This window comes from Gordonia sp. YC-XJ4 (assembly GCF_059511865.1).
Map to the genome: position 1 here is coordinate 4,310,809 of NZ_CM183447.1, position 230,686 is coordinate 4,541,494.

163 protein-coding genes, 1 pseudogene and 1 other annotated feature (2 of these 165 running past the window's edge) are annotated in these 230,686 nt (G+C 67.7%); of the genes and pseudogenes, 58 read left to right on the top strand and 106 right to left on the bottom strand.

All coding sequences use genetic code 11. From position 1 onward, the window contains the following. The 6 genes from AC5ZH6_RS19325 to AC5ZH6_RS19350 form a co-directional block, all read right to left on the bottom strand. Positions 1-13,195 carry the 5' portion of a non-ribosomal peptide synthetase gene (locus tag AC5ZH6_RS19325; protein WP_496167686.1) on the bottom strand. 569 nt of this gene lie to the left of the window's left edge, so only the first 13,195 of its 13,764 coding nucleotides appear in the window; its start codon is at positions 13,193-13,195; its stop codon lies off the left edge, out of view. Beyond that, complete coding sequence (locus AC5ZH6_RS19330; protein WP_496167688.1) at positions 13,192-53,442, bottom strand: non-ribosomal peptide synthase/polyketide synthase; 40,251 nt, start codon at positions 53,440-53,442, stop codon at positions 13,192-13,194. The genes AC5ZH6_RS19325 and AC5ZH6_RS19330 overlap by 4 nt, the downstream gene beginning before the upstream one ends. After that, on the bottom strand, positions 53,439-61,709 hold the full coding sequence (locus AC5ZH6_RS19335) for a non-ribosomal peptide synthetase (protein ID WP_094600882.1): 8,271 nt from the start codon (positions 61,707-61,709) through the stop codon (positions 53,439-53,441). Before AC5ZH6_RS19335 ends, AC5ZH6_RS19330 begins: the two co-directional genes overlap by 4 nt. Before the next feature lie 332 nt (positions 61,710-62,041). Continuing rightward, complete coding sequence (locus AC5ZH6_RS19340; protein ID WP_020170449.1) at positions 62,042-62,890, bottom strand: ABC transporter permease; 849 nt, start codon at positions 62,888-62,890, stop codon at positions 62,042-62,044. Beyond that, a complete protein-coding gene (locus AC5ZH6_RS19345) occupies positions 62,887-63,708 on the bottom strand; it encodes an ABC transporter permease (RefSeq protein WP_020170448.1) in 822 nt (273 codons plus the stop codon). The genes AC5ZH6_RS19340 and AC5ZH6_RS19345 overlap by 4 nt, the downstream gene beginning before the upstream one ends. Before the next feature lies 1 nt (position 63,709). Further along, a complete protein-coding gene (locus AC5ZH6_RS19350; protein ID WP_240523975.1) occupies positions 63,710-65,314 on the bottom strand; it encodes an ATP-binding cassette domain-containing protein in 1,605 nt (534 codons plus the stop codon). Between the two features lie 526 nt (positions 65,315-65,840). Here AC5ZH6_RS19350 and AC5ZH6_RS19355 point away from each other — a divergent pair. From AC5ZH6_RS19355 to AC5ZH6_RS19370, 4 genes are all read left to right on the top strand, one after another. Next, on the top strand, positions 65,841-66,668 hold the full coding sequence (locus tag AC5ZH6_RS19355) for a glycosyltransferase family 2 protein (protein WP_231386616.1): 828 nt from the start codon (positions 65,841-65,843) through the stop codon (positions 66,666-66,668). 53 nt (positions 66,669-66,721) lie between these two features. Continuing rightward, complete coding sequence (locus AC5ZH6_RS19360) at positions 66,722-67,081, top strand: GNAT family N-acetyltransferase (RefSeq protein ID WP_020170444.1); 360 nt, start codon at positions 66,722-66,724, stop codon at positions 67,079-67,081. Positions 67,082-67,263: 182 nt separating this feature from the next. After that, on the top strand, positions 67,264-68,115 hold the full coding sequence (locus AC5ZH6_RS19365) for a glycosyltransferase family 2 protein (protein ID WP_020170443.1): 852 nt from the start codon (positions 67,264-67,266) through the stop codon (positions 68,113-68,115). 320 nt (positions 68,116-68,435) lie between these two features. Further along, a complete protein-coding gene (locus tag AC5ZH6_RS19370; protein WP_035734744.1) occupies positions 68,436-69,806 on the top strand; it encodes a protein kinase domain-containing protein in 1,371 nt (456 codons plus the stop codon). Between the two features lie 85 nt (positions 69,807-69,891). Here the strand turns inward: AC5ZH6_RS19370 and rpsQ are convergent, their stop codons facing one another. From rpsQ to rpsJ, 11 genes are read right to left on the bottom strand one after another with little or no spacing between them, the layout of a single operon-like run. Continuing rightward, on the bottom strand, positions 69,892-70,194 hold the full coding sequence (rpsQ, locus tag AC5ZH6_RS19375) for a 30S ribosomal protein S17 (protein ID WP_006367920.1): 303 nt from the start codon (positions 70,192-70,194) through the stop codon (positions 69,892-69,894). Then, positions 70,191-70,424: a 50S ribosomal protein L29 gene (gene rpmC / locus AC5ZH6_RS19380; RefSeq protein ID WP_006367919.1), complete on the bottom strand. Its 234-nt coding sequence runs from the start codon at positions 70,422-70,424 to the stop codon at positions 70,191-70,193. Before rpmC ends, rpsQ begins: the two co-directional genes overlap by 4 nt. Further along, on the bottom strand, positions 70,424-70,840 hold the full coding sequence (gene rplP / locus AC5ZH6_RS19385; protein WP_006367918.1) for a 50S ribosomal protein L16: 417 nt from the start codon (positions 70,838-70,840) through the stop codon (positions 70,424-70,426). The genes rpmC and rplP overlap by 1 nt, the downstream gene beginning before the upstream one ends. Positions 70,841-70,843: 3 nt before the next feature. Continuing rightward, complete coding sequence (rpsC, locus tag AC5ZH6_RS19390) at positions 70,844-71,650, bottom strand: 30S ribosomal protein S3 (protein ID WP_006367917.1); 807 nt, start codon at positions 71,648-71,650, stop codon at positions 70,844-70,846. Between the two features lie 2 nt (positions 71,651-71,652). Continuing rightward, entirely contained in the window at positions 71,653-72,066 is a 414-nt protein-coding gene (rplV, locus tag AC5ZH6_RS19395) for a 50S ribosomal protein L22 (protein WP_006367916.1), read from the bottom strand. Then, positions 72,066-72,347 (bottom strand): 30S ribosomal protein S19, encoded by a 282-nt coding sequence (rpsS, locus tag AC5ZH6_RS19400; protein ID WP_006367915.1) that lies wholly within the window; start codon positions 72,345-72,347, stop codon positions 72,066-72,068. The genes rplV and rpsS overlap by 1 nt, the downstream gene beginning before the upstream one ends. 20 nt (positions 72,348-72,367) lie before the next feature. After that, positions 72,368-73,204 carry a 50S ribosomal protein L2 gene (rplB, locus tag AC5ZH6_RS19405; protein WP_006367914.1) on the bottom strand — a complete coding sequence of 279 codons (837 nt, stop codon included), beginning with the start codon at positions 73,202-73,204 and terminating at the stop codon, positions 72,368-72,370. Positions 73,205-73,234: 30 nt separating this feature from the next. Next, the gene (gene rplW, locus AC5ZH6_RS19410; protein ID WP_006367913.1) at positions 73,235-73,540 is read right to left on the bottom strand and encodes a 50S ribosomal protein L23; all 306 of its coding nucleotides are present in this window, start codon (positions 73,538-73,540) and stop codon (positions 73,235-73,237) included. Between the two features lie 2 nt (positions 73,541-73,542). Then, positions 73,543-74,214, bottom strand: coding sequence for a 50S ribosomal protein L4 (rplD, locus tag AC5ZH6_RS19415; protein WP_006367912.1), 672 nt, complete (start codon positions 74,212-74,214; stop codon positions 73,543-73,545). Beyond that, the gene (rplC, locus tag AC5ZH6_RS19420; RefSeq protein WP_006367911.1) at positions 74,211-74,870 is read right to left on the bottom strand and encodes a 50S ribosomal protein L3; all 660 of its coding nucleotides are present in this window, start codon (positions 74,868-74,870) and stop codon (positions 74,211-74,213) included. Before rplC ends, rplD begins: the two co-directional genes overlap by 4 nt. 17 nt (positions 74,871-74,887) lie before the next feature. Further along, positions 74,888-75,193, bottom strand: a complete 306-nt coding sequence (gene rpsJ / locus AC5ZH6_RS19425; RefSeq protein WP_003938093.1) for a 30S ribosomal protein S10 — start codon at positions 75,191-75,193, stop codon at positions 74,888-74,890. Between the two features lie 435 nt (positions 75,194-75,628). Between rpsJ and AC5ZH6_RS19430 the strand changes: the two genes are divergently transcribed. Next, positions 75,629-76,048 (top strand): hypothetical protein, encoded by a 420-nt coding sequence (locus tag AC5ZH6_RS19430; protein WP_020170441.1) that lies wholly within the window; start codon positions 75,629-75,631, stop codon positions 76,046-76,048. 147 nt (positions 76,049-76,195) lie between these two features. Here the strand turns inward: AC5ZH6_RS19430 and AC5ZH6_RS19435 are convergent, their stop codons facing one another. The 4 genes from AC5ZH6_RS19435 to AC5ZH6_RS19450 form a co-directional block, all read right to left on the bottom strand. Further along, positions 76,196-77,494, bottom strand: a complete 1,299-nt coding sequence (locus AC5ZH6_RS19435; RefSeq protein ID WP_288338201.1) for a GDSL-type esterase/lipase family protein — start codon at positions 77,492-77,494, stop codon at positions 76,196-76,198. 40 nt (positions 77,495-77,534) lie between these two features. Further along, a complete protein-coding gene (locus AC5ZH6_RS19440; RefSeq protein ID WP_288338202.1) occupies positions 77,535-77,672 on the bottom strand; it encodes a hypothetical protein in 138 nt (45 codons plus the stop codon). Then, a complete protein-coding gene (locus AC5ZH6_RS19445; RefSeq protein ID WP_288338203.1) occupies positions 77,672-78,004 on the bottom strand; it encodes a hypothetical protein in 333 nt (110 codons plus the stop codon). Before AC5ZH6_RS19445 ends, AC5ZH6_RS19440 begins: the two co-directional genes overlap by 1 nt. 288 nt (positions 78,005-78,292) lie before the next feature. After that, positions 78,293-78,595 carry a hypothetical protein gene (locus AC5ZH6_RS19450; protein ID WP_094600889.1) on the bottom strand — a complete coding sequence of 101 codons (303 nt, stop codon included), beginning with the start codon at positions 78,593-78,595 and terminating at the stop codon, positions 78,293-78,295. Positions 78,596-78,944: 349 nt separating this feature from the next. On the opposite strand from AC5ZH6_RS19450, the gene AC5ZH6_RS19455 reads away from it, so the two are divergent. The 4 genes from AC5ZH6_RS19455 (at position 78,945) to AC5ZH6_RS19470 (ending at position 84,236) form a co-directional block, all read left to right on the top strand. Next, positions 78,945-79,475 carry a hotdog fold domain-containing protein gene (locus AC5ZH6_RS19455; RefSeq protein ID WP_006367906.1) on the top strand — a complete coding sequence of 177 codons (531 nt, stop codon included), beginning with the start codon at positions 78,945-78,947 and terminating at the stop codon, positions 79,473-79,475. A gap of 77 nt (positions 79,476-79,552) precedes the next feature. Next, entirely contained in the window at positions 79,553-81,355 is a 1,803-nt protein-coding gene (locus tag AC5ZH6_RS19460) for an N-acetylglutaminylglutamine amidotransferase (RefSeq protein ID WP_026919937.1), read from the top strand. Further along, a complete protein-coding gene (locus AC5ZH6_RS19465) occupies positions 81,352-83,535 on the top strand; it encodes a S9 family peptidase (protein WP_288438023.1) in 2,184 nt (727 codons plus the stop codon). Before AC5ZH6_RS19460 ends, AC5ZH6_RS19465 begins: the two co-directional genes overlap by 4 nt. Beyond that, positions 83,532-84,236: a GntR family transcriptional regulator gene (locus AC5ZH6_RS19470; protein ID WP_265076826.1), complete on the top strand. Its 705-nt coding sequence runs from the start codon at positions 83,532-83,534 to the stop codon at positions 84,234-84,236. Before AC5ZH6_RS19465 ends, AC5ZH6_RS19470 begins: the two co-directional genes overlap by 4 nt. 79 nt (positions 84,237-84,315) lie before the next feature. Here AC5ZH6_RS19470 and AC5ZH6_RS19475 read toward each other — a convergent pair. The 4 genes and pseudogenes from AC5ZH6_RS19475 to AC5ZH6_RS19490 form a co-directional block, all read right to left on the bottom strand. After that, positions 84,316-84,498: pseudogene (locus AC5ZH6_RS19475) on the bottom strand (hypothetical protein); the annotation flags it as partial. A gap of 31 nt (positions 84,499-84,529) precedes the next feature. Next, positions 84,530-85,219, bottom strand: a complete 690-nt coding sequence (locus AC5ZH6_RS19480) for an IS3 family transposase (RefSeq protein WP_496167698.1) — start codon at positions 85,217-85,219, stop codon at positions 84,530-84,532. Positions 85,220-85,270: 51 nt separating this feature from the next. Then, the gene (locus AC5ZH6_RS19485) at positions 85,271-86,530 is read right to left on the bottom strand and encodes an IS256 family transposase (RefSeq protein ID WP_336874021.1); all 1,260 of its coding nucleotides are present in this window, start codon (positions 86,528-86,530) and stop codon (positions 85,271-85,273) included. A 107-nt stretch (positions 86,531-86,637) separates the two neighbouring features. Next, positions 86,638-86,943 (bottom strand): IS3 family transposase, encoded by a 306-nt coding sequence (locus AC5ZH6_RS19490; RefSeq protein WP_496167700.1) that lies wholly within the window; start codon positions 86,941-86,943, stop codon positions 86,638-86,640. Then, positions 86,857-86,985: a sequence feature (AL1L pseudoknot), on the bottom strand. Its footprint overlaps the gene before it by 87 nt. A 119-nt stretch (positions 86,986-87,104) precedes the next feature. Here AC5ZH6_RS19490 and AC5ZH6_RS19495 point away from each other — a divergent pair. Genes AC5ZH6_RS19495 through AC5ZH6_RS19505 form a run of 3 tightly spaced genes read left to right on the top strand, consistent with a single transcriptional unit; the run spans position 87,105 to position 90,926 of the window. Continuing rightward, positions 87,105-88,226 (top strand): tyrosine-type recombinase/integrase, encoded by a 1,122-nt coding sequence (locus AC5ZH6_RS19495; RefSeq protein ID WP_496167486.1) that lies wholly within the window; start codon positions 87,105-87,107, stop codon positions 88,224-88,226. Next, the gene (locus AC5ZH6_RS19500; RefSeq protein WP_496167484.1) at positions 88,223-90,481 is read left to right on the top strand and encodes a tyrosine-type recombinase/integrase; all 2,259 of its coding nucleotides are present in this window, start codon (positions 88,223-88,225) and stop codon (positions 90,479-90,481) included. Before AC5ZH6_RS19495 ends, AC5ZH6_RS19500 begins: the two co-directional genes overlap by 4 nt. A 40-nt stretch (positions 90,482-90,521) precedes the next feature. Beyond that, complete coding sequence (locus AC5ZH6_RS19505) at positions 90,522-90,926, top strand: DUF6262 family protein (RefSeq protein ID WP_496169215.1); 405 nt, start codon at positions 90,522-90,524, stop codon at positions 90,924-90,926. On the opposite strand, the gene AC5ZH6_RS19510 is transcribed toward AC5ZH6_RS19505, so the two are convergent. The 4 genes from AC5ZH6_RS19510 to AC5ZH6_RS19525 all read right to left on the bottom strand — a co-directional run bounded on the left by AC5ZH6_RS19510 (position 90,892) and on the right by AC5ZH6_RS19525 (position 95,696). Then, complete coding sequence (locus AC5ZH6_RS19510) at positions 90,892-91,185, bottom strand: transposase (protein WP_496167701.1); 294 nt, start codon at positions 91,183-91,185, stop codon at positions 90,892-90,894. The two genes, AC5ZH6_RS19505 and AC5ZH6_RS19510, sit on opposite strands and share 35 nt — an antisense overlap. Positions 91,186-91,398: 213 nt before the next feature. After that, positions 91,399-92,112, bottom strand: coding sequence for a hypothetical protein (locus AC5ZH6_RS19515; RefSeq protein WP_265076828.1), 714 nt, complete (start codon positions 92,110-92,112; stop codon positions 91,399-91,401). After that, on the bottom strand, positions 92,109-95,393 hold the full coding sequence (locus AC5ZH6_RS19520) for a WXG100-like domain-containing protein (RefSeq protein WP_265076829.1): 3,285 nt from the start codon (positions 95,391-95,393) through the stop codon (positions 92,109-92,111). The genes AC5ZH6_RS19515 and AC5ZH6_RS19520 overlap by 4 nt, the downstream gene beginning before the upstream one ends. A 24-nt stretch (positions 95,394-95,417) precedes the next feature. Further along, entirely contained in the window at positions 95,418-95,696 is a 279-nt protein-coding gene (locus tag AC5ZH6_RS19525; protein WP_006367892.1) for a hypothetical protein, read from the bottom strand. Between the two features lie 108 nt (positions 95,697-95,804). On the opposite strand from AC5ZH6_RS19525, the gene AC5ZH6_RS19530 reads away from it, so the two are divergent. The 5 genes from AC5ZH6_RS19530 (at position 95,805) to AC5ZH6_RS19550 (ending at position 101,872) form a co-directional block, all read left to right on the top strand. Next, on the top strand, positions 95,805-96,224 hold the full coding sequence (locus AC5ZH6_RS19530; RefSeq protein WP_006367891.1) for a YbaB/EbfC family nucleoid-associated protein: 420 nt from the start codon (positions 95,805-95,807) through the stop codon (positions 96,222-96,224). 90 nt (positions 96,225-96,314) lie between these two features. Next, positions 96,315-97,973: an NCS1 family nucleobase:cation symporter-1 gene (locus AC5ZH6_RS19535; RefSeq protein ID WP_006367890.1), complete on the top strand. Its 1,659-nt coding sequence runs from the start codon at positions 96,315-96,317 to the stop codon at positions 97,971-97,973. A 46-nt stretch (positions 97,974-98,019) separates the two neighbouring features. Continuing rightward, positions 98,020-98,751, top strand: coding sequence for an aspartate/glutamate racemase family protein (locus AC5ZH6_RS19540; protein ID WP_020170428.1), 732 nt, complete (start codon positions 98,020-98,022; stop codon positions 98,749-98,751). A gap of 97 nt (positions 98,752-98,848) precedes the next feature. Continuing rightward, on the top strand, positions 98,849-99,400 hold the full coding sequence (locus AC5ZH6_RS19545) for a sigma-70 family RNA polymerase sigma factor (protein WP_020170427.1): 552 nt from the start codon (positions 98,849-98,851) through the stop codon (positions 99,398-99,400). 168 nt (positions 99,401-99,568) lie between these two features. Beyond that, positions 99,569-101,872: a heavy metal translocating P-type ATPase gene (locus tag AC5ZH6_RS19550; RefSeq protein WP_265076830.1), complete on the top strand. Its 2,304-nt coding sequence runs from the start codon at positions 99,569-99,571 to the stop codon at positions 101,870-101,872. A gap of 140 nt (positions 101,873-102,012) precedes the next feature. Here AC5ZH6_RS19550 and AC5ZH6_RS19555 read toward each other — a convergent pair whose 3' ends face one another. Then, entirely contained in the window at positions 102,013-102,432 is a 420-nt protein-coding gene (locus AC5ZH6_RS19555; protein ID WP_006367886.1) for a zf-HC2 domain-containing protein, read from the bottom strand. An 84-nt stretch (positions 102,433-102,516) separates the two neighbouring features. Next, complete coding sequence (locus AC5ZH6_RS19560) at positions 102,517-104,634, bottom strand: cytochrome c oxidase assembly protein (RefSeq protein ID WP_265076831.1); 2,118 nt, start codon at positions 104,632-104,634, stop codon at positions 102,517-102,519. 269 nt (positions 104,635-104,903) lie between these two features. Between AC5ZH6_RS19560 and AC5ZH6_RS19565 the strand changes: the two genes are divergently transcribed. Together AC5ZH6_RS19565 and AC5ZH6_RS19570 are read left to right on the top strand one after the other, a co-directional pair. Further along, positions 104,904-105,638, top strand: a complete 735-nt coding sequence (locus AC5ZH6_RS19565; protein WP_006367884.1) for a DsbA family protein — start codon at positions 104,904-104,906, stop codon at positions 105,636-105,638. 27 nt (positions 105,639-105,665) lie between these two features. Beyond that, the gene (locus AC5ZH6_RS19570; RefSeq protein WP_006367883.1) at positions 105,666-106,367 is read left to right on the top strand and encodes a vitamin K epoxide reductase family protein; all 702 of its coding nucleotides are present in this window, start codon (positions 105,666-105,668) and stop codon (positions 106,365-106,367) included. 113 nt (positions 106,368-106,480) lie between these two features. On the opposite strand, the gene AC5ZH6_RS19575 is transcribed toward AC5ZH6_RS19570, so the two are convergent. The 7 genes from AC5ZH6_RS19575 to mftE form a co-directional block, all read right to left on the bottom strand. After that, positions 106,481-107,287 (bottom strand): CopD family protein, encoded by an 807-nt coding sequence (locus AC5ZH6_RS19575; protein WP_496169251.1) that lies wholly within the window; start codon positions 107,285-107,287, stop codon positions 106,481-106,483. Next, on the bottom strand, positions 107,284-108,180 hold the full coding sequence (locus AC5ZH6_RS19580) for a copper resistance CopC family protein (protein WP_496167703.1): 897 nt from the start codon (positions 108,178-108,180) through the stop codon (positions 107,284-107,286). Before AC5ZH6_RS19580 ends, AC5ZH6_RS19575 begins: the two co-directional genes overlap by 4 nt. After that, positions 108,177-108,875 (bottom strand): YcnI family copper-binding membrane protein, encoded by a 699-nt coding sequence (locus tag AC5ZH6_RS19585; RefSeq protein ID WP_035726910.1) that lies wholly within the window; start codon positions 108,873-108,875, stop codon positions 108,177-108,179. Before AC5ZH6_RS19585 ends, AC5ZH6_RS19580 begins: the two co-directional genes overlap by 4 nt. 55 nt (positions 108,876-108,930) lie before the next feature. Then, entirely contained in the window at positions 108,931-109,509 is a 579-nt protein-coding gene (locus tag AC5ZH6_RS19590; protein ID WP_006367880.1) for a DUF5134 domain-containing protein, read from the bottom strand. 164 nt (positions 109,510-109,673) lie between these two features. Further along, entirely contained in the window at positions 109,674-111,086 is a 1,413-nt protein-coding gene (gene mftG / locus AC5ZH6_RS19595) for a mycofactocin system GMC family oxidoreductase MftG (RefSeq protein ID WP_006367879.1), read from the bottom strand. A gap of 16 nt (positions 111,087-111,102) precedes the next feature. Beyond that, a complete protein-coding gene (gene mftF / locus AC5ZH6_RS19600; RefSeq protein ID WP_035726925.1) occupies positions 111,103-112,515 on the bottom strand; it encodes a mycofactocin biosynthesis glycosyltransferase MftF in 1,413 nt (470 codons plus the stop codon). A 26-nt stretch (positions 112,516-112,541) separates the two neighbouring features. Then, a complete protein-coding gene (gene mftE, locus AC5ZH6_RS19605; RefSeq protein ID WP_035726909.1) occupies positions 112,542-113,255 on the bottom strand; it encodes a mycofactocin biosynthesis peptidyl-dipeptidase MftE in 714 nt (237 codons plus the stop codon). 192 nt (positions 113,256-113,447) lie between these two features. Here mftE and AC5ZH6_RS19610 point away from each other — a divergent pair, with 192 nt between their 5' ends. Together AC5ZH6_RS19610 and AC5ZH6_RS19615 are read left to right on the top strand one after the other, a co-directional pair. Beyond that, on the top strand, positions 113,448-114,560 hold the full coding sequence (locus AC5ZH6_RS19610) for a CaiB/BaiF CoA transferase family protein (protein WP_006367876.1): 1,113 nt from the start codon (positions 113,448-113,450) through the stop codon (positions 114,558-114,560). A gap of 232 nt (positions 114,561-114,792) precedes the next feature. Continuing rightward, complete coding sequence (locus tag AC5ZH6_RS19615) at positions 114,793-115,608, top strand: mycofactocin-coupled SDR family oxidoreductase (RefSeq protein ID WP_020170415.1); 816 nt, start codon at positions 114,793-114,795, stop codon at positions 115,606-115,608. Between the two features lie 118 nt (positions 115,609-115,726). On the opposite strand, the gene mftD is transcribed toward AC5ZH6_RS19615, so the two are convergent. From mftD to mftA, 4 genes are all read right to left on the bottom strand, one after another. Next, the gene (gene mftD, locus AC5ZH6_RS19620) at positions 115,727-116,929 is read right to left on the bottom strand and encodes a pre-mycofactocin synthase MftD (protein WP_006367874.1); all 1,203 of its coding nucleotides are present in this window, start codon (positions 116,927-116,929) and stop codon (positions 115,727-115,729) included. Between the two features lie 95 nt (positions 116,930-117,024). Beyond that, complete coding sequence (gene mftC, locus AC5ZH6_RS19625; protein ID WP_006367873.1) at positions 117,025-118,302, bottom strand: mycofactocin radical SAM maturase; 1,278 nt, start codon at positions 118,300-118,302, stop codon at positions 117,025-117,027. Positions 118,303-118,357: 55 nt separating this feature from the next. Then, positions 118,358-118,708, bottom strand: coding sequence for a mycofactocin biosynthesis chaperone MftB (gene mftB, locus AC5ZH6_RS19630; protein ID WP_006367872.1), 351 nt, complete (start codon positions 118,706-118,708; stop codon positions 118,358-118,360). Continuing rightward, on the bottom strand, positions 118,708-118,830 hold the full coding sequence (gene mftA / locus AC5ZH6_RS19635) for a mycofactocin precursor MftA (RefSeq protein ID WP_006367871.1): 123 nt from the start codon (positions 118,828-118,830) through the stop codon (positions 118,708-118,710). The genes mftB and mftA overlap by 1 nt, the downstream gene beginning before the upstream one ends. A 130-nt stretch (positions 118,831-118,960) precedes the next feature. Between mftA and mftR the strand changes: the two genes are divergently transcribed. The 4 genes from mftR (at position 118,961) to AC5ZH6_RS19655 (ending at position 122,788) form a co-directional block, all read left to right on the top strand. Beyond that, positions 118,961-119,557, top strand: coding sequence for a mycofactocin system transcriptional regulator MftR (gene mftR, locus AC5ZH6_RS19640; RefSeq protein ID WP_006367870.1), 597 nt, complete (start codon positions 118,961-118,963; stop codon positions 119,555-119,557). Between the two features lie 302 nt (positions 119,558-119,859). Further along, the gene (locus AC5ZH6_RS19645) at positions 119,860-120,930 is read left to right on the top strand and encodes a ferredoxin--NADP reductase (RefSeq protein ID WP_006367869.1); all 1,071 of its coding nucleotides are present in this window, start codon (positions 119,860-119,862) and stop codon (positions 120,928-120,930) included. Position 120,931: 1 nt separating this feature from the next. Continuing rightward, a complete protein-coding gene (locus AC5ZH6_RS19650; RefSeq protein ID WP_006367868.1) occupies positions 120,932-121,309 on the top strand; it encodes a DoxX family protein in 378 nt (125 codons plus the stop codon). A 123-nt stretch (positions 121,310-121,432) separates the two neighbouring features. Further along, positions 121,433-122,788 carry a ClC family H(+)/Cl(-) exchange transporter gene (locus tag AC5ZH6_RS19655; RefSeq protein WP_006367867.1) on the top strand — a complete coding sequence of 452 codons (1,356 nt, stop codon included), beginning with the start codon at positions 121,433-121,435 and terminating at the stop codon, positions 122,786-122,788. Positions 122,789-122,816: 28 nt separating this feature from the next. On the opposite strand, the gene AC5ZH6_RS19660 is transcribed toward AC5ZH6_RS19655, so the two are convergent. The 10 genes from AC5ZH6_RS19660 to AC5ZH6_RS19705 form a co-directional block, all read right to left on the bottom strand. Beyond that, positions 122,817-123,536: a DNA alkylation repair protein gene (locus tag AC5ZH6_RS19660; protein WP_006367866.1), complete on the bottom strand. Its 720-nt coding sequence runs from the start codon at positions 123,534-123,536 to the stop codon at positions 122,817-122,819. 13 nt (positions 123,537-123,549) lie between these two features. After that, a complete protein-coding gene (locus tag AC5ZH6_RS19665; RefSeq protein ID WP_006367865.1) occupies positions 123,550-124,758 on the bottom strand; it encodes an NAD(P)/FAD-dependent oxidoreductase in 1,209 nt (402 codons plus the stop codon). Positions 124,759-124,823: 65 nt separating this feature from the next. Then, entirely contained in the window at positions 124,824-125,435 is a 612-nt protein-coding gene (locus AC5ZH6_RS19670; protein ID WP_496167708.1) for a hypothetical protein, read from the bottom strand. Next, positions 125,432-126,055, bottom strand: a complete 624-nt coding sequence (locus tag AC5ZH6_RS19675) for an Rv1363c family protein (RefSeq protein ID WP_006367862.1) — start codon at positions 126,053-126,055, stop codon at positions 125,432-125,434. The genes AC5ZH6_RS19670 and AC5ZH6_RS19675 overlap by 4 nt, the downstream gene beginning before the upstream one ends. Further along, entirely contained in the window at positions 126,052-126,570 is a 519-nt protein-coding gene (locus AC5ZH6_RS19680) for a hypothetical protein (protein ID WP_006367861.1), read from the bottom strand. The genes AC5ZH6_RS19675 and AC5ZH6_RS19680 overlap by 4 nt, the downstream gene beginning before the upstream one ends. Further along, entirely contained in the window at positions 126,567-127,163 is a 597-nt protein-coding gene (locus AC5ZH6_RS19685) for an Rv1363c family protein (protein WP_006367860.1), read from the bottom strand. The genes AC5ZH6_RS19680 and AC5ZH6_RS19685 overlap by 4 nt, the downstream gene beginning before the upstream one ends. Positions 127,164-127,215: 52 nt before the next feature. Further along, complete coding sequence (locus AC5ZH6_RS19690) at positions 127,216-128,088, bottom strand: SDR family oxidoreductase (RefSeq protein ID WP_496167709.1); 873 nt, start codon at positions 128,086-128,088, stop codon at positions 127,216-127,218. Between the two features lie 57 nt (positions 128,089-128,145). Then, on the bottom strand, positions 128,146-128,769 hold the full coding sequence (locus AC5ZH6_RS19695) for a TetR/AcrR family transcriptional regulator (RefSeq protein WP_006367858.1): 624 nt from the start codon (positions 128,767-128,769) through the stop codon (positions 128,146-128,148). Next, positions 128,766-130,148 carry a cytochrome P450 gene (locus tag AC5ZH6_RS19700; RefSeq protein ID WP_170320163.1) on the bottom strand — a complete coding sequence of 461 codons (1,383 nt, stop codon included), beginning with the start codon at positions 130,146-130,148 and terminating at the stop codon, positions 128,766-128,768. Before AC5ZH6_RS19700 ends, AC5ZH6_RS19695 begins: the two co-directional genes overlap by 4 nt. Before the next feature lie 114 nt (positions 130,149-130,262). Beyond that, entirely contained in the window at positions 130,263-131,249 is a 987-nt protein-coding gene (locus tag AC5ZH6_RS19705; protein WP_006367856.1) for an o-succinylbenzoate synthase, read from the bottom strand. Positions 131,250-131,319: 70 nt separating this feature from the next. Between AC5ZH6_RS19705 and AC5ZH6_RS19710 the strand changes: the two genes are divergently transcribed. After that, on the top strand, positions 131,320-132,270 hold the full coding sequence (locus tag AC5ZH6_RS19710) for an oxygenase MpaB family protein (RefSeq protein WP_006367855.1): 951 nt from the start codon (positions 131,320-131,322) through the stop codon (positions 132,268-132,270). Positions 132,271-132,283: 13 nt separating this feature from the next. On the opposite strand, the gene AC5ZH6_RS19715 is transcribed toward AC5ZH6_RS19710, so the two are convergent. Next, positions 132,284-133,042, bottom strand: coding sequence for an alpha/beta fold hydrolase (locus AC5ZH6_RS19715; RefSeq protein ID WP_006367854.1), 759 nt, complete (start codon positions 133,040-133,042; stop codon positions 132,284-132,286). A gap of 55 nt (positions 133,043-133,097) precedes the next feature. Continuing rightward, positions 133,098-136,922, bottom strand: a complete 3,825-nt coding sequence (locus AC5ZH6_RS19720; RefSeq protein WP_006367853.1) for an nSTAND1 domain-containing NTPase — start codon at positions 136,920-136,922, stop codon at positions 133,098-133,100. A gap of 115 nt (positions 136,923-137,037) precedes the next feature. Here AC5ZH6_RS19720 and AC5ZH6_RS19725 point away from each other — a divergent pair, with 115 nt between their 5' ends. Then, entirely contained in the window at positions 137,038-137,460 is a 423-nt protein-coding gene (locus tag AC5ZH6_RS19725; protein WP_496167712.1) for a helix-turn-helix transcriptional regulator, read from the top strand. Positions 137,461-137,603: 143 nt separating this feature from the next. On the opposite strand, the gene AC5ZH6_RS19730 is transcribed toward AC5ZH6_RS19725, so the two are convergent. After that, positions 137,604-138,575: an alpha/beta hydrolase gene (locus AC5ZH6_RS19730; protein WP_094600910.1), complete on the bottom strand. Its 972-nt coding sequence runs from the start codon at positions 138,573-138,575 to the stop codon at positions 137,604-137,606. A gap of 277 nt (positions 138,576-138,852) precedes the next feature. Between AC5ZH6_RS19730 and AC5ZH6_RS19735 the strand changes: the two genes are divergently transcribed. The 4 genes from AC5ZH6_RS19735 to AC5ZH6_RS19750 all read left to right on the top strand — a co-directional run bounded on the left by AC5ZH6_RS19735 (position 138,853) and on the right by AC5ZH6_RS19750 (position 142,224). Then, positions 138,853-139,734, top strand: coding sequence for a CDP-diacylglycerol diphosphatase (locus AC5ZH6_RS19735; RefSeq protein WP_035726907.1), 882 nt, complete (start codon positions 138,853-138,855; stop codon positions 139,732-139,734). A 301-nt stretch (positions 139,735-140,035) separates the two neighbouring features. Continuing rightward, positions 140,036-141,016 carry a TIGR04222 domain-containing membrane protein gene (locus tag AC5ZH6_RS19740; RefSeq protein ID WP_006367849.1) on the top strand — a complete coding sequence of 327 codons (981 nt, stop codon included), beginning with the start codon at positions 140,036-140,038 and terminating at the stop codon, positions 141,014-141,016. A gap of 69 nt (positions 141,017-141,085) precedes the next feature. Then, positions 141,086-141,934, top strand: coding sequence for an MbnB/TglH/ChrH family RiPP precursor modification enzyme (locus tag AC5ZH6_RS19745; protein ID WP_006367848.1), 849 nt, complete (start codon positions 141,086-141,088; stop codon positions 141,932-141,934). Further along, on the top strand, positions 141,931-142,224 hold the full coding sequence (locus tag AC5ZH6_RS19750) for an SCO6045 C-terminal-like domain-containing protein (RefSeq protein WP_081482470.1): 294 nt from the start codon (positions 141,931-141,933) through the stop codon (positions 142,222-142,224). The genes AC5ZH6_RS19745 and AC5ZH6_RS19750 overlap by 4 nt, the downstream gene beginning before the upstream one ends. 260 nt (positions 142,225-142,484) lie before the next feature. Here the strand turns inward: AC5ZH6_RS19750 and tuf are convergent, their stop codons facing one another. From tuf to AC5ZH6_RS19780, 6 genes are all read right to left on the bottom strand, one after another. Further along, positions 142,485-143,675, bottom strand: a complete 1,191-nt coding sequence (gene tuf / locus AC5ZH6_RS19755) for an elongation factor Tu (RefSeq protein ID WP_006367846.1) — start codon at positions 143,673-143,675, stop codon at positions 142,485-142,487. Between the two features lie 131 nt (positions 143,676-143,806). Next, complete coding sequence (gene fusA / locus AC5ZH6_RS19760; RefSeq protein ID WP_006367845.1) at positions 143,807-145,912, bottom strand: elongation factor G; 2,106 nt, start codon at positions 145,910-145,912, stop codon at positions 143,807-143,809. Positions 145,913-146,059: 147 nt separating this feature from the next. Then, on the bottom strand, positions 146,060-146,530 hold the full coding sequence (rpsG, locus tag AC5ZH6_RS19765) for a 30S ribosomal protein S7 (RefSeq protein WP_005199940.1): 471 nt from the start codon (positions 146,528-146,530) through the stop codon (positions 146,060-146,062). A gap of 6 nt (positions 146,531-146,536) precedes the next feature. Continuing rightward, positions 146,537-146,908 carry a 30S ribosomal protein S12 gene (gene rpsL / locus AC5ZH6_RS19770; RefSeq protein ID WP_006367844.1) on the bottom strand — a complete coding sequence of 124 codons (372 nt, stop codon included), beginning with the start codon at positions 146,906-146,908 and terminating at the stop codon, positions 146,537-146,539. 583 nt (positions 146,909-147,491) lie between these two features. After that, on the bottom strand, positions 147,492-148,145 hold the full coding sequence (locus AC5ZH6_RS19775) for a hypothetical protein (RefSeq protein WP_006367843.1): 654 nt from the start codon (positions 148,143-148,145) through the stop codon (positions 147,492-147,494). Beyond that, complete coding sequence (locus AC5ZH6_RS19780; RefSeq protein WP_006367842.1) at positions 148,142-149,047, bottom strand: exodeoxyribonuclease III; 906 nt, start codon at positions 149,045-149,047, stop codon at positions 148,142-148,144. Before AC5ZH6_RS19780 ends, AC5ZH6_RS19775 begins: the two co-directional genes overlap by 4 nt. 166 nt (positions 149,048-149,213) lie before the next feature. Here AC5ZH6_RS19780 and AC5ZH6_RS19785 point away from each other — a divergent pair, with 166 nt between their 5' ends. The 3 genes from AC5ZH6_RS19785 (at position 149,214) to AC5ZH6_RS19795 (ending at position 153,351) form a co-directional block, all read left to right on the top strand. Further along, positions 149,214-150,935, top strand: coding sequence for a serine/threonine-protein kinase (locus AC5ZH6_RS19785; protein ID WP_006367841.1), 1,722 nt, complete (start codon positions 149,214-149,216; stop codon positions 150,933-150,935). Between the two features lie 30 nt (positions 150,936-150,965). Then, positions 150,966-151,613 (top strand): Pr6Pr family membrane protein, encoded by a 648-nt coding sequence (locus AC5ZH6_RS19790; protein WP_006367840.1) that lies wholly within the window; start codon positions 150,966-150,968, stop codon positions 151,611-151,613. Between the two features lie 76 nt (positions 151,614-151,689). Continuing rightward, complete coding sequence (locus AC5ZH6_RS19795; RefSeq protein WP_014361048.1) at positions 151,690-153,351, top strand: sigma-54-dependent Fis family transcriptional regulator; 1,662 nt, start codon at positions 151,690-151,692, stop codon at positions 153,349-153,351. 32 nt (positions 153,352-153,383) lie between these two features. On the opposite strand, the gene AC5ZH6_RS19800 is transcribed toward AC5ZH6_RS19795, so the two are convergent. After that, positions 153,384-154,532, bottom strand: coding sequence for an HPP family protein (locus tag AC5ZH6_RS19800; protein WP_496167717.1), 1,149 nt, complete (start codon positions 154,530-154,532; stop codon positions 153,384-153,386). 282 nt (positions 154,533-154,814) lie between these two features. Between AC5ZH6_RS19800 and AC5ZH6_RS19805 the strand changes: the two genes are divergently transcribed. The 3 genes from AC5ZH6_RS19805 (at position 154,815) to AC5ZH6_RS19815 (ending at position 158,406) form a co-directional block, all read left to right on the top strand. Then, complete coding sequence (locus tag AC5ZH6_RS19805; RefSeq protein ID WP_006367837.1) at positions 154,815-156,311, top strand: aldehyde dehydrogenase family protein; 1,497 nt, start codon at positions 154,815-154,817, stop codon at positions 156,309-156,311. Positions 156,312-156,392: 81 nt separating this feature from the next. Then, on the top strand, positions 156,393-157,511 hold the full coding sequence (locus AC5ZH6_RS19810; RefSeq protein ID WP_006367836.1) for an NDMA-dependent alcohol dehydrogenase: 1,119 nt from the start codon (positions 156,393-156,395) through the stop codon (positions 157,509-157,511). Between the two features lie 103 nt (positions 157,512-157,614). Next, entirely contained in the window at positions 157,615-158,406 is a 792-nt protein-coding gene (locus AC5ZH6_RS19815; protein WP_006367835.1) for a hypothetical protein, read from the top strand. 96 nt (positions 158,407-158,502) lie between these two features. Here the strand turns inward: AC5ZH6_RS19815 and AC5ZH6_RS19820 are convergent, their stop codons facing one another. From AC5ZH6_RS19820 to AC5ZH6_RS19855, 8 genes are read right to left on the bottom strand one after another with little or no spacing between them, the layout of a single operon-like run. Beyond that, positions 158,503-159,126: a TetR/AcrR family transcriptional regulator gene (locus AC5ZH6_RS19820; protein WP_006367834.1), complete on the bottom strand. Its 624-nt coding sequence runs from the start codon at positions 159,124-159,126 to the stop codon at positions 158,503-158,505. After that, positions 159,123-159,935 carry an enoyl-CoA hydratase family protein gene (locus tag AC5ZH6_RS19825; RefSeq protein WP_006367833.1) on the bottom strand — a complete coding sequence of 271 codons (813 nt, stop codon included), beginning with the start codon at positions 159,933-159,935 and terminating at the stop codon, positions 159,123-159,125. Before AC5ZH6_RS19825 ends, AC5ZH6_RS19820 begins: the two co-directional genes overlap by 4 nt. A gap of 50 nt (positions 159,936-159,985) precedes the next feature. Then, a complete protein-coding gene (locus AC5ZH6_RS19830) occupies positions 159,986-161,143 on the bottom strand; it encodes an acyl-CoA dehydrogenase family protein (RefSeq protein WP_006367832.1) in 1,158 nt (385 codons plus the stop codon). After that, positions 161,140-163,248 carry an acetyl/propionyl/methylcrotonyl-CoA carboxylase subunit alpha gene (locus tag AC5ZH6_RS19835; RefSeq protein ID WP_006367831.1) on the bottom strand — a complete coding sequence of 703 codons (2,109 nt, stop codon included), beginning with the start codon at positions 163,246-163,248 and terminating at the stop codon, positions 161,140-161,142. The genes AC5ZH6_RS19830 and AC5ZH6_RS19835 overlap by 4 nt, the downstream gene beginning before the upstream one ends. An 8-nt stretch (positions 163,249-163,256) precedes the next feature. Beyond that, a complete protein-coding gene (locus AC5ZH6_RS19840) occupies positions 163,257-164,855 on the bottom strand; it encodes an acyl-CoA carboxylase subunit beta (protein WP_006367830.1) in 1,599 nt (532 codons plus the stop codon). Between the two features lie 13 nt (positions 164,856-164,868). Continuing rightward, entirely contained in the window at positions 164,869-166,029 is a 1,161-nt protein-coding gene (locus tag AC5ZH6_RS19845; protein WP_006367829.1) for an acyl-CoA dehydrogenase family protein, read from the bottom strand. A gap of 4 nt (positions 166,030-166,033) precedes the next feature. After that, a complete protein-coding gene (locus tag AC5ZH6_RS19850) occupies positions 166,034-167,791 on the bottom strand; it encodes an acyclic terpene utilization AtuA family protein (protein WP_006367828.1) in 1,758 nt (585 codons plus the stop codon). Next, positions 167,792-168,604 carry a TIGR03084 family metal-binding protein gene (locus AC5ZH6_RS19855; RefSeq protein WP_006367827.1) on the bottom strand — a complete coding sequence of 271 codons (813 nt, stop codon included), beginning with the start codon at positions 168,602-168,604 and terminating at the stop codon, positions 167,792-167,794. Positions 168,605-168,804: 200 nt separating this feature from the next. Between AC5ZH6_RS19855 and AC5ZH6_RS19860 the strand changes: the two genes are divergently transcribed. The 6 genes from AC5ZH6_RS19860 to AC5ZH6_RS19885 all read left to right on the top strand — a co-directional run bounded on the left by AC5ZH6_RS19860 (position 168,805) and on the right by AC5ZH6_RS19885 (position 175,272). Then, complete coding sequence (locus tag AC5ZH6_RS19860) at positions 168,805-169,722, top strand: PaaI family thioesterase (RefSeq protein WP_006367825.1); 918 nt, start codon at positions 168,805-168,807, stop codon at positions 169,720-169,722. Between the two features lie 95 nt (positions 169,723-169,817). Then, positions 169,818-170,309 carry a hypothetical protein gene (locus tag AC5ZH6_RS19865; RefSeq protein ID WP_231386612.1) on the top strand — a complete coding sequence of 164 codons (492 nt, stop codon included), beginning with the start codon at positions 169,818-169,820 and terminating at the stop codon, positions 170,307-170,309. A 133-nt stretch (positions 170,310-170,442) separates the two neighbouring features. Beyond that, positions 170,443-172,038 (top strand): fatty-acid--CoA ligase FadD1, encoded by a 1,596-nt coding sequence (gene fadD1 / locus AC5ZH6_RS19870; RefSeq protein ID WP_006367822.1) that lies wholly within the window; start codon positions 170,443-170,445, stop codon positions 172,036-172,038. Beyond that, on the top strand, positions 172,035-173,192 hold the full coding sequence (locus AC5ZH6_RS19875) for a TIGR03857 family LLM class F420-dependent oxidoreductase (protein ID WP_006367820.1): 1,158 nt from the start codon (positions 172,035-172,037) through the stop codon (positions 173,190-173,192). Before fadD1 ends, AC5ZH6_RS19875 begins: the two co-directional genes overlap by 4 nt. Further along, a complete protein-coding gene (locus AC5ZH6_RS19880; protein ID WP_006367818.1) occupies positions 173,189-174,235 on the top strand; it encodes a phosphotransferase in 1,047 nt (348 codons plus the stop codon). The genes AC5ZH6_RS19875 and AC5ZH6_RS19880 overlap by 4 nt, the downstream gene beginning before the upstream one ends. Beyond that, positions 174,232-175,272 (top strand): NAD-dependent epimerase/dehydratase family protein, encoded by a 1,041-nt coding sequence (locus tag AC5ZH6_RS19885; protein ID WP_006367817.1) that lies wholly within the window; start codon positions 174,232-174,234, stop codon positions 175,270-175,272. The genes AC5ZH6_RS19880 and AC5ZH6_RS19885 overlap by 4 nt, the downstream gene beginning before the upstream one ends. 15 nt (positions 175,273-175,287) lie before the next feature. Here AC5ZH6_RS19885 and AC5ZH6_RS19890 read toward each other — a convergent pair whose 3' ends face one another. The 9 genes from AC5ZH6_RS19890 to AC5ZH6_RS19930 are packed head-to-tail and all read right to left on the bottom strand — an operon-like array spanning position 175,288 to position 183,504. After that, positions 175,288-176,511, bottom strand: a complete 1,224-nt coding sequence (locus AC5ZH6_RS19890; protein WP_006367815.1) for an oxygenase MpaB family protein — start codon at positions 176,509-176,511, stop codon at positions 175,288-175,290. A 45-nt stretch (positions 176,512-176,556) separates the two neighbouring features. After that, positions 176,557-177,426, bottom strand: coding sequence for an SDR family NAD(P)-dependent oxidoreductase (locus tag AC5ZH6_RS19895; protein WP_006367814.1), 870 nt, complete (start codon positions 177,424-177,426; stop codon positions 176,557-176,559). Beyond that, the gene (locus tag AC5ZH6_RS19900; RefSeq protein WP_006367811.1) at positions 177,426-178,739 is read right to left on the bottom strand and encodes a hypothetical protein; all 1,314 of its coding nucleotides are present in this window, start codon (positions 178,737-178,739) and stop codon (positions 177,426-177,428) included. Before AC5ZH6_RS19900 ends, AC5ZH6_RS19895 begins: the two co-directional genes overlap by 1 nt. Before the next feature lie 9 nt (positions 178,740-178,748). Further along, positions 178,749-179,291 (bottom strand): nuclear transport factor 2 family protein, encoded by a 543-nt coding sequence (locus AC5ZH6_RS19905; RefSeq protein WP_006367808.1) that lies wholly within the window; start codon positions 179,289-179,291, stop codon positions 178,749-178,751. Between the two features lie 12 nt (positions 179,292-179,303). Continuing rightward, positions 179,304-179,504: a ferredoxin gene (locus AC5ZH6_RS19910; RefSeq protein ID WP_006367806.1), complete on the bottom strand. Its 201-nt coding sequence runs from the start codon at positions 179,502-179,504 to the stop codon at positions 179,304-179,306. Then, positions 179,504-180,865 (bottom strand): cytochrome P450, encoded by a 1,362-nt coding sequence (locus tag AC5ZH6_RS19915; protein WP_006367805.1) that lies wholly within the window; start codon positions 180,863-180,865, stop codon positions 179,504-179,506. The genes AC5ZH6_RS19910 and AC5ZH6_RS19915 overlap by 1 nt, the downstream gene beginning before the upstream one ends. Beyond that, the gene (locus tag AC5ZH6_RS19920; protein WP_006367804.1) at positions 180,862-181,665 is read right to left on the bottom strand and encodes an SDR family oxidoreductase; all 804 of its coding nucleotides are present in this window, start codon (positions 181,663-181,665) and stop codon (positions 180,862-180,864) included. Before AC5ZH6_RS19920 ends, AC5ZH6_RS19915 begins: the two co-directional genes overlap by 4 nt. Continuing rightward, positions 181,665-182,900, bottom strand: a complete 1,236-nt coding sequence (locus tag AC5ZH6_RS19925) for a cytochrome P450 (protein ID WP_006367803.1) — start codon at positions 182,898-182,900, stop codon at positions 181,665-181,667. Before AC5ZH6_RS19925 ends, AC5ZH6_RS19920 begins: the two co-directional genes overlap by 1 nt. A gap of 16 nt (positions 182,901-182,916) precedes the next feature. Continuing rightward, positions 182,917-183,504 carry a TetR/AcrR family transcriptional regulator gene (locus tag AC5ZH6_RS19930; RefSeq protein ID WP_006367802.1) on the bottom strand — a complete coding sequence of 196 codons (588 nt, stop codon included), beginning with the start codon at positions 183,502-183,504 and terminating at the stop codon, positions 182,917-182,919. A 64-nt stretch (positions 183,505-183,568) separates the two neighbouring features. Between AC5ZH6_RS19930 and AC5ZH6_RS19935 the strand changes: the two genes are divergently transcribed. The 4 genes from AC5ZH6_RS19935 to AC5ZH6_RS19950 are packed head-to-tail and all read left to right on the top strand — an operon-like array spanning position 183,569 to position 187,059. Next, positions 183,569-185,035 (top strand): aldehyde dehydrogenase, encoded by a 1,467-nt coding sequence (locus AC5ZH6_RS19935; protein ID WP_006367801.1) that lies wholly within the window; start codon positions 183,569-183,571, stop codon positions 185,033-185,035. A gap of 31 nt (positions 185,036-185,066) precedes the next feature. After that, positions 185,067-185,804, top strand: a complete 738-nt coding sequence (locus AC5ZH6_RS19940) for an SDR family oxidoreductase (RefSeq protein ID WP_006367800.1) — start codon at positions 185,067-185,069, stop codon at positions 185,802-185,804. After that, the gene (locus AC5ZH6_RS19945; protein ID WP_006367799.1) at positions 185,801-186,694 is read left to right on the top strand and encodes an NAD(P)-dependent oxidoreductase; all 894 of its coding nucleotides are present in this window, start codon (positions 185,801-185,803) and stop codon (positions 186,692-186,694) included. The genes AC5ZH6_RS19940 and AC5ZH6_RS19945 overlap by 4 nt, the downstream gene beginning before the upstream one ends. Next, positions 186,691-187,059: a carboxymuconolactone decarboxylase family protein gene (locus AC5ZH6_RS19950; protein ID WP_006367798.1), complete on the top strand. Its 369-nt coding sequence runs from the start codon at positions 186,691-186,693 to the stop codon at positions 187,057-187,059. The genes AC5ZH6_RS19945 and AC5ZH6_RS19950 overlap by 4 nt, the downstream gene beginning before the upstream one ends. 428 nt (positions 187,060-187,487) lie before the next feature. On the opposite strand, the gene AC5ZH6_RS19955 is transcribed toward AC5ZH6_RS19950, so the two are convergent. Beyond that, positions 187,488-188,762 carry an HNH endonuclease gene (locus AC5ZH6_RS19955; protein WP_496167721.1) on the bottom strand — a complete coding sequence of 425 codons (1,275 nt, stop codon included), beginning with the start codon at positions 188,760-188,762 and terminating at the stop codon, positions 187,488-187,490. 536 nt (positions 188,763-189,298) lie between these two features. Between AC5ZH6_RS19955 and AC5ZH6_RS19960 the strand changes: the two genes are divergently transcribed. The 3 genes from AC5ZH6_RS19960 (at position 189,299) to AC5ZH6_RS19970 (ending at position 192,417) form a co-directional block, all read left to right on the top strand. Continuing rightward, positions 189,299-190,669 (top strand): alpha/beta hydrolase domain-containing protein, encoded by a 1,371-nt coding sequence (locus AC5ZH6_RS19960; RefSeq protein WP_006367796.1) that lies wholly within the window; start codon positions 189,299-189,301, stop codon positions 190,667-190,669. A 69-nt stretch (positions 190,670-190,738) separates the two neighbouring features. Further along, a complete protein-coding gene (locus AC5ZH6_RS19965; RefSeq protein WP_006367795.1) occupies positions 190,739-191,404 on the top strand; it encodes a PaaI family thioesterase in 666 nt (221 codons plus the stop codon). Positions 191,405-191,490: 86 nt separating this feature from the next. Next, positions 191,491-192,417 (top strand): amidohydrolase family protein, encoded by a 927-nt coding sequence (locus AC5ZH6_RS19970; RefSeq protein WP_006367794.1) that lies wholly within the window; start codon positions 191,491-191,493, stop codon positions 192,415-192,417. A 68-nt stretch (positions 192,418-192,485) separates the two neighbouring features. Here the strand turns inward: AC5ZH6_RS19970 and AC5ZH6_RS19975 are convergent, their stop codons facing one another. Continuing rightward, the gene (locus tag AC5ZH6_RS19975) at positions 192,486-192,755 is read right to left on the bottom strand and encodes a DUF2277 family protein (RefSeq protein ID WP_006367793.1); all 270 of its coding nucleotides are present in this window, start codon (positions 192,753-192,755) and stop codon (positions 192,486-192,488) included. 11 nt (positions 192,756-192,766) lie between these two features. Further along, positions 192,767-193,735 (bottom strand): NADPH:quinone oxidoreductase family protein, encoded by a 969-nt coding sequence (locus AC5ZH6_RS19980; RefSeq protein ID WP_006367792.1) that lies wholly within the window; start codon positions 193,733-193,735, stop codon positions 192,767-192,769. Positions 193,736-193,807: 72 nt separating this feature from the next. Here AC5ZH6_RS19980 and AC5ZH6_RS19985 point away from each other — a divergent pair, with 72 nt between their 5' ends. Further along, positions 193,808-194,506 carry a class I SAM-dependent methyltransferase gene (locus AC5ZH6_RS19985; protein ID WP_006367791.1) on the top strand — a complete coding sequence of 233 codons (699 nt, stop codon included), beginning with the start codon at positions 193,808-193,810 and terminating at the stop codon, positions 194,504-194,506. Positions 194,507-194,525: 19 nt separating this feature from the next. On the opposite strand, the gene AC5ZH6_RS19990 is transcribed toward AC5ZH6_RS19985, so the two are convergent. From AC5ZH6_RS19990 to AC5ZH6_RS20000, 3 genes are read right to left on the bottom strand one after another with little or no spacing between them, the layout of a single operon-like run. Next, positions 194,526-195,269 carry an SDR family NAD(P)-dependent oxidoreductase gene (locus AC5ZH6_RS19990; RefSeq protein ID WP_006367790.1) on the bottom strand — a complete coding sequence of 248 codons (744 nt, stop codon included), beginning with the start codon at positions 195,267-195,269 and terminating at the stop codon, positions 194,526-194,528. An 8-nt stretch (positions 195,270-195,277) separates the two neighbouring features. After that, positions 195,278-196,249 (bottom strand): alpha/beta hydrolase, encoded by a 972-nt coding sequence (locus AC5ZH6_RS19995; protein ID WP_006367789.1) that lies wholly within the window; start codon positions 196,247-196,249, stop codon positions 195,278-195,280. Then, positions 196,246-197,619 (bottom strand): flavin-containing monooxygenase, encoded by a 1,374-nt coding sequence (locus AC5ZH6_RS20000; RefSeq protein WP_006367788.1) that lies wholly within the window; start codon positions 197,617-197,619, stop codon positions 196,246-196,248. Before AC5ZH6_RS20000 ends, AC5ZH6_RS19995 begins: the two co-directional genes overlap by 4 nt. A 110-nt stretch (positions 197,620-197,729) precedes the next feature. On the opposite strand from AC5ZH6_RS20000, the gene AC5ZH6_RS20005 reads away from it, so the two are divergent. Then, positions 197,730-198,326 carry a TetR/AcrR family transcriptional regulator gene (locus AC5ZH6_RS20005; RefSeq protein WP_006367787.1) on the top strand — a complete coding sequence of 199 codons (597 nt, stop codon included), beginning with the start codon at positions 197,730-197,732 and terminating at the stop codon, positions 198,324-198,326. Positions 198,327-198,362: 36 nt separating this feature from the next. On the opposite strand, the gene AC5ZH6_RS20010 is transcribed toward AC5ZH6_RS20005, so the two are convergent. The 6 genes from AC5ZH6_RS20010 to AC5ZH6_RS20035 form a co-directional block, all read right to left on the bottom strand. Beyond that, positions 198,363-199,217, bottom strand: a complete 855-nt coding sequence (locus AC5ZH6_RS20010) for an LLM class F420-dependent oxidoreductase (RefSeq protein ID WP_006367786.1) — start codon at positions 199,215-199,217, stop codon at positions 198,363-198,365. Positions 199,218-199,290: 73 nt separating this feature from the next. Further along, positions 199,291-203,340 (bottom strand): NACHT and WD repeat domain-containing protein, encoded by a 4,050-nt coding sequence (locus AC5ZH6_RS20015; RefSeq protein WP_006367785.1) that lies wholly within the window; start codon positions 203,338-203,340, stop codon positions 199,291-199,293. A 371-nt stretch (positions 203,341-203,711) separates the two neighbouring features. Beyond that, positions 203,712-204,752 carry a hypothetical protein gene (locus AC5ZH6_RS20020; protein WP_006367784.1) on the bottom strand — a complete coding sequence of 347 codons (1,041 nt, stop codon included), beginning with the start codon at positions 204,750-204,752 and terminating at the stop codon, positions 203,712-203,714. Continuing rightward, complete coding sequence (locus AC5ZH6_RS20025; protein ID WP_006367783.1) at positions 204,749-205,462, bottom strand: class I SAM-dependent methyltransferase; 714 nt, start codon at positions 205,460-205,462, stop codon at positions 204,749-204,751. Before AC5ZH6_RS20025 ends, AC5ZH6_RS20020 begins: the two co-directional genes overlap by 4 nt. Continuing rightward, entirely contained in the window at positions 205,456-206,763 is a 1,308-nt protein-coding gene (locus tag AC5ZH6_RS20030) for a glycosyltransferase family 4 protein (protein WP_006367782.1), read from the bottom strand. Before AC5ZH6_RS20030 ends, AC5ZH6_RS20025 begins: the two co-directional genes overlap by 7 nt. A gap of 72 nt (positions 206,764-206,835) precedes the next feature. After that, a complete protein-coding gene (locus AC5ZH6_RS20035) occupies positions 206,836-208,530 on the bottom strand; it encodes an FAD-dependent oxidoreductase (RefSeq protein ID WP_020170369.1) in 1,695 nt (564 codons plus the stop codon). Between the two features lie 98 nt (positions 208,531-208,628). On the opposite strand from AC5ZH6_RS20035, the gene AC5ZH6_RS20040 reads away from it, so the two are divergent. Continuing rightward, a complete protein-coding gene (locus AC5ZH6_RS20040; RefSeq protein ID WP_006367780.1) occupies positions 208,629-209,507 on the top strand; it encodes an acyl-[acyl-carrier-protein] thioesterase in 879 nt (292 codons plus the stop codon). Here the strand turns inward: AC5ZH6_RS20040 and AC5ZH6_RS20045 are convergent. The 5 genes from AC5ZH6_RS20045 to AC5ZH6_RS20065 all read right to left on the bottom strand — a co-directional run bounded on the left by AC5ZH6_RS20045 (position 209,491) and on the right by AC5ZH6_RS20065 (position 213,513). After that, positions 209,491-210,063 (bottom strand): DUF3558 domain-containing protein, encoded by a 573-nt coding sequence (locus AC5ZH6_RS20045; protein WP_020170368.1) that lies wholly within the window; start codon positions 210,061-210,063, stop codon positions 209,491-209,493. The genes AC5ZH6_RS20040 and AC5ZH6_RS20045 overlap by 17 nt on opposite strands. Further along, positions 210,060-210,965 (bottom strand): DUF3558 family protein, encoded by a 906-nt coding sequence (locus AC5ZH6_RS20050; RefSeq protein ID WP_006367778.1) that lies wholly within the window; start codon positions 210,963-210,965, stop codon positions 210,060-210,062. The genes AC5ZH6_RS20045 and AC5ZH6_RS20050 overlap by 4 nt, the downstream gene beginning before the upstream one ends. 56 nt (positions 210,966-211,021) lie before the next feature. Next, positions 211,022-211,216: a hypothetical protein gene (locus AC5ZH6_RS20055; RefSeq protein ID WP_006367777.1), complete on the bottom strand. Its 195-nt coding sequence runs from the start codon at positions 211,214-211,216 to the stop codon at positions 211,022-211,024. Positions 211,217-211,321: 105 nt separating this feature from the next. Beyond that, the gene (locus AC5ZH6_RS20060; RefSeq protein WP_006367776.1) at positions 211,322-212,890 is read right to left on the bottom strand and encodes a hypothetical protein; all 1,569 of its coding nucleotides are present in this window, start codon (positions 212,888-212,890) and stop codon (positions 211,322-211,324) included. A gap of 128 nt (positions 212,891-213,018) precedes the next feature. Next, positions 213,019-213,513 (bottom strand): DUF4188 domain-containing protein, encoded by a 495-nt coding sequence (locus AC5ZH6_RS20065; RefSeq protein ID WP_006368424.1) that lies wholly within the window; start codon positions 213,511-213,513, stop codon positions 213,019-213,021. Positions 213,514-213,561: 48 nt separating this feature from the next. Here AC5ZH6_RS20065 and AC5ZH6_RS20070 point away from each other — a divergent pair, with 48 nt between their 5' ends. After that, positions 213,562-214,158, top strand: coding sequence for a TetR/AcrR family transcriptional regulator (locus AC5ZH6_RS20070; RefSeq protein ID WP_006368423.1), 597 nt, complete (start codon positions 213,562-213,564; stop codon positions 214,156-214,158). A gap of 207 nt (positions 214,159-214,365) precedes the next feature. Here AC5ZH6_RS20070 and atzF read toward each other — a convergent pair whose 3' ends face one another. Genes atzF through AC5ZH6_RS20095 form a run of 5 tightly spaced genes read right to left on the bottom strand, consistent with a single transcriptional unit; the run spans position 214,366 to position 221,226 of the window. Beyond that, positions 214,366-216,027 carry an allophanate hydrolase gene (gene atzF / locus AC5ZH6_RS20075; protein ID WP_006368422.1) on the bottom strand — a complete coding sequence of 554 codons (1,662 nt, stop codon included), beginning with the start codon at positions 216,025-216,027 and terminating at the stop codon, positions 214,366-214,368. Beyond that, on the bottom strand, positions 216,024-218,009 hold the full coding sequence (locus AC5ZH6_RS20080) for a 5-oxoprolinase/urea amidolyase family protein (RefSeq protein WP_006368421.1): 1,986 nt from the start codon (positions 218,007-218,009) through the stop codon (positions 216,024-216,026). The genes atzF and AC5ZH6_RS20080 overlap by 4 nt, the downstream gene beginning before the upstream one ends. Beyond that, on the bottom strand, positions 218,006-218,677 hold the full coding sequence (locus AC5ZH6_RS20085; protein ID WP_006368420.1) for an urea amidolyase associated protein UAAP2: 672 nt from the start codon (positions 218,675-218,677) through the stop codon (positions 218,006-218,008). The genes AC5ZH6_RS20080 and AC5ZH6_RS20085 overlap by 4 nt, the downstream gene beginning before the upstream one ends. Positions 218,678-218,731: 54 nt before the next feature. Continuing rightward, positions 218,732-219,568 (bottom strand): urea amidolyase associated protein UAAP1, encoded by an 837-nt coding sequence (locus tag AC5ZH6_RS20090; protein WP_006368419.1) that lies wholly within the window; start codon positions 219,566-219,568, stop codon positions 218,732-218,734. 56 nt (positions 219,569-219,624) lie between these two features. Continuing rightward, positions 219,625-221,226 (bottom strand): amino acid permease, encoded by a 1,602-nt coding sequence (locus AC5ZH6_RS20095; RefSeq protein WP_006368418.1) that lies wholly within the window; start codon positions 221,224-221,226, stop codon positions 219,625-219,627. 211 nt (positions 221,227-221,437) lie between these two features. On the opposite strand from AC5ZH6_RS20095, the gene AC5ZH6_RS20100 reads away from it, so the two are divergent. After that, positions 221,438-222,070 carry a TetR/AcrR family transcriptional regulator gene (locus tag AC5ZH6_RS20100; protein WP_006368417.1) on the top strand — a complete coding sequence of 211 codons (633 nt, stop codon included), beginning with the start codon at positions 221,438-221,440 and terminating at the stop codon, positions 222,068-222,070. 30 nt (positions 222,071-222,100) lie between these two features. Here the strand turns inward: AC5ZH6_RS20100 and AC5ZH6_RS20105 are convergent, their stop codons facing one another. After that, positions 222,101-223,756, bottom strand: a complete 1,656-nt coding sequence (locus tag AC5ZH6_RS20105) for a GGDEF domain-containing protein (protein ID WP_006368416.1) — start codon at positions 223,754-223,756, stop codon at positions 222,101-222,103. A gap of 235 nt (positions 223,757-223,991) precedes the next feature. Here AC5ZH6_RS20105 and AC5ZH6_RS20110 point away from each other — a divergent pair, with 235 nt between their 5' ends. After that, positions 223,992-224,495 carry a MarR family transcriptional regulator gene (locus AC5ZH6_RS20110; RefSeq protein WP_006368415.1) on the top strand — a complete coding sequence of 168 codons (504 nt, stop codon included), beginning with the start codon at positions 223,992-223,994 and terminating at the stop codon, positions 224,493-224,495. A gap of 113 nt (positions 224,496-224,608) precedes the next feature. Continuing rightward, positions 224,609-225,478, top strand: coding sequence for a type IV toxin-antitoxin system AbiEi family antitoxin domain-containing protein (locus tag AC5ZH6_RS20115; RefSeq protein ID WP_043457255.1), 870 nt, complete (start codon positions 224,609-224,611; stop codon positions 225,476-225,478). A 56-nt stretch (positions 225,479-225,534) separates the two neighbouring features. Here AC5ZH6_RS20115 and mmsB read toward each other — a convergent pair whose 3' ends face one another. From mmsB to AC5ZH6_RS20130, 3 genes are read right to left on the bottom strand one after another with little or no spacing between them, the layout of a single operon-like run. After that, entirely contained in the window at positions 225,535-226,404 is an 870-nt protein-coding gene (mmsB, locus tag AC5ZH6_RS20120; protein ID WP_006368413.1) for a 3-hydroxyisobutyrate dehydrogenase, read from the bottom strand. A gap of 33 nt (positions 226,405-226,437) precedes the next feature. After that, complete coding sequence (locus AC5ZH6_RS20125; RefSeq protein WP_006368412.1) at positions 226,438-227,601, bottom strand: acyl-CoA dehydrogenase family protein; 1,164 nt, start codon at positions 227,599-227,601, stop codon at positions 226,438-226,440. A gap of 6 nt (positions 227,602-227,607) precedes the next feature. Continuing rightward, entirely contained in the window at positions 227,608-229,137 is a 1,530-nt protein-coding gene (locus AC5ZH6_RS20130; RefSeq protein WP_006368411.1) for a CoA-acylating methylmalonate-semialdehyde dehydrogenase, read from the bottom strand. A gap of 183 nt (positions 229,138-229,320) precedes the next feature. Here AC5ZH6_RS20130 and AC5ZH6_RS20135 point away from each other — a divergent pair, with 183 nt between their 5' ends. Then, a complete protein-coding gene (locus tag AC5ZH6_RS20135; protein WP_006368410.1) occupies positions 229,321-229,779 on the top strand; it encodes a flavodoxin domain-containing protein in 459 nt (152 codons plus the stop codon). On the opposite strand, the gene AC5ZH6_RS20140 is transcribed toward AC5ZH6_RS20135, so the two are convergent. Continuing rightward, a protein-coding gene (locus AC5ZH6_RS20140; RefSeq protein WP_014361096.1) for a DMT family transporter crosses the window boundary here: on the bottom strand, positions 229,709-230,686 show its 3' portion. The gene runs 45 nt beyond the window's last position; 978 of the gene's 1,023 nt are visible here — the last part of the coding sequence; the start codon falls outside the window, past its right edge; the stop codon is at positions 229,709-229,711. The genes AC5ZH6_RS20135 and AC5ZH6_RS20140 overlap by 71 nt on opposite strands.

The window sequence follows — 230,686 nt, forward strand, 5'->3', positions numbered from 1 at the left end:
GACGCGTGGCCATCGCATGCGCGATCACACCACCGACCGACCAGCCCAGGATCCGATACGGGCCATGCGGTGCGACCTCGCGGATCTTCGCGACATAACGCTGCGCGAGCGCGTGGGCATCGGTGATCGACGGTTCGCCGCCGACCACATGCGGGTCCTGCAGGCCGTAGATCGGCCGATCGGCCAGATACGGCACCAGCCCTCCGTAGAACCAGGCCAGCCCACCGGCGGGGTGAACGCAGAACAGCGGCGGCTGCGAACCCTCGGCGCGCAGGGTGATCAGCACGTCGGCAGTCGTGGCGTCGGCCCCGGTGATGCGTTGCGCCAGCCCGCGCACCGTCGCGTCCGAGAACAGCCAGGCCAGTTCGATCTCGAGCTGATGCTCGCCGCGCAGATACGCCGCGACCCGCGCCGCAGACAGCGAATTGCCACCCAGATCGAAGAAGCCGTCGCCGGCGCCGACCTCGTCGACGTCGAGCACCTCGACGTACGCGGCGGCGACGGCACGCTCGACGTCGTTGCGCAGCGGCTCGATCTCACGCTCGACGATCTGCGGCGCGGGCAACGCCCGTTTGTCGAGCTTGCCGACCGGGGTGAGCGGCAGGTGCGCGAGCACCGTGATCGACGCGGGCACCATGTGCGCCGGGAGCCGCCGGGTGAGGTGCGCGCGAAGATCCGCGATCAGAGTCGTCTGATCGGCGTCGAGATCGGTCGGCACCACGTAGGCGGCGAGTGCCGAGGCGACCGATCCCCCAACTCCGTCAGCACCGACCCCGTCAGCACCGACCCCGATGACGACGGCAGCGTCGACGAGGCTGTGCCGGCCGAGCTCTGCCTCGATCTCACCGAGTTCGATCCGCAGTCCGCGCAACTTGACCTGATCGTCACTGCGGCCGGCATATTCGATCACCTGACGTCCGTCGGGGCCGCGCCGCCAGCGTGCGAGATCGCCGGTGCGATACATCCGTGTACCGGACGCACCGAACGTCGCGGCGACGAAGCGTTCGGCGGTCAGGCCCGGGCGGTCGAGATAGCCGCGCGACAGCGCGCACCCGGCGATGTAGAAGTCGCCGACGACACCCTCGGGCACGGGATGCAGCCGGGCATCGAGGACGACCTGCTGCAGTCCGTGCAGCGGCGCACCGATCCGCACCGGCGTCCCCGGAGTGGCGATCTCGCCGATGTTGGTGAGGATCGTCGTCTCGGTGGGGCCGTAGGCATTCTGTATCCGGACGTGCGCCGACCAGTGGTCCTGCAGCGCCTGCGGTACGGCCTCACCACCGACGGCGATGCACTCCACCGCGGGCAACCGGGCCGGGTCGAGGGTCGACAGGGTCGTCGGGGTGAGGAACGTGTGTGTCACCTCACGGTCGATCATGAACTCCTGCAACGCCTCCCCGCCGACGGCGTCGGCCGGTCGATAGACCAGGGTGCCGTTGTTGGCCACGGCGAGAAGATATTCGAGGACCGAGGCGTCGAAACTCGGTGACGCATAACCCATCACGATCGGCCCGTCACCGACGCCGAGCCGCGCCGACTCGGCGCGTGCGAAGTTCCACAATCCGGTGTGCGAGACCGCGACACCCTTGGGCCTGCCGGTCGAGCCGGAGGTGTAGATGACGTAGGCCACGTTGTCCGGACGCACCACCCGCAACCGGTCCTCGGCACCGATCGGTGCCTCGTCCATCGCCGCGATCTCGGCTGCGGTCGACTCGCGATCGGTTGCCACCCACTCGAAGTCATCACCCGGCAGGTCACCGACGGACGCGATCGACAAGCCGAGGACGGCCCCGGAATCCTCGATCATGGCCGAAACGCGCTCGGCCGGATAGCCGGGGTCGATCGGTACGTAGCCGCCACCGGTCTTGGCGACCGCCCAGATCGCCACGAACAGATCGGCCGACCGCGGGATCGCCAGCGCCACCAGTGATTCGGCGCCGATTCCGCGGCCGATGAGCCATCGTGCCAGCCGGTTCGAGCGGGCATCGACGTCGCGGTAGGACAATGCTGCACCGGAGGGGTCGACGACCGCGGTACGTCTGCGCTGGCCGGCGACCGCCGCAGCGAAGATGTCGGCGAGCACCATGGGCGCCACCTCGGGTCCCCCGGACACCGGGACCAGCTCATCTAGCTGTTCGGCCCGCAGCAACGGTGCGTCACCGACCGCGGTGCCCGGCTCGGCGGTTAGCCGATCCAACAGACCGACCAGGCTCGCGGCCATCGACTCGACGCGGTGTGCATCGAACAGATCGGTGGCGTACTGCACGGCGCCGGACCAGGAGTGGCCCGCCGCTGCCGGGGTCACCGAGAACAGCAGGTCGACCTTGGCCGGGATCTCCCCGATCGACAGCGGCCGAACCTGCAGACCGGCCATCTCACCGCCGGCGACCGACTCCCCGGCGAGTTCGGCGATCACCGACTGTTCGAGGGTGAGCAGGACCTGGGTCAGAGGCGCAAACGCTTCCGAGCGCACCGGATTGAGGTGATCCACCAACGTCTCGAACGGGATGTCGGCGTGCGCGTACGCGTCGAGATCGATGCCCCGGATGCGTTCGAGCAGGCCGTGGAAGGACTCCTGTGCCCGGTAGTCGGACCGCAGGACCAGAGTGTTGACGAACATGCCGATCAGCGGGTCGAGTTCGGGTCGGCCACGGCCGGCGACAGGTGTGCCGACCGCGATGTCGTCGCTCGCCGAGAGCCGGGCGAGCAGTACCGACAGCCCGGCGTGGATCACCATGAACGGAGTGACCCGATACTCCTGGGCGAGTGCGGTGATCCGCTCGGCGATCGGGGCGTCGATCTCGAAATGTGTTGTCGCCCCGCGGGTGGACGCGACCGCCGGACGCGGACGATCCGTCGGCAGGTCGAGCACACTGGGCAACCCCGCGAGCTGATGTGACCAGTAGCCCCACTGCGCGTGCAGGACCGAGCCCGGCTCGTCGACCGAACCGAGGTACCGGTGCTGCCACACCGCGACGTCGGCGAATTGCAGTGCGAGCGGCTCGAACTGCGGTGGCGTGCCGGCCACCCGTGCGTGGTACGCGGTCACCAGATCGGCGACGAGCGGCGCCAGCGACTCGCCGTCGGCGGCGATGTGGTGCAGCACCAGTACGAAGACGTGCTCCTCGGGGCTCGCCGACCACAACCGGGCGCGCAGCGGGAAGTCGACGGTGACGTCGAACCCGGTCGTCGCCGCCACCTCGAGGTCGTCGCGGCTCCCGGCGATCTGCCAGTCGACCGGCGCGGATACCGGGTGGACGAGTTGCTCGGGCACACCGGCGTTCTCGGGGAAGGTGGTGCGCAGGATCTCGTGTCGGGCGACGACGTCGAGGACCGCGTCACGCAACGCCTCGACGTCCAACGCACCGTGCAGGGCCAATGCCGCGGGCACGTTGTAGGCCGGTGAGGTGGGGTCGAACCGGTTGATGAACCACATGCGTTGCTGTGCCAAGGACAGCGGCACGTGGTCGGGTCGTGGCGCAGGTGGCACCATCGCCGGGCCTGCTGCGCCCCGACCGCCGGCGAGGGCGGCGAGTTCCCGGATGCTCGGTGCCTCGAAGACGTCACGGACCGAGATCTCGCGTCCCAGCGCCTCACCCGCGCGCGCCGCCACCCGCATCGCCGACAGCGAGTTGCCGCCGGCATCGAAGAACGACTCTGTCACACTGACCTGCTCGACGCCGAGCACGCCGGCGAAGACCTCGGCAAGCACCTGTTCGGCCGGGGTGGACGGTGCCACGATCTCCCCCGACACCTGCTGCGGCGCAGGTAGTTCTCGGCGTGAGATCTTGCCGGCTGTATTGAGCGGCATCTGCTCGAGTAGCACCCAGATGGTCGGCCGCATGAACTCGGGCAGCGCCCGGGTCACGGTGGCCTTGACGGCATCGAGGTCGACGGTGTCGGGCGCGAGATAACCCACCAGCGATTCGCCGGCAGGTGTGGTGGCCACCGTCGCGGCGGCATGGACGACCCCCGGGGCGGAGGTGAGCACGGCCTCGATCTCTCCGAGTTCGATGCGCTGGCCGCGCAGCTTGGTCTGGAAATCGGTGCGGCCCAGGTACTCCAACTCGCCCTCGGCGTTCCAGCGCACCAGGTCGCCGGTGCGGTAGAGCCGAGCGCCGGCAGGCCCGTAGGGGTCGGCGACGAACCGTTCGGCAGTCAGGGTGGGTTGGCCGGCGTACCCGCGAGCCAGGAGATCCCCGCCGAAGTACAACTCGCCGGGCAGTCCCGGCGGTACCGGACGCAGACGCTCGTCGAGGACGAGCGCGACGGTGTTCCACAGTGGCCGGCCGATCGGCACGGTGTGGCCGTCGCGCCGGATGTGCTGCACCGCGGCGTAGATCGTCGTCTCGGTGGGACCGTACTGGTTGTACAGTTCCGTGGCGGACAGCAGTCGCCCGATCGCGTCGGCCACCGGGCGGGTGAGCGCCTCACCACCGGTGTGCAGCAACCGCAACGCCGTGAGTTCGGCCAGGTCGGATTCGTCGACGATCTCGGCCATCGCGCCGAGTACCGAGGGCACCAGCGTCGCCGAGGTGACGCCGTGATCGATCATGCGGCGCGTCACCAGAACCGGGTCGCGGTGCTCTCCGGGGTGGAGCAGAACGAGCCGTCCGCCGCACACCACGGGGCGGACGATCTCGATGATCGCGGGGTCGAAGGTGTACTCGAGTTGTTGCAGCACAACGTCGTCCGGGCCGAATCCGTAGTAGTCGCGGTCGAAGGCCAGATGCGTGCTCAACGCCCGACGCGAGACGGTGACACCTTTGGGTCGTCCGGTGGACCCGGAGGTGAAGATGGTGTAGGCCGCGTGCTCGGGAAGGACTGTCGCCCGGCGATCGTCGACCGTGACCGGTGCGACGGCGGCGGAGTCGACCACAGAGAGATCCACTGCAGTGGCGGCGTCGACCGTCAGGGTCCGCGTATCGGGGAGTGCGGCGATCCCGTCGGGGATCGGGCCGGGTCCGACGAGGACGAGTGACACGTCGGCCACCTCGGTCATGTAGCGCACCCGATCCTCCGGTGCGCCGGTGTCGATCGGCACGAACTGTGCGCCCGCAGCCCACACGGCGTGGATCGCCACGATCATCTCCACGGAACGCGGAATGCACACGGCCACAGCCGTGTCCGGTCCCACTCCGGACGCGATCAGCTCACGGGCGAGCGTGCTCGCGCGGGTGAGCAATTCGGCATAGGTGACCTCTCGCTCGTCGGCGATCACCGCGATCGTGTCGGGCGTGTCGGCGGCGCGGCGGGCCAACAGGTCGGTGACCGCATCGCCCTCGAGCGGTACCACCGCGCCGTGCGACCAGTCGTCGAGGAGTGCTGCGGTGGCCGAATCCACCAGCGGCACTTCGCCGATCGGAGTGCCCGGTGCGTCGACGAAGGTCTGCAGGATTCGGGTGAGCGCGGTGGCGAAGACCATGATCTGCGCCTCGTCGAAGGCCGTGGGCAGATACGCGAATCGCAGGTGGAGCCGATCCCCGCGCACCGATGTCGCGAGGTTCAGCGGGTAGTGGGTGGAGTCGCTGACGTCCACGCCGCGCACCTGTAGTCCGCCGACTGCCGTCGGCGACGCCGAGGACAGGGAGGCGGTGTCCACCGGGTACGACTCGTGCACCGTGAGGGTGTCGAAGGCGATGGGAACGCCGCTGTGCGCGATGATCTCGGACAGACCGAGATGCTGGTGGTCGAGGACCGCGGTCTTGTCGTCCTGCAGGGCGCTTGCCACGGCCGCCAGGGTGGCGTCGGGGTCGACGTCGACGACCACCGGCAGCGTGTTGATGAACAACCCGACCATGTTCTCCACGCCGGGAAGGTCGGCGGGACGGCCTGACACGGTCTCCCCGAACGTGACCACACGCGAGTCCGAGAGCCGCGAGACCAGCAGCGCCCAGGCGACCTGCAGCACGGTGGCCAGGGTGGTGCCGTGTCTGCGGACCGAATCCTCCAGTGCGGCGGTGAGTTCGGCCGACACGGCAACGATGTGTTCGGCGGGTCGGTGTTCGGCGGTGGCCTCGGCACCCGGCGCGACGAGGGTCGGCCCCTGCGCACGAGCGAGTCGTCGCGCCCACGCCTGCAGCCCCGCGCGATCGTCGATGCGGCCGATGTGGTGCAGGAAGTCCCGGAAGTCTCCCCCGGATCCGTCGCCGGTGTAGGCCGATCCGGTGGCATACAGCGCCATCAGGTCGGCCAGGACCAGTGGGCCCGACCAGCCGTCGAACAGGATGTGGTGGTTGGTGATCACCACATCGGTCTGATCGCCGTGACCGATCACCACCACCCGGAGCAGCGGCGGCGACGCGAGGTCGAACGGCTCGTTGCGTTCCTGCCGCGCGATCTCGGCCACCCGGTCCGGTGCCGCGGCGTCGTCGGCGAGGTCGACGACCCGCCACCCGGCCCGTGCGTCGGGCGGGATCACCGCGAGGACCGCACCACTGCGGGCACGCACGAACCCGGAGGCGAGCACCCGGTGCCGGAGCAGCAACTCGTCGGCGGCCGCACGCAGCCGGTCGAGGTCGACGTCCCCACCGAGCCGGAGCACCGCCTGGGTGACGTACGCATCGACGACGTCGTCTGCGGTGTCCGCAGTGCCACCCGAGGTGGCCGTGGCCGGGCCGTTACCGGCGAGCACCGACTGGAAGTAGAGGCCGCGTTGCAAGGGCGACAGCGGCCAGATCGTCGCTCCGGGATAACGCGCCGCCACCTCGTCGAGGTCGTCTTGGGTGGCGTGACTGCCGGGCACGTCGGACGGTGAAAGACCCACCGGCTCTCCGGCGTCGGCGATCTCGGTGAGTTCGGCCAGTTCTCGCCGCCACCGCTCGGCGATGTCGGTGGCGTCGGCCTCGGAGAGTACGCCCTGGGCGAATCGCAGATCGGCCGCCAGTACCGGCCCATTCGCTCCGGTGGTGACGGCGGCGTTGATGGTCAGCGGCGCCATCACCGGCATCGCCCCCGACACCGAGGACGGCAGGAACGGCGCGTCGGGTGCGGGCAGGAAGTGGGCCGTCGCGCCTCCGCCTACGTCTCCCCCGTCACCGACGTCTCCCCCGCCGTCGGTGGCAGCCCGGTTGCCGAGGTAGTTCAGGGCGATCGTCGGCAAGGGGCGTTGCGCGAGAGGCGAGTTCGCCACCGCACGCAGGTCGGCGAATCCGATGCCGTGATCGGGGATCGTCAGTCGTTGTTCCTTGGCCGATTTGACCGCGTGCACGGCGTCGGCACCGGGGTCGACGAGCATCGGGATCAGGGTGGTGAACCATCCGACGGTGCGCGAGAGGTCGGCGCGACGCGGGTCCGGGCCGGACTCGAGGATGTCCTCGTGGCGGCCGTGGCCCTCGACGAGGATCGCCACCGCCCGATCGTCGGCGATACCACGCTGCTGCTGCCAGGACCGGATCGCGCGCGACAGGGTGCCGGCGAGAACGTCGTTGACGCTGCCGCCGAATGCTTCGGGCACGGCGGTGAGCAGTGGCTCGGTGATCGGCGCGTCGATCCGCGCGATCACCGAGCCGACCGTGCGTAGGCGGTCCCGCTGCGGATCGGGGTCGACGCCCAGCCGGGTGGGCGTCTCCGGCGAGCGCGAGAGCCACAGCGGCAGTTCGGATTCCCGCGACTCGCGCCGGTCGGCCAGCGCCTGTTGCCAGGCGCGCATCGACGTCGGCTCGGAGCGTACGACCGGCGGCGTGCCGGCCGACACCGCCGCCGCCGCGGTGAGCAGGTCCTCGATGAGGATCGGCCACGACACGGCGTCGACGGCCAGATGGTGGATCACCAGGACCAACCGGGCGGCGTCGACGCCGACCACCAGCGCGGCACGCATCACGTGCCCGGCGGCCGGATCCAGTAGCGCTGCCGCCCGCACATGAGCGGCGCGCACCGCCTCGTCGAAATCTTCTGTGCCGGAGGCACTGTCGGTGATCACCCGCTCGATGGCGGCATGTGCGTCGAACGGCTCGCCGGTCGTCAACGCCCATCCGACCGCGCCTCGGGTCAGTCGCGCCGTGAGCATCGGGTGCGCCGCGCAGACCGCCGCCAGCATGATCGCGAGATCGTCGACCGACAGTTCCCTCGGTGCCGCCAGCACCATCGACTGGTTGAAGTCGGCGAAGTCCTCGGGTGCGGGCGAGGTGTCGACCATCCACGAGATGATCGCGCCGAGTTCGGTCGGCCCGGTGGGTCCGCCGGGCGGGTCGGCCAGTACCGGCAGCGCTGTGGCACCGTCGGTGGCTGCACGGGCCATCGCCCGAACGGTCTTGTGTTCGAAGATGTCTCGTGGGGTCAGCGTCAGTCCGGCGGCCTTGGCCGCCGAGGCGAGCTGGATGGACATGATGGAGTCGCCGCCGAGGGCGAAGAACGATTCGGTCACGCCGACCTCGTCACGACCGAGGAGGCCGGCGACGATCGCGGCGAGAGCGGTCTCGGCGGCGGTGGCCGGCGATACGCGATCGGCGGCCTCGAATACCGGCTCCGGCGCGGGCAGCGCGGCCCGGTCGAGTTTGCCTCCCGGGGTGAGCGGCAACTCCGCGAGGACGACCACCTGGTGCGGGATCATGTGCCCGGCCAGCCGTGCACCGGCGGCGGTGACGATACGCGCCGGGTCGATGGTGGCGCCGTCGTCGGGAACCAGGTAGGCCACCAGCCGCGATCGCCCGGAGTCGTCGGCGACTCCGAGGACCACCGCCGAGGCCACCTCGGGTAGATCGGTGAGCACGGACTCGATCTCGCCGAGTTCGATGCGTTGCCCGTTGATCTTGACCTGATGGTCGGCGCGCCCGGCGAATTCGATCTGCCCGTCGCGGCGCACGCGCACCAGGTCGCCGGTGGCGTACATCCGCTGCCCTGGGATACCGGTGAACGGGTCGGCGACGAAGGACGTTGCCGTCAGGCCCGGCCGTCCCAGGTAGCCGCGGGCCAATGAATCGCTGGTCCCCAGATACAGCTCGCCCACCACCCCGCGCGGCACGGGGTGCAGTCGCGCATCGAGGACGTAGGCGGTGAATCCGCGGACAGGATGGCCGATCGTCACCGGTCGGCCCACCTCGGAGCGGCCGGTGCTCGACCAGACCGTCGCCTCCGACGGGCCGTAGAAGTTGTACATGCGGCGTCGATCGGCCCCGCGTCCGTCGGCACCGCGCCCATTCGCCCAGCGCACCACCAGTTCCGGCGGGCAGGCCTCACCGCCGGTGACCAGATTGCGGATCGTGCGACCGCGTTCGACCGGGACGGTCGCGAGCACCGTCGGGGTGATCAGGGTGTCGGTCACCCGATCGCGGCTCAGGACGGCGCCGAGGGCCTCCCCAGCGTAGGCGGTCGGGGGCGCCACCACCAGGGTGTGTCCGAGTGCGACGGACCACATCATCTCCAGCACGGAGGCGTCGAAACTCGGTGAGGCGACGTGCAGGACGCGGGTGTCGGGCGCCTGTTCGGGGGTTCCGGTGATCTCCCGGAGGGCGTCGACGAGAGTCGCGATGCCACGGTTGCCGACGCCGACGGCCTTGGGTCGGCCGGTGGAGCCGGAGGTGTAGACGAGGTAGGCCAGGGTGTCCGGGCCGATCTCGCCGGCACGGTCGGCTGCGGTCACCGGCGCTGCCGGGCGGGCCGGATCCGTGGCGATCGCGACATCGATCCAGTCGCAGCCACCGGTACCCAGGCGGTGTCGGGTCGCCGCGTTGGTGACGCCCAGGCGCACACCGGAATCGGCGATCATGTAGTCGATGCGGTCCTGGGGGTAGGCCGGATCGATGGGGACGTAGGCGGCTCCGGAACGGATCACGCCGAATACCGCCACGACGGAATCGACGGCGCGCTCGAGACCGACGGCGACCACGTCGTCGGGGCGCACACCGCGGGCGATGAGCTCGCGCGCCAACCGGTGGGTGCGCTCGTCGAACTCGCTGTGCGAGAGCACCTCATCGTCGCAGATCACCGCATCACCAGCGGGGTCGAGCACCCGCGCGTCGAGGATCTCAACGAGCGGTCGGGGTGTGCTGATCCCGCCGTCGGCGGCCGGCTCGAGGACGCCGGTGGAATTACGACTGGGGCGCATCGCCGAGAGCGCGGCATCGTCGACGACGTCGATGTCGCCGACCGCGCGCCGGGGGTCGGCGACCATGGTGGTGACGACCTGGAGCCAGGTCTGCGCGAACCGGACGACGGTGTCCTCGTCGAACAGCGATGTGGCGTAGAGGAAGTCGGAACGCATCGGACGATCGGCGGACCGGTCGGCGACGCCGACCGTCAGATCGAACTTGGCCACCGCGTTCAGCGGTCCGAGCGGGCGTGCGGCCAGCCCCGCCACCTGAACCTCGGCCTCGGCGTCTGCGGGGGCGCCGGCCGATTCGTGGGTGAACGCGATCTGCACCAGCGGTGGGTAGGCGGTCGAGCGCTCGGGGGCGAGTTCGTCGATGAGATCGTCGAATTGCACGTCGGCGTGGGCGAAGGCATCGACGTCGGTCGAGCGCACCGCCGCCACGAAGTCGCCGATCGGCACTGCCGGATCGACGTCGGTGCGCAGCACGAGGGTGTTGACGAACATCCCCACCAGATCGGCGAGCGCGGCGTCGGTGCGCCCGGCGATCGGCGCCCCGATCACCACGTCGGAGGTGGCGGCCAGGCGCGCCACGGTGATGGCCAGCGCGGCGTGAGAGAGCATGAACGCCGTCACATCATGTTCGCGGGCAAAGGCTTCGAACTTCGCCGCCACCGCGTCGTCGACCTCGACGGAGACGACGCCCGCCGTCGTGTCGAGCACCGCGGGGCGCGGGCGGTCCATCGGCAGGTCGGTGACCGCGGGCAGTCCCGCGAGGTGGGCACGCCAGTAGGCCATCGCCGCGGCGGCCGGCGATCCGGGATCGGCGACGTCCCCGACGACCTCGCGCTGCCACAGCGCGAAGTCGGCGTACTGCACCGGCAGTGGCAGCGGTGCGTCGATCCCCGCGCCGGTGCGTCGTAGGTAGGCATTGAGCAGATCCCCGACGAACACCGGCGAGGACTCACCGTCAAAAGCGATGTGATGCACCGTGATCACCACATCGGAATGTGCGGCACGATCCTCCGCGGCGCGGCCCCCACCGCGATCGGTTCGCACCCGCACCCGGATCGGCAGGCGGCTCGACACGTCGAACCCACGGACGGCACTCGCGGCGAGTTCGGCCTCGTCGTCGGTGACCGCGAAGTCGAGTTCTTCTGCCGCCGCGTCGGTCTCGAGTATCCGCTGGTATGGGCCGGCGCCATCGGACGGGTAGACGGTGCGCAGCACCTCGTGTCGCGCGAGGACGTCGAGGACGGCCAGCCGAAGGGCGTCGGTGTCGACCGCACCCTCCACTCGCAGCCCCATCGGGATGTTGTAGGCCGACGAGTCGGTGTCGAACTGGTTGATGAACCACATCCGCGACTGCGCGGTCGACAGCGGAAGCCGTTGCGGCCGTGGTCGTGCCGTGAGCTGTGCCCGGGTCCGCCCGCGTCCGGTCAGGGCGTTGGCGAGTCCGCGGACCGTCGGCGTGTCGAACAGATCGCGGACGGTGACATCGGCGTCGAGTGTCTGCGCCACCCGGGCGGCGACGCGGGTCGCTGCCAACGAGTTGCCCCCGAGGTCGAAGAACGACTCGGTCACGCTCACCCGATCGAGTCCCAGCACGTCGGCGTAGATCGCGGCGATCTCGGTCTCGGGTCCGGTCTCGGGCGCGACGATCTCACGGACCTCGATCTCCGGCCGGGGCAGCGCGCGACGGGCGACCTTGCCCGCACTGTTGCGGGGCATGACCGTCATCGGCACCCACAAGGTGGGGCGCATGTATTCCGGCAGCGCCCGCGTGACCGTCGCCCGGACGGCGTCGAGGTCGACGTCGTCGGGGCTCACATAACCGACGAGCTGTGCTCCGGCGGGAAAGTCGACGACGGCCGCGGCGGCGTGCACGACACCGGGGGCCGATGCGAGTACCGCCTCCACCTCGCCGAGTTCCATCCGCTGCCCGCGCAGTTTGACCTGAAAGTCGGTGCGGCCCAGGTACTCGATTTCGCCGGCGGAGTTCCAGCGCACCAGGTCGCCGGTGCGGTACAGGCGCGCGCCGGGCGGCCCGAACGGATCGGCGACGAAGCGCTCGGCGGTGAGCGCCGAGGCAGAGGCATACCCACGCGCGATCTGGATGCCGCCGAGGTAGAGCTCACCGGGCACGCCGACCGGTACGAGTTGCAGCCGCGCGTCGAGCACGAACGTGGTGGTGCTCGGCACCGGGACACCGATGGGCACGGTGGCCTCGCCGGGCAGGACGTGGTGGGCGGTGACGTCGACCGCCGCCTCGGTGGGGCCGTAGAGGTTGTGCAGCTCCAGCGCGGGCAATTCGGCGAGGACCGCCTGCGCGGTCGCCGCCGCGAGCGCTTCCCCGGAGGTGAACATCGCCCGCAGCGAACGCAATCCGGACAGCCGCGGGCCGAGCACGTCGACGAACGTGGCCAGCATCGACGGCACGAAGTGGATGACCGTAACGTTCTCGGTGGTGATCAGGTCGGCGATGTGGTCGGGGTCGCCGTGCCGATCCGGCTCGGCCAGCACGAGGGTCGCGCCGACGGTCGCGGGCAGGAACAACTCCCACACCGACACGTCGAAGGTGATCGGCGTCTTCTGCAGCACGACGTCGGAGTCCTTGAACCCGTACCACTCCCGCATCCACTCGAGCCGGTTGACGATCGCCGAGTGGGAGACCGTCACCCCCTTGGGGCGCCCGGTGGAACCGGAGGTGAACAGCGTGTAGGCGGCATCGTCGGGCCGGATCGGTGCGCGCCGTTCGGCGTCGGCGATCGGCGGGGTCGCCGGGTCGATCGGCACCGACGTGTCGACGCCGATCACCCGGATCGGTTCGGGCAGGTCGGCGATCACCGCGGGAGCCGCGCCGTCGACGACGAGGACGATCCGGGCGTCGGCGGTGTCGAGCATGTATCGCACCCGGTCGAGCGGTGCGTCGACGTCGAGGGGGACGTAGTGGCCGCCGGCCTCGACGATCGCGTGGATCGCGACGAGCATCTCCACCGAGCGTGGCATCGCCACGCCCACCGTCACATCGGGGCCGACGCCCGCGGCGATCAGCCATCGGGCGAGATCGTTGACGCGCGCCGCGAACTCCGCGTAGGTGACCCGTCGGTCACCGCACACCACGGCCACGCCGGGCGACGCGGCACTCATCCGGACGACCTCGGTCACGCGTTGTCTCCCTCTCTGTGCCCCGTGTCCCCATGCCGGTTGTCCCTGTGCCAGTTGTCCCCGTGCCGCCGTGTACTCGCGTCGTCGGCGCCGGTGCGTGGTTGCGCCCCGTCCGACATCAGTGTCGACAGCGTGCTCGCGGGATGGCGTCCCGGCGTGCCCGACGACCACTGCACCAGCGTGTCACGTTCGGCCGGGGCGACGATCGGGGCGGCACCGACCGCAGCGTCGGGCGTCTCGGTCACCGCGTCGAGCACAGCGACGAATCGCGCCACCAGCGTGGCGATACCGGCCTCGTCGAAGAGGTCGGTGGCGTAGACCACCGACGACCGCCACGGTCCGTGAGGGCTCGCGCCGATGCTGATCGACAGGTCGAGCTGCGCACCGACCACCGGCGGGGTCATCGGCGTGATGACGATGCCGGAGTCGTCGGCGACGGCCTCGGTCGGTGTCGGCTGCGCCATGGTCAGCAGCACCTGCGCCAACGGTGAGAATGCTTGTGAGCGCACCGGATCGACGGCGTCGACGACGGTCTCGAATGGGATGTCGGCGTGCGCGAACGCTTCGAGGTCCACGCCCCGGACCTCGTCGAGCAACTCCGCGAATCCCGTCGCGGGATCGACGACGGTCCGCAGGACGAGCGTGTTGACGAACATGCCGATCAGTCCGTCGAGTTCGGCCTGGCCACGGCCGGCGATCGGGGTGGCGATCGCGATGTCATCGGTCGCCGAGAGCCGTGCGAGAAGCACCGCGAGCGCCGCGTGGATGACCATGAACGGGGTGACGCCACGGTCGCGCGCCAGACCCGACACACGGTCGGCGATCGGGCCGGGGATCTCGAACTCGAAGAGCGCACCGGCCTGCGAGGCGACCGCGGGCCGCGGATTCTTGGCGGGCAGGTCGAGAACGTCGGGCAGCTCGCGCAACCGCTCTCGCCAGTAGGTGAGCTGACGTCCGACGACGGTCTGCGGGTCGTCGGCGGACCCGAGTTCGCGGTGTTGCCACAGTGCGTAGTCGGCGAATTGCACCGGCAGTGGCGCGAATTCGGGGTTCTCGCCGGCCACCCGTGCCCGGTAGGCGGTGATCATGTCCGCGATCAAGGGCCGCATCGATTCGCCGTCGCCGACGATGTGGTGGATGACCGCGAGCAGGACCCAGTCGTCGTCGCCGGCGTGCCACAGCCGCACCCGGAACGGGGGTCGCGCGGTGACGTCGAAGCCGGTGGCTGCGGCCTCGTACATCTGCGTCTCGTCGGCGACCACCGCCCAGTCGAGGCGGGCGAGAACGTCGTCGGGGCTGTGTACCCACTGCACCGGTTCGCCGTCGATTGTCGGGAATGTGGTTCGCAGGATCTCGTGGCGCGCGACGACATCGCGCACCGCAAGGGCCAGGGCGTCGGGGTCCAGTGGTCCGCTCAGGCGCAACCCGACCGGGATGTTGTAGGCGACCGACTCCGGCTGCAGGCGGTTCAAGAACCACACGCGACTCTGCGCGAAGGACAGCGGCACGGGCTCGGGTCGCGGGACAACGGCCCGGACCGGCGCGAGCGCACCGGCGCGGCCGGCGGCCACCCGGGCCAGTGCGCGCGGCGTCGACGCCTCGAACACGTCGCGCACACCCAGTTCGGCATCGAGCGCGTCACCGACGCGTGCCGCGAGTCGGGTGGCGCTGAGCGAATTACCGCCCAGGGCAAAGAAATCCGCGGTGACCGACACCCTGGTCATACCGAGGATCTCGGCGAAGCACGCCACCACCGCGGCCTCGGCGGCCGATGCGGGGCCGACATGCTCACCGGCGTCGAGCACGGGGTCGGGTAGTGCACGTTTGTCGACCTTGCCCGCAGGCGTGAGCGGGAGGTGGTCGAGGACGGTGACAGCCGCGGGCACCATGTGCGCCGGCAGTCGCCCGCCAAGGAACTCGATGAGGTCGGCCGGTGTCGCCGATTCGGCCACGGTCCCGCGGTCACCCGAGGTCACGACGTAGGCGGCGAGTGCGGTCGCGACCGATCCGCCGACCCCGATCACGACGGCGGCGTCGACGGCGGGATGCGCCGTCAGTGCCGTCTCGATCTCGCCGAGTTCGATGCGCAGGCCACGCAACTTGATCTGGTCGTCGCTGCGTCCGACGTACTCGATCACCAGCCGTCCGGTGTCGAACGAGCCGGAGTCGGAGGGTCCGGATGAGGCGGCGACCCACCGGACGACGTCGCCGGTGCGATACATCCGCTCGCCCGGCGCGTACGGGTCGGCGACGAACCGTTCGGCGGTCAGCCCCGGGCGTCGCAGATAGCCACGGGCGAGCGGGGTTCCGGTCACGTACAACTCGCCGGGCACACCGACCGGGACCGGATGCAGGCGCTCGTCGAGTACCAGGAGTCCGGCGCCGGCGATGGGTCCGCCGATGTGGACCGGTGCCGTGGGATCGAGTGCGGTGCTGATGGCCACCGCCACCGATGCCTCGGTCGGCCCGTACGCGTTGTGGAAGGCCACCCGGTCCGACCAGCCCGCCACGAGCGCCTTCGAGACCGCCTCGCCACCAGCGATCAGGACGCGCAGATCCGGCAGGTCGGCGGCGGGATCGACGGTCGCGAGGACCGCCGGGGTCAGGAACACGTGCGAGAGGTGTTGCGCGCGAAGGAACGCCGTCAACTCCGCGCCGCCGAGCACGTCGTCGGGTCGATAGACCAGAGTCGCACCCGCGACCGACGCGAGCAGCCATTCCAGCACGGAGGCGTCGAAACTGGCCGACGCGAAGCCCAGCACCCGGTCGCCGGCGGTGACGCCGAAACGCTCGACCTCGGCGACGGCGAAGTTGTGCGCACCGCGGTAGGTGACCGATACGCCCTTGGGCACGCCGGTCGATCCAGAGGTGTAGATGACGTAGGCGACGGAGTCGAGGTTGTTCGATCCAACGGGAACGTCGTGACCCGTGTCCGGTTCGCCCGTCCCTGGTTCGACAGTCCCGTGTTCGCGCGAGCCTGCGACGAGGTCGTCGACGGTCAGCCAGTCGAGTCCGCCCGGTGCGGGGAGTTCCTCGCCGGGAGAGCAGATGCCCACGCGCACGCCAGAATCGGTGATCATGTGCGCGATGCGGTCGGCCGGGTATCCGGGGTCGATGGACAGGTAGGCGGCACCGAGTCGGGTGATCGCCCAGAGAGTTGCCAGACGGTCGACGCGGCGCCCGAGCGCCACAGCGACGATCGTGTCGGTCCCGATGCCGCGCGCACGCAGTCCGCGGGCGATCGCGGCCGAGCGGGTGTCGAGGTCACGGTAGGTCAGCGATCGGCCGTCGGCGTCGGTCACCGCGGGGGTGTCCGGGTGCGCGGCGGCCACCTCGGCGAAGACCTCACGCAGATGCCGTGGCGTGGCGGCCGCGCCGCCGCTGACCGGGGTCAGCGACCGGCGGGTCTCGACGGGTACCAATTGCAGGTCTCCGCAGGCGATGTCGGGCGCACTCGCGATCGTTACGAGGATCGTGCGCACCGCGGCGGCGAATCGTTCGATCTGCGCGGCATCGAAGACGGCGGGCAGGTACTTGAGCGTGATCGCCACACCCTCTGCCGACGGTGTCGCCGACAGATTGAGCGGATAGTGCGTCGAGTCGCCGGCGTCGATGCCGAGGATCTGCAGACCGCCGGTCAGGGCGGCGTCGGCGGTCGACAGCGACTCGCTGGCGACCGGGAACGACTCGTACACGGTCAGCGTGTCGAACAGCACCGGGAGCCCGGTGGTCGCGGTGATCTCCGGGAGGCCGAGGTGCTGGTGATCGAGCACGGCGATCTTGTCCTGCTGCAGGCGCCGCAGCACCTCGGCCGCCGACGAGCCGGGATCGACGTCGACGACGACGGGCAGCGTGTTGATGAACAGCCCCACCATCGATTCGACGCCGTCGAGATCGGCGGGCCGACCGGACACGGTTTCACCGAATCCGACGACCCGGTTGCCGGTCAGGCGCGAGAGCAGCACCGACCACGCGAACTGCAGCACCGTGCTCACCGTGACGCCGAGGTCGCGGGCGAGTGTGTCGAGCGCGGTGGACAATTCGGCGCCGAGACGTTCGGTGTGATCGCGTGGCGGGGTGGAGATGTCGTCGTCGCTCTGCGGTGCCACCAGCGTCGGCTCGGTGAGCGGGGCGAGCACCCGGCGCCAGGTGCCCAGACCTGTCGAGTCGTCGCGCGCGGCGAGCCGGCGGACGTGCGTACCGAAGTCGGCCGACACCGAGCCACTGGTCGGTTCGGCATCCGAATCCCGGTGCGCGAGCGCGGAGGTGAACGTGCCGCGTCCGGCGTAGAGCGCGAGGAGGTCGGCCAGGACGAGCGGCCCCGACCAGCCGTCGAGCAGGATGTGGTGGTTGGTGACGATCAGCGACGCCGTCTCGCCGTGCCGGATCAGCACGAACCGGATCAACGGTGGTGCGTCGAGGTCGAACGGCGCGAACTTCTCGGCCGCGGCGATCTCGGAGACGGAACCGGCGACCTCGTGCGACCTTCCGTCCAGATCGAGTTCACGCCAGGGGATATCGACGGCCTCGGGAACGACTGCGACGACCGCACCGGCATCGGTGCGGACATATCCACTGCGCAGCACCCGATGGTGCGCCAGCAGCGCGGCGGCCGCGGCATGCAACCGTTCCGCGTCGATCTCGCCGCCGAGTTCGAGAACCGCCTGTGTCACATAGACATCGACGCCGTCGCCCCCGGTCGCCATCTCCGACTGGAAGTACAGGCCCTGTTGCAGCGGCGTGAGCGGCCACACGTCGGCGCCGGGGAAACGCACGGCGAGCGTGTCGAGTTCGTCCTGGCTGATGGTGGTGCTGGGAATGTCGGACGGGCTCGCTCCGATCGGTGCACCGCCCGCCACGACCCCGGTGAGCGTCCGCAGTTCGGCGCTGAAACGCGTTCCGAGATCGGCGACGTCGTCGGCGGTGAACAGCGCCGACGGGTAGGTCAGCGAGGTGACCAGTTCCCTTCCGCGCGTGCCGGTCCGGGTGGCCACGGTGACACTGAGTGCGTTGAGCGCCACCATCGCACCGGTCGCCGACGCGGCGAATCCGGGTGCGTCCCCGGCCGGGGTGAACGGGATCTCCTGCGGCGCTTCGGCATCGGTGCGGGCCGTGCCGGCGCCGAAGAAGTTGAATCCGATACTCGGCAGCGGGCGGGTGGTGAGCTCACTGCGGGGATCGGCGTTCGCGTACCGCAACAGCCCGAAGCCGACGCCCGCGTCGGGGAGCGACAGGCGTTCTTCCTTGGCCGCCTTGACCGCGTGGATCGCGTCGACCGACGGGTCGAGGCGCACGGGCGCGATCGTCGTGAACCATCCGACGGTGCGTGACAGGTCGCTGTCGTACGGGTGCGGCCCCGAGGCGACGATGTCCTCGTTGCGTCCGTGACCCTCCACGAGCACCGACACCGGGCCACGGTCGTCGATGCCGCGTGCGTGCTGCCATCCGCGCACGGCGCGGGCGAGCGCACCGAGCAGGACGTCGCCCGCGCCCCCACCGAAGGCCTGCGGCACGGAGGTCAGGACGGCCTCCGAGGTCGACGGGTCGAGGATCTCGGTGACCGACACCTCGGTGGCGAACCGGTCGCGGCCGGCCACGACCTCGGCGCCGAGATCGGTGGCGCGGGCCGGCAGCCGATCGAGCCAGTAGCCCTCTTCCGACATGCGGCGTTCGGCTTGGGCGGCAACCGCATCCGCCCAAGTGCGTGCCGAGGTGACCTCCGGTCGCAGGGCGAGCCCGATGTCGCCGGACTGGGCCTGTCCCCAGGCGGTGACGAGATCTTCCAGCAGGATCGGCCACGACACCGCATCGACGCCGAGATGATGGATCACCAGGACGAGGCGGCCCGCTCCGGCCGGGTCGACGACGAGTTCGGCGGCGACGAGTGCACCGGTGTTGGGGTCGAGGCGCGCTGATGCGTCGGCGAACGCGGTGTGCAGATCGGCGGTGAATCCGTCGGTGCCGACCGCCGAGCCGGATCGCCGGGCGCCGACCGCGGCTGCGATGTCGACGTCCGCACCGGCGGTGAGCGTCCAGCCGTCGTCGGTGGGCACCAGTGAGGCCGCGAGCATCGGGTGGGTGTCCACCACCCGCGCGAGCAGAGCCGCGACCGACGACGCGGTGGCGTCGGCGGGCAGGTACAGCACCCGCGACTGCGAGAAGTCACGGAAATCCGAAGGCTGCGTGGAATGTTCGATCATCCACGACACCACCGCCGGTGGTGTGACGGGGCCGCGGGCACCGGTCTCGGGCAGCATCGGCAGCGTGGTCGCGCTGTCGAGCGCGGCGCGCGCCATCGCGCGCACGGAGCGGTGCTCGAAGATGTCGCGTGGCGAGAGCGACAAGCCCGTCGCGCGGACCGCCGACGCGAGCCGGATCGACATGATCGAGTCGCCGCCGAGGGTGAAGAACGAGTCGGTGACCGACACCCGCGGCAGTCCGAGGAGACCGGCGACGATCGCGGCGAGGGTTTCCTCGACCGCATTCGCCGGCGCCACGTACTGTGCTGTCGCGAAATCGAAATCGGGTGCGGGCAGGGCCTTGCGGTCGAGCTTTCCTGCGCTGCCCAGCACGACGTCGTCGAGCGGCATCCACACCGTGGGTCGCATGTACTCGGGCAGTGCGGCGGCCACGGCGGCGCGAGCGGCATCGAGATCCACCGTCGACGGCGACACGTATGCCACCAGATGTGCGCCGCCGGTGTCGGATTCGGCGACGGTGGCCGCGGTGTGGACCACCCCGGGCACCGTCGCGATGACCGATTCGATCTCGCCGAGTTCAATGCGCTGGCCCCGCAACTTCACCTGGAAGTCGGTGCGGCCCAGGTATTCGATCTCCCCGGAGGTGTTCCAGCGCACCAGGTCTCCGGTGCGGTACACGCGGGCGCCGGGCGCCCCGAAGGGGTCGGCGACGAAGCGTTCGGCGGTCAGCGCGGGAGCTCCGGCATAGCCGCGGGCGACCTGGGTGCCGCCGAGATACAGCTCGCCGGGCACGCCGACGGGTACCGGGCGCAGCCGGGCGTCGAGCACGAGTGTGGTGGTGTTCCACACCGGCACCCCGATGGGCACGATCCGATCGGCGTGGGTGACATCGGCGTAGGCCACCTCGACGGCGGCCTCCGTCGGGCCGAACAGGTTGACGATCGCGACGTCGGGCAGCAACTGATGGGCTCGTACGGTCACCGCGGGCGGCAGTGCCTCACCGGAGGCGAACAGCCAGCGCAGCGAGGTCAGCTCCGAGAACTGTTCGGACGGAACCACATCGAGGAACACCGCGAGCATCGACGGCACGAAGTGCACCGAGGTTGCGCGCGTCGCAGCGATCAGATCGGCGATGTAGAGAGGATCGGCGTGACCGCCGGCGTCGGCGATCACCATCTGCGCGCCGGCGATGACCGGTCCGAACAGCTCCGGCACCGAGACGTCGAAGGTGTACGGGGTTTTCTGGATGATGCGGTCGCCGACGGTCCACGGATATTCCGACAAGCCCCAACGCAGCCGGTTGAGCACCGACGCGTGGGAGACGGTGACGCCCTTGGGACGTCCGGTGGAGCCGGAGGTGAACAGTGTGTAGAGCGCATCGTCACCGCGGATCGGGCGGAGTCGCTCGGCATCGGTGAACGGTGCGGTCGACTCGTCGACCGCGACGGTGGTGTCCACCACCATCGACGTGACGACACCGGCGAGGGCGTCGAGATCGGCGGCCACCGGACGCGGGCCGGTGAGCAGCACACGGACACCGGCGGTGTCGACCATGTGGCGCAGACGTTCGGCCGGCGCGGCGGTGTCGATCGGTACGTACTGGCCGCCGGCGGCGACGACGGCGTGGATCGCGACGACCATCTCGATCGAACGATCGATGCACACACCGACCGCCACCTCGGGTCCCACGTCCGCTGCGCGCAGGGTCCGTGCCAGCGACGCCACCCGCGCGCCGAACTCGCCGAAGGTCACCGTTCGGTCGCGCAGCGACAGCGCCACGTCGTCGGGCGCGGCACTCACGCGCGCGGCGACCGCATCGGCGACCGAGCCGGCCGGGATGAGCACCGACGCACCGGTCGCCCGCTGCAGCAGCGCGTCGGTCTCGGCGGCGGACAGGATCGGGGCGTCGGCGACGGCGACGGCAGGGTCGGCGGTCAGCGAGTCCAGCAGCGCGACAAAGGCGTCGAGCATTGCGTCGATGCGCGCGTTGTCGAAGAGATCACGGGCGAAGACGGCTTCGATCGGCCAGTCGACGCCCTCGTCAGCCACCGAGACGCCCACGGTCAGATCGAGTTTGGCCGGGGGATCGGCCGGGCTGACCGGGGTGATGGTCAGGTCGGCGATGCCGGTCGCGGTCGGTGCGGCCGCGAACTCGGGCAGCGTCGACTGATCGAGTGTCAGCATGACCTGTGCGAGCGGCGCGAAGGCTTCCGAGCGGACGGGGTTGACCGCGTCGACGATCATCTCGAACGGCACGTCGGCATGGGCGAACGCCTCGAGGTCGGATTCGCGGACCTGATCGAGCAACTCGGCGAAGGCCATGTCGGGTGTCACCCGCGCCCGGAGCACCAGCGTGTTGACGAACATGCCGACGAGCGGGTCGAGTGCACGCTGGCCGCGGCCGGCGATCGGTGTGGCGACGGTGATGTCGTCACCGGCCGACAACCGCGACAACAACACCGAGAGTGCGGCGTGGACCACCATGAACGGGGTGAGTCCACGTTCGGCGGCGATGGCCCGGATCCGGTCCCCGACCGCCGCGGGCACCGCACCGGTGACACGTCCGCCACGTTGGGTGGCCGCCATCGGGCGGGGGCGATCGGCGGGCAGGTCGATGACGTCGGGGACGTCGGCCAGGGCGTCGGTCCAGTAGGCGAGTTGACGGGCGACCACCGACGACGGATCGTTGCGGTCGCCGAGTTCGCGATGCTGCCACAGGGCGTAATCGGCGAACTGCACCTCCAGCGGCCCGAAATCCGGTGCGCCACCGCCGCTGCGGGCCAGATATGCCGTCATGAGGTCACCGACCAGCGGCTGCATCGACTCGCCGTCGGCGGCGATGTGATGCACGACGAGCGCCACGACGTGCTCGTCGTCGCCGGTGCGCAGTATCCGGGCACGGATCGGGAGTTCGGCCGCCACGTCGAAGCCGGTGGTGACCGCGGCCTCGATGTCGTCGACGGAATCGACCACCGCCCAGTCCACTTCGTCGTCGATCGCGGCAACGGGGTGGATGAGCGCCGAGGCACTCTCGCCGTCGGCGACGAAGGTGGTGCGCAGCACCTCGTGGCGGGTGACCACATCAGCCAGCGCCGCACGCAATGCCGCGACGTCGAGCCGGCCGGTCACCCGGAACACGGCCGGGATGTTGTAGGTGGGCAGCGACGGATCGAACTGGTTGATGAACCACATCCGCTGCTGTGCGAACGAGAGCGGGATGCGTTCGGGGCGTGGGACGGTCGCGGTCACCGGCGGCAGACCCGACGCCCGGCCGGCCACCGCGGCGGCGAGGGTGCGCACCGTCGGTGTGTCGAACAGATCGCGGATCGAGGTCTCGACCCCCAGTGCTTCACCGACCCGGGCGACCAGCCGTGCCGCCGACAACGAATTCCCGCCGAGGTCGAAGAAGGACTCGACGACGCTGATCTCGTCGATCCCGAGGATCTCGGCGAAGACGTCGGCGACAGCACGCTCCGCCGCGGATGCCGGTGCGACGATCTCGACCGCCTCGATCACCGGCTCAGGTAGCGCGGCCTTGTCCAGTTTGCCGACCGGCGTCAGCGGGAGTGCCTCGAGGAAGGCGATTGTGGCAGGCACCATGTGCGCCGGAAGTGACTGCGCGACATGTGTTTTCAGATCGGCCACACTCACGGACCCGGGGTCGGCGACGACGTAGCCGGCCAGTGCGGTGGCCACCGAACCACCGACGCCGACGACGACCGCCGAATGCACCGCGGCGTGCGTGGAGAGCGCCGACTCGATCTCGCCCAGCTCGATGCGCAGCCCGCGCAGTTTGACCTGATCGTCGCTGCGCCCGGAGTATTCGAGCACCGGTGCGCCGGTGGCGTCGGCCCGCCAGCGCACGACATCGCCGGTGCGGTACATCCGATCACCCGGCCGCCCATGCGGATTGGCAACGAAGCGGTCGGCGGTCAGGCCCGGACGGTCGAGGTAGCCGCGGGAGAGCGGAAGTCCGCAGACGTACAGTTCGCCCGACACACCGAGCGGCGCCGGGCGCAGGTGGGCGTCGAGCACCATCAGTCCGACCCCGGCGAGCGGGCCGCCGAGGGTGACCGGTTCACCGACCGACATCGGCGCGCTGATGGTCACGCCGATGGTGGTTTCGGTGGGCCCGTACAGATTCTGGATACGACGCAGCGGCGCCCACGCATCCTTCAACGCCGTCGGGACCGCCTCGCCGCCGGCGTAGACCACGCGCAACGCGGGCACCGAGTGCGGGTCGACGGTGGCGAGCACCGTCGGGGTGAGGAAGGTGTGCGTGATGGCCTGACGCATCAGGAGATCCTGCAGCGCCGGACCGCCGACGGCCTCGGCCGGACGGTAGATGAGCACACCACCGGATACCGCGGCCAACAGATATTCGAGCACCGAGGCATCGAAGCTCGGGGAGGCGAATCCCAGCACCCGCGAGTACTCGTCGGCATTCGACCGGCGGATCTCCTCCGCGGCGAAATTCGCGAGACCCGAATGGGTCACCGCGACACCCTTGGGCCTGCCGGTGGAGCCGGAGGTGTAGATGACGTAGGCGACGTTGTCGACCCGGACCTCACCGAGCAACTCCGCGGCCGTGACCGCGGCACCGTCAGCGGCCGCGATCTCCTCGGCGACCGCCGGGTCGTCGAGGCGGACCCAGTCGAATGCCGCACCGGGCAGCACATCGGTGGCGCCCGCGGTGAGGCCGAGGATCGCACCGGAGTCCTCCACCATGTTCGCGACGCGCTCGGCGGGATAGTCCGGGTCGATCGGCACGTAGCCGCCGCCGGTCTTGGCCACCGCCCAGATCGAGACGAGCAGATCCACCGAGCGCCCGATCGCCAGTGCCACGAGTTTCTCGGGTCCGATGCCACGGTCGATCAGCCAGCGCGCCAGCCGGTTCGAACGCTCGTCGAGTTCCCGGTAGGTCAACGAGGCGTTGTCGGCGTCGACCACTGCCTGACGTGGCCCCCAGGTCACGGCGGCATCGATGACGATGTCGCGCAGAAGTTTCGGTGCGGTACCCGCTCCCCCGGTCACCACGGCGTCGGAGTCGGCGATCGCCACCGGTTCGGGTGCGGACACACGCGCCGCCTCGGCAGTCCGGGCCAGCTCGGCCACCGACGGTTCGCGGCCGACCGCGATGCGACCGACAGGTGCGGCGGGATCACTCAGCGCCTCGTCGAGGACGTCGACGAGACGCCCGGTGAACGCGGAGACCGTCGACTCGTCGAACAGATCGGTGGCGTAGAGCACCGAGCCCGGCCAGTCGGACCCTGCCGTATCCCCTGCTGTCGGGGAGACGCTCACCAGGAGATCCACCCGGGCGGGGACGACGTCGGTGGCAATCGGTTCGACACGCAGACCGGCGATCTCACCGACAGACAGGTCGGCGCCCGCCAATTCCGGCAGGGCGGTCTGATCGAAGGTGAACCACACCTGGGTGAACGGCGCGAACGCCTCGGACCGCACCGCGTCGGAGGCGTCGACGACCGCCTCGAACGGGGCGTCGGCGTGCGCGAAGGCCTCCAGATCCGTGTCCTTGATCGCGGCCAGCAGGTCGGCGAATCCGTGGTCGGCGTCGACCCGCGTGCGCAGCACCAAGGTGTTGACGAACATGCCGACGAGCGGATCGAGCACGGCCTGTCCGCGTCCGGCGATCGGGGTGCCGATGGCGATGTCGTCGCTGCCCGAGAGGCGGGACAACAACAACGACAGGGCGGCGTGGACCACCATGAACGGCGTGGTGCCGTACTCGACGGCGGCCGCGCGGACCTTGTCTCCGGTCGCGGCCGGCAGTGTGAACGGCACCCGCGCACCGCGGCCGCTCGCACGGGGCGGGCGGGGCCGATCGGTGGGGATGTCGAGGACGTCGGACAGTCCGGAGAGCTTGTCCCGCCAGTACGCGATCTGTTGCCCGACAACAGATTCGGGATCATCCGGCGATCCCAGCACGTCGTGCTGCCAGAGCGCGACATCGGCGAACTGCACCTCGAGGTCGGCGAACTGCGGATCGGTGTCCGCGGTCTCGGCGAGGTATGCGGTCACCAGATCGGAGACCAGCGGGGCCACCGACTCGCCGTCGGAGGCGATGTGATGGGTGACGACGGCGAGGACGTGCTCGTCGGCACCAATCCGTGCGACGCGCACCCGGATCGGCCACTGCGTGGCGACGTCGAAGCCCTCGGCCACCGCGGCCTGGACATCGGCGACCGAATCAACTTCTGCCCAGTCGAGTTTGGCCGCGACGGCGGACGGACGGCCGATCTTCTGGTACGGCACACCGGATTCGGCCGGGAAGGTGGTTCGCAGCACCTCGTGACGGGTGACCACGTCGACGACGGCGGCATGCAGCGCATCTACGTCGAGCAGACCGGTCAAGCGCAACACGATCGGGATGTTGTACGCCGCAGAGGTCGTGTCGAGTTGATTGACATACCACATGCGCTGCTGCGCGAATGCCAGCGGAATCCGTTCCGGGCGAGGCGATACCGCGGTGATCGGCGGGCGAGTGTCACCGTTGCCCGCGGTGGCCGCGACGAGCGCGCGCACCGAGGGCGCATCGAAGAGATCGCGGACACCGACGTCGGCGCCCAATGCGTCGGCGGCCCGGGCTGCCAGGCGCATCGCCGACAGCGAGTTGCCGCCGAGGTCGAAGAAACTGTCGGTGACACTGATCTGCTCGACACCGAGGATGTCGGCGAACACCTCGGCGACGCGGGTCTCCGCCTCACCGACGGGTGCCACGTAGTCACCGGCCTCGAATACCGGTTCCGGCAGGGCTCGCCGGTCGATCTTGCCTGCGGTGTTGAGCGCGATGTCGGCGACCGGCATCCACACGGACGGCCGCATGTACTCCGGGAGCGACTCGGTGACCACTGCGCGTACCGCATCGAGGTCGACGGTCTCCCCGGGGGCGGCGGAGACATAGCCGACGAGATGCTCACCACCGCCGGGTGCGGACGCGACGGTCGCGGCCGCATGGACCACACCCGAGGCCGAGGCGATCACCGATTCGATCTCGCCGAGCTCGATGCGCTGCCCGCGGAGCTTCACCTGGAAGTCGGTGCGGCCCAGGTACTCCAACACTCCATCCGGACGGCGTCGCACCAGGTCACCGGTGCGATAGAGACGGGCTCCCGGCGCGCCGTACGGGTCCGCGACGAAGCGTTCGGCAGACAGATCCGGCCGCGCCGCATACCCGCGCGCGAGTTGCACGCCACCGAGATACAGCTCGCCGGGCACACCGTCGGGTACACGGTGCAACCGCGAGTCGAGCACCACCGCGGACGAATTCCACACCGGCACACCGATCGGGACGGTCGGGTCGTCGGCGGCCACGTCACCGATCTGCTCGTAGGTGATCTCGACGGCGGCCTCGGTGGGACCGTACAGGTTGAAGAACAACGCCTCGCGCCACAGTGCACGAGCCTGCGCCGCGACGGCCGGCGGCAGGGCCTCACCGGTCGCCGAGACGATCCGCACCGAATCGAGGCCGGCGAGCCGCTCCGCGCGGTGTGGGCCGGAGCCGAGGATCTCGAGGAACACCGAGAGCATCGACGGCACGAAGTGCACCATGGTGGCGCGGGTGCGGCGGATCTCGTCGGCCACGTAGCCGGGGTCGAGATGCCCGCCGTCGGCCAGCACGACCAGGGTGGCACCGATCATCAACGGCGCGAACAGTTCCGGGACCGAGCAGTCGAAGGTGTACGGCGTCTTCTGCAGCACGACGTCACCGGCGTCGATTGGGAGGGTGTCCAAGCCCCACCACAACCGGTTGAGCACCGCGGTGTGCGAGAGCGTGACCCCCTTGGGGCGTCCGGTGGAGCCGGAGGTGAACAGGGTGTAGGCGGCGGCGTCACCGAGCAGTACCGTCGGGCGGTCGGCGTCGGTGACCGGTTGCGCCGCTGCCGAGTTCACGTCGACGGCGGTGCTCGAGTCGACCCGGAGGATGCGGACACCGGCGTCGACCGCGGCTCCGACCGCCGCCGCTGCGGCTCCGGTGTCGGCGACGAGCAGGGCTGCGGCACCGGCGGTGTCGAGCATGTACCGCACCCGATCGGCGGGCGCGTTGACATCGATCGGCACGTACTGTCCACCGGCGGTCACCACCGCGTGGATGGCCACCATCATCTCCACCGAACGCGGGATGCACAGCCCCACAGCCACATCCGGACCGACTCCGGTCGCGATCAGCTCACGCGCGAGCGTGTTGACGCGCGCACCGAACTCGGCGTAGGTGACCTCGCGCTCACCGAAGACCAGGGCGCGGGCGGCCGGGGTTCGGTTCACCTGTGCGGCAAGGGCGTCGGGCACGGTTGCCGGCGCCGGCAGGTCGACTCGCGCCCCCCATTCGCCGTCGGCGATCCGGGCGGTCTGCGCGGGGTCGAGCAGCGAGGCGTCCCCGACGGCCACGGACGGCGTGGTGCAGAGTTGCTGCAACAGTGCGATGAACCGCGCCGCGAGCGCGTCAACCCTCGACTCGTCGAACAGGTCGGTCGCATACGTGACCGACAGACCCCACTCCTGCCCATCCGGACGGGAGGCGACGGTGACGTAGAGATCGGTCTGGGCCGCCACGCTCACGTCGTCGACGGCAGTGACCGTCAGACCACCCGCATCACCGAGCGCGTCGATGGCCGAGGCGGCTGGATCGAACGAGAAGATGACCTGTGTCAGCGGCGAGAAGGCCTCGGAACGCACCGGATTCAGCTCGTCGACCAAGGTCTCGAACGGGATGTCGGCGTGCGCGAAGGCATCGAGGTCGGTGGTGCGCACCGTCGCGAGCAGGTCGTCGAAGCCCTGTGCGGGATCGATGCGGGTGCGCAGGACCAGCGTGTTGACGAACATGCCGACCAGTGGGTCGAGCACCGCTTGACCACGTCCCGCGATCGGCGTGCCGACCGCGATGTCATCGGTTCCCGACAGTCGCGAGAGCAACACCGCCAGCGCGGCGTGCACCACCATGAACGGCGTGACCCCGTGACGTTGTGCGACCGCGGAGATCGCGGTGCCCAGTTCGGCGGGCATCGGGTGTGCCACGTGGCCGCCGCGCCCGGAGGCGACCGCCGGTCGTGGCCGGTCGGCGGGAAGCTCGAGAACGTCCGGCAGCCCGGCGAGTTGGTCGGCCCAGTAGGCCAACTGTCGTCCGACCACCGACTCCGGGTCGTCGGTGGAACCGAGCACGGTGTGCTGCCAGAGCGCGAAATCGGCGAACTGGATCTGCAGCGGCGCGAATTCGGGTTCGGAGTGCGCCGAGCGTGCGACGTACGCGGTCACCAGGTCGGAGACGAAGGGTGCCAACGATTCTCCGTCGGCACCGATGTGGTGGAAGACGATCGCGAGGATGTGTTCGGTTGCCGAGACGGGCCACAACCGCACCCGGATCGGCCAGTCGACGGTGACGTCGAAGCCCGCGGTGACCGCAGCCGCGACGCTTTCCTGCGAGTTCACCACCTGCCAGTCGAGACGGTCGGCCACCGAGTCGGCCGGATCGATCTGCTGTGCGGGTACTCCGTCGACATCGGGGAATCGCGTGTGCAGCACCTCATGTCGGGTGACCACATCCACGATTGCCGCGTGCAGCGCCGCCGCATCGAGATCGCCGGACAGCCGCAGGACCGCCGGGATGTTGTGCATCGCGGTCCCCGGGTCGAATCGGTTGATGAACCAGATCCGTTGCTGCGCAAAGGACAGCGGGACCATTTCTGGCCGTGGAGTGACCGCGGTGACCGGCGGAAGACCCGCGGATCGACCCGAGATCAGTTGCACGAGTTCGCGAACCGACGGGGCGTCGAAGATGTCGCGGACCGAGATCTCCACGTCCATGGCCTGCCCGACCCGCGCGGCCAGACGGGTAGCCGAGAGCGAGTTGCCACCGAGATCGAAGAATCCGGTGGTCACCCCGATCTCGTCGACGCCCAGGATCTCCGCGAACACCGCGGCGACGCGAGCCTCGTCGGCCGTCGCAGGCGCCACCATCGTCTGCTCCGGCGCGAGTTCGTCGGGCCGGGGAAGTGCGCGGCGGTCGAGTTTACCGGCCGAGTTGAGTACGACGCGCTCGAGCGGAACCCAGAGAGACGGACGCATGTACGCCGGCAACGCATTCCGGACCGCCGCGGCGACCGCCTCGAGATCCACCGACTCGGGCGCGAGATAAGCGACCAACTGCTGCTCGCCGGCGTTCTCGACCACCGTGGCCGCTGTGTGTACCACGCCGGGAACCGCGGCGATGACCGCTTCGATCTCGCCGAGTTCGAGGCGCTGGCCACGGAGCTTGACCTGGAAGTCGGTGCGCCCCAGATAGTCGATCTCCCCTCGGGTATTCCATCGGACGAGGTCGCCGGTCCGGTACAGCCTGCTTCCCGGCACACCAAGAGGATCGGCAACGAAACGTTCGGCGGTGAGGTCGGGACGCGCAGCGTATCCGCGGGCGACCTGGATCCCGCCGAGATAGAGTTCACCGGGCAGCCCCGGGGGCAGTGGCCGCAGCCGTGCGTCGAGCACGTGAGCGGTGGTATTCCACACCGGGGAGCCGATGGGTACGGTCTGTTCTTTCGGCGTCACCTCGTGCGCGGTCACGTCCACCGCAGCCTCGGTCGGACCGTAGAGGTTGTGCACCGCGACGCCTGGGAGCAGCCGGAGCAGGGAGTGTGCGGTCGCGCCCGCAAGCGCCTCTCCGGACGTGAAAACGGCACGAAGCGAAGTCAACTCCACAATGTCCTCGCCCAGGACATCGATGAACGCCGACAACATCGACGGCACGAAGTGCATGACCGTGGCTCGATGGCGGCGCACCATGTCGGCCACATGCCGCGGATCCCCATGGCGTCCGGCCTCGGCCAGCACCATGGTCGCGCCGGTCAGTGCCGGCAGGAACAACTCCCACACCGACACGTCAAAGGTGTTGGGGGTCTTGTGAATCACCACATCACGGTGGTCGACATCGTAGGCGGCTGCCATCCAGTCCAGACGGTTGAGGATGGCCCGATGATCGACGGTGACCCCCTTGGGTCGACCGGTGGAGCCCGATGTGAACAGTGTGTATGCGGCATTGTCAGCTCGCAACGAACCGAGACGCTCCGAGTCGTTGACCGGGGGCGTCGAGGTGTCGATCGGATCGAGCGCGTCGACGGTGATGACCGAGGCCAGGCCGCCGAGACGCTGCGCTGCGAGCACTTCTGCTGCGCCCGATTTTTCCGACGCCACCAGCGCCACGTCCAACCCGGCGGTCTCGACCATGTAGCGCACGCGTTCGTCCGGGGCATCGGGATCGATCGGTACGTAGTGTCCGCCGGCGGCGACGACGGCGTGAATCGCAATCACCATCTCGGCACTCCGGGGCAGGCACACGGCAACAGGTGTGTCGGGTCCGACACCGTGGGCGATCAGGCGTCGGGCCAGAGCCCAGACCCGAGAGCCGAACTCGGCGTTGGAGATCTTCCGGTCACCCTCGACGATCGCGACCCTATCCGGATACGCCGACAGCATGTCGGCCACCCGTCCCGCGAGGTCGGTTCCGCTGCCGGAAACCCCGGTTGCCGTGACCATCGAACCGCAGGCCCAACCACGGACCTCGCGACGGCGATCCTCACTCATGATCGGGATGTCGGCGAGCAACGCATCCGGCTGATCGACCACGGTTCCGAGGATCTCGCGTACCGTTTCGGCGAACACCTCGACCTGCGCGGCGTCGAAAGCCGTCGGAAGGTAGGAGAGCCGTATCCGCATCCGTTCGCCGTCGGGCATGGTGGCGAGATTGAGCGGATAGTGCGTCGAGTCGCGGCTGTCGATGGCCCGCAGATCCAGCCCGCCGGTGGCCGAGCCACGCGATGTCGACTCCAGGGACGCGGTGTCGATCGGATAGGACTCGTGCACGGTGAGGGTGTCGAACAAGGCACCCGACACCCCGGTGAGGGCAACGAGATCGGGCAACCCCAGGTGCTGATGATCGAGCACGGAGACCTTCGCAGCCTGCAGCCGCGACAAGGCGTCACCGATGGTGGCATCGGGATCGACGTCGACAACGGCGGGCAGCGTGTTGATGAACAAGCCGACCATCGTCTCCACACCGTCGAGATCGGCCGGACGACCCGAGACCGTCTCACCGAAGGTGACCACGCGTTGCCCGGTCAGGCGCGACAGCAGTACCGCCCAGGCGAATTGCATGACGGTGGAGATCGTCACGCCGCGCGAGCGGGCGAGATCCTCGAGTGCGGTGGTGGTGTGGTCGTCCAGCGTGACCGAATGTGTGTGCGGTGCAGCCGCAGCGGTCGCCTCGATACCCGGGGCCACCAGGGTGGCGCCCTCCACCGGTGCGAGTACCGAACGCCAGGCTTCGAGTCCCTCCCCGACGTCGGCGCGGGCCACACGCATCAGGTGTGTCGCGAAATCGGCTTCGCCGCTGCGTGTTCGACCGGTGTACGAGGTTCCGGTGGCGTACAGCGCAAGTAGGTCGGCCAGGACCAGTGGGCCCGACCAGCCATCGAGAAGCAGGTGATGGTTGGTGATGATCACCTCGGCGCCATCGCGGTGACGGACGACCGTGAAGCGCACCAGAGGCGGCGACGAGAGGTCGAACCGGGCGATGCGTTCGGCGTCCGCGAGCGCGCGCACCTCGGCGGCCACGCCGTCGGCGGAACCGTCGAGATCGACGACGTGCCAAGGAACCTCGACCGTCGCCGGGACGACCGCCACCACCGCACCACTCGCAGTGCGGACATAACCGCTGCGCAACACGCGATGTTCGTCGAACAGGCGTTGCGCCGCCCGGCGGAGCCGCTCGAGGTCGACCGCGCCGAGCGACACCACGGCCTGGGTGACGTAGACATCGATGGTGTCGGCTCCGCTGCCGGCACGCTCGGACTCGAAGTACAGCCCTCGTTGGAGGGGCGTCAGCGGCCACACGTCAGCACCGGGGTACTGATGCGCCAGGGCGTCGAGATCGTGCTGGGTGACCCCGGATCCGGGGACGTCCGACGGGCTGTGACCCAGATCGTCACCGCGGGTGACCGTCTCGACCAGCGCGGCGAGCTCGGAGCGCCACCGCCCGGCGAGGTCGTCGATGTCGGCGGCGTCGAACATGCCCGCCGGGAACGCGATGTCGGCGACCAGGTTCCGGCCCTGCGGCGTCGACTCCGTCCCCACGTTGACGGTGAGTGCGTTGAGCACCACCATCGCCCCCGATGCCGACGATCCCAGCCCGCGCACGTCCGCGGTGGGCGCGAATGGTGCGGCCGTGCCGGCAGAGTCGTCGGCGCGGCCGCCGGCGCCGAAGTAGTTGAAGCCGATCGCCGGCAGCGGCCGACGAGCGAGCTCGGTGTCGGTTCGGGTGCCGTGGGGCCCATACCGCAACCAGCCGAATCCGGCTCCCGAATCCGGTTGTCCGAGACGCTCTTCCTTCGCCGCCTTCACTGCGTGCACGACGTCGTCGGCGGGATCGAGTGCCAGCGGGGAGATCGTGGTGAACCAGCCGACGGTCCGTGACAGGTCCGCGCGGCGTGGGTCGGCACCGGAGGCCACCAGTTCTTCCTGACGTCCGTGGCCCTCGACGAGAACGGTGACCGGCTGCTCGTCGAGGATCTCGCGTGCCACCTGCCATGAGCGCACCGCACGTGCGAGCGCACCGAGCAGGACGTCGTTGACGTTGCCCCGCAACGCCGCAGGGACGTCGGTCACGAGTGGCTCGGTGAGCGAGGCGTCGACGGCCATGGTGACCGACACGGTGGTTTGAGCCCGGTCACGCGAACGGTCGATGCTCGCGCCGAGCGGCGTGGTCGCCCGTCCGAGACGTTGCAGCCAGTGGTCGAGTTCGTGGGTGCGGTCGGCCGATGACTGCGCCAGACGGTAGTACCACCCGCGTTCGGAGGTGGCCTCGGCGCGCAGTTCGACGGGCCGCCGGCCGGCGCGCTGGGACCAGGCGGTGACCAGATCTTCGATCAGGATCGGCCACGAGACGGCGTCGACCGAAAGGTGGTGCAGCACCAGCACGATGCGGGCATTGCCGTCACGATCGTGGACCAGTCGGGCGGCCAGCGTGACACCGGCACCCGGATCCAGGGACGCCGACGCACTCGCGTGTGCCTCGCGGAGCGCGGTCGCGTACTCGTCGCTGCCGACGGTCGAGGGCACCGAGGTCTCGGTGACCGTCGTGCGCAAGTCCACGTCGACGCCGACCGTCATCCGCGCACCGCCGTCGACGACGTCGAGGCGCGTCGCCAGCGCCGGGTGGACGGCCAGGAGTTCGGCGAGGAGTTCAGCCAGGTCGTCGACGGTCAGGCCGGCAGGCGCGGCGAGCACCATCGACTGAGAGAAATCGGCGAAATCGTCAGGGGTGTCGGACAGTTCGAGCATCCATGACACGACCGGCGGGATCGGCACCTCGCCGCGATTGCCACCGGCGGGGTCGGTGAGGTCGGGCAGGGCGGTCCGCTGCGCCGACAGGGCCCGGGCCATCGCGCGCACGGTTCGATGCTCGAAGATGTCGCGTGGGCTCAACGTCAGCCCACCGGCGCGTGCCGCCGAGGCGAGCTGGATCGACATGATCGAGTCGCCGCCGAGGGCGAAGAACGACTCGGTCGCGCTTATTCGTTCGACACCGAGCAGTGCCCCGATGACGGCGGCGAGTTGCTCCTCGACCGGCCCTTCGGGTGCGACGTACTCGTTCTCGGTGCCACCGAAGTCCGGGGTGGGCAGGGCCCGACGGTCGAGCTTGCCCGCGCTGTTGAGGGCGAGTTCGTCGACGGTCATCCAGACCGTGGGCCGCATGTATTCCGGTAGCGCCGCAGCTATGCGCGCACGCACGTCACCGACATCCACCGAGGCCGGCGACAGATAGGCCACCAGGTGTTGCGCACCGGTCGGCGCGACGGCCACCGCAGCCGCAGCATGCACGACACCGGGAGCCGACACGAGGACCGACTCGATCTCGCCGAGCTCGATGCGTTGCCCGCGCAACTTCACCTGGAAGTCGGTGCGGCCGAGGTACTCGATCGCACCGGAGGCGTTGCGGCGCACGAGATCACCCGTGCGATACAGCCGTGCACCCGCGGCACCGTAGGGGTCGGCGACAAAGCGTTCGGCGGTGAGCACCGCGGCACGTGCGTAGCCGTCGGCGATCTGCACGCCACCGAGATACAGCTCGCCCGGGACGCCGGCCGGCACCGGACGCAGACGTGCGTCGAGCACCAGGGCAGTGGTGTTCGGCACGGGTGTGCCGATGGTGATGACATCGGGCGCCGCGGTGACGTCGGCCCCGGTCACCTCGACCGCGGCTTCGGTCGGGCCGAACAGATTGTGGATCTCCACCCACGGCATGGCCCGGTGCAACCGCGCCACGGTCGCGGCGGGCAGCGCCTCACCGGAGGCGAACACCCAACGCAGACTGGTCAATCGGGCCAGTTGGGATTGCTCGACGACGTCGAGGAACACCGACAGCATCGACGGCACGAAGTGCACGGAGGTCACCGCAACCGACTCGATCAGATCCGCGATGTAAACGGGGTCGGCGTGTCCGCCCGGCTCGGCCACGACCACCGTCGCCCCGGACATCAACGGCGCGAACAGCTCCGGCACCGAGACGTCGAAGGTGTAGGGCGTCTTCTGGAGGATTCGATCGCCTGCCGACCACGCGAAGGCGTCGAGCCCCCAGCGCAGTCGGTTGTACACCGCACGATGCGAGACGGTCACGCCCTTGGGACGCCCGGTCGATCCGGAGGTGAACAGGGTGTAGAGGGCGTCGTCGGTGCGCAGGGGGCGCAGTCGCTCGGCGTCGGTGATCGGTGTGAAGGTCGCGTCCGGATCCAGCATGGTGGCCGTGTCGACGACGATCGTCGACACCTCGTCGCCGAGCGCACCGACCGCGGGCGGAACCTGCGCTCCGACGAGAATCAATGCTACACGGGCCGTGTCGACCATACTGGCGACCCGCTCCGCAGGGGCTGCGGTGTCGATCGGCACGTACTGTGCACCTGCGGCGACGACCGCGTGGATGGCGACGAGCATCTCGACCGACCGGTCGATGGCAATGCCCACCGCCACACCCGGTCCGACGCCGGTGGCGATGAGCCGGCGAGCCAGCTCGCTGACCCGAATCCCGAACTCGCCGTAGGTCGTCGACCGATCCGCCATCTGCACCGCGACCGCAGTGGGGGTGGCGAGGATCTGGGTGACGATCGCATCGGCGACGGTCTGGGCCTCGTACGCCACAACCGGGCCCGCCGAGAGTGCCAGCGCGTGGGCCACCTCGTCGCCGCCGATCCAGTCGGCATCGGCGATGGGCAGCGACGGATCAGCGGTCAGGGCATCGAGGAGGCGGACGAACCGCTCGGCGAAGACGACCATCGTGGCCTCGTCGAACAGATCGGTGGCATAGATCAGCGTGCCCGCCCAGGATCGCCCGGGCTCGTCGGTGGACAACCCGACGGTGAGGTCCAGCTTGGCCGGAACCTCCTCGGGAACAACAGATTCCACCCGGAGATCGGCGGTCCCGGCGACCGATGCTGCGGCGAGTTCGGGGACCGCTCCCCCGTCGAGGGTCACCATCACCTGGGCCAGCGGCGCGAACGCTTCCGACCGGGTCGGGGCGAGCGCTTCGACGACCGCCTCGAAGGGCACGTCGGCATGGGCGAAGGCGTCGAGGTCGGTACCGCGCACCTGCTCGAGGAGATCGGCCAAAGCGGTGTGCACGTCCACCCGGGTGCGCAGGACAAGGGTGTTGACGAACATCCCGACGAGATCGTCGAGCAGACGGTCACCGCGACCGGCGATGGGAGTGGCCACCGCGATGTCGTCGGTCGCGGTCAGTCGCGCCATGAGTGCGGCAAGAGCGGAGTGCACGACCATGAACGCGGTGGAGTTGTGACGCTGCGCGACTGCGGCGATCCGTTCGGCCACCGGCGCCGGGACCTCGAAGCCCAGGCGTGCGCCACGCTGGCTCGCGATCGCCGGACGCGCACGATCGGCGGGTAGGTCGAGTACCTCGGGTAGACCCGCGAGGTGCTCGGACCAGTAGGCCAGTTGGCGTCCGAGTACCGAATCGGGGTCGTCGACCGCACCCAACGCATCGCGTTGCCAGAGGGCGACGTCGGCGAACTGCACCGGCAGCGCGGGACGTGTCCCGACGGCGGAGCCGTCCCCGTTGATCGAGTAGGCCGCGATCAGGTCACCGAGCAAGGGCGACAACGATTCCCCGTCGGCGGCGATGTGGTGGAGGACCAGTGCCATGAGGTGTTCGCCGGGGCCGGTGGCGGCGATCCGCACCCGGATCGGCCACTGCCGGGTCACGTCGAACCCGGACCGCACCGCGTCCTCGAGGTCCGCTGCCGTGCCGACCACGGCGAAATCGAGGGTGTGTTCCACCGACTCCGGCGGGTGGATGATCTGTTCCGGCGCTCCCCCCGAGACGGACTCGAAGGTGGTGCGCAGGATCTCGTGGCGGATCACGACATCGACGACGGCTACGCGCAGCGCCGTGACGTCGAGCGGGCCGGAGAGACGTAGCACGACCGGGATGTTGTAGGCGGGTGAGGTGACGTCGAACTGGTTGATGAACCAGATGCGCTGCTGTGCGAACGACAGCGGGATCACTTCCGGGCGGGGTGTCACCGGGCGGAGCTTCGACAGACCGGCCGGCCGATCACTGAGCGCCGCAACGAGATCACCGAGGACGGGGGTGTCGAAGACGTCGCGGACCGACACCTCGACCCCGAGTGCCTCACCGAGGCGCGCGGCCACCCGCATCGCTGCCAGTGAATTGCCGCCGACGTCGAAGAAGGAGTCGGCCAGGCCGACGCGCTCGACGCCGAGGACATCGGCGAATACCTGCGCCGCGACCATCTCGCGGTCAGAGGTGGGTGCGACGTACTCGGCGGTCTGCGCCTGGGGCTGCGGCAGCGCGCGACGATCGACCTTGCCCGCACTGCCGAGCGGCATCTGTTCGAGCACCATCCAGGTGGTGGGCCGCATGTACTCGGGCAGGGCGGCGCGTACCGCGGACTGCGCGGCGGCGAGGTCGGCGTTGCGGGGTGCGAGATAGGCGACGAGTTGTTCCCCCGCTGCGGTGTGCGCCACCGTGACGGCAGCGTGCACAACGCCCGGTACGCCAACGAGGACGGCCTCGATCTCGCCGAGTTCGAGGCGCTGACCGCGCAGCTTGACCTGGAAGTCGGTGCGGCCCAGGTATTCGAGTTCGCCATCGGCGTTCCACACCACCCGGTCACCGGTGCGGTACAGACGGGCACCGGCTGGTCCGAACGGGTCGGCGACAAAACGTTCCGCGCTCAACTCGGGGCGTCCGGCATATCCCCGGGCCACCTGCACCCCACCGAGATACAACTCCCCGACCACCTTCGGCGGTACCGGGTGGAGTCGATCGTCGAGCACGTGGGTGGTGGTTCCGGCGACGGGGCGGCCGATGGGGATCACGGTGTCGGTCAACCGAACCCGATGTTCGGTGACGTCGACGGCAGCCTCGGTGGGCCCGTAGAGGTTGTGGAGTTCGACTCGGTCGAGCAGGGTCAGCAGGGTGTGGGCGGACGCCGCGCCGAGGGCCTCACCCGAGGTGAAGACCAGCCGCAGCGACGTCAGGTATCCGACGCGGGTGCCGAGGGCATCGAGGAACGCCGACAACATCGACGGGACGAAGTGGGTGACGGTGACGGCGTGCTCGGTGATGAGCGCCGCGAGGTGGTCGGCGTCGCCGTGTCGGCCCGGCTCGGCGAGCACCAATGGCGCCCCGCGGAGCAACGGCCACACCAATTCCCATACCGACACGTCGAAGGTGTATGGCGTCTTCTGCAGCACTACGTCGGCGGCGGTCAACCGGTACAGGTCCTGCATCCACTCGAGTCGATTGGCGATCGCGTCGTGGGACACCGTCACACCCTTGGGGGTGCCGGTGGAGCCGGAGGTGAAGAGAGTGTAGGCGGCGTTGGTGCCGCGCAGCGGGGCACGACGCTCGTGATCGGCGATCGCGGAATAGTCGTCACCACAGTCGGATTCGGCGTCGACAACAAGGATTGTCAGGCCGAGATCCGGAGCGGCGGCGGTCAGGGTGGTGGTCGTGGCCGAGACCAGAGCGACGGTGATGGCAGCGGAGTGGACCATCGCGGTGATCCGCGCGGCCGGTGCCTCGACATCGATCGGTACATACTGTCCACCTGCCGCGAGGACGGCGTGCACGGCGATCATCATCTCCGCCGAGCGTGGAATACTCACCGCCACAGCGGTATCCGGTCCGACGCCCTCATCGATGAGGCGGAGGGCGAGATCTCGGACACGGGCACCGAACTCACCGTAGGTCAGGTGCCGCGCTCGACTGATGAGAGCCACGGCGTCGGGGGCTCGGCGTACGGTCTCGCCGATCTGTGTCGGGATCGTCTTGTACACCGGCGCCGTTGGTGCGCCGACGGACCAGCGGCCCACCTGTTCGGCGACGTCGGGGGCGATCAGCGAGGCATCGTTGACGGCAGTGTCGGGGTCGGCGGCCAACGCCGACAGCACACGCACGAACATGTCGGTGAAGGCGGCGATCGTCGTGGCTTCGAAGAGGTCGGTGGCGTAGAGCACCGACCCCGACCATGGTTGTCCCGCAGCGCTGCTCGCCAGGGTCACAGTGAGGTCGACCTGGGCCGGCACCGACGGTGCGGCCAGTGGCGTCACGGTCAGGCCCGCGACCTCGCCGGCTGCCAGTGCACCTCCGGCAGTTGCGTCGCCGGCCATGCCGGCCACCGCTTGATCGAAGCTCAGCATGACCTGCGCGAGGGGCGCGAAAGCTTCGGAGCGCACCGGGTCCAGCGCTTCGACCAGCGTCTCGAACGGGAGCTCGGCGTTGGCGAAGGCGTCGAGGTCGGTGACGCGAACGTCGTCGAGAAGCGCACGGAAGTCCGCGGTCCCGTCGACTCGGGTGCGCAGCACGAGGGTGTTGACGAACATCCCGACGAGGAGGTCGAGATCGCGGCTGCCGCGACCGGCGACCGGTGTGGCGATCGCGACGTCGTCCGTGCCGGCCAGACGGGACAGCAGCACCGCGAGCGCGGCGTGAACCACCATGAACGGTGTCACGCCGGCTGCGGTAGCGAGGTGTGCGATGTCGCGGGTGAGCGTCGCGGGGATCTCGAAGTCTGCCCGCGCACCGCGATGTGAGGCGATCGCCGGACGTGGCCGATCGGTGGGCAGGTCCAGGAACGGGGCCAGGCCCCGCAATTGTGTTGTCCAGTAGTCGAGTTGAGTGCCGAGTACCGAGCCGGGATCGGTGGCGTCGCCGAGCACCCGGTGCTGCCACAGTGCGAAGTCGGCGAATTGCACCGGCAGAACATCGAACTCAGGGCGTCGTCCGTCCGTGCGGGCGTGATAGGCCGCCAGCAGATCGGAGACCAGAGGGGCCATTGATTCCCCGTCGGCCGCGACGTGGTGCAGGATCAGGGCGACGATGTCGGAGGGAGCCTCGGAGGCCTCCCGGAGAACGCGGATTCGCAGCGGGAGCGCCTCGCCGAGGCGGAATCCCGCTGTTGCGGCCGATTCGAGCCCTTCGGAGGTCGTCACCTCGGCCCAGTCGAGCATGGCGTCGATGGACTCCACCGGGTGGATCACCTGGTGCGGTGTGCCGTCGGCGTCGGGGAAGGTGGTGCGCAGGATCTCGTGTCGGGCGACGACGTCACCGATGGCGGCGCGCAGTGCCGGGCGATCGAGTCCGCCCGTGACGCGCAACAGGATCGGGATGTTGTAGGTGGGCGCGTCGGGTTCGAATCGGTTGATGAACCAGATCCGTCGCTGGGCAAAGGACAGCGGGATACGTTCCGGCCGTGGCGTGACCGCGGTGACCGGCGGTAATGCGCGCGCATGTCCACGCGTGCGCGCGAGAAGCTCGCGAACCGTGGGGGCATCGAAGATGTCACGCACCGACACCGACACACCCAACGCATCCGCCGTCCGCGCCGCCAACCGTGTCGCCGACAAGGAATTGCCGCCCAAATCAAAGAAACTCGCGGTCACCCCCACCTCGTCGACACCGAGGATCTCGGCGAACACCGCAGCAACCCGAGCCTCGTCTGCCGTCGCAGGCGCCACCGCCTCACCGACCGACACCTCGGCCTCCGGCAACGGCAACGCCCCACGATCCAACTTGCCGTTCGCCGTCAACGGCAGCCCGGCCACCTCAACCACCAAGTCCGGCACCATGTAACCCGGCACCACCCGAGCCACCGCCGCACGCACCTGCGCGGCCTCGACCACCGAACCCGGCTCACCGACCACATACCCGACGAGCTGCTCACCACGACCCGGCAACTCCACCACCCGCGCCGCCGCCGCACCCACACCCGGCACCGACAACAACGCGGCCTCGATCTCCCCGAACTCGATCCGGTACCCACGCAACTGCACCTGCGCGTCACCACGACCCACATACTCGATGTCACCGGCCACCCGGCGCGCCAGATCACCCGTCCGATACATCCGCGCACCCACCGGACCGAACGGCGACGCCACGAACCGCGTCGAGGTCAACCCCGACCGCCGCAGATACCCCTGCGCCAACTGCCCACCCACCACATACATCTCGCCGACCACGCCGTCGGGCACCGGACGCAACCGCTCATCGAGCACATGAATCCCCAACGACACCAACGGACGACCGATGTATGACGCATCCCCCGCCGACACCACCGCACGATCCAACGGCCGGAAACTCACATGCACCGTCGTCTCGGTGATCCCGTACATATTCACCAACCGCGCATCATCGGCAGGATTGTCATCAAACCACCGACGCACCTGTTCGAAACTCAACGCCTCCCCACCGAACACCACATACCGCAACCCCAACGACAACCCCGGCACCCGCCGACGCGCCTGCGCCACTTGATAAAACGCCGACGGCGTCAGACTCAACACCGTCACACCCTCGACCGCAACCAACCGCACGAACTCCTCAGGAACCCGCGCCACCTCACGGTCCACCACCACCAGACGGCCACCAGAAAGCAACGGCCCCCACAACTCCCACACCGAGAAATCGAACGCATACGAATGGAACATCGTCCACACATCATCAGCCCGGAACTCGAAATCACCCGCAGCCGAATCCATCAACGTCACCACATCACGATGAGTGACCTCCACCCCCTTCGGCCGACCCGTCGACCCCGACGTGTAAATCACATACGCACGCGAATCCGGATGCACCACAACATCATCAACACCACCACCCGCACCCGACGCGGCCAGCGACTCCACCGTCACCACATCCACACCAGCGCCGAGTTCACCCCACAATCCCAACCCCGACGACACCTCATCGGTCACCACCACCCGCGGCGACGCATCCTCCACGATGAACCGCAACCGATCCACCGGATTACTCACGTCCAGCGGCAAATACCCCGCACCCACCCGCAACACACCCACGATCGCCGCCACCAGATCCACCGACCGCGACGGCGCCACCGCCACCAAGTCCCCCGCACCCACACCACGAGCCCGCAACCCCGCCGCCACCGCAGCCGACCGCTCACCCAACTCCCCATACGACAGCGTCACCGACCCCGCCGACACCGCCCCACGACCACCGAACCGCCCCACGGAATCAGCGAACAACTCCACCAACGAACAACCCGCATGCACCGACTCCACCACCGGGGCCACCAACGACCCGCGGTAGGCGTCCTCATCCACCAACGACACCGACGACACCGACGCACCCGGATCCGCCACCAGACCACGCAACACCCTGACGAGAATGTCGGCGAAAACCTGCACCTGTTGCGCGTCGAATGCGGCAGGAAGGTACTTGAGTTTGAGTTCGATCCGATCGCCGATGACGCCGCTGACGAGGTTCAGTGGATACTGGGTGGCGTCGGAGGCGCTCAGGTCCTTGATTCCGATGCCTCCGACAGCGCCTGCGCCGGTGAGTGATTCGGCATTCACCGGGTAGGACTCGTGCACGGTGAGGGTGTCGAACAGCGGCCCCTTGCCGACCAGCGCGGCCAGGTCCGGCAGGCCGATGTGCTGGTGGTCGAGGACTGCGATCTTGCTCGACTGGATCGTGTCGAGAATGTGCGCCATCGACACGTCGGGATCGACGTCGACCACCGCAGGCAGCGTGTTGATGAACAACCCAACCATCATCTCCACACCGTCGAGATCGGCCGGACGACCCGAAACGGTCTCACCGAAGACCACGACCTGCTCGCCGGTGATCCGCGACAACAGTGCGGCCCAGGCGAATTGCATGACCGTGGAGACGGTCACCCCACGCGAGCGGGTCAGTTCGTCGATGGCCGTGCTCAATTCGGCGTCGAGGAGCAGGCTGTGATCGCGGGGGCGCATCTCGGTGGTGGCCTCGAGGCGTGGTGCGAGCAGAGTCGGTTCGACGACGCTGTCGAGAACCGATCGCCAGGCCGCCAGGCCGGCAGCGGTGTCGGCACGGCTGATGTGGCGCAGGTAGTCGGCGTAGTCGGCGGTGTGCTCGGTCGCCGTGGCGGTGTAGGCGCGGCCGGTGGTGTAGATCGCGAAGAGGTCGGCGAGGATCAGCGGCGACGACCAGCCGTCGATGAGGATGTGGTGGCTGGTGACGATGAGGGTGGACTCGGTTCCGTTGCGCACCAGCACATACCGCATCAGGGGCGCGGACTCGAGATCGAAGGGGCGGGTTCGTTCGGCTTGCGCGATACCGTCCACTCCCGCCGCAGCGGCTGCGTCCGGGTCCGTGATGTCGACAACCCGCCACGGCACCTCGACCGTCTCGGGGACGACCGTGACGACCTCGCCGCTTCCCACCCGGACGAAACACGAACGCAGCACGCGATGTTCGTCGAAGACCGCGCGTACCGCGGCGTGGAGACGTTCGGCATCGACGTCTCCGTCGAGGGTGAGCACCGCCTGTGCGATGTAGACGTCGACGGCCCCTTGTTCCCGCCCGGCGGCGGCGAGTTCGGCCTGGAACTGCAGCCCGCGCTGCAACGGAGACAGCGCCCAGATGTCGGCGCGCGGGTAACGTCGGGCCAGCTCGTCGAGGTCGTCCTGCGTCACCGCGGCACCGACGACATCCGACGGCGAAAGGCCCGGATCGCCCTCGGAGGCAACGTGTTCGACGATCGCGGCGAGTTCGTTCTCCCAGCGCCGTGCGAGGTCGTCGACGTCGTCATGGCTCAGTGCGCCTGCCGGGAAGCCGAACCCGGCCTGCAGTCGGCGGCCTTCCGGGCCGACGACGGTCCCTGCGGTGATGGTGATCAGGGCGGTGGCCACCATCGCACCGGTGACCGTGCCGGGAAGTCGTGGCGCATCCGGGTCCGGGAGCAGGGTCCCGACGAGGCCGTCGGCGGAATCCCCCGCCACGTTGCCGAGGTAATTGAATGCGATGGACGGCAGCGGCGCCTGCGCGAGTGCGCCACCACGATCCGCGCGGAGCAGACCGAAACCGATGCCGCTGTCGGGCCGGCCGACGCGTTCTTCCTTGGCGCTCTTCACGGTTCGAGCGGCGTCACCGTCGGGATCGATGGCGATGGGGGCGACGCTGGTGAACCATCCGACGGTGCGCGACAGGTCGGCGGTGCGCGGGGCCGCGCCGCGCAGCAGCACCTCCTCGTAGCGTCCGTGTCCCTCGATGAGCATGGTGACCGGCTGCTCGTCGGCGATACCGCGGTCTCGTTGCCAGGACCGCACCGCGCGGGCGAGCGCGGCGACGAGTGCGTCGTTGGCGTTGCCGCGGAAGGCTGCGGGTACCGAGGTGAGCAACGGTTCGGCGAGGGACGTGTCGATCGTGTGCACGATCTCGGCGGTGGTGGACATGCGATCGCGTCCGCGGTCCATCTCGACGCCGAGATCGGTGGCGCGCGCACGGGCGAGCCAGTAGGTGAGTTCGGACTGCCGAGCACGCTTTTGGCTCTGCACCGCTCCGACGAAGGCCCGTGCCGAGGTCGCCTCCGGCCTCAAGGCGAATGGCTCACCGGCGAGGTATTGGCCCCAGGCGGTCACCAGATCCTCGATGATCGCGCGCCACGAGACGGCGTCGACACCGAGGTGGTGGATGACGATGACCGCGCGACGCAGTTCCCCGGTCCCGGCAAGAACCGCCGATACCAGTTGCCCGAGTGCGGGATCGAGTCGCATGGAGGCCTCGCGGAACGCCGCGGTGATCAGCGCAGCACCATCGGCCTCTCCGCCGTAACCGGTGGACTCGGTGACCGCGCTCTGTCCGTCGAATCGCCCGGCTCCTGCCTCGAGGTGCGGCCGACCGTCGATCTCGGTGAGTGCGGCGGTGAGCATCGGGTGGTTGGCGACCACGGCACCGATGACCTCGCGGAGCGCCGACACGGTGAGTTCGGCCGGGGCGTGGAGCACCATCGACTGCGAGAAGTCGGCGAAATCCTCGGGCGCGTCTGCGTGTTCGAGGACCCACGAGACGACGGGCGGAATCGGCATCGGCCCGACGCCACCGCCGTGGGGCTCCTCGAGCGCTGCGACGGCGTCGCCGCGGCGTGCGACGGCGCGAGCCATCCCACGAATCGTTTTGTGTTCGAAGATGTCCCGCGGCGACAGTTCGAGTCCTGCGGCCCGCGCTGCGGAGGCGAGCTGGATGGACATGATCGAGTCTCCGCCGAGGCCGAAGAACGAGTCCGTCACGCCGACCCGTTCGATGCCGAGCAGTCCGGCGACGATACCGGCCAGCTGCTGCTCGACGGGGTCCTGCGGAGCGACGTAGGCGGCGTCGAGCGTCGGGGTCGGGGCGGGCAGTGCCCTGCGGTCGAGCTTGCCGATCACGGTCAACGGCAGTGCGTCCAGCGTCGTGATGCTGCCGGGCACCATGTACAGCGGAAGTCGCTGCGCGACATGCTCGCCGAGGGTTGCCGTATCGACCGGCGACCGGAGCACGACATAGGCGGCGAGACCGGACACGACCGACTCACCGCTGCCGGCGATGGCTCCGTCCGCGGAGACGCCGACCACGATCGCCGAGTCGACCGCCGGATGTGTCGCGAGGGCGGACTCGATCTCGCCCAGTTCGATGCGCAGGCCACGCAGCTTGATCTGATCGTCGCTGCGACCGCCGTAACCGACGGACAACCCGCCGTCGCCCTCGACCCACCGGACGACGTCACCGGTACGGTACATCCGCTGCCCCGCAGCGCCGTACGGATTGGCGACGAACCGCTCCGCGGTCAAGGCGTGACGGTGCAGGTAGCCTCGCGAGAGACTGGGTCCGGCGACATAGAGCTCACCGAGCACGCCCACCGGAACGGGATGCAGCCGCTCGTCCAGGATGAGCAGTTCGGTCCCCTCGATCGGTGATCCGATGAGCACGGGACCACCCGCGGTCATCGCCGCACTCATCGTGACGGCGACGGTGGTCTCGGTGGGCCCGTACATGTTGTGCAACTCCGCCGACGGCGCCCACCTGTCCCGCAGTGCTTCCGGCATCGCTTCGCCGCCCACGAGAACGGTACCCACCGTGGGCAGTTCGGCCGGGCCGAGCGACGCCAGCACCGTCGGTGTGAGGAAGACATGGGTGAGCTGTTCGCGTGCCACGAACTCCTGTAGCGGTGCACCGGCGACGGCGTCGGCCGGGCGGTACACCAGTGCCGCCCCTGCGGTGACGGCCAGCAGATGTTCCAGTACGGACGCGTCGAAGCTCGGCGACGCGAATCCCAGGATTCGCGAATCGGGTTGTGCGCGCGCGATCCTCGTTTCCGTGTCGGCGAAGTTGCGGATGCCCCGGTGGGTGACGCCCACCCCTTTCGGGCGACCGGTGGAGCCGGAGGTGTAGATGACGTAGGCGAGCGAATCGAGCGTCGGCTCGCCGTGTAGCTCATTGTGGTGCAGCGGTTCCGGCGACAGTCCGGCGATCGTCTCGGCAACCTCCGGTGTGTCGGGGTGAATCCAGGTGGTCGCCGTGGCGATCTCGGTGTTCTCCCACCGCTGCCCCGACGCACGCGGGCACAGGCCCAGTGCGACGCCGGCATCGGCGAGCATGCCGGCGATCCGCTGCTCGGGGTGATCGGGGTCGATCGGTAGGTAACCCGCGCCGGTGCGCGCGACCGCCCAGATCGCGACCGTCAGGTCCACCGACCGCGGAATCGCCAAGGCCACGAGGGCTTCTGGTGCAGCGCCCGCGGCAAGGAGGTGGCGTGCGAGTCGGTTGGCCGCCTCATCCAGCTCGGCGTAGGTCAGGGTGCGCGTCTCGTCGGAGACGGCGACCGAGGCGGGGAACCTGCGGACGGCCTCGTCGAAGATGTCGGCGAGCAGCATCGGTGCGCGGCCACGTGGCCCGGCGACCGGCGTCAGTGCGGCCGCCTGGGCAGGGGCGAGGAGCGGCGCGTCGCCGATCACTGTCTCGGGCTGGGCCACGAGGTGTCCGAGCAGATCCACGAACCGGGACATCATGGTTTCGACGGTGCGCGCGTCGAAGAGGTCGGTCGCGTAGTTCACCCGTCCGGTCCACGCGCCGGTGCGTCCGGCGCGCACACCGACCGTCAGATCGACCTTCGCGGAGGTCTCCTCGATCTCCAGGACGCCGACGGCGAGGTCGTCGAGGTCGGCAACCATCGCCGACGGGTCAACGGGATTCTGCTCCACCGTCAGCAAGACCTGGGTCAGCGGCGCGAAAGCTTCCGAGCGCGTCGGCGATACGGCGTCGACGACGGTCTCGAACGGTGCATCGGCATGGGCGAACGCGTCGAGGTCGGTCTTGCGGACCGCGTCGAGGAAGTCGGCGAAGGTGTCGGCACCGTCGACCGCGGTCCGCAGGACGAGCGTGTTGACGAACATGCCGACGAGTGGGTCGAGAGCCTGGTCTCCCCGGCCCGAGATCGGGGTACCGATCGCGATGTCATCGGTGGCGGCCAGCCGCGACAACAGCACCGCCAGCGCGGCGTGGATGATCATGAACTCGCTGATCCCGCGTGCCGCGGCGAGTGCGCGCACCGATTCCGCGGTGCCGGCGGGGATCTCGAAGCCGACCTCGGCGCCACGCATCGAGGCGACGGCCGGGCGTGGGTGCGTGGTCGGCAGGCTCAGCACATCCGGTAGACCGGTGAGCCGGTCGGTCCAGTACGCCAATTGTGCCGACACCACCGACCCCGGGTCGGCGGCCGAGCCGAGCACCTCCTGCTGCCACAGTGCCACGTCGGCGAATTGCACTGCCAGCTCCGCGAATTGCGGTGTGCGACCACGTGAGCGGGCATGGTAGGCGGTCACCACGTCGGTGACCAACGGGCGCATCGACTCGCCGTCGCCGGCGATGTGGTGCACCACGATGAGCACGATGTGTTCGAGATCCTCGACGTGCCGAATCCGGATTCGGATGGGATGGTGAGCGGTGACGTCGAATCCCGCTGTCGCGGCAGCGAACAGCTCGGACTCGTCGTCGACGACCGCCCAGTCCAGCCGCGAGCCGGTCAGCGATCGGTCGGTCACGACCTGACGCGGCGCGCCCTCGACGGACGGGAAGGTGGTACGCAACACCTCGTGGCGGTCGATCACGTCGACCATGGCCGCGCGCAGCGCCGCCAAGTCGAGTTTGCCGGTGAGGCGCAGCGCGATCGGGATGTTGTAGGCGCCCGAGGAGGTGTCGAACTGGTTGATGAACCAGATCCGTTGCTGCGCGTAGGACAGCGGGATGCGCTCCGGGCGCGGGTGATGCGCCCGCACCGGCGGAAGCCCGACACCACGGCCGGCCACCCGGCGTGCGAGATCGGCGACCGTCGGTGCGTCGAAGAGATCGCGGACGGCGATGTCGACGCCCAGTGCCGCACCCGCTCGGGCGGCGACGCGCATGGCAGCCAACGAATTTCCGCCGATGTCGAAGAACGAATCGGTCACCGACACCTGGTCCACGCCGAGCACCTCGGCGACGACGGCGGCGATGGTCGTCTCGGCGGGCGTCGACGGCGCGACGACCTCGGTGTGCGCCGCGGGCGCCGGATCGGGAAGCGCTCGGCGGTCGATCTTGCCCGCGCTGTTGCGGGGCATGGCATCGAGTACCACCCAGACCGACGGCCGCAGGTGCGCGAGCAGCCGGTCGGCCACTGCATCGGCGATGACCTCGGTGCGAAGCGTGTCGCCGGGGTGACCGACCACGTAGGCGACCAGTGCGTCCCCGGCCGCCGACGATCGGACGTCGGCTGCTGCGGCGACGACGCCGGGAACCGACGACACCACCGACTCGATCTCACCGAGTTCGATCCGTTGCCCGTGCAGTTTGACCTGGAAGTCGGTGCGCCCCAGGTACTCGATGTCGCCGTCGGTGGTCCATCGCGCCAGATCACCGGTGCGATAGAGACGCTGTCCCGGCGCACCCGACAGGTCCGGACCGCAGGGGTCGGCGACGAATCGCTCCGCGGTCAGCGCAGACGCCCGGGCGTAACCACGGGCCATCTGAGGGCCGCCGAGATAGAGCTCGCCGGGCACACCCGGTGGGACCGGACGCAGACGTCGGTCAAGGATTCGGACCAGCACACCCGGGGCGGGCCGGCCGATCGTGACGGTCTCGACCGGCTCGCTGAGCGTCGCGATCGTCGTGTCGACGGTCATCTCGGTGGGCCCGTATTGGTTGATCACCGTCGCGTGCGGTGCCGCGGCGAGCGTGTACTGCGTCAGCGCAGGCGTCAATGCCTCACCGCCGGTGTAGATCCGGCGCACCGTCGACAGCGCGGCGACCGCGTCGGAGACCTCGTCGAGGAATACCGAGAGCATCGACGGGACGAACTGCACCATGGTGATGTCGTACTCGGCGAGGCTGCGGGCCACGGCGGTCGGTTCGCGATGGTCGTCCACACCCGCCACGACGGCGTGTGCGCCGACGATCAACGGCCAGAACAACTCCCACACCGACGCATCGAAGGTGAACGGGGTCTTGACGAGGACGCGCTCGTCCCGCGGTTCGATGCCGGCGGGCGTGAACCACGTGAGCAGCGCGGTGAGGGCCCCGTGGGAGACGGTGACGCCCTTGGGTTGTCCGGTCGAGCCTGAGGTGAACAGAGTGTAGGCAGCGTGATCGGGGCGCAGGGGTGCGAGCCGATCCCGATCGGTCACCGGGCGCCCATCCGCGCGTTCGAGTTCGGTCAGGTCGACGATGGTGACCGGCAGGCGATCAGCCGCGTCGGCGAAGACACCCGAGGCCTCGGACATCGTCAGGGCCGCGGCCACCTGCGCCGTATCGAGCAGATGGGCGACCACCGAGGCCGGAGCCTCCGGGTCCACCGGCACATAGTGACCGCCGGCGACGATCACCGCGTGCACGGCCACGAGCATCTCCGGCGAGCGCGGAATCCCGACGGCAACAGCAACGTCCGGGCCGACACCGAGGCCGATCAACCGCCGCGCGAGGGCGTTGACCAGAGCACCGAATCCGGCGTACGTCCACTGCGTCGAACCCCCCGGACTCGAACCCCCCGGACTCGAACCCTCAGCACGGTTCCCGGCGTCGACGACGGCGATCTGCTCGGCGTGGGCGAGGTGAGCCGCACCGAGCGCTTCGGCAACCGTGGCCGCGCCGGGGCGGACCGAGCCGTCCGACGTCCACCGTTGCAGCGCAGCAGCTTCCGGTGTGGAGAGAATCGTGGCGTCGCCGACCGGTCGCGCCGGGTCCCCGGTGAGCCCGTCGAGCGCACGGACGAACCGCTCGGCGAACACCGCGACGGTCTCGGGATCGTAGAGGTCGGTCGCGTAGACGATCGATCCCTGCCATCCGCTCGACGAGTCGGCGATACCGACGGTCAGATCGACCTTGGACGAGATCTCGGGCGGCTCGGCGGCACTGACCCGCAACCCGCCCGCAACACCGATATCGACGCTCTGCGAAGCCAACTCGGTGATCGCGGACTGATCGAAGGACAACCACACCTGCGCCAGCGGCGCATACGCCTGGGACCGAATGGGGTTCACCCGCTCGACGATCGCCTCGAACGGCAGGTCGGCGTGAGCGAGCGCCTCGAGATCGATCCGTCGGGTCTCGGCCAGGAGGTCGTCGAAGCTCATGTGCGGCTCGACGGTCGTCCGCAAGATCAGTGTGTTGACGAACATGCCGACCATCGGGTCGAGAACCGATTGGCCGCGGCCGGCGATCGGGGTGCCGACGGTGATGTCGTCGGTCGCCGAGAGTTGCGCGAGCACCACCGACAGCGCGGCATGGGCCACCATGAACGGCGTCAGGCCGCGTTCGCGTGCCAGCACACCCACTCGTTCGGACAGTTCGGCGGGCACGTCGAAATCGACTCGGGCGCCGCGCTGCGAGGCGATCGCCGGGCGAGGCCGGTCGGTCGGTAGCTCGATCACATCGGGCGCGCCGTCGAGTTGGGTTGCCCAATACGACAATTGCGCGCCGATCAGGGAATCCGGGTCGTCGGCGGCACCGAGGACCCGCTCCTGCCAGAGCGCGACGTCGGCCATTTGGACCGGCAGCGGCGTGAATTCGGGTGCATGGCCCTGTGAGCGCGCCTCGTACGCCGCGATCAGGTCGGCGACCAGCGGGGCCAACGACTCACCGTCGCAGGCGATGTGGTGCAACACGAGCACCATCGCCCAGGAGGTTGCCGACACCTGGGTCAGCCGGACTCGGACGGGTAGCTCGTCGCGCAGGTCGAATCCGGCGAGAAGCGCTGCGCGCGCTTCGGATTCGTCACCGATGCGCCAGTCAAGTGCGGCTTCGGCCACGGTCATGTCCGCGACCTGCTGGACCGCCGTGCCCTCGGTCTCGGGGTAGGTGGTGCGGAGCACCTCATGCCGGCGCATGACGTCGAGCAGTGCCGCGCGCAGGGCGTCGGTGTCGACATCGCCGTCGAGCCGCAGTACCGCGGGAATGTTGTAGGCAGCCGACGCGGGGTCGAAGCGGTTGATGAACCACATCCGTTGTTGGGCCAGGGACAACGGAATTCGCTCGGGGCGGGGCACGACGGCCTCGATGGCCGGCAGTCCCGGGCGGGTGGCGTCGGCGGTGATCGCGAGTTCGCGGACTGTGGGCGCCTCGAACAGATCCCGCACGCTCAGGTCGACCCCCAGCGTCTCCGCGGCCCGGCCGACGATCCGCGCCGCGAGCAATGAGTTGCCGCCGACGTCGAAGACCGAGGTCGTCACACTGATGTCGTCGAGCCCGAGCACCTCGACGACGATCGCCTTCAGCGCGGTCTCGGTGGCCGTCGCGGGCGCGACGATCTCGGTGTCGGCGGTCAGATTCGGGCGCGGGAGGGCCGCGCGATCGAGTTTCCCGTTGCCGGTCAACGGCAACGAGCTCACCTCGACGACGACATCGGGGACCATGTAGTCCGGGACCGCTCGTCCCGCGACCCGTCGTACCTGCGCGACGTCGAGAGCACTGCCGTCACCGGCGGCGCCGTGCGCGTCCTCGTCCGCGACAACGTATCCGACGAGGATCTCACCGCGCCCGGGGAGGTCGATCACGCGAGCGGCTGCTGCGCTGACCCCCGCTGCCCCCAGCAGGGCTGCTTCGATCTCGCCGTACTCGATGCGGAATCCGCGCAACTGCACCTGATCGTCGCCACGTCCGAGATACTCGATGTCCTCCCCGACTCGACGCGCGAGGTCACCGGTCCGGTACATCCGTGAACCGTCCGCGGCGAACGGGTTGGCGACGAAGCGAGTCGCACTCAGCGAGGGCCGCTTGCGGTATGCCTGTGCGAGTTGTGTTCCGGTGACGTACATTTCACCGACGACGCCCTCGGGCACCGGCCGCAGCCGGCCATCCAGGATGTGGATGTCGAGCGAGGAGAGCGGACGCCCGATGAAGGAGGCGTCGGCGGCGGCGACGGCGTCCCGGTCCAGCGGCCGGTAGCTGACATGCACTGTCGTCTCGGTGATGCCGTACATGTTCACCAGTTGCGCGTGATCGGCGGGGTTGTCGTCGAACCATCGGCGAACCTGCTCGAAACTCAGTGCCTCTCCACCGAAGACGACATAGCGCAGCGACAGGTCCAGCGGCGCGCGGCGACGCTGCGCGACCAGCTGGTAGAACGCCGACGGTGTCTGGTTGAGAACTGTGATCCGCTGCGCAGCCAGCAATTCGAGGAACGCTCCGGGGTCACGGGAGACGTCGCGGTCGACGATCACCAGCCGCGCACCGGTGGTCAGGGGGCCCCAGATCTCCCATACCGAGAAATCGAACGCGTACGAGTGGAACAGCGTCCACGCATCGTTGTGGTCGAAGGAGAAGTCGTCCGCGGCCGCCGCGAGCAGGGCCACCACCTGACGGTGGGACACCACCACGCCCTTGGGTTTTCCGGTGGAACCGGAGGTGTAGATCAGGTATGCGGGCAGGCGGTCGTCGATCGCCGCTGCGGCGTCCGGCGATTCGGCAGGCTCGGCTGTCCCGTCGGCGAACCGACGCTCGATGTCGGCCGGGGAGACCAGTGGCGCTGCGGCCTCCGCCCACTGCGCGGCGAGTTCGTCGTCGACCAGGACCATGAGGGGTTCGGCGTCGCCGATGATGGACAGTGCACGCGCGGGCGGCTGGCCGCGGTCGAGCGGCAGATACGCGGCACCGGTGCGCAGAATCGCCACGAGGGCAACGATCAGGTAGACGTCGCGGGGCAGCGCGACACCGATCAGGCGGCCCGGTCCGGCACCCGCATGCCGCAATGCGTCGGCGAGGTGCGCCGACCGCTCGTCGAGTTCACGGTAGGTCAGGTGGCGATGGGTGTCGCTCACCGCGGTCCGGCCGCCGAAGCGTGCCACCGCCGATCCGAACAGTCCGACAAGCGATCCCAGATCGTGACTGCCGATGACGTCGAGCGCGCGGCTGCGCACCTGCTCGATCGCGCGTCGTGTGGCCTCGGCGAGATCCTGCGGGCTGTGCCCGGGCGACATGAGCGCCCGCGTCACGCCCGCACCCACCGCTGCCTCGGTGTCGAGTCCCTGCGCGGCGAACACCTGCGCCGTCGCCGCGACCTGCGCGTGCAGGTCGGCGAAGGTCACCGGGCCGGCGGGCGCATCGATCGCAATCGAATTCGGTACGGATCCGGCTGCGAAGGCGATCAGATGGAGAGTCGACGGGCGCGGACCCCAGGTCTTGGCTATCGCTGAGGCCCTTGAATCGACTTCTGTCACGTTGGAGTCATTCCCTTGTTCGCCATGTTCGCCACCCCGTTGATCGAGGTCCCGTTGATCGCCGTGCCGTTGGTCGCAGTGCCGTTGGTCGCAGTGCCGTTGGTCGCACTCCTGCCGGCACCTGCCGAATCACCCACGGCGACCAGCGAATTCGATCGCAGATCGCCGAGGACGTCCCCGAGCGCCTGCGGTCCGGAGACGGCGACGTCGGGGATCAGGCTCATGAGCGCGGTCGTCAGCGCCGAGTCGGCATCCGGTAGTGCGCTCGCCATCGTATCGGTGATCGCCGACAGCACCGCGAAGGTCACCTCGGTTCCGTTGTGACTGGCCGCCACCGCATCCGGCGCGGCGTTCGCGGCCGCCGCGACGAGTTCGGGGATCGACAGCGAATGATATCCGTGGCCCGCCGCGTCGAGTGCGGCCTGCGCCTCGGTATCGGTGGCGATGGAGATGTCGTCGACGAGCACCTGCGGGTTCTCGGCGACTTCCTCGAGCACCCGCAGATACCGCTGCGCATGCAGCTCAACCGAACTGCGGTTGTAGAGATCCTTGGCGTAGATCAGTTGACCCTTCATCACATCGGAGTCCTTCGTGCCAGGTGTTGCGTGCGGATCGTCGGGGAACAGTGTCAATTGCAGATCCACCTTGGCCGGCACCAGTTGTTCGGACACCGGGGTGATGGTCAGATCGGCCAGATCCACTGTCGGGAAAGCGAAGTTCTGATAGGCGAACATCACCTGATAAATCGGGTGATGGCTGGTCGCCGGCGCCGCCGCAACCGACGACACGATGGAGTCGAAGGGGATGTCGGCGTTGGCCATGTCCGCCAGGTCATCGTGGCGAACCCGCTGGAGTAGTTCGGCGAACTTCTCCTCCTCGCGGATTTGGGTACGCAAGGCCAATGTGTTGACGAACATCCCGATCACGCCGTCGAGCTCGGCCTGTTCGCGACCTGCGAACGGCGTACCGATGACGATGTCGCGCTGCGCCGTGAGGCGGCTGAGCAGCACCGCGAACGCCGCGTGCATGACCATGAACAGGGTGGCATTGTTCTGGCGGGCAACGGCGTCGAGCCTGCCGACCAACTCGCCGGGAACCTCGAAGACGACCTCGTCACCGGCGAATGTCGGTACACGCGGCCGCACCCGGTCGGTCGGCAACTCGAGCCTCGCCGGCGCACCGGCCAGCCGCCCGGTCCAGTAGTCCAGCTGCCGCGTCGCCTCGGTCCGGCCGTCGGGGCCTTGCGTGTCAAGCCAATCATGGTGCCACACAGCATAATCGGCGTACTGCACGGCGAGCGGTTCCCACGCCGGTGCGACACCGCTCACCCGAGCGGTGTATGCGGCCATGAAATCGGTGGCCAGCGGCATCATCGACGCGCCGTCGGCGGCGATGTGGTGCACCACGAAGACGAGGATGTGGTCGTCGGGAGCGACCGCCAGCAGCGCCAGTCGCAGCGGCGGCCCGGCCGTGACGTCGAACCCGCCACCGGTGACCGTCGCGATCTCGGCATCGACATCACCGCGGACGTCACGCACCGACCGTTCGATGCGCGTCAATGCGGCCTCGGGCTCGAGGACGAGTTGTACCGGCTCACCGTCGAGCATCGGATACATCGTCCGCAACGACTCGTGCCGGCTCACCAGGTCCGCGAAGGCGTGGTCGACGCTCGTCCGGTCGAGCGCTCCGGACAATCGGAGCGCGATCGCCACGTTGTATACCGGCGATGCGGGATCGGCTCGATTGACCAGCCACATGCCGCGCTGGACGGCCGACAGCGGCGCGCTCGTGCCGCGCCGGGCCGGGGCCAGCACCGGCCGGTGGTGTGGCGTGTCCATACCGCGCACATGCTGTGCGGCCTCGCGTACCGACGGCGCGTCGAACACTGCCGCCAGCGGGACCTTGATCCCGAGCTCGGCGGACAATCGCGCGGCAACCTTGGTGGCGCTCAGGGAGTTTCCGCCGAGATCGAAGAACGACTCGGTGACGCTGACCTTCTCGACGCCGAGGACCTCGGCGAAGACCGCCCCGATGATCCGCTCGGTATCGGTGCTCGGGCCGACGAACGGGGCGGTGGCCAGTACCGGTTCGGGCAGCGCACGACGGTCGACCTTGCCCGCCGAGTTGAGCGGCATCTGCTCCATCGGCATCCAGATCGTCGGCACCATGAATTCCGGCAGATGCTCGGCGAGGTGGGCCGCGGCCGTGTCGGGCGCCACGGTGTCGGGCGAATAGTAGGCGACCAGGTTCTGACCGGCGGCCAACTCGATCACCGTCGCCGCAGCGTGCACGACACCCGGGACGTTGACCAGCGAGGCCTCGATCTCGCCGAGCTCGAGGCGCTGTCCCCGGAGCTTCACCTGGAAGTCGTTGCGTCCCAGGTATTCGATGTCGCCCGAGGTGTTCCACCGTGCCAGGTCGCCGGTGCGGTACAGACGGGATCCCGGAGGTCCGAACGGGTCCGCCACAAACCGTTCCGCCGTGAGCCTGCCCTGTGCGGCGTATCCGCGGGCGAGCTGGACGCCACCGAGATACAACTCGCCGGGGACACCCACCGGGAGCGGTCGCAGACGGCGATCGAGGATGAACGTGGTGGTGTTGGCGACGGGTCGCCCGATCGGGATCGCCGTATCGGTGGCCCCGACGTGATACTCGGTGACGTCGACCGCGGCCTCGGTGGGACCGTACAGGTTGTGTAGCCCCAGGCCGGGCAATGCGGACAGCACCGACCGCGCAGTCGGCGCCGCAAGGGCCTCCCCCGAGGTGAACATCAGTCGCAGCGAACTCAATTCGGCCATCCGGGTCGGCCCGGTCACGTCGGCGAACGTCGACATCATCGACGGCACGAAGTGCATCGTGGTGACGCCCTCGGATTCGATCAGCGACGCCAGATACTCCGGGTCACCATGACGTCCGGGTTCGGCGATGACCAGACTGGCACCGACCATGAACGGCCAGAACAGCTCCCACACCGACACGTCGAAGGTGATGGGCGTCTTCTGCAACACCACATCGGACGTGCTCAGCGGGTAATGCCGTTGCATCCATTCGAGCCGATTGACGATCGCCCGATGGGAGACGGTGACGCCCTTGGGTTTTCCGGTCGATCCGGAGGTGAAGATGGTGTAGGCGGCGTGATCGGGCAGTAGCGGTGCGATCAGCTCGTCGGTCGTCACCGGGACGACGGCGTGTTCGATCGGCGCCGAAGCATCCACCGTGTGCACCCAGACGCGGTCGGCGAGGCCGGACACGACGGGCGGGAGCGCACCGGGACCGACGAGCACCGTGCCGACGCCGGCCATCTCGACCATGTACTCGCCGCGGTCGAGCGGGGCGTCGGGATCGATCGGGACGTACTGTCCACCGGCCGTGATCACCGCGTGTAGCGCGACCAACAGCTCGACCGACCTCGGGATGCACACGGCCACAGCCACGTCGGGGCCGACTCCGACACCGATCAGCTCCCTGGCCAGGCTGTTGACACGGTCGGCGAATTCGCGGTACGACACCCGCCGGCCGTCGTGGACGAGCGCCGTGGCGCGCCGCTCGGACGCCGATGCCGCCAGCAGCAGGGGCCGGGTGATCTCCTCGGAGTATCCCCTCGACCAGCCCGCGACGACGTCCAATTCCGAATCCGGGAACCAGAACAAGTCGTCGAGCGGCCGGTCCTGCGCCTCCTCCAGGGTCGCCGCCATGCGGTCCAGGATGTCGTGCAGGTAGTGGCTGAAGCGCTCGATCGTGCTGTGGTCGAAGAGCTCTCGCGAGTAGCAGAAGGACAACGAGATCTGCTCGGAGTGGTCGGCAACCGGACCGAACTCGATCACGTTCAGCGAGAGGTCGTACTTGGCGAACGGCGGGCGGGCGTCGATCAACCCGAGTCCCGACTCCGCATCAAGCCGGCCCACCACCTGATCGTGCTGCATGACCAGCTCCACCTGGAACAACGGCGAGTGCGACCGGGATCGTCGGGCCCCCACCGCATTCACCACCTGCTCGAAGGGCACGTCGCCGTGACCGAGCGCCTGTGCGCGAGTGTGATGAGCCGAGGCGAGGAGATCGGTGAGACCGTCGGCGGGCTGCACCCGGGTGCGCAGCACCACGGTGTTGACGAACATCCCGACGAGATCGGCCAATTCGGGTTCGTCACGACCGGCGATGGCGGTGCCGATGGCGATGTCCTCGCCACCGCTGAGCCGCGACAGCAGCACCGCGAGCGCCGAGTGGAAGACCGCGAACAAGGTGACGCCGTGGTGCGCGGCGAGGGCATGCAGCCGCTCGACGGTTTGCGCGTCGAGCATCGTGTCGACGTAGCCGCCGGCGCCCGTGGGACGCGTGGGCCGCTGGCGGTCGGTCGGCAGCCCGATGAGCTCCGGCATGCCCTGGAGTTCCTTGCGCCAGAAGGCGATCTGACGACCCATCACCGAGTCGGCATCGGCCTCCTCCCCCAGCACCGAACGCTGCCACACGGCGAAGTCGGCGAACTGCACCGGCAACGACGTCCACTCGGGAGCCTGCCTCTGAGCGCGGGCGGCGTACGCGGTCAACAGGTCGGTGATCAAGGGCCCGAGAGACGCACCGTCGGCCGCGATGTGGTGTACGACGACGACCAGCACGTGATCGACGATGCCGCCGGCCGTCTCTCCAGCGGCACTGTCCGCAGAGTCGGACACCGAGAGCAACCGAATTCGCAGCGGCCAGTCCTTGGTGACGTCGAAACCGGTCACCGACAGGTCTGCGATCCGGGCGTCGACGGCTGAAGCGTCGACCGCCTCCACACCGAAAACACCTGCAGCGGTGACGTCGTCGATCTCGCCGATGGACTGGAAGGTCTCGCCGTCGTCATCGGGGAACGTGGTCCGCAGCGGCTCGTGGCGGGACACGAGGTCACCGACGGCGGCGGCGAGGGCGTCCGCGTCGACGTTGCTGCCGAGCCGAACCGCACCCGGGATGTTGTAGGCCCCCGAAGCCGGATCGAGCCGATTGATGAACCAGAGACGTTGCTGGCTCAGCGACAACGGGATACGTACCGGCCGCTCGACCTGCCCGGGGAGCGGAAGGGCAACGGCGTCCTGCGTCGGCACCGCTGCGGCGACGATCTCGGCGAGCGTGCCCGCCTCGAACACGTCCGACAACGACACCGACAGCCGCGCCACGCTCCGCAACCGCGAGACGATGCGAGCTGCGGTCAGCGAATCGGCGCCGAGCGCAAAGATGTTGTCGTGCATGCCGATGGGCGTCACGTCCAGGACGTCACCGATGACCGAGGCGACGGCGATCTCCCGCGCGGTGGACGGTGCGATGAAGGCGACCCGCTCATCACGGGCAAATCGCGGCGTCGGCAGGGCGCGGCGATCAAGCTTTCCGTTGGCGGTGATCGGCAGCTCATCGATCAGCATCACGAGGTCGGGGACCATGTAGGTGGGCACCGCCGCTCGTACCGCATCGCGGATCGAGGTCTCGTCGAGGCCCGCAGCGGGATCGACCACCGCGTACCCGATCAGTTTGGCGCCACCGGCATTTCGGGCGTCGAGGACCACGGCGGCCGCAGCGGTGACGCCGCCGACGGACCGCAGAGCGGTCTCGACCTCGCCGAGTTCCACACGGAACCCACGCAATTGCACCTGCGTGTCGGCCCGGCCCAGATACTGGACGTCGTCACCGACGCGGCGGCCGAGATCACCCGACCGGTACATCCGACGGCCACTGCCGTCGGGGTCGGCGACGAATCGGCTTGCGGTGAGCGCCGCGCGATTGCGGTATCCCAGGGCCAATTGCTCACCGACCACGTAGATTTCACCGATCGCGCCCTCGGGAGTCGGTTGGAGACGGTTGTCGAGGATGCGCACACCCAACGTGGACAACGGTTGTCCGATCAAGCTGCTGCTCTCGCCCCGGACCAACTCGGGATCAAGCGGACGGTATGTCACGTGCACCGTGGTCTCGGTGATCCCGTACATGTTGACCAGAGCGACGTCGTCGCCGAAGGCGTCATACCAGCGCTCGACCTCGTCGAACCGAAGCTCCTCGCCGCCGAACACCATGTACCGCAACGACAACGGAGTCGGTGTGCGTCGACGTGCCTCGGCCAGGACACCGAAAGCCGACGGGGTCAGCGAGACGACCGTGACATTCTCGCGCGCGAGCACCTCCAGGAACTCGGCGGGCGCACGCGCGACCTGGCGATCCACGATCACCGCACGCCCCCCGGTGAGGAGCGGACCGAAGATCTCCCAGACCGAGAAGTCGAACGCATAGGAGTGGAACACCGACCACACATCGTCGGCACCGAACTCGAACTGCTCCTGCGCCGCGTCGAACAGTGCGATCACGTTGTGGTGGGTGATCTCGACACCCTTGGGTCGGCCGGTCGACCCCGAGGTGTAGATGACATAGGCGAGAGTGTCGTCGGGCACCGCGGGCGGTGCCGGCGCGGTCGCACCCTCGGAGATCAGCTGGTCGACCGAGACCACCGGGAACGTTCCGCTCCAGTCCGGTCGCGAGGCGTCGTCGTCGACGATGACACACACCGGAGCCGCGTCACCGACGATGAACGAGAGCCGGTCGACGGGGTTGCTGGTGTCCAGCGGCAGATATGCCGCGCCACCGGTGAGCACACCCATGATGGCCGCGACCAGCGTCGTGTGGCGTGCCGTGGCCACGCCCACCAGGTCGCCGGGCCCGACACCGCGGGCCCGCAGGGCTGCAGCCACCGCGGCCGCTTGCGCCCCGAGTTCGCGATAGGTGACGGTGACGCCGCGCGCGTCGGTGACCGCAGGTCGATCCGGATGGCGTCGCGCAACCTCGCCGAATCGGGAGACGATCGTCGCCGGCTCGCCCGAGCCGTGTGCTGCGGGTTCGGGCAAGGCAGCCAGCATCGCCCGATCGGCGGGCGTCAACATCTCGATGGCGCCGACAGGTCGATCGAGCGACTCCGGCGCCAGGCAGTCCTCGAGGAAGTGCAGGAAGCGAGCGTGGTGGGCGTCGAGTTCGGCCTGGGTATACAGGCCCGGATTGCCGTGGAGATCGACGACCAGCGGCGCGGCGGGCCCCGACTGATACATGTTGATCAGCAGGTCCTCGAGAATTCCCGACGTCAGGATCCGGTAGTCGGACTCGGTGCCGTCGATGGCGACCGGCTCGTCGAAGAAGACCATGTTGATCGCCGGGCCGAATGAGGTCGAACCGGCGTCGAGTCCGGCGTCGCGCCGGATGTCGTCCGACCGGTATCGCTGGTGGCGCAGCGCTCCGGTCAGCTCGAGCTGCGCAGTGGCGATGAGATCGCGGACGGACTTGCCCTGGGGATCGCGCAGCCGGATGGGCACGATGTTGGACACCATGCCGCCCGACCGCTTGATCTTCACGTTGGTGCGCCCGGTGATCGGCAGGCTCATCACGATGTCGTCGTTGGCCGTCACCCGCGACAGGTAGGCGCCGAACGCGGCGGTGAGCAACACGGCAATCGAGCTGTTCAGCTCCGTGGCCAGGGCTTCCAGGCGGCGTTGCGACGCGGGCTCGAGCTCTTGACTCGACACGACATTGGCGAACGAGAGCGGCGCAACCGCCGCCGACCGCGTCGAGAGCGTGACCCGCTCGGGAAGGTCGACGACCCGCTCGAGCCAGTGCGCACGATCGGCGTCGCGTCGACTGCTGTTCTGGTAGCTCTGCTCGTACTCGACGATCTCGGCCATCGTGGCGAGCTGTTTGTCGTCGGGAACCAGACCGCGCCGGAGCGCGTTGTATCGGTCAATGGTCCGCCGCACCCCGGTGAGCGCGGCGTAACCGTCCAGAACGATGTGATGGGCGCGGTTGTAGAAGAACGTTCGTTCGTCGCCGACCTGCAGAATTGCGGCAATGACGAATTGGTCGTTGAGCAGATCGACGGGGCGCTGGTACTCCGCGCGCATCCAGGCCAGTGCCGCACCGGCCGGGTCCGGTTCGGCGCGGAAGTCAAGGATGTCGACCTGCTGATCGAAATCGAGATCGACGAACTGCATCGGCACGCCGTCGACCTCGGCGAGGCGGGTGTAGGGCGACTCCAGGTGCTTGCCGACGTGGATGGAGCACTCGGCGAGCAACTCGATGTCGAGACCGCCCGGGGGATGACGGATGTCGAGGTACTGAGCGATGTTGACCGAGTAGTCCGGTGCCAGCGACTCGGCGAACCACATGCCTCGCTGAGCCGCGGTGAGCGGCAGGTACTGCAGCGGGGTCTCCGCTGCGACCTGCGCTTTCGCGCGATGCTCGGCGATCGCCACCTGTACCGACACCTCTCGTTTTCGAACGTCATCCGATGGGCCGTGGCCCCGACCCGGAATTACACCGACAATTCACATTTCCACGCCACGGACTGAACCTCAAACGAGCACGTGAGGCCATTCCCTGCGTCGCGCGGAAGAGTGAACCGTGGACGCAGTCCATTCTTTCAATCGCTGGCAATTAGGCACGACGTTACGCGATAAATTACGTCGGCTGTTGTACACCGAACGAAATCCGACATGTCGCACTACCGGCGAGTACAGATCTCCGACGATCCGCGGCCCCGAATACCACATCTTTACTGTGAAATTACTGGACACTTTTTCTCGTGCTTGACAGGTTGTCATCGATCGCGCGCTGCCCGCCGATATCCACGCAAAGCGGGCACAATCGACACCGCGATGAGCACCACCACCCAGATGGCGACCTTGATGAGGTTCTCGGTCAGCGACCCGCCCGCGGCCAGCGCTCGCATCGACTCGATGGCCGGCGTCATGGGCTGGTTCTCGACCACCGGCTGCAACCATGTGGGGTACGCGCTCACCGGAGAGAACCCCGAGTTGAAGAACATCAGCAGACTGGAGAACAGACCCAGGTAGGGCACGATCGGGGCGCCGGGCTTGGCATTGACGGCAAGGGCAAGGGTCATCGTCGAGAACGCCGCGCCATACGCCAGCGCGACGGCGACGAGCCCGATCGCCGGGCCGGGGCCCTGGGTGAACCGGAAGCCGATCAGGAATCCGGCCGCCAACAAGATCACCGTCGTGATGAGAATGCGAATGAGTTCCGCGGCGATCCTCGAAGTCAGGTCCGCGGCTCGGTTGATGGGCAGCACATAAAGGCGCGCGAGGAGCCCGGTGGCGCGCTCCCGGTTGAGCCGGGTCGCCGACGCGATCGAACCGAACATCGCCCCGACGAGGATCACCAGCGGCACCGTGCCGTACGCACTGTTCTCACCGGTTGCCGACCCGATGGCGTCACCGAGCACGACCTTGAACATCAACATGCTCAGGGCCGGGAAGATGAGCGACTGCAGCAGCGTCGGAAAATCCCGGACGAAGACGAGCACCTGGCGGCCGGTCAACGGCATGCTCTGCGTCAACCAGCCGCGCAACGAGGACTCGCTCGGAACGCTCGCGGCGACCGGGATGAGGTGATCGCCGGCGATGCCGTTGGTCGACGGGGCGCTCATTTCCATGCCTTCCTGCTCCCGAGGATCAGCAGCACCACCGCGGCGACGAGTAGTCCGCCGCACCACGCGATCGAGGGCCGCACGATCTCCCATGTGGCCGTGTTGGAGTCGAGCGCGCGCATCGCGATGGCGAACTGCGAGATCGGCTGATTGCGCACGAACGGCTGAATCCATTCGGGAAACTGCGACAGCGGCACGAAGCCGGTCGAGAGCATGCCCAGGATCAGGGTGGGCAGCGTCATCGCCTGGCTGGTCGCCTCGGGGGTCCGCGCGACCAGCCCGATTCCGTCGGCGAGCATCGAGAACAGCACTCCGATCGCCGCGGCGAGGGCGAAGAGACCCACCGTTCCGACCACTCCACCGTCGGCTCGCCAGCCGATCAACAAACACGCAACGGATGCGCATATCAGCGAAACGACGAGCAACACGAGGTTGGTCGCGGTCCGCGCGAGCATCGGTACCGCCGCCGACATGGGCAGAACCCTAAATCGGGTGTTGATCCCCTCGGCACCGTCATTGGCTGCGCGCATCGCCGCCGACGACGCGGCGAACCCCACCGACTGCAGCACGATGATCGGCATCAGGAACTGGCCGTAGTTCATGCCGGGCGCGGAGTCCATGATGCTGCGCAACGGCAGGTAGAAACACACCGCGAGGAAGGCCGGCGAGAGGAAGGCGAAGATCAGCTCGCCATTGCGGACGACCTTCGCCACGCCCCGCCCGGTGAGAGCCCACCACTGGGCGAGTGGACGTTCTCGCGCCTGCAGCGCGCCTGTCCGAGTTGCCGCGCTTTCGCGCTGCGGTGTTGCAATGCTCATGTCACGACCCCGCCCGATCGCGGCGTGGGTCGGTCAACGCCAGGAACACCTCGTCCAGCGAGGGTCTGCGCATGGCTACGTCGGACAGGGCGATGCCGGCGTCGGTGGTCCGGCGGATCACCTCGACGAGGGTCTCCGGCCCGAGCGGCGCGGGGACCGACACGACGTGGTCGTCCTCCGCCGGGGCGTCGGGTCCGATGAGGTCGGCGAACAACTCGCGCAAGCGTCCCAGATCCCGCGAATCGGTGGGAGTCACCTCGCAATAGGCGGCACCAGTGGACTGCTTGAGCTGGTCCGAAGACCCCTCCGCGATCACCCGGCCCTTGTCGATGACCACGATGTTGTCGGCCAGCACATCGGCTTCCTCGAGATACTGCGTCGTCAGCAGGATCGTCACACCGTCGGACTTGAGGCGTTCGACGAGGGCCCATACCTCCTGGCGGCTACGCGGGTCGAGGCCGGTCGTGGGCTCGTCGAGGAACACGACCTTGGGCTCGGTGACCAAACCGCAGGCGATGTCGATGCGCCGTCGCATCCCGCCGGAGTACTGCCCGACGCGCTTGGCACCGGCGTCGGTCAGGGAGAACATCTCGAGCAACTCGTCGGCGCGGGCGCGGGCAACAGCTTTCGACAAGCCGAGCAGCCGCCCGAACAGCACCAGGTTCTCGCGGCCGGTCAACGCTTCGTCGAGCGCAGCGAACTGCCCCGTCAGCATGATCGAACGACGTACCGCTGCCGCGTCGGAGACCACGTCGTGGCCGTACACCGACGCCGAGCCCTTGTCCGGTTGGAGAAGAGTGCACAGCATGTTCACGGTGGTCGTCTTACCCGCCCCGTTCGGACCGAGAATGGCGACGATGCTCCCCCGCGCAACGGTGAAGCTCACCTCCTCGACGGCCACCATGTCCTTGAACCGCTTGTGCAGGCCGCTCGCGACGATCGCCGGCGGCTCGTCGGATGACCGAGTGCGAGCGTCGGCGACAGCACCGACGTCCTCGCGGTAGGACGCCTGTGGCTGTGGCCGTGCCGTGGGCGGGCGCGGTGGCTGATCGCGACCCGGCCGCAACGGGTCGGACGTCGAGGGAACGACAGGTGCAGGGCGCGGTGGTGGCGCCGCCCACGTCGGCGGAGCTGCCGTCGCGAACGATTCCGGTGGATTCGGAGCGGGCCTGGTCTCCCGTGGCGTCGCGACGGCAGGGTCCGTCACGGAGTCAGCTCCGGGTATCGGCGCTGCGCGCGCCCACGTACTCATCGAGTCCGGACGGCTCTGCGAGTCCGGCACATGGCCATTCGTGCTGACAGGGCGCCCATTTCGGGACTGCGGGGACGCGCCGTACTCGCCGCGGTCGGGCGACGTCGCCGTAGACCCCGGAGCCCGGACCGGCCCGGATGGTCGGTTCGTCACCGCTTCTCCGGCGATCGTTCGCGCGGAGTCGGGCATCGGAGCACGGGCCTCGCCGTTGGCACGCTCCTGTCGCCACCGACGCAACTGTTCCTCGACCGGATCCGGGCTCTGGAACGGATCGGGTTCGTCGGCGCCCGGCGCACTCGTGTTCCGACGATGCCGTGGCTCGCTCACTGCGCCAGGCCTCTGAGTATCGGACATGTGGTTCCTCTACGGTCGGTGACGCACGGGCTCGCAACTGGGTCGGCGCACGCCTGCATCAGAGCAGTGTCCCGGCGTGGAGCCCACCGAGGGCACTCACACACATGGCGCCACCTCTCCGTCCAAACGTACGCACGCACGCCACCTTCCCGACCACCTCTGCATGTCTGTCGCCCATCGAGGCCCAAGAGTTACCGGTACCTCACGGCGGCGTCGCAACGCCCACCGGGGCGGCGACCTCCTGAGGACACCGTCCGTGGTCGTCCAACCAGCGACGAAAGCACTTGCTTCGCAATTGTCGGCTCGCACAATCGGGCACTTCTCAACCAACGGTCAAGATACGTGATGAATCCACCTCCTCGGCAACAATTCCCGGGGGCCGTGTCGCTGTGGGCGCATTCAGGAGGAAGTATTCACGCCGACGACCTGGCGTAATGCCGACGGAACCACGAAATATGTCGGGTATGCTCCGTGAAGGACACATGTCGAGATCCGGATGTCGGGGGATTTTGTGACGACTCTATCGGTGGCGGTTCCTGCACATAACGAGCAATCAAACCTCACTGAGTGTTTGGACCATTTGCTTGACCAGACCCGCCCAATCGACGAAGTCATTGTTGTGGACAATGGTTCGACCGACGCCACGCCGCGGATCGTCGACGAGTACGCCGCGCACGATCGCCGGGTACGTCGGGTGGTCGAGCCCAAACCGGGCGTCCATGCCGCTCGACGGCGCGGCTTGGACGAGGCGGCGTCAGACCTGGTCGCCAAGGTGGACGCGGACACGCATGTGGGCAGGGACTGGGCACAGATCGTCGTGGAATTCTTCTCGAGTAGTCGGGGCTCCGATTTCTCCGCACTCACCGGCCCGTTCCTGATGTGGGACGCCCCGGCGTACAGCCTTCAGAAACGGCTGTTCGAGCGCAGCTTCCGCAGGATCGACCAGGAAGACCTGGTCACATCGATCCACGGACCCGCGTATGTACTTCGGCGAGAAACCTGGCAGACAATCCGAGATCACCTACACGATGACGAACCAGGCGTCTGGGAGGACCTCGACATCAGCTTGGCGATGAAGAAAAAGGGCTTGCACACCGCGCTTGAGCCTCGACTTCTCGCCGACAGCTCTTGTCGACGGCTTCGGGTATCGCCCTGGCGAAACCTCCACTACATGATGGGCGGTCGTACCACTGCTCGCGCCCACGGCGACCGCGAACTGACGCGGTCGATGACTGCCGATCTGCCCATCCGAGTGCTTACACACGTATATTTTTGGGCCTTGCTCAGGCCGTGGGACAACACAAGCCGCACGTGGCGACCGCATCGGTACTTCACCCGACTATCAGGCTTTTAGCCTCGGACAGGCAGAAGCCAGCGCGTGCCATCGCGCACATTACCCTCGAACCCATGCCTCTCGACAGAACCGGCGCAGAAGCCGACATCTCCCAAGTTGCCGACGCGCAGCGGTACCAGATCAGCGTCGACGAACAGATCGCCGGATTCACCGCCTATCGCGAACGCGAGCACGACGGCGCGACCGAACGCATCTTCTTCCACACCGAGGTGGACGAGAAGTTCGGCGGACGCGGCCTGGCCACCATCCTGATCGAGCAGGCTCTCACCGACACGCGGGCGCATGGCAAGGTCATCGTGGGTGTCTGCCCGCTGGTCGCGGCTTTCCTGAAGAAGCACCACGAGTTCGACGGCGACACCCGCCCGGTGCGTGAGGAGACGATCAACTGGTTGCAAACCGCTATCGGACGCTGAGCGGCGCCAACATGGACGAATGGAATACGTCCCGCCTCGGCAGTCGATCGCGCGGGGTGTGCGGCGCATATGGTTCGAAGTCGCCGGTCCTTGTGCGGTTACAGGTGCGCAACACCCTCATCGCATTCGCTCCGATTGCCGCTATCGTACGGGCGACGTAGACCATCGACCGTGTGGAGGGAATGACGGTGAAGCTGAGCCTCGTCATACCGGTGTACAACGAAGAACGCCAGATCCGCGAGTGCCTCGAGCACATCATCGGGCAAACACGCCCCGTAGATGAGTGCGTAATAGTCGACAACAATTCGACCGACGAAACATTGCGAATCGTCAGCGAGTTCGGCGGTCGGCTACCCATCCGAGTCATTGTCGAGAAGCGACAAGGAGTCGCATGGGCTAGACGAGCTGGGGCAATCGCAGCGACAGGAGAGATTCTCGGTCAGATCGACGCAGACTCCAGACTCGAGGCCGACTGGGCTGAGACGGTCGACGCATACTTCACCAACAACCCAGAGGTTGATGGGGTCAGTGGCCCCTTCTATTTCTTTGATTCGCCGATGACCGACCGGGCCAGGAGGAAAGTTCGGGAGAATGCCGAACGCCATGGTCACAGCGACGTGGGGGGAACGACGGGTCTATCCGGCGGCAATTCCGCGCTGCGTCGCACTGCTTGGCTTCGAGCCGAGCCGTTGATGAAGAATCTGGCCAGAACGCATGAGGATGTAGATCTTTCATACGCTCTCCGGGAGTCGAACGCCCAGCTCAGGCATCTGCCGGGCATGATCGTCTCCATATCGACACGTAGATATGAGGCGTCCATGGCGTCAAATTGGAAATACCTATCGGCCACCATACGAACTCAGAGAGCTCACGGCGACCACAAGGCCGCTGCGATCCAGACTGCACTTCTCCCCATCAACATGGTGCAGTTCTCGATCGCAGGTCTCGTCTTTCGGCCCTACGACCCCGAGACGAAGCAATGGAAACCGTGGTCCCGGCGTACTCGTGACCGCGTATCTCCGGTGACCTCGTGATGCACGCACACACAAGCGCAACGTTCACGGGTGCCAACCACCTTGTCGGCAGATCAATTGATCAACTTTTCACCGATGTGGGGCCCTAAGTCCCTGTCGGTCCCCGCGGCAGTCCCCTACTCTTGAACCTGTGAGCGGGGGTGGACGACCGCTCACCGCGACGGTTGGGCAGACCCGCCGGCCACCTCTCCGGGCGTGGCACCGCAACCGATCACCGGCCCGTCCGACGCTCTGCGTCGGGCGGGCCGAGTCGCATCCGGACCCTGCCGGCGACCATCGGACATGTCGGACTCGCACCCTAGACTGACGGCGTGGCGTTGATGGTTGGTCAAGAATTCGCGGGATATCGGATCGTCCGGGTACTGGGCGCCGGCGGCATGGGCGAGGTGTACCTGGCCCAACACCCGCGCCTGCCACGCCTCGACGCGCTCAAGGTGTTGCCGGCGAACCTTTCGTCGGACGATGCCTTCCGCCGTCGATTCACCCGCGAAGCCGATCTCGCAGTGCGGCTCGACCATCCGAACGTCGTCAACGTCTACGACCGCGGAGAGCACGACGGTCAGCTGTGGATCGCCATGCGCTACGTCGAGGGTCTCGATGCCTCCGAACTGTTGACGTCGCATCCCAGCGGTTTACCGGTCGATGAGGTCGTTCACATCGTCTCCGCGGTCGCCGACGCTCTCGACCATGCCCACTCCCAGAACCTGCTGCACCGCGACGTCAAGCCCGCCAACATCCTGCTCACCGACGCCGCCGGTCCGTCCGGACTCCGCCGCGTTCTGCTCGCCGATTTCGGAATCGCGCGCCCCATTCTCGACGACGCCCGCCTGACCGCCACGAACCTCACGGTCGGCTCATTCGCCTACTCCTCACCCGAGCAGCTTGCCGCCGAGAAGCTCGACGGGCGCGCCGATCAGTACTCACTCGCCTGCACCGCCTACCAGCTGCTCAGTGGCGCAACGCCTTTTGTCGATACGAACGCCGCCGCACTGATACGACTGCACATGACTGAGACTCCGCCGCCGATCACTACTCGGCGCTCCGACCTGTCACCGAGGGTCGATCAAGTCCTGCATCGGGCACTCGCCAAGGACCCCAACCGCCGGTATGCGAGTTGCACAGAGTTCGCCGCCGAGCTCGGAGCTGCGCTCACGGCCACAAAGTCCGTCCCCACCGTCGCTCCCCCGGCCCCGTTCCGACCCGCCCCACAGCACACCGACACGAGCAAGCGGGAATCACGGCCGCCGAGTACCGGACCACAGACGATCACATCATCACGGAGCACTCCGCACCCGGGGCATTCGTCGTTGCCACCCATCGCCACCGGCGTGACTCCGGCGCCGTACCCACCGACGTATACGCCGTCGTCGTACGCGGTGACCGCGCATGGGCCGGCTGCCGCCTTTCCCGCGGCTCCCAACCAACGAGCCAACAGTTATGCCCTGTGGTCGCTGCTCACAGCGTTGGCGTCGTTTGTCGGCAGCTGTCTGTTCGGCGTCGGCGGCATACTGCTTGGCGGAGCATCGATCTACCTGGGCGTCACCAGCTTGAAAATGACCAACGCACAATTGCCGCCGGGTGCGCTACCGCAATCCAACAAGCGCGGTCTCGCCATTGCCGGCATCGTCGTCGGAATTCTCGGACTGTTGTTCAGCATCGTGATGCTTGCGGCGTTCATCGCCACCATCTGACTCGACGTGCCCCTGCCGATACGTCTGCGGCCCGCCTCCCTTGGGAAAGCGGGCCGCAGACGTATGTACAGCGTTCAGATCAGCCTTACTTGGCCTTCTCCAGCACCTCGACGAGTCGCCAGTGCTTGGTCGCCGACAGCGGGCGGGTCTCCATGATCCGCACACGGTCGCCGACGCCGGCATCGCCGTTCTCGTCGTGGGCCTTGACCTTGCTCGTGGTCCGGATGATCTTGCCGTACAGCGCGTGACGCTTACGGTCTTCCAGCTCGACCACGATGGTCTTCTGCATCTTGTCGCTGACGACGTAGCCGATCCGCTCCTTGCGGCGGTTACGCTCGGCGGTCGCCGATGCTTCTTGGGTTTCGGTCACCTTCTGGTCCTCACTCATGCGTCATCACCATCCGGTCCCGACGCCAGACCGAGCTCGCGCTCCCGCATCACGGTGTAGATGCGCGCGATCTCGCGACGCACCGTCCGCAGACGCCGGTTGTTGTCGAGCTGACCGGTGGCCATCTGGAACCGAAGGTTGAAGAGCTCTTCCTTCGACTCTTTCAAGCGGTCGACCAGATCGGTGTCACTGAGGTCACGCAGCTCGGCTGCGGCAACTCCGAGTCCCATCAGAACTGCTCCTCTCTGGTCACGATTCGGGTCTTGATCGGGAGCTTGTGCTGCGCGCGGCGCAGGGCCTCGCGAGCGATCTCCTCGTTCGGGTAGGTCATCTCGAACAGCACGCGACCCGGCTTGACCGGGGCGACCCACCACTCGGGAGAACCCTTACCCGAACCCATGCGGGTTTCGGCCGGCTTCTTGGTGAGCGGACGGTCCGGGAAGATGTTGATCCAGACCTTGCCGCCACGCTTGATGTGCCGGTTGATGGCGATACGAGCGGACTCGATCTGACGGTTGGTGATGTAGGCGCCTTCCAGAGCCTGGATGCCGAAATCACCGAACGTCACCTTGGTACCGCCCGACGCCTGACCCTTCAGGCTCGGGTGATGCTGCTTGCGGTGCTTGACCCGCCGTGGGATCAACATTGCCTAGCCCTCCTGCTTCTCTGCACCGGCTGCTGCCGTCGCCTCAGCGGGGGCCTCGGCAGCGCGACCGGCGTCGGTGCTCGTGGCCGTGGTGCCCGAGGCACCGCTGCGGCGGGGACGGCTCGGCCGACGCGGACGACGGTCTTCTGCGGCCGGCGCGGCTGCGGACAGCTCACGCTTGCCACCGACGATGTCGCCCTTGTAGATCCACACCTTCACGCCGATCCGGCCGAAGGTGGTCTTGGCCTCGTGCAAGCCGTAGTCGATGTCGGCGCGCAGGGTGTGCAGGGGCACACGGCCTTCGCGGTAGAACTCGCTGCGGCTCATCTCCGCGCCGCCCAGGCGACCCGAGCACTGCACCCGGATGCCCTTGACGTTGGGCTGACGCATCGCCGACTGGATGGCCTTGCGCATCGCGCGACGGAACGCCACACGGTTGCTCAGCTGCTCGGCGACACCCTGGGCCACCAGCTGGGCCTCGGACTCAGGGTTCTTGACCTCGAGGATGTTCAGCTGGACCTGCTTGCCGGTCAGCTTCTCCAGCTCGCCGCGGATGCGATCGGCCTCGGCGCCGCGGCGACCGATGACGATGCCCGGGCGGGCGGTGTGGATGTCGACACGAACCCGGTCACGGGTGCGCTCGATCTCCACCTTGGCGATGCCGGCGCGCTCGAGCCCCTGCGAGAGGAGCTTGCGGATGGCGACATCCTCTTTCACGTACTCCGCGTACTGCTTGTCGGCGTACCACCGGCTGTTCCAGTCGGTGGTGATGCCCAGACGGAAGCCGTGCGGGTTGATTTTCTGGCCCACTACTAGGCTCCCTTCTTCTTCGGCTGACGCGAACGACCGCGACCGCCGGCGGCGGCCTTCTCCGGCAGGCTCTCCACGACCACGGTGATGTGGCTGGTGCGCTTGCGGATACGGAACGCGCGGCCCTGCGCACGCGGCTGGAACCGCTTCATGGTCGGGCCCTCGTCGGCGTAAGCCGTGGCGACGACCAGGCTCCGGCGATCGAGGTCCTGGTTGTTCTCGGCGTTGGCGACCGCGCTGGCGAGCACCTTGTACACGGGCTCCGACGCCGACTGCGGCGCGAACCGCAGGATGTCGAGGGCCTCGTCGACGTTCTTGCCGCGGATCAGGTCGAGCACGCGGCGTGCCTTCATCGGCGTCACGCGCACGAACTTGGCCGTGGCCTTCGCGGTGGGATTATCGGTCTGCGTAGTCATTACCGGCGCTTCGCTTTCCGGTCATCCTTGATGTGACCCTTGAAGGTACGGGTGGGGGCGAACTCGCCCAACTTGTGCCCGACCATGTTGTCCGAGACGAACACCGGGACATGCTTGCGACCGTCGTGGACGGCGAAGGTGTGTCCGATGAAGTCGGGGATGATGGTCGAACGGCGCGACCAGGTCTTGATGACCTGCTTGGTGCCCTTCTCGTTCTGTGCGTCGACCTTGGCAAGCAGGTGGTCGTCGACGAACGGGCCCTTCTTGAGGCTGCGTGGCATTCTCTAACTCCCTCCTGTGCTTATCGCTTGTTCTTGCCGGTACGACGGCGACGGACGATGAGCTTGTCGCTCGCCTTGTTCTTGCGGGTGCGGCCTTCCGGCTGACCCCACGGGCTGACCGGGTGACGACCACCGGAGGTCTTGCCCTCGCCACCACCGTGCGGGTGGTCGACCGGGTTCATGACCACACCACGGACGGTCGGGCGCTTGCCCTTCCACCGCATGCGGCCGGCCTTGCCCCAGTTGATGTTGCTCTGCTCGGCGTTGCCGACCTCGCCGACGGTGGCGCGGCAGCGCACGTCGACGCGACGGATCTCACCGGAGGGCATACGCAGGGTCGCGTAGGCGCCCTCCTTGCCGAGCAGCTGGATCGACGCACCGGCCGAGCGGGCCATCTTCGCGCCGCCACCCGGGCGCAGCTCGACGGCGTGCACCTGGGTACCGGTCGGGATGTTGCGCAGCGGCAGATTGTTGCCGGGCTTGATGTCGGCGGTCGGACCGCTTTCCACCACGTCGCCCTGCTTGAGGTTCTTGGGCGCGATGATGTAGCGCTTCTCGCCGTCGACGTAGTGCAGCAACGCAATCCGCGCGGTGCGGTTCGGGTCGTACTCGATGTGTGCGACCTTGGCGTTGACGCCGTCCTTGTCGTTACGACGGAAGTCGATCAGACGGTAGGCACGCTTGTGACCGCCACCCTTGTGACGAGTGGTGATGCGACCGTGCGCGTTACGACCGCCGCGTCCGTGGAGCGGGCGGACCAGCGACTTCTCCGGATGGTCACGGGTGATCTCGGCGAAATCCGAGCCGGACGACCCGCGACGACCGGGTGTCGTCGGCTTGTATTTACGAATAGCCATGTGAAAGTCCCTCTATTCCAAGAGTCCCGGTCAGCTGACCGAGCCTCCGAAGATCTCGATGGGCTTGCTGTCGGCGGTCAGCGTCACGAACGCGCGCTTGGTGGAGCGGCGCTGGCCGTAGCCGAAGCGGGTCCGCTTGCGCTTGCCCTGCCGGTTCGCGGTGTTGACGCTGTCGACGGTCACGTCGAAGATCTGCTCGACGGCGATCTTGATCTGCGTCTTGTTGGAGTCCGGGTGCACCAGGAAGGTGTACACGTTCTCCTCCATGAGCCCGTAGGACTTCTCCGAGATCACCGGCGCCAGGATGATGTCGCGCGGGTTGGCCTGGATAGCCATGCTCACGCCTCCTTCTGGTCGGTCTTGGATCCGTTGGCAGCGATGTACGCGTTGAGCGTCTCCACGCTGAACACCACCTCATCGGCGTCGAGGACGTCGTAGGTGTTGAGCTGATCGGCCGAGATCGGCAGCACGTTCTGCAGGTTCGCGACGCTCTTCCATGCGGTGAGGTCCTCACGGCCCAGCACCACCAGGAACTTGCGACGATCGCTCAGGCTCTCGAGGAACTGACGCGCGGTCTTGGTCGAGGGGACCTGACCGGGAACCAGCTCGGTGATCACATGGATGCGCTCGTTGCGAGCCCGATCGCTCAGCGCGCCGCGCAGGGCGGCCGCCTTCATCTTCTTCGGGGTGCGCTGGCTGTAGTCACGCGGCTGCGGACCGTGCACGGTGCCACCACCGGCGAACTGCGGTGCGCGGGTCGAACCCTGACGGGCGCGACCGGTGCCCTTCTGCCGGTACGGCTTGGCGCCACCGCCGCGAACCTCGCCGCGGGTCTTGGTGGCGTGCGTGCCCTGGCGCGCGGCGGCCTGCTGGGCCACCACGACCTGGTGCATCAGCGCGATGTTGGCAGGCGCGTCGAACAGTTCGGCGGGCAGATCAACGGTGCCGTTGGTCGTGCCGTCGGCGTTGCGGACGTCCAGCGTCAATTTGACTGTGGTTTCGGCGCTCACTTGTCAGCACCACCCTTCACTGCGTCGCGAACCACCACGATGCCGCCCCGACGACCCGGGATCGCTCCCTTGATCAGCAGCAGGCCGGCCTCGGCGTCCACCTTGTGGACGGTGAGGTTCTGCGTGGTCACCTTGTCGTTACCCATACGTCCGGCCATCCGCATGCCCTTGAACACGCGGCCCGGGGTGGCGCAGCCACCGATGGAACCCGGCGCGCGGTGCACGCGGTGCGCACCGTGGCTGGCGCCCAGACCGGAGAAGCCGTGACGCTTCATCGGACCGGCGAAGCCCTTGCCCTTGGAGGTGCCGGTGACGTCCACCAGCGCACCGTCGGCGAAGATCTCGGCGGTCAATTCCTGACCGACCTCGAGCTCGCTGACATCGGCCACGCGGATCTCGGCCAGGTGCCGGCGCGGGGTGACCCCGGCCTTGCTGAACTGACCGGCGACCGGCTTGGTGACCTTGCGCGGATCGATGGCGCCGTAGGCGACCTGCACGGCGGTGTAGCCGTCGCGCTCCGCGGTGCGCAGCTGGGTCACGACGTTCGGGCCCGCCGCGATGACGGTGACCGGGACGACGCGGTTGTTCTCGTCGAATACCTGGGTCATGCCGAGCTTGGTGCCCAGGATGCCCTTGGTTGAACTCTGGTTGCTCATGATTCTTCGCCCCCGCCCTACTGGATGTTGACGTCGACGCTGGCCGGCAGGTCGATGCGCATGAGCGCGTCGACCGTCTTCGGCGTCGGGTCGAGGATGTCGATGAGTCGCTTGTGGGTACGCATCTCGAAGTGTTCGCGGCTGTCCTTGTACTTGTGCGGCGAACGGATGACGCAGTACACGTTCTTCTCGGTGGGCAACGGCACCGGGCCGACCACGCGTGCCCCGGTACGGGTCACGGTTTCCACGATCTTGCGCGCCGAAGCGTCGATCGCCTCGTGGTCATAGGCCTTGAGCCTGATGCGGATCTTCTGTCCCGCCACGCTGTGTCCTCTTCCGTCAGTTGTTCTCGACAGACGAACACCGCGCACCTGGGCCGGCACTAGCCGCCGGCGGGCACATAGATCACCGCGTGAGAGTCGGGATCGACGCTGTTCATCTGTCGTTGTACGTTGGCTCGCCCATCAGACGAACCGATTTGCTCCGGCACCCGCGGTCGGGCGTGTCGAGTCCGTGAACCGAGACCGGCGCACGCGTTACACGCCCAGTCCCCGATTTCCGGGCCTGGGAGTCATTCACCTGAGCGAAGCCGCGGAAAATCCCGCAACCTGCCGTCCAGGCAACCCGACAAGTATGCACCAGGGCGGGGGGTGGATTCAAATCGGCCCCTGATGCCACCCGACCTGCAACGACCGCGTCGTCAGCCGCGCGAACGACGCGTCACCCGCCGTCGGGGCCGCGGCATTAGAACCGTAGCCATGATGCGCTCTGATCAGACCGGCTCACCGTGGGAGCCGACCATGGTCGCCCTGGCTGCGGCCGGGGTTCTGGGGTCGATGCTCTGCCAGTTTCATCGTGTGCAGCTCGAGAACGACTGGAACGCGCACATGCTCGCGATCGGGTGTCATCCGGTCGCTGCGCTGCCGGACCTGCGTCCCATCTCATGGGCGGCCACCTGTGCGGCCGCGCTCGGCGTGCTCGCCGGCGGCGCGCTCGTCCTCAAGGTGGCGGTGTGTGGCATCCAGGTGCGTGCGGCATGGGTGCCCCTCGCGATTCTGCTGGTGATCGTCGGTGCCGTGATGTTCGCGGCGTCGCTGGCCTCGGTACTCGACATCCCCTCGCACCTGATCGCGGGCTTCGGCACCGACGGCACCGGGCTGCCCTGTGGCGACGGGTGACGGGGCCGATCACCCGCATCGCAGACCACGGAGTCGCATGCATCCTCGGCCATCACGGCCACGCCCGTCGCCGACGGCACCACCGGGCGAAGCGAGGAGGCCCGGAATGCACATCCGTCTCACACATCGATCATTCGATCATCACGATCAGGACGCCAGCGTGGCCAGATCGACCTGTGCGGCCATCGTCGAGTAGCCGGCGGCATTCGGGTGCAGCAGGTCCGGCCCACTCAACCGCGGGTTCAAGCCGTTTGGATCATGCGGATCGCGCATCGCGGACTCGAAGTCGATGACGCTGTCGGACAGATGTTGTCGGCGAATCCACGCATTCACCACGAGCCGTTGCCCATTGGCCGCCGGCGTGCTCCACCCGTCGGACAGCGAGGTCGCCGCGGGCAGGAGGGTTCCGAGGTGGACGCGAAGGCCTGCCGCATGAAGTCGCAGGATGACCTTGCGTAGTCCGTCGATCACCGTGGCCGCATCGGTACCCGGCGGAATCCCGAGATCGTTGATGCCTTCGAGCAGGATGACGTCGCGGACGCCCGGGACCCCGATGACGTCGTCCGCCACCCGGTCCATCAGCGACGGGCCGTAGGCGAAGATCGCCGGCCCCAGGGTCACGCGGTTGCCACTGATCCCCGCGTTGAGGACCGGCCGGTCGATTCCCGCCCGATCGAGACGTCGTTGCAAGAAGTCCGGGTAGCGCACGTTGGTATCGATCACCGACCGATCCTCGGTGAGGCCCAGGTACTGGGCTGCCATGAATCCGTCGGTGATCGAGTCTCCGACGGCGACGATACCGGTGACCGAAGTCGGTGCAGCAACATCGATTCCGGTGACGAGCGGTACCTGGTCGGTGGGGACGGTGAATGCAGCGCCGGAGGTGTCGCGGCTGTGATCACCGCTGCCGGCGACGGTCGCGAAACTCGTGGCGTTACCGACGTAGTGGACGGTGGGGACGGTCGCGTCGGGGAGGAACACCGACACTGCCAGCGCCCGCCACGCCGTGACATCGACGTCGACCGGGTCGCTGGCGACGTCGGCACCCGGTGCGATCGACACCGAGTCGCGGCCGCCGAAGGTCACCGGCACGATCCTCGCGACCTGCGCACCGCGGACACGGCGTGACACGGTGACGCCGCCGATACGGATCGGCTTGGCCCCGAACCGGTTCGTCAGGCGTACCCGTGCGACCGATCCCGACAGGTGCGGCGTCGTCATCACGCGCAACGTGTGGTCGGCAGGCGCCGAGGGAATCGGGTTCTCCAGCGAGATGTCGCCGCGATTACTCGGCGCCGCCATCCAGCCGGCCACCCAATGCGCCCCGACGCCGGGGCCGCGATCCGACGGATGTGCTTGCACGACACCAACACCGGCTGTCGCCAGCACCGCGGCCACCACGATCGCAACCGCACCGCGTCGCGCCCGTCCTGTCGGTCTCCTCATGAACGTCCCTCCCCGGACTCGAGTTGACCATGCGGTCAAGTCATTCGAGTATCGGGGCTCGTCGCGCCCGGTGCAACGGATTGCGGCGATTGGGTGCCGCAGACGCCGACGACGCCGGGACCGTGGAGGTCTCCGACGTCGTCGACGCTCCGACCCGGTGGTCGGAGGAATGCGGCATCAGGGCAGGGGAATCCAGAACCCGAACAGCCAGAACCCGTTCGGGGTGTACTGACCCGGCTGCCAACGCGGCTGCGGATGCCACTGCGGCTGCGGGTGCCACTGCTGCGGTTGCGGCTGCCACCGGTTCGGCTGTGGTTGCGGCTGCCACCGGTTGGGCTGCTGGTAGTGGTTTCCCTGCGGCGGCGGGGCGGCCGAGGCGATGCCGGCACCGGCACCGATGCCGGTGACGATGGCCCCGGCGGCGATGACGCCCGCCACGATCCGCTTTGCGGGCACTGAGCGCGACTTCACCGACCGCGCCTCGGTCCCCGAACTGCTGACGGTGTTCATGAGATGTCCCTTCGAACGACGATGATCGTCGACGGCGTCGGACGGCGCCGGCTCGACAGCCGCGACGAACAACCACTCCCGACCGTGTTGGTCGGGAGTCGACGGCGTCGTCGGCCAATGCTGACGCTACGCCGTCCGAGGGACAGAAAATCGGACCTGACCTGCAGATTCACTGTGGGAGGCTGAGTCTTTTGGGTGCTTTGATCCGAACGCGAACAGCTGATTGCCAGCCGAATCACATCAATGTTCGTTTTGCTCCCAGCTACCCCACAGCGCTCCTGCGATCGGTCAGGGCAGCGGAATCCAGAACCCGAAGAACCAGAACCCGCGCGGGCTGGTCTGACGCGGCGCCCACTGCTGACGCTGGGGCTGCTGCTGACGCTGGGGCTGCGGTTGCTGCTGACGCTGCGGTTGGGGCTGCTGCTGACGCTGCGGTTGCTGCTGGGTCTGCTGGTGGCTGGGGGCCGTCGGCGCCGCCGAGGCGAGACCCGCCCCTGCTCCGACGCCGGTGATGATGGCACCGGCGGCTACGACACCGGCCACGGTGCGCTTGATGGTGATGCCCGAACGCTTGGCGGTCGCTGTTGTCATCTGGGTTTCCCTTTCTCGGATCTACGGACGGACGACGAGGTCGAAAGACCGCCGTCCACAGCCACGGCGACGTCGCCGGCGGTGTGATCAGGAGAACCGATCCACTCCCCGGCGCAACGTTCGCTTCGTGTCTAAGTCATTACGCTACAACCGTTTTCGGGCCGAAATCGTCGCGCACGCTGCGAGGTTTCTGTGCGGTTCATGCCGGTATGACCGTTTAGCCCGTTACACCCGAAGCGTCCTGTCAGGACCGCCACAGACAAGGCCGCAGTGCTCACAGCCGATCGCCAGCGATCTCAGCCGAGCACGGCCGCTCGCCCCGCATGGGTGGGCGGTTAGGGTCAGTTCCATGACGACCAAGCCCTCGCACACCGACGATGCTCGACCATCGGCGATGACCGCGACCTATGCCCTGCGCCGGCGCCTGCCCGACAACGTTCTCGGCCACGCCCTGTTCTCTCTCGGTATGGTCGCGCGCGTTCCCTACTTCGGCACCGTGCTGCCCATCGTCGAGGAGATGCGCCCCGGGTACTGCAAGGTGAGCGCGCCCAAGTGGTTCGGCGTGTACAACCACATCGGCACGTTCCACGCGATCGCGGCCTGCAACCTCGCCGAGGCCGCGATGGGCATGCTGATGGAGGCCAGCCTGCCGCCGTCGCATCGCTGGCTGCCCAAGGCCATGTCGACGCAATACCTGGCCAAGGCCACCACGCGACTGACGGCGGAGGCGACCCTGACCGAACCGATCGACGTCGAGGCGATCAGTACCGGAACCGACGTCGTCGTCTCCGTCCGCATCCTCGACACGCACGGCACCGAGGTGGTCCACGCCGACATCACCACCTGGGTGACGCCACGCGCGGGCGACGACTCACGCTGACGCACCGGGACAAAACTCCTAGGCTGGGACGATGACGTCGCGTCTGCCGCGACATGGAGACGAAAGGTTGCTATTTCATGTGTGGAGTCTGCGGCGAGATCCGCTTCGACGGGTCCGCGCCCGACGTCTCTTCCGTCGACGCGATGACCGCCGCGATGACCCGGCGGGGCCCGGACGCCTCCGGGGTCTACATGAAAGGCAATGTGGCGCTGGGGCATCGGCGTCTGAAGATCATCGACCTGTCCGAGCGGGGCGGTCAGCCGATGGTCGATCCCGAGTTGGGGCTGGCGTTGGTGTTCAACGGCTGCATCTACAACTATCAGGAGTTGCGCCACGAACTCGAGGGCAAGGGCTACCGATTCTTCTCCCACGCCGATTCCGAGGTCATCCTCAAGGCCTTTCACGCGTGGGGCGCCGACTGCGTCGAGCGCCTGATCGGGATGTTCGCGTTCGCCGTCGTCGACACCGATTCGGGCACGGTGACCCTGGCTCGCGATCGTCTGGGCATCAAGCCGTTGTATCTGGCGGAAACCCCCGGGCGGCTGCGGTTCGCGTCGTCGTTGCAGGCGCTGCTGCGGGCCGGGGACGTCGACACCTCCATCGACCGGGTCGCGCTGCACCACTACTTCAGCTTTCACGCGGTGGTTCCGGCGCCGCACACCATGTACAACGGCATCCGCAAATTGCCTCCGGCCACCGTCCGGACCATCACCCGCGATGGCCGCAGCACCGAGCGCCGGTACTGGGAGCCGGTGTTCGCCCCGCATGCCGATCGGGCCGACTGGGACGAGAAGCGCTGGCAGCACGAGTTGATGGATTCCCTGCGCACCTCGGTGCGGCGTCGGATGGTCGCCGACGTCCCGGTCGGGGTGTTGCTGTCCGGGGGCATCGACTCGTCTCTGGTGGTGGCGCTGCTGGCCGAGCAGGGCCAGACCGACCTCGCCACATTCAGCATCGGATTCGATTCCGCAGCAGGCGAATCGGGCGATGAGTACGCCTACTCCGACCTCATCGCCGATACCTTCGGCACCGATCATCACAAGATCCACATCGGCACCGACCGGCTGCTGCCCGCCGTCGGCGACACGATCGCCGCAATGAGTGAGCCGATGGTCAGCCACGATTGCGTCGCGTTCTATCTGCTCTCCGAGGAGGTGAGCAAGTCCATCAAGGTGGTGCAGTCCGGGCAGGGTGCCGACGAGATCCTCGGTGGTTACTCCTGGTATCCACCGCTGGCCGGTATCGCGCGCCCGGAGACGACGAAGGCCTACCGTGAGGTCTTCTTCGATCGGTCGCACGAGGAGATCGCCGCGATCCTCGCCGACGACTACCTGTTGGAGGAGCGCGATTTCGACCCCAGTTGGGAGTTCGCACTGGCCCATCAGTCGGCCCCGGGTGCGCACACCTCGGTCGACGCAGCGCTGCGCCTCGATACCACGGTCATGCTGGTCGACGACCCGGTCAAGCGGGTCGACACGATGACCATGGCCTGGGGACTCGAAGCACGCGTGCCCTTCCTCGACCACGAGTTCGTCGAGCTCGCCGCCACCTGCCCGCCGGATCTCAAACTGGCACATGGCGGTAAGGGCGTACTGAAGGAGGCCAGTCGCGCGTTGCTGCCCTCGGCCGTCATCGACCGCACCAAGGGGTACTTTCCGGTGCCGGGTATCCGGCACCTCGAGGGCGAGGTCTTCGATCTCGTCGCCGATGTACTCAAGACGCGCTCAGCAACCGACCGCGGACTGTACCGGCCGGCCGCGCTCGACCGACTGTTCGCAGATCCCAACGGGATTCGCACTCGCCTCGACGGCAACGAGCTGTGGCAGGTCGCGATGCTCGAGATGTGGTTGCAGACCATGGAAGGTCTCACCGCACCGTGACGCCGTCCGTTCCGCCCGGCGCGCAGGCGTCGACACCCGATTCCATCGCCGCCGGCGTCCCCGACCCCGCGTTCTCGGTGCGCTTCGACGAGAACGGGTGGCACACGTACGGTCCGTCGGTCTCGCCGGACGGGTCGGCATTCGCCTACATCGTCGACGACGGGACCGGTTATCCGCGTGCGGCACAGCGGGTTCTGACTCCCGACGGGGTCGGCGAACTGCGGTGGGTGCGGGTGCCGGCGACCGGACCGGTGCGCAAGCTCGTGCATTCCAGCGACGGCCAGTGGCTCGCGGTGGAGTTGGCGCCCGGCGGCGGTGAGCACCACCAGGTGTGGGTCGTGACGACCGATCCCGACGACGACACCGCACATCGCGTCGCCGCCATCCGTCCCGACGGCAATCCCTACACCGCGGGCGCGGGGCGGTCTTTCGGTACGGTGACCCTTGTCGGTTGGGACACCGATTGGGTCCTGATCACCGCCACGGCGACCGACGGCACCGCGCACTCGCTGCGGATTCATCCGAGCACGGGCACCACCCAGACCCTCGACGTGCGTGTCGGTGGCGCACTGATCGACTCGTGGAAGGGCGCCACGCTGCTACGTGTCGGCCCGCGCGGTTACCACGACATGCTGCTGCTGCGACGCCGGGATCGCCAGGACGGCACGGGATCGGCCGGTCCGCTCGATGGTCACGTCCGGCGTTCGGCGCGTCCGCTGCGTCCGGCGCTCGCGGTCGGGGCCCGCGAGGACGAGCCGGAGGTCGAGATGAGCACACTGTTGCCCAACGATCCGGGTTCGGTGACCGACGACGGGTACATTCTCGACCAGGGCTTCGACCACCCGTCGCTGGTGTTCGTCGGGCCGCCCGGTGACGCCGAGCGTGATCTCGACTCGGTACAAGCCGTGGTGCGCAGTGACTTCGACGCCAAGTATCCGCGCCTACTCGGTGTGGAGGTGGCCCGCACCGGAACCCGCTTCCGGGTGCTGGCACAGCGCGCGGGCTGCGGCCTCGACGCCTTCGCGGTCTCACACGACCAATCAACGGTCGCGATGCTGTGGAACACCGACGGGCACAGCGAGTTACAGATCATGACGCTTCCCGATCAGACACTGCACGATCCGATTCCACTGCCGGGTGACGTGGCGTCGGAGTTGTCGATCAGCGCGGCGGGCACTCTCATCGCGGTGACGGTGTCGAGTCCGCAGCGCTCGCCGCTGGTGCATCTGATCAACACCGCGAGCCGGGAGGTCACCCCGGTCCGCGACGACATGGTGACCGGCACCGGCCCGTCGCACACCCTGCGGCCCGAGCTGCACGATTTCTCCGCGCGCGATGGGATGCCGTTGTCGGGCTGGCTGTTTCGTCCGACACAGCGCTCATCCGACGCCGACGACCGTCCGACCCCGTACCTGTTGTATTTTCACGGTGGCCCCGAGGCACAGACCCGGCCCGACTATCACTTCCTGTTCGGTCCGCTCGTTGACGCCGGCATCGGGGTGTTCGCTCCCAACGTGCGCGGGTCCTCGGGGTACGGGCGTCTGTTCTCACACGCCGACGACCGCTACGGCCGGTACGCGGGGATCGACGACGCGGCCGATTGCGCCGAGTATCTCGTCGATGCCGGTATCGCCGATCCCGACGCGCTCTACGTGTCGGGGCGGTCCTATGGTGGCTATCTGACATTGGCGTGCTTGACTTTTCACCCCCAGCTCTTCGCGGCCGGCATCGCGATCTGCGGTATGAGCGATCTCGAGTCGTTCTTCCGCAACACCGAGCCGTGGATCGCGGTGGCCGCCTACACCAAGTACGGTCATCCGGAGTCGGATCGCGAACTGCTGCGTGACCTGTCCCCGATCCACCGGATCGACGAGGTGTGCGCTCCGTTGCTGGTGATTCACGGCGCCCACGACACCAACGTTCCGGTCAGTGAATCGCAGCAGATCGTGCACGAATTGCGGTCTCGTGGTCGGGTGGCCGAGTTGCTGATGTTCGGTGACGAGGGCCACGAGATCGTCAAGCGCGACAATCAGCAGCGACTGACCAATGCGGTTGCCGATTGGGTCTTTCGTCATCCCTCGGCCGCGGCCGCCCACGCCGAATCGCACCGGCTGGCCCGCGCCGCCGAATTCGGCTGGGATGCCGCGGATTCGGTGTCGGATCAGGCCCGGCTGTCGTGAACCGCCGTCGGCCCAATCTCCTGGTCGCGAAGCTCGTCGAGGTCCGATCACATCACGAGCACGCGAACATCGAGGAGGAGTTGCGCCGACTGATCCTCTCCGGTGGCGCACCGCCGGGCACCGTCATTCCCCCGGGTGAGGTCGCCGACGCCTTTCGTGTGAGTCCGATCCCGGTGCGGGAGGCACTCAAGACTCTCGTCGGAGAGGGACTGGTTGTCCACCAGCGCAATTCCGGATATCGGGTGAGTTCGTTGTCGACCGACGAACTCAAGGAGATCTACTTCGTTCGCGGCGTCCTCGAACAAGCCGCGCTCGCACAGGCCGTCGACCGTGCCTCCGAGGCCGATATCGCAGCCGCACGTGGCTGCCACGAGCAACTGGTGACCGCCACCAAGTGGGGCGACGGCAAGTCGTTTCACGACGTGTCGAGGCAGTTCCACATGTGTCTGACCGCGCCGTGCGCGATGCCACGTTTGTTGTCGATGTTCGAGTCGACGTGGAATCTGACCGAGCCGTTCCAGATCATGCGCAGCGTGAGCTCGGCCACCCAGGAGCTCCTGAACGACGACCATGCGGCTCTGCTGGACGGATTCACCGCTCGCGACGTCAGCGCCGTACTCGACGTTGCGAACACTCACCACGCTCGCCTGGAGACCGCGATCCTGGAGACCGCGGGCCGTCTCGGCCTTCCACCCGAGTGACGGCCGCGCCGCCGATCGGATCAGCGCGCACCCGTCCGACGAACGCGGAGCACCCTGACGGGGAGTCACTCCGTAATCGTCACCCACCCAACAACCTGGCCACCGCATCCGCCGGCGGCTCACCCGACGACACCGGAAACACCCCACCATCATCACCAACCAAAAAATACGTCCGATCAATACGAACCTCACCCGGACGATCGCGCACAAACACCCGCCACCCACCATCCACCCGAGACACCACCGCATCCTCCACCACAAACTGAATCGCCCCGGGTTTGCTGGAGGCTCGGTTAGTTGGTTCCAGCGATTGCTGGGACCGGGTTCTCACGGTAGCTGGTGGCTGTGTGGGTCGCCCAGTAGGCGGCCTCGTACTCGACTGGCGGGACGTGTCCGATCTCGCCGTGCAGGCGTCGGTGGTTGAACCATTCGATGTATTCGGCGACCGCGATTTCGACCTCGCCGACACCGCCCCAACCACCACGCGGGCGCATCACTGGGTTACGAATGCACTCGGCTTTGAACAGCGAGTTGAACGCCTCGGCCATCGCGTTATCGTACGAATCACCTTTGGAGCCAACAGAAGTCACGGCATCCGCCTCGGCGAGACGTTCGGTGTAACGAATGGCTCGATACTGCACTCCGCGGTCGGAGTGGTGGATCAGCCCGGCCACATCCTGGCCGGCCCGCGAGCGCGCCCACAACCCCATGTCCAGGGCATCGAGCGCGAGGCCGGTATGCATGGTCGTGGACACCTGCCAGCCGACGACCATGCGGGAGAACACATCGAGGATGAATGCCGCATATACCCAGCCGGAGTGGGTACGGATGTAGGTCAGGTCGGCGACCCACAAGGCATTCGGCGCTTGGGCGGTGAACTGCCGTTTGACCCGATCAGCCGGCGGTGGCGTCTCGGCACCCTCACTGCGAGTGGTCTTACGTGTCTTCAACCGCGGTATCCCCTGCAGCCCATCGGCTTTCATCGGTCAAGCCCCTAGAAGTGGTGTAACTGGTTTTTGATCCTTCGTTGGTGATCAGGCGGGCAGTTGCATCAGGTCATCGGTGCTCACCTCCGTCGTGGAGCCGGTGTTGGTACCGGTGGTCAGGGTGAGTCGGCAGCGGCCCAGAACTTCGAGGCCGAGGTAGCGGCGGCCTTCGGCCCATTCGTCGGTCTGTTCTGCCAGGACGGCGCCGATGAGGCGGACGATGGCGTCACGGTTGGGGAAGATCCCAACCACGTCGGTGCGGCGGCGGATCTCGCGGTTGAGCCGTTCTGTGGGGTTGTTGGACCAGATCTGTCGCCACACGTCGTCGGGGAACGCGGTGAAGGCGAGCAGGTCCTCGCGGGCATCGCCGAGGTGCTCAGCGACCTCGGGCAGGCGGTGCTCGGTGTACTCCAGCAGCCGGTCGAACTGGGCGTTGACGGCGTCCGCGGTGGGCTGGTCGTACACGCTGTGCAGCATCGCTTTCACGGCCGGCCACATGGACTTGGGGCACACCGCCATAAGGTTGGCGGCGTAGTGGGTGCGGCAGCGCTGCCACGCGGCTCCGGGCAGGTTCGCTGCGATCGCCTCGACCAGGCCGGCGTGGGCGTCGGAGGTCACCAGCCGCACGCCGCCCAGGCCGCGGGCGACCAGGTCGGCGAAGAAGGTGTTCCACGAGGCCGTGGTCTCACTGGTGGCCACCTGCATACCGAGGACCTCGCGGTGCCCGTCACCGTTGACCCCGGTGGCCAGCAGCACCGAAGCCTTCACGACCTGCTTGTTCTCCCGGACCTTGATCGCAAGCGCGTCGGCGGTGACGAACGTGAACGGCCCGGCCTCGTCCAGGCGCCGGTGGCGGAACGCGGCGACCTGCTCATCGAGATCTTGGGCCATGCGTGAGACCTGCGACTTGGACAGCGAGTCGATGCCCAAGGTCTTGACCAACTTGTCCATCCGGCGAGTGGAGACGCCGGCCAGGTAGCAGTCCGCCACGACCGTGATCAGCGCGGATTCGGCCCGCTTGCGGCGCTCGAGCAGCCACTCGGGAAAGTAGCTGCCCGAGCGCAGCTTCGGTACGGCGACGTCGACGGTGCCGACGCGGGTGTCCAGGGGCCGGTGGCGGTAGCCGTTGCGCCGGTTGGTGCGTTCGGCGGTGCGGGCGTTCCATTCGGCGCCGCACACGGCGTCGGCGTCGGCGGAAAGCAGGGCGTTGATCATGGTCTGCAGCAGCTCGCGCATCAGATCCGGTGATGCGTCGGAGAGGGCTTGGCTAAGCAGGCCTGCAGGGTCGACAATATGGGGTGCGGTCATCGTGATGACTCCTCGAGGATTCTTTAGACGGTTGACTCGAAGGATCACACGGTGGCCGCTCTACATTCGTGCACAACACGGATTCGTAGACGGGCTCGGCCACCGAGTTACACCACTCTAAGGGGCACTACTGCTTTCATCAATCGTTCGACGGTGCAGCGGGCCACGCCGAACCCCTTTCTACATAGTTCGGCGTGTACTTTGCGAGCACCGTAAACACCGAGATTGTCGGCGTGCACGGTGCGGATCTCACCGAGCATCTCGCGGTCACGAACTGCTCGTGGCGCCTCGGTCTTCTGTCGGCTCAGGTGGGCTCGCACCGTGGACGGAGCGATCTGGGCGGCCGTGTCGCGCAGGGCCGCGCAGATCGGATCGACTCCGTGTTCATCGCGATACGCGGCGACGAACTCCACGATCAACGCTGTGGGCGGTCGATCTCCGCCGCGAAAAAAGCCGACGCCTGCTTCAAGATCGTGTTCGTTATCTGAGGCCCGACCAAGGTAGTCAAGGATGTAAACGACACGCCGGTCGAGATGCCGGGAAGTGTGCCGTAGACAGGTTATCTTTGGTGTCCATGACGAGCCGTAGTCTGCGAGTGCAGTCGGTGGCGATGCCATTCGGCGATTCGGAATCGTGGACGGTTGTCGATCGCGATTCATCGGTGGTGGCACCGATCGAGGGGTTCTTGTCGCATCTGCACGCGATCGAACACTCACCGAACACCGTCAAGGCCTACGCGTATGACCTGCGGGACTGGTTCGAGTTCCTGAACCAGCGCGCACTGGTGTGGTCGCGGGTGCACCTCGAGGATGTGGGCCGTTTCGTTGCGTGGCTGCGACTGCCGCTGGTGGCACGGGCGGCCGGCGTGGCCGCTTTGCCGACCGCGGAGAGCGTGTGCTCGGAAGCGACGGTGAACCGGAAACTGTCCGCGGTGTCGGCGTTCTACGAGTTCCATCAACGTCACGGCGTGGATCTGGGTGATCTCCTGACAACCTGGCAACGGCGCGAAGTGCACGGTGGGTCATGGCGTCCGTTGCTGGCGCACTTGGGATCTCGACTGGAACGTACCAAACGGATCCGGCTGCGGGACGATCGGAGCATTCCCGACACGCTCGACACCGATCAGGTCTCGGTGATCGTGGCCGCGTGCGATCGGCTGCGGGACCGGTTCCTGCTCGTCCTGCTCGCCGAGTCCGGGCTTCGGGTGGGTGAGGCATTGGGGTTGCGGCACAGTGACATCGACGCTGCATCTCGGCTGGTGTCGGTGGTGCCGCGTGTGAACGTGAATCGGGCGCGGGCCAAGAGCGGACGATCCCGGCAGGTACCGGTACCAGCCCGAGTGATCCGCCTCTATGCCGACTACCTGCACGGCGAGTACGGCGACCTGGACAGCGACTACGTGTTCGTCAACCTGTGGTCCGGTCGGATCGGGTATCCGCTGACCTATCCCAGTGTCTACGACTTGGTCTGCCGGATCCGGTCTCGGACCGGAATCCGATTCGGTCCGCACACCTTTCGTCATTCCTATGCGACGGAGTTGTTGCGTCGCGGGGTGCCGGTGGAGGTGGTACAGCATCTGCTCGGACATGCCTCGATCGCCACCACCAGCGACGCCTACGCACACCTGAAAGTCGAGGATGCGCGGCGAGCGTTGGTGGCAGTGGGCTGGCTTCCGGAAAAGCAGGAACAACAATGAGTGCCGAGGCGGCGGCGAGGACCCTCGTTCCCGCAGCGGCGCGACAGTTGACGTCCGTGGTACGCCCGGAGTTCCGCGTCGATGTGTTGGTGCCGGCAGTCGGTGATCCGATTCTCGGCACGCCCGCGTGCATGGTCCGGGGATGCGTGCACTCGAGCCGTTACGGCGGGCTGTGCCTGGCGCATCGTCATCGGTGGACGCGTGCCGGCCATCCGGACCGACAGACCTGGGCAGCCACCGCGGATCCCGAGGTGACAGGCCATCGACCGCTGCAGTCGTGTTCGATCACCGAATGCGGGTTCGGTCAGCATCGGTATCAGCTGTGCTACAAGCATTCCCGAGACTGGGACAAGGCAGGACGACCACCGGTGGCGCAGTGGCATCCGCACGTGGACGGCGAACAGACTACGATCTGCGCGATCCCGGAATGCCGCTTGTGGGCCGAGTTGGGACAAGGCTGGTGTCGTTCCCACCATGTCCGCTGGCGCCAACGGGGCCGCCCACCTGTCGACGAGTTCATCAGCTACTGCGCCCACTACGGCGAGGACCGATTCGATCTGCGAGCGATGCCACCGCACCTGCGGCTCGAGATCCAGTACACGCTGCAATGCCGGGTCGATACGCACCGGACCCGCACCACACCACGCTCGATCAAACCACTGTTGGACCATCTGGCCACCTCCGGTGTCGAATCGCTGCTCGAGCGTTCACTGACCGAGTGGCTCGCCGGGCTACCGGCCTCCGCCGCGACCAACTCGCCTCGAGCATTTCTCGGCTTCGCGATCGAGCGACTGCACGACCTGCGCGACGACACCGGATGGGACGGTGAATACCGGCGAGATGTGTGGCTGCTACGGCGGCTCGGCATCGCCGCCGGGGACGATGCTCGATGCGATTTCACCCCTGTGCACCCACCATGGCTCCGTGAGCTGGCCAAACGCTGGTGCCGCTGGCGGATATCGTGTGGGCTCGGGGTGGGTCAGCTGCGCAAGGACCGGATCGCGCTGGTGCGACTGTCACAGCTGACACCCGGGTTGACCACGGCGCCCGGCCCGGCGCATCTCGATCGGGCAGCGTTGGAGGGATACCTGGCCCGACTCGCTGTCGAGGTTCCCCACCCGAAGACCCGCAGTAGCGACATCAGTTCCGTCGCCGGGTTTCTGCGTGCTGTCCGTCAGCACCGTTGGGCGTCGTTGTCGGCCGACGCCGAGTTGTATCCCAGTGACCATCCTCGCCGCGACGAGACATCCCGGCCACGGTTCATTCCCGAGTTCGTCATGAACCAGATCGAAAGCACCGACAACCTCGACCGGATCGCCGACCCTCGGATCCGGCTCCTGGTGGAGATCCTCATCCGCACCGGCCTGCGTGTAGGCGATGCGACCCGGTTGCCTCTGGACTGTCTGATTCGAGACCGACAGAGCGCGGTCTATCTGCGCTACCGCAACCACAAGATGCGACGCGACGCGATCGTGCCCATCGACGACGAGCTCACCGCCATGATCGAGGCGCAACAGGCACGCACCCGGCAGCGGTTCCCGACCACCGCGGTGTTGCTGCCGCGCACGACATCCAACCCCGACGGCCGGTTGCCGATGCCCACCGCCACCTTCGTCCGCCAGCTCGGACTCTGGCTTGAAAGTAGAAATATCACAGACGAACTCGGAAGTCCGGTGTATGTCACCGCACACCAGTTCCGGCATACCTACGCGACTCGACTGATCAACAACGAGGTGCCTCAGGAAGTGGTCCGGCGTCTGCTCGATCACACCAGCCATACGATGACCGCGGTCTACGCACGCCTGGCGGACACCACCATCCGTGAGCAGTGGGAACGCGCCCAGAAGATCAACATCCGCGGCGAACCCGTCGACACCACCATCGACGGCCCACTCGCCGATGCCGAGTGGATGAAACAGAACCTGTCCCGAGCCACCATGGTCCTTCCGAACGGCTATTGCGGTCTGCCACTACAGAAATCGTGCCCGCATGCCAACGCGTGCCTGACCTGCCCACTGTTCGTCACCACCGCCGAGTTCCTACCGCACCATCACAAACAACTCGACGACACCCGAACGCTGATCGCCCGCGCCGACGCGGACGGCCACACCCGTCTCGCCGAGATGAACCGCACCGTCGAAACCAACCTGCTCACCATCATCACCACCCTCGAAGGTGACAGTCACTGCCGCTGCGGTGAGGACCCCGCGACCGATACATCCTGCTGCCGAGAGGGATCATCCGATGCCGACTGACAACAGTCACCACCTCGTCGCAGCCGCCCAGCGACGCCGAATGGACACTCTTGCCCGTGCCCGACGAACCCTGCATGAGCTCAAGGAGACCGGGAAAAGGTTCACTGTCACCGACATTGCCGCCCGCGCCGGAGTCTCCCGGGCCTGGCTCTACAACCAGGCCGAGTTCCGCGATGACATCCGTCGCCTCACCACCTCGCCGGCGGTCCCGGCCGCCACCGTCGGTATCGAGCGGGGGTCGGATGCCTCACTGCGGCAGCGTCTCGCTCTCGCGCACGTTCGCATCCGCGAACTCGATACCGAAAATCGTGAATTGCGCGACCAAGTCGCCCGGCTCCACGGCCAACTCCGCACTCATCGCCTCGAAGCAGGCAGTGTCATAGACACTGTTCATGACACGAACTCCCTGTTCAACCATTCAAACGACCGAACAGACCTGAGATAACATTGGCCCGCCGCAGCTCGCGGTTCTCCCGCTCCAACTGCGCGATCCGGTCGGCATCCTCGGTGGTGGTGCCCGCCCGCACACCGCCGTCGATCTCAGCCTGACGAACCCAGTTGCGTAACGCCTCGGGATGCACCCCAAGCTGATCGGCAATCCGCTTGACCGCGCCGCGCGAGGACTCCGGGTCCCGTCGCGCTTCCACCGTCATCCGGGTAGCTCGCTCCTTGAGTTCCTCACTGTACTTGCGTGGTGCTGCCATGCTCTCCATCCTTCACAGGTTCGAGAGCCTCCGACAAACCCGGGGCGGTTCACTCCGTACCGCTGCGACGGGTTGATGCCGAATACCGGGCGAAACCAGACCACTCATTCTCCAACACCCGATATTGCCCCATAGCGCAATGCGCGTCCTGCGCGAACATACTGCACCGCATTCAAGAACACACCGGGACACGCACCTGCCAACGAAGCCGAGCTACCGCCGGCCCAGCAACCTGGCCACCGCCTCCGCCGGCGGCTCACCCGACGACACCGGAAACACCCCACCATCATCACCAACCAAGAAATATGTCCGATCAATACGAACCTCACCCGGACGATCGCGCACAAACACCCGCCACCCACCATCCACCCGAGACACCACCGCATCCTCCACCACAAATCCCGACATCGGATTCACCGCAACAAACGCCGCCACCCGATCCACCGCCGACGCGCCATCAGCCACCACAATCGGCCGACCACACACCACCGACGGCTCCGACAAATCCCCAAACATCGCCACCGCCCGATCCTGCACCACATCCGCCGTCCCCATCGACGCCTCAAAATCCGCGGCCACATCACCACACAACACATGCACCACACCCCGACCCGACTCCCGATCCACCACCAACACCAACGCATCAAACAACCAGAAGGGAACCGGGTAATCCTGGCGAAGCTCTTTAACAAGCCTTAACACGCGCTTTGTATCAACCATCGACAAATCCGCGAACCGATCATCAATTACCCGTCCCTCAAAGAGGGCAATATCAGTCCAACGAGAATGGCCAGGATCGAAGTGTCCGACCCAGACGAACCTGTCCCAAGGACCATCAGAGAGTTCACCCGAACTGTCCACGACAATTTGACCTATTTGAGCACCAAGACGTTCGAGCAACATTGTTAGCGAGTCGCTTCCAGTCATATCGCATCCGCCCTTTCGATCCTGGACAAGATCTCGCGCTTATAGTACTGACGAGTATAGGTTTGCCGACTTTTATTGTCGAAGGTATCACCGAGCTTAACTCCTAGTAATGGCCGACCGGACGCAGCCGAATAGGCTCTACCGGCGACCGTTACCTCCTCCGGCCTCTCCCCCACCACCGGCGCATCCAGGTCGATCGTCACCTCCACCCGCGCCCCATACCGAGCAAAATCAGACCACTCATTCTCCATCACCCGATACGGCGTCATATTGAAATGCCCATCCTGAGCGAACATGTTGCGCAACCCCTGCGCCAAAACAAACCGGAAACCGAACACATGCCCACCCTGATCGGTGTCGAACACCTCCTGCACACCCTGCCCCCGCGCAGCCTCCCTCTGCGCCGCCACCTCCGCACCCGGCCGATCCACCCGATCAAACACCTCACCAATCACCACCTTGCCACCCACCGGCACCTCCAAACCGTTCTCCCCGAACGCGGTGGTCAACGTCAGCTCATTGCCACCCACACCCGTCACCGTCTCGATCACCCGATTCTCCGGATACACCGGATGCGCACCCACCGGATACTCCAGTTCACGCTCGTGACGGGCCACCTCCCGGTAATCGGCATGCTCCGTTCCCAACCCGTCCGGATCCAGTTTGGGTTCAATACGAGCGGTCCACTCATCGAATATCCTCTCGCGCACCGGCGTCCCGTCAACGCCAACGCCGAGATCGCGCCGCTCGATCACGCTGACCGGCTCGCCACGCCCCGGGTCGATCCACCGTGACCGCGGGCCGGCACCGACCTCACCGACCTCGAGCGCGGCATGCAGGCCTGCCTCCCCGAACAACGGGTGAACCGCAGTACCGTGCGGGTGGAAGTAGCCCGCCACGACGATGCCGACGTTCTCTTCACCCCAATGCGGTGGCCACCCCGACCGCGCCCCGGTCACCGGGTCGACGAGGTGGACGGCCCCGCCGTCGTTGACCGCAACGTATGCGTGTCCGCCCAGCCCCTCCGCATCGCCGGCCCACCGTGACGCGATGAGCGCCTGCGCACCGTCACCGAGGTCGAGCAGAGTGTCGTGGATACGCGCGTACGAGTCCGGCAGAGCCTCCGAGCCGATCGCCTCGAACAGATCGCGCGCAGCGATCCCCTCCGCGGTGGGTTCGTTGGGCAGCACGAACTCATGCCCGGTCGTCTCCGACAGGTAGTCGAGCACGTCGGCGGCACACGTCTCCGCTCCCGACTCCGGTTCGTAGGGGTCGTGGGCCGCGGCGTGGCCATCGGGCGCCGCGCCACCTTCCACGAGCCCCCGGTCTGTGACATCGGAGCCCGCCTGCAGGTTGCCGCCGTCGCCCTTCGCCGTGGCTACCGGCTCACCCGCAGAATGCGACGGCCGCCCTCCGCCGACATCCGACGCCTGTGGCCGTCCGAGCTCCTCGGGCACCCGCGACGACCGCGGCTCCTGCGTCCGCGGCTCCGGCGCCTTCTTTCCCGATTCCGGTTGGCGGGCAGGGTCCTTCGATACCTGAGCGGTGTCCCGGCTCGTACCGCCGGACCTCTCCGAGTCTGCGGCCGTCTCCGTCGAATGGGCACGACCCGGCGGCGCGTCGGGCGCGGGTGTCGCGGGAGGCGGTGTGCCGGCCGATCCGGCGCGGTCGTCCGGTTCGGCGCTCGTGCCACTCGGGCCACCCAACTCATCAGCGGTCGGCGTGTTCGCGGCCCGTGGGTCACTGGGGCCGGGTGCCGGTTCATCGCCGCCCACGTGCGTGGGCGTCGGCGTCGGTTGCGCACCACCGACATCGGTGACGGGCGTGCCCCGCTCCCCCTCCGGTGGCACCGCTCCGACAGCCGGTTCCGATCGGGTCACGGGCGTGACCGGAGAATCGGCGACGCGGGCCACCGGGGTGCCCGCACCCCCGCCCGACCGGGCGCCGTCCGCGCCCGACGTCAACGAAGCACTCGGACGCGGCGAAGCATCCGTTCTCGGTGCCACCCCCGCCGACCGGGCGTCACCCGCCGTCGCCGTACCACTTCCGGATGCCGACGACGCCGTCGACGCCACTGCCGGGCCCGCCGCCGATGCACCGGACGTGGCGCCCCGATCCCCCGCGCCGGCATCGGATAACGGGTGAGGGGCCGACTCCATGGCGCGCCCGCCCGAATCGGTTCCCCCCGTTGACTCCTGCACACCACGAGCCGTGCTGTCACCGGCCTCGTGACTCTCGGGACCAGTCGCCGTCGTACCCGACTCCGGGTGTGCCCCAGCGGTGTCGCCGGCGGTATCCACCGAAGCCCCGCCCCGGTGGAGTTCAGCCATCAGATCGGGCGACAACTCACCTTCTGCGAGACCTGAATTCGGCTGCTCACCGGCGGTGTCGGGCGTGTTGGCATGAAGTGATCGGCCGAGCGCGTCGACACCACCGAAGACCATCCCGGCCTGTACCGCCGACCCGAGGTCGACATGCCCGGTCGTGATCTCCTGCGCCCCAACCATTCCGGCGGTGTTGGCCACCACACCCTGCGCATAGTTGCGGACCACCCCGTCGACGTTCGGGGCGATCCGTCCCAGACCTGCCCCCACACCGCCGGCGAGCACACCGGTGATCGCCGCGGATTCGGCGTCGGCACCCACACGGCCCCAATCGATCCCGTGCCGTGTGCCCTGCAGGTTCTGGATTCCCTGGACGGCCAGATCCATGCCGGACGAGATCGCTGTGTTCAGGGCCGCGCCGACCACCATGTTGAATGCCATGTCGGCGATCACGCGCGCCACCTGCTCACTGACGATGCGCCCGAGCGTCTCGAGCACCAGTCGCGTGATCACCGCGCGCGTGGCGGTGATGGCCACCGCCACCTCGGCCGGCGCCGACCAGTTGAGCCATGCGGTTGCCATCAACGTGACGATCGTGGCCGCCAGCACGATCAGGTTCGCGATGTACATCTCCTTGGTGAACTGGACCTCGGTGCCCATGTTCTCCAAGCCGTCGGCCAACGACCGCACCTGCGAGACCAGCGTCTGGATCGACGCGTCCCCCGAGGTGAGCGACGAGTATTCGGTCTCCATCGCCTCACGTGTACGACCTTCGATGTTGTCGAGCGCCGTCGAGATCGCCGTGCGCGTCGACGAGAGCGACTCCGACTCCAGGCCGTCGGCCACCTCACGGAACTGCTGCGCGAGCCGGCGCAGCGCGTCCTCGTCACCGTCGGGGAACTTCTCGCCCATCTTGTCGCCGAGCCACGTCAGCCAGCCCGGCAACCCGATGGTCACCGCCGCGCCCCACGGCGCGCGCGATCACCCACCAAAACCCTGATCAGCCCGCGTGACCGACTCGGCGACCCGCGTCACCGCCTCGCCCTCGTTGTTCAGCTTGGTCGCCATGTTCGACAGGTTGGTCAGTACTTGATGCAGGTCGGGTACGAACTTCGACGAGAAGGCACTGCCCAGTTTGTCCTCACCCCAGGGGGCGCCGCCCTCGTCGAGCTTGGCGGACTGCTCGGACACACTGCTCGCGGCCTCGGCGAACCGATCGGCGGCGCCGGCGAACTCCGGCCGCATCCAGAAATCGGACATTCTTCCCCCACAGTCGAATTCACGTATCACAACTGGTTATCGAAGCTAACACACCGACGTGGCGGCGGCAGGTCGCCCGGTTCGGGCGCACCGGGCACAATGGCGGCCATGGGTTCGCCTCTCGACTTCGAATCGATCATCGACGAGATCGCCGGCAGCGTGCATCGATTCCGCAACGAGACCGCCGCGATCACCGAGCGCCTGCGCGCACTCACCGCCGATGCGTGGTCGTCCGACGAGCACGTCCGTATCTGGGTCAATGCCCGCGGCGTGGTCATCGACACCCACATCGACCTCGACGATCTGCACACCGTCACCCCAGACGAGCTGGCCGCCTCGGTCACCGAGGCCACACAGAAGGCCGCACGCGCGGTCGCGGCGAAGGCCACGGCGCTGCAGAATCAGCTCTGGGAGCACGCCACCAAGGACGGCCCCCGAATCGAGGGTCTCGAACAGTTCCGCGGCATCGAACCCGAGGTGTCGCTGGCGCCACCGAATGCCGAGGAGCGCCGCCGCCGAACCACCTGACGACCGGGGAGAATATATCCGTCGAGTAATCGTCGGGTAACAATGCGTTCGTAGGTTGTTCCTCAACCATTCGTGTGAGGAGCCGATCCCATGTCCGCAACCACCGACTCCGCCGCGGCGCAGACGCATCACAGCGCCGCAGGCGACAGTGTCATCAAGCCCGGCTATGACCCGTCTCTGACCAACGAGGACCTCGCTCCGCTCAAAGAGCAGAAGTGGACCTGGTACAACATCTTCGCGTTCTGGATGTCCGATGTGCACAGCGTCGGCGGATACGTGTTCGCGGGTAGCCTCTTCGCGCTCGGCATCGCCGCCTGGCAGGTCCTCGTGGCACTGCTCGTCGGCATCGTGGCGGTCAATCTGCTGTGCAATCTCGTCGCCAAGCCCTCGCAGAAAGCAGGCGTGCCCTATCCGGTGACGACGCGAATCTGCTTCGGCGTCAAGGGCGCCAACATCCCGGCGATCATCCGCGGTGTCATCGCGGTGGTCTGGTACGGCATCCAGACCTATCTCGCCTCAGTCGCCTTCGGCCTGCTGGCGTTGAAGTTCTGGCCGTCCCTGGAGCAGTACGGCGACACCGGAACACACTCGTTCCTGGGTCTGTCGCCGTTGGGCTGGGCCGGATTCGTCCTGATGTGGGTGCTGCAGGCGATCGTCTTCTGGAACGGCATGGACACCATCCGCAAGTTCATCGACTTCTGCGGTCCTGCAGTGTATGTCGTGATGATCGCGCTGGCGGCGTACCTCATCGTCAAGGCCGGATGGAGCAATGTCCACTTCGATCTGTCGGAAGGGTCGGGAACCACCGGCTGGGCGTCGGTGACGGCGATGATCAGTGCGTTCGCCCTTGTGGTGTCGTACTTCTCGGGCCCGATGCTCAACTTCGGCGATTTCTCCCGCTACGGCAAGACCTTCGGTGAGGTCAAGAAGGGCAACTTCTGGGGTCTGCCGGTCAACTTCTTGTTCTTCTCCCTCCTCGTGGTCTGCACGGTCTCGGCCGGCGCCACCGTGATCGGCCGGGACAGCGACGGCAAGATCGTCACCGACCCGGTCCACATCGTCGACCAGATCGACAACACCACCGCCGCCGTGTTGGGCGTGCTGACCTTCGCCATCGCCACCATCGGCATCAACATCGTCGCGAACTTCGTCTCCCCCGCCTTCGACTTCTCCAACGTCGCACCGACCAAGATCACCTGGCGGATGGGCGGAATGATCGCCGCGGTCGGTTCGGTGCTCATCACCCCGTGGAATCTGTTCAACAACGCCAGCGCGATCCACTACACGATGGATACGCTCGGCGCGGTGATCGGACCGCTGTTCGGCATCCTGATCGCCGACTTCTATCTCGTCAGAAAGCAACAGATCGTGGTCGACGACCTGTTCACCCGCAAGCCCGAAGGCGCCTACTTCTACCGCAACGGCTGGAATCCGGTGGCGGTGATCTCGGTGATCCTCGCCTCGATCCTGCCGATCTCCTTCGTCATCTGGGGCACCGCCTACGAGGCCAGCTTCACCTGGTTCATGGGCGCGGGCGCCGGGCTGGTCATCTACTACCTCGGAATGCGGTTGGCGCCCAACGAATTCGTGTACGGGCGCGCGGCGGCTCCGGGCGGCGTCACCGCGCACTCGACCAGTGACATCTCGGTGGCGGCCGACGGCACGATGAGTCTCGACGACCAGCCGACCACCGTCTCGGTCGGCGACGGCGAGGACGACGGGGGCACCGCGTCGGTGACGACAGCATGACGACGCCGGTGGCAGCGGGACCGATCGACATGGTGAACTCGCTGCCATGAGGCTCGTCGTCATCAATCCCAACACCACCGCAGAGATGACCGCGGTGATCTCGGCCGCCGCCCGCTCCGTCGCACGGGCCGACGCCGAGATCGTCGCGGTCACCTCCGCAACCGGCCCCGAATCCATCGAAAGTCATTACGACGAGGCGCTCGCGGTGCCCGGCGTCCTCGATGCGATCGCCGCCCACCCCGACGCCGACGGTTACCTGCTGGCCTGCTTCGGCGACCCGGGACTCGATGCGGCCCGCGAGGTCGCCGTCGCACCGGTACTCGGAATCGCCGAGGCCGCAGTGCATCTCGCGGCCCCCCTCGGCCGCGGGTTCTCCATAGTCACCACCTTGTCGCGCACCATCGGCAGGGCACGAGACCTGGTCTCGCACTACGGTTTCAGCGATCGCTGTCTCGGTATCCACGCGTGCGAGATCCCGGTGCTCGACCTCGAATCCAACCCCGACACCGAGGCCATCCTCGCCAAGGCCTGCGCGCAGGCACTCGCCGACGACGGCTCCGACGCCATCGTCCTGGGCTGCGCCGGCATGGCCGATCTGGCGGCGCGGATGTCCTCGCAGATCGGTGCGCCCGTCGTCGACGGGGTCGCCGCGGGGGTCGGCATGCTCTCGGCGATGGCGGCGATGGGGCTGCGGACCGGTACCGCGTCCGGAGAGTTCGCCTCGCCACCACCCAAGCGCTACACCGGCGTGCTGCACCACTGGGGTGCTCGGGGGTGAGACATCCCGCAGCGGGCACGCCGGGCGGCGGTGCACCGATGACCGGTGCGCGGGTGGGACGCCGGACACGGTTCGCCGACCCGATAGGGTGTGCGCCATGGATGTCTGCCCCGACGACGAGTTGACGCGTGCCGCGTTGCGCGCGGCAACCGGCGACCGGGCGGCGCTGACGGCATTCATCCGCGCCACACAGAAGGACGTCTGGCGGTTCATCGCGCACCTCGGGCACGCGAGCACCGCCGACGATCTCACCCAGGAGACCTATCTGCGGGCGATGAAGAGCATCTCCCGCTTCCGGGCCGAGGCCAGCGCCAAGACGTGGCTGTTGTCGATCGCGCGACGGGTCTGCGCCGACGAGGTCCGGCACGACCGGTCGCGCCCGCGGGTCAGTCCAGGCGTCGACTGGATCTCGGCCGCCGAGGCCCGCACCTCCCGTCCCCGCTGGGAGGACATGGTGGAGGTGAACCTCCTCCTCGAGGATCTGCCCGCCGAACGTCGTGAAGCGCTCGTGCTCACCCAGATCCTCGGCCTGTCCTATCAAGAAGCCGCCGAGGTCACCAGCACCCCGATCGGCACCATCCGCTCCCGCGTCGCCCGGGCTCGCGAATACCTGATCGCCGCGTCGACACCGCACCGTCGATCGGTCTGAGGCCTGACGTCGCACCTCCATCTCGCACTGTGACGCAGACCACTCGACTCGCCGGGAACCAGACGGTGTACGTCACCGACCTATCCTGAGGACGAGTGTGCGTGAGGCTCCGACGGTCCCGAGAGGCGAGGTGACCCGGGACGCCGGAGGCGAGAGATCGAGGATGATGTGACCACCCTGCACGACGTGAATCCCCACCACGATGCGACCTCCGGTGCCGCTGCGAACCCCGGTGCCACTGGGGCCGACGACCCGGCGATCGACCAGCGGCGTCAGCTCGACGTCACCGGCATGACCTGCGGGGCATGCGCGGCTCGCGTGGAGCGCAAACTCAACAAGGTCGACGGCGTGAAGGCGTCGGTCAACTACGCGACGCGGGTGGCGACCATCGAGGCGCCGGCACAGGTGAGCACCGAGGACCTCTGCGCCGTCGTCGACAAGGCCGGCTACGGCGCGACCCCCCGCCCGCAGGTGCCCACCACGATTCCCGACACCGACGCCGCCGACGCGAAACGCCTGTTCCGGCGACTGGCCGTCGCGGTGGTGCTGTTCGTGCCGCTCGCCGACCTGTCCATCGTGTTCGCGGTGGTGCCCTCGACGCGGTTCACCGGCTGGCAGTGGCTGCTCATCGCGATGGCCGCACCCATCGTCACCTGGTGCGCCTGGCCCTTCTACCGGGTCGCGGCGAAGAATCTGCGCACCGGGGCGGCGACCATGGAAACGCTGGTCACCCTGGGTGTGCTGGCCGCGACCGGCTGGTCGTTGTACTCCATGTTCACCACCGACCCCAACGCCACCACCCACGGTGTGTGGGATGCCATCTGGAGCAGCGACTCGATCTACCTCGAGGTCGCCACCGGTGTGACCGTCCTCGTCCTGGCCGGCCGGTACTTCGAGGCGCGCGCCCGCTCACGAGCCGGTGGCGCACTGCGGGCACTCGCGGCGATCGGCGCGAAGGACGTCGCGGTACTCCTATCCGACGGCCGCGAGATGCGCATCCCCGCCGAAGAACTCTCCGAAGAGCAACGCTTCGTCGTGCGGCCCGGCGAGACCGTCGGCACCGACGGCCTGGTGATCGAGGGCAGCGCGGCCATCGACATGAGCGCGATGACCGGTGAATCCCGGCCGGTCGAGGTCACCCCCGGCGAGGCCGTCATCGGCGGCACCACCGTCCTCAACGGTCGGCTCATCGTCGAGGCCGCCGCGGTGGGCGCCGACACCGCCTTCGCCGGCATGATGCGGCTGGTCGAGGAGGCCCAGTCCGGCAAGGCCCGGGCCCAACGCCTCGCCGACCGGATCGCCGGGGTGTTCGTCCCGATCGTCGTGGCCCTGTCCCTGGTGACCCTGGCCGTCTGGCTGGGTCTCGGTCAGCCCGCCGACCGCGCGGTGTCGGCGGCCCTGGCCGTGCTGATCATCGCCTGCCCGTGCGCACTGGGATTGGCCACACCGATCGCGGTGATGGTGGCCACCGGACGCGGTGCGCAGCTCGGCATCTTCCTCAAGGGCCACCAGACCCTCGACACCTCACGGCTGATCGACACCGTCGTCTTCGACAAGACCGGCACCGTCACCGAGGGCACACTGTCGGTCGAATCGATCCATCCTGCACCGGGATTCGACGCCGAGGAGGTCCTCGCACGAGCCGCGGCGGTCGAGGCGGCCTCCGAACACGCCGTCGGCGCCGCAATCGCCACCGCGGTGACCGAAGAACACCGCGCCGAGGTCACCGACTTCACCACCGAACCCGGACGCGGCGTCAGCGGCATCGTCGACGGCCACCGGGTCCGCGTCGGCTCGCCCCGATGGGCCTCGCATGCGCTGGTGGTGCCCGCCGAGCTGGCCCGCGCCCGACGCGACGCCGAAGCACAGGGCAAGACCGTGGTCTACGTCGTCGTCGACGATGTGCCCGCCGCGGCCATCGCTGTCGGCGACACCATCAAGACGTCGGCGGCCACGGCGATCGCCGCGCTCAAGGCCGCCGGCCTGCGCACGATCCTGCTGACCGGTGACAACGAGGGCGCCGCCCGTGCGGTCGCCGAGGCGGTGGGCGTCGACGACGTCATCGCCGAGGTACTGCCCGATGAGAAGGTCGAGACCCTGCGCGCGCTGCAGGACGAGGGGCATTCGGTCGCAATGGTCGGCGACGGCATCAACGACGGCCCGGCACTCGCGACCGCCGACCTCGGGCTCGCGATCGGCCGCGGCACCGACGTCGCGATCGGCGCCGCCGACGTCATCCTGGTCCGTGACGACCTCCGGGCCGTACCGGCCGCGCTCAGCCTCGCCGGGGCCACCCAACGCACCATCCGCACCAACCTGGTGTGGGCGTTCGGCTACAACGTCGCCGCGATCCCGATCGCGGCGCTCGGCGTCCTCAACCCGCTGATCGCCGGTGCCGCGATGGCGCTGTCGTCGCTGTTCGTCGTCACCAACAGCCTGCGGCTGCAACACTTCGGCGAATCCCGACGCTGAGCGGCTTCAGCTCCCACGGACGCTGACGGGCGGGCACCCGCGGTTCTTCCGCTAGCGTTTCGTTCGTCCCCGGGAAATTTCCCGCGGACGAACGGATTTCTTCGGGAAGAACACGGCGCGCCGATGGGGACCAGCCCACGTCACCGCCGGGCGCGCACCGTCAACCCGACGGTCACCAGCATCGCGGCGACGAACAAGCAGATCGTCACCACCGACCCATGGGTCACCACCATCGACACGGCCAGCGCACCGGACGCGAAGGCCGCACCACCGGCCATCAACCACCATGTGCGCGAAGAACTCTCGCTCCCCCGCGCCGGCGGCGCAGCGGTGTCTGCGCGCGCCGCGATCATCATCTCGACGAGATCGGGGCCCTCGTCACCACGCACCACCCGCAGCGGCTCACCGATCTCGGGAATCGTGAAACGCTGCAACGCCTGATACCACTGCGCGCAGTCGGCGCATCCGGCCACGTGTTCGTCCACACGCGCCGACGGAACGGTCTCCCGTTCTCCGTCGACACGCGCCGACAGCGCCTCCCGCGCGACCTCGCACCGCATGAATCCATTGTCCCGTCACGGTCAAGTCAGGCTCCGGCCCGGCACATTCACCGGCTCCGCCTCAGCGACATCACCGGCTCCGCCTCAGCGACGTGTCCGGGCCAGCTCCTCGAGCATCTTGTTGTAATCGTCGAGCTCGGAGTCCTCGTAGGTTTCGGCATGCCGATCGGCCCGGCGTGCCTCCCGTCGATCCGACTTGGCCCACTGCGTCACGATCGCGATGACGACGAGCACCACCGGGACCTCGCTGGCGCCCCACGCGATCGCCCCGCCGAGCCACTGGTCGTGCAGCAGATCGGTGACCCAGGGCAGACCGAGCTGACTGTAGAACTCGCCACCGGTCACCGACGACATCGTCATCAGCGCGATACCGAAGAACGCGTGAAAAGGCATGACCGCGAACAGCAATCCGATGCGCGCCAGGTACGGGATGCGCCGGGGTCCGGGGTCGATACCGATGATCACCCAGTAGAAGAGGTAGCCGACGATGATGAAGTGGATCGTCAGCAGCACGTGACCCCAGTGGTAGCGGACAAACGTGCCGAAGATGGCGGTGAAGTACACCACGTACAGCGACAACACGAACAACAGCAACGCGACCGCCGGATTCGACAGCACCCTGGTCACCTTGGAGTGCAGCACCCAGAGCAGCCATTCGCGCGGCCCGGGTGGGCGCGAACCGGCCGTCGGCAGAGCGCGCAGGGCCAGGGTCGCCGGCGCACCGAGCACCAGCAGCACCGGCGCGAACATGTTGAGCGCCATGTGTTCTGCCATGTGCACGCTGAACATCGCCGAACCGTAGGCGCGCACCCCCGACCCGGTCACGACGACGAGGACCAGACAGCCCAGCATCCACGAGAGGGTGCGACCCCACGGCCACTCGTCACCCCGGCGACGCAGCCGCAACACCCCGATCCCGTACAGCACGGCCGCGGCAATGGCCGCGGTACCGACGAGGAAGTCGAATCGCCAGAAGGTGGCCAGCCGCCACGCGGTCGGCGGTCCCGGCAACTCGTAGCCGAGGAACACGTCCCACGCGGTGAACGGGTGCGCGAGCAGGCCGGGCGCCACCCGGGTGTCCATGATCGCCCAGCACACGTACACCGCCGCCATCACCGCGACGGCCGCCATCTCGATCCGCCACAGCCGTGTCGCGCCGGACGCCGACCGCAGCGCGACGACGCTCGACGCGGTGGCCGCGATCAACCCCACCACCATCACCACCGAGGTCACCCCGAAGGTCGTGGTGAACAGGTAGCGCACCGGCACCAGGAACGCGATCAGGATCACCCCGGAGATCAGCGCAAGCACATCGGCAACGCCGACGATCCAGGTGTGCCGGCGCTCGAGGATCACGCGGTCGGCCTCGGGCGTCACGGTCGGGGCGGCCACGTACGCGACGCGGTATCCGATGGAGACGGCCATGGCCAGCACCAGGACGATCACCAGGCTGGTGCCGTAATCGTGGTTGGGTCCCTGCGCACCGTTGCCGGCCATCGGCAACGCGGCGACGGCGATTCCGGTGGGGATCAGCAGAACCGCGTGCGCAATCCAGGACAGGAAGAATCGGACGGCGATCGCGACGATGGTGGCGAATATCGCGACCACCAGCCAGGCCACCGCCTCCTCGCTGATGCCGATCGCCTCGAACAGGGTTCCCGACGACACGAGCTTGCCGAGCGGGAGACCGTACCCGTCGGATGCGGCGACGCCGACCATCAGCCAGGCCACCACCGCCCACACCGGCGTTGCGCGCGAGACGAAAAGGTGTGCGCGATAGACGGTGGCGTCGATGATCCCGTCGGAATCCGGTCGCGACCCGGCGACCACGAACGCCAATGCTCCCAAACACAGCGCGGCAAGGGTGGCGCCGACGAAGTATCCGGCCACATCGAGTACCGCGGTGGTCAGACCCGGGTACGGGTCGCCGCGCTCGATGTGGCGGGTCGGACCCGACACCAGCGCGTAGAGGACCACGACCAGCAATCCGGCGGCGAGTACCGCGCCCAACCAGCGCACCGCGGCGACGTTCGATCGTCGTGCCGTCCCCACAGACGCAGCACCGGCGGCCGCCGGATTGTCGGTGGGAACAGCGGTCCCGGCGGGCGGGGTTCCGACAGGCGCCGTGTCGACGGTCGCGGCAGCGTCGGTCGAGGTCGGCGGCACGCCGGGATCGGCGTGGGCATCGTCAGGGGCGGTCACAACAAGGTCTCCTAGCAACGCCGCTGCGAGACGGCATCGTCGTCAGTCTACGACGCGGCGTAGGCGAACCGACCACGCCGCCGAGGCCCGCATCGGCGTCACGTGACGAGAACCACCCGGGACCAACGTCCCACCGGCCCCTACCGCTCAGATGCTCCTCAGATTCCTGCCAGTACCCTGAACACCGGCATGGCGGTCCTCCGGTCCTGCGCAGACCGACCGGAGCCCGACACCGACGCCGGAGAACCCGTGGACCAGGGAGACAAAAAGTGGCAGACAAACGCCGGAAGCCGATCGTCGATCCGCGAGCCGCCGAACGGCGCCGTTCGCTCTTCATGAAGATCGGGGCGGGTGTTGCGATCGTCGTCATCGCCGTCATCGTCGCCGTCGCGGTGATCCTCACCAACAAGTCCTCCACGGGTGACGCGACCGCGCCGTCGGTCGCGACCAACAGCTCGTTCCGCGTCACCGCCGCACCCAAGGGCACCACCCCGCCGGTGACCGTGCAGATCTACGAGGACTTCCAGTGCCCGGTCTGCAAGCAGTTCGAGCAGGTCTACAGCGACGCGCTGACGCAGGTGCGCAGCAATCCCAAGGTCGCCATCGATTATCAGCCGGTGGCCATCCTGGACCGTATGTCGAGTACCAATTACTCCACCCGCGCGGCCAATGCGTCGGCGTGTGTGGCCGAGGCGACCAAGGGCGCCGACAACTTCGCCATCTGGCTCAAGTTCCACAACATCCTGTACGCGAATCAGCCCGAGGAGAACGGGTCCGGTCTGACCGACGATCAGCTCGCTGATTTCGCCAACCAGGCGGGCGCACCCAACGTCAAGGAGTGCATCTCCGACGGCCAGTTCAAGAACTGGGTCGGTCAGGAGACCACGGCCTCCCAGGTCCAAGGAACACCGACGGTGAAGATCAACGGTCAGGATTTCAACATCCAGCTGGGGCCCGATGCCTTCCTCGCCCAGATCAATCAGGCCGCCGGCACCGCACAGTAAATCCACCCCGAGACGAAGCGACCAGCAATGAGCAGCACCACCTCTCCTTCCGGCACCACCCCGGACCCTGAGGCACCGGCGGTCGAACCGCCCGACGACGAGCTGATCGCCGCCGACGTGATCACCGACGACGTGATCACCGATGACCGGCCGTGGTGGCTTCAGCGCCCCGACGTGTCCACCGCGACCGGCATCGTGATCCTGATTCTCGGTGTCCTCGGATTCATCTCGGCGGCGACGCTGACGATCGAGCGCATCGAACTGCTCATCAACCCGGAGTACGTGCCGAGTTGCAGCATCAATCCGGTGCTGTCCTGTGGCTCGGTGATGGTGACCGAGCAGGCTCGTGTCTTCGGGTTTCCCAATCCGCTGATCGGTATCGCCGCCTTCTCGGTGATCATCGTGACCGGCGTGCTCACCATCGCCCGCGTCTGGCTGCCGCGGTGGTATTGGGCGGGTCAAACACTCGGGCTCGCCCTGGGTTTCGTCTTCGTCAACTGGCTCGCCTTCCAGAGCATCTACCGGATCAACGCGTTGTGCCCTTACTGCATGGTGGTGTGGACGCTGACGCCGATCCTGCTGATCCTCAGCGCCGGAAGACTTTTCGGTGACTCACCACGCGCCCGCGACCTTCGCGGCTGGCTGTGGGTCCTGTTGCCGCTGTGGTACGCGATCATCATCGTCGCGATCGGTGTGCACTTCTGGGATTACTGGTCGACGCTGATCTGACTTCCCACTTCCCCCGTGCTCGGCGAGGTCGGGTTCCACTGCCGGAACGCGCACCCCCGCGCGGTGACCTCACCATGCGGGGCCCATCGCAAGGGCACCAACAGACCGGGCGATCACCAGACCGCAAACCCGACGGTGGTGACCTGCGCGTCGGAATCGCTGAACTGCACGGTCAGCGTCAACGTCCACGCACCGGCGACGGGAACCGACGCCGCAACGCTGCGCCAGCGAGCCGCCCCGGGCGAGCCGGTGTCCGTTGTGTCCGATTGGGCCGGAACGAATCTCAGCGCCAACGACGGAATCCCCGCCGACTCCGAGGACAACGTGGCGCGCAGCGACCGGGCCGGGATCGGCGTCCCGTGACCGTCGTCGAGGGCCACGTCCACCACGGTGGGGCCGCGGCGCGTGGTCGACACCGACACCTGCGCCGCGCCGTCGTCGAGAGGGGCCGCCACCTGCATCGGCGGACCGTAGGTCGTGCGCGCGGGCGGTTCGGTGACCAAGACGGAGGTGACGACGAGGACGGCTATGCCGCATGCCATCTCGATCGGCACCGAACGTCGAAGACGGCTGAGGCCGAGACGACGACGCGCATATGCCGCCAGGCCGAGCATCGCCAGTACGAGAGCCGACTTGACGAGCAGCACGACACCGTAGGTGGTGTCCCACAGCGCTTGCACCGGCCAGATCTGCCGCCACGCCTGGAATTCCCCGGAGAGCACCAGGACGACCACCATGGTGAACGCCCACCTCGACCAGCGGTGCAACACGGCAGGTGTCAGCAGCTCAGGTGCCGACGGTTCAGGTGCCGGCGGTTCGGATGCCACTGATTTGGATTTCACTGTGGCCGGAAAGCGGGAGCGGTTGCCGGACAACAGGATCAGCACCATCGAGAGCAGTCCGCCGAGCCAGAGCGTCATCGCCACCCGTGCAGGATGGTGACCGGCACGGCCAGCCATGCCAGATCCCCCACCGACGCATGGCCGTCGGCGGCGATGGTGACGGCGATACCCAGCCCGCAGGCCCCGATCAGCGCTGCGCCCCACGCATGTGAGACTCGCCGGCGCGCGGCCGCGAACAGCACCGGTCCGAGCACCACGACCAGGGCCGCTCTGATGAGCACCACCCTCGTATCGCCACCGTCGAGACCGGAGGAGAGCGCCGAGCCCGAGAATGCCCGGCTCACACCGACATCTGCCTTTTCGGCGGCCCGGACGAGAACCGTGCCCGCACAGGCCAGCACCGCCAGAACCCAACTCGGCGCCACCGTCCATCGGAATCGTTTGAGCGCCAACGTTCTCGGATACAGCATCAGCGACACCACCGCGAGACCCACGCTGCCCACCAGGCCCGCGTAGAGCAGCGCCTGCGATGCGCGATCGAGTGCCGTGACCGAGGCGGCGACCGGCGGTGCCGCCGGGGCGGGCGCCCCGGGGTCGGCCCGCACGCCGAACACGATGGACCCGGTGACCACATGGGTGTCGGCGGAGATGACTCGCCAGGTGGCCGAATAACTTCCGGCAGGCAGATCGGGGCGCACCGGGATGACCAGGGCGTTGCCGGCCGAGATCAGATGTGGTGAGCCGGTGTCGACGCGATCGCCCTGTGCCGAGATGACACGCGCGGGATCGGCTCCCACACTGATGTTCTCGTCGAAGGTCAACACCACCTGTGACGGCGAGATGGCGACTCGCGAGTCGTCGGCGGGCACGCTGGAGACCAGGGTGGCATGTGCGCCGGCCAGGCCGGGAGTGGCCATCACCAACGCACACACCACCCCGGTGAACACCAGGAGCGCTCTGCGCCACCTCAATTCGATGAACGCCCCTTGCGAATCAGCGCGAGGTTGGCCACCCCGACCAGCAGGGCGATGATCGCGATGACCAATCCGGCTATGCCCGGCCATGACGGTGACGAAGTCGAGTCATTCGACATCGACTGATCGCTCGTGTGTCCACCGGATGCGGCGGCGAGGGAGAGCACGGGCGCCGGATGCTCGGGCTCGGCCTGACCGGAGACCGTTTTCTCGTTCCAGTTCACGACGGTGCCGTCACTGTAGGTCTGCTGGGCGGGCAACGAGAGCGTCGCCTTGTCGGGTAGCGGTCCCGCCGACACGCTGAACGTGTCGAAGCTCCCCGGCGCGATGGCGGCCTGCGGGGTCTGCGCCTTCCAGATCACCTGGGAGACATACTGGGTGATCTCGTTGCCGTCGTCGTCCTTCTGCGGCGTGGGCAGGCTCTTCTTGACCACCTGCACCGTCCATCCCGGCTTGGGTTGCGTCGACACCGAGATGATCGGGGTGTCGTCCGGGAAGGTCACCGCCAGTTCGGTGGTCGACGCGGTGTCGGATTCGGTGGGCACCCGGAAGGTCAAGACGCCGTATCCGCCCTCGGTGGCGTCGATTCCCGACACCTTCACGTGCGCCGACGCAGTCCCGGAGAGTCCGATCATCAGCGCCACCGCAGTTCCCGCCACGGCGAGCACCAACGCCGCTCGTCTTCTCACCATCGATATCCTCGTTCTCTCGTAGTTTCACTATTCCGGTGGCGAATGCACCGGGGTCTCACATCAGGACGGCGAATGCCACGCCCATCCCGGTTGCCATCAGCACCTCACCCCACGGGCGCGCGGGTCCACGGATCAACGCGTAAAACCACCACAGTGCGGCGGCGAAATAGGCTGCCGCACAAAGCGCGGCGAGCACCGCGACGCCGGTCGGCTGCGCCCAGCCCGCGGTACCCGGCACGCCCATACCGCTCATCGAGCCCATACCGGGCATCGAACCCTGGGCCGAGTTCGCCTCCGCCGAGCCGGAACTCACCGTCGCCGGCACCGACATCAGCACCGACATCACCACCATCGACGCCATCATGGCCGCGTCATAGGACCCCACCAGCAGGTGACGTCGCGTCGCATCGGCGTCGACGACCACGCGATTGGCAAAGAACAGGGCGCCACCGCTGAACACGAGTACCGACACGATCGGTGCCGCCTGCGCGCTCCACGGCCAGACCATGGCGATCATCGCGACGGCCATCAGGACGTGCAGAATTCCGGCAAATCGGGTCAGTGGGGTCGGCGAGTGCCACGCACGCATGAGGTAGATCACCGCGCACAGCGTGAACACGCCGGTGATCGCCACGGTAGCGGCCAGTTCGCCACCCGCCTCTCGTCCGTCAGATGTAGTCGAGCCGCAAGAGTGGTCGGATGCCGGTGCACAAAGGTTCCCGGGATCGACGAAGTTCTTTCCCGGAATGTGTTCGGGTGCGCAGAGTGTGTTCGGGGCGCAGGGCGTGGTCGGTGCGGTCAGTACCCCGCCGCGAGCGCCGCACCGATCCGGCGCGCGGTCATCATGATCGTGGCGTGCGGTCCGCTGCGGCCCGGACTCGGCAGGATCGAGCCGTCCACCACCCGTAGGCCCCGGACGCCGACCACCCCACCCAGCCAGTCGGTGCGGACGCCCATCGGCAGGCTGCCGAAGGCGTGCTGCGAACTGCGGATCACCGGATCGACCGAGATCGAATCGGGTACCACCACGTCGTCGAACTCGGCGGACGCCAACATGTCCACCACGTCCGACGCCGTGGCCCACAACGGGGCCACCACCGACTCGTCGAGGTCGTCGAACCGTACGCGTACCGAGCCTCCCGACGCCGACGTGAGCCGCGCCGGGCCCGCCTGGAGCATCCCGCAGACCCCCACGGCCTGCGAGCCGCCGGCCGACCCGGTCACATACCGCTCGAAATCATCGGAGTAGCAACGGATCTCGATACCATCGTCGGTGTGCACCACGGTCGGCAGTAGCGGCCGCAGGTCGTCGGGCGAACGCCTACGGTATCCGACGAGCACCTCACGGTGTTCGCCGGCGACGAGTACGCCGGAGGGCCCGATCACCTCCGGGATCGAGCGCAGCAGGATTCCTGCGGTACCGAGTGTTCCGGCGCACAGGATCACCTCGTCGCAGGCGATGTCGGTGCCCCCCGACCCCGTGTCCCCCGAACCCGTGACCCGCAGGCCTGTTGCCCGGCGTCCCGCCATCAGGATCTCATGTACCCGAATGCCGGTTCTCACAAAGAGATTCGGACGTGCGAGAGCCGGGCGGAGAAATGCCTCCGCGGAGGTCGTGCGCAGTCGGTGGGCGCTGTTGCCCAGCACTGCGTTGTTGTCCAGCAGTTCGTTGTTGCCCAGCACTCGGTTGAGACCGATGATGGGCCACCGGTCGGTGACGTCGCGGACCGGTACGCGCGTCGACCAGAATCGCTCGAAGGCGCGGGCGGCCGGCCCGAGATCGTCCTCGCCGAACGGGTGCACCGACATCGGGCCGTCGGTCTCGTCGAGTTCGCGGTAGGCCCTTTCGACGTCGTCGACGCCCCAGCCGGTGGGCCACCCGGCGAAATCGTCGCGATGCCACCGCAAGAAGTATCCACCGTTGATCGCCGAGGACCCGCCGAGCCCGCGCCCGCGGACCACGGTCTGGCCGGGCGGCGCGTCGTGGACGGTCACGAACCCCGACGACGCGCTGATCGGCAGTGTTCGGAGATCGCGAACCGCGGCGTCGGGCCAGCCGCTCCCCTGCTCGAGCAGGAGTACCGATCGGGTGCCGTCGCGGCTCAATGTGTCGGCCAGCACCGACCCGGCGCTGCCGGCGCCGACGATGACGACGTCTGCGCGTCGGGGAAGCTCACCCGCCACCGACGTCTCGTCCACCGGCGTCCCCATCACCTTGGTTCGGCGGTCAGCGCGTGACGACGGGCCGAAGCGCGCCGAGATCGCGTTGACGCACAACACCTTCCCACAGTCCCGCGCCGTAGGCGAGGTCGTCGAGACGACGGCAGATCAGATAGGCGACGGGGCCGATCGCGGGCCCGCGCGTGGTGTCGGCAAGGACGGCGCGCACCCATTCGATGAGGCCCTCGGCGATGGCCACCTCGATGACGAGTATCCGAAATCGCTTGGAGATCAACGCCAACAGGACTGCGACCGGCCAATAATGTCGACAGATCGCACCGGCCGCCTGCAATAGCCCGTATCCGGCCGCGCGGCCGGTCATCTGCGCGGCGGCCACCGGCGCGTCCGGCAGGTCGCCGAGTCGCGCCCGCAATCGATGGGCCACGCGGGCCAGCACGAGAAAAGCGAGAACGAGTCCGAACTTGGTTCGTGACAACAAGGCCGCCACCGCCAGCGCCATCGACGCCGTCATCACCATCGGCGCAGCGAGCGTGCCGTGCCGTTGAGCCAGGAAAGCCGCCCCGGTGCCGTAGTAGCGGCGACGGGACAACACCTGCCGCAGGTTGGTGCGGTGGTCGTGGGCCACCCGGGCCACCGGGTCGTAGCGCATCCGCCAGCCCGCCTCGTGCAGTCGCCAGCACAGGTCGACGTCCTCGGCCACCCGGAGATTCTCGTCGAATCCGCAAAAAGCACTGCGCCGCACGATCATTGCCGCACTGGGCACATATGGTACGGGCGTACCGGGGACAACGGCGGCCTCGGTGGGCCCCATGTCGAGTGAGGAGTGACCGTTCTCGTAGCGTTCGGCCATCGACTGGCGTTCACCGCGTCGGGCCGACAAGCCGACGATCCGGGGAGCGGCCAGCGCCACCAACGGATCGGAAAAGTGCGCCAGCAGCATCACCAGCCAGTCCGGCTCGGGAACGACGTCGGAGTCGAGGAAGGCCACGAAGTCCGTCGTGGCAGCCGCGGCGCCGGCGTTGCGGGCTGCGGCCGGGCCGCGGTTGGACTCGAATCGGATGACCTGCACCAGCGGCCCCTGCGCGACGAGGGGCACGGCCGAGCCGTCGTCGACCACGATGACCCGGGTACCGGCCACCGCGTCGAGGAGGCGGTCGACACCGGATTGGTTGTCGCGCACCGGGATCACCACGGTGACGTCGTCGGGCTTGGGCCCCGACATGGGCCGCGGATGAGCAATGCCCGTCTCGAGCAGCGTCCGCGAGAGCGTGCGCGTCGCGGTGTTGCACACCTCGATGCGTCCGTCGGCGGAGGTGAGACCGAGCGCGGTGTCGCTGAGCCGGAGCATGCGCGTCGGCGACCCACCGACGAGGTAGCGCAGGTCGCCGCGCCGCGCGCACCGCAGATCGATCTGGATCTGGAAGCCGTCCGGCAATCCGGAATCGCTCGGGGCAGGCATCTTCTGCGCGACCCATTCGGTCGTCGTCACCGCAGTCTCCCCCCGTCGTCGACGGCCCACTCGCCGAGCGCCCGCGTCAGATCGTCGACGACACGCGTGAGGAGCTGCGCACCGTGCTCGGCGGTCGCCGTTCGCGGGTCGCCCAGTATCCCGTTCTCGCTGACCGCGGCGACACCGCCGGTACGCATCGGCCCCATCAGCACGCCGATCGGCTCACGGTTACCCGCCTCGATCCGGTCGGTCAGCACCAGCTCCGGCGAAAGATGAAGCAGCACTGAGGTTTCGGTGTGCCCGGCGTGAGCGTCGGCATCGGCGAACACGCATGGATACCAGGCCACCTCGCGCGCCTCATAGCGCAGTCTGGCGACCGCCGCGGCCAGCGTGGGCACGTTGCCGCCATGACCGTTGACGAAGACGATCCGCCGCGCCCAGCGACAGGCACTGCGTCCGAATTCGACGAGGAGGTCGGTCAGCGCCTGCTGTCCCAGCGAGATCGTCCCGGCGAAACCCTCGTGCTCACCGCTGGCTCCGTAGGCGATCTCCGGGGCGACCGTGACCGGCGCGTCGGCGGGCAACTCCGAGCAGGCGGCGGTGGCCACCGCAACGGCGATGCGCGTGTCGGTGTCGAGCGGAAGATGCGGACCGTGCTGTTCGACGGAACCGATCGGAACGAGAAGGGTCAGTTCGGCGGGCGTCACCTGCGGCCATGCGTATTGCCCCAGCCTCGCCGTTCGCACCATTCGGCCAAGTCTAATGTGCGCGGCGCCTCGGGGTAACCGGTCGTCACCAATTACAGGACCAAGATCCCCTGTTCGGACCCGCTTGGACGAGCGCTCGATCGGTTGTGGAATCCTGGACCGCAGTATGTGTCGCAGAACACGGTCGGCACCAGTCGGCACAACAAGGTCGACGCCATTCGAGGGAGGACGTCCATGACATCAGATTCGACACCCACCAGCGGTAAGAACGGACCGCTGAATCGATTGCGCGTGATCGAGTTCGCGGGTATCGGCCCGGGCCCGCACGCAGCGATGATGCTCGCCGACCTCGGCGCCGATGTCATCCGGGTGCAGCGTCCCGGCACACTTCCGGCCGAGGGCCGAAATGCCGACGCGCTGCTGCGCGGGCGTCGCGTCGTCGAGGCCAATCTCAAGGACCCGGCCGACCGCGACACCATCCTCGGGTTGATCGCGAAGGCCGACGTGATTCTCGAGGGATTCCGCCCCGGCGTGATGGAACGACTCGGCTTCGGGCCCGATGATCTCGCCGAGGTCAACCCCGGCCTGGTTTACGGCCGCATGACCGGCTGGGGCCAGGACGGTCCGCGCGCAGAACTCGCCGGCCACGACATCAACTACATCTCGCTGACCGGCCTGTTGCACGCGATCGGCCGTCGCGGTGAGCGTCCGGTACCCCCGCTCAACCTCGCCGGCGACTTCGGTGGCGGCTCGATGTTCCTCGTCATGGGCGTCCTCTCGGCACTCTTCGAGCGCCAGTTCTCCGGTCGCGGCCAGGTGGTCGACGCCGCCATGGTCGACGGGGCTTCGGTTCTGGGACAGATGATGTGGGCCTTCCGCGGTACCGGCCTGTGGTCGGACGAGCGCGGGGTGAACATGCTCGACACCGGCGCTCCGTACTACGAGGTGTACGAGACCTCCGACGGCAAGTACATGGCCGTCGGCGCGATCGAGCCGCAGTTCTACGCCGAACTCCTCAAGGGACTCGGACTCGCCGATGCCGATCTGCCGGACCAGAACGACGTCGCGAAATGGCCGGAGCTCAAGAAGATCTTCACCGAGACCTTCGCCTCGCGCACCCGCGACGAGTGGGCCAAGGTCTTCGACGGCACCGACGCCTGCACCTCACCGGTACTGAGCTTCGCCGAGGCTCCCACCGACCCGCACATGTCGGCCCGCGCCAACCTCCTCGAGATCGACGGCGTCATGCAGGCACAAGTGGCACCACGCTTCTCGCGCACCTCGCCGGAGACGCCGAGCGGGCCGGCCCGCCAGGCCACCGATCCATCCACCGTCTGGACCGACTGAACGGATCGCACCTCCTCCGTCCGACCGCGGGGCGCCGACGACGTCGTCGGCGCCCCGCGTCGTCGCGACAGCGCCCTCCGCATCGCTCACAGCGCTCTCCAGTTCGCCGACAGCGCCTTCGGTTGTGCCGACGGCGCTCTCCGACTCGCCGACGGCGCCCGTCTCAATGTCGACAGCGCTTTCTCCCGGTCGTCCAACCACGTCGAAATAGAACGTGTTACAGTTTTTCCTCATGGGACAGTTCGACGGCAAGGTCGTCTACATCACCGGCATCGCCCGTGGCCAGGGGCGTAATCACGCACTCCGCTTCGCCCGCGAGGGTGCGTCGATCATCGGACTCGACATCGCCGGCGAGGTCGCCGACCACATCACCTACCCGGCGTCGACGCCGGACGATCTTGCCGAGACGATTCGCCTCGTCGAAGAGGCCGGCGGCAAAATCCTTGCCCGTCAGGGGGATACGCGAGATCTGGCATTCCAGGAGGAGCTTGTCGCCGACGGCGTGCGGCAATTCGGCCGCCTCGATCACGTCATCGCCAACGCGGGCATCCTCTCATGGGGACTCACCTGGGAACTCTCCGAACACGAATTCACCGACGTCCTGGACGTCAACGTGGTCGGCACATGGAAGACGTTGCGCGCCACCATTCCCCCGCTTCTGGAGACCGACGCCGAGAACCGCTCGATCGTCATCATCTCCTCGGTCGCCGGGCTCAAGGCGATGCCCGTCCAGGCGGCGTACTCGGCGTCGAAGTACGCACTCACCGGACTGGCCCAGACGACCGCCAAAGAGCTGGCACCGCGCCGGGTCCGCGTCAACTCGATCCACCCCTACGCCGTCAACACACCGATGGGCATCGCCGACACCTCGGCGATGAAGATCTTCGAGATGGGCGAGTACACACGGTATTTCATCTCGATGATGGATCACTTCCCGGTCGCCTCGCTCGACGACATCTCCGACGCGGTGCTCTATCTGACCTCACCGCAGGCGCGCGCGGTCACCGGTTCGCAGTTCCAGATCGACATGGGAAACTCCAAGGTCTGAGCGCCGTCGGCGCGATGCAGGGCGCCGTCGGCGAACAACAGAGCGCCGCCGGCGGGAACCGGCGGCGCTCTGTCTTTCGTAGCCCTGTTTCTGCGGCGTTCTTCCGACTCGGATTCGCTCAGATGCTGCCGAAGGAGCGATCGAAGTCCTCACCGATGATCAGGTCATCGCGCGAGAGTTCGTGAACGCTCTTGTGGCCCAAGCCCATCACCACACCGTCGAGGCCCATGCGGAGCAGGTCGAGGACGTTCTCGACGCCCGCCTGACCGTTGGCCGCCAGGCCCCACAGGTAGGCGCGACCGATCATCACCGCGCGCGCCCCGAGTGCGAGTGCCTTGGCGACGTCGCTGCCGCGGCGGATGCCGCCGTCGAGCAGGACCTCGATCTGATCGCCGACCGCCTCGGCGATGCCCGGCAGGAGACGGATGGTGGCGGGGGTGCCGTCGAGGTTGTTGCCACCGTGGTTGGACACCGACAGCGCGGTCGCGCCGATGTCGACGGCTCGCTTCGCGTCGTCGAGGCGGGTGACGCCCTTGACCATGAACGGTCCGCCCCACTGTTCGCGCAGCCACTGCAAGTCGTCCCAGGTGGGCGGGGCGGTGCTCATCCACTCGCCGTAGGCACCGAAGAAGGTCGGTCCGGGCTGTCCCTTGCCCTTGGAGACGTTGGGCGCGGTCAGGTCGGGAATGATGATCTTGCCGTCGCGAATCCAGTCCATCGCGTAGCGCGGCTTGACCGCGATCTCCGGCGCCAAGCGCAGGAGAGCCTTGAAGTCGACCTTCTCCGGGATCTCCGGGCTGCCCCAGTCGCGACCGATGTTGAACACCCAGTCGGTCGTGACGATCAGACCCTTCGCACCGGCTTCCTTGGCGCGCATGGCACGCGCCAGGATCTCGTCGCGACTACCGAGCCAGTAGATCTGGAAGAAGATCTTGTCGTTGACCGCGGTGACCTCTTCGATCGGATGAGACGCGAAGCTGGACAGGCCCATTGCGGTACCGCGAGCTGCCGCGGCACGCGCCACCGCGACCTCGCCGTCGGGGTCGACGGCCTGTACGCCGGTGGGGCTGATCATCACCGGGAACGACAGGTCCTGGCCCATCACAGTGGTGGAGAGTTCGCGATCGGGCTGCGCGCCGATCACGTGCGGGGCGAACCCGATCTCGGAGTACGCGTCGACGTTGTCGCGCACCGTCACGCCGGCTTGGGTGCCGGCGATCAGCGAGGAGTACACCGATTTCGGCAGTCGCTTCTTGGCGCGGCGCTGCGCTTCGTGAACGGTTTCGAACCAGGGATTGCGGGCCCAGGGATTGGTGACCATTGTGTGTTCCTACCTATTTTCTTTACTTGTTCGTCGCAGCATCGAATCACCCGGGCGCCCGGCCCGGGTGCTCGACGATCCGCCACGCGGGGGTACTACAGGGCGAATCCCGCCAACGGGTTCTCATCACAGTTCTTCGACGGCGGGCCACCGATCGGGGTGATCTCCCCGTCGGGTTGCCGGGTCATCAGTGTCAACGGGGTACCGCGTGAATGGTCTTTGTTCGCAGTCGGTTTGGCGCGCTCACCAGCCAGCAGCTCCTCGCCGTATCCCTGCACGCACTCGGGGTCGGGTCCGGCCAGCGGCAGTCCGGTGAAGAACTTGGCCGCCATGCAGCCGCCGCGGCAGGCGTCGAAATGGGCACAGCGCGTGCAGGCTCCGGCGTTCTGTGGCTCACGGAGCTCGGTGAAGAGGTCCGATTTCTGCCAGATCTGTTGGAAGCCACCGTCGGTGGTGATGTTGCCTGCGAGGAAGTTCTCGTGGATCGCGAACGGGCAGGCGTAGACGTCACCGACCGGATCGATGAGGCACACCACGCGACCCGCGCCGCACAGATTCAGCCCGGGCAGGCCGGACCCACCGGTCCCGCCGAACGCCGACAGGTGGAAGAACGAGTCGCCGGTGAGGACGTTCTCGCCGTGGGCGACGAGCCAGTCGTAGAGTTCGCGCTGCTGTTCGGGCAGCGGGTGCAGGTCGTCCCAGACGTCGGCGCCGCGGCCCGACGGGCGCAGCCGGGTGATGCGCAGGGTGGCGTTGTAGCGGTCGGCGAGCGCCTTGAACTCGTCGAGCTGCGCCACGTTCTGCCGTGTCATCACCACCGAGATCTTCGCGTCGGCGAATCCCGCCTCGTGGAGGTTCTCCAGCGCGCGCACGGCCATGTCGAACGAGCCGGGGCCACGCACGGCGTCGTTGACCTCCGCGGTCGCACCGTCCAGCGAGATCTGCACATCGACGTAATCCGACGCGGCCAGCCGCGCGGCGACCTTCTTGTCGATGCGTAAACCGTTGGTGGAGAACTTGACTCCCACCTGGTGGCTGGTGGCGTAGTCGACGAGTTCCCAGAAGTCCGGGCGCACCGTCGGCTCCCCGCCACCGATGTTGACGTAGAAGACCTGCATGCGCTGCAGTTCGTCGATGATCGCCTTGCACTGTTCGGTCGACAGCTCACGCGGGTCGCGCTTACCCGAGGACGACAGGCAGTGCACACATGCCAGGTTGCAGGCGTAGGTCAGCTCCCACGTCAGGCAGATCGGGGCGTCGAGCCCTTTCTCGAACTGATCGACCAGACGCCCGACCTTGGGGGGCGCACTGGGCTGCAGCGTCGGCATGGCGGCGAGTTCGGTTGCGGTGGGCGGCAACTCGAGTGTGGTCATCTTCGGGTCTCCTTGGGCTCGAGGAGCGGTGGTGGACGGTGGAGGAATGCGTCCGTCAGCGGCGGACGATCATCCCGGAGTCGGCCAGGGCGGTCAGCGCCTGCACATACAGCGCACGCTCGGCGGCTCCGATCCCGGCAGCAGCCAGGGCGGTCTCGGCGTCGTCATGCTCGGCGAGGGAGCGCACGATCCCGACGACGGTCAGGTTCTTGAGGAATGAGAGCTTGCGGGTACCGAAGTGATACAGCAACGCCCCGAAGGGTTCCGGGCGTAGTGCGACCTTGGGGTTGAGCTCCCAGGCGGCGTCGAGATCGAATGCGGACAGGGTGGCGGGGGTGTCGCGCCGGTCACCGGCGACCGCGGAGTCGCGGTCGCCGGCAACCGGAGCAGATGTCGGGGTGGACATCAGTAAACCCCGCACATCCCGTCGATCGAGACCTCTTCGACGAGGGACTCACCCACGAGCTCGGTCTCGACGTCGGCGGGAACCGACACGTCCTGAGCTGCCTTGGCTGTGTGATCGGCCATGATCCAGACCTCCTAATATTCGGGTAGTGATGTGGATCACCGATCACTATAATGGCACCGGGTGCAGAATTGCACCCCCCAGCCGAAAATTGACCAAACGGACAGGTACCGACCTGGTGAGAGAGGTCTGATGACGACCGAGAACGCGACGGCGCCGGGCCGGCGTCCGCGCACCAGCCGCGCACAGATCAGCGCGACCGCCATCGACCTGTTCACCACCGTCGGCTTCGAGGAAACCAGCGTCGACGACATCGCCGAGGCCGTCGGCATCGCGCGGCGCACACTGTTCCGGTACTTCCCGTCGAAGAACGCGATCCCGTGGGGCGAGTTCGACGTCCACCTCGACGACCTGCGCGCACTGCTCGCCGAGATCCCCGACGACCTCCCCATCGCCGAGGCCGTCACCCGGGCGCTGATCGCCTTCAACGAGGTGCCCGCGGAGTTCCTCGACGGCCACCGCCGACGCATGCAGCTACTCCTGGGAGTGCCGAGCCTGCAAGCACATTCGATGTTGATGTACGCCGACTGGCGCCACGTCATCGCCGAGTTCTGCGCCCACCGGCTCGGCCTGGACGAGGGCGATCACCTCCCGCAGACGATCGGCTGGCTGTGCCTGGGCACCGCCCTGGCCGCCTACGAACAATGGCTCGCCCATCCCGACGCCGACCTCGACGCGCTCATCCGGGCGGGGTGCGCGACGCTGGCCGCTGGGCTGCAGGGGTTGTGAGTGCTCATCGCACGCGATAGATCCCGCCACCGACTCGGCGGCGCTCGTGTGGTCCTCGATGCCGAGGTTCGCGATCGACGGGTTCGCCGAGCCAGCCCCGCGACTCGATCGCTGTCGGCGAGAAACCGGGCGCCGTCGAGGAAATACCGGCGACACCGCCGCCACAGACCGCCCTCTACCCTGGAACCGATCGCCTTGCCGGTGTCGACAGCCCGACATCTAGGCTAGGCTCAAAGTAGAACGTGTTCTAGTTTTCGCACCTTCGACTCTTACACCTTCGACGACGCCAGGAGACCTGAGCCATGACCGGATCGGACACGACCGAACTGACGCCCCACGGCTCGCGCAGCGTGATCCTCACCGTGGCCGAGGTCATCGACGAGACCCACGACGCACGGTCGATCGTCTTCGAACTCCCCGACACGGCCAAAGAGGCGTTCACCCAGTACAAGTCGGGCCAGTTCCTCACCCTGCGCATCCCGAGTGATCAGACCGGGTCGGTGGCCCGCTGTTACTCGCTGGCCTCCTCCCCCGCCCGCGACGAATTGCCCAAGGTGACGGTCAAGCGCACCGTCGACGGCTACGGGTCGAACTGGGTGTGCGACAACCTCTCCGCGGGCTCGCAGATCGAGGTGCTGCCGCCGTCGGGGGTGTTCACCCCGCGGTCGGTCGACGAACCGCTCCTGCTGATCGCCGCGGGCAGCGGGGTGACCCCGGTGATGTCGATCCTCAAGACCGCGCTGGCGTCGGGGAGCGGCACCATCGTGTTCTTCTACGCCAACCGCAGCGCCGAGGACGTCATCTTCGCCGACGAACTGCGCGAGCTGCAGACCGCACACGCCGACCGGCTGGTCCTGATCCACTGGCTCGAGACGCTGCAGGGCCTGCCCCGCGCTCAGTCCCTGGCGACGATCTTCGGCGCCTTCCGCGGCCACGCCGCCTACATGTGCGGCCCCGGCCCCTTCATGGACGCCGTGCACCAGGCGCTGCACACCGCGGGCTTCGCCCACCACGACGTGCACGCCGAGGTCTACAACTCACTCTCCGGTGATCCCTTCGCCGACGTCGTCCTCGACGAGGTGAGCGCCGAGGAGCAGGCCGACGCCGCCACGGTGGAGGTCGAACTCGACGGCGAAACCCACGAACTGACCTGGCCCCGCAAACGCACCCTGATCGACATCATGCTCGAGGCCGGACTCGATGCGCCGTACTCGTGCCAGGAGGGTGAATGCGGTTCGTGCGCATGCACTCTCACCGACGGAACCGTCGAGATGGACAACGCGGGTGCGCTCGATCCCGAGGACATCGCCGACGGCTATATCCTCGGGTGTCAGGCCCATCCGACTTCCGACCGACTGCGAATCGAGTTCTGACGTGCTCTCACGCCTGTCCCCCATCCAGCTCGCCCGCACCCTTGCCGGGATGCTGCTGACCATCGGCACCCTGCACTTCGTGGCGCCGAAGCCGTTCGACGAGATCATCCCCGAGGAGATTCCCGCCGACCCGCGGATGCTGACCTATGCGTCCGGTGTCGCCGAGGTCGCCCTCGGCGTGGGACTTCTCGTCCCGGCCACCCGCAAGCCGTCCGCGGCTGCGGCCGCGGCACTGTTCGTCGCGGTGTACCCGGCCAACATCAACATGGTCCGGCTGTGGTGGCACAAGCCGGCGATCTACAAGGCGATCGCCCTCGGCCGGCTGCCACTGCAGTTCCCGATGATCGCCGCGGCGATCAAGGTGTTCCGCGCGTCCTGACGATCGAGAACGCCGTCGGCCACCCCTGGTCGCGACCGCCGACTCGGCCGAGATCTACCGTGGATCGGTGTCCGCGACCCGAAATCCCCAGCCCGGTGATCACCAACGGCCCGGTGACGACGCGTGACGGCGCCGGACTCCCCTGATCTCACACCGGAAACGCCCGAAGAGGACACCGGTGCACGGGTTCTCGTCTGGTTGACCATCGTCGCCGCGATCGCCGGTGCGATCACCGGCCTGGTCGGCGGGGCATTCCGGTGGCTGCTGATCCGCGCCGATCACCTGCGGGCCGACCTGATCGACTGGACCCACCATCACGGCCCGGCCGCCTGGCTGATACCCGTGGTGATCTCGGCCGCCGCGGCGCTCATCGCAGCGCTGATCACCCGGTGGGAACCGCGCGCGTCCGGCAGCGGCATCCAACATGTGGAGGCCGTCGAACGCGGCGAGGCCGCACCACCGCCGCCCGCGGTCATCCCGGCCCGCTTCGTCGGCGGTTTGCTGGCGATCGGCGTCGGCGGGATGGTCCTCGGTCGAGAGGGCCCGACGGTGCACATGGGCGCCGCCATCGGCGCGCTCACCGGACGCGTGTGCCGCGCCACCATGCGCGAGATCCGGGTTCTGCAGACCACGTTGTCGGGCGCCGGGCTCGCCGTCGCATTCAACGCACCGATCAGCGGCACCCTGTTCTGCATCGAGGAGATCGCCAAGACCGTCAAGGTGCGCTACGTCCTCTGGACGATGGCCGCGGTCGCCGCAGGCACCGTGTGCAGCCGCCTGATCGTCGGCAACCATCCCGACTTCGTCGTCCCGCAGGTCAATTCCGTTGCGTTGTCCTCACTTCCGGTGTTCGTCGTCTTCGGCGTCGTGGTCGGGCTGCTCGGCGTCGTCTACAACTGGCTGATCCGTGCGTGTCTGAGTGGCTTCGCGGCCATTGGGCGGGTGCCCGGCCCGGTGAAGGCCGCGATCATCGGAGCGGTCATCGGGGCGGTGCTGACCGTCGACCCCGATCTCGGTGGCGGCGGTGACGATCTGACGCAGAACATCCTGTCCGGTCAGCATCTGGCCTTCTGGGCGATCGTGATGCTGCTGGCGATCCGCTTCGTCGCCGGTCCGGTGTCGTATTCGGCGGGCACGCCGGGTGGCATCTTCGCCCCCATGCTGGCGCTCGGCGCGATGACCGGTCTCATCGCCTCCCGGCTGATCGATCTGGTCTCGCCGGGCTACGGGCACGAGTTGTTGTTGCCACTGATGATCGTGGGCATGTCGTCGTTTTTCACCGCCGTGGTCCGGGCGCCGTTCACCGGTGCGGTGCTGGTGATGGAGATGACCTCGACGACCTCGGTCGCGGTGTCGGTGCTCGCCGCGGGGGCCGCGACGATGATCGTCGCCGAATTATTGCGTTCGCCGCCGATTTACGACGATCTGCGCGAACGGATGTTGCGGCAGTGGAAGGGCCACGAAGCCGAGGGCGTCTGAGGGATCGGTGCCGGACGGCCCGCGCGACTCACCGCAACGCGCGGTAGCGGGCGCGCATCGCGGGATCGAGATGCTCGATCGCATACCGCAGTGCGGTGCGTCCCATCGACGCCGCATGCTCGTCGAGATAGTCGGTGAGCGTTGACCTCTCGACGCGCTTGCCCATCTCGCGCAACATCCAACCCAGCGCTTTCTGGATGAGGTCACGCCGGTCGTCGACGACGAGCGGCGCCACCGCCAGCGTGGGGCGGGCATCGCCCTCGCGCAGGTGGGCGTGGGTGCCGACGATACCGACCCGCCGGTGCCACAGCCGTTCGTCGGCGGCGAGGTCGACGAGCGCGGAGTGGTCACCGATCCGTACACACCAGCGTCCGAGAACCGGTGCGGCCGAGGTGTCGACGAGATCCCAGTTGTTCACATACCCGTCGTCGACGGCCCGGCGGTAGTCGCCGACCCACGCGCGAGCATCGGCGTCGTCGGCATACGCGGTCTCCTGCGCCATGAGAAGTAGTGCGAGAAACCGGATCTCGTGGACCGGTGAGCTCAGCAGCTCGCCCACCGCACCGCGATCGATGCCGCGCCGGCGACGGGCGAGCGCGCACAACTGCGGCACCGCTACCCCGACGAACTCGTCGCCCTCACCGTAACCACCGGGCCGAGCCTGCAGATAACGCGCGATACCCGCCGCCCGCTCTGGGTCGCCGAGCTCGCGGACCGCGGCGATCACCTGCGCGGCAACGGAATCCACGGCGACCGCGCGGTCAGAGAAGGTCAGCGACCGGTGTCGGGGTCTGCAACTTGGGGCGCGTCTTCATCACCGGACCCGCCTTGCCCGCGCCGACCACCCCGGTGAGGATTCCGTCGCGGCTGTAGTAGGCCAGGAACTTCGTGCCGTCGTCGGTGACGATGTGCACGTCGTCGTCGGCGCGCGGATGCCCGAGTGCCTGGATCTTCACCGCGAACTGGTCGCTCCAGAAGTAGGGCACCGCGGCGGTGATCGGCGCGCCCGCACTGCCGGCGATCTGATGGGCGACGACCGCAGCCTGTTCGACGGTGTGATTCCAGTGCTCGACACGACGCGCGGTGGGCGTCCCGTCGGCCCAGTTGGCGACGTCCCCGATCGCGTATACGTGCGGTGCGCTGGTCTTTCCGACGGCATCGCAGGCTATCCCACCACCGGTCTCACGCGGGGCGAACCCGATACCCGAGCCCTCGAGGTAGTCGGTGACCGGGATCGAGCCGATGCCGACGACGACGATGTCGGCGGGCAGTTCGGTGCCATCGGCCAGACGCACCGCCCGCACCGCACCCGAGTCGTCGCCGACGATCTCCGAAACCCCAATACCCGCACGAACATCGACCCCATTGGCGGTGTGCATCCGGGCCACCAGTGTCCCGATCGGTTCACCGAGCGCCTGCGCCAGCGGGGTCGGCGCCGGCTCGACGAGCGAGACCCGCACGCCGCGCTCGGTCAGGCTCGACGCGACTTCGCAGCCGATGAAGCCGGCACCGATGACGACGGCGGTCTGCGCACCGTCGATCTCCGAGCGCAGGGCGACCGCGTCGTCGAAGGTCCGCAGGGTGTGCACGCCCGCAAGGTGTTCGGCGCCGGGGAAGACCCGCGGGGCGAGTCCGGTGGCGAGCACCAGGACGTCGTAGGGGACGCTCTCGGTGTCACCGCTATCGGAGCCATGCACGGTGACGGTTGCGGCCTGCGGGTCGACGGCGGTGACCCGTTGACCGAGTCGCAGGGTGATCGACGACTCGGTGTAGAACTCGGCCGGCTTGAGCTCGACGCGGTCGTCCTTGCCGAGCAGCACCGTCTTCGACAGCGGCGGCCGATCATAGGGGGCGTAGGGCTCGGCGCCGATCAGTGTGATCGGCTCCTCGTATCCGTTGGTGCGCAGGTTCTCTGCGAGGCGGATGGCCCCGAGTCCCGCACCGACCACCACGACACCTGCTGCACTCATCCTCGGTTCTCGCCCTCTCGTCGACGGTGCTGCCCGCGTCAGCGGATCGAATGTCGCTGCCCGCGTCAGCGGGTGACGTCCCCCACCGGTCGGACGTCGGCGAGCAGCCAGGTTCCGTTCACCTTACGCATGACCAACCACTTTTCGGTAGATGTATGTTCGCCGCCCACACCGGCTCCGGCTCCCGGCGCACTCGCGTCGGGCACCGTCACCGTCTGGTTGAGAAAGGCGAGCAGACGTGCGTCGTCGGCGTGGAATTCCCCGACCGCCATGCCGACCACATTCACCGTCATCTGCGCCGACGCGGCGACCGCATCCGGAAGGACGACATCGGCACGCTCGGCGTCGTATCGCGTGAGCAGCGGGTCGCTCAGATGGGCGCGCACCGCGTCGGGGGCCGGGGGGTGCTCCCCGTCGAAGGTCATCAGTGCGGTGACCGCGCTCGTCGCGGCCCGTTCGACGTCTGCACGGTCGGCGTCGGTGGGACGCGGGGTCTGCCGATACGCCTGGGTCCAGGCGACGGCGGCGACCACCAGCGCGGTCAGGGTCAGCGTCGCGATCGCCACCAGCAGTCGGCGTGCGCGCCGCGACATCCGCGGCGGCGCGGCGAGCGGACGGATGCGGTGGTGCTGGGTCCAGGTGAGCCGCCAGCTCGGGGGGACTCGGGACGCGATCATGCCGGCACCGCCGAGTCGACGAGCCAGCCGGCGTCGGTGCGGGTCATCCCGACGGTGAGGGTGAGGCGGTCGGCCTGCGGATCCCCGCCGAGCAGAACGGGATTGGACGCCTGCACGACCACCAGTACCTCGGCGCGGGAACCGGGATCGTCGGACCCGGGATCGGTGACGAGCCCGGCCGAGAGCACCCGTCCGGCACTGGGCGCGGTCTGGGCGGCGACGGCGGCGGACAGGGCCGCACCGGCCTGTTCGAGACGCGTTTTCTGCGCGCCGGTGCTCAGGGCGAGGACCCGCTCGACGTAGGCCTCGGCGTGTGCCGGGTCCGACGTCAGCATGCTCGTGGTGGCCGATCGGGCCGCCGCGAGGACCTCGTCGTCGAGGTCGGTGCGCTCGGTCGCCCGGTGATCGAGCACCGCGAGCGTGCTCGCGACGATGATCAGCACCACCGCCACGAGCGCGGCCACCACAAGCGCGCGACGCACCCAGCGCGAGCGTGCCACCGCGCGTGCCCGCAGGTCGTCGGCGGCGGCGATCCGCGCGAGGCGGGCGGCGCGCAGGGCGTGTGTCACCCGCTCCTGCGCGAGTCGTTCCCGAGCGGTGGGGTCGGTCGGCGGAGTCACGACACCACCTCCGCGTCACGCAACAGCCACCGTCCGTCGCGGAGCACGAATCCCATGCGGAGCGTGAGCTTTTCGGTACTCTGCTGTCCCGTTCCGGTGCGGGTCAGCACGGTCGCGCGGATCAGGGCGTCACCGTCCTCGCGACCGGTGTCGATGATCGCGACCGTGTCGGGATGCCACCGGACCGACGACGTGCCCGCGGGCGGGGCGCGATGCAGTTGCGCGGCGAACGATCCGGCGAAGTCCCCGGCCACCAGGGTGCGGGCGCGAGCCCGATCGGTCTGCCAGGTGGCGGTGTCGACGGAGAACACCTGCGCGACGATCGCACCGGCATGAGCACGCAGCGAGTCCCGGTTGTCGGCGGTCCGTCGCTGATCGGACAACGACGTCGCGGTGGCGATCACCGCGGTCACCAGTGCGGCGATCACCACGACCGCCACCGTCGCGGCGATCCGCGCAGCGCCGGGTGCGACGATGCGGTCACGGGTGGCAGGGGTGCGCAGCGGAATTCTCATGGGAGGTATTGCACCGCCGCGACCTTGAGCCGTCCGGAATCGTCGGTGACGGCCAGCCGCAACCGGAAGGTGCGGTCGGCCACGGCCTGCCCGGTCTGCTGATAGCCCACCGTCGCCGCGACGAGCACCACGGCGGAATCGGTGGTGCGCGTGACGATTCCGGTGCCGTCGATGGTGGCACTCGCCGCGGTTCCACTGCGCCGGACGAATGCGGTGTAGGAGTCCGCCGATTGTGCGAATTCGTCGTAGAAGGCACCGGTCGCATCATCGAGTACCGACCGAACCCGTTGCGGTGCAGTCGGATCAGGGCTCAACAGCTCCGCGACGACGTCGGTGGCTACGTCGGTGAAATCGGCATCGGTCCAGGAATTCGCGGCGCGCACCCACGCCGCCACACCGAATCCCGCGACCACCAGTGCAGCGGTCACGACCAGCGCGGAGGCCGTCCACCACCATCGCGACAGCGGAGCGATCCGACCGTTCGCCCGGCGCACCTCGTCGAGATCGTCGACCGCGCGCCGCAACTCGCGGCGGGCCGCCCGGTCCGCCCGGATCGACGGGGATGCCGATGTCGGCGGTGTCGGCCACGGCATCGTCAACGCCTCCTTGCCAGCACCGCACGATCATAACGCGGGGCCGTGACGCTCAGGATGTCGCGCGCCCCCGCATGCGGGCGTCGTAGTCGGCGCGGCCGGCCGAGTCGTAGTCGAGGAAGATCCGGTCGAGTCCGGTGCGTCGGCGCGTCAGACGTTTGAACGCCTGCGGGAAGACCGGATTGGCGTCCACCCACCGCATCGCCCGCGGGGCGGCCACACGGGTGCGTGGCTCGGCGATGACCCCGACGACGGCGGCGGCCACGACCTCGGGTTCGACGGTCTGGATGTAGCGATTGGTCGCCAGGCCCGAGATCAGGCCGGTGCGGGTGAAGGTCGGCATCACGGTGCTCACCCGCACGCCGTGGTCGGACAGTTCGGCATCGAGAGCCTCGGAGAACTCGATGACCCCCGATTTCGCGGCGTTGTAGACGGCCAAACCCGGCATCGGAAGCCGACCGGCAACCGAGGCGATGTTGACGATCTGCCCAGACCGTCGGGCCGTCATTCGTTGCGCGGCAAGCTGACTGCCGGTGATGACACCGATCAGGTCGATGTCGAAGGTCCGGCGGATCAACGCGTCGTCGAACTCGAGGAAGGACCCGACGGGCATGATCCCGGCGTTGTTGATCAGCACATCCACCGGCCCCAGACGCTGCTCGACCTCGTCGAGGAAGGCGGCAAAGCTCGCCCGGTCGGTGACGTCGACCTCGACCCCCTCCACCCCGAGGTCGGCGGCGGCCTTGGCCAGGACCTCGTTGTCGACGTCGCCGATCGCCACCCGCGCCCCGGCGTCGAGGAGTTGACGGGGGGTCTCCAGGCCGATACCGCGTGCGCCGCCGGTGATCACCACGACCTTGTCGGCCAGCCGGGCCCGCACCTCGTCATGCCCGATGCGACCGAATCGGTTGCTGCGCATACTCATCGACTACTCCCCCTTGGTGAGATCACGTACTGACTTCGGTTGTGCCGCCCGGGGCGGTCACCAAATCATCGGTGCGAGGAACTTCTCCGCGAACGCTCGCACCCGGTCCGGCTCCTGCCGCGCCTCGTCGGAGGCCGGTGTCTCCAGGAACGAGATGACCAGGCGCACATGGATTTCGACGGCCTCGAGCAGATCCTCGTCGGGCATCTGCGCACCGGCGGTGCGCAGAGTCGCGGCGACGCGTCCGGTGGCGACGTCGATGAACAGGGCGGTCACCGAGGCGGTGATCGGCGCCATGTCGTGGTCGGTCAGCACGAGCCGGCGCATCAGGGGTTCGTCGGAGATCATCGCCGCGCCCGCGGCGAAGGCCTCGATGACCGCCTCACGCGGGCCGAGGCCGCGGACCGCGTCGACCAGCCGGGCCATGCCGCGTTCGTAGAGTTCCTCGGCGACGCCGAGCAGCAGCGCCTCCTTGTTGGGGAACCGCCGATACAGCGTGGACCGGGAGACCCCGGCGCGTTTGGCGACCTCGTCGACGTTCGCGCGGCGCACCCCGACCTCGGTGAACTCCGCCTCGGCGGCGGCGATGATCGCGCTGTTCTGATCGGCGGGGCTGTCGGTGTTGCGGACCTTGCGGCGACGGCCCTGCTCGGCGTGGGTGCCCGGCGCGCCCGGGGTCATCGCAACCCCCGAACGGTGACCGGCAGCCCGTCCTTGGGTACCGGAAGTGCGCTGTAGTCCATCGGGAGCGTGTATCCCGCGGGGACCGACCACTCGTACCCGCGCAGCAGGTGATGCATGATCGTCTTGATTTCCATTTGTCCAAAATACAGACCGATGCATTTGTGGACCCCCGCACCGAAGGGAATCCAGGCCATCCGATGCGACTTGTCCTCGGCGCGTTCGGGGCCGAAACGATCAGGGTCGAAGACTCCCGGGTGGTTGTAGAGCTCGGGGTCACGATGATTGGTCAGCTGCGGAACACTGACCATCGTCCCCTCTGGTACGAAGAACCCCTGAATCGAGGTGTCCTTGACCGCGATTCGCGGTTGGGCGGGTACCGGCGGGCACATCCGCAACGACTCCTTCATCACCCGGTCGAGCACGTCGAGACGGCCGAGATCGTCATAGCCCACCTCGGGGCCGAGTGCGTCGGACTCGGCGCGCGCCCGCTCCTGCCAGTGTGGGTCGGTGGCCATCCGGTAGGCCATCTGGGTCATCGTGATCGTCGAGGTGTCGTGCGCGGCCATCAGGACGAAGATCATGTGATTCACGACGTCCTCGTCGGTGAATCGGTGCCCCTCGTCGCTGCGCGCATGACAGAGCACCGAGAACAAATCGGGGGTCTCACGCGCCCGCTTGGCGGGCAGGGTGGCGTAAAAGAACTCCTCGAGCACCTTGCGGCTGCGCAAGCCCTTCCACCACCGGCCGCCGGGAACCGGCTTGCGCACGTAGGCAACTCCGGCACGCACGGTCTCGACGAAGGCCTTGTTGAGCGTGGCGGCCTCGTCGGCGGACAGGTCGACGCCGAGGAAGACCTCGAGCGCGACGTCGAGGGTCAACGACTTGAACCGATCGAACAGGTGGACACGCCCCGTCGGGAAGCGGGTCATCGCCTCGGCGATCATCGGCGACATCTCCTGCAGGTAGCCCTTGAGCATCGTCGGCGCGAAGGCCTGCTGCATGATGCGCCGGTGGTGGCGGTGCTCCTCGAAGTCGAGGAGCATCACCCCGCGGTTGAAGAAGGGGCCGATGAAGTAGCTCCAGGCGGGACCGTTGGCGAACGCCCGATCGGAGTTCATCAGGATCTCCGCGGCCGCATCGGGGCCTGCGGCGGTGACCATCCGAATCCCCAGCGCGCTCATGCCGGAGATGAGACCCAACTCGGCGCGACGACGTTCGGCGAATCCGAAGGGATCGCGACGCATCGACATGATCTCGAGGATGCCGTTGCGATGTGCGCACGGAATCGCCTGTAGATCGCTGCCGGGTGGCGGTGGCGCGAGGATTGGTGACTTCCCGGCCGAGCGCACCCGAGACACCGACGAGGGCGCCGTCATGGCAGCATCCTGCGCCGGCGCGAGTCCACCCCGCTCCTGTGAGCCACACAACACCATGGAACAAACTCTACGATATGTCTCTATCGACTGTCACCCTCCGGCCAGGAAACTCCCTCAGCCGAGTCGGTGCCCGCGCGCGGTCAGGACCGCGTGAGCGCGCCGCAACCGCTCGTGCCACCACCGCCGGCGGTCCTCGGCGGCGCACAGCGTCGACGGAACGTCGAGGTCACCGGGCCCGAACCACCGTGGCCGCAGATGACCGTCGTCCGGGGTGCCGCCGTCGGCGACGTCCCCGGTGAACAACGAGCCGGTGCCGAGACCGCAGGCGAACGGTAGCTCGGGCAGCGCCGCGGCCGCCGCGACGCCCGCGGCGATGCCGACCGCGGAGTCCAGCGCACTCGAGATCACCACGGGCAGACCGATTTCCTCGGCCAGGGTGAGCACGGCCCGCATGCCGCCCAGCGGCGCCACCTTGAGCACCGCGATGTCGGCGGCCTCGGCGGCGACCACCCGCATCGGGTCGGTGGCCTTGCGGATCGACTCGTCGGCGGCGATCGGCACGTCGACCGCTCGACGCACCGCAGCCAACTCCTCGACGGTGGCACACGGTTGCTCGGCGTACTCGAGGTCGCCGATCGCGCGCAATGCCGTGATCGCCTGCGCCACATCCCATTTCCCGTTTGCATCGACGCGGACCCGGCCGATGAGCTCGCGCGTGGCAGCAACCCGCGCGACGTCGTCGTCGAGGGTCTGCCCCGGTTCGGCGACCTTCACCTTGGCGGTGCGCGCTCCGGGGAAACGGGCGAGCATGCCCGCGACCTCCGATGCGGGTACCGCCGGCACAGTGGCGTTGATCGGGACCCGATCACGACGTGTGGGGGGTGCTCCGAGATACGCCGCCTCGATACCCGCCGCGAGCCACGCCGCGGACTCCTCGTCGTCGTACTCGACGAACGGCCCGAATTCACCCCAGCCCGCCGGCCCCTCGACGATCATCACCTCGCGCGTGGTGATGCCCCGGAAACGGGTGCGCATCGGCAGGCTGAGCACCACCGCATGCTCGAGCAACTCCTCCGGCGTCGGCAACCTCTGACCGGTCACGATCCTCCTCCCTGGCCAGACTGATGAAACAAATCTGGAAACTCGTTCCTTCGTGCGATAAGGTCTCGCCATGACAGTGAATCAGGATTTCGACTCGGCGATCCGTGAGGCGCAGCCTGTCCTGGTCGAGGCCTCTCCCGAGCATCCCGCTCCGGAGAACGACGCATTGCCGACTCCGCGGCTCGGCGCCGACTCGCTCATCTGGAAGTTCTACGGCGACGTCCGCGGAATCCTCGGATTCCAGCGCCTCGCCGGCACCGAGAACTGTATCGAACAACTCGGTCAGGGCGTGCTCGATCACTCGGTGATCTTCGACGACTTCCTCGGCCGCGCCCGCCGCACCGGCCCGCCCGTGATGCGCACCGTCTACAGCGCCGAGCCCGCCAGGTGGGGGCGCACCGTGCGCGATTTCCATCGCGACATCAAGGGCACCATCAGTGACGGTTCGCGCTATCACGCGCTCAACCCCGAGCTGTTCTACTGGGCGCACGCCACTTTCGTCGATCAGGTGCTCTACATCACGGACACCTTCATCCGCAGGTTGTCCGAGGCGGAGAAGGAGCAGATCTTCGCCGAGAGCAAGATCTGGTACGAGCTCTACGGCGTCAGCGCGCGCAGTCAGCCGCAGACCTACGCCGAGTTCCGCGAGTACTGGGACTCCATGCTCGAGCGTTTCGTGCCGCACAAGACCGTCGTCTACGCCACCGGATACATCCGCAAGGGTCTGCCACGGCCGCGCCGCATCCCGGCGCCGGTGTGGCGAGTCGTCTCCGCCCCGCTCAACGCGTTCATCCGCACCGTGGTCGTGGGCACCCTTCCGCAGCAGATGCGTGATGTCTGTGATCTGGAATGGGATGCCAAGCGCGAAAAGAACTTCCAGAGGTTTGCCACGTTCATGCGGGCACTCAACCCGGTGTTCAACCGGCTGCCGGTGCGGTGGCTGTACGTGCCGTGGGCCGCCGAGGCGTGGGAGAAGGTCGGCGTCGACCCGCGGCCGCTGCACAACAAGCCGGCCGCGTAGGGGGCTGCCGGCGTCACTGCGCCAGGAAAGCGCCTGCCTTCGCGGTGAATTCGCGACGACGGTCCCGATGGACCGAGTGGCCCGCGTCGATGACGTCGAAGCGGCCGTCGGGCAAGGCCTGCGCCACGGACTGCAGATGCTGCGGGGGCAGAAAGCTACGCGGACCACCGGAGATGACCTGGGTCCGCGCCGACACCGCGGCCAGACGCCCCCACCACTGCGGGTCGGCGCGCTCGAACTCGGCGCCGACCTGCGTTCCCACGGCGCGATCGAATCGGACCACCGGCATCGGGTTGCGCATCAGGGCGCCGATACCGCGTACGCGTTCACCGAAGCCCGACGACATGACGATCTCCTCGTCGAGATCGGCCTGGTCGCGTGGCATCGGTGGCACTTCCTCGAGCACCAGCGACCGGACCCGGCCGGGATCGTTCATCGCCACGCGCAGTGCCGCGTGCGCACCGAGCGAGTGACCGACCACGTCGGCCCGCTCCACATCGAGCTCGTCGAGCACGAATCCCAGGTCGGCGGCGAAGGCTTCCAGCGCGTAGTCCCCCGGACGGCCGCTGCGGCCGTGTCCACGCAGGTCGACCGCGATGACCGCGCGGCCGGCGCGGCGCAGGATCGACGCGAAGGGCCGCCAGGTGCTGTGGTCGCTGCCCATCCCGTGGACCAGCAGGACCGGCGGAGTGCGGCTGTCGGCGAGATCGCCGTCGACGGCGACCGCGAGGGTGAGCTCGCCGTGCCCGATGGGGCGCTGCAACAACCGCATTGGGCCCAAGTTACCAGCGTCGATACCTACCCCGGACGGGCCCCCACGGCCGCGATCACCGGCGGCACGGAGGCTGATAGCCCATGCCGTGGACGTAGGTGGCCCATTCCTCCTCGGTGATCTGATCGCCGGTCTGCGCACACTGGGCGTCGATGATCGCACCGGTATCGAGCTCCCACGACTCGATCACCCCTGCCTCACCGGCGGCGAGGATCCGATCACCGGGCGCGAATCGCACGTCATAAACCCGTCCGGGGAACGAGCGCAACACGACCTCCGCCGACCCTCCGTCGGCCAGATTCCACACCCACACCTCCGAATTCCCGCCACCGGCGATCACGTGGGAACCGTCGGCGGAGAAACCGGCGCTGTAGAGCTGGCCCGCCGGGCCGGTCAATGTCGCAATGGTATGCGGCGCTTGCGGATTCGAGACGTCGGCGACGACGACCGCACGTTCCTCCGAGGTCGCCACGATCCGGTCGCCGTGGGCGGAGAAGCGCACCGCGAGCGCCGCGCCCTCGAAGTCGATCGGATGCGGATATGCCCGTGGTGCCGCCGGATCGGTGAGATCCACCAGTTGCACGACACCGGTGGAGGTCGCCACCGCGACCCGGCGACCGTCGGGGCTCAGCGTCGTCCACCACACCCCGCCGCCGGCGTCGAAGGTCGAAACCACCTTGGGCCCAGCTAGATCCGAGGCATCGATGACGGTGACGATGTTGCTGTCGGTGGCCCCGGTCACGGCCAGATGCGACCGTTCGCTGTAGTCCACGGTCTCGTTGAGGGTGTGCTGCGCGTCGACCGAGCCCACCAGGTGCGGGTCGGCGGGATCGGACATGTCGGCGAACTGCACCGCTCCGGTGACCGTCCCCATGGTCGCGATCCGGCCCGACGGCGACAGCGTCACCGCTCCCGAATACACCATGCCCGGCGGCGGAACGAGATCCGGTCCGGCGCGACTCAGCCCGTCGGACTCGATGTCCCACTGGGTGATCCGCCCATCGGTGCCGCTGTCGGCGGCGAGCAGCCGGGTCGTCGAGCCGTTCGCCGGGATCTGGTAGACGCTGTTGGTCCCGATCACCGTCCGATTCGACGTCGGCGGCCAATCCTGTACCCGCCCATCATCACTGGATGCGATCACATGGTCTCCGGCGAACACCACCGAGACCGCGTTCGATGCAGCCGTGAGGATCCGGGGAGCGGCCGAGGGGTTGGTCAGGTCGAAGATCCGCAGTGTGTTGTCGGCGCCCGCGCCCGCGATCTCGGTGCCGGCGGCGTTGACGGCCACCGCCGTCACGTAGCTGTCGAAACCGCCGAACCCCGCGACCTTACGCGGAGCGGCCGGATCGGAGACGTCGACGACGTCGATCACGCGGCTGCGCAGTGCCGCCACCAGCCGCGTACCGTCCGGCGTGTAGGTCAGGCCCTGCGCGAGTTCGTTGTCGCGCCACGCATCGAGCGGGATCTCGCCCGTCGCGACGATGTCGTCGCCGTCGATGCGCCACAGATCGATGCGACGGTTGGCGCTGCTGGTGGCCAGCGAACGGCCGTCGGGACTGAACGCGGCCGCGCCGGCGACGCCGGCGACCTTGCCCGGCAACGGCACCGGACGCCACGTCCCGTCCGAGTTCACCCACACCTGCACCCCGACCTCGGGCACGCTGGCGACGACGAACCGGCCGTCGGGACTCACCGAGAGCGCGTTGACGTCGCCGCCGACGGCCGGGAAATCAAAGGCGCGCACCGGGTGTGCGGGGTCGGCGACATTCCAGGCGGTGAGGGTGCCGCGACCGCCGAGAAGCACCGTCGACGTCCCCGGCAGGATCGCGACCCCACCCAATCGACCGCCGCCGCCGGGCGCGCGGAAGGTGGTGACCTGCCGGTTGATCCCGCGGTCGGACACGTCGAACAGCCGCACCTGCCCGCCGCCTCCGGCGGCGACGAGCAATGACCCCGAGCGGGCCAGCAGCACCGATCCGCCCTCACCGACAAAGCGATTCGGGACACCGTGACCGGTCGCGTCGATCAACCGCGACCGCGCCTCGAGGGTCGGCGAGGTCTGATAGGCGACCATGGCCAGCTGCGCGGCGAGAAACGGGTCACGATCCTCCAACTCGCTCGACTGGATGGCCAGCTGTCGGCTCAGCGCCTGATTCCGGGCGGCCTCGGCCTGCTCGCGCTGACCCACCGCATGCACGCCGGTGATCACCGCGATGACCGCTGCGGTGACCGCCACGATGCCGAAGACCCCGGCGGTCAAAGCGATTCGGCGCAGCTGCCGACTGCGGCGTCGTTCCTGGGCGTCCTGGGCGCGTACCCGCGCCTCACCGGCCTCCAGGAAGCCACGGCTGGCCTGATCCAGCGAGGAGCCGTCGTCGGCGAGCGGCCGGAACATCTCCAGCCGAGCCCGCATCGGCAGCAGGTCGTCGGGCCGTCCGTTGGACTCCCACGTGTCCCGCAGGGTCTGTAGTCGACGCCGCAGCAACAGCCGTTCGCGGTCGGCGTCGATCCATTCGCCCAGCCGCGGCCAGGCCGTCAGCAGCGCCTCGTGCGCGACCTGGGCGTGCGAGGTCGTCACCGTGACCAGACGTGCCGCGGCGAACGTCTCGAGCACATGACGGTTGTCCCCGGCCGGGTCGTCGGCGTCGAGATCGGCGAGCCGGACGGTGCGCCGGGTGACGGTCTCCTCGTCGACGTTGACCATTTCCAACAGGATTCGGCGCGCCACGGCCCGCTGCGCGTCGTCGAGTGAGTCATACACCGACTCCGCGGTCTGTTCGACGGCTCCCGAGATGCGGCCGGTCGAGACGTAGTCACGCACCGTGAGTCGTCGGCGATCAGACTTCTCCCACGTGGCGCGCAGGGCATGGGACAGCAGTGGGAGTACACCCGCGCCGACCGGCCGCACGCTCGTCGACGGCGCCACGTCGTCGAGCAGCATGGTCACCAGATCGTCGTCCACGGTGAGCCCGGCGACCTCGGCGGGCCGCACGATCACCTCCCGCAGTTGTGCGGGCAACATCGGGGTGACGAGTAGCTGCGAGTTGGCCAGCACCGAGGCGATGATCGGACCGGCGGCGGCACGTTCGTAGAAGTCGGCGCGCAACACCCCGATCACCACGGTGCGCCGGCGCGCGGCGAACTCGGCCAGCCGGGTGGTCAGCCGCGCCCGCCCGGCGGAATCACCCTGGGTCCACAGCTCCTCGAGCTGATCGATCACGAGCAGCGCCGGGCCGTCGCCGGGCGTCTCGTCGAGAGTTGCCGCGGCCTGCTCGAGCGCGGTGACAGGGTCGTCGCCGGGCACCATGACCGCCGCGCGCCAATCGAGGAACGGCTCCTCGGTACCGATGCGCGGCAACAGGCCGGCCCGGACGAGCGAGGACTTACCCACCCCCGACGCCCCGACCACCGCGACGCCGTGCAGCCAGTCGGGCCCACCCTCTCCGACCGACTGGTCCGGCTCCGGGCCGGGCCCGGGCACCGTCTCGGGAAGCCGGGAGCGGACCATCTCGGCGAGCCGGTCGATCAGTTCGTCGCGACCGAAGAACCAGGCCCCGTCGTCGGCCGAGAACGGAGCAAAGCCCCGGTACGGTGACACCGACGACGCCGACTTGCGGGTGCGCCGCGACGACCGCTCGGCCGCGGCCCACCACTGCTGGACGTCGGCGTCCTCGACGACGCCACACGCGGCGAGGACACGCTCGAACATCTCCCGGCTCGCCCGTGTCGGGGCGTGCTGTCCGGCGAACCATCCGGCGACCGTGCCCAGGAGCGCGTCGGCGTCGGACGCGACGTCGCGCACACTCATCCCGGACCGCTCGCGGAGTCCGGTGAGGGCGCGGCCGAGCTCGTCGCGGGTGTGCACGGCATCGGGTCCCATGGCGAGAGGAGTCCTGTCGTCGGACCAGATTCGCGCTGGTCAGCGTATCGAGAAATGTATCGACTTCCGATTCTCAGCCACTGCGGCGCGCTTCGTCATCCCCTCCGCACCAAGATTGGTCCGCGCGGACTACACCGCGATCCATTGCGCGTCGGCGAGTCGGGCTGCGGCGCGAATCCATCAGGAGGTCACCATCATCCCCGGTACCGAGGAGCCGCCGTTGCATCGGCGACCCCAGCACGATTCCCGACCCCACCCCCATCTCGATCCCCGCCACCGCCACCTCTATGCGGTGAGCCGTCCCGCGAGCCGACGTCCCGACCTCTCACGCCGCGAGGTCGAGGTGCTCGTCGCCTGGTTGCGCGCCGAGTCCAAACAGGAGGCCGCCAAGGCGCTGTTCATCAGTGTGTCGACGGTGAGCACCCACGTGGCACGCATCCGGGCCAAGTACGAGGCGGTGGGCCGGGCGGCGAACACCAAGTCGGCGTTGTTCGCCCGCGCGATCCAGGACGGTTACGTCTCACTCGACGAGTGGTGAGTTCGAACTCCTGACGGCACCGTCGACGACGCGGTACCCGACCCCGAGGAGGGTCCGATGCCACGTCGTCGACGGTTCCGCCACGCACCCGCCGATCACCCCAGGCAAGGCGCCGCATCCCCTGTCGGCGCCTGTCCGGTGAATCAGCGGTCCCGGAACCAGCCGGAGTTCTTGGCGCGCCAGACCATGTCCTGCCAGTAACCCCAGGTGTGTGTCCCCACGGTGGGGAAGTCGGTGGTGATCCGGATGCCCTGCAGTGCGGCGGCCACCTCGAATGACCGGGTCTGCGCCAGTGCGACCGCCTCGAGCGGGGTGCCCTTCACGGAGTTGACGGCGTCGGTGTTGTAGCGGCCCCAGGCGGCTGATCCTGCGGCGACCCGGATCTTCATCCCGCGCATCCGCGGCAACTGGACGAGTGCGTCGTTGCGCTGCCAGCGATCGCTCCACGGCGGGCCCCACATCGCATCCGCGCTGAACGGACCCATCCCGGCTTCGACGCCTGCGTCGATCAACGCCAGGCGCACGGCCTCGCGCATCGTCGGGGCCGACAGGTTCACGTAACCCGACATCGAGAACACATGCGAGATCCGGTTGCGGTGATACGCACCGTAGATCATCGCCGAGCCGCCGCCCATCGAGATGCCCATGATGGCGTACTTGCCCCACGGCCCGACGGCGAGCCCGCGCGCGTCCAGGGCGGCGACGATCCGGTCCAACCGGCAGGTCCACATGTAGCGGTACTTGATCTTGTTGCCCGGGCTGGCGGTGTCCCAGTTGGTGTAGAAACTCGCGAGTCCACCGACGGGTTCGACGACGTTGACGCCCGAGTCGGCCAGGCGGGCGATGTTGGTCTCATGACGCCAGCCGCTCATGTCGCTGGTGGCTCGTAGTCCATCGAGGGCGATCACCGTCTTGTAGTTGCCCGGCCGGGCCCAGATGTCGACCGGGCTCGCGGGCATCCCGCACCCCCCGACCGAGATCCGGTTCAGCGATGCCGCATCGGCGTCACCGACACCACTGGACAGGGAGATCACCAACGCCGACGCCACGATGGTCGCGGCGACGATTCGCCGGCCCAGGCGCTTGTGGACCGACCGTCTCAGACTTGAACGCACGCCCAGGACATTAGGGCGGTGCGGACCGCTGTCACCAGGCTCGTGACCACAGGGCACCGACATTGAGACCAGTCGGTTACCCAAGTGGCAATTGTGACGTAATGTTACTAGTGTGACTTATGAGGTCTAAGTAGCTCGGAATTCGCTGAGCGAAACATGTGGAAAACCTGAATCGATTTCGGCGTTCGAGTAACCGGGGCCTTCGCCGACTGGCACACTCATGGCTCAGACGGAGCAACCGGCCGACCAGCCGGGCTCATCGGTGAGAGGGCCGGCCATGGACAGCGACTCCACCCCCTTGCCGGGCGCATCCACTCCGAGCCGCGGGTTGAGTCGGCGCACCTTCCTCACCACGACGGCCGCCCTCGGCGTCGGCGCGGTCGCCGGAACGGGCGTCGCCGGCATCGCGTGGGGTGCTCCCCCACCCGACTGCGGCAGCCCGTCGGACTCGGGCAAGACGAACGCCCGTTTCTGGCTGTGGGATCAGGTCAAAGGGTGCACGCCCGCCCAGCCCGGGTCCAACCTCTACGTCAAGCAGATCTCGGCGAGTCCCAACCGCTACTACGCGATCCGACGAGGCGGCGACAACCCGCACGGCAACAACGACATCCTGCTCATGCCGACCAATCGCATCTCGGGTATCGAATGCAGCTACCTGCGCCACGATCCGCCCAACTGGTGGGCCGGTGCGTGGCGCGAGGCCGTCGCGAACATCCCGGCCAAGCCGTCCTCCCCACTCGCGCTGGGCGTCAACTCCAAGGACCGACGAGGCCAGGACCAACTCCACATCCACCTGTCCCAGGTCTTCTATCCGACGTTCAGTGATCTCCGGCAGATCCAACCGGTCACCAAGATCAGCGACTGGATGTCGCCGCAGGCCAACGTCGAACTGCGCATCAACGATCGCCACAAGACCCCGCTGCGCAAGACCGCCTGGTTCCGGGTGGTGAAGTACACCGGGGCGCTGCCGAATCTGTTCGCCGAACTCGCGAAGGTCCTCCCGGCGACCGAGAGCATGGAACACCAGGTCGTCGGAGCCGTGTGGACCGGCATCGGGAGCACCTACTACCTGATCAACAGCACGGCACTGAAGACCCCCAAGGGGCCGGGGACGGGTCTGCTGGACTTCATCTACAACTGGCCGGCCAACAAACCCTGACACATCGCCCCAGCTCACCGGATCGATATCTGTGAGCATCCGATGGAATCGGTCACGAATCGGCCACGGCAGGCCTTCACCACTGGCGCATTCGCACGCCGCGTAGATACTGAGATCACCTGACACGCAGTGACTCTCGGGCCGAGAAGTAGTAACCGAACGGCCGCCGCCGCAACGAGTGTCGGGCCTGCGCAACGTCGCGCCGGCCGACGATGCCTTTCCCCGCGCCTCGTAATCGCGGGTTCACCTCCGCGCATGCCTCGTGGCGAGGCGTGCGCACCGGGAGAAAGCCGGTGACACCATGAACAGTACCGACACCTGGGGTATCCCCAGCACGACCTTCCTCGCCCTCTATGCCGTCATCTCGGTGGCGGCTCTCGCCGTCGTCATCGTGCGGCGACGTCCCGCCCATCAGCGGGTCGATGATCTCCCCGACCTCACTCCCACACAGATCGGAGCACTGGTCTCCGAGGAGAATGCGGTCCTCGCAGCGGTCGCCCAACTCCGGGCAGCCGGCTATATCAACTCGAGCGGACGTGTGACCAATCGACTGAAAGCTGCACCCGCACAGAATGATCGGTTTGTCCGGGCGGTCGGTGACCGTTATGCGCGACGCGGCACGAGTGCCTTGCGTGACGTGTCGGTGCCGTTGCGGCAGGTGCACTCGGAGCTCATTGACGTGGGCCTGCGCCACGCACGCCGACGCGCGGTCGGGGTGGCCGTCCTGATCCCGGTACTCGTCCTCGGGCTCGCACGGATCGTGGCCGGCCTCGCGCACCGCAAGCCGGTCGGCTATCTCGTCGTCATCGTGATATGCCTTGCCGCGGTGTGTATCTGGTGCGCAGTCCATCCTCGTGAGCGGACCGCGCGCGGCGAGGCGGTACTCGCCGAACTGCGCCGGCGGCACAGGTTGCTCGCGCCGCAGTACCGGCCCGCGCTCGCCACCCTCGGAGCACACCACGCCGCCGTCGCCGCAGCCCTGCACGGCATCGAAGCACTTGCACTCCTCGATCCGCGCCTGGCCGCCGACCCGCTGCTCCGCCCGACGACGACGGCCCCCGATCCGGGGATCGCCACCCCCACAACACCTGTCGTGAGAAAGGCCCGTTCACGACGTGCCACGGGCAGCGGCGGAGCATCGTGGTTCGGGTCCGCCTTCTACGGCGGCAGCGACGGCGGCTCGCATCACGGGGGTTCGTCACACAGTTGCGGTGGGGGCTGGAGTGGCTGCAGCAGTGGCGGATCCAGCTGTGGAGGCGGTGGCGGCGGATGCGGCGGGTGATCACCGCGTACGACCACCCGGGACAACGAGATCACCACGAGGCGGGGCGCATCAGAGAAAGGGTTCCTCATGAGCAGATCACGTAGTGCGTCACAGGTCGCCGGTATCGGGATCGGCTGGCGCCCGGAGATCGCGGCCGTCGTCGACGACCTTCCCGGCCTCGGATTCTGTGAGGTCATCGCCGAGTCGGTGCCGCACATCGACGTCGAACCGCTTACGGCGCTGGGGGTGCCGGTGATCCCGCACGGCGTCGGCCTGTCTCTGGGTGGTGCCGAGCCGGTGACCGACGACCGGATCGACGTTCTGGCACGCGCGGTTCGCCGCCTGCGGTCGCCGCTGGTCAGTGAACACATCGCGTTCGTCCGGGCGGGCGGCGTCGAGGCCGGGCATCTGTTGCCCGTCCCCCGGACGCGTGAAGCGCTGGCAGTGTTGTGCGACAACATCACTCGCACCCAGGACCGGTTGTCGGTGCCGCTGGCGGTGGAGAACATCGCAGCATTGTTCTCCTGGCCCGACGACGAGTACACCGAGGGTGAGTTCCTCGCCGAGATCGTCGAGCGCACCGGGGTCCGGCTGCTGCTGGACGTCGCGAATGTGTATGCGTGTGCCCGCAACTCGGGTATCGATCCGGCCGTCGAACTCTCCCGGATGCCGCTCGAGGCGATCGCCTACTGTCACGTCGCCGGCGGCGAATCCGACGGGGTGCTCTATCACGACACCCACACCGCGCCCGTTCCCGACGCGGTGCTCGACCTCGTCACCCGGCTCGCCGCCACCGGGCGCGCGCCGGCATTCATGCTCGAGCGCGACGGCCGGTATCCGCCGGTGACCGAGCTCCTCGGTGAACTCGACGCGATCGCCGACGCCGCGCGGATGGACCGGATCACCGTCGGCAGCCGCTGGTGGGCGGCGTCGTGACCGGCCTAGCGCAACGGCAAGAAGACCTCGTGCGCGCGCTCGTCACCGGTGCGCCGACGCCTGCGGGCTTCGACCCGACGCGGCTGCGCGCCGTCGAAGATACCCTGTTGCGCAAGCGATCCGGTGAGGCGGCCCGACATCTGCCGCTGCTGTGTGCAGAACTCGGGGAGCGCAGGTTCACCGAGTTGTTCTGCGCGTGGGCACGCGGGCGGGAACGGGGCGGATCGTGTGCCGATGCCGCGGCGTTCGCCGCTCAGCTGGGCGCAGACGTAGCAGAAGGTCACGCGTAGGGCGAACCTTCTGCTACGTCTGCGGCAGCATCGCCTGACACAACGAGAAGGCGCCCCAACCGCGAAAGCGGTTGGGGCGCCTTTGATAACTCAGTGAGTCAGAGTGTCACTTGACGATCCGTGACGCAGGCCCGTGCCCACATGACAACGCTCTCACGCCACCACAGAGGGCACGGGAAATCATCACTTGACGATCCGTGACGCAGGCCCGTGCCCACATGACAACGCTCTCACGCCACCACAGAGGGCACGGGAAATCGTCACTTGACGATCTTCGTGACTCGACCCGCACCAACGGTGCGGCCACCCTCGCGGATGGCGAAGCGCAGGCCCTCGTCCATGGCGACCGGCTGGATGAGCTTGACGCTCATCTCGGTGTTGTCGCCCGGCATGACCATTTCGGTGCCCTCGGGGAGGGTCACGACGCCGGTCACGTCGGTGGTACGGAAGTAGAACTGCGGACGGTAGTTGTTGAAGAACGGGGTGTGACGGCCGCCCTCGTCCTTGGACAGGATGTAGGCCTGGCCCTCGAACTCGGTGTGCGGGGTCGTGGTGCCCGGCTTCACGATGACCTGGCCACGCTCGACGTCCTCACGCTTGAGGCCGCGGAGCAGCAGACCGGCGTTGTCGCCCGCCTGCGCCGAATCGAGGAGCTTGTGGAACATCTCGATACCGGTGACGGTGGTCTTGGTGGACTTCTCGCGGATGCCGACGATCTCGACTTCCTCGTTCACGTTGACCTCGCCGCGCTCCACACGACCGGTGACCACGGTGCCGCGGCCGGTGATGGTGAAGACGTCCTCGACGGGCATCAGGAACGGCTTGTCGGTCTCGCGAACCGGATCCGGGATCGACTCGTCGACCGCGTCCATGAGCTCCTCGACGGACTTGACCCACTCCGGGTCACCCTCGAGGGCCTTGAGCGCCGACACCTTGACGACGGGGGCTTCCTCGTCGAACTCCTGGGCGGCCAGCAGTTCGCGGACCTCCATCTCGACGAGTTCGATGATCTCTTCGTCGTCGACCATGTCGGCCTTGTTCAGGGCGACCAGGATGTAGGGCACACCGACCTGGCGGGCCAGCAGCACGTGCTCACGGGTCTGCGGCATCGGACCGTCGGTGGCGGCAACCACGAGGATCGCGCCGTCCATCTGAGCCGCACCGGTGATCATGTTCTTGATGTAGTCGGCGTGACCGGGGGCGTCCACGTGGGCGTAGTGACGCTTCTCGGTCTCGTACTCGACATGCGAGATGTTGATCGTGATACCACGAGCCTTCTCTTCAGGAGCCTTGTCGATCTGATCGAACGCGAAGCTCTTGTTGAGGGTCGGGTACTTGTCGTGCAGGACCTTGGTGATGGCCGCGGTCAGGGTGGTCTTGCCGTGGTCGACGTGACCGATGGTGCCGATGTTCACGTGCGGCTTGGTCCGCTCGAACTTCGCCTTCGCCACTTGATTGTCCTCCTGGACTTGTTGCTCTACTGGGCGGATCCCAGCAGGGGTTTTCTCTTACGTTGTTCGCGCCGTGTCACCACGGCGTCGGTCGCCGTGAGCGCTTCGCGACAGACCGCGCAGCGAGTGAATTACTCGCCGGTGGCCTTCGCGATGATTTCCTTCGACACGTTCGCCGGAACCTCGGCGTACGAGTCGAACACCATGGAGTAGTTAGCCCGGCCCTGGGTCCGCGACCGCAGGTCGCCGATGTAGCCGAACATCTCCGACAGCGGAACCTGCGCCTTGACGACACGGGCACCGCTGCGCTCCTCCATGGCCTGGATCTGGCCACGGCGGGAGTTCAGGTCGCCGATCACGTCACCCATGTAATCCTCCGGAGTCGTGACCTCGACGGCCATGATCGGCTCCAGGATGACCGGGCTCGCCATCCGCGCAGACTCCTTGAGAGCCTGTGCACCGGCGATCTTGAAGGCCATTTCCGAGGAGTCGACGTCGTGGTACTGACCGTCGAGCAGGGTGACCTTCAAGTTGACCAACGGATAACCGGCGAGCACGCCGTACTGCATCGCGTCCTGCGCACCGGCATCCACCGACGGGATGTACTCGCGCGGCACACGACCACCGGTCACGGCGTTCTCGAATTCGTAGGTCGCACCATCCTCGGCGTCCACCAGGGGCTCGAGCTTGATGATGACCTTCGCGAACTGGCCGGAACCACCGGTCTGCTTCTTGTGCGTGTACTCGTGCTTCTCGACGGTCTTGCGAATCGTCTCGCGGTAGGCCACCTGCGGCTTACCGACGTTCGCCTCGACCTTGAACTCGCGACGCATGCGGTCGACGAGGATGTCGAGGTGGAGCTCGCCCATACCGCCGATGACGGTCTGACCGGTCTCCTCGTCGAGGTGGACCGAGAACGTCGGATCCTCTTCGGCGAGCTTCTGGATCGCGGTGCCGAGCTTCTCCTGGTCGGACTTGGTCTTCGGCTCGATGGAGACGTTGATGACCGGATCCGGGAAGCTCATCGACTCGAGCACGATGGGTGCGTTCGGGTCGCACAGGGTGTCACCGGTGGTGGTGTCCTTGAGCCCGATCATCGCGTAGATGTGTCCGGCCCAGGCCTCGTCGACCGGGTTCTCCTTGTTGGCGTGCATCTGGAAGAGCTTGCCGATGCGCTCTTTCTTGCCCTTGGTGGCATTGAGCACCTGGGTACCCGCACTGATGTGACCGGAGTACACCCGCACGAAGGTCAGCTTGCCGAAGAACGGGTGCGCGGCGATCTTGAACGCCAGAGCCGAGAACGGCTCGTCGGCACTGGGCTTGCGAGAGAGGATCTCCTCCTCGTTGCCCACCGCGTGGCCCTCGACGCTCGGCACGTCCAGCGGGGACGGCAGGTACGCGATGACGGCGTCGAGCATCGGCTGGATGCCCTTGTTCTTGAACGCCGAACCACAGATCACCGGGTAGTACTCGCGGGCGATCGTGAGCTTGCGGATCGCGCCCTTGATCTCGTCCTCGGAGAGCTCTTCACCACCGAAGTACTTCTCCAGCAACGCCTCGTCGCTCTCGGCGACGGTCTCGAGCAGCTTCTCGCGGTACTCGGCGGCCTGATCGACGAGATCGGCGGGGATCTCCTCGAAGGTCGGCTCCGCACCGATCTCGACGGTGCCGCGCCAGGTGATCGCCTTCTGGGTGATCAGGTCGACGACGCCGTCGAAGTTGTCCTCGGCACCGATCGGCAGCTGCAGGACGAGCGGCTTGGCACCGAGACGCTCCTCGATGGTGCGCACGGTGAAGAAGAAGTCCGCACCGAGCTTGTCCATCTTGTTGACGAAGCAGATACGCGGCACGTCGTATTTCTCGGCCTGTCGCCAGACCTGCTCGGACTGCGGCTCGACGCCTTCCTTGCCGTCGAACACCGCGACCGCACCGTCGAGCACGCGCAGGCTGCGCTCCACCTCGACGGTGAAGTCGACGTGGCCCGGGGTGTCGATGATGTTGATCTGGTTCTTGTTCCAGAAACAGGTCACCGCAGCGGAGGTGATGGTGATCCCCCGCTCCTTCTCCTGCTCCATCCAGTCCGTCGTCGAGGCGCCGTCGTGGGTCTCACCGATCTTGTAGTTCACACCGGTGTAGAAAAGGATTCGCTCGGTCGCGGTGGTCTTGCCGGCATCGATGTGGGCCATGATGCCGATGTTGCGAACCTTGTTGAGGTCGCTGAGCACTTCCTGTGCCATCAAGTTCCCTTCGGGAAGATTTCGGACTAAAGGCTGTCTTCATTTGTCAGCCCGGGCTCGCTGCGCTCGCCCCCACCCTCGCAGGCTCGGGTGGACTGGCCGGTCGTCGCTGCGCTCCGAGCGGCCAGTGCCCGGTGTTGAGTTCTTCTACCAGCGGTAGTGCGCGAACGCCCGGTTGGCCTCGGCCATCTTGTGGGTGTCCTCGCGACGCTTCACCGACGCGCCCAGACCGTTGGAGGCGTCGAGCAGCTCGTTGGCCAGACGCTCGACCATGGTCTTCTCGCGACGCTGCCGGCTGAAGGTCACCAGCCAACGCAGGGCGAGGGTGTTGGCACGGTTCGGCTTGACCTCGATCGGCACCTGGTAGGTGGCACCGCCGACGCGGCGGCTCTTGACCTCGAGGGTCGGCTTGACGTTGTCGAGGGCGCGCTTGAGGGTGACCACCGGGTCGGTGCCGGTCTTCTCGCGGGCCTGCTCGAGTGCGCCGTAAACGATGCGCTCGGCGGTCGACTTCTTGCCGTCCAGCAGGATCTTGTTGACCAGCTGGGTGACCAGCGGCGAACCGTAGACGGGATCGTTGATCAGCGGGCGCTTGGGTGCGGGTCCTTTACGTGGCATCGCTTATCAGCTCCCCTTCTTCGCGCCGTAACGGCTGCGGGCCTGCTTGCGGTCCTTGACACCCTGGGTGTCGAGCGAGCCGCGGATGATCCGGTAACGCACACCGGGGAGGTCCTTCACACGACCACCACGCACGAGCACCATCGAGTGCTCCTGCAGGTTGTGGCCCTCACCCGGGATGTAAGCGGTGACCTCGACGGCACTGGTCAGGCGCACACGGGCAACCTTGCGCAGCGCGGAGTTCGGCTTCTTGGGGGTGGTGGTGTAGACGCGGGTGCACACGCCGCGACGCTGCGGGCTTCCCTTGAGCGCTGCGGTCTTCTTCTTCGCAGCCTTGTCATGACGGCCCTTGCGGACCAGCTGATTGATCGTTGGCACTGAGTATTTCTTCCTTTGTCGGCACGTTCGCCCGCACGCGAGGTGGAGCGCTCGATGGTGTTGTCGTCGTGGTTTGTGCTCCGGGCAGGTCGTCGGAATCGGTCGGGACCGGACTTCCGGCGACCTCCACAACTCGCCCCACCAGGGCGTAGACCCTGGTCAGTACAGTTATTGCTACCCCGAGGTCGGGCGTGTCAAACACCCGACAGCGGAATCGCTTGTCAGTCCGGCCACCCCTCGCACGGGCGGGAGTTCCCATGCGAGCTGTCTACCTCCGTCGCCGTCGGCGTAAACCTCGGGCGGCGTGGGCAGGGCACGCGGACTGGCCCGGCTGTTGCCAGGCACCGACGGTCCACTCTACCGATGGGGTTCACACAGGTCAAAAATCGGATCCAGACGGCCAACGCGACCGCAACCCGGGGTGATCGGCAGATGACCGGACGTGGTTGGTGAACCACCTGACCTGCCTGAACATTCCCGCACCAGGAAATCGGACACGCACACCGGAGGTGCTCGATGGCCAGCACCGGAGGTGCTCGATGGCCAGCACCGGAGGTGCTCAATGGCCCAGCACCGGAGGTGCTCAATGGCCCAGAAAGGTCTTGAGCATCACGATGACCGCGGCGAGCCCGGCGGCGATCAGTCCGGCGATCAGCATGCGCATGTCGAGTCGATTGCCGCGGACACGCTCGGTGACGATCGGGACCGAGGCGATCCGGATCACGATGACGCAGCCGGACACCAGCTGGGCGACCTGCGTCGGGATGAGGTCGTGGTACCCGAGGGCCAAGATGATGGCGGGCCAGATCGCCGACGACATGATGGGCACGGCGTCGCGCAGCTCGTCGAGGATTTCGCGGCGCAGGTCGGGGCGTTCGACTTCGCCGTCGTTCACCTCGGCGCCCTCATCCACCCCGTCGGCGGCGCGATTACCGCTCGTGCTCTCGTGCGCCTCCGGGATGTTGGCCCACGCGAGCAGATCCGCGAAGATGTGCGCGATGTAGGTGGTCAGCCCGGTGCCGAGCACGATCAGCACCGCATGTCCCTCGTAGATGTCGCCGGCCGAGGCGAGGACGATCGCCGCCAACACCAGCAGGTTGCCGTAAACGTACGCCGAGAGCCGTGAGGCCGCCCGAGCGGGCGGCAGCGGTCCGCCGCGGCGCGCGGTGAGGACGCCGTACCACTGTGGGTGCCGACGGGCATCGTTGGCGGCGGCGCCCGTCCCGGCGTCGTTCACGAGGAGGCCCGGCCCGGGCCGACGTCCTTGGCCTGCGGCAACGACACCTTCGACGATCCGCGGCGCGCCGGATTGGACGGCGGCGGAACCATCGGTCCGATGTCGCCGTCGGGGGCGTCGTCGAGGTCGACGATGACCGGTGCGTGATCGCTCGGCTTGGACCCCTTGCGCGCGGCGCGGTCCACCCACGTCGCGGCCACCCGGGGTGCGGTGTCGGCGCCGGCGAGGATCAGGTCGATCCGCATGCCGAGATCCTTGTGGAACATTCCGGCACGGTAGTCCCAATAACTGAAGACGCGTTCGGACGGCCACCGGGTGCGCACCACGTCGGTCAGGCCGAGATCCTCCAGACCTGCGAGCGCCGCGCGCTCGGGTTCGGTGACGTGGGTGTGGCCCTCATAGGCCTTGGGGTCGAACACATCGGCGTCGGCGGGCGCGATGTTGATGTCGCCGCACAGCATCGTCGTGGCCGCCTCGGGCGCGACCACTTCCCGGAGCCGGTCGAGCCACGCGAGCTTGTAGCGGTAGTGATCGGAGTCGGGCTCGCGGCCGTTGGGTACATAGAGGGAGTACACGCGCACTCCCCCGCAGATCGCCGACACCGCACGCGCCTCGGGCGCCGACTCGGGGTCGGGATAGCCTGGCGCACCGGCGAATCCGCGGCGCACCTCGGACAGACCGACCCGGGACAGGATCGCGACCCCGTTCCACTGCCCCTGCCCGACGTGCACGAACTCGTAACCGCGGTCGGTGAATTCGGGCCCGAGGACGGTGTCGAAGACGTCGTCGGAGAGTTTGGTCTCCTGCAGGCACACCACATCGGGGCGCCGCTCATCCAGCCAGGGCAACAGCCGGGGAATCCGCTGTTTCACCGAGTTCACGTTCCAGGTCGCCACACGCATGCGACCACGGTATCGCCGGTGCACGTCGCGCTCGCGGCATCCCACCCCGCAGATCCGATCCGCCGAATGGAGGACCGAGCACGTGACCACCACAGGTCGGGTGTGACATCGTCGATCACAGACCCGGTCGATCACCGACCCGCCATCCGAGCAAGGGCACGAGACCATGACATTACGAGTCGGCTCGACCTTCGCCGGATACACCGTGCTCGCCCCGCTCGGCGCCGGCGGCATGGGCGAGGTCTACCTGGTGGAGCATCCACACCTGCTGCGGCGGCAGGCGTTGAAGGTCATCTCGCGTCTCGGGGCGGGTAACGACGAGTTCGCGCGTCGCTTCCTCCATGAGGCCCGCACCGCCGCGGCCCTGGACCATCCGGGCATCATCACGGTGCACGACTTCGGGATCGTCGACGAGACACCGTGGTTCACGATGAGTTACATCGACGGCGCCGACCTGAGCGCCGCGGACCTCACACCCGACGAGGTCGTGCACATCGTGGGCCGCGTCGCCGACGCCCTCGACCACGCCCACCACCAAGGAGTGGTGCACCGCGACATCAAGCCCGCGAACATCGTCGTCACCCGCGCGGCATCGACCCAGGAGATCGACCGGGTGATCGTCCTGGACTTCGGGATCGCCAAGCTCGCCGGCGGCGACGCCACACCACTGACCGCAACCAACGCCATCATCGGCACCCTGGCCTACTGCGCGCCCGAGATCATCGAGGGCGGCGCGGCGACCGCACTCTCGGATCAGTACTCCCTGGCGTGCACGGCCTATCAGCTCCTCACCGGCACCACACCGTTCCACGCGGCCGAGCCCGCCGCTCTGATCCGCGACCATCTCGCCCGACCCGCCCCCGCTCTCGGCCTCGCCCATCCCGACCTCGCAGGGCTCGATGCGGCCTTCGCCACCGCCCTGGCCAAACACCCCGAGGATCGCCACCGCGACTGCCGATCGTTCGCCGCCGCGCTCGTCGCGTCGAGCACCGCCGCAAGAAGTACTGCCACAACGAGCACTGCCACAACGAGCACCATCGCGACTCCGGACCCGACGACGACGGCGCTGCCCCGAGTGCCCCACACCCAGTGGCGCACTCGACCGCCGCGAACCCCACCACCGCGAACCCCACCACATCGAACCCCGCCACCCGGGACCCCACCCCCGCGCACCCGGCCCGCCACCGACGAGCGCACCGTCACCCGGGCCCGACCGCCCGCTCCGATCCCACAGGCACCACCTCCGCCGACTCCGATCCCGCCGCCGGCTCCCGCACGACGCACCCGCGGAACCACCGCCACGCTCTGCGCCGCGATCCTCGCCCTTGCCGGCGCCGCGATGATCGCCGGAAGTCTGCTCGGCTGGGCGACGATCTCGTTCACCGACACCACCGGCCGGCAACGGAGTTACACCATCAGTGGACTCGGCACCGTCAGCCACGGTGGTGCCGCGGGCGACTTCGATCCGCTCTCCGTCGCGCACTACACCGCAGCGGGCATGCCGACGGTCATCTGCGGGGCGGTACTCGTACTCGCCGCGGCTGCGCTCTGCATACGCCACCTGGTGTTCATGGGCGCGATGCAACGATTCAGCCCGCTCGCTTCGCTCCCGGCGCTGCATCGATTCAGCCCGCTCGCTTCGCTCCCGGCGCTGGTCGGCGTCGCCGCAGGCGGGGCCGGTGCATTCTTCGCCGCACGCGCCATCCGCGACCCGTGGCGCGCGGTCGCCTCGACCGATCCCTCACTCACCCCGTTTCGGCAGTGGCTCGACGCGGCCACCGTCGGTCCGGGCCTGTGGATGGTGGCCGCGAGCGCCGCGGTCGGCGTCGTCGCGTCGATCCTGGCCGCGATCGTCGGCTCGCCAACCACCTCGCGTCGAGGAGCATGACAGGAACGACGACCATGACAGGATTGCGTCATGTCGGAATTCCCCGTCCTGTCCCGGATCGACGAACGCCTCTGGTGGATTCGACTCGTGCGGTTGGGCTTTGCGGCCCTGGGTGCGGCGGCGTTGATCCTGTTGCCCATCCGGCAGGCCGACGTCGCCGGTTTCACCCTCGGCAACTACCTGAGCTACTTCACCGTGCTGTCGAACATCGCCGCCGTCTGCGTGCTGACGATCGGCGCCGTATTCGCACCGGAATCCGTTGTGTGGCAATGGATCAGGGGAGCAGCGACCACATGCATGGCGATCACCGGGATCGTCTACGCACTGCTGCTCTCGGGTATCGACGTGAACCTGAACATCGAGTGGATCAACTCGGTGCTGCACCGTGTGCTGCCGCTGGTCCTGCTCGTCGACTGGATCGTGGTGCGACCGCGCCGCCTGCCCGCGTGGAGTTGGTGGAGTTGGTTGGCGATCCCCCTGGTCTACGGCGTGTACACGCTCACCCGGGGCACGGTCGTCGACTGGTATCCGTATCCGTTCATCGACCCGCGCGCACAGGGCTACCTGTCGATGACGATGTCGATGATCGTCATCGTCATCGGGATGGCCGGGCTCGCGTTCGCGGTGTCCTGGCTCGGGACGCGGCTGCCGTGGCGAACGGCCGAATCCACCGGGTGACGGACACCCCACCAGCACCGGACCTCCCGAGGGCGGACCGGCGCCTTTCGCGTGCACCCCGACATGTGCCATCGTTGTGACCATCGACACAACAGCGGCAGCGCACCCCGATCCCCGCCATCGGACTCCCGGCCGACAGGTCATCGCAGCGTCCTGGCGGCGATCAGCGATGTCCGGAATCCGCCCCGACAGCGACGTACTGCCCGCGCCGGTCGACATCTCGTCAGCCGACCCGCTCCTCGACGCCGCCCGGCCCGTCCTCGACGACGCCGCCTCGCGGATCGTCGGCAGCGAGATGTCGCTACTGCTCGTCGACCACGAATGCCGCATGGTCTCCCGCGTCACCGGCGGCACCACCATCGAGCGCGCACTCGACGGCGCCGGCGCGGCCAGCGGGGTGCCCTTCGGCGAAGCCGCGGTCGGCACCACCGCGCTCGGCACGCCCGCCGAGATCCGTCGCGGCGTGATGGTCAACGGCTCCGAGCACTACCTCGAGAAGTTCAAGCGACTCAGCTGCTTCGGTCAGCCGATCATCCACCCGGCCACCCGACGCCTCGTGGGCAGTCTGTGCATGACCGAGGTCGCCGACAACACCAACCCGTTGGCGGTGCCGTTCGTCAACGGGATCGTCGCCGACATCGCCGATCGGCTCCTCGATCGCTCCCGCTCACATCAACGACGGGTGCTCGACGCGTTCCAGCGCGCCGCCCCGCGCCGCGATGTCGCGGTCGCCGCCATCGGTGACGACATCCAGCTCACCAATACCCTTGCCGCCGAACTACTCTGCGCATCCGACTTCGGCGCGCTGCGGGCCGTGGTGGCCGACCCGGCGCTGCACCCGACCACCCTGTCGCTGACCCTGGCCGGCGGGACCGCCGTGGAGATCCTCGTCGAGCCGGTGGCGGGGACCCATGGTGCGGCACTGTTCCATCTGCGGCCGCTGACCGTCGGAGCCACCTCGCCCCCCACACCCGCACGCCCGGCATCGGTGGCCGCGGGCATCGCGATCACCGGTGAGCCGGGTACCGGACGCAGCACGACGGCCCGCTCGCTGGCCGCCGACCTCGGCGGTGATCACCGACCCCCGATCGTCGTCGACGTCGCCGACGCCCTCATCGACGGCGCCGCGCCGGACATCGCGGCGGTGCTCGCGCGGAGTCGCGCGGAGTCGGTGGCGCTGGTCGTCGACGGCGCCGAACTCCTCGACGACCGGTCGCTGACGCTGCTCCGCCATGCCGCGGGCCGGGCCACATCGGCCGCGCCGGTGATCGTGGTGACCGGTCCGCCGGCGCAACTCGGCGCCGGGGCGGCGGCTCTCATCGGGCATTGCCCGCGACGGGTGGACCTGCCGCCGCTGCGCCAACGCAGCACCGAGCTCGCCGCGATCGCCAGCGGCATCGTCGCCGACCTCGCGCCGGACACCGCACTGTCGAGCGGGGCCACCGACTGCCTTCTCAGTCAGGAGTGGCTGGGCAATCTCACCGAGTTGGTGGCGGTGCTCGACGAGGCGGTGGCCACCTGCCGGTCCCGGTCGGCGCGCACGGTCGAGGTCGCCGACCTCCCCGAGCGGTACCGCACCACGAGCCGCGCCGCGCACCTCGCCGGCCGCGAACAGGCCGAGCGACAGGCGATCATCGACGCGCTGGAACACTGCTCGCACAACAAGGTTCAGGCCGCCCGGGAACTCGGGATCTCCCGGACCACGCTGTACGCGCGGATGCGAGCGCTCGGGATCTGAGCCAGAGCACCGCATACTCCGGGAACGTCGGCCTACCCGGTGACCGCGTTCCCGCCGTTGCGCAGGGCGTGACGAGCGAGGACCGTGATGAGATCGGTCTGGGTCACGATGCCGACGATGGCCGGCCCGTCGAGCACCGGCACCGCGTCACAGCCACGTTCGGCGAGCTGGGGTAGCAACGCGGCGATCGGCGTATCCCGATGTACCACCGGCAGATCCGTGGTCATGATGTCGGTGGCACACACCTCCGGAGCGGCGAACACCTCCGGGGTGCCGCGCACCTCCGGAACTGTCGGGGACAGTCCGGACTCGATGAGATCGATCTGGAACACCACTCCCACGTACGCACCGTCGGCACCGACGACCGGCAGCGAGGTGAATCCGTGCTCACCGAAGAGATGCGCGAGTTCCGCCCGACCGGTCCGGGGAGCGACCGTCACGAGATCCCGGGACATCACCGACGCCACCTCCACCGGGCCGGTGACGTGCCCGGCCGCCTGCAGTTCGGCGGCTCCGACCAGTCGCGCGAGATCGGCGACCCCGAGGTTCAGTGACTGCTGATAGCGCGCCAGGATGTCGGCGAGTTCGTCCTCACGGAGTCCCACCCGTTCGGCGGGGTCGGCAACCGGATCGAACTGCCGGAACGGGTAGCGACGCCCGGTGAGCCGACCGAATGCCACGGCGGTCACCACCAGCAGCACGGCGCCGACGGCGACCGGCGCCAGGGCGAAACGGAATCCGAGCTCACGCACGGTGTCGGGTGCCAGAGCCGCACTCATCGCCACCGCACCCGCAGGCGGATGCACTGCCCGACACAGGATCATCGCCGCGACGGCCGCCCCGACCGCCAACGCCACCCGCACCGTGGGCTCGTCGACGACGAGCGTGATCCCGACGCCGACCACCGCCGAGACGACGCTGCCGACGACGACTGCCCACGGCTGGGCGAGTGGGCTGTTGGGCGCGGCGAACACGAGCACCGTCGTCGCACCGAACGGCGCGATGAGATACATCCCGAGGTGCAGATCCACCCCGGAGGACAGCATCACGACGCCGAGCACCCCGAGACCGAGACACGATCCGAGCCCGGCGCGCAGGGCCTCACGCGGCGAACCGGCGCCGGTCGCCGGCCCGAGCCCGTGCGCGGCCCGACCGAGGGCACCGGTGATCCTCGGCAGCATCGCCGACCTCCCGGGTTGAGGTGAGTGTGACCTCATCACGCTAGGTCAGCGGCTCTCCGGCGCCGAGGTCGGCACCTGTACAGCACGGTGTTCAGTTTCTGTACATCTCGACCGACCCATGCGGTGGCAGAAATAGAAGCAGGACCGAATATGACCCCCGTCACAACTGATCCGTCATTGACGACACCGCCATGTTCGCCCCGTGTCCCTCATCCGCCATTCCTTCATCCCCCATTCCTTCATCCCCCAATTCCTTCATCACTGAGTCGAGCAGGAGCCCACATGACCGCCGTCGCAACCGAACTCCTCCCCCGGGTACGGGATTTCATCTCGTCGGAGAAGAAGATGCTGATCGGGGGTGAGTGGGTGTCGGCGGAGTCCGGGCGGACGTTCGAGACCATCGATCCCGCCACCGCCCGCCCCATCACCAGCGTCGCCCACGGCGGTGCCGCCGACATCGACCGTGCGGTGCGCGCGGCCCGTGCCGCGTTCGACGAGGGCGCGTGGGTCCGGATGAAGCCCAACGAGCGGGAACGTCTGCTGTGGCGGGTCGGTGACATCCTCACCGAACGCGCCGAGGAGTTCGGCCAGCTCGAGGCCCTCGACAACGGCAAGGCCGCGACCATCGCGACCGCCGTCGACACCAACTGGTCGGCCGACATCTTCCGCTACAACGCGGGTCTGGCCACCAAGATCACCGGCTCGACCGTGAACGTGTCGATGCCGTTCGTCCCGGGCGGCGAGTTCCACGCGTACACCCTGCGCGAGCCGGTCGGTGTCTGCGGACTCATCGTGCCGTGGAATTTCCCGCTGCTCATGGCGGCGTTCAAACTGGCACCCGCACTCGCCGCCGGCAACACCGTGATCCTCAAGCCGGCCGAGCAGACCCCGCTCACCGCCCTGCTGCTCGGTGAGGTCTTCCAGGAGGCGGGCTTCCCGCCCGGTGTGGTCAACATCGTCACCGGTTTCGGCGATGCGGGCGCTGCACTCTCGGCACACGACGACGTCGACAAGATCGCCTTCACCGGTTCGACCGAGGTCGGCAAGAAGATCGTCGACGCCGCCAAGGGCAACCTGAAGAAGGTCTCGTTGGAACTCGGCGGCAAGAGCCCCAACATCGTGTTCGCCGACGCCGACTTCGAGAAGGCCGTCGCCGGGTCGGTGGCCGCGTGGATGTTCAATCACGGCCAGTGCTGCGTCGCCGGTACCCGCCTGTTCGTCGAGCGCCCCATCTTCGACGACTTCACCGCCGCCGTCGCCGAGGCCGCATCGCAGGCCAAGATCGGGCCGGGTCTGGACCCCACCACCGAGCTCGGACCGCTGGTCAGCCAGGAGCAGTTCGATCGCGTCTCGGGGTATCTCGCGGCCGGCCTCGCCGACGGAGCTCGCGCATTGACCGGCGGAAAGCGTTGGGGCAATGAGGGGTTCTTCATCGAGCCGACCGTCTTCGTCGACGTCGAACCGGACTTCTCGATCGTGCGCGAGGAGATCTTCGGTCCCGTCGTCGCCGCCCTGCCCTTCGACGCCGACACCGGTGTCGCCGCGGCGGCAAACGATTCCATCTACGGCCTGGCCGCCGGAATCTGGACCCAGGACCTGTCCAAGGCCCACAAGACCGCCCGGGCGATCAAGGCCGGCTCGGTGTGGGTGAACCAGTACAACGGCTTCGACACCGCGATGCCCTTCGGCGGTTACAAGCAGTCCGGATGGGGCCGCGAGCTCGGCGGCTCGGCGATCGATCTGTACACCCAGACCAAGGCCGTCAACGTCGCCCTGTGAGAGTTCCACGCTGTGACAGTTCCGCTCTCTCCCAACACTTTTCTCCATGATCAATTCTCATCACTCACATAGGAGTAGTCGATGACCATCACCACCAAGGCCGCCGTCCTCACCGGCCCGGGCAAACCGTTCGAACTCGTCGAACTCGACCTCGAGGAGCCCCGCGAGGGTGAGGTACTCATCAAGTACACCGCTGCGGGACTGTGCCATTCCGACCTGCACCTCACCGACGGTGACCTGCCGCCGCGCTATCCCATCGTGGGCGGTCACGAGGGTTCGGGCATCATCGAGGCGGTCGGGCCCGGCGTCACCAAGGTCAAGGTCGGCGACCACGTGGTCTGCAGCTTCATCCCCAACTGCGGCACCTGCCGCTACTGTTCGACCGGCCGGCAGAACCTCTGCGACATGGGCGCCACCATCCTGGAGGGCTCCATGCCCGACGGATCGTTCCGATTCCATTCCGGCAAGGACGATTTCGGTGCGATGTGCATGCTTGGCACCTTCTCCGAGCGGGCCACCATCAGCCAGCACTCGGTGGTCAAGGTCGACGACTGGCTGCCGTTGGAGAAGGCGGTCCTCGTCGGCTGCGGCGTCCCATCGGGCTGGGGCACCTCGGTCTACGCGGGCGGGGTGCGCGCCGGCGACACCGTCGTCATCTACGGCATCGGCGGCCTGGGCATCAACGCCGTGCAGGGTGCGGTCTCGGCCGGCGCCAAGTATGTCGTCGTCGTCGATCCGGTTGCGCTGAAGCGGGATACGGCCATCAAGTTCGGGGCGACGCATGCCTTCGCCGACGCCGAGGAGGCCGCGGCCAAGGTCAATGAGCTGACCTGGGGCCAAGGCGCCGATCAGGCTCTGATCCTCGTCGGCACCGTCGACGAACAGGTCGTCTCGAGTGCGACCGCGGTCATCGGCAAGGGCGGCACGGTGGTCATCACCGGACTGGCCGACCCCACCAAGCTCACCGTGCACGTCTCCGGCACCGACCTCACGCTGAATCAGAAGACCATCAAGGGGTCGCTGTTCGGCTCGGCCAACCCGCAGTACGACATCGTCAAACTGCTGCGCCTCTACGACGCCGGGCAGCTCAAGCTCGACGAACTGATCACCACCACCTACACACTCGATCAGGTCAACGAGGGCTACCAGGATCTTCGCGACGGCAAGAACATTCGCGGAGTGATCATCCACGACAGCTGAGTGATTCGGCGTCCACCGACCCGACCCGGACGCACCACGCCCCCGCTGGTGCGTCCGGGTCGTTCCATGTCGGTGATCGCCGAGCCCTGGGTACGCTGATCGCGTGATCAGTCCGGGAACGCTCGCCGCGGTGCGCACCGAACTCGGCAGAATCCGGACCAATCCGACCGACACGCTGCTGATGCTCGCCTTCAACTCGGCGATGGTGTTGGTCCTGTGGTTCGCGCTCCCGCGAACCTGGTTCTTCACCTTCACCGGCCCCGAGGGCCTTCCGTACGCACTCGCCGGCTGGATGTACGCCGACGTGTGCGCCACCAACGTGCTCGCCCCCGACCGCGAGCGGGTGTTGTCGAGTCTCGACGACCCGCGTGCGTTCGCCGAACTGTTGCGCTCCAAGGCCTTGGGGCTGTGGCTTCTGGTCGGACCGGCGTGCGCGACGCTCGCGATCATCATCTCGCTCGTGTGGAATCGCAGTTGGCAGTTCACCACCGAGGTGGTCCTCGCCGTCGCCGTCGTTCCCCTTGGGGCCCTGGCGATGACGAGCCTGGTGGGCATCATGTTCCCCTACCATCTGCGGTCCCTGCGCTGGCGGTGGGAACACCGCCGACAGTTCAAGCAGGTCATCCTGCGGTGGCTCGTCCTGTTGGTCCTGCCCTACACGCTCTATCCGGTCGCCTTCGGGTTGATCGTCGCGCTGCCGGTGACGATCTGGCGTCTGTCCCGGCGCCTCGGATGGGACCGCGACCTGTCCACCATCGACTTCCTCGTCTGTGTCACGATGGCCGTGATCATCACCGCGCTGATGTGGACGCTGGCGCATCGCTTCGCGGTCGGCTGGGTTCGCCGCCACCGCGAGCGGGTGCGCGAGTACCTGCTCGACGTCGAGCGGGGTTGAGCCCGGTCGACGATTTCCAGCACCCGGTCGACGGAATCGGGCGCCCGCTCGGCGCAATTCAGTTCGGGGTGCGCAGTTCAGTTCGGGGTGCGCAGTTCAGTTCGGGGTCTGCAGGGCCGCCGAGACCATCTCGGTCCATGCGGCGACGACCTGCGCACGTCGTGCGGAGTCGTCGGAGAGGGTGTCGGCCAGACCGAGGCCGCGGGCGAGGTCGAGGGTGACCTGCGCGATCCGGTGCACCCGCGGATCGGTGCCGTCGGGATCGAGCATCGAGGTGGTCATGCGGTGCGCCGCGTGGGCGAACTTGTCCTCCATCGGCAGGATCAGTCGACGCAGTGCCGGATCGGACGCGGCAGCGGCCCACACCTGCAGGGCCGCCTTGAACACTGTGCCGGTGTACAGCTCGACGGCCCGGTCGATCGCGGCGGATACCCTCGCGTTACCCTCCGGCAGTTCGGCTTTGGCCGCAGACGCCGATTCGGTCATGTCCTCGAAGATCTGCTCGAGTGCGGCGGTGATCAACGCCTCCCGCGTCGGGAAGTGGTGTTGCGCCGCGCCTCGGGACACCCCGGCGCGCTCGGCGACGGCCGCCACCGTGGCCGCCGACCACCCGTCACGGGCCAACGCGTCGATGGTCGCGTCGAGCAACCGTTCCCGGGTCAGCCTCGAGCGCTCCTGCTGCGGTTCGCGCGGACCGGCCGCCCGTGCCCCCGCGGTCACGGCGCCCGGCCGTCGGTGAGATCCCATGGGGGACGCCGTTTCGACAGAAACGCCGTCATGCCCTCCCGCGCCTCGTCGCTGCCGAACAACGCCGCCGACTCGGCTGCCCGCCGCTGCGCGTCGCGGTCGAAGACCGCCAGGATCGGCGCCGTGGTGAGTTCCTTCGACGCGGCCAGCCCCTGCGGCGAGGCCCTGCGGATGCCCCTCAGTACCTCCCCGAGTGTGGCGTCGAGGTCGTCGGCACCGTTGTGCGCCTGCGTGATCAGCCCGATGCGTTCGGCGACGGTGGCGTCGAACGTCTCCCCGGTGAGGTAGTAGCGGCCCGAGGAACGTGCGGTCATCTTCGGCAGCAGCACCACCGAGATCACCGACGGCGCCAGCCCCAGCCGGGCTTCGGTGAGCGCGAAACTGCACGCGGGACCGGCGAACACCATGTCGCAGGCGCCGATCAGCCCGAGCCCGCCGGCCCGCACGTGCCCGTCGATGCGGGCGATGACCGGCTTGCGCAGTTCCAGGATCGTGCGGAGCACCCCGAGCATCGCCTCGGTACCGGCCGCCGATGCCTCCTCCACACTCGCACCGCGCGCCAGCGCCTCACCGAGATCGGCTCCGGCACAGAACGTGTTGCCGGTATGGGTGAGCACCACCGCACGCACATCGGGATCACCTCCGGCGTGTGCGAGCCCGTCGAGAAGCTCGCCGACGAGCGCGGTGCCCAGGGCGTTACGATTCGCCGGCGAGTCCAGGGTGAGAGTGGCGATGCCGTCCTCGATCACGAGGTGCACGACTTCGGTTTGCTGATCGGTCACGTCGGGGCTTTCGTCGGCGGTGTCGGTCGGTTCGGTTCGGGTGTGTCGGGTCAGTACGACTTGGGCAGGCCCAGGCTGGTCTGGGACACGAAGTTCAGGATCATCTCACGACTGACCGGGGCGATCCGGGCGATCCGGGCCAGCGAGAGCATCGGCGCCAGGCCGTATTCGGTGGTCAAGCCGTTCCCGCCGAGCGAGTGCACGGCATGATCGACGATTTTCACACACGCCTCGGCCGCGGCGTATTTGGCCATGTTCGCCGGTTCGGCCGCACCCCAGTCGTCGCCCGCGTCGTAGAGCGTGGCGGCCTTCTGCATCATCAGCTTGGCCATCTCCAGCTCGATCTTGCCCTGCGCCAACGGATGTGCGATTGCCTGATGCGCGCCGATGGGGGTCTTCCACACGGTGCGGTCGGTGACGTACTCGACCGCCTTGCCGAGCGCGAAACGTCCCATCCCGATGGCCGATGCCGCGCCCATGATCCGTTCCGGGTTCAGTCCGGCGAACAACTGGCTCAGGGCGGCGTCCTCGGAGCCGACGAGTGCGTCCGACGGCAACCGGACGTCGTCGAGGTAGAGCAGGAACTGCTTCTCCGGGTTCTGCAGTTCCATGTCGATCTGCTTGTACTCGAAGTTGGGTGTGTCGGTCGGCACGATGAACAGCGACGGCTTGAGGTTGCCGGTCTTGGCGTCGGTGGTGCGCCCGACGATGAGGACCGCCTGCGCCTGGTCGACGCCGGAGATGTAGATCTTGCGTCCGTTGAGGATCCAGTCGGAGCCATCGCGACGCGCGGTGGTGGTGATGTGGTGCGAGTTGGATCCGGCGTCGGGTTCGGTGATTCCGAACGCCATGGTGATCGAACCGTCCGCCAGACCCGGCAGCCACCGCTGCTTCTGCTCGTCGGTGCCGAACCGGGCGATGACGTTGCCGCAGATGGCCGGTGACACGACCAGCATCAGCAGGCCGGTACCCGCGGCGGCGATCTCCTCCATCACGATCGACAGCTCGTACATCCCGGCACCGCCACCGCCGTACTCCTCGGGCAGGTTCACCCCGATGAATCCGAGTTCGCCCGCCTCACGCCACAACTCGTCGGTCTTGCGGCCCTCGCGGGCGCATTCCCGGAAGTATTCCTGGCCGTACTTGCCGGCCAGACCGGCGACCGCTGCGCGTAGTTCGGCCCGCTCGGGGCTTTCGATGAAACTCATGGCGTGTTCCCCTCGGTGGATTCGATCGGTGTGACGGAGGTGTCGGTGCTGGTGTCTTCTGGGCCGGTGTCATCGGGGCCCGTCTCCTCGCCGATGACGGCGAGGACGTCGCCGACCGCGAGCTGGCGGCCGGGTTCGACGGCCAGCGTGGTGACGACGCCGTCGGCGGGTGCGGAGATGGTGTGCTCCATCTTCATCGCCTCCAACCAGATCAGCGGTTGTCCGGCGGTGACCCGATCCCCTTCGGCGACAGCCACTCTGATCACCGCACCCGGCATCGGCGCCAACAGTGAGCCCGGACGTTGCACCGCCGTGGGATCGATGAAGCGCGGCGCGCGGCGCAGATGCACCGACCATCCGGGTCCGTCGACGAAGACCTCGTCCTGATCCGCTCCGGTCCGATCGGCCCCGTCGCGGTACCGGGCCACGCGCAGTTCGCGTCGTAGTCCGGTGCGGTCGGCGAGCACAACGGCTTCGGGTGTGGCCGTGAGCACCGACAGCTCCGGTGTATCCGGCAGCTCGATACCGTTGCGGCCGTGGCGGTATCGGACCCGGACCTCGGTGTCGTCGGCGCGCAGGTAGGTCTTGGTCTGATACCCCGAGGCCATGTTGCGCCACCCACTGGGCAGACTCGCCTGCACCCGGGCGCCAGCGCGGTTGGCTGAGGCATCGGCCAGTGCGGCCGCGATCCCCGCCATGGCCACCTCGTCGGCGCCGGCCGACGGTGCTGCCAGCGTGTCGAGACCGACGGTGTCCAGATAGGCGGTGTCGGTGAGCCCGGACAGGAAGGTGGCATCGCGCAGGATGTTGACCAGCAGGTCGCGGTTGGTGATCGGACCGTGGATCGTGGCGTCGGCCAGTGCTCCGGCCAGCATCGCCGCCGCCCGCCCCCGGGTGGGCGCCCACGCGATGACCTTCGCCAGCATCGGATCGTAGAAGGTGGAGATCTCCGAGCCGCCGGCGATCGACGAGTCGACACGCACACCGGGCCGCAGCAACGGCCCGAAAGTGCTTGCGGCACGGATATCGAAAGCGTGTACCCGCCCGGACTGCGGCTGCCACCCGGCGGCGGGGTCCTCGGCGTAGAGACGCACCTCGATCGCCGCACCGGTGGCGCGTGGCGCCTGGACGTCGAGGTGATCGCCCATCGCGATCCGCAGCTGCCACTCGACGAGATCGGTGCCCGTGGTCAGTTCGGTCACCGGATGTTCCACCTGCAGGCGGGTGTTGGTCTCCAGGAAGTAGAAGCGACCGGACTCGTCGGCGAGGAACTCGACGGTTCCGGCGCCGGTGTAACCGATCGCCTCGACCGCGGTTCGGGCTGCGGCATAGAGCTTCTCACGCATCGCCTCGCCCACCCGCTCGACGAGCGGGGCCGGCGCCTCCTCGACCACTTTCTGATGGCGGCGCTGGATCGAGCATTCCCGCTCTCCGACCGCCCACACCGCACCGTGGGTGTCGGCGAGCACCTGCACCTCGATGTGGTGTCCGCGTTCGACATACGGTTCGCAGAACACCGTCGGATCACCGAACGCCGATTGGGCTTCGCGTCGGGCGCCCTCCACCTGCTCGGTGAGTTCGGCGAGATCGCGGACGATCCGCATGCCACGGCCACCGCCACCCGCGGACGCCTTGATCAGCAGCGGCAGGTCGGACTCGGCGACCGCGGCCGGATCGATGTCGCCGAGGACGGGCACACCGGCGTCGGCCATCAGTTTCTTGGCGTTGACCTTGGAGCCCATCGCCGAGATCGCCGCGGGCGGCGGTCCGATCCAGATCAGGCCCGCGTCGAGCACGGCCTGAGCGAAGTCGGCGTTCTCCGACAGGAATCCGTATCCCGGGTGGATCGCGTCGGCGCCCGCGGCGCGGGCGGCGGCAATGATCTGCCCGCCCTGCAGATACGTGTGGGCCGAGGTCGATCCGGGCAACCGAACCGCGACGTCGGCGGCACGGACGTGCGGTGAGCCGGCGTCGGGGTCGGAGTACACCGCGACGGTACCGATACCCATCGCCCGGCAGGTGGTGAAGACGCGGCAGGCGATCTCGCCGCGGTTGGCGACGAGCACGCGCGAGATGGTGCCGGTCATGTCGTGCTGTACGGTCATGAAAGTCCTCACATCCGGAAGACGCCGAAGTTCGACGTCCCCTCGACGGGTGCACTGTGGATCGCCGAGAGGCTCAGCCCGAGGATCGTGCGGGTGTCACGCGGGTCGATCACCCCGTCGTCGTAGAGCATTCCGGACAGGAACGCCGGCACCGACTCCGCCTCGATCTGCGCCTCGATCATCTGCCGCATCGCCGCATCGGCGGCCTCGTCGACCACACCGCCGCGCGCCTCCGTGGCCGCGCGGGACACGATGGAGATGACCCCCGCCAGTTGCGCTGCGCCCATGACGGCGGATTTCGCACTGGGCCAGGCGAACAGGAACCGCGGATCGTAGGCCCGTCCGCACATCCCGTAGTGCCCGGCACCGTAACTGGCACCCATCAGTACCGACAGGTGCGGGACCTTGGAGTTCGACACCGCGTTGATCATCATCGAACCGTGCTTGATGATGCCGCCGCGTTCGTACTCCTTGCCGACCATGTAGCCGGTGGTGTTGTGCAGGAACAGAAGCGGCGTGTCGGAGCGGTTGGCGAGCTGGATGAACTGGGCCGCCTTCTGCGATTCCTGGCTGAACAACACGCCTTGCGCATTGGCCAGGATGCCGACCGGGTAGCCGTGGATGCGCGCCCACCCGGTGCACAGCGAGTTGCCGTATTCGGGTTTGAACTCGTCGAAGTCGCTGTCGTCGACGATGCGTGCGATCACCTCGCGCGGATCGAACGGGATCTTCAGGTCGCCCGGCACGATGCCCAGCAATTCGTCGGCGTCGTAGCGTGGTTCGCGGATCTCGGCAACCGGCGAGGGACCGGATTTGCGCCAGTTCAGGCGGGCGACGATGCGTCGTCCGATGCGCAGCGCGTCCTGCTCGTCGGCGGCGTAGTAGTCGGCCAGGCCCGACTGTCGTGCGTGCAATTGTGCGCCGCCGAGGGATTCGTCGTCGCTGTCCTCACCGGTGGCCATCTTCACCAGCGGCGGGCCGCCGAGGAACACCTTCGACGCGTTCTCGATCATCACCACGTGGTCACTCATCCCCGGCACGTAGGCACCACCGGCGGTGGAGTTGCCGAAGACGATGGCCACCGTGGGGATTCCGGCCGCCGAGAGCCTGGTCAGGTCGCGGAACATCCGCCCGCCCGGGATGAAGACCTCTTTCTGGGTCGGCAGATCGGCACCGCCGGACTCCACCAGGGAGATCACCGGCAGCCGATTGGCCAGGGCGATATCGTTGGTGCGCAGTATCTTCCGCAGTGTCCACGGATTGGAGGTACCGCCCTTGACGGTGGGATCGTTGGCCACGATCATGCATTCGACACCCTCGACGACCCCGATGCCGGTCACCACCGAGGCACCGACGGTGAAGTCCGAACCGTACGCCGCGAGCGGGCACAGTTCGAGGAATGCCGAATCCTCGTCGACGAGCATCTCGATGCGTTCGCGGGCGATCATCTTGCCGCGCTTGCGGTGTCGTGCGACGTATTTCTCACCGCCGCCGGCGAGCGCCTTGTCGAGTTCGGCCTGCAGGTCGTCGAGTTTGCCGAGCAGACCCTCCCGATTGGCCTGATATGCCTCGCCCGCCGTGTCGAGCGTGGAACGGATCGCCGTCATCGGATGCTTCCCCTCACTGCTGATAACCCAGTCGTTTGGCCGCGAGGCCGGTCAGGATCTCGGTGGTGCCACCGCCGATCCCGATGATCCGCATGTCGCGGTACTGCCGCTCCACCTCGGTGCCGGTCATGTAACCGAGTCCGCCGAAGAGCTGAACCGCCTTGTCGGCCACCCACTGACCGGTCTCCACCGCGGTGTTCTTGGCGAAGCACACCTCGGCGATGAGGTCGTCGCCGGAGGCGATCTTGCGTTCGACGACGGCCCGGGTGTAGGTGCGGGCCACGTCGATCCGCCGGGCCATCTCGGTCAGCGTGTCCTGCACCGACTGTCGCGCGATGATCGGTTTGCCGAAGGTCTCGCGCTGCCGCGCCCAGTCCAGGGTGAGATCCAGGCAACGTTGCGCACTGGCGTAGGCCTGAACCGCCAGCGACGACCGTTCGGTGACGAAGGCCGCGGCGATCTGGGCGAATCCCGAGTTCTCCGGCCCGACCAGGTTCTCCACCGGCACCCGTACGTCGACGAAGGACAGTTCGGCGGTGTCCGAGCAGCGCCAGCCCATCTTGTCGAGTTTGCGGGTGACGGTGAATCCCGGTGTGCCCTTGTCGATCACCAGCAGCGACACGCCGGAGGCGCCGGGGCCGCCGGTGCGGACGGCGGTGACCACGAAGTCGGCGCGCACCGCGGAGGTGATGTAGGTCTTGGCACCGTTGACCACATAGTGATCGCCGTCGCGCTCGGCGCGGGTGGTCAGATGCCCGACGTCGCTGCCGCCGCCGGGTTCGGTGATCGCGAGGCTGCCGATCATCTCACCGGCCAGGGTGGGGCGCACCCATCGGTCGATCTGGGCGGGGTCTCCGGCGGCGATCAGGTGCGGCAGGGCGATGCCGTGGGTGAACAGCGACGCGAACACACCACCTGCGGCACCCGCGTAATGCAGTTCCTCGCCGAGGATCGAGGCGTCGACGAGATCGCCGCCACTGCCACCGACCTCCTCGGGTATGCCCAGCCCGAACAGACCGAGTTTCGCTGCCTCCCGGTGGATCTCGCGCGGGATCTCACCGGTCTTCTCCCACTCGTCCTGGGCGGGCAGGACATGACGGGTCACGAAGCCGCGCACGGTTTCCCGCAACGCGCGTCGTTCGTCGCTGTCCCAGAGGTCACTGGTGATCGGCATGTGTTCAGTCCTGACCGGTTGTCGTTGGGCTGGTGGCATTCTCGAGGAATCTCAGTGGGATCGGCACCGGCCGCGAGCGCAGCCACTCCCCCATCCCCTTGGCCTGCGGATCGAAGCGCACGTTGTCGGCGACCCCGCGCCCGAGCACGCCCTCGATGACGAAGTTGACCGCCAGCAGGTTGGGCAGCCGATACCGGTGCACGGTGAGGTCGGCAACCTCGGGGAGCAAGGTCGTCAGCAGATCGGTGTCGAGTGTGGCGTCGAGCCACTCGAAATGTTCCGGATCACGCACCCACACACCGATGTTCGCGCTGCCACCCTTATCGCCGCTGCGCGCGCCCGCCAGGGTGCCCAGTGGCATCATCCCGGTGGGCTCGGGGTCGGGTGCGGCGCCGCCGGGTGCACGGTTGACCGGCTCGTCGGCCTCGACCGTCGTGCGCAGCGGACTGGGCTCGATGCGCTCGACCACTCCGTCGGGCAACGCAACCCGATGTTCGACGGCCGCTGCGTCGACATATCCGGGTTCGAACACGCCGTAGGGCGAGCCGTGTCCGGGTGGTGCGGTCATGCTGAATCCGGGGTAGCTGGCCAACGCGAGTTCGACTGCGGCCGAGGAGAACGCGCGGCCCACCGTGGCGGCGTCGGGGTCGCGGGCGACACAACGCAGCAGCGCCGAGGCCTGCTCCTCGGTGGTGGCGTCGTCGCGGTCGAGTCGCGAGAGCTCCCAGGTGATCTGTTCGGGCTCGGTGGGCAGGGCCGCGAGGAATTGACTCTTGAACAACTCCGCCTTGGCCTCGATGTCGAGGCCGGTGAGGATCATGGTGATCTCGTTGCGCACACCCGCAAGGTGATTGAGCGAGACCTTGGTGGTGTTCGGCGGCGCCTCACCACGCACTCCGGTGATCGCGACCCGATCGTCCCCCTGCTGGGTGAGGGCGATGGTGTCGAGTCGGGTGGTGACGTCCGGGCCGAGATAACGCGGGCCGCCGACCTCGTAAAGCAGTTGTGCGGTCACCGTTCCGACGGTCACCGCACCTCCGGTACCGGCATGTTTGGTGATCACCGAAGAACCGTCGGCGCCGATCTCGGCGATCGGGAAGCCCAGATGCCCGGCGCTCGGGGAGTCGGTGAGGCCGAGTTCGGTGAAGAACGCGTAGTTGCCGCCGGTGGCCTGGGCGCCGCATTCGATGACGTGTCCGGCCACGACCGCGCCGGCGAGTGCATCGAGGTCGCCATATCCCCAGTCGAAGGCACTCGCGGCCGGACCGACGGTGAGCGAGGCGTCGGTGACGCGGCCGGTGACGACGATGTCGGCGCCGGCGTCGAGTGCGGTCTTGATCCCGAAGGCACCGAGGTAGGCGTTGGCGGTCAACGGTTTTCCCAGACCCAGTTCGGCGGCCCGGTCGAGGAGGTCGTCGCCGTCGACGAAGGCCACGCCGACGTTCACGCCCACCTTCTCGGCGAGTTCTCGCAGGGCGACGGCGAGTCCGTGCGGATTGAGGCCACCCGCGTTGGACACGATGCGCACGCCCTTGTCGACGGCGAGGCCGAGGCACTCCTCCATCTGACGCAGAAATGTCTTGGCGTAGCCGGTTTTCGGGTCCTTGATGCGATCGCGGCCGAGGATGAGCATGGTGAGCTCGGCGAGGTAATCGCCGGTGAGGTAGTCGAGTTCACCGCCCTCGAGCATCTCCCGCATCGCCGAGAAACGGTCGCCGTAGAACCCCGACGCATTACCGATACGGACCGGATTCGGAGTCATCTATCGACCTTCCGTCGAGGGTGCGGGAATGTTCGAAGGCTCGCGCCCGGCGCCGGGCGGTCCGGCGAAACACTGTGCGATCGTGGACCATTCACGGGCATTGTCCCCGACGATCTCCAGATCGAGATCGGCCGGGGCACGACGCTGGGTGACCAGTTCACAGAAATCGACAGCCGGGCCGCGCACCACATCGGTGGCGTCGGCGGGTCCCCACGTCCACAGGTCCCCCGACGGCGCGGTGATCTCGAAGCGGAACGGCGTGGCCGGCGGCGTCCTTCCGTTGACGGCGTAGGCGAAGTCACGGGTGCGTACGCCGATGTGCACGACCGCCTTGATGCGGTCGGTGGGCGGAAGCGTCACGCCGAGCGCGTCGGCGACGTCGAGGCCGTGGGCCCACGTCTCCATCAGCCGTGCGGTGGCCATCGAGGTCGCCGACATGGGCGGCCCGAACCACGGGATCTTCGTCCCCTCGGGCACCGCGAGCAGCGCACGGCCCAGCGACTCGCGCGCCGTCCGCCACTGCGTGAGCAGGTCGGCGGGAGACATCTGTGCACCCTTCTCCGCGGCCGCGTCGACGAAACCGGCCGGATCCTTCATCGCCTCGCGGGTGATCTCGGCAAAAGCCTCCGGATCGGTGGCGGCGACCGCGGCCACCTCATCGGTCCACCCCAGATGCGCGATCTGGTGGGCGATGGTCCACCCGGGCGCGGGGGTGGGGGTCGCCCACCCGTCCGCGTCGAGGTCGGCGACCAGGTCATCGAGTTCCGCCGAGGCGGCGGCGAGGTCGGCGACGACCTCCTGCACGAGCGACATGCGACCAGCGTCACACGCGACCATCAAAAAATCAAGCGCGCATGATTGTTTTCTCCGCGACGGCGCTCCTCTCCTCGCCGACAGCGCTCGCCAGATCTTCGACAGCGCCTTCCTCGTCGCCTCGCCGCCGGTTCGCGACCTGCGTCACACCCGGTGAACGCCGCAAGGACGTCGCCGAGATCGGGTGATAGGACTGAGCAATGACCGATATGTCACCCAGCTCCACGACGGTTCGCGACCCGCTGTCGGTGTTCCATGTCGGCGGCCTGACGGTGTCCGGCACCCAGGCGAGCGCGCAACAACAACTCTGCGCACAATTCGCCGACCACCGGGGCCGAATCGACCTCCCGGCGTTCGGCGTCCTCTTCGACCACATCGGTGGCATCCCCTTCCACCTCGCGGGCACGCGGTCGGGCGCACTGAGCATGCAGGCACGGCTGACCATGTCGGCGCTGGGACACGTCGACGTCGACGACCGGCTCACCTGCGACGCGCAGATCGCCATGCACGACGACCACACCGGCGTCACCCCGGTACAGATCCGGACCGAGGCCGGCCAATTGTGCTGCATCGGGACGGCGCGGAACATGCGCGTCGGTCGTGCCACCACCGACGGCACCACCGAGACTCCGGTGTTCGACGTCCCGAATTGTGCTGATACCCAAGGTATTCTGCTTCCCGAGGCGCTACCGCCCACGCTTGACGGGCGCGACGTGGTTGCCCAGATCTCGGCGCGGGTCCGCGACGCCGGCCCGCTGACCACCCTGCTCAACGGCGGCGTCGATCTCGTCGGTGACGACGGTGCCATTCGATTCACGGCGACCACCGAGCCATGGATGGGCAATGTCTTCGGCACGATGCACGGCGGCGTCATCGCCACCATCGTCGGCCAGGCCTTCTCGTTCGCCGGCCAGGCGCTGGCCCCGGCCGGTGCCGATTACCGGGTCGCCGACATGTCGGTCGGGTTCTTCCGGTCGCCCGCGGTGCACGGCGGTGACGTCATCGTCGAGGTGACCCCGGTCAAGACGGGCCGGCGTGTGGCGGCTCTTGCCGCGCGCATGACCGCACACGACGGATTGCTGCTGTGCGAGGGCGTCGCCGACATCCACTTCCGCTGATCCGCTGCGCACGACGGGGCGTTCGCGCCGTTGTCGCCGGCTGATCGCACTGATATCGTTTGGTACGAAAGGGGCTGATGTTACCAATGTTGCAGATGAAGTTCACTCACCGACGCGCCGCACTCGGCGCGTGCCTGACCCTCGGAGCATGCGCGATCGCTCCACTGGCTGCGGGCACCGCTGCGGCGGCTCCGCAGACCACCCCGCAGGACGTCCGCACCCTCGACGCGTCGCAGCAGACGCCGACCATCGGCGTCAGCCGCTCGGGCGCGATGCCGACGGGCGGATTCGTCGCACCGCTCGCAGCAGCGGCAACCGGCGCGGACTCGACCGTCGTCTGGCTCGAGCCCATGCCCAAGGACGCGTGCGCAACCTCGCTCAGCGATGCGAAAGTCGCGGTGAGCTGGAAGAACACCTCGGCTCACACCAGCGACGATGCCACCTTCCCGGCGTGCTCGGCCGGTAAGCCCGCACTCAGTCCGGAGCTGAAGACCGGTCCGGGAACCCTGGAGTTCACGGTGACCGTGCTCGGCAAGGGTGGCGACACCTTCACCCTCTCCCCCGGCACCGCGACGATCCAGCGCTGACACCTCACCCGACGGCGCTCTCGGCACACCCGAGGGCGCCGTCGGCGGGTTGAGGCCCAACCCGTCGGACGTCCCAGTAGACAATTCTGGAAATCTGTAAACACCGGGCTGGAACACGTTCTAGATTTGGGGCATGGCCGAGACCGTGACCCAGCTGCTCCTCGAACGCGCCGACGACGACAACGTCGCCATCATCGACGACGACACGCGCCGTACGTGGCGCGACCACATCGCCGACGCCCGCCGAATGGCCTCGGCGGTACTCTCCCTCGCCGACCCGCAGCGGCCGATGCACGTCGGCACACTGCTCGGAAACACCCCGACCATGTTGACCGCGCTGGCCGCCGGGGCCCTCGGCGGCTACGTCACCGCGGGCATCAACAACACCCGCCGCGGCGAGGCACTTGCCGGCGACATCGCCCGCGCCGACTGCCAGATCTTGCTGACCGACGCCGAACATCGCGATCTCCTCACCGGGCTCGACTTGCCCGGAGTCACCGTCATCGACACCTCCACCGCGGAATGGTCGCACCGCGTCGACGCGGCCGGCGAGCTGGTTGCCTACTCGACGCCGGGCGCGATGGACCCGTTCATGCTCATCTTCACCTCCGGCACGAGCGGAAACCCCAAGCCGGTTCGGCTGGCGCACATGCTGATTCCCTTCGCCGGCCCTCCCCTGGTCGACAAGTTCGGCATCACCTCCGATGACATCTGCTATCTGTCGATGCCGCTGTTCCACTCGGCCGCGCTGCTCGGCGGGTACAGCGTCGCCGCCACCGCGGGCGCAGCGATCGTCCCGGCCCGGTTCTCCGCGTCGACCTTTCTCGACGACGTCCGCCGCCACGGCGTGACGTTCATGAATTACGTGGGCAAACCGCTCGCCTACATCCTCGCCACCCCCGAACAACCCGACGACGCCGACAATCCGCTGCGCGCGGCCTTCGGCAATGAGGCCACCGATCAGGACATCGCCGACTTCGCCCGGCGTTTCGATTGCAGCGTGTGGGACGGTTACGGGTCGAGTGAGCTCGCCATCATCGTCACCCGTGAACCCGGCACCCCACCCGGCTCCATCGGCAAGGGCTTTCCCGGTGTGGCCGTGTACGATCCGGCCACCACCACCGAATGCGCACGCGCACGCTTCGACGCGGGCGGCGCGCTGATCAACGCCGACGAGGCCATCGGTGAACTCGTGAACACCTCGGGCGCAGGCATGTTCACCGGGTACTACAACGACGAGGCCACCACCGGCGAACGGCTCCGCGACGGCATGTACTGGTCGGGTGACCTCGCTTACAAGGATGACAACGACTGGATCTATCTGGCCGGCCGCACCGGCGACTGGATGCGCGTCGACGGGGAGAACATGACCGCCGGACCCATCGAGCGTGTCCTGCAACGTATTCCGGGGATCAGTCAGGTCGCCGTCTACGGGGTCCCCGACGACCGGGTCGGCGACGCGGTGATGGCGGCGATCGTGCTCGACGACGACACGTCCATCGATCCCGACGACTTCGCCGCCGCGCTCGCCGCCCAACCCGATCTCTCCCCCAAGGCCTGGCCCCGATATGTGCGGATCGCGAAGACGCTGCCGACGACGGCCACCAACAAGATCGTCAAACGGCAACTGAAGTCCGAGGGTGTGGTCCCCGGCGACGGAACGCTCTGGGTGCGCCCGGCCCGCGCACACACCTACCACGTGTCGACCGCGACCCCGGCACCGGCATGACCGGTGCGGTTCCGGTCACCCCAGGCCCTGTCACCCCAGACACCGACACCCCAGACACCGGCACCGACCGTCCGCAGCTGACCGAGCTCGGCTACTACGCGCTGTCCCGGCATCCGGTGCGTCCGGCCGAACTCGTCGACGAGGCGGCGCATGCCGAACGTCTGGGCCTGGGAACCGCATTCGTCTCCGAACGCTTCAACGTCAAGGACGCCGCGGTGTTGAGCGGGGCGCTCGCGGCGGCGACCACCCGCCTCGGTTTGGCCACCGCGGCGACCAATCACACCACCCGCCACCCGATCGTCACCGCCACCATGGCCGCCACGCTCGACGAGTTGTCGTCGGGGCGGTTCGCGCTCGGGCTGGGACGAGGGATCACACCGCAGTGGCAGATCCTCGGCCTGCCGACGATCACCGGTGCCGGTATCGAGGACGCGGTCGGCGTGCTGCGCCGACTGTGGTCGGGTGAGATGATCGTCGGACACGACGGACCGTCCGGCTCGTATCCCCTGTTGTCCCTGGGCATCACGCTCGATCCGCCGCCGCCGGTGCTGTTGGTGACCATGTCGCCGAAGACGCTCGACCTCGCCGGGCGGATCGCCGACGGCGTTGTCCTGCACACCTTTCTCACCGCCGACGCCACCCGCGCCGCGGTCACCCGCGTGCGCACCGCCGCCGAGGCATCCGGCCGCGACCCGGACTCGGTGCGCATCTGGTCGGTACTGGCCACCGTCCCCGACGACCTCGACGCCGACGACCGGTCACGCCGCCTCCACGGGCGTCTCGCCACCTATCTGCAGGGCTACCCGGAGGTGCTCATCGGCGCGAACGATTGGGACACCGTGGATCTGGATCGCATCCGGGCCACCGCCGCATTCACCGACGCTCGCGGGCCGATCGACGCGAGCGCCACCGAGGCGCAACTCGACGAACTTGCCGGCGCAATCCCGGACTCGTGGGTGGCCGACTGTGCGGTCGGCTCGCCACGGGCCTGCGCAACCGCGGTTGCCGACCAGTTCGACCTCGGCGTCGACTCGGTGATCCTGCATGGCGTGGCCCCCACCGAGATCGACGACATCGTCGGCGCGTATCGCACGCTGGACCGCCGTCCGCGACACCCGTTGCCCACCAATCCCGGCCGAGGACACCATTCATGACCGTCACCGACATCCCCACCGCCGTCGAGCACCTCACGCCGGCACTTCTCACCGAATTGCTGGCCGACTCCGGTCACCACGCGGTGGTCCGTACCGTCGAGGCCACGCCGGTCGGCACCGGCCAGATGGCCGACTCCTTGCGCCTCCGAATGACATTCGACGGCCCGACCGAGCTGCCGTCGACCATGATCGCCAAACTGGCGACCGGGGATCCGGGCCAACGCGAGTTCGCCTCGGGTGCGTTCCGCAACGAGGTCACGTTCTATCGAGAACTGGCCACGGAGTTCGCCGTTCCCGTCCCCGCCTGCTACGCCGCGGCCCTGTCGGAGAGCTGCAGCGAGTTCGTGGTGCTGCTCGAGGACATGGGTGCGGCGCATCAGGGCGACCAGATCGCCGGCTGCACCGCCGGGCAGGCACAGGCGGTGGCCCTCGCGGCTGCGGGCCTGCACGCTCCACGCTGGAACGATCCCGCTCTGCTGCAACGCTTTCCCCTGCCCACGTCCGACGACCGGGAGCTGATGGACTCGGTCCTCGCGCCGATGACCGAACAATTCCGCGACCGATTCCACCCGGGCGCGGCGGAGAACGAGTTGCTGGACTGGCTGGTCGGTCATGCCGGCGCCTGGCTGGTCGCACCGACCTCGCACACCGCACTCATCCACGGTGACCTACGGATCGACAACGTGCTGTTCGGGCCGGACGGCGCGGTCACCGTCGTCGACTGGCAGACCATCACCACCGGATCGGCGTTGCGCGACATCGCCTTCCTGCTCGTCACGAGCCTCGACGTGGCGGATCGCCGCGCGCACGAACGTGACATCGTCGCCGCCTACCACCGACGTCTCGTCGAACTCGGGGTGCGCGACTACACCGCCGAGACGTGCTGGGCGGACTATCTCGGCAATCTCATCCAGGCACCGCTGATCGTCGTGTTCGGAGCCGGTGCCGCCCGCCCGACCGCCCGCGGTGACGCCATGTTCGCCGCCATGGCGCATCGCGCCGCCGTCGCGCTCGCCGATCTCGCGCCGGAGATGCCCCGGTGACACCGGCCCTCACCACGGTGTTCGGCGCCACCGGTTTCCTCGGTGCGCGGGTGGTCGGTCGCCTCCTGGCTCAGGCAAGCAGCAGCCGGACCGGCGCCGAGCCTGGCGCAGCGGTGCGGGTGATGGTGCGGCCGGGCTCGGACACCTCGATGCTCGACGACCTCGACGTCGAGACCGTCGTCGGCGAACTCGACGACGCCGACGCGGTGTCGCGGGCGATGTCGGGTGCCGCTCGGGTGATCTACTCCGTCGTCGACACCCGCGCGTGGATTCGTGATCGGAAACCGCTGTGGCGCACCAATGTCGAGATCCTGCGCGGGGTCCTCGACGTCGCCGCCCGCCACGATCTGGAACGGTTCGTCTACACCTCGAGTATGTGCACCATCGGTCGGGTGCGGGGTCGGCCGGCGTCGGAGAGCGATGCGTTCAACTGGGCCTCGACCGCGAATGCCTATGTGCTGTCGCGGGTTGCGGGCGAGCGCACGGCGCTCGACGCCGCCGGGCGTGGCGTGCCGGTGGTCGCGATGTGCGTCTCCAACACCTACGGCCCCGGCGACGTCAAACCCACCCCGCACGGCGCCTTCGTGGCCGGAGCCGCCTTGGGCAAGTTGCCGTTCGGGCTGCGCGGGATGTGCGCGGAAACGGTCGGCGTCGACGACGCCGCCGAGGCACTGATCCGGGCCTCCCGCGGCGGCCGGATCGGCGAACGCTACATCGTCAGCGCCGACTACCTCGACCTCGGGGAGATCATCCGGATCGCCGCCGACGAGGCGGGCGTCGCGCCCCCGCGACCGACGTTGCCCCGCCCGGCGATGTACGCGCTCGGAGCCGGCGGCGATCTCCGATCGCGGATCACCGGGACACCACAACGACTGTCGGTGGACACGGTGCGATTGATGCATTGCATGTCGCCCATGGATCACCGGCGGGCGAGCGACGAATACGATTGGCATCCGGGCTCTGTCGAGGACTCGGTGCGGGCCGCGGCCCGCTATTGGGTACAGCGTCGAGCCGCCCGACGCGCGGTCACACGCTGACCGGTCGGAACCACCTCACACGGGCAGTGCACCGATGTCGGCATCGGCGGAGCCGAAGTGCCGGTAGGTCGCGAGTTCACGGGCCCGGCGTCCGCGCCATTCGAGGTAGCGGTCGGCCACCGGGGTCCGGCCGAGGACCCGATGGCCGACGGTGTTGCGCACCCACGCCGCACCGAATGCCCACGGAAGGCGTTGCGGCAGTCCGAGATCCCGCATGCCACGGGGCCCGAGGAATCCTTCGAGCATGCTCAGCAACCGTTCCCGCGTATAGCGCGCGGCGAGATCGGGAGTGTGCCGGTAGTGCAGTTCGGATTGCGCGTCGACCAACGCCCTGGACAACTCACCTCCGGCGTCGGTGACCCCGGTCTGGCACAACAGGATCGCATAGCTGAGTTGATGCTGATCACGTTCGTGGTCGAACAACCAGTCCTCGTCGACGCCGACGAGCCAGCCCACGTACTTCCACAGGTGCATGATCGCGCGGGACTGTTCGGCGTCGACGGGCACACCGAGGGATCGCACGCCCATCATGAGCGCGCCACTGAAGAGGTTGAGGGTGGAGGCGAGATCGGTCTGGTTGATCGGCAGCCCCCACTGCGTGGCATCCCAGCGCCCGTTCTTCTCGAAGGCCTCGTTGACCAACGCGTGCATCAGCCGGACGTGCACGGTGAGTTTCCACCCGTCGCCGTCGCGGGCCATGCCGCCGGGTGCGCCCACCGCGATCGCCCACGTCTGGGTCTCGCCGAGCCGGCGTGTCGCGGTACTGCGGGACAGCCCGCCGGTCTCGGCGAGCAGGTCAACCGGCCCGCCGAAGCGGTAACCGCCGATCAGGGACAGGGCGAGCAGGACGTCGTTGGCGTTGCGTCCGAACCGCCGGAAGACCTGTGCGCCATACTCGACGAGTTCCGGATCGACCCACGACGGCGTGGCCTCGACGCGGGCGAAGAACTCGCGCAACGCGGTGGGGGCGTCGGCGGGGACACCGTCCTGCAGGGCCCGGTGGACCGCGCGCATCGAGACGCGATCAGGATGCTCCCGCGGCAGGCGCATCGCCGCGACCAGCGCCGCCGCCGGTTCGTCGCGCATCATCAGCCGCCGGCCGAGCAGCGACATCTCCTCGGCCGTCGGCTCACGCAGGCGCCAATACGCGCGCAACGGCCGCCCGATCCGCCGGCCACGGTCGGGTGACGCCCGGAATCGGCGGGGTGGTTGGAGATCCTGCGGCACCACAGCGGTCATGAGACGAAACTAGCAATGAGTCTCACCGGGATCAACCACACTCGGTCAGGTCAGCAGGTCGGCGAGCTCACTCATGTCGTAGGGCGCGGTGGCGCCGTGATCCCGATAGGCGACGAAGGTGGGTTGGTGCGGATCGTATCGTCCGATGAAACCACCTGCGGCGCTGAAGATCTGACCGGTGATCTCCGACGCGGCCACACTGGCGAGGAAGGTGTAGAGCGGTGCGACGTACTCGGGTGGAGCCGGATCGAGCGCGGCATCTCGGGTGAACTCGTCGAGAATGCCCCGCTCATGCAGGCTTTCGATGTGCCGCACGTACTCCGGCCCCGACGACAACCGCGACTTGGCTCCCGGCATCACGACGTTGACGCGCACACCGAGATCGCGCAGATCACCGGCCGCGGCGAGCGCGAGTGCGTTCACCCCACCCTTCGCGGCGGGATATCCACTGCCACCGAAGGTTCCGAGCGACGCGGCCGAGCCGGTCAGCACGATCGATCCCGACTGCTGCTCGGCGAACACCCGTCCGGCGATCGAGGTGACGTGGAACGCGCTCATCAGGTGAGCGTCGATCTGTTCCCGGAACTGGTCCTCGGTGATCGTCAGGACCGTCGACCCCGGCGGCTCGGCGATCCCGGCACAGTTGATGGCGATGTCGAGTGCACCGAACCCGGACAGCGCGGCGTCGGCCATCTTCTCCACGACGCCGGCGTGTCCGGCCGGCCCACACACCCCGACCGCCTGCCCACCACCGCCGACGATCTCCTCGACGGTCGCGGCCACGGCCTCGTCGTCGCGTCCGTTGATCACCAGCGAGACCCCACGCCCGGCGAGTGCGTACGCCACCGAGAGGCCGATACCCCGGGTGGCACCCGCGAGCATCGCCACCCGGCCGGCCAGATCGAGTTCGACCATCACACCCCGCTGGTGATCGGAGTGATCGGCAGCGCGGTGACCGGGACCGAGCGGCCGCGGTCGGTGAAGCCGAAGTCGGCGCCGGAACTGAACCGGGTGATCGCCACCTCGCCGCTCTCGGGCTGTTCGACGTCGCCGAGCGCGAACCGCACACTGAGCCCGCTGCCGGTGGACGTGCTCCCGGTACGTGCGCACTCGGTGACCACCCACCTCGGGTCCACGGCCACACCGATCGCGCGCAGCGGTTCGATGCGGTCGTGGGTCAGCAGGGTGATCCATCCGCCGTCGGTCCGTGCGTCGGACTCGCCGGGGATCGTCACCACGACCTCGTCCCCCACGACATCGACCTCGATGCCGGTGTAGCGGCGGGGTCCGAGCACCGGCACCAACGCGATCACCTGCGCGAGCGCTGCGGCGTCGGTTCCCAGCCGCAGCGCCCGCCGCAACCGATCCGCCGACAACCCCGCGATGCCGGTGAACTGTTTGCCGAAGATCTCGCGCGCCTGCTCGTCGGAGTCGGCGTGGCGACGCACGCTCGTCCAGAAACCCAATGCGAGCAATTGGTGTTGGAGGGCAACCTCTTCGGCGATTCGCGCCAACGCGGAGTGCGACCACTCCCGGAACTGCAGGTCCGCGACGAGCGGTCCGCGATAGTCGACGAACCCGTCGTCGGCGTCCGGATCGATCGCCACCAGCTCGATCTGCGCGGCACGTGTGGTGAACATCGTCTCGGCGTCGGCCGGCAGTGGGAGTTCGTCACGGTCGGGTTCGATCGTCACCGTCCACGCGCAGTGCGGGTGCCGGTCGGCCGGACGACGCGGCGGCCGATGGATCGGCCGGATGCGGGCCCGCCGATTGGTGGCGATCGCGGTCGCGTCGAATGTCGGGTCCTCGATGTCGTGGCACATCGCGGTGACGTACTCGTCGCCGAGCGGCTCGACATCCATCAGCGCGCCACAGTGATTCAGCACGAACGCGCCGTGGTGGTGGTCGGTGACCTCGTAGCGGAAGTCCATGAACTGCGGGGGCGCCCCGATGTCGAGTTGCAGGCATTTGAACATGTCCTCGACGCCGTCACCGTCGATACCCAACGCGCTCCGCATCCGGTGGGTGTAGACCGGACTCGCGGCCATCCATTCCTCGATGGCCACCTGTGCCATCGTGTCCCGGCCGAAGGCGCTGATGAGGTGAGCCATCCCGCTGCGATCGATGAGTTGCCCCGACAACAGCAGCTCCGGGATGAGGTCGGCGAGCTGGTCGCCGGACAGATCGGAGTAGGTGCGGGCCGGGATCTCTTGGGCTGTATCGGTCATGGGCTCAGGTCACCAGAAGGGCACCGGCGCCTTGCCGAACGGATACCAGCCCGGCTGATCGCCGGTGGCCTTCTCGATCCGTTTGAGCATGCCGTCGCTCATCGCATTGTTCTTCAGCATCTCGATGAACAGGGCGGAGACGTTGCCGTAGTCGAAGAAGTCACGCTGCCAGGAGAACTGGAAGTTACCGGCATACTTGAACCAGCTCCCCTGGATGCCTTCGAGCGCATAGTGGGAACCGTCGTCGCGGGTGCCGGAATAGATCTGCTTCCACAGTCCGATCATCGAGCCCGTCTGATCGTCGATCACCCATTCCTGATACGGGTAGGTCCAGCCCTCGAGGCCTTCCATCTCCTGTCCGAGCGCGATCTCACGGATCTCGTCGCGCCCGACGGCCATGAAATCCTTGTCGGGGCCGTAGTTCCAGCCGTAGGTGGCGTCTTCGGTGTAGAACTCCGCCAACGGTTTCCAGTCGCCGGCTGCCTCGGCGTCGATGTTGGCCTGCAGCCAACGCTGCTTCATCTCGTCCAGTTCGGCACGATCGAAGGGCATGAAAGGTCCTCGTCATTCGTTGTCGTCGTCGATGATTTTCAATGCTTGGGTCGGGCAGTACTGCACGGCGGCGAGTACTTGCTCGCGCAGGCTCTCGTCGGGCTCCTTGTCGAGGATCTCGGCGTGATCGCGGTGCGCAACGAAGACCTCCGGGGCCTCCATCTCACACATCCCGTGGCCCTGGCACAGGTCGAGATCGATCTCGATGCGCATCACGACTCCGTATCCCGGACCCGTTTGCGGTAGCGCACCCGGCACGGTTGCGCAAGCTGCACCACCATCTTCGAGTGGTCGTTGTGATAGCTGTCGGCGGGCTGGGCCATCTCGAACTCGTAGTTCTGGAACAGCACCGAGAAGATCGCCTTGAGTTGCATGATCGCGAATTGCGCTCCCACACAACGGTGTCGGCCGGCGCCGAAGGGAATCCAGGTCCAGCGGTTGACCAAGTCCTCCTGGCGTGGCTTGAGGTAGCGATCCGGGTCGAAGGTGTCGGGATCGGGAAAGTCGTCGGCCAGCCGATTGGACACCGCAGGCGAGACCGCGATCGTCTGACCGGCCTTCACCTCGAATTCCTCGATGTGGAAATCGTTCTGCACCAATCGCATCAGGATGATCAGCGGCGGATGCAGACGCAGCGCCTCCTTCAGCGCGTTCTCCAGCAACGGCATCTGCCGGGTGTGGGCGAAGGTGTACTCGGGGCGCTCGCCGGGTGGTGTGTCGCCGTAGATCTCGTCGAGTTCGTCGTAGACGCGACGCAGGTATTCGGGATTGCGCAGCAGCTCGATGAGGGTCCACGCGGCCGTGCCCTGGGTGGTGTGGTGGCCGGCGAACATCATCGAGATGAACATGCCGGTGATGGTGTCGGCGTCGAAGCCGACCTGGATCAGGACGTCCATCAGGTCCCGATCCTCTTTGTCCGCCACCGGGTTCGCAACGCGCTCTCCCATCACGCCCTGGATGTACTCGACGAGTTCGGCGCGCGCGGCATCGCGGCGTCGGAAGCTCTCGATGTCGGCGTGGGCATCGACGTAGGCGATGGGGTCGGTGCCCTTCTCCAGGTCGTGGAACAGTTCGGAGACGTGCTTGTCGAGTTGCTCGCGGAACTTGCGGCCGATCAGGCACGCCGAGGAGGTGTAGAGGGTCAGCTCGCCGAAGAACTCGAGTAGATCGATCTCACCCTCATCGCCCCATCCGGCGATGATGCGCTCGGCCTCGTTGGGAATCGTCACCGCATGTTGCTTCATGTGCGCGCCCTTGAGCGCCGAGTTGTGAATCGCCTTGGAGCGCTCCTCGGGACTCGCGTCGAACACCACCCCTTCACCGAAAACCGGTGTCATGAACGGGTATGCGGCCGCCTGGTCGAGATCCTCCTCCGGTGCGCGGAAGAACTCCTCGTTGGCCGCGGCACCGGAGACGAGCACCACCTCACGGTCGGCGAGCTGGAACTGCCCGACATCACCGCACTCCTCGCGAACCCGCCAGAACAGGCCGATCGGGTCGGTGGCGAGCTCGTCGAGATGACCGTGTTCACCGTCGCCGCCGGACACGCGTTTCGGGGTCGTGAGGGTGGTCATTGGTCGGATCCTTTCGGGGGGAGTTTGCTCTTGGGGATGGCGCCTTCGGCCTCCACCTCGACCGCACGCATGTGTGCGCCGCGCGGCATCGCGACCATGGCCGCGACCGCCTGCGCAATGTGTTCCGGGGCAAGGAAATTGCCGTGCCGCGCCAATCCGTGCGTGATCCAGTCGTTGAGCATGTTCTCGGTGGTCTTCTGGTCGAGATTCATGCCCATGCCGGTGAGGGTCTGGCCCGGCCGCACCACCCCGGCGCGCACGCCGGTGCCCTCGAGTTCGAGTTGGATGGTCGCGACGAGACCGTCGATGCCGGACTTGGCGGCCACATACGCCGACGACCACGGCCGTGGGTGCAGTGCCACATCGGATCCGATGAACACGAAGTCCCCGCGCGTCCGCTCGATCATGCCGCCGATGACCGCGCGGTAGAGGCGGTAGGCGCCGGTGAGGTGGATGTTGATCTGATCGGCGAACTCGACAGGCGAGATCTCGTACGACAAACCGACGGCGAGGTCGCCGGCGCCGGCGACGACGATCTCGAGGTCACCGATCGCGGCCTGCGACTTGGCGACACACTCGAGGACCGACGCCTCGTCGGTGACGTCGAGGGGCACCGCGACGGCCTCCCCGCCTGCGGTGGTGATCTTGTCGGCGAGCTCTTGGAGACGGTCGACACGGCGCGCGGCCAAGGCCACCGGATGTCCCTGTGCCGCCAGCCATTCGGCGGTGGCTGCGCCGATACCGGAGGATGCGCCGGCCACCAGGACCGGGCGTCGGGCAGGGTGCGGGAGGAAGGCCATCAGCGCACCGTCACTCGTACCGGGAGTTCGGCGAAGCCGCGGACGTTCACCGAGTGCACACGCACCGCGTTCTCGATGTCGATGTCGACCGATCGGATCGACCGGGCCACCTCGGTCAGCCCGATGTTGGCCTCCAACCTCGCCAGGTGGGCGCCGAGGCAGAAATGGGTGCCCATGCCAAAGCTCATCAGCGCCTGACCGCAGTCCCGGCCGATCCGGTAGCGGTCGGGGTCGTCGAAGACGTCCTCGTCGCGATTGGCCGAACCGACCAGCAGCAACACCCGTTGACCGGCGGCGATGGTGTGCTCGCCGTAGTCGACGTCGGCGGCGACCCGGCGCAGCACCATCTGCGTCGAGTTGTCGTAGCGCAGCGTCTCCTCGGTCCAGTCGGGTACCAGGTCGGGGTCGGCGATGACACGCGCCATCTCGTCGGGATTGCGCCAGGCCCAATACAGGGCATTGGCAAGCAGTTTGGTGGTCGTCTCGTTGCCGGCCACCACCATCAGCACCATGAATCCGACGATCTCGTCGTCGGACAGCGCCGTCTTGTCCCCCGACTCGTCGTCGATCTCGGCGGTGAGCAGTGCCGAGACGAGGTCGTCGCCGAGGTTGGTGCGGCGTTCGGCGATCAACGCCGAATAGTATTTGTGCAGTTCGATATACGCGTACACGGCCGCTTCGGGGACGTCGAGCACCCCCTCCTCGCGATGCAGCAGCAGATCCGACTGCTTGCGCAGGAACGCCCGGTCACTCTCGGGGACGCCGAGCAACTCCGACACGACGTCCATCGGGAGCAGCCCGGCGAAGTCGGCGACGTAGTCGAATTCGCCCTTGTCGAGGCACCGGCTCCAGTGTTCGTGGGTCAGGGCGGTGATCCGGCCGGAGAGGTCGTTGACGCGGCGCGGGGTGAAGCCCTTGCTCACCAGTTTGCGGATGCGCATGTGTTTGGGGTCGTCGAGTGCCAGAAACGACATCGACTTGTGTGCGTCCGGACCGTACGACGCCGGGTCCATCGACACACCCCAGGCGTTGGACAGGTTCACCGAGTCACGAAACGCACTGCGCACGTCGGCGTGCCGGGCCAGCGCCCAGAAATCCAACTCGGAGTTGTAATACACCGGCGCCTCGCGGCGCAGGCGAGCATAGGTGGGATACGGATCCTCATGAAAGCCATAGGCGTACGGATCGAACGGAATGTGCTCCTGCATCCCGGCCACGGCAACGGCGTCGGTCATCGGGTGTGCTCCATCATCACGATTGCTTCTCCATCAGCAGGTGGGCGGCGGCGACCAGACGTTCGGAGGTCTGCTCGTAGCTGAGGTGGCCCATCCCGGCGTGCACGAGCCCGCCGGCGTACAACATCTCCAGCGCGTCGACGACCGGCCCCGGGTTCTCCGGGTCCACCTCGAGCGCCTGGGCCAGACGTTGGCGGATGAATCCGCCGATGCGCAGACGCAGGTGTTCGACGTCGGGGTCGGTGCCCAACAGTGCGACGGTGACCGCGCCGCCGAGTTGGCCCTCGCCGGCGACCACCAGGGAGACATCGCGCAGCACGGCGGCCACCCGGTCGGCCGGGTCGAGCGCCGGATCGGGGTCGGGCACGCCGTCGGCAAGTCGGCGCCAGAACACCTCGGCCACAAGGTGACTCTTCGACGAGAAGTACGTGTAGGCGGTGGCGGGCGCGACACCGGCCCGCTTGGCGACCACCCGAACCGTCAACCCGTCGAAGCCCTCGTCGTTGAGCACGTCCACCGCGGCGTCGGTCAGCCGGGCAACGGTTTCGGCCTGCTGGGCGGAGAGTCGCCGTCGGGTCGATTCCTGGGATACGGGGCTGGACATGTGACCGACGCTACACTAGGTTTGAACTTGAGTCCAGACACCTGTCCAGATGGAGTTCCAGTTCATGTCACTCAGACCCGTATCCGCCTCGGATCTACTCATCGACGGCAAGCTGATCCCCGGCGGGGGTGGCACTTTCGATGTCATCAACCCAGCCACCGAGGCCGCGATCGGCAAGGCGGCCAACGCCGACGCCGCCGACATGGATGCCGCGATCGCCGCCGCCCGACGCGCCTTCGACGAAACACCGTGGTCCCGCGACCACTCATTTCGCGCGCGTTGCCTCCGGCAGCTGCGCGACGCCCTGCTCGCGCACGTCGACGAGCTGCGTGATATCACCGTCGCCGAAGTCGGTTGCCCGGTGTTCCTGACGCACGGGCCGCAGCTGGAAGGACCGATCAACGACCTCGGCTACTTTGCAGACCTCGCCGAGAATTATTCGTGGACCACCGATCTCGGCGAGGCCAAGCCGATGGGTCTGAAGAACCATCGCGAGGTGCGCAGCGAGGCGGCCGGCGTCGTCGGCGCGATCACGCCGTGGAACTTCCCCCACCAGATCAACTTCGCCAAGATCGGGCCGGCACTTGCCGCCGGATGCACGGTCGTCCTCAAGCCCGCTCCTGACACCCCCTGGTGTGCGGCACTCGTCGGCAAGGTGATCGCCGAGGAAACCGACTTCCCGCCCGGCGTCGTCAACATCGTCACCTCCAGCGATCACGCTGTGGGCGCCCAACTCGGCAGCGACCCGCGCGTCGACGTCGTGTCCTTCACCGGGTCCACCGCCACCGGTAAGAAGGTGATGGCCGCTGCCGCGGAATCGCTCACCAAGGTCTTCCTCGAACTCGGCGGGAAGTCGGCGTTCATCGTCCTCGACGACGCCGATCTCGCGGCCGCGTGCTCGATGGCCGCGTTCGCCGTGGTCACCCACGCCGGGCAGGGATGCGCCATCACCACGAGACTGCTCGTCCCGCGCGAACGACTCGATGAAGCGATCTCCGCCACCCGCGACAGCCTCGCCGGACTCGCCGCGGGCGACCCGACCGACCCCGGAACCATCTGCGGGCCCTTGATCTCTGCTCGACAACGTCAGCGTGTGGAGTCCTACATCGAACTCGCACGTGCGGAGGGTGGCACCATCGAGATCGGCGGCGGACGACCCACCGACAAGCCCACCGGATTCTTCGTCGAACCCACGTTGATCTCCGGGGTTGATAATTCGTCCCGGGTCGCGCAGGAGGAGATCTTCGGGCCGGTGTTGGTGATCCTCCCCCACGACGGCGACGACGACGCCATCCGCATCGCCAACGATTCTCCGTACGGACTCTCCGGAGCGGTGTGGGGTACCGACGAGGATCGGATCAACAAGGTCGTCAACGGCATTCGCACCGGAACCATGTCCGTCAACGGCGGCATCTGGTACTCCGCCGACGTGCCCTTCGGCGGCTACAAGGCGTCGGGTATCGGCCGCGAGATGGGCGTCGCCGGCTTCGAGGAGTATCTGCAGACCAAGGCCGTCGCCCGACCCGCCTGACCTCATCATTCAACGAAAAGAGCAGCAGCACATGACTTCTTCACGATTCACCGACAAGACCGTCATCGTCACCGGCGCCGCCGGAGGCATCGGCGAGGCCTACGCACGAGCACTGGCCGGCGAGGGCGCCAATGTGGTCGTCGCCGATCTCAACGACGAGGCCGGCGAGAAGGTCGCCGCCGACATCGGTGGACGCTACGTCCACACCGACGTCTCCGACCCCGACTCGGCGGCCGCACTCGCGCAGGCCACCGTGGACACGTACGGCCGGATCGACGGTCTGGTCAACAACGCAGCGATCTACGGCGGGATGAAGCTGGACTTCTTGATCACCGTCCCATGGGACTACTACAAGAAGTTCATGAGCGTGAATCTCGACGGCGCGCTCAACGTCACCCGCGCGGTGTACTCCCACATGACCGATGGTGGTGCGATCGTGAATCAATCCTCCACCGCGGCATGGTTGTACAGCGGCTTCTACGGCCTCGCGAAGGTGGGGGTCAACGGGCTCACCCAACAGTTGGCCACCGAGCTCGGCGGTCAGAACATCCGGGTCAACGCCATTGCGCCCGGCCCCATCGACACCGAGGCGACGCGCAGCACCACACCGAAGGAGATGGTCGACGACATCGTGAACCGCCTGCCCCTCAAGCGCTTCGGTACACCCGAGGATCTGGTGGGCATGTGCCTGTTCCTGTTGTCCGACGAGGCCGGCTGGATCACCGGCCAGATCTTCAATGTCGACGGCGGGCAGGTGATCCGGTCGTGAGCACCGACGCTGCCGGCTCTCTGCGGCTCGGGTATGTCGGGCTGGGAAACATCGGTGGCCCGATGGCCGGCAGCCTCGCCAAGTGGGCCGGCGGGATGACGGTGTTCGACTTGTCCGAGGACGCCGTCGCCAAGCTCGTCGATCAGGGGGCCGATCGCGCGGAATCGCTGTCAGACCTGGCTTCTCGCACCGACGTCATCGGGGTCTGCGTGCTCGACGACGAGCAGGTCCGCACAGTCGTCAGCGGCGACGGCGGATTGTTGAGCACCGCGGCTCCGGGAACGATCATCACCGTGCACTCGACGATCGCTCCGGAGACGGCAGTCGATCTCGCTGCCGCTGCCGCCGAGCGCGGCGTGACAGTGCTCGACGCCCCGATCTCCGGTGGCGCGGCCGGCGCCGCCGAAGGCCGTTTGGCGATCATGGTCGGCGGCCCGCGCGACGCCTACGAGAGAATCAAGGAACCGTTCGCGCTCACCTCCGACATGGTGGTCCACGCCGGTCCGGACGTCGGTGCGGGCACGAAGATGAAACTGGCGCGAAACCTGCTCCACTTCATCTCGTTCACCGCAACCACCGAGGCCGCCCGCCTTGCCGAGGCAGCCGGTATCGACCTGGTGAAATTGGGAAAAGTGGTCCGCCACACCGATGCCATCACCGGCGGCGCCGGCGCAATCATGCTGCGCGACAACACCGCCGAGATCGCACCGGATGATTTCTGGTATGGCATCTTCACATCGGTTCGAACCCTGGGCGAGAAAGATCTCACGCTGGCATTGGGTCTTGCCGATCACTTGGGCGTCGATCTTCCGCTCGGTCGGTTGGCACGCCGCGACCTCGCCGAGGCGCTCGGCGTCCCCCACCACGACCACGAAGGAGAGCTCTCATGACGTCCGAGCAGCGCCAGAAGTCACTCGACATGATGTCGAAGGTCTACGGCTGGGAGATGTCCGACGGGCCCGGCGACTACTTCGCCCACACCGCTGATCAGGTGTTCGGCGAAGTCTGGTCCCGCGAGGGGCTTTCCATCCGCGACCGCCGACTCCTACTCCTCGGTGCCCTTGCGCAGTCCGGCCAGATCGACGTCGCCGAGATCCAGGCGTCCTCGGCGCTGGCCAATGGCGAACTGACACCGGAACAGCTGGAGGAGATCTCCCTGTTCCTCTGCTACTACGTCGGCTGGCCCCTGGGCACCAAGATGCACTTCATGTTCGGCAAGGTGATCGACAACCATCGCAAGTCCCAGAAGGAATAACCGACCATCGAAGGACGCTGACGCGCTCCCGCCCGACGGTGTTCCCACCCCGATGGACGAGGCCTCGAGACCCGTTGCAACGATCGGCATCCGGTCCTCCGTGATCCGGTTCCAGCTCTGCCGCAGGCAGTCTCGAGGCTCGCCGAACGCGGCTCACACCTCGACCATCGGGGGGTGACGACTCGCCACGGAAGGATACTGACGCCTTCCCGCCCGATGATCGGGTACTCGGACCCTCCCCACCCGGTGGTCGAGGTGTCCGGCGCCCCCGGCGCCGGGCCTCGAGACCCGTTGCACCGATGGGTATCCGGTCCACGGGCACGCGATCACCTCGACCATCGGGTGGGGTATTTCTCTATGGAGTTCTCAAACAACAGATGCGGTCCCGGCGATGCCGGTGCAAGGAATCAGGTTGGGGGCAGCGTGGGTCAGGCTGCTACGTCGTCGAGTCGCATGGTCCGTCGGTGATACGACGGCACCGGTCGTCGTTGCGGATCGATGCTGGCGGGTGGGATCAGCCAGGGGTGTCGGTCGAATCCCATGATGATGTCCCAGCCGTGGTGGTGCACATCGTCATGACAGCTGCTGCACAGCAGGCAACCGTTATCGAGGTCGGTGGGACCACCATCGGCCCAGTGATGCACATGGTGTGCTTGGCAGCGTCCGGCGTGTGCACCGCATTTGATGCACCCGCGGTCACGGACGAGTAGTGCTTTGCGTTGTCCTGGGGTGAACAGCCGTTCTTTGAGTCCGACGTCGAGGGGTACGCCGTCGGGGTTGAGAATGATTCTGGTGATCGTGGTGTCACACGACAACAACTTGGCGGTGGATTCGGTGATCGGACCCATGTTCTGCAAATCGCCGCCGAGCGCGGGGTTGTCCGCCGACCACGTCCACAACAACCCGTTGGTGGGTTTGGCCGAGAATGTGGTGTCCGCCAATCCCTGTGCCGCGAGTTCGACGATCGTTTCAAACGCCGCGGCGCAGATCTGTTCGGGTGTCCGCGGATCCGGGGATCCGTCGGGCTGGGGCTTGGGCGCCGACAAGGTTTCCATCAGAGTTCTGGTTTTCTCGCCGGCGATGATGTCGAGGTTCGCCGAGATCTCCAGCCGTCCGTCGTCGGTGATGCGGTCGGTGTAGGAGTTGATTCTCTTGTCTTCGGCGGCAGGTAAACCGCCAGGAGTCTCCGCGGCCAGTTCGTTGCCCAACTGTCGTGCGTAGAGGTTGATCTCGGCGGGGGTGAAGCCGGCGAAGTAGTGCGACAGGAGTTTCCGCAGGTATTCACAACGTTGCACGGTGTCGAGGGGTTCGGGGCATCGGGTGTCGATGTGCGCCAACCCGCGCACGATGGCGTCGGTGTGTTCGGACGAGATGGACCCGTCCGCTGCATGCGCCAACAACAGGTCGACATCGGTGGTGGCAGCCATCCGCACGTATCGCGAAGCGACGGCCGGTGCGAAACCCATGCTGATCAACAACTCCCGAAGTCGGGTGGTCTTGTGGTCGGCCACGCCCAGCCGGTCCATCTCGCCGGTGAGGGTGGTGGCGTGGTGATCAACCAGGTTGCGCAACAGAAGGACTTGCTTCATCGCGCCGAAGGCCTGTGGCCCGGTCATGTCCGGATTCCATTGCAGGTCGCTGAGTTGGGTGACAATCCCGGCGAAAACCGCCTCGGCATCAAGAGCTTCGGTGGTGTCGATCATGGGCCCCTCCCCGGTGGCTGATCGGTGTGATGACTCCACCATACTCGAACATATGAATTATGGCAAGGGTATTCGACAGTTCGGTGGAGGGAAAGGTGCTTGTGGACAACGGGTTTCGTTGGTGGGCTGGCGGCAGTTTTCTGTCGGTGGGGTGTGGTAGGGGTGCGGGTTTCGCTGTGGTTGGTGGATGTGGTTGGGAGGCTGGTTGTCTCGCCGGGTCTCGAGGCTCGCCGCACGCGGCTCGCACCTCGACCATCGGGAGGAAAGGTCTTCGATTGTCGGGGGGGTGCGACCATCGGGCGGGAAGGCCCGGCGCCTGGGGCGTCGGGGGAAGGCCCGGTGCCTGGGGCATCGGGCGGGAAGGCCCGGTGCCTGGGGCATCGGGCGGGAAGGCCCGGTGCCTGGGGCGTCGGGGGAAGGTTCCGGCTATCGGGCAGGGCGAGTTGCTCGACCATCAGGGGAAGACGTCTCGAGGACGTCGACGTCAAACATCAGGAAGACCACGTCGAACGGGGGACGAGGGTTAAGGTCGAAAGATGTCGTCACGAGTGACCTTCATCGAACTGACCGGCGGAAAAGGTCACAACATCCTCAGCGCCAGCCCCGGTCCGAACCTGACAGCCCACCGATATGACGAGCGCGAATATGCTGCTGTCGGACGAGCCCGCCGATTCGAGAGCACCTCGTCCGGAGACATTGCCGAAGCCGACTCCGCCGAGTTCACCACCCGAATCCTGGTGCGGCGCCCCGAGAATGACTCCGATTTCAACGGATACGTCGTCGTCGAGTGGTTCAACGTGTCCAGCGGAACCGACGCCGCACCCGAGTACACGTACCTCGCGCCGGAGATCGTCCGATCGGGGTGTGCCTGGGTGGGGGTTTCGGCGCAGTACACCGGCATCGAGGGCGGTGCCGGATCTGTCGGAATGGACGACGGTGACACGCCCACGCGTCTCGCCGACAAGGACACCGATCGATACGGGTCACTGCGCCACCCGGGTGACGGCTACAGCTACGACATCTTCGGCGCCATCGGTGGCGCACTCGCCGCGAACCATACCGAAGGCCATCCGCTGGCCGGGCTCACCGTGCGCCGACTACTGGCCGCGGGCGAATCCCAATCGGCCATGGCACTGACTACCTACGCGAATCATTTCGTCGACCTGCACAACGTCTTTCACGGGATTCTGATTCACAGCCGATCGCTCGGAGCGCTACCGCTCGGCGAGGCCGGCGGTCCCGCCGACATCACCGAGGCCTATCGCGGGTTGCCCGTGCGAATATCCACCGATCTGACCGTTCCGGTCTTCGTCGTGCAAACCGAGACCGACGTTCTCACCAACTTTCAGTATGTGCAAGCCCGACAACCGGATTCGTCACTGCTGCGCGTATGGGAGATGGCCGGGACGTCGCATGCCGATTTCGCTCAGATCGGCGAGTACGAATCGATGCTCGGTTGTCCGGCGCCGGTGAACCGCGGTCAGCAGCGCTTTGTGCTGCGTTCGGCGTTGCACCATTTGCGGTCGTGGGTCGACGAGGAGTCGGAGCCCCCGGTCGCGGACCCGCTGCTGGTCGTCGACGCCGGGGACGGCCACCGGTTCGAACTCGACCAGGTGGGCAATGCGCGCGACGGCGTGCGCACTCCGTGCGTGGACGTACCGACCCAGATCCTCAGTGGCGTGGTCGAGGACGACGTGCCCCGCATTTGTGTGCTGTTCGGCGTCACGACGCCCCTGCCGCCGACGGTCATCGCCGATCTCTACCCTGACCAGGACACCTACCTCAAGCGTTACACCGAGGCGGCCGACACAGCGATCGAGGCCGGCTTTGTCCGCCCGGATGATCGCGCCGAAGTGATCGCCGATGCCCGCATCGATCTGGTGGCCGACGCCGACGCCTTCCGCTAGATTAGAACACGTTCTAGTCTGGTTTCGGTCCGCGGTTCACCAGGGCCGGCACGACCCGGGAGTCGCCGCATGCAGTTCACCCTCGAGGACATCTCCGACGACGAGATCGCCCGTCGCCGCGCGATCTATGAACCGCTGACGGACTCCGTGCGCCAGCTCATCGATGCGGTGATTCGCACCGAGGTCCCCGACGACGTGGTGGCCGCGGCGCGCGAGCGGATCGACGCCATCGTCGACACCCTGCGCGCCGAGCAGATCGACGGTCCGTACGGCGTTCGCTACACGCCGGATTTCGTCGGAATGCCGTGGGGCAATTCGGTTGTCGGCGTGCGCAACGCCATCGCGCCTCCGTTGCGGACCCGCCACGACGGGCACGAGGTGTCCGCCGAGTTCACCCTCGGTGCCGCCTATGAGGGACCCGGTGGTCATGTGCACGGCGGAGTGGCCGCGATGATCCTCGATCAGGTACTCGGCGAGGCCGCCAGCGTCGACAACGTGCCGTGTTACACCGGGACGATCTCGCTGCGCTATTTGCGCCCGACGCCACTGGGACCGCTGACCGCACGCGCGTCGATCGTCGGTCGCGACGGCCGCAAGAAGACCGTCCGGGGCACCCTCGCCGACACCGACGGGGTCACCGTCGAGGCCGAGGGCGTGTTCATCGTTCCCCGCGACTGGACCGGGCGCATGCCGCGCGCGTCCAAGGACCACTCCCCCGCTCACACGCAGGACTGACATTGCGAACCGCGGTCATCTCGATGGGGAACGCACGGTGATCGACTCTCCGTGACCCGTAACGTCACGCGCGGTACCGTCGATGCATGAACAGCGTCGTTCCCGAGCAAGATCCGTCCGCGCCGACACCGTTCAGCGAGGCTGAGGCACAACGGGTCCGCTCGATCTGGGGCACGTTGGGACTGCCGGGTTTGATCGACGTCCACACCCACTTCATGCCGCGGTCGGTGATGGACAAGGTGTGGGCGTATTTCGACTCAGCCGGGCCGCTCGTCGGACGCGAATGGCCGATCACCTACCGAGCCGACGAGGACGTCCGGGTGGCTGCGTTGCAGGCTTTCGGTATTCGCGCGTATTCGTCACTCGTGTATCCACACAAGCCGAACATGGCTGAGTGGCTCAACGGATGGGCCGCCGACTTCGCCGCCCACCACCCCGACTGTCTTCACACCGCAACCTTCTACCCCGAGGAGCCGGCGACCGCCTACGTCTCGAAGGCCATCGCCGCGGGCACCCGGGTCTTCAAGTGCCACATCCAGGTCGGCGCCTTTTCACCACTGGATCCGCTGCTCGACGGTGTGTGGTCGCAGATCGCCGACGCGCAGGTCCCGGTGATCATCCACTGCGGCTCCGGGCCGGCACCGGGCACCTACACCGGGCCCGATCCCATCGCCCGGCTCCTCAAGCGATTCCCGTCGTTGCCGCTCATCGTCGCCCACATGGGCACACCGGAATACGAGCAATTCCTCGGCCTCGCCGAACGATTCGAGAATGTGCGACTCGACACCACGATGTCGTTTACCGACTTCTCCGAGGCCGACGCGCCGTACCCACCCGAGCTACGACCCCGGCTGGCCGACCTGGGACCAAAGATCCTGTTCGGCAGCGACTTCCCGAACATCCCCTACACCTACACCCACGCCCTCGACGCGATCGTGCGGCTGGATCTGGGCGACGACTGGGTACGCGGGGTCCTCTATCGGAATGCGGCGGAGTTGTTCGGCGTGCAGTAGCAGCCGGCTATTTCCCCAGATCGATGGCCGGGATGCAGAAGCGCCATATGAGCATGCCCGCCGCAGCCCTACCCCCGCGCCGCGATCCGCGCCCGGACCTCCGGACGCCGCAGCGGCGGTACGGTTTTCGGCGGCTGGCGACGCTCCGGGAGCTCACCGAGCAGGGTGCGCGTGGCGGCGGTCACCGCGATGACCGCCGCCTCGAACACCTCGGCGTTGGCTGCCGACGGATGACGGATGCCGCTCACCTTGCGAACGTATTGGCGTGCGGCTGCCTCGATTTCTTCCTCGGTCGCCGCGGGTTCGAGTCCGCGCAGTTCGGTGATGTTGCGGCACATGAGGTGACCTCTCAATCGGCGATGTGGACGACGGCTTTCCCCAGGATCCGCCCCTCGGCGAGATCGGTCAATGCGGTCGGTAGCTGATCAAGGGTGTAGGTGGTGTTGACCTGCGGACTCAGCCCCGCGGCGATCATCTCGGTCAGCTCGTCGTGCAACAGTTCCGGCACACCGGGGTGGGTGCGCACGTACTCACCCCAGGCAGCGCCGACGACGGCGATGTTGCGGAACAGCACGCGGTTCAGCTTGACGGTCGGGATGCCGCCGGCCGCGAAGCCGATGACCACGTACCGACCGTCGGGGGCGACCTGGCGCAGCGCCTCGTCGAACACCTCGCCGCCGGACGGGTCGATCATCACGTCGACACCCTCGGGCGCGATCTTCTTCAGTTCGGCTCCCCAGCCCTCTTCGAGCTGGATGACCTCGTCGGCGCCTGCGCTGCGCAGCAATTCCTCGGCACCCTTGCGGTGCACGATCGCGATGACCTTGGCGCCCATCGCCTTGGCCACCATGATCGACGCGGTCCCGACGCCACCCGCAGCGCCGAGCACCCCGACGACCTCACCGGGCGCGGTCTGTGCGCGCAACTTCAGCGCGAACAGCGCGGTCTGATAGTTGATGCCGAGCGCGGCGCCCTGATCGAAGGTCAGCCCCTCGGGCAGGGGCAGCAGCTGCTCGGGCGAGGCGGTCAGCTGTTCGGCGAAGCCGCCGACGATGGACGCGACGAGAACCTTGTCGCCCACCTTCACCGAGGACCCCTCGGGAGCCTGGCGCACCACGCCTGCGACCTCGGTGCCGGGCGTGAACGGCGTCGGCATGCGGAGCTGGTACTTTCCCTGACTCATCAGCAGGTCGGGGAAACAGATCCCGCACGACTTGATGTCGACGAGGACCTGGCCCTCGGCGGGCGTCGGATCGGGGACGTCGGTCAGTTCGAGGGCGGACGGTCCGGACTCTGCGGTGAGCACCTGAGCTTTCATGGTTGTCCACCCTACGCCGGGGAGAACAATCGCTCGGTCGGTAACCGCAGAGATGCCCTAGGATCGGTTTTCATGACCGCCTCGCCGGCATCGCAGCCGCTCTCCGCTCCCTCACCCGAACGTCGTCAGGTCGCCGACGACGCGCCGGGCTTCATGCCGCTCGACGAGGCGCAAACCCTGTTCGAGATCGCCGGTGAGTATCTGACACAACCGGATTCGACAAAGGTCGGCGTGGAGATCGGCACCTATTGCGGCAAGTCGACGGTATTCCTCGGCTCGGCGGCCGAGGCGGCAGGGGCGGTGATCGTCACCGTCGATCACCACCGCGGCTCCGAGGAACACCAGCCCGGCTGGGAGTACCACGACGAGTCTCTCGTCGATCCGCATTCGGGCACGCTGGACACCTCGGCCCGCTTTCGGCGCACAATGTTCGACGCCGGCCTCGAGCAGACCGTGATCGGAATGCTCGCACCGTCGACCGTCGCGGCCCGGGCCTGGGGCAAACCCGCCGACTTCGTGTTCATCGACGGCGGCCATTCGATGGAGGCCGCGCAGAACGACCTCGACGGGTGGGCACCGTGGGTGCGCATCGGTGGCGCGCTGCTGATCCACGACGTGTTCCCCGATCCCGCCGACGGCGGCCGTCCCCCCTACGAGATCTACTGCCAGGCCTTGGAGACCGGACAGTTCACCGAGGTCCGCGCGGAGGGTTCGTTGCGCGTCCTGCGACGCGACTCCGGCGAGGTCGGGGCCCCGTTGCCGCGGGGTTGACCCTCGCCGAACACCGGACCTACCCGCCTGCGAGTGCCCGCACCTTACCCAACACGTCCGGATAGCGCTGCAGGTGCGCGCCGCCGTTGAGATCGATTGCGGCACCGGTCATCCACCCCGACGCCGGGGAGGTGAGGAACGCAATCGTCGCGGCGATGTCCTCGGGAGTACCCGCCCGACCCAACGGCGTGTTCTCCAGGTACTCCTCGGTCAGCCCGGGGACGAAGGCGATACCGGCGGTCAGCGGGGTGTCGACGAGTCCGGGCGAGACGGCGTTGACGCGAACCCCTCGTTCGGCGAGTTCGAGAGCGGCCACCTCGACGAGCATCAGCACCCCGGCCTTCGCCGCACAGTACGACCCCATCCCGGCACCGGGTTGCCGGCCGTTCAGCGAGGCCACGCAAACGATCGAACCACCCTGGGCGACATGGCGTCCCGCATACTTGAGCACGAGGAAGGTGCCGGTCAGGCAGACATCGACGGTCGTCTGCCACGCCGACAACTCCAGTTCGGTGAGCGCTCCGGGCATCGACAGCCCTGCGCAGTTGACGACGATCGTGAGGTCGTCGAGTCCGTCGAATCCTGCAGCGACAGAAGCCTCGTCGGTGACATCGAGGTGCACCGCGGTCGCGGTACCGCCCAGTTCGGCGGCAGTTGCGGACGCGGCATCGGCATTGACGTCGGCGACGACGACGCGATGGCCGTCCTCGTGCAGCCTTCGCGCGGTGGCCTTTCCGATACCCGACGCGCCGCCGATCACCATTGCCGTGCTCACCCGGTCACCGCCGAGGTGGCGAGATGGCGTGTGAGAAAAAAGATCTGATGGGACACGACCGGCTCGAACCACGAATCCTGAACCTCGGCGAAGATCCCGAAGTGGTCACACGGGTAATGCCGGACCTCGGCGCGTGCGGCGAAACCGGCCTTGGCCGCCGCGTGGGGCGGCGCTCCCCGATCGAGGTCGGCGATCTGCATGAGGACCGGCGCGGCCACATCGGGCGCGGCCTTGTCGGCGCGAAATGAGCCGAGCTCCAAGCCGATCGACGCGTCGACCTCGTTGCGCCAGCTGGGGCCGGCGATCGCGAGGTAACTCTCCAGGTAACCGTCGCTGGTCAGCGCGGCCTTGTCACCGGGCTTGCCGACGACCGGCATCATCACCGGGTCGCGCCCGAGTCTGGCGCCCAACGCACTTCCGATGCCGACGGCCGTGGATCGCAACATCGAGACCGCACCCACCTGCGGGTAATGGTGAACACCGGCCGCAAGCCCGCTGACCATCGGCACCGCCGAGATGACGGCGGCCACGTCGTCGCGCCCCGTCCGCGCACGTTCGGCTGCCACGATCAACACGTGCCCGCCGGATTGCGACAGCCCCCACAGGACGATCCGGGAGGCGTCCACACCGGGCTGACGGCCGGCGGCGTCGATGGCGGCATGGTAGTCGGCGGCCTGACCGGACATCGAGACCCGTTGGCGCGGTTCACCATCGGAGAGTCCGAAGTTCCGGTAGTCGAACGCGAACACCGCCAGACCGGCGTCGGCCAGGCGTCGCGCGAACGGCTCGAGCCCGGAATCCTTGGTGCCGCAGAATCCGTGGGCCATCACCACCACCGGCACTCCTGCTTCGGTGGCGAATGCGGTGCCGGTCGGTGCGAAGAACCAGGCGTCGCAACCGGTTCCGTCAGAATCGAATCGTACGGACTCGAAATGCACGGTGCGACGGTCGGTGTCGGCGGTGGTCATCGTGCCTCCTGCAGCGGCGCGGCGTCGACGCCCGCCCAGCGGACGGGCCCCTGCTCGGCGGCACGCGCACGCCCGGCGGGCAGTTCTTTGGTACGGATGCTGTGTTCGTAGAGATAGTGGTCGAGTTGCTGTGTGTGCCTTGCCGTGTGCAGCATGTGCCCGGTGAAGTATTGCTGGTCGGAGGCGATGGTCTCACGCATCTGCGGCACCGACGGCGGGCGGTACTGCCCGACCGCATAGGCACCGATCACCCGGGCCTGACATTCCACGAACGGAAACAGCGTCGGCGTGGACTGGGCGAAGCCGGCGAACACGACGTCGTCGATGCCCGGATAGAAGATCCGTTTGTACAGGTCGATGTGGTTGTCGGGGGCGCTGATCACATCGGGGTCGAAGAACGGGAAGGTGATGTTGTATCCGGTGGCGTAGATGATCACGTCGAAATCGGCACTCGTGCCGTCGACGAAGTGCACGGTGTGGCCGTCGAGTCGCTCGATGTTGCCCTTGGCGGTGACGTCACCGGAGCCGAGCCGCAGCGGCAGCTCGACCGACTGCGTCGGATGTGCTTCGAAGAACTTGTGATTCGGGGTCGGTAGGCCGTAATCCTCGGGGCGCCCGGCGGTCATCGGCTGCATGATCTGGGTGAACTTGCGCTGCCACGAGAACGGAATGTAAGGCGAGGTGTGGTAGTACTTGTCGGCCGGTTTGCCCGCGAAGTACTTGGGGACGATCCAGGCACTCGACCGGGTCGAGATGGTGACCGTGGTGTCGAGCGCCTTGGACGACAGCTCGACGGCGATGTCGGCGGCACTGTTGCCCAAGCCCACCACCAGGATTCGTTTGCCGGCGAAGTCCAGCGGGGTACGCGGGTCGATATAGGAATGGGAGTGGATCTCGTCACCGGCGAATTCGCCCGGGAAATTCGGCCACCGCGGATCCCAGTGATGCCCGTTGGCCACGACCAGCAGGTCGACGCGGCGCGTCTCGCCGCGCTGCGTCGACAACTCCCACCCGCCGCCGTCGAGTCGGCGGGCGTGGGTCACCCCATTGCCGAACTCGATGTTCTCGCGCAGCCCGAAGGCGTCGGTGTAGTCGTCGAGGTACTGCTTGATCTGGGTGTGGTGCGGGAAATCCGGGTATTCCGACGGCATCGGGAAATCCCGGAACGACAGCTGATGTTTGGACGTGTCGATGTGCAGCGACCGATAGGCGCTCGAGTGCCCATTGGGATTGCCGAACGCCCAGTTCCCGCCGACCCGATCGGAACTCTCGAAACAGGTGTACGGGACGCCGTAGTCGGTGAGCATCTTTCCCGATGTCAGGCCACTGATTCCGGCGCCGATGATGGCGGTACGCGGGAGATCACGCATGGGAGCCCCTTTGGATAGTTGACAGATCTCTGAATCTGTCTACCGCACGAAGGGGCTCGGAGTAAACACTTTCGCGAAACTGTCCAGCCCGGTTGTTAGAGTTGGTGACCATGACACCCGCCCCGGCCACGAGCGTCGCCGACCGCCTGCTCGATGCGGCCGAGAAGTTGCTCGCCGACAAGGGCATTCGGGCCACGACAATGCAGCAGGTCGCCGACGTCGCCGGGGTGTCGCGGGCCTGGCTCTACCGACACTTCCCCGACAAGCAGTCGATGGTCGGGGCGACGATCGTGCGGCTCACCGATTCGTTCTGGAGCGACGCGCGCGTCGAACTCGAAACACTGGGCGACTTCACCGAGCAACTCGTGGCAGGCGTCCGGATCGGCCGCGGCGCCTACGACGACCCCGGGACGTTACTGCTGCGGCTGCGCACGGAAGAGCCGGAGGAATTCGCCGCGTGCGCGGGCGTGGGCGTCAGCGCCCTCGTCCCCGACCTCGCACTGTTCTGGAGACCATTCGTCGACGCCGCGATCGAGAACGGAGAAGTGCACCCCGACCACGACGCCGTCGAGGTATCGGAGTGGGTGGCCCGGATTCTCATCAGCCTCGGCACCGTTCCCGGCACCACCGTCGACGCCGACGACCCGACCTCGGTGCGACGACAGGTGGAGCGCTTCGTCATTCCGGGGCTCGCGGCCGCGCCGTAGCCGGCGCGCTCAAAGGCGCTGTCGGCGTGGGAGGGGTTACACCACCGCAGGGGCGAGACCGAGCTTGCCGGCTAGTTTGGCGAGATACCCTCGGGCGCGTTCCACCGAGTCGTCAGGGAGGCCGTACAGGACCTGGGTGACCCCGATCTGGCGCCATTTCTCCAGCTTCTCGGCGACCGGCTTGAAGTCGAGGACGACGACCTGCGGTACGCCGTCACGGCCGGCGTCGGACCAGATCCGGTGCAGCAGGCCCACCGAGCCCTCGATGTCTTCTTCGCCCGGCGTGGTGATCCAGCCGTCGGCGCTGCGGGCGATCCATCGGAAGTTCTTCTCGTTGCCCGCGGCGCCGACGAGCGTGGGGATGTGCGCCTGCGGCTTGGGCCATGCCCAGCTGGGCCCGAAATCGACGAAGTCACCGTGGTATTCGGCCTCCTCGTCGGTCCAGAGCGCGCGCATGGCCTCGAGATACTCGCGCAACATCGTCCGCCGCAGCTTCGGCGGCACCTTGTGATCGGCCAATTCGTCGAGGTTCCAACCGAATCCGACACCGAGCGTCAGCCGTCCGCCGGACAGGTGATCGAGGGTGGCCAGGGTCTTGGCGAGAGTGATCGGATCGGACTGCACGGGTAGCGCGACCGCCGTGGCGAGCCGAATCCGCTCGGTGACCGCAGCGGCCGCGGCCAGCGTCGTCCAGGGGTCGAGGGTGCGCATGTAGCGATCGTCGGGCAGCGAGGAATCACCGGTCCGTGGATGGGCCGTATCGCGGCGGGTCGGGATGTGCCCGTGCTCGGGGACGAAATACGACGCGAACCCGGCCTCTTCGATGAGCGGGGCCAGGACCTGCGGCGTCAGGCCGCGGTCGCTGGTGAACTGAACGATCCCGAAATCCATGCCCTCACCTTAGACACAGGCCTGGACACCTGTCTAGAACAAGTTCTCGTTTTGTCCGGGTTCTCGTCATGCCTCAGCCGGGGCAGATGTCGGGGTACCCGACGCCCTCGGCGAATTCGTCCCACGTGCCGCGATCGATGTGATTGTCGGCCGCGCAGACGCGGCTCGCGACGGCTCCGGCATCGATCGTCCACCACTGCAGATCGGAACGGCCACCGGCATAGATGACGTCATTGGGAGCGATCATCGGCTCGCGGACGTACGCGGACTCGGCGGTGATCGACTCGTCGCGTGCAATCGGTTTCGGCGCATCGGGTTTCGAGATGTCCCAGAGCTGCACGCTCAGGTCGGCGCCGACCACCAGGGTTGTGCCGTCGGCCGAGACCGACAGCGACGTCACCCGAACCCCGGCCGGAACACGCACGCGCGCAGCCGTTTCGGAACCGACCGCGGTCACCGAGATGGTCTGGTCGTCGGCGCCGCCGTAGATGAACCGTCCGTCGGGGCTGAACACCGCCGCATTGACCGCACTCGTGTGCGAGGTCATCTGTTGTGCCAGATGAGGATTCTGTGGGTCGTCGATGTCCCACCGGGTGATGCGATGTGCGGCATCGGCGACGACGAGATCACCACCGTCGGGGCCGAATTGGACGTCCTCGATGAAGCCGTCCGCCGTGGCGAACGGCTGTCCGAGCATCCGTGGCGCATGCGGGTCGGCGACGTCCCACAGCTGGATCGAGTTGTCGCTGCTGCCGGTGACCAGCAGATCCCTCGTCGGATCGAAGGCCAGCGGGAAGGTGTGCCGGGTCTGCACCGGAAGCGTCACCAGACGACGCGGCGCCCGGCGATCGGAGATGTCGTAGAGATCCACCTCACCACCGCCGGTGAACGCGCTGGCGAGGATGGTGCCCGTCCGGTTGAACGCGGTTACGTACCCACCACTGGGTCGCGGTTGCGCGGAGATGCGGGACAGCTCCGTCGGCGCCCGCCCGCGCGGCAGGTTCCACAACGCGATCGTCTGGTCGGCGGCGCTGGTGGCCAAGGTCGTTCCGTCCGGGCTCACCGAGGTCTGGGTGATGGGCAACGAGTGCGCGGGCTGGGGTGAGGCCGGGATGTCCCAGGCCTGGATCGTCCCGGCGCCTCCGGCGGTGAGGATCACCTGTGGCGCGATCTCGCGGGCGGTGAAGAACGCGCCACCGGAGGTTCGCATCGGCACACCTAGTTCGGTGAGCAGATCGGCCGACGCCGATGTCCCGTCGGTGCCGACGTCCCAGCGGCGCGCGAACCCGTCGAGACCGGCCGAGATCAACGACCGACCATCCGCGGAGAATCCGACCGACCAGATCGCCGCGCCGTGCGCCCGAACGCGGCCCAACGCGATCGGCGAGCGAGGATCGGCGATGTTCCACACCGCGACCGTCCCGTCGTCCCGGCCGGCCGCCAGCAGCGTGCCGTCGGGTGAGATCGCCACCGAATGCCACCCGCTGTCGATACCGTCCCGCAGATCCGAGAGATGCACCGGCGCAGCCGGATCGGCGATGTCGGAGAGGCTGATGGTGCCGTCGTCGGAACCGGCGACGAGCACCGGTCGGGTCGGCGACAGCGCAACCGTGCGGACCGGACCGGTGTGATCACGGATCGCCGACACCGCGCGATACCCGCCGGGTGCGGTGGTGTCCCACAAGGTGACGACCCCGTTGTCATGGGTGGTCGCGAGCACCCGGCCGGTGCGGTCGTAGCGCAGGATGTACGACGTCCCGGTACCGTACGGCGACTGCAACGTCTGGGTCCGCACGGGGTGGGTGACGTCGGCGATGTCCCACACGGCGATCTTGCCCTCGCCGTCGGCCGAGGCCAGGGTCGGCGAGCCGGGCCGCAAATCGACCGAGGTGACGAAGGAGCCGTACCCGCGCAGGGCCGGACCGGCCGCCACGATGTCGCGCGGGTTGTCGGCCCGCCACAGGCGCACCGAGCGGTCGTAACTGGCCGTCGCCAGCAATCTGCCTCCCGCACCGGTGCCACCGGCGCCGCCGGAGGTCAGGCCGAGGTCGTACACCGACCCCTGATGGCCCTGTCGCGCCGAGATCGGCAGCGGCAGCTGTTGGGTCTGCAGCACCCGCATCCGCGCCAGCGGGTTGTCGGGGTGGATGCGCCACGCGCCCACCGCGAGTTGGGCGGCGAGGCCCGGATCGGTCTGGGCCAGCCGCCCCGCCGACGACAGCAGCGCCGAGAACCGCGCGTTGTCGCTCTCGCGGGCCAGCGCAACGTTGGAGAAGATGGCCACCCCCGCGGCGACCACCGAGATCACCGCGAGCAGCGAGACCGCAGCGATCGCCCATCGCCGCCGGCGGCGTTGGGTGTCGATGTGGTGGCGGCCGGCGTCGAGGAAGTCGCGAGCCACCGAGCCGAGCACCGGGTCGTCGGCCACCTGCGCGGCCCACGCGTAGCGCGTCGAGTTGTAGAGCAACGACGTGTCGCGGCCCTGACGGTCCCACTCGGTGGCATCGGAGGTGACGCGCTCGAGAACCGGAGCGCTGTCACGGGTGCGTTCGATCAGTTCGCTCAGCCGCGGCCAGGCACTGAGCACGACGTCGTGGATGATCTGGACCTGCTGGTCGGAGACGGTGACCAGGCGTGACTCCGACAGCGCCTCGATCACCGCGACCGTACCCGCGCGATCGTCACCGAGGGCGACGAGGTCGGCGAACCGACGCGGCCGGCGCGCGGTCACCCCGTCGGAGATGTGGATCAGCGACAGCAGCAGCCGCTGTGCGGTGACGCGGTGGGCCGGTGTCAGGGCCAGCCACATGGCCTCGGCGGATTCGGCGATGGCCGAGGAGACCCCACCCGCCGCGTGATAGCCGCTGACCGTGAGCGTGGCGCCCGCGCGGGTCGCCCACATCACCGACAGCACGTGGGCCACCAGCGGGAGCTGCCCGGCGCGGTCCTCGACCGGGCCGCGCCGCCCGGTCAGGCCGCGCAGATCGGACAGGATGGTCGGGGCGAGGCCCTTGTCGACGCGGATTCCCGACACCCGTGCGGGCGCGGCGATGACCTCTTCGAGTTCGGTGTCGGTCATCGGCGGCACCACGATCGACCGGTGTTGCCACGCCGAGGCGACCGGCTCGAGCGTGGACGCCATCTCGTACATGTCGGCGCGGGCCCCGACCACGACCACGGTTCCCGGCTCCGATGCGAGCCCGCCCAACGCCTCCATCAGCTGCTGCACGCGCGGGGCGCGACGCGACTGCCCGACGAGCACCTGCTCGAGCTGGTCGACCACCTGCACGGTCAGTGTCGGCGCGGCGGCGTGATCATCGAGTCCGGTGTCGGGGTCGGCGCCGGGTTGATCGGTACCGGACTTGTCGGTGCTGGATTCCTCGATACCGGATTCCTCGGTGCCAGGTTGTTCGACGTCGGATTGTTCGACGTCGGGTTGTTCGGCGGGCTCGTCGCCTCCCGCGCCCTCGGCACCCTGCCCATCGGCGTCGTCGAGCAGCGCGACGGCCGGTCGCGCACGCACTTCCCAGCGGTTCTCCGGACGTTCGGCGAGCCGGGCGAGTCCCGCGCGTAGCAACGACGACTTGCCCGCCCCCGAGACGCCGGTGACGAGCACCATCGCCGGCGAGAGCTCACGGTCGCGGTCGGCGGCACCGATGAGTGCCGCGAGTTCGTCGAGGACCCGGTCGCGGCCGAAGAAGACGTCGCGGTCGTCGGCGGTCATCACCCCGAGGCCGGGGTACGGGCAGGCGAGCGTCGGGATCGGCTCGGCGGTGCGACGCTTCGACGGACCCGCGTCACGGGTGCTGGTGCCATTGGCCGCCGACCACCAGCGTCGCCAGTCACTCAGCGACGGTGTGTCGGCACCCCGCGACTGCGCTTGCAGGATGAGCCACGCGAGGAGGGGTTCGAGAGTCTCGAACCGGGCCGGGAGGTGACGTCCGCGACGCCAGTCCGAGAGGCGCTGCACCGACACCTCACCACGCCCGGGGGCGATGCGGGCAGCGCCCGCGATGGTCGCGGCCAGTGTCGGCGATCCGGCCGCGGTGAACAACGCGTGCAGTTGGGAACCGAAGCGTCCGGGGCCGTCGACCGCGGATGCGTCCGACAGACGCGTCGTCATTGGTGCTTCCCCCTCCCCCGGTCTCGGGTTCCCTGCGAATCTACGAACCAGGCAGCCCGACGACAAATCAGAGTTTGGTCACATCCGCCCATCCGGTTCCGGTTTTCCGGTCCGGAAAACTCGTGCGATGACTTTACCAGCGGTTTTCGGCGAAAATCCGGTCCACCGGTGGCATGGACCCAGCGCGGTCGATTTGACTGAGGTCACTCCCCGGTCGGTGTCACGACCACCGGGTCGAGTGTCGGGGGATGCGCTCTCGTCGCCGACGTGGGGCGGCGGCGAGAGCGCATTCGAGAGAAGGCGGCAGTCCGCTCAGGGCGGACCCCTCCGGCCAAACGCCTCTGGGCCAACCCCCTCGTGGGCGAACCGCCTCAGCGACGAGCGGCCATCCAGCTGCCGACGTCGCGGAAGATCCCGTTGGCCGCCGACGCCCGGCTGACCGCGTCGGCGGCGAGGACCACGGCCGCCGAGGTCCAGCAGCTCTTCTCCACCGGCCAGCGTTTCCCGTCGGCGAAGACCAGGCCGGTCCAGTACGAGCCGTCGGGATCGCGCAGGTGCTGGATCGAGGCGATCAGTTCGACGGCGTCGGCGGTGTCACCGAGTGCGTCGAGGGCCAGAGCCAGCTCCGAGGTCTCGGCCCCGGTCACCCACGGCCGGTGGTCGACGCAGCGCACACCCTTGCCGGGCACCACGAACTCGTCCCACCGCCGAGCGATGAGTTCTTGGCCGGCTCGTCCACGCAGCGCACCACCGAGCACCGGGTAGTACCAATCCATCGAATGCTCCGACGGGTCCTCGAAGACCTCGATCCGCTCGCGGAATGCCTCCCCGAGCGCCTCGAACGCACGCACCCACTCGTCGTCGGGCTGGTCGATCTCCGCGGCGATCCGGATCGCGCAGTCGAGGGCGTGGTGGATGCTCGCGTTGCCGGTGACGAGGGCTTCGTCGAACATCGCGTGCGTGCGGTGGTCACCGCCCCACCGGAAGGCGCCGTCGGGCCGCTGGAAGCGACAGACGAGGTCGATCGCCGACCACACCGTCGGCCACATCCGATCGAGGAACGCGGTGTCGCCGGTGATCATGTAGTGATGCCAGACGCCGACTGCGATGTAGGCGCAGAAGTTGGAATCGATACCGTGGTCGGTCACCGTCCCGCGCACCGTCCGGATCGGCCACGACCCGTCGGGCCGTTGATGACGCCGTGACCAGTCGTAGGCCGCCTCGGCCTCGGCCAGGAAGCCGGTGACGCTCAACGCCATCGCCGACTCGATGTGATCCCAGGGGTCGGTCTGTCCGCCGGGGAACCACGGCAGTGCACCGGAGTCCTCCTGCATGCCGACGATGGCCGCCCCGGTCGCGGTGACCTGCTCGGCCGTCAGCACACCGGCGATCGCCGGTGTGGCCCGACTCATTCCGGCTTGCGCAGATACAGGGCGACCGACTTGCCGATGACCGGGTTCAACACCTGCTCGCCGACCCGCGTCAGCCACGGCTTGGTCATCATGTCCCACACCAACAGTTGGTGGTAGCCCTTGACCAGCAGGTTGTCATTGTTCTCGACGCCGACCGCGCACTTGAGCCACCAGTACGGCGCGTGCAGGGCGTGGGCGTGGTCGGTGCCGGTGACCTCGAGGCCTGCGGCCTCGAGCTTGCCGGCCAGTTCGGAGGCCTTGTAGATGCGAACGTGACCGCCCTCGACCTCGTGGTACGCGTCCGACAGCGCCCAGCACACCTTTTCCGGCCAGTACCGCGGCACGGTCACCGCCGCGACGCCACCGGGCCGCAGCACCCGCACCATCTCGGCGATGGCGCCTTCGTCGGTCGGGATGTGCTCGAGGATCTCCGACATCAACACCACGTCGAAGCTGTTGTCGGCGTAGGGAAGTCGGAGCGCGTCGCCGACCTCGGCGCGGGCCTTGGCCTCGGCGGGTACGTGCCCCTCGGCCATCATCGCGTCGAACATCTCGGCCACATCGGCCATGTCGGACTCGGACTGATCGAAGGCGATCACGTCGGCGCCGCGTCGGAACATCTCGAACGAATGCCTGCCCTGCCCGGCCCCGATGTCGATCGCCTTGGTCTGCGGACCCACACCCAGCCGGTCGAAATCAACTGTCAGCACGCACTCGTCTCCTCTGTGTTCACCCGGTCCAGCCCTGTTCTGTCGAGCCCTGATCTCTCGAGCCCCGTTCTGTCAAGCACCGTCTGATAGTGCTCTGCGGTCTTCGCGGCCACCGCCGCCCAGCTGTAGCGTTCCTCGACGCGGGCGCGCCCCGCGGCGCCCATCGCGGCGCGGAGGTCGGCGTCGTCGAGCAGCCGCCCGATCTCCTGGGCCAGCTTGCCCGAATCCCGGGGCGGCACCAGGCGGGCCGCGCTGCCGTCGGTGCCGACGACCTCCGGGATGGCGCCGGCACGGGTGGCCACCAGCGGGGTGCCGCAGCTCATGGCCTCGACCGCGGGCAGCGAGAAGCCCTCGTAGAGCGAGGGCACACAAGCGACCTCGGCCGAGGCGAGCAACTGCGCCATCTCCTCGTCGGTCAGCCCGGAGACGACCTCGACCCGGTCGCCGATCGCGAGGTCCTCGATGAGCTTCGCCGATGGCCCCTCGGGGTCGAGTTTCGACACCAGCGTCAGCGTCACGTCACGTTCGGCGGCGAGTTTGGCGATGGCCTCGAGCAGATACGACACTCCCTTGAGCGGGGCGTCGGCGCTCGCGATGGACACCACGCGGCCCGGGATTCGCTGCCCGGCCGGCCGGAAGACATCGGTGTCGACGCCGAGCGGGATGGTGGTGATGCGACCCGACGGGATGTCGAAGGCCTTGCGGATGTCGACCTCGCTGCTGCGCGAGACGGTCAACAGCTCCGGGATGCGCCGCGACACCCGCCCCTGCATGCGCAGGAAGGAATGCCAGCGCCACGCGGTGATCTTGCGCCACCCCTTGGCGGCCTTGACCGCGAGCGTGCGGTCGCGGGTGATGGGGTGATGGATCGTGGCGATCAGCGGGAATCCGGCCTTCTGGATCTGCAGCAGGCCGTAGCCGAGGCACTGGTTGTCGTGCACGATGTCGAAGTCGTCGCGGCGGTCGGCGAGCAGCCGGGCCACCCGGAGGCTGAAGGTCAGTGGCTCACCGAAACTGGCCGTCCACATCGCCCCCACCTCGAGTGCGTCGATCCAGTCCCGGTACTCCCCGGGCCGCGGCGTGCGAAACGGGTCGGGTTCGTCGTACAGGCCGAGGCTGGGCACCTCGGTCAGACGCACACCGGCGTCGAGCGCGGCCTGGTCGAGGTCGGGATACGGCTGGCCGGAGAAGATCTCGACCTCATGTCCGAGTAACGCGAGTTCGCGGCTCAGATGCCGGACGTAAACCCCTTGTCCCCCGCAATGCGGTTTGCTCCGGTAGGAGAGCAGTGCGACGCGCACGTCGTGTACCCCGTTCTTCTCGTGTGACCCGATTGCCGGCGAGGCACCCACCGGTCGGCGGGCACCAGGACCTCAGGCCGGTTCGGCCTCGGCGGCTTTTTCCAATTCACGGATATCGACAAGCTTCACACGTCGGCGGCCCGCGGTCTTGCCGGCACCGCGTTCGGCCAGGTCGATGCGTTTCCACCCGGCCAGGTCGATGCGATGCGCTCCGCGGTCGGCGACCAGGTCGGCGACGTCGTCCCGCGACGCCGTCGGCTCGGGCAGGGTGCCGGCAACGAAGTCGGCGATGACCGACTCGGCCGTCTCCTGACCGCACAGGCGGTTGCGGCCGATCCCTCCCGTCGCCCCGCGCTTGATCCACCCGGCGACGTAGAGGCCGGGGATCACCTCGCCGTCGACGCCCGCGGTCACCCGGCCCGCGGTGTTGGGGACGACGCCGTGGCCCTCGTCGAAGGGCAGGTCGGTGATCGGTACGCCGCGGTACCCGATCGCCCGCAGCACCAGTCCGGCGTCGATGTCGAAGTGGTCCTCGGTGGGGGTGATGGCCACGCTGGCACCGGTGGCGTCGGCGTACACGTTGCGCACGCAGGTCACCGACTGCACGCCGCCGGTTGCCTCGTCACCGGAACCGTTGATCGACAGCGGTGACGCCATGAACCGGAAGACGATGCGACGGTTGCCCGCGGTTGTCGGACGCTCGGAGAACTCGCGGGCCAGCCGGATCTTGGTGGCGATCGTCGAATCGAGCGTCCCGTCGTCGAGCGCCTCCTGCGTGGCCGAGTCGAGGACCAGCTCCTCGGGATCGACGATGACGTCGACCCCGTCGACGTCGCCGAGCGCGAGGAATTCGCTGTTGGTGTAGGCGGCCTGGGCGACGCCACGCCGTCCGAGCAACACCACCTCGGTGATCTGCGAGTCCCGTAGGGCCGCGAGCGCGTGGTCGGCGATGTCGGTGCGGGCCAGGTCGTCGGGGTCGGTGACGAGGATGCGCGCGACGTCGAGCGCCACGTTGCCGTTGCCGACGACCACCGCGCGCTGCGCCGAGAGGTCCACGGACAGATCCGCGTAGTCGGGGTGACCGTTGTACCAGGCGACGAACTCGGTGGCGGGCAAGGAGTTCGGCAGGTCCTCGCCGTCGATGCCCAGACGCCGATCGGTCGGTGCACCGACGGCGTAGATGACCGCGTGGTAGCGCTGGGCGAGTTCGTCGTGGCTGATGTGTTTGCCGACCTCGACGTCGAGGTGATAGGTGAAGTTCTTCTTGGCCGCGGTCGAGGCGAAGCCCGATTCGACGCCCTTGGTGGCGGCGTGGTCGGGGGCCACCCCCGCGCGCACCAGGCCGTAGGGCGTGGGCAGCCGGTCGAACATGTCGACCGCGATCTGGGGTCGACGGACGAGGTCCTCGGCGGCGTAGAACGCGGCGGGCCCGGCGCCGACGATCGCGACGTGCAGCGGTCCGTCCGGGAGTTGCGGCGCCTTCTTCGGCGGCACGAGACCGCCCTCGACGTCGTGGTCGTTGTAGTAGTCGGCGTTGATCTGCAGGTAGGGCTCGTCCTTCTCCTCGAGCTGATCGTCGGGAATGATGGCCTCGACGGGGCACTCGTCAATGCAGGCGCCGCAGTCGATGCAGGTCTCCGGATCGATGAACAGCATCTCGGCGGTGAAGAACTCGGGCTCGTCCGGCGTCGGGTGGATGCAGTTCACCGGACACACGGCCACGCACGAAGCGTCGTTGCAACACGGTCGAGTGATCACATGCGCCATCTGGGGTTTCCCTGCTTCTCTCCATCTAGAACGTGTTCTAGTTTAGCGGTTCACTGTATCTTAACTCTGACACAGCGGACGAGACACGAGGACTTCGAGTGAGCACAGCCGCCCGGCCCGACGCATCCGGACAGGTCCCAGGCGATCCCGCCACGACGACCCCACTCCCCGATCGTAAGACCGGAGCGCGGTACTTCGAGGCCGGGTATCGGGTCCGCACCGGCGACGTGGACCAACAGATGCGGGTACGGCTCGACGCCGTCGCGCGGTACCTACAGGACGTCGCCAACGACAACATCGAGGCCACCGACTTCGGCGACACCGATCCGTTCTGGATCGTGCGTCGCACCATCATCGATGTCATCGTCCCGTTCTCCTGGCCCGCGTCGATCACCGCGCAGCGCTGGTGCGGTGCCCTGTCCACCCGGTGGACCAACATGCGGGTGCGTCTGACCGCCGACCACGAGACGAATCGCTTCAATCCCGATCCCCGCCCGGCCGGTCTCATCGAGACCGAGGCGTTCTGGATCAACGTCAACGATCTCGGGATGCCGTCACGACTGTCGGACAATGCCTTCGAGATGCTCTCGTCGATGACCGACGAACACCGCCTGCGGTGGAAGTCGATGAATCCCGAGACCGCGCCCGCCGCGGAGATGCTCGATGTGCCCGACCGTCCACATGTGTTGCGCAGCACGGATTTCGATCCGTTCAAGCACCTCAACAACGCCGCCTACCTCGAGGCGATCGAGGACGAGCTCGGCGAGCACCCCGATCTCATCGACGGTCCGCACCGGGTGGTCATCGAATATCTGCGCCCGATCGTGCCGGGCACGCCGATCACACTGCGCCGCATACGCGAACCCAACCAGCTACTGGTGTGGATGATGGTGCCCGCAGACGACGACAGCCCGGACGAATTACGGGTCGCAGCAACGGTGTCGGTGACGCGCGCAGCGTTCACTGACCGCCGCTGAGCACCAGTTCCATCAGTTTCGTCGGCGCGGCGCACGGGTCCGCAGCGGCCGAGCCGCCCACCGGCTCGACCCAGAACGAGTAGATTCCCCGACTCGGCGCCCGCGTGGTCACCCCGCAGACCGCGGGGCGGCGCGGATCGGTCGAGGTGAAGGCGGCCTGACTGGCGACCTTGACGTTGTTGGTGGTGTAGCCGAGCTTCTTCGCGGTGTCCTTCTCGACGTTGACGGTGCCCCATTCGAACCAGTTGAAGGTCACATACGCCGCCACCGGGCCGTCGACGTACCACCGGCAGTTCGCCCCGAAGAAGATGGCCTCGGCGCCCGTACCGCCGACCGCCTTGGCGATTTGGTCGGTGCGCAGGATCTGGCATTCGAGGGTGAGCTGATCGTATTGATCGGTGTCGACATTGCCGGACTGGTCTCCGCCCTGGGAGTTGGCCTGCTGCACCGACAACGGCGTTCCGTCCACCGATCGGGAGCATCCGGCGGCGACGACGGCCACCACCGTCACGATCAGCAAGACCAGCACGGCGCGAAGTCGGTTGCGGCGCCTCATTTCGCACGCTCGATCGACATCGTCGACAGTTGACGTGCGGCGGTGCAGATCGCGTCGGGGTCGGTCGGGGTGGTGCCGGCGACGCCGGTTCCGGAACTGACCGACCATTCGAAGAAGTCCGCGCCGAACTGGATTCCGATCTCACAGATGCCCGGGTCGGAGGCGATGAAACCCTTGTGCCCGTTGATGTCGATGTCCTTGGTCGATTCCCGGGAGAGTTGCTCGGTGGCCCGCTCACGGCCGATGGGCGAGCCCCGGTACCAGTTGAACGAGGCCACCGCGCCGGTGCGACTGGGGCCCGAACTCCATTCGCACACAGACGGATTGTCGACGACGAGGGACAGGCCGCCGAAGTTGGTGATCTTGCCGACCTCGTCGGTGGTGACGCCCCCACACTCCCCGAAGTACGGTCCACCGCCGGCCGGCCCCGGGGCCTGCGGGGTGTTGCGGGTCGGCGCGGAGGAGTCGTCGGAGTCCGACGAACACGCACCCAGGAGGACGAGGAGCACCGCGAGTACCGCGGTCAGCCCGAGAAAGCCTGCGCCACCGCGGAATTTGTCGAGATCACGCCGCTCTCGTTTGGTGGGACGACCCGCTCCGCGATCCCGTCGCGGTTGGCTGGCCAGGATCTCGCGCGGCGGCGGTGGCGGGCTGTGGTCGATGTAGCACTCGGCCGCCGCCGGCGCCGACACCCGCTTGCTGATCAGCTTGGTGACCTCGACGATGCGTTCACGCCCGGCCAGGCGCACCTGCACGCGGTCGCCGACGGTGACCTGCTGGGCGGGTTTGGCGGTGACATCGTTGACGCGCACATGACCGCCGCGGCAGGCGGCACCGGCTGCCGATCGGGTCTTGGTGAGGCGTACTGCCCAGATCCAGCTGTCGACGCGGGTGGACGCCACGATCAGAGCTCCCGTCGGGGACGGCGCACGATCTCCCCCAGTGACATCGACCGCGCCTACTTCTGCCGGGTCAGCAGGTAGTAGCCACCGCCGATCGCGGCGACGGCGAAGACGATGGCCAGCCATTCGACGCCAAATACCCACAGCAACACGAAGATCGCGATGGCGGGAGACACGGCGACCAGGCTCATCACCGGATGCTGCCGCACCACCTGACCGACGGCTTTGCTCTTGTTCGGATCAATGGCCATCACGTCGGAGTCTCCTTGTCGGCGAGTTGCCCCATCCACTGTAACGAACCGGGTGTGGTGCACCGGCGAAGTGCGCGGTGGTGCTCGCACCGACGTGGAAAACCGTCAGCCGGCCGGGCTGGCCGCCGGGACGCCACCGGAGCTCTGGGTGCCGCCGGAGTCGGTACCGGTGTCCGTGCCCGCCGATGAGGTCGGGGCCGCCGACGGCGCGCTGGTTCGCGTCCCCGACGAGGTGCTCGACTGTGACGACCGGCTGGTGCTCGACGACGAACTCACGGTGGTGCTCGTCGTGCTGCTCGACGTCGCCGTGCTCGGTGTGGTGCTCGACGTCGTGGTGCTCGAGCTCGAGGAGGTGGCGCCGGTCTCGGCGTCGGTGGCGGCGCTCCGCGCGGCCCGTGAGGTGGTGGTCTTCGTCGCGGCCAACGTCCGGGCCGACGTCGTCGTCAGCGCAGGCGTGCTGCTCACATACGGTCCGAGCGGCGCCAGCCCGAACGGGAAGGTGATCTGCGGGATCGTGATGACCGGGATGATCTGGGAGGTGTCGAGATCACCGGTCACGATCTGCGGCAACGCAAGCATGTTCGGGCGGGTTGCGCCGTTGATGGTCGCGGTCGGGTAGATCGTGATCGTCGAGCCCAGCCAGTTCACGGTGATCGGCGCCGACAGCCCGTAATCACTCGTGAGCGCCAGCAGCGAATTGCCGCCGAGGGACAGGCGGGTGAAGTCCTTGCTGAGGGTGAATCCCTGGCCTGCGACGAATTTTCCGAGTGCGGTGGTCAACACCTGCGCGGGATTGAACACGACTGCGGTGGGATCGGTCAATGCGAACTGCACCTGCGGAATACTCTGCAGCTGATCGAGTTTGAAGTCGAAGGTACCCAGGACGTTGGCACACGCACCAACATTCTCGGCATATGCCGCAGTCAGTACGCCATAGCAGCTGACGTTCTTGATCGGCGGGATCGAGGTACCCGTCGGGATTGTGAAGATCTCGATCGGGATGGTACTCGTGGTCCACGCATTGGCCATACCGATGATCGCGAATGCATATGCCGTCCGGCCGTCGCTCGCACCCGCTGTCGCGAGGCTCAGCGGGAGATACGAGATGGCCGTGGCCTTGCCACCACCCGACGCAAGGGCGAACTGGAAGCCATCACCGATGACCTTCGCGGAGCCCTCGGGAAGGGCAGCATCGGGGACCGGAACGGTGACGCCGAGGATCTTGCCGTTGATAGCGAGACCGGACACAGCGTTGAATACCTGCTGCGCAGGCGTGTAGACGGCGTCCGGCACAAGATCAATCGACGTCGGCAACACAACCGCCACGCCGGTGCCAGTGGAACCACTACAGTCAGCGCCACCGTTGATCGGGCCGCCGTCGGACTCCGAGGAGCAGAGGTCGAAGCGCCACTGCTTCGCGAGCACCTGTGTGACACCGTTGTTCGCGAGCGCAGCTATGACGTCACCGATGGCTCCTGTCGGACTCGGAATCGACGTAGGCAGCGATGCCGCCCGCGCCTGCCCCTCCCCCATGCTCACGCCGAGTCCGATGGCCAGCACCGACAGCAGCGCAACCACCGCAACCCCGAAGCGCCGGTGGCGTGGTGGCCGCGGGCTCGGCGGGGAAATACGTTCTGGGCGCGCGGTTTCGCGGCGGGTCAGCACATCGGCCATGGTGTCCAACTCCTGGTTCCTGAAGAGAAGCTGAGACAGTAAACCACGGCTAACCCGAGCCGCGCACCCAATTCATCATCAGGCCATAACGTGCAGTTTCGACAACATGTCGAGCGAGTCCGAAGCGCTCAGACCGAGTGCGACATCTCCGCCACGTTGTGCCGACTGCGCTGCGCGGCGGTCTTGGTTCCCGGACCCACCGGCACGGCACCCACCGCTTCGGCCAGACCCCACGGCGGCATCCCACTGGTGATCGTCTCGTGTTCACCGATCACGTAGGTCTCGTGCCAGATGCCGACGGCATTGCGATCGGCGAAGCGCTTGTTGAACCATCGCCACGCCGGCAGATGTGGCGCCTGGGCGTCGGCGGCGAACCGGCGGATGTCCTCCGCACTCCGCCAGTACGACACAACCATGATCGAAGGCCCGACATACAGCCGTCCCGACAGCAATCCGGCATCCGGATTTCGCTTGAGGTACACCAGCATTCGTGGCATGGCAAGGAACACGGCAAGCCACGCCCCGGGATGTCGGAGCCGCGGCATGCTCATGCCGATGAGGAACAGCGTTGTGCCCTCGGGCGGGGTCTTGTTGGTCATCCGTCGAGCCTCGCGTGCAGTCATGACGACTCCTCGTTTCGTAACGTTGTTACGAAACGATGTTATGGAACGATGGCGGGTATGGCAAGACCCAAGATCCACGACGACGACCTCCGCAGGCGCCTCGTCGACGAAGCCACCGCGATCGTCGAGACGGATGGGCTCGGGACGCTCTCGGTGCGATCGGTGGCGCGCGCGGCGTCGACATCGACCACCGCGGTGTATTCACTCTTCGGCAGCAAGGACGATCTCACCCGAGCGGTGCTGGTACGCGCGCTGCGTGACTTCACCGCGGCGCAACGCGAGGCGGGTACCGAGGAGCCGATCGAGCACGTCACCGGACTCGGAACCGCTTACGTCGGTTGGGCTTTGGCCAATCCCCGACTCTACGAGCTGATGTTCGGCCTGAGCGCACTCGGTATCGAGGCGACCGAGGAGACCATCGCGGCCGGCGCCGACGCCTTCGCCCCGTTACACGAAGCGGTGGCCGCGGCGATCTCCTCGGGCGCGTTCCGGCCGGCCGATCCGACGACGGTCACCGCGTCGTTGTGGGCGCAGGTACACGGCGCGTCACTGCTGATTCTCGCGGGCTTGTTTCCCGACGGCGCCGACCCCGTCCCCGCCATCTCGGCCATCGTCGACGGGTGGCGAGTTGACCCGATCAGGTGACGATTGATGGCCGCCGGGCACCGGATACCCATCGGCACAAGGGGTCTCGAGGCCTCGTCGCTGGCGCTCCTCGGCACCTCGACCATCGGGAGAAGAAACCTCGACCATCGGGAGAAGAACCGCCTCACCGTCGGGAGAAGTCACCAACTCGACCATCGAGGGAAGCTTCCATCGGGAGCACAACCGCCTCAACCATCGTTGGGAACGTCACCACCGATCCCGACCGAGCCTCTCCCCCTCGGCTCCCGCGTCGGCCGCGCAGCCGAATCCGACGACCCATCGACCGTCGGACAGCTCGACCCGACCCAGCATCATCGGTTCAGGTAGGGCGGCGAGGAACTCGCCGAGGGCGGAGGGCGAGAGGATCCATCGCTCTCCGTGAATCGACTTACCGCACTCCGGGTCTCGGATGAGACCCGGTTTGGGAGGTACGGTGTCGAGCTTCACCAGCCGATAGTTCGATGCGGTGCGTACCTCCCCCGCCCACCGGGCACCACGCCCGGACAACTCGTGGGTCAGCGGACCGCCCCGCATGTGCGCCCCGAAAACCGCCAATTCCACTCCGGCGGCATGCGATTCCGGCCACGCCGCACGCGGCACGCGGTCACCACAGTACCGGCGGGCGAGATCCATGATCGCCGCATCGTGATGCGCTTTGCCCAACAGCGTGATCCCGAATTGTGCTGTGCTGCCGTCCGGCTCGGTGACCGTGCCGGCGGGTACGGCGACCGCGCACAGGTCGAGGAGGTTGCAGAAATTGGTGTAGGTGCCCATCCTCGAGTTGACGCCGATCGGATCGGCGGTCACCTCGTCGATCCGGGGGTGGAGCGGTGCCGTCGGCACCATCAGCGCGTCGGAGTCACCCCACTCGCGCATCGCCCGCTCGCGCAGCTCGGCCAATCGCCGGTGTGCCCGCAGCAGGTCGACGGCGCTGAACCGATCGGCACCGGTGATGATCGCGGCGACCGTCGGATCGACGCCCGCAGCCACCGGATCGGCGAGTCCGGTGAGGAATTCACCCACCGCGTCGTATCGCTGCGCGACGAGTGCGTCGTCGTAGAGCAGCGTGGCGGCGGCGAGGAAAGCCGACAGATCGATGGTCTTCACCCGGAAGCCGGAGTCCTCGGCGCGTGTGACCGCTTCGGCGAAGGCTGCCCGCCACGCGGAGTCGAGTTCGGGAAGTTGTTCCGGGACGGCGAGTACCGGTGTCTCGGGGGCGGCGAAGGCGACGTGTCCGTCGAAGGGGCGGGGCCCGCGGGCGGCAGCCATCGCCGCCATGGCACGGTCGGCGGTGTCGAGGTCGGCGGCGAAAATTGTGACGACGTCATGATCGGCGCAGGCTGGCACCACACCGGTCGTGGACACCACGCCCACGGTCGGCTTGATACCGACGATGCCTTGCAGCGCCGCGGGAACCCGGCCCGAGCCGGCTGTGTCGGTGCCGATGGCGATGTCGGCGAAACCCAACGCCACCGCGACCGCAGACCCGGAGCTCGATCCACCGGAGATGCGGTCGAGACGACGCGAATCCCGCACCGCACCATGAGGACTGCGCGCGCCGACCAGTCCGGTCGCGAACTGGTCGAGGTTGGTCTTGCCGATCACCACCGCGCCCGCCGCGCGCAAGGCGGCCACCGCCGGGGCATCGGTGTCGGGGGTGTAGGCGTAACCGGGACACGCCGCGGTCGTCGGCACACCGGCGACGTCGACGTTGTCCTTGACCGCCAATACCGTTCCGGCCAGCGGCCCGGCCGCGGCGAGCGACTCCGCGTACTCGGCGGCGACCTGCGATTGCGGGCGCAGCGTGATGAAGACCTCCGGCCGGTCGGCCTCGGCGATACGTGCGTAGAGATCGTCGATGCGTGTCATGCGGCGAATTCCCCTCCCTGCGACCAGCGTTCGCGTTCCTCGGCGCGGGCACTCTCCATCGCCCCGCGGGTGGCGTCGATCTCGTCGGCGTGCGCGTCGAGGAACTGTTGGTGTGCCGACAACGAGAACATACCGTCGGTGATGCGGACGGAGTCGCCGCGGCCCGCGGCGACGTCGGCGCGCATGTCGAGGAGTTCCTCGGCGCTCACCGGATACCAGCGGATGCGGTCGAAGAAGCGCAGCAACCACGGGTGCTCCGGATCGAACCCGGGTGTGGTCTGCGGGTGTCGGTGATTCCACACCTGGGTGGTGCGGCCGACGAACTGGTATCCCCCGGGGCCCTCCATCCCATAGATGCAGAGGTAGGCACCACCGATGCCGACGGCGTTCTCCGGGGTCCAGGTACGCGCCGGATTGTATTTGGTGGTCACCAGCCGATGACGCGGGTCCAGCGGAACCGCCACGGGTGCACCGAGATACACGTCGCCGAGACCGAGCACCAGGTACTCGGCGTCGAAGACGATGCGGTGGACGTCGTCGACCGAGTCGAGCCCGTTCATCCGTCGGATGAACTCGATGTTCCACGGGCACCACGGCGCATCCGACCGCACGCCGAGCATGTACCGCTCGATGGCCTCGCGGGTCGCCGGATCGTCCCACGACAGCGGCAGATCCACCACCCGACTCGGAACCACGAGGTCGTCGGCGGACGGGAGCTGTGCCTCGCATTCGCTCAGCCACTGCAACATCGAGGTCTGTGACCAGACGTCCGGGTCGGCCTTGACCTGCAGCGAACGAATGCCCGGGGTGAGGTCGATGAGCCCACGCGGCCGTTCGGCGGCGATACGTTCACTCAGCGCATGCACGCGTGCTCGCAGCTCCAGATCCAGTCGCATGTCCCCGTATTCGACGAGGATGTTGTCGTCGCCGCTGCGCCGGTAGGTCACCTCGGTGGTGCCGTCGGCGGTGGTCGTGCGCCCGAGGATGCCGTGGTCGGCGTCGCCGCCGGTGGACAGCACGTGCGGGAAGCTCGCGCGGCGGTCGCGGCCCAGCGTCGACGGAGACGCCGCCGCCGTCGAGCGCACCGCCACGAAGCGCACCGTGTCGCCGGGCTTGAGTTGCCCGAGCTTCCATCGTTCGGCGGCGACCACGGTGACCGGGCAGACGAACCCGCCCAGCGACGGGCCGTCGGGCCCGAGCAGGATCGGGGTGTCCCCGGTGAAGTCCAGTGCGCCCACCGAATACGCGTTGTCGTGGATGTTGGACGGGTGCAGGCCGGCTTCGCCGCCGTCACTGCGCGCCCACCGCGGTTGGGGACCGATCAGACGGATGCCCGTGCGGTCGGAATTGAAATGCACCTCGTAGCCGGTCGACATCAGGTCGTCGATGTCGGCGGCGGTGAAGAACTCCGGCGCCGAGTGCGGACCGACGGTCACCGCGAGTTCCCACGAATTGGTCAGCGCCGGGATCTCGTCGGTGAGAATCCGGGTGATCGGCCCCGATCCGGCGGGCCCGATCGGGAGGGTATCGCCGTCGGCGAGGGTCCGTCCGTCCTTGCCTCCGAATCGTCCCATGGTGAAGGTGGATCGACTGCCGAGATACTCCTCGACGTCGATGCCGCCGGCAACTGCGACGTACACGCGCAAACCGACCGCCCCGACGGTCCCGATGTCGAGGACCTGGCCGGCCTGAAGATGCAGTGGAACCCATTGTGCAGCAGGTGTTCCGTCGATGGAGATACTCGCCGGTGCACCGGTGACGGCGACGACGGTGGATTCGTCGAAGCGCAGTCGGGGGCCGGCCATCGTGGCTTCGAGGCCTGCGGCCGAGTCGGGGTTGCCGACCGCTTGATTGGCAAGCCGGAACGACAGATCGTCCATCGGCCCCGACGGCGGCACCCCGACCTTCCAGTAGCCGGTGCGACCGGGCCAGTCCTGGACGGTGGTGAACGGTCCGGCACGCAGGATCTCGCACGCGGTCATCGGGTCACCACCACACGCACCGCGGTCGGGTCGAAACCGTTGCACGGGTTGTTGATCTGTGGGCAGTTGCTGACCAGCACGAGGGTGTCGACCTCTGCGCGCAACGCCAACCGACGTCCCGGCGCCGAGAGGCCGTCGACGATGCCGAGTGATCCGTCGGGGTCGACGGGCACGTTCATGAAGAAGTTGATGTTGCCGACCAGGTCGCGTTTGCCCAGACCGTGCCGTGCGCCGCCGATCAGGAAGTTCTCCACGCACGCGTGCTGGTGTTTGGTGTGGTGTCCGTAGCGCAGGGTGTTGGATTCCTGCGAGCAGGCGCCGCCAAGAGTGTCGTGATTGCCGACCTCGTCGGCGACGATGGTCATCATCGGTGCCGATTCCTGGTCCCGGATCACCGTTCCGGTGGTCAGGAAGATGTTGCCCTGCTCGGCGATCGTCGCCTGTGCGCTGTAGCGGATCGTGTGATCGTGGGCGCCGTAGAAGAGGGTATCGACAGCCTGGTTGCCGTGCAGATCGACGATGGTGAGAACGTCACCGGCGGTGACGATTCCCGACCAGGGACCGCGTTCGCCGACGATCTCGTCGAGGATCACCTCGCCGGGAACGAGTGCGATCTCATCGGCTGATGCCGTCGTCGGGTCGAGGGTCGGATCGAGTGTGGTGGTCATGGTTGTCCCTGTGGGTGTGATCGGGGTGGGTGTGGTCGCGGGTGGGTGTCGAGGTCAGAAATGGGTTGCGCGGTGGGCGTCTTCGCTGTTGGCGACGGCCCGTTGGTATTCGGGGTCGCGGCGCTCGGCGTCGGCGACGAGAGCCTCGAGGTCGGCGGTCGCGCGCCAGGCCAGCACCTCGAGTGGGCCGACCTCGAAATCGGCCGCGGGGTCGAGAGGGTGGGCGGTGTTGGCGAGGGCGACGATGCACGGGAGATGGAACATCAGTTCCACCGCCGTATCGGCGCCCGCCGACCCGGTGGAACGCAACGAGCCGTCGGCGTCGACGATGACGCCGTGGAAGAACGACAACGACGGTGCCACGTCGGTGGGTGTCAACCCGTTCTTGGCGGCGGCCAACACGAGCATCTCGCGTCCGGCAGGACTGCCCGAATGCGGGCTCCCGGCACCATATTTGGCGATGTTGCCGGCGAGGGTCGTGGTGCCGCAGAGTGCGTCGTGATGACGGCTGTCGTCGGCGACGACGGTGGCCAGCACCCGGCCCTGGTCACTGAGCAGCGGGTGCCCGGTCGTGAGGTAGGCCTGCCAGGGCACCTTGACGGTGTCGGCGACGTTGAGACGTTCATGGGGGGCGTCGGCACGCCATACCAGCAGGTGCGCACAGGCAGTTCCGGTGATGTCGCGCAGGCGAAGTCGGGTTCCCCGGGCGAGCACCTTGGTGGTGTAACGACCACCCGGGACGGTCTCGGCCCAGGTGAGGTCGGCGGCCTCGACGCCGGCGGGCGGGTGCGGCCATCCGGTGGCGGGCACCACCGGCATCGAGTCGGTCAGGGTTGTGGCCTGGGACCGGGCGTGCGCGCGGGCGCCGGCGGTGGTTGCGGTGGCATTCATGGTGAGAGTCCTTGGGATCGAACAGGTGTGGTGGTTCGGGGTGATCGACGTGGGAGTCAGTCGACGGTGGCGATGTCGCTGGTCTGGCGGCTGGTTGCGGCCCTGCCGATGGGAGTGACCGGCTTGGGATGCTCTTTTCCCCGGGGGTAGCAGGCGATTCCGACGAGCACCGTGATCGCGATCGAGATCGGACCGGCCCAACGCAGTATCGGCATGTCGCCTGCGGGGTCGAAGATCTCGGTGCGCGGCCAGGCGAGGTTCACGACCATCAGCGCCCCGTAGATCACCGCTCCCAGATTCACGACGATTCCGAATCGCCCGAGTCCGAACAGTTTCTTGCCCTCGGCGTCGACCTCGACGGTCCCCTTCGGCCAGCCCTGCAGACGTCGGTACAGCATCGGTCCGGTGACCGCGAGGTAGGCCAGGTAGATCAGGATGATGCAGACACTCGCGAGGGTCGCGAAGATCGCCGGGTTGCCGACGTTGACCAGGAGGGTCGCGACGCAGAGCAGCCCGATCAGGATGGACGGCGCGATGGGAGTTCCTGTGCGGGCGTTGACATGTGCCAGTCGCGCGGAGAAGGGCAGTCGGCCGTCGCGGGCCATCGAGAACATCAACCGCGAACACGCGGTCTGGATGGCCAGGGTGCAGATGAAGATCGCCACCGCGACGTCGCACAGCAGGACCTTGCCCCAGAAACCACCGAGCACCGAATCCAGCACGTACGGAAGGCCTCCGGTCGCGAGTTCGTCACCGAGTGTCGGAGCGGCCATCAACGCGCCGAGCAGCATCAGGCCACCACCGATCGCCGAGACGGTCAGCGCCATCCGGATGGTGCGCGGGGCGACCCGTCGGGGGTTGCGGGTCTCCTCGGCGAGCTCACCCGCAGACCCGAAGCCGACCATCACGTACGCGGCCATCAGACCCGAGACGATGAACGCCCAGATGTAGCCGGGTTGTTGTCCGGGTAGTCCGGTGTCGAAGACGACGTCGGGGCCGCGCTTGGCGTGGGTGAACAGTGCCAGCACCACAGCGGTGACGCCGACGAGCTCGCAGGTCACGCCGATGTTGTTGACGCGGCTCATCCACCGCACCCCGACGCAGTTGATCGCGGTGACGGCCACGAGCAGTACCGAACCGAGCAGGACCGCATTCGCCGCACCGGAGGTGCTGGTGAGCGTCGGGTCGTCCCCGATGATCTGAAAACCGGTCCAGACGGCGGGCAGGACGACCTGCAGGGCGATCGCCGCCGCGGCCGCGGTGACGATCTGCGCGATCATCATGAACCACCCACCGAACCAGCCGACGACTTCTCCGCCCATTCGGCGCGACCACTGGTAGATCGCACCCGAGATCGGGTAGCGCGCGGCGATCTCCGCGAAGCACAACGCCACCAGGAACTGGCCGCCGTAGACGATGGGCCAGGTCCAGAAGAAAGCCGGTCCGCCGAATCCGAAACCGAGACCGAACAATTGGAAGATGGTCGTCAGGATCGAGACGAACGAGAAGCCGGCCGCGAACGAGGCGAACTTACCGAGCGAGCGGTGCAGTTGCTGGTCGTAGCCGAGGTCGAGGAGGTCGTCGGTGTCACCCCCGCCCGACGACGGTGAGGCGGGAGTCGGGGTGGGCTCCGGGGATGAATGAGCGGTCATGGTCATGGCGATGTCCTTCGGTAGGGCTCCCCGTCGAGCGCTGTATCTGTCAGTTGATAGATAACCGTCGATCTATTTCTGTCGAGTGATAGATATGTTGCGGGCCGGGAAACCCCTGTGACAGCCGTGTTACGCACCGTTGCGTTAGGCTGATTCTGTCGCGAAACCGACCAGCATGCTTTCTTTCCGAGGAGCCGAGCGCGAGGAGCCAGCCGCCATGTCCCGTACCGCGCCTCCCCGCGGCACCGGCCCCGGGCGGCCTCGCCTGACCGAGCCCAAGCGGCGCGGAGCCACTGCACGCGACGAGATCCTCGACGCCGCAGGCGAGTTGTTCGTCCGTCACGGCTACAGCGGTACCTCGACGCGCATGATCGCCGATGCGGTCGGCATTCGGCAGGCCTCGCTCTACCACTATTTCAAGAACAAGGACGACATCCTCGCCGCGCTGCTGGACACGACCGTCGTCGGTTCGCTCGAGACCGCGCGCGAATTGCTGGGGTCCGATGCCCCCGCCCTCGACCGGCTCCTCGAACTTGCGCGCATCGACGCCCAACAGCTTGTCGACGCACGCTGGAATCTCGGCTCGCTCTATCTGTTGCCCGAGGTCGCCGACGAGCGATACGCCCACTTCCGTTCCGCCCGACAAGAATTGGCCGGAGCGTACGAGTCCCTGGCCGCCACGGCCCTCGACGACCCCACCGACATGCGCAGACTGCTACCCTTCCGCCTCGTCGAATCGGTGATCATGCTGCGTTCCGACGAACAACGCGGCGAACTCGGAGATCACACCGTCGCCGCGCTGGTCGACACCATCGTCGGCGCGATCCGCGTGCTGCTCGCTGCGCCGTGACGGCGGGGCCGGGCGCGGGCGCGATCCTCATCACACCGGCGGCGAACCGAGCGCCGCGACGCCGATGGCGCCGCCACCGGTGCGTTTGACGTCGAGCATCGCGCGGTCGGCGGCGAACAGGAAAGCGTCCGTGGTGGCGTTGTCACCGAGGTGGGCGATACCCACCGACACCGACACCGGTCCGTGTTCGGGGATCAGCGCAGCGGTCGTCTCGGCGATGCAGGACTGCAACCGTGCGAGTCTGGCGACCAACCCGGACTCCTCCATCGCGTTCAGGATGAGAACGAATTCGTCTCCGCCGTAACGGATTCCGCGCTCTCCTTCGCCGATGATCGCGCGGATACACGCACCGATGGTCCGTAACACCCGGTCCCCGTACAGATGACTGTGAGCATCGTTGAGCAGTTTGAAGTTGTCGACGTCGAGGAATGCGACGAACAGCGCGCGGTCGTCGTCCGAGGCTCGCGCCGCCGCCAGCTGGGTGTCGAGGCAGCGTCGATTGCCCAGGCCGGTCAACGGATCGGTGTGCAGGGCGGCCCGCTGACGCTCGACGTCGAGGCGTTCCCGCGCCTCGGCGAGTGAGCGATCGAAGGCCTGTGCCCGCGCGGCGTCCTCGGTCTGATGCTGACCGATCAACGCGGCCACCGCACGATCGGAGGCCTTCTCGGACTCATTGGGAGCGCGGCCCCTGCGCCGCAGATCGGCCGCCGCGATCAACAGGACCCAGTGCAACTCGGGCCGGGCATCGAGACCGGTGTTGCATTCGACGGCACGGTCCACCGCAGCGATCGCGCGATGATGATCTCCCCGCGCCGACGCGATACGCGCCCACGCGAGATTCACCACCGTCGTCGACGTCCCCGGCGGGCCGTGGCGATGGCGGTCGAGAATCGTCTCGTCGGACGGGCCGCCTGCCAACGCCGCAGCCGCGGCTTCGAGGGCCCGGATGTCGTCGGGCACCATCGCGGGGCGGCCGCACGGACCGTCGGCAGCTCGCCGAAAAGCCGCTGACGCCAAGGCAAAACATCGGGCCGCGTCTATGCGTGCGCGCAGCGCACTCTTGCCGCATCCGGCGTAGAAGTGATACCAGCCACGGATCAGCTCGCCGATGTTGCGGGTGGCGGGCTGGGCCACGGCGTCGGGAGAGCTCATCCGATCGATCCACACGCGTAACTGCACATCCAAGTTCAGGCCCAGCAGGGCGACGGCGGCATAGGTCATCGTCGCACCCATCAGATGCAGCCCGTCGAGACGCTCGGCCCAGCCCGGCTCGCGCCAAGACCGGCGGCCATACTCACGATCGAGGAGCGCAACGCCGAGGGCGAGGTCGCTCATCGATGCGGCGCTACGTCCGCGCGAGAAGTCCGTCGATGCCCGCACGAGGTGAGCAATCGAGCGCCACCGTGGATGGCCGCGAATCTCGGTGAGTCTCACCATCTCGTCGGCCAACGCCGACGCGTTCGTGTGGTCACCGAGATTGAACGTGCTCATCTGGTGGGCGTGCAGGACCCAGAAGGCCGAGTCGGACATCTCCCGCGGGTGCGCCGCGCGCCAGCGAGCACACTCTGCGCGCAATGCCCTCAAGCTGTCGGCGTCGGTGACCATTCCGTACGCCCTGGATATATCGGACTCGGTCAACACGTCGGGCAGAATCAACTCGGGCCCGAATTCCTCGATCTGACGCATGCGCGCCACCACCCCTAGTCGGCCTCTGATCTGTCTGGACCCCCGGAGTTCACCGTAACAAACCCGACTCCGGTCTGCCGGTCTTCGCGCACCGTCAACACCTCGCGGGGCCGACTACTCAGCTTTCATTCATTTGATGTCTATGTTCTTCTCAGCTCCCTCGGAGTCGCCGAGGACGCGGCTGAGCGGGCACGGAGCGAGAAACGCCGCCGCCCGAACGGATAGGGTATGACGCATGGCAGGCCGGAGCATGCGTTTCGATCCCATCGCCGAGGCGAAGGACAACTGGGCCTCGGCCGGATGGGGTGACGTCGCCGACGGAATGGTCGCGGTCACCTCGGTGATGCGCGCCCATCAGATTCTGTTGGCCCGCGTCGAGACTGCCTTGCGCCCTTACGATTTGACGTTCTCTCGCTTCGAGTTGCTCCGTCTGCTCGCGTTCTCCCGGCACGGCGCCCTCCCGATCACCAAGGCCAGCGACCGACTCCAGGTCCACGTCACCAGCGTCACCCACGCGATCCGTCGACTCGAGGAGGCGAAGCTGGTCCGGCGACTACCCCACCCCACCGACGGCCGGACCACGTTGGTGGAGATCACCGACCTGGGGCGCTCCACCGTCGAGGACGCCACGACAACCCTCAACCGCGAGGTGTTCGCCGACGTCGGCATGGACGGTGACGAGATCCGGGGTTTGGTCGGCGCCATCCACTCGCTGCGTCATCACGCGGGGGATTTCTGAGGGTGGTCGTCGTTCCGGGTGATGTTGTGCCCGGAATGCGGGCACAACATCACCCGGAACACTGATCCGAGGCGTCGTGGAACCGACTGGCGGTGTCCCGCGTCGAATTCGTCATGGACATTCACGAGTTGTCGGTGCGACGTGACGGCGTGTTCACCACCGAGGAGGCGACTGCGTGCGGACTCAGCGCGTCGGCAATCCAACGACGGGTCGCCTCCGGCACCTGGCAGGTCGTCGCACGAGGGGTCTATCTCGTTGCCGGACACGCACGTTCGGATCGAGCGCAAGCGCGCATCGCGGTGCTCTCGGTACATCGGCAAGCCGTCCTGGGTGGAGCGGCGGCCGCGTGGTGGCTTGGCCTACACGCCACGGAGCCGCGCAAGCACGTGGTCTTCACCAGCACCCACGGGCGACATCATCGGTCGTCGGCTACCGCCGTGGCACGTTACCGACCACTGCAGGACAAGGACATCGTCGTCCACGACGGCCTCCGGACCACCGGCCCCGACCTGACCGTCCTCGACGCCGCACTCGACTTGGGAATGTCGGTGATCGACTCGGCCCTCCTGTCCCGGTGCGTCACCCCCGAGTCGCTTGCGGCAGCGCATGCCCGGTACCCACGACGCCGCGGCGCGGCACAAGTGGCGCAGTATCTGCGGCTGGTCGGCGACGGTGCACGATCCGAGGCCGAACGACTCACGGTGAAGCTCTTCCGCTCGGCTTACATCACCGGGTGGGTCGCCAACCTGCCTTCGTGCGGGTACGTCATCGACTTCGCATTTCCCGGCCATATGGTCGCGGTGGAAATCGACGGCTTCGGCTTTCACCGCGACGCGGCAACGTTTCAACGAGACCGCACCAAGCGCAACGCACTCGTCGCGGCGGGGTGGACGGTACTCAACTTCACGTGGTCCGACCTGATCGACCGCCCGACCGTCGTGGCTGACCGGGTCGCGCAGGCGCTGCGGTCATCGGCAGCGTGACTCCGGGTGATGTTGTGCCCGGATTGCGGGCACAACATCACCTCGAACGGCTCACCTCAACGCAAGGTCTCGATGATCGCCGAGAAATCCAGTCCCGCGTTCTGCTCGGCGAAGGCCCGATACAGTTGCGCCGCATGGGTTCCCAGCGGGGCGCGGGAACCGGTGTCGGCGATGGCGTCCATGGCCAGGCCGAGGTCCTTGTTCATCAACGCGGTGGCGAATCCGGGTTTGAACTCGTTGTTGGCCGGCGACGTCGGCTGCGGGCCGGGCACCGGACAGTTGGTCTCGATGGCCCAGCAGTTGCCGGTCGCACCGGTCACGACGTCGTAGAGCGCCTGGTCGGAGAGGCCGAGTTTCTCGGCGAGGACGAAGGCCTCGCCGACCGCGATCTGTTGCACGGCCAGCAGCATGTTGTTGCAGACCTTCGCGGCCTGCCCGGCACCCGTGTCACCGCAGTGGATGATCTTGCCCGCCATGGGATCCAGGGTGGTGCGCGCCGCGGCGAAGGCCTCCTCGGTGCCACCGACCATGAACGCCAGGGTGCCCGCGGTCGCGCCCTTCACACCTCCCGACACCGGGGCGTCGACCTGCGCGAAGCCGAGATCACCGGCGCGCGAATTGATCTCACGGGCATCGGCGACCGAGATCGTCGAGCTGTCGATGAACAGCGTTCCGGTGGCGCTCGCCGGGAGGATCTCGTCGTAGAGTTGCTTGACGATCGCGCCGTTGGGCAGCATCGTGATCACGACCTGCGCGACCGCGACGGCTTCCACCGCGGTCGGAAAGGTCTCGATACCGTTGTTCTGCGCGGCTTTCACCGCCTCGGGCACCGGATCGAAGCCGTGCACCGTGTGCCCGGCCTTGACCAGATTCGCCGCCATCGGCCCACCCATGTTGCCCAGTCCCAGAAAGGCGATCGTCGTCATTGTCGAATCTCCATATCGAATCTCTCGGTGATGTCAGTTCGAGAAGCGCGATGCGATGGACCGACCCACCACGACTCGCATGATCTCGTTGGTCCCCTCCAGGATGCGGTGCACGCGCAGATCCCGGACGATTTTCTCGATTCCGTACTCGGCCAGGTACCCGTAGCCGCCGTGCAGTTGCAACGCCTGGTCGGCGACGGAGTAGCACGAGTCGGTGACGTAGCGCTTGGCCATCGCACACTGTTCGACCTTGTCCGGGGCGCCGGCGTCGAGTGCACTCGCCGCGTGCCACAGCATCAGGCGCGAGGTGTGCAGCGAGGTCGCCATGTCGGCCAGCGTGAACCGGATGGTCGACTCGTCGATCAGCGCCGCCCCGAAGGCTTTTCGGGAGGCGACGTAGGCGGCCGCCTTGTCGAAGGCCGCCTGCGCACCACCCAACGACGACGCCGCGATGTTGAGCCGGCCGCCGTTGAGGCCGTTCATCGCGATACCGAATCCGATGCCCTCGGTGTTACCGAGGAGGTTGGTCGCCGGAACCCGCACCTCGTCGAGGATCACTTGCGCGGTGGGTTGGGCGTGCCACCCCATCTTGTGCTCCTGGGCACCGAAACTCAGCCCCGGCGAGTCCTTCTCGACGAGAAAGGTGGAGATGCCCTTGGGCCCGGCATCCCCGGTCCGCGCCATCACGACGTAGAGATCCGACGAACCCGCACCGGAGATGAACTGTTTGACGCCGGTGAGCACGTACTCGTCCCCGACCCGCTCGGCACGGGTCGACAACGCTGCCGCGTCCGAACCGGCACCCGGCTCGGTGAGGCAGTAACTGGCGACGGTGTCCATGCTCGCCAGCCGTGGAACCCACTGTGCGCGTTGTTCATCGGTGCCGTACTCGTCGACCATCCACGTACACATGTTGTGGATGGACAGGAAGGCGGCGACCGCCGGATCGGCGTAGGCGAGCTGTTCGAAGATCCGCACCCCGTCCAGTCGGCGCAGACCACTACCACCGGCATCCTCGGCGCAGTAGATCGCACCCATGCCGAGCTGCGCGGCCTCGCGCAGCTCGGCAACCGGGAAGTGGTTGTCAGCGTCCCACCTCAGAGCATGTGGGGCAATGCGTTTCGCCGCGAAGTCGGCCGCGGTCTCGACGATGACGCGCTCGTCGGCGTCGAGACCGGAGTCCACGAAGGTCGTCATCGCCGATCAGTCCATCGTCGGGATGACGAACTCCGCGCCGTCCTTGATGCCCGACGGCCAGCGTGAGGTGACGGTCTTGGTCTTGGTGTAGAACTGGATCGACGCCGGACCGTGCTGGTTGAGGTCGCCGAAGCCCGACCGCTTCCAGCCGCCGAAGGTGTAGTAGGCCACCGGAACCGGGATGGGAACGTTCACCCCGACCATGCCCACCTCGACGCGGGCGGTGAAGTCGCGGGCGGCGTCACCGTCCTGGGTGAAGATCGCAACACCGTTGCCGTACTGGTGATCCGAGGCCAGGGCGAGCGCGTCGTCGTAGTCGGCGGCGCGCACGATGGCCAGCACCGGACCGAAGATCTCGTCGGTGTAGATCGACATGTCCTTGGTGACATGATCGAACAGCGTCGGGCCGATGAAGAAGCCGTTGGACAGGTCCTCGTCACCGAAGGTCTGCTCGTTGCTGCCCCGTTCCCGACCGTCGATCACCAGGTCGGCACCCTCCTCGACGCCCTTGCCGATGTAGGTGCGCACCCGCTCGAGTGCGGCTGCGGTCACCAGCGGCCCGTAGTCGGCCTTCGGGTCGAGGGAGTGTCCGACGCGCAACGCGTTGACCTTGTCGACGAGCTTGGCGCGCAACCGTTCTGCGGTCTGTTCCCCGACCGGTACCGCCACGCTGATCGCCATGCACCGCTCCCCGGCGCTGCCGTAGCCGGCGCCGATCAATGCATCGACGACCTGATCGAGGTTGGCGTCGGGCATGATGATCATGTGGTTCTTGGCGCCACCGAAGCACTGCGAACGCTTGCCGTTCGCCGCGGCGGTGGAGTAGATGTACTGCGCGATGTCGGAGCTGCCGACGAAGCCGAGTGCCTTGACGTCGGGGTGATCGAGCAGCGCGTCGACGGCCTCCTTGTCGCCATGGACGACCTGGAACACACCGTCGGGAAGCCCTGCCTCGGTGAACAATTCGGCGAGGCGGACCGGAACCGACGGGTCCCGCTCGCTGGGCTTGAGGATGAAGGCGTTACCGCAGGCGAGTGCCGGACCGGCCTTCCACAGCGGGATCATCGCCGGGAAGTTGAACGGGGTGATGCCCGCGACCACACCGAGGGGCTGACGAATCGAGTGCACGTCGATGCCCGAACCGGCGCCCTCGGTGAACTCACCCTTGATCAGATGCGGGATGCCGATCGCGAATTCGATGACCTCGATGCCGCGCTGGATGTCGCCGAGGGCGTCGGCGTGGGTCTTGCCGTGCTCGAGCGAGAGGGTGGTGGCGATCTCGTCGGCGTTCTTGTTCACGAGATCGACGAAGCGCATCAACACCCGGGCGCGCCGTTGCGGGTTCCACGCGGCCCACTCCTGCTGGGCCTTCTTGGCGGTCTCGACCGCCTTGGCCACGTCGTCGGTGCTGGCGAGCGGAACCTGCGCCGCGACGGCGCCGGTACTCGGATTGAAGACGTCGGCGAAGCGACCGCCGTCGGCGGTCACCTTGGTGCCGTTGAGGTAGTGCGGGATGGAGGTGGTGGTTGTACTCACCGCGAGATCACCTGGACTTCTGCTCGGGTTCTGGGGACAACCCCAATACTAGGACATCCAAGTAATTGCGCAAGGGTCGGCCGTCACGAACCGGCGGCGAATGTGGTGAGCAGCACGGACCGGACCGGATGGTGAAGCGCGAGCGAATTAGGGTAGCCTTGCCATGTTTCTGGAAGGAGTCCCATGTCCGTCGTCATCCTCTACGGCACCGAGACCGGCAACAGCGAGTTGGTCGCCGATGCCATCGCCGACGTCCTGAGCGTCGATCACGATCCGTCGATCTACGACATGAGCGAGTTCGCGGTGGAGGATCTCGACGCCGAGGACTTCCTCGTGGTGATCTGCTCCACCTACGGCGAAGGCGAGTTGCCCACCGGCGCCGAGCCGTTCGCCGACGAACTCGACGCCCTGGCCCCCGACCTGTCCGGCCTACGGTTCGCGGTGTTCGGGCTCGGCGACACGGTCTACGGCGAGACCTTCAACCGCGGCGGTGAACTGATGGCCGAGAAGCTCACCGCACGGGGCGCCACGCAGGTCGGCGAGCACGCCCGCCACGACAACTCCTCGGCGGTCAAGCCGAGCGTGATGGCCGCGACGTGGGCGCAGAATCTGATCCCCGTGATCGATCCGGTAACCGCCTGATCTGATCACTGCCAGTCGACGCTCCGGGCTCGGGCTGGGCCCGGGGCGTCGACGCATCCCCGGTCGATTCGACCCCCGCGTCCTCGGAGACAGGGCCCTCGGAGACCGTAGGCGCCGGCTGGCCGGGCAAGGTGCCGCACCGGACCGCCGATTCCTTGGCCAGCTCGACGACCGACCGGATCATCACCGCCAACACCACCCCGAGGAACAGGGCCGTGGTCGTCGAGACCTTGAGGTTCTCGCCGAGCAGCACCACGCCGAGTGCCATCGCCACCGCGGGTTCCATCACATTCATCGCCGGGAACGACGTCTGCAGGTCGCCGGCACCGAAACCCTTCTGCTGGGCGAGGATCGCGCCGGTGGCGACCACGACGAACAGGTACAGCTCGGGGTGCATGAACAGGTGCACCGGATGATGCAGCAGCTGGTAGACGATGGTCTTGATCAGCAGCGCCGACACCCCGAACAGGGTGCCCGCGGCCAACCCGTAGAACAGCGCCCGATAGTGCGGGGTCGAACGCTCGGCACAGACCACACACAACACGATCACCGCGGCGACCGCGGCGACCGTCGCCCACACGACCAGGTCGTGCGGTCGGCGCATCGACGGTTCGGGGCGCGAGATGAGCAGGAACGTTGCCACGCAGATCACCAGGACCGCACCCCATGCCCACTCGCGCTTGGCGGGATGGCGCCGATCGGCCCACGCCTCGAGCGGCAGGGCGAACAGCACCGCGAGGACCACGAGTGGCTGCACCAGCAGGATCGATCCGAGGCCGAGCGCAGCCGCCTGGAGCGCGAACCCGGCGATCGCGATGGACGCCCCCGCCCACCAGCCGCGGGTGATCGCACCCGACGCCCGGGACGCACGCTGACGCAACACGGTTCCGGCGGCGATCAACAGTGC

What these genes read in the sequence shown, in the direction of transcription:
- AC5ZH6_RS19680 (WP_006367861.1), bottom strand. Translation starts at nt 126,570, where the DNA reads ATGAGAATTCCGCTGCGCACCCCTGCCACCCGTGACCGCATCGTCGCA.
- AC5ZH6_RS19370 (WP_035734744.1), top strand. Translation starts at nt 68,436, where the DNA reads ATGGTTGGTCAAGAATTCGCGGGATATCGGATCGTCCGGGTACTGGGC.
- AC5ZH6_RS19980 (WP_006367792.1), bottom strand. Translation starts at nt 193,735, where the DNA reads ATGAAAGCTCAGGTGCTCACCGCAGAGTCCGGACCGTCCGCCCTCGAA.
- AC5ZH6_RS19990 (WP_006367790.1), bottom strand. Translation starts at nt 195,269, where the DNA reads ATGGTGATCGGCGGCGCGTCGGGTATCGGAAAGGCCACCGCGCGAAGG.
- mftF (WP_035726925.1), bottom strand. Translation starts at nt 112,515, where the DNA reads ATGCCTGCCCCGAGCGATTCCGGATTGCCGGACGGCTTCCAGATCCAG.
- AC5ZH6_RS19445 (WP_288338203.1), bottom strand. Translation starts at nt 78,004, where the DNA reads ATGAACACCGTCAGCAGTTCGGGGACCGAGGCGCGGTCGGTGAAGTCG.
- mftR (WP_006367870.1), top strand. Translation starts at nt 118,961, where the DNA reads ATGACGACCGAGAACGCGACGGCGCCGGGCCGGCGTCCGCGCACCAGC.
- rplW (WP_006367913.1), bottom strand. Translation starts at nt 73,540, where the DNA reads ATGGCTATCCAGGCCAACCCGCGCGACATCATCCTGGCGCCGGTGATC.
- mftB (WP_006367872.1), bottom strand. Translation starts at nt 118,708, where the DNA reads ATGTCCACCCCGACATCTGCTCCGGTTGCCGGCGACCGCGACTCCGCG.
- AC5ZH6_RS19930 (WP_006367802.1), bottom strand. Translation starts at nt 183,504, where the DNA reads ATGTCCAGCCCCGTATCCCAGGAATCGACCCGACGGCGACTCTCCGCC.
- AC5ZH6_RS19860 (WP_006367825.1), top strand. Translation starts at nt 168,805, where the DNA reads ATGACCGATATGTCACCCAGCTCCACGACGGTTCGCGACCCGCTGTCG.
- AC5ZH6_RS19855 (WP_006367827.1), bottom strand. Translation starts at nt 168,604, where the DNA reads ATGTCGCTCGTGCAGGAGGTCGTCGCCGACCTCGCCGCCGCCTCGGCG.
- AC5ZH6_RS19360 (WP_020170444.1), top strand. Translation starts at nt 66,722, where the DNA reads ATGCCTCTCGACAGAACCGGCGCAGAAGCCGACATCTCCCAAGTTGCC.
- AC5ZH6_RS19845 (WP_006367829.1), bottom strand. Translation starts at nt 166,029, where the DNA reads ATGCCGATCACCAGTGACCTCTGGGACAGCGACGAACGACGCGCGTTG.
- AC5ZH6_RS19505 (WP_496169215.1), top strand. Translation starts at nt 90,522, where the DNA reads ATGGACACTCTTGCCCGTGCCCGACGAACCCTGCATGAGCTCAAGGAG.
- AC5ZH6_RS20065 (WP_006368424.1), bottom strand. Translation starts at nt 213,513, where the DNA reads ATGACTGCACGCGAGGCTCGACGGATGACCAACAAGACCCCGCCCGAG.
- AC5ZH6_RS20020 (WP_006367784.1), bottom strand. Translation starts at nt 204,752, where the DNA reads ATGAGTCGGGCCACACCGGCGATCGCCGGTGTGCTGACGGCCGAGCAG.
- AC5ZH6_RS19555 (WP_006367886.1), bottom strand. Translation starts at nt 102,432, where the DNA reads ATGCGGTGCGAGGTCGCGCGGGAGGCGCTGTCGGCGCGTGTCGACGGA.
- AC5ZH6_RS19920 (WP_006367804.1), bottom strand. Translation starts at nt 181,665, where the DNA reads ATGGCCTTCCTCCCGCACCCTGCCCGACGCCCGGTCCTGGTGGCCGGC.
- AC5ZH6_RS19515 (WP_265076828.1), bottom strand. Translation starts at nt 92,112, where the DNA reads ATGACTGGAAGCGACTCGCTAACAATGTTGCTCGAACGTCTTGGTGCT.
- AC5ZH6_RS19540 (WP_020170428.1), top strand. Translation starts at nt 98,020, where the DNA reads ATGAGGCTCGTCGTCATCAATCCCAACACCACCGCAGAGATGACCGCG.
- mftC (WP_006367873.1), bottom strand. Translation starts at nt 118,302, where the DNA reads ATGACCACACTCGAGTTGCCGCCCACCGCAACCGAACTCGCCGCCATG.
- AC5ZH6_RS19495 (WP_496167486.1), top strand. Translation starts at nt 87,105, where the DNA reads ATGACGAGCCGTAGTCTGCGAGTGCAGTCGGTGGCGATGCCATTCGGC.
- AC5ZH6_RS19895 (WP_006367814.1), bottom strand. Translation starts at nt 177,426, where the DNA reads ATGGTCGAACTCGATCTGGCCGGCCGGGTGGCGATGCTCGCGGGTGCC.
- rpsQ (WP_006367920.1), bottom strand. Translation starts at nt 70,194, where the DNA reads ATGAGTGAGGACCAGAAGGTGACCGAAACCCAAGAAGCATCGGCGACC.
- AC5ZH6_RS19350 (WP_240523975.1), bottom strand. Translation starts at nt 65,314, where the DNA reads ATGTCCGATACTCAGAGGCCTGGCGCAGTGAGCGAGCCACGGCATCGT.
- AC5ZH6_RS19810 (WP_006367836.1), top strand. Translation starts at nt 156,393, where the DNA reads ATGACCATCACCACCAAGGCCGCCGTCCTCACCGGCCCGGGCAAACCG.
- AC5ZH6_RS19530 (WP_006367891.1), top strand. Translation starts at nt 95,805, where the DNA reads ATGGGTTCGCCTCTCGACTTCGAATCGATCATCGACGAGATCGCCGGC.
- AC5ZH6_RS20070 (WP_006368423.1), top strand. Translation starts at nt 213,562, where the DNA reads ATGGCGGGTATGGCAAGACCCAAGATCCACGACGACGACCTCCGCAGG.
- rplB (WP_006367914.1), bottom strand. Translation starts at nt 73,204, where the DNA reads ATGGCTATTCGTAAATACAAGCCGACGACACCCGGTCGTCGCGGGTCG.
- AC5ZH6_RS19840 (WP_006367830.1), bottom strand. Translation starts at nt 164,855, where the DNA reads ATGACGGCGATCCGTTCCACGCTCGACACGGCGGGCGAGGCATATCAG.
- AC5ZH6_RS19970 (WP_006367794.1), top strand. Translation starts at nt 191,491, where the DNA reads ATGAACAGCGTCGTTCCCGAGCAAGATCCGTCCGCGCCGACACCGTTC.
- AC5ZH6_RS20115 (WP_043457255.1), top strand. Translation starts at nt 224,609, where the DNA reads ATGGACATTCACGAGTTGTCGGTGCGACGTGACGGCGTGTTCACCACC.
- AC5ZH6_RS19745 (WP_006367848.1), top strand. Translation starts at nt 141,086, where the DNA reads ATGAGCAGATCACGTAGTGCGTCACAGGTCGCCGGTATCGGGATCGGC.
- AC5ZH6_RS20010 (WP_006367786.1), bottom strand. Translation starts at nt 199,217, where the DNA reads ATGGATTTCGGGATCGTTCAGTTCACCAGCGACCGCGGCCTGACGCCG.
- AC5ZH6_RS19685 (WP_006367860.1), bottom strand. Translation starts at nt 127,163, where the DNA reads ATGCCGTGGCCGACACCGCCGACATCGGCATCCCCGTCGATCCGGGCG.
- mftE (WP_035726909.1), bottom strand. Translation starts at nt 113,255, where the DNA reads ATGGTGCGAACGGCGAGGCTGGGGCAATACGCATGGCCGCAGGTGACG.
- AC5ZH6_RS19935 (WP_006367801.1), top strand. Translation starts at nt 183,569, where the DNA reads ATGTCACTCAGACCCGTATCCGCCTCGGATCTACTCATCGACGGCAAG.
- AC5ZH6_RS19790 (WP_006367840.1), top strand. Translation starts at nt 150,966, where the DNA reads ATGTCGGAATTCCCCGTCCTGTCCCGGATCGACGAACGCCTCTGGTGG.
- AC5ZH6_RS19985 (WP_006367791.1), top strand. Translation starts at nt 193,808, where the DNA reads ATGACCGCCTCGCCGGCATCGCAGCCGCTCTCCGCTCCCTCACCCGAA.
- AC5ZH6_RS19965 (WP_006367795.1), top strand. Translation starts at nt 190,739, where the DNA reads ATGCAGTTCACCCTCGAGGACATCTCCGACGACGAGATCGCCCGTCGC.
- AC5ZH6_RS19500 (WP_496167484.1), top strand. Translation starts at nt 88,223, where the DNA reads ATGAGTGCCGAGGCGGCGGCGAGGACCCTCGTTCCCGCAGCGGCGCGA.
- rplP (WP_006367918.1), bottom strand. Translation starts at nt 70,840, where the DNA reads ATGTTGATCCCACGGCGGGTCAAGCACCGCAAGCAGCATCACCCGAGC.
- AC5ZH6_RS19545 (WP_020170427.1), top strand. Translation starts at nt 98,849, where the DNA reads ATGGATGTCTGCCCCGACGACGAGTTGACGCGTGCCGCGTTGCGCGCG.
- AC5ZH6_RS19925 (WP_006367803.1), bottom strand. Translation starts at nt 182,900, where the DNA reads ATGACCGACGCCGTTGCCGTGGCCGGGATGCAGGAGCACATTCCGTTC.
- AC5ZH6_RS19525 (WP_006367892.1), bottom strand. Translation starts at nt 95,696, where the DNA reads ATGTCCGATTTCTGGATGCGGCCGGAGTTCGCCGGCGCCGCCGATCGG.
- AC5ZH6_RS19570 (WP_006367883.1), top strand. Translation starts at nt 105,666, where the DNA reads ATGAGCAGCACCACCTCTCCTTCCGGCACCACCCCGGACCCTGAGGCA.
- AC5ZH6_RS19910 (WP_006367806.1), bottom strand. Translation starts at nt 179,504, where the DNA reads ATGCGCATCGAGATCGATCTCGACCTGTGCCAGGGCCACGGGATGTGT.
- AC5ZH6_RS19455 (WP_006367906.1), top strand. Translation starts at nt 78,945, where the DNA reads ATGACGACCAAGCCCTCGCACACCGACGATGCTCGACCATCGGCGATG.
- AC5ZH6_RS19900 (WP_006367811.1), bottom strand. Translation starts at nt 178,739, where the DNA reads ATGACCGATACAGCCCAAGAGATCCCGGCCCGCACCTACTCCGATCTG.
- AC5ZH6_RS19510 (WP_496167701.1), bottom strand. Translation starts at nt 91,185, where the DNA reads ATGGCAGCACCACGCAAGTACAGTGAGGAACTCAAGGAGCGAGCTACC.
- AC5ZH6_RS20125 (WP_006368412.1), bottom strand. Translation starts at nt 227,601, where the DNA reads ATGACGACCTTCGTGGACTCCGGTCTCGACGCCGACGAGCGCGTCATC.
- AC5ZH6_RS19805 (WP_006367837.1), top strand. Translation starts at nt 154,815, where the DNA reads ATGACCGCCGTCGCAACCGAACTCCTCCCCCGGGTACGGGATTTCATC.
- AC5ZH6_RS19715 (WP_006367854.1), bottom strand. Translation starts at nt 133,042, where the DNA reads ATGCGGTTGTTGCAGCGCCCCATCGGGCACGGCGAGCTCACCCTCGCG.
- AC5ZH6_RS20060 (WP_006367776.1), bottom strand. Translation starts at nt 212,890, where the DNA reads ATGGCCGATGTGCTGACCCGCCGCGAAACCGCGCGCCCAGAACGTATT.
- AC5ZH6_RS20000 (WP_006367788.1), bottom strand. Translation starts at nt 197,619, where the DNA reads ATGCGTGATCTCCCGCGTACCGCCATCATCGGCGCCGGAATCAGTGGC.
- AC5ZH6_RS19440 (WP_288338202.1), bottom strand. Translation starts at nt 77,672, where the DNA reads ATGCCGCATTCCTCCGACCACCGGGTCGGAGCGTCGACGACGTCGGAG.
- AC5ZH6_RS19575 (WP_496169251.1), bottom strand. Translation starts at nt 107,287, where the DNA reads ATGACGCTCTGGCTCGGCGGACTGCTCTCGATGGTGCTGATCCTGTTG.
- rplC (WP_006367911.1), bottom strand. Translation starts at nt 74,870, where the DNA reads ATGAGCAACCAGAGTTCAACCAAGGGCATCCTGGGCACCAAGCTCGGC.
- AC5ZH6_RS20055 (WP_006367777.1), bottom strand. Translation starts at nt 211,216, where the DNA reads ATGGCCATTGATCCGAACAAGAGCAAAGCCGTCGGTCAGGTGGTGCGG.
- AC5ZH6_RS19740 (WP_006367849.1), top strand. Translation starts at nt 140,036, where the DNA reads ATGAACAGTACCGACACCTGGGGTATCCCCAGCACGACCTTCCTCGCC.
- mftA (WP_006367871.1), bottom strand. Translation starts at nt 118,830, where the DNA reads ATGGCCGATCACACAGCCAAGGCAGCTCAGGACGTGTCGGTTCCCGCC.
- AC5ZH6_RS19460 (WP_026919937.1), top strand. Translation starts at nt 79,553, where the DNA reads ATGTGTGGAGTCTGCGGCGAGATCCGCTTCGACGGGTCCGCGCCCGAC.
- mftD (WP_006367874.1), bottom strand. Translation starts at nt 116,929, where the DNA reads ATGGTCACCAATCCCTGGGCCCGCAATCCCTGGTTCGAAACCGTTCAC.
- AC5ZH6_RS20045 (WP_020170368.1), bottom strand. Translation starts at nt 210,063, where the DNA reads ATGAGGCGCCGCAACCGACTTCGCGCCGTGCTGGTCTTGCTGATCGTG.
- atzF (WP_006368422.1), bottom strand. Translation starts at nt 216,027, where the DNA reads ATGACACGCATCGACGATCTCTACGCACGTATCGCCGAGGCCGACCGG.
- AC5ZH6_RS19710 (WP_006367855.1), top strand. Translation starts at nt 131,320, where the DNA reads ATGACAGTGAATCAGGATTTCGACTCGGCGATCCGTGAGGCGCAGCCT.
- AC5ZH6_RS19585 (WP_035726910.1), bottom strand. Translation starts at nt 108,875, where the DNA reads ATGGTGAGAAGACGAGCGGCGTTGGTGCTCGCCGTGGCGGGAACTGCG.
- AC5ZH6_RS19800 (WP_496167717.1), bottom strand. Translation starts at nt 154,532, where the DNA reads ATGCTGCCGAGGATCACCGGTGCCCTCGGTCGGGCCGCGCACGGGCTC.
- rpsS (WP_006367915.1), bottom strand. Translation starts at nt 72,347, where the DNA reads ATGCCACGCAGCCTCAAGAAGGGCCCGTTCGTCGACGACCACCTGCTT.
- AC5ZH6_RS19485 (WP_336874021.1), bottom strand. Translation starts at nt 86,530, where the DNA reads ATGACCGCACCCCATATTGTCGACCCTGCAGGCCTGCTTAGCCAAGCC.
- AC5ZH6_RS19780 (WP_006367842.1), bottom strand. Translation starts at nt 149,047, where the DNA reads ATGCGTGTGGCGACCTGGAACGTGAACTCGGTGAAACAGCGGATTCCC.
- AC5ZH6_RS20085 (WP_006368420.1), bottom strand. Translation starts at nt 218,677, where the DNA reads ATGACCACCACACTCGATCCGACCCTCGACCCGACGACGGCATCAGCC.
- AC5ZH6_RS19535 (WP_006367890.1), top strand. Translation starts at nt 96,315, where the DNA reads ATGTCCGCAACCACCGACTCCGCCGCGGCGCAGACGCATCACAGCGCC.
- mmsB (WP_006368413.1), bottom strand. Translation starts at nt 226,404, where the DNA reads ATGACGACGATCGCCTTTCTGGGACTGGGCAACATGGGTGGGCCGATG.
- AC5ZH6_RS19345 (WP_020170448.1), bottom strand. Translation starts at nt 63,708, where the DNA reads ATGAGCATTGCAACACCGCAGCGCGAAAGCGCGGCAACTCGGACAGGC.
- AC5ZH6_RS19880 (WP_006367818.1), top strand. Translation starts at nt 173,189, where the DNA reads ATGACCGTCACCGACATCCCCACCGCCGTCGAGCACCTCACGCCGGCA.
- AC5ZH6_RS19890 (WP_006367815.1), bottom strand. Translation starts at nt 176,511, where the DNA reads ATGACCGCTGTGGTGCCGCAGGATCTCCAACCACCCCGCCGATTCCGG.
- AC5ZH6_RS19430 (WP_020170441.1), top strand. Translation starts at nt 75,629, where the DNA reads ATGATGCGCTCTGATCAGACCGGCTCACCGTGGGAGCCGACCATGGTC.
- AC5ZH6_RS19665 (WP_006367865.1), bottom strand. Translation starts at nt 124,758, where the DNA reads ATGAGTGCAGCAGGTGTCGTGGTGGTCGGTGCGGGACTCGGGGCCATC.
- AC5ZH6_RS19735 (WP_035726907.1), top strand. Translation starts at nt 138,853, where the DNA reads ATGGACAGCGACTCCACCCCCTTGCCGGGCGCATCCACTCCGAGCCGC.
- AC5ZH6_RS19480 (WP_496167698.1), bottom strand. Translation starts at nt 85,219, where the DNA reads ATGAAAGCCGATGGGCTGCAGGGGATACCGCGGTTGAAGACACGTAAG.
- fadD1 (WP_006367822.1), top strand. Translation starts at nt 170,443, where the DNA reads ATGGCCGAGACCGTGACCCAGCTGCTCCTCGAACGCGCCGACGACGAC.
- AC5ZH6_RS19865 (WP_231386612.1), top strand. Translation starts at nt 169,818, where the DNA reads ATGAAGTTCACTCACCGACGCGCCGCACTCGGCGCGTGCCTGACCCTC.
- AC5ZH6_RS19785 (WP_006367841.1), top strand. Translation starts at nt 149,214, where the DNA reads ATGACATTACGAGTCGGCTCGACCTTCGCCGGATACACCGTGCTCGCC.
- AC5ZH6_RS19875 (WP_006367820.1), top strand. Translation starts at nt 172,035, where the DNA reads ATGACCGGTGCGGTTCCGGTCACCCCAGGCCCTGTCACCCCAGACACC.
- AC5ZH6_RS19695 (WP_006367858.1), bottom strand. Translation starts at nt 128,769, where the DNA reads ATGACCCCGGGCGCGCCGGGCACCCACGCCGAGCAGGGCCGTCGCCGC.
- AC5ZH6_RS20135 (WP_006368410.1), top strand. Translation starts at nt 229,321, where the DNA reads ATGTCCGTCGTCATCCTCTACGGCACCGAGACCGGCAACAGCGAGTTG.
- AC5ZH6_RS19835 (WP_006367831.1), bottom strand. Translation starts at nt 163,248, where the DNA reads ATGACCGTACAGCACGACATGACCGGCACCATCTCGCGCGTGCTCGTC.
- AC5ZH6_RS19700 (WP_170320163.1), bottom strand. Translation starts at nt 130,148, where the DNA reads ATGACGGCGCCCTCGTCGGTGTCTCGGGTGCGCTCGGCCGGGAAGTCA.
- AC5ZH6_RS19340 (WP_020170449.1), bottom strand. Translation starts at nt 62,890, where the DNA reads ATGAGCGCCCCGTCGACCAACGGCATCGCCGGCGATCACCTCATCCCG.
- rplV (WP_006367916.1), bottom strand. Translation starts at nt 72,066, where the DNA reads ATGACTACGCAGACCGATAATCCCACCGCGAAGGCCACGGCCAAGTTC.
- AC5ZH6_RS19950 (WP_006367798.1), top strand. Translation starts at nt 186,691, where the DNA reads ATGACGTCCGAGCAGCGCCAGAAGTCACTCGACATGATGTCGAAGGTC.
- rpmC (WP_006367919.1), bottom strand. Translation starts at nt 70,424, where the DNA reads ATGGGACTCGGAGTTGCCGCAGCCGAGCTGCGTGACCTCAGTGACACC.
- AC5ZH6_RS20035 (WP_020170369.1), bottom strand. Translation starts at nt 208,530, where the DNA reads ATGGCGCATGTGATCACTCGACCGTGTTGCAACGACGCTTCGTGCGTG.
- AC5ZH6_RS19670 (WP_496167708.1), bottom strand. Translation starts at nt 125,435, where the DNA reads ATGATCGCGTCCCGAGTCCCCCCGAGCTGGCGGCTCACCTGGACCCAG.
- AC5ZH6_RS19975 (WP_006367793.1), bottom strand. Translation starts at nt 192,755, where the DNA reads ATGTGCCGCAACATCACCGAACTGCGCGGACTCGAACCCGCGGCGACC.
- AC5ZH6_RS20110 (WP_006368415.1), top strand. Translation starts at nt 223,992, where the DNA reads ATGGCAGGCCGGAGCATGCGTTTCGATCCCATCGCCGAGGCGAAGGAC.
- AC5ZH6_RS20090 (WP_006368419.1), bottom strand. Translation starts at nt 219,568, where the DNA reads ATGAATGCCACCGCAACCACCGCCGGCGCCCGCGCGCACGCCCGGTCC.
- AC5ZH6_RS19960 (WP_006367796.1), top strand. Translation starts at nt 189,299, where the DNA reads ATGTCGTCACGAGTGACCTTCATCGAACTGACCGGCGGAAAAGGTCAC.
- AC5ZH6_RS20080 (WP_006368421.1), bottom strand. Translation starts at nt 218,009, where the DNA reads ATGACCGCGTGCGAGATCCTGCGTGCCGGACCGTTCACCACCGTCCAG.
- AC5ZH6_RS19450 (WP_094600889.1), bottom strand. Translation starts at nt 78,595, where the DNA reads ATGACAACAGCGACCGCCAAGCGTTCGGGCATCACCATCAAGCGCACC.
- AC5ZH6_RS19365 (WP_020170443.1), top strand. Translation starts at nt 67,264, where the DNA reads ATGACGGTGAAGCTGAGCCTCGTCATACCGGTGTACAACGAAGAACGC.
- AC5ZH6_RS20100 (WP_006368417.1), top strand. Translation starts at nt 221,438, where the DNA reads ATGTCCCGTACCGCGCCTCCCCGCGGCACCGGCCCCGGGCGGCCTCGC.
- AC5ZH6_RS20095 (WP_006368418.1), bottom strand. Translation starts at nt 221,226, where the DNA reads ATGACCATGACCGCTCATTCATCCCCGGAGCCCACCCCGACTCCCGCC.
- AC5ZH6_RS20015 (WP_006367785.1), bottom strand. Translation starts at nt 203,340, where the DNA reads ATGACGACGCGTCTGTCGGACGCATCCGCGGTCGACGGCCCCGGACGC.
- AC5ZH6_RS19830 (WP_006367832.1), bottom strand. Translation starts at nt 161,143, where the DNA reads ATGAGTTTCATCGAAAGCCCCGAGCGGGCCGAACTACGCGCAGCGGTC.
- AC5ZH6_RS20005 (WP_006367787.1), top strand. Translation starts at nt 197,730, where the DNA reads ATGACACCCGCCCCGGCCACGAGCGTCGCCGACCGCCTGCTCGATGCG.
- AC5ZH6_RS19435 (WP_288338201.1), bottom strand. Translation starts at nt 77,494, where the DNA reads ATGAGGAGACCGACAGGACGGGCGCGACGCGGTGCGGTTGCGATCGTG.
- AC5ZH6_RS19615 (WP_020170415.1), top strand. Translation starts at nt 114,793, where the DNA reads ATGGGACAGTTCGACGGCAAGGTCGTCTACATCACCGGCATCGCCCGT.
- AC5ZH6_RS19915 (WP_006367805.1), bottom strand. Translation starts at nt 180,865, where the DNA reads ATGACCACCCTCACGACCCCGAAACGCGTGTCCGGCGGCGACGGTGAA.
- AC5ZH6_RS19905 (WP_006367808.1), bottom strand. Translation starts at nt 179,291, where the DNA reads ATGCCCTTCGATCGTGCCGAACTGGACGAGATGAAGCAGCGTTGGCTG.
- fusA (WP_006367845.1), bottom strand. Translation starts at nt 145,912, where the DNA reads ATGGCACAGGAAGTGCTCAGCGACCTCAACAAGGTTCGCAACATCGGC.
- AC5ZH6_RS19690 (WP_496167709.1), bottom strand. Translation starts at nt 128,088, where the DNA reads ATGAGTATGCGCAGCAACCGATTCGGTCGCATCGGGCATGACGAGGTG.
- AC5ZH6_RS19645 (WP_006367869.1), top strand. Translation starts at nt 119,860, where the DNA reads ATGACCGGATCGGACACGACCGAACTGACGCCCCACGGCTCGCGCAGC.
- rpsG (WP_005199940.1), bottom strand. Translation starts at nt 146,530, where the DNA reads ATGCCACGTAAAGGACCCGCACCCAAGCGCCCGCTGATCAACGATCCC.
- mftG (WP_006367879.1), bottom strand. Translation starts at nt 111,086, where the DNA reads ATGGGGACGCCGGTGGACGAGACGTCGGTGGCGGGTGAGCTTCCCCGA.
- AC5ZH6_RS19720 (WP_006367853.1), bottom strand. Translation starts at nt 136,922, where the DNA reads ATGGGACCCGATGCCGTGCACACCCGCGACGAGCTCGGCCGCGCCCTC.
- AC5ZH6_RS19940 (WP_006367800.1), top strand. Translation starts at nt 185,067, where the DNA reads ATGACTTCTTCACGATTCACCGACAAGACCGTCATCGTCACCGGCGCC.
- AC5ZH6_RS19995 (WP_006367789.1), bottom strand. Translation starts at nt 196,249, where the DNA reads ATGACCACCGCCGACACCGACCGTCGCACCGTGCATTTCGAGTCCGTA.
- AC5ZH6_RS20105 (WP_006368416.1), bottom strand. Translation starts at nt 223,756, where the DNA reads ATGCGTCAGATCGAGGAATTCGGGCCCGAGTTGATTCTGCCCGACGTG.
- AC5ZH6_RS19850 (WP_006367828.1), bottom strand. Translation starts at nt 167,791, where the DNA reads ATGACTCCGAATCCGGTCCGTATCGGTAATGCGTCGGGGTTCTACGGC.
- AC5ZH6_RS19610 (WP_006367876.1), top strand. Translation starts at nt 113,448, where the DNA reads ATGACATCAGATTCGACACCCACCAGCGGTAAGAACGGACCGCTGAAT.
- AC5ZH6_RS19955 (WP_496167721.1), bottom strand. Translation starts at nt 188,762, where the DNA reads ATGATCGACACCACCGAAGCTCTTGATGCCGAGGCGGTTTTCGCCGGG.